The organism is Delftia sp. BGA-UO-ETr-SB1, assembly GCF_059567865.1.
In genome coordinates, this window is sequence record NZ_JCAQOW010000006.1 from 387,523 (window position 1) to 612,196 (window position 224,674).

197 protein-coding genes and 1 pseudogene (2 of these 198 running past the window's edge) are annotated in these 224,674 nt (G+C 67.0%); 107 read left to right on the top strand and 91 right to left on the bottom strand.

What is annotated here, in order from left to right:
- On the bottom strand, positions 1-740 hold the 5' end (the start) of the coding sequence (locus AC57B5_RS20610; protein ID WP_034397522.1) for a methyl-accepting chemotaxis protein. Its footprint begins 955 nt before the window's first position; the window shows 740 of its 1,695 coding nt (coding positions 1-740); the start codon lies at positions 738-740; its stop codon lies off the left edge, out of view.
- Between the two features lie 300 nt (positions 741-1,040).
- Here AC57B5_RS20610 and AC57B5_RS20615 point away from each other — a divergent pair, with 300 nt between their 5' ends.
- Positions 1,041-1,235, top strand: a complete 195-nt coding sequence (locus tag AC57B5_RS20615; protein ID WP_012201975.1) for a heavy-metal-associated domain-containing protein — start codon at positions 1,041-1,043, stop codon at positions 1,233-1,235.
- Between the two features lie 43 nt (positions 1,236-1,278).
- Positions 1,279-1,713 (top strand): Cu(I)-responsive transcriptional regulator, encoded by a 435-nt coding sequence (gene cueR, locus AC57B5_RS20620; protein ID WP_012201974.1) that lies wholly within the window; start codon positions 1,279-1,281, stop codon positions 1,711-1,713.
- A 26-nt stretch (positions 1,714-1,739) separates the two neighbouring features.
- Here cueR and AC57B5_RS20625 read toward each other — a convergent pair whose 3' ends face one another.
- Entirely contained in the window at positions 1,740-2,504 is a 765-nt protein-coding gene (locus AC57B5_RS20625) for a TetR/AcrR family transcriptional regulator (protein ID WP_496400241.1), read from the bottom strand.
- A gap of 130 nt (positions 2,505-2,634) precedes the next feature.
- Between AC57B5_RS20625 and AC57B5_RS20630 the strand changes: the two genes are divergently transcribed.
- From AC57B5_RS20630 to AC57B5_RS20665, 8 genes are all read left to right on the top strand, one after another.
- A complete protein-coding gene (locus AC57B5_RS20630) occupies positions 2,635-3,519 on the top strand; it encodes an ABC transporter ATP-binding protein (protein ID WP_013799950.1) in 885 nt (294 codons plus the stop codon).
- Positions 3,516-4,397: a branched-chain amino acid ABC transporter permease gene (locus AC57B5_RS20635; RefSeq protein WP_013799949.1), complete on the top strand. Its 882-nt coding sequence runs from the start codon at positions 3,516-3,518 to the stop codon at positions 4,395-4,397. Before AC57B5_RS20630 ends, AC57B5_RS20635 begins: the two co-directional genes overlap by 4 nt.
- A 22-nt stretch (positions 4,398-4,419) precedes the next feature.
- Positions 4,420-5,457, top strand: coding sequence for a branched-chain amino acid ABC transporter permease (locus AC57B5_RS20640; protein WP_043825211.1), 1,038 nt, complete (start codon positions 4,420-4,422; stop codon positions 5,455-5,457).
- A 37-nt stretch (positions 5,458-5,494) separates the two neighbouring features.
- Positions 5,495-6,676 carry an ABC transporter substrate-binding protein gene (locus AC57B5_RS20645; RefSeq protein WP_012201969.1) on the top strand — a complete coding sequence of 394 codons (1,182 nt, stop codon included), beginning with the start codon at positions 5,495-5,497 and terminating at the stop codon, positions 6,674-6,676.
- 166 nt (positions 6,677-6,842) lie between these two features.
- A complete protein-coding gene (locus tag AC57B5_RS20650) occupies positions 6,843-7,673 on the top strand; it encodes an ABC transporter ATP-binding protein (protein WP_232245680.1) in 831 nt (276 codons plus the stop codon).
- A 145-nt stretch (positions 7,674-7,818) separates the two neighbouring features.
- Complete coding sequence (locus tag AC57B5_RS20655; RefSeq protein WP_496400242.1) at positions 7,819-9,657, top strand: AMP-dependent synthetase/ligase; 1,839 nt, start codon at positions 7,819-7,821, stop codon at positions 9,655-9,657.
- A gap of 9 nt (positions 9,658-9,666) precedes the next feature.
- The gene (locus tag AC57B5_RS20660; RefSeq protein ID WP_088166408.1) at positions 9,667-10,455 is read left to right on the top strand and encodes an enoyl-CoA hydratase/isomerase family protein; all 789 of its coding nucleotides are present in this window, start codon (positions 9,667-9,669) and stop codon (positions 10,453-10,455) included.
- A gap of 99 nt (positions 10,456-10,554) precedes the next feature.
- Positions 10,555-11,742: an acetyl-CoA C-acyltransferase family protein gene (locus AC57B5_RS20665; protein ID WP_496400243.1), complete on the top strand. Its 1,188-nt coding sequence runs from the start codon at positions 10,555-10,557 to the stop codon at positions 11,740-11,742.
- A gap of 60 nt (positions 11,743-11,802) precedes the next feature.
- On the opposite strand, the gene AC57B5_RS20670 is transcribed toward AC57B5_RS20665, so the two are convergent.
- Entirely contained in the window at positions 11,803-12,858 is a 1,056-nt protein-coding gene (locus AC57B5_RS20670; RefSeq protein WP_319074330.1) for a recombination-associated protein RdgC, read from the bottom strand.
- 310 nt (positions 12,859-13,168) lie between these two features.
- Here AC57B5_RS20670 and AC57B5_RS20675 point away from each other — a divergent pair, with 310 nt between their 5' ends.
- Both AC57B5_RS20675 and AC57B5_RS20680 read left to right on the top strand, forming a co-directional pair.
- Positions 13,169-13,720, top strand: coding sequence for a Spy/CpxP family protein refolding chaperone (locus AC57B5_RS20675; protein WP_202757637.1), 552 nt, complete (start codon positions 13,169-13,171; stop codon positions 13,718-13,720).
- A 175-nt stretch (positions 13,721-13,895) separates the two neighbouring features.
- Positions 13,896-14,558, top strand: coding sequence for an acyloxyacyl hydrolase (locus tag AC57B5_RS20680; protein ID WP_099751005.1), 663 nt, complete (start codon positions 13,896-13,898; stop codon positions 14,556-14,558).
- A 1,516-nt stretch (positions 14,559-16,074) separates the two neighbouring features.
- Here AC57B5_RS20680 and dinG read toward each other — a convergent pair.
- Complete coding sequence (dinG, locus tag AC57B5_RS20685) at positions 16,075-18,249, bottom strand: ATP-dependent DNA helicase DinG (RefSeq protein WP_496400244.1); 2,175 nt, start codon at positions 18,247-18,249, stop codon at positions 16,075-16,077.
- Positions 18,250-18,339: 90 nt separating this feature from the next.
- Between dinG and AC57B5_RS20690 the strand changes: the two genes are divergently transcribed.
- The 6 genes from AC57B5_RS20690 to AC57B5_RS20715 all read left to right on the top strand — a co-directional run bounded on the left by AC57B5_RS20690 (position 18,340) and on the right by AC57B5_RS20715 (position 27,106).
- A complete protein-coding gene (locus AC57B5_RS20690) occupies positions 18,340-18,636 on the top strand; it encodes a hypothetical protein (RefSeq protein WP_496400245.1) in 297 nt (98 codons plus the stop codon).
- Between the two features lie 416 nt (positions 18,637-19,052).
- Complete coding sequence (locus tag AC57B5_RS20695; RefSeq protein WP_012201959.1) at positions 19,053-20,201, top strand: efflux RND transporter periplasmic adaptor subunit; 1,149 nt, start codon at positions 19,053-19,055, stop codon at positions 20,199-20,201.
- A gap of 21 nt (positions 20,202-20,222) precedes the next feature.
- Positions 20,223-23,327 carry an efflux RND transporter permease subunit gene (locus tag AC57B5_RS20700; protein ID WP_034397505.1) on the top strand — a complete coding sequence of 1,035 codons (3,105 nt, stop codon included), beginning with the start codon at positions 20,223-20,225 and terminating at the stop codon, positions 23,325-23,327.
- Between the two features lie 205 nt (positions 23,328-23,532).
- On the top strand, positions 23,533-24,765 hold the full coding sequence (locus AC57B5_RS20705; protein WP_496400246.1) for a TolC family protein: 1,233 nt from the start codon (positions 23,533-23,535) through the stop codon (positions 24,763-24,765).
- Positions 24,766-24,996: 231 nt separating this feature from the next.
- Positions 24,997-25,701: a response regulator transcription factor gene (locus tag AC57B5_RS20710; protein ID WP_017407046.1), complete on the top strand. Its 705-nt coding sequence runs from the start codon at positions 24,997-24,999 to the stop codon at positions 25,699-25,701.
- A gap of 4 nt (positions 25,702-25,705) precedes the next feature.
- Positions 25,706-27,106, top strand: coding sequence for a sensor histidine kinase (locus AC57B5_RS20715; protein ID WP_013799933.1), 1,401 nt, complete (start codon positions 25,706-25,708; stop codon positions 27,104-27,106).
- 7 nt (positions 27,107-27,113) lie between these two features.
- Here the strand turns inward: AC57B5_RS20715 and AC57B5_RS20720 are convergent, their stop codons facing one another.
- From AC57B5_RS20720 to AC57B5_RS20730, 3 genes are all read right to left on the bottom strand, one after another.
- Positions 27,114-27,512, bottom strand: coding sequence for a YkgJ family cysteine cluster protein (locus AC57B5_RS20720; protein WP_013799932.1), 399 nt, complete (start codon positions 27,510-27,512; stop codon positions 27,114-27,116).
- A gap of 130 nt (positions 27,513-27,642) precedes the next feature.
- Complete coding sequence (locus tag AC57B5_RS20725) at positions 27,643-28,107, bottom strand: MaoC family dehydratase (RefSeq protein WP_012201953.1); 465 nt, start codon at positions 28,105-28,107, stop codon at positions 27,643-27,645.
- Positions 28,108-28,118: 11 nt separating this feature from the next.
- Complete coding sequence (locus AC57B5_RS20730; protein WP_447914706.1) at positions 28,119-29,090, bottom strand: tripartite tricarboxylate transporter substrate binding protein; 972 nt, start codon at positions 29,088-29,090, stop codon at positions 28,119-28,121.
- Positions 29,091-29,216: 126 nt separating this feature from the next.
- On the opposite strand from AC57B5_RS20730, the gene AC57B5_RS20735 reads away from it, so the two are divergent.
- Both AC57B5_RS20735 and AC57B5_RS20740 read left to right on the top strand, forming a co-directional pair.
- On the top strand, positions 29,217-30,137 hold the full coding sequence (locus AC57B5_RS20735) for a LysR family transcriptional regulator (RefSeq protein WP_496400869.1): 921 nt from the start codon (positions 29,217-29,219) through the stop codon (positions 30,135-30,137).
- A gap of 94 nt (positions 30,138-30,231) precedes the next feature.
- Positions 30,232-31,395, top strand: a complete 1,164-nt coding sequence (locus tag AC57B5_RS20740) for a CaiB/BaiF CoA transferase family protein (RefSeq protein ID WP_496400247.1) — start codon at positions 30,232-30,234, stop codon at positions 31,393-31,395.
- Between the two features lie 119 nt (positions 31,396-31,514).
- Here AC57B5_RS20740 and AC57B5_RS20745 read toward each other — a convergent pair whose 3' ends face one another.
- Genes AC57B5_RS20745 through AC57B5_RS20765 form a run of 5 tightly spaced genes read right to left on the bottom strand, consistent with a single transcriptional unit; the run spans position 31,515 to position 35,889 of the window.
- On the bottom strand, positions 31,515-32,492 hold the full coding sequence (locus AC57B5_RS20745) for a 5-oxoprolinase subunit C family protein (protein WP_496400248.1): 978 nt from the start codon (positions 32,490-32,492) through the stop codon (positions 31,515-31,517).
- Positions 32,482-33,393 carry a 5-oxoprolinase subunit B family protein gene (locus tag AC57B5_RS20750; RefSeq protein WP_012201948.1) on the bottom strand — a complete coding sequence of 304 codons (912 nt, stop codon included), beginning with the start codon at positions 33,391-33,393 and terminating at the stop codon, positions 32,482-32,484. Before AC57B5_RS20750 ends, AC57B5_RS20745 begins: the two co-directional genes overlap by 11 nt.
- Entirely contained in the window at positions 33,390-34,787 is a 1,398-nt protein-coding gene (locus AC57B5_RS20755) for an acetyl-CoA carboxylase biotin carboxylase subunit (protein ID WP_496400249.1), read from the bottom strand. Before AC57B5_RS20755 ends, AC57B5_RS20750 begins: the two co-directional genes overlap by 4 nt.
- Before the next feature lie 11 nt (positions 34,788-34,798).
- On the bottom strand, positions 34,799-35,047 hold the full coding sequence (locus AC57B5_RS20760) for an acetyl-CoA carboxylase (protein WP_012201946.1): 249 nt from the start codon (positions 35,045-35,047) through the stop codon (positions 34,799-34,801).
- A gap of 53 nt (positions 35,048-35,100) precedes the next feature.
- The gene (locus AC57B5_RS20765) at positions 35,101-35,889 is read right to left on the bottom strand and encodes a 5-oxoprolinase subunit PxpA (protein ID WP_496400250.1); all 789 of its coding nucleotides are present in this window, start codon (positions 35,887-35,889) and stop codon (positions 35,101-35,103) included.
- Between the two features lie 239 nt (positions 35,890-36,128).
- On the opposite strand from AC57B5_RS20765, the gene AC57B5_RS20770 reads away from it, so the two are divergent.
- The gene (locus tag AC57B5_RS20770; protein WP_012201944.1) at positions 36,129-37,058 is read left to right on the top strand and encodes a LysR family transcriptional regulator; all 930 of its coding nucleotides are present in this window, start codon (positions 36,129-36,131) and stop codon (positions 37,056-37,058) included.
- A 667-nt stretch (positions 37,059-37,725) separates the two neighbouring features.
- Here AC57B5_RS20770 and AC57B5_RS20775 read toward each other — a convergent pair.
- The 5 genes and pseudogenes from AC57B5_RS20775 to dnaA all read right to left on the bottom strand — a co-directional run bounded on the left by AC57B5_RS20775 (position 37,726) and on the right by dnaA (position 44,885).
- A complete protein-coding gene (locus AC57B5_RS20775) occupies positions 37,726-39,231 on the bottom strand; it encodes an ATP-binding protein (protein WP_496400251.1) in 1,506 nt (501 codons plus the stop codon).
- 38 nt (positions 39,232-39,269) lie between these two features.
- Positions 39,270-39,425 (bottom strand): annotated as a pseudogene (locus tag AC57B5_RS20780) (ATP-binding protein); the annotation flags it as partial.
- Positions 39,426-39,456: 31 nt separating this feature from the next.
- Complete coding sequence (gyrB, locus tag AC57B5_RS20785; protein WP_012201943.1) at positions 39,457-42,036, bottom strand: DNA topoisomerase (ATP-hydrolyzing) subunit B; 2,580 nt, start codon at positions 42,034-42,036, stop codon at positions 39,457-39,459.
- 202 nt (positions 42,037-42,238) lie between these two features.
- Positions 42,239-43,357, bottom strand: a complete 1,119-nt coding sequence (gene dnaN, locus AC57B5_RS20790; protein ID WP_012201942.1) for a DNA polymerase III subunit beta — start codon at positions 43,355-43,357, stop codon at positions 42,239-42,241.
- A gap of 121 nt (positions 43,358-43,478) precedes the next feature.
- Entirely contained in the window at positions 43,479-44,885 is a 1,407-nt protein-coding gene (gene dnaA / locus AC57B5_RS20795) for a chromosomal replication initiator protein DnaA (RefSeq protein WP_012201941.1), read from the bottom strand.
- A gap of 414 nt (positions 44,886-45,299) precedes the next feature.
- Between dnaA and rpmH the strand changes: the two genes are divergently transcribed.
- From rpmH to AC57B5_RS20830, 7 genes are all read left to right on the top strand, one after another.
- A complete protein-coding gene (gene rpmH / locus AC57B5_RS20800) occupies positions 45,300-45,434 on the top strand; it encodes a 50S ribosomal protein L34 (RefSeq protein WP_012207856.1) in 135 nt (44 codons plus the stop codon).
- A gap of 58 nt (positions 45,435-45,492) precedes the next feature.
- On the top strand, positions 45,493-46,002 hold the full coding sequence (locus tag AC57B5_RS20805) for a ribonuclease P protein component (RefSeq protein WP_043796529.1): 510 nt from the start codon (positions 45,493-45,495) through the stop codon (positions 46,000-46,002).
- Positions 45,999-46,289 carry a membrane protein insertion efficiency factor YidD gene (yidD, locus tag AC57B5_RS20810; protein WP_012207854.1) on the top strand — a complete coding sequence of 97 codons (291 nt, stop codon included), beginning with the start codon at positions 45,999-46,001 and terminating at the stop codon, positions 46,287-46,289. The genes AC57B5_RS20805 and yidD overlap by 4 nt, the downstream gene beginning before the upstream one ends.
- A complete protein-coding gene (gene yidC, locus AC57B5_RS20815) occupies positions 46,286-47,998 on the top strand; it encodes a membrane protein insertase YidC (protein ID WP_012207853.1) in 1,713 nt (570 codons plus the stop codon). Before yidD ends, yidC begins: the two co-directional genes overlap by 4 nt.
- Before the next feature lie 98 nt (positions 47,999-48,096).
- A complete protein-coding gene (mnmE, locus tag AC57B5_RS20820; RefSeq protein ID WP_496400252.1) occupies positions 48,097-49,518 on the top strand; it encodes a tRNA uridine-5-carboxymethylaminomethyl(34) synthesis GTPase MnmE in 1,422 nt (473 codons plus the stop codon).
- Positions 49,519-49,736: 218 nt separating this feature from the next.
- Positions 49,737-50,216: a Crp/Fnr family transcriptional regulator gene (locus tag AC57B5_RS20825; protein WP_013804809.1), complete on the top strand. Its 480-nt coding sequence runs from the start codon at positions 49,737-49,739 to the stop codon at positions 50,214-50,216.
- A gap of 176 nt (positions 50,217-50,392) precedes the next feature.
- Positions 50,393-51,145: a hypothetical protein gene (locus AC57B5_RS20830; protein WP_496400253.1), complete on the top strand. Its 753-nt coding sequence runs from the start codon at positions 50,393-50,395 to the stop codon at positions 51,143-51,145.
- A gap of 17 nt (positions 51,146-51,162) precedes the next feature.
- Here AC57B5_RS20830 and AC57B5_RS20835 read toward each other — a convergent pair whose 3' ends face one another.
- A complete protein-coding gene (locus tag AC57B5_RS20835) occupies positions 51,163-51,720 on the bottom strand; it encodes an adenine phosphoribosyltransferase (RefSeq protein ID WP_012207849.1) in 558 nt (185 codons plus the stop codon).
- A gap of 97 nt (positions 51,721-51,817) precedes the next feature.
- On the opposite strand from AC57B5_RS20835, the gene AC57B5_RS20840 reads away from it, so the two are divergent.
- From AC57B5_RS20840 to AC57B5_RS20855, 4 genes are read left to right on the top strand one after another with little or no spacing between them, the layout of a single operon-like run.
- Positions 51,818-52,819, top strand: coding sequence for a KpsF/GutQ family sugar-phosphate isomerase (locus AC57B5_RS20840; protein WP_013804807.1), 1,002 nt, complete (start codon positions 51,818-51,820; stop codon positions 52,817-52,819).
- Positions 52,819-53,379, top strand: coding sequence for a KdsC family phosphatase (locus AC57B5_RS20845; protein ID WP_012207847.1), 561 nt, complete (start codon positions 52,819-52,821; stop codon positions 53,377-53,379). Before AC57B5_RS20840 ends, AC57B5_RS20845 begins: the two co-directional genes overlap by 1 nt.
- Positions 53,376-53,993 (top strand): LPS export ABC transporter periplasmic protein LptC, encoded by a 618-nt coding sequence (lptC, locus tag AC57B5_RS20850; protein ID WP_013804806.1) that lies wholly within the window; start codon positions 53,376-53,378, stop codon positions 53,991-53,993. Before AC57B5_RS20845 ends, lptC begins: the two co-directional genes overlap by 4 nt.
- Positions 53,994-54,034: 41 nt before the next feature.
- On the top strand, positions 54,035-54,835 hold the full coding sequence (locus AC57B5_RS20855) for an SDR family oxidoreductase (protein ID WP_013804805.1): 801 nt from the start codon (positions 54,035-54,037) through the stop codon (positions 54,833-54,835).
- Between the two features lie 105 nt (positions 54,836-54,940).
- Here the strand turns inward: AC57B5_RS20855 and rbp (AC57B5_RS20860) are convergent, their stop codons facing one another.
- Both rbp (AC57B5_RS20860) and rbp (AC57B5_RS20865) read right to left on the bottom strand, forming a co-directional pair.
- The gene (gene rbp / locus AC57B5_RS20860; RefSeq protein WP_071953977.1) at positions 54,941-55,474 is read right to left on the bottom strand and encodes an RNA-binding regulator; all 534 of its coding nucleotides are present in this window, start codon (positions 55,472-55,474) and stop codon (positions 54,941-54,943) included.
- A gap of 255 nt (positions 55,475-55,729) precedes the next feature.
- Positions 55,730-56,104, bottom strand: a complete 375-nt coding sequence (gene rbp, locus AC57B5_RS20865) for an RNA-binding regulator (protein WP_012207843.1) — start codon at positions 56,102-56,104, stop codon at positions 55,730-55,732.
- Positions 56,105-56,597: 493 nt separating this feature from the next.
- Between rbp (AC57B5_RS20865) and AC57B5_RS20870 the strand changes: the two genes are divergently transcribed.
- The 4 genes from AC57B5_RS20870 (at position 56,598) to AC57B5_RS20885 (ending at position 60,248) form a co-directional block, all read left to right on the top strand.
- Positions 56,598-57,176 (top strand): TMEM165/GDT1 family protein, encoded by a 579-nt coding sequence (locus tag AC57B5_RS20870; protein ID WP_034397481.1) that lies wholly within the window; start codon positions 56,598-56,600, stop codon positions 57,174-57,176.
- Between the two features lie 106 nt (positions 57,177-57,282).
- On the top strand, positions 57,283-58,431 hold the full coding sequence (metX, locus tag AC57B5_RS20875; RefSeq protein ID WP_012207841.1) for a homoserine O-succinyltransferase MetX: 1,149 nt from the start codon (positions 57,283-57,285) through the stop codon (positions 58,429-58,431).
- Positions 58,428-59,012 carry a methionine biosynthesis protein MetW gene (gene metW / locus AC57B5_RS20880; RefSeq protein ID WP_012207840.1) on the top strand — a complete coding sequence of 195 codons (585 nt, stop codon included), beginning with the start codon at positions 58,428-58,430 and terminating at the stop codon, positions 59,010-59,012. The genes metX and metW overlap by 4 nt, the downstream gene beginning before the upstream one ends.
- 72 nt (positions 59,013-59,084) lie before the next feature.
- On the top strand, positions 59,085-60,248 hold the full coding sequence (locus tag AC57B5_RS20885; protein ID WP_496400254.1) for a glycerophosphodiester phosphodiesterase: 1,164 nt from the start codon (positions 59,085-59,087) through the stop codon (positions 60,246-60,248).
- Here the strand turns inward: AC57B5_RS20885 and AC57B5_RS20890 are convergent.
- Together AC57B5_RS20890 and AC57B5_RS20895 are read right to left on the bottom strand one after the other, a co-directional pair.
- Positions 60,232-60,882 carry an NAD(P)H-dependent oxidoreductase gene (locus tag AC57B5_RS20890; RefSeq protein WP_496400255.1) on the bottom strand — a complete coding sequence of 217 codons (651 nt, stop codon included), beginning with the start codon at positions 60,880-60,882 and terminating at the stop codon, positions 60,232-60,234. The genes AC57B5_RS20885 and AC57B5_RS20890 overlap by 17 nt on opposite strands.
- Positions 60,883-60,934: 52 nt before the next feature.
- A complete protein-coding gene (locus tag AC57B5_RS20895; protein ID WP_235264161.1) occupies positions 60,935-61,432 on the bottom strand; it encodes a MerR family transcriptional regulator in 498 nt (165 codons plus the stop codon).
- An 11-nt stretch (positions 61,433-61,443) separates the two neighbouring features.
- On the opposite strand from AC57B5_RS20895, the gene AC57B5_RS20900 reads away from it, so the two are divergent.
- Together AC57B5_RS20900 and AC57B5_RS20905 are read left to right on the top strand one after the other, a co-directional pair.
- Positions 61,444-62,952 carry a M20 family metallopeptidase gene (locus AC57B5_RS20900; RefSeq protein ID WP_180318423.1) on the top strand — a complete coding sequence of 503 codons (1,509 nt, stop codon included), beginning with the start codon at positions 61,444-61,446 and terminating at the stop codon, positions 62,950-62,952.
- On the top strand, positions 62,952-63,842 hold the full coding sequence (locus AC57B5_RS20905; RefSeq protein ID WP_496400256.1) for an alpha/beta hydrolase: 891 nt from the start codon (positions 62,952-62,954) through the stop codon (positions 63,840-63,842). The genes AC57B5_RS20900 and AC57B5_RS20905 overlap by 1 nt, the downstream gene beginning before the upstream one ends.
- Here the strand turns inward: AC57B5_RS20905 and AC57B5_RS20910 are convergent.
- Complete coding sequence (locus AC57B5_RS20910; RefSeq protein WP_013804797.1) at positions 63,829-64,581, bottom strand: 16S rRNA (uracil(1498)-N(3))-methyltransferase; 753 nt, start codon at positions 64,579-64,581, stop codon at positions 63,829-63,831. The genes AC57B5_RS20905 and AC57B5_RS20910 overlap by 14 nt on opposite strands.
- A 13-nt stretch (positions 64,582-64,594) precedes the next feature.
- Positions 64,595-65,692, bottom strand: a complete 1,098-nt coding sequence (locus AC57B5_RS20915; RefSeq protein WP_496400257.1) for an aminoglycoside phosphotransferase family protein — start codon at positions 65,690-65,692, stop codon at positions 64,595-64,597.
- A gap of 92 nt (positions 65,693-65,784) precedes the next feature.
- Between AC57B5_RS20915 and AC57B5_RS20920 the strand changes: the two genes are divergently transcribed.
- From AC57B5_RS20920 to rsmA, 3 genes are all read left to right on the top strand, one after another.
- A complete protein-coding gene (locus AC57B5_RS20920; RefSeq protein WP_496400258.1) occupies positions 65,785-68,220 on the top strand; it encodes an LPS-assembly protein LptD in 2,436 nt (811 codons plus the stop codon).
- 41 nt (positions 68,221-68,261) lie between these two features.
- Positions 68,262-69,689 (top strand): peptidylprolyl isomerase, encoded by a 1,428-nt coding sequence (locus tag AC57B5_RS20925; RefSeq protein ID WP_013804794.1) that lies wholly within the window; start codon positions 68,262-68,264, stop codon positions 69,687-69,689.
- A 76-nt stretch (positions 69,690-69,765) separates the two neighbouring features.
- Positions 69,766-70,533 carry a 16S rRNA (adenine(1518)-N(6)/adenine(1519)-N(6))-dimethyltransferase RsmA gene (rsmA, locus tag AC57B5_RS20930; protein WP_034397468.1) on the top strand — a complete coding sequence of 256 codons (768 nt, stop codon included), beginning with the start codon at positions 69,766-69,768 and terminating at the stop codon, positions 70,531-70,533.
- A gap of 80 nt (positions 70,534-70,613) precedes the next feature.
- On the opposite strand, the gene AC57B5_RS20935 is transcribed toward rsmA, so the two are convergent.
- The 10 genes from AC57B5_RS20935 to AC57B5_RS20980 all read right to left on the bottom strand — a co-directional run bounded on the left by AC57B5_RS20935 (position 70,614) and on the right by AC57B5_RS20980 (position 81,953).
- Positions 70,614-71,039 carry a barstar family protein gene (locus AC57B5_RS20935; RefSeq protein ID WP_013804792.1) on the bottom strand — a complete coding sequence of 142 codons (426 nt, stop codon included), beginning with the start codon at positions 71,037-71,039 and terminating at the stop codon, positions 70,614-70,616.
- A 149-nt stretch (positions 71,040-71,188) separates the two neighbouring features.
- Entirely contained in the window at positions 71,189-71,608 is a 420-nt protein-coding gene (locus AC57B5_RS20940; protein WP_192368507.1) for a guanyl-specific ribonuclease, read from the bottom strand.
- A gap of 317 nt (positions 71,609-71,925) precedes the next feature.
- On the bottom strand, positions 71,926-74,235 hold the full coding sequence (locus tag AC57B5_RS20945; protein ID WP_012207827.1) for an NADP-dependent malic enzyme: 2,310 nt from the start codon (positions 74,233-74,235) through the stop codon (positions 71,926-71,928).
- Between the two features lie 208 nt (positions 74,236-74,443).
- Positions 74,444-75,910: a M81 family metallopeptidase gene (locus tag AC57B5_RS20950; protein WP_447917003.1), complete on the bottom strand. Its 1,467-nt coding sequence runs from the start codon at positions 75,908-75,910 to the stop codon at positions 74,444-74,446.
- Positions 75,907-77,202: a Zn-dependent hydrolase gene (locus tag AC57B5_RS20955; protein ID WP_447917002.1), complete on the bottom strand. Its 1,296-nt coding sequence runs from the start codon at positions 77,200-77,202 to the stop codon at positions 75,907-75,909. The genes AC57B5_RS20950 and AC57B5_RS20955 overlap by 4 nt, the downstream gene beginning before the upstream one ends.
- A 32-nt stretch (positions 77,203-77,234) precedes the next feature.
- Positions 77,235-77,945, bottom strand: coding sequence for an ABC transporter ATP-binding protein (locus AC57B5_RS20960; protein ID WP_013804788.1), 711 nt, complete (start codon positions 77,943-77,945; stop codon positions 77,235-77,237).
- Positions 77,942-78,721, bottom strand: a complete 780-nt coding sequence (locus tag AC57B5_RS20965) for an ABC transporter ATP-binding protein (protein ID WP_043820693.1) — start codon at positions 78,719-78,721, stop codon at positions 77,942-77,944. The genes AC57B5_RS20960 and AC57B5_RS20965 overlap by 4 nt, the downstream gene beginning before the upstream one ends.
- Positions 78,718-79,710: a branched-chain amino acid ABC transporter permease gene (locus AC57B5_RS20970; protein ID WP_170962116.1), complete on the bottom strand. Its 993-nt coding sequence runs from the start codon at positions 79,708-79,710 to the stop codon at positions 78,718-78,720. Before AC57B5_RS20970 ends, AC57B5_RS20965 begins: the two co-directional genes overlap by 4 nt.
- Before the next feature lie 5 nt (positions 79,711-79,715).
- Positions 79,716-80,576 (bottom strand): branched-chain amino acid ABC transporter permease, encoded by an 861-nt coding sequence (locus AC57B5_RS20975; protein ID WP_012207821.1) that lies wholly within the window; start codon positions 80,574-80,576, stop codon positions 79,716-79,718.
- A gap of 171 nt (positions 80,577-80,747) precedes the next feature.
- On the bottom strand, positions 80,748-81,953 hold the full coding sequence (locus tag AC57B5_RS20980; protein ID WP_063328574.1) for an ABC transporter substrate-binding protein: 1,206 nt from the start codon (positions 81,951-81,953) through the stop codon (positions 80,748-80,750).
- Between the two features lie 244 nt (positions 81,954-82,197).
- Between AC57B5_RS20980 and AC57B5_RS20985 the strand changes: the two genes are divergently transcribed.
- Together AC57B5_RS20985 and AC57B5_RS20990 are read left to right on the top strand one after the other, a co-directional pair.
- Positions 82,198-83,214, top strand: coding sequence for a FadR/GntR family transcriptional regulator (locus AC57B5_RS20985; protein ID WP_333905580.1), 1,017 nt, complete (start codon positions 82,198-82,200; stop codon positions 83,212-83,214).
- A gap of 113 nt (positions 83,215-83,327) precedes the next feature.
- Positions 83,328-84,344, top strand: coding sequence for a Bug family tripartite tricarboxylate transporter substrate binding protein (locus AC57B5_RS20990; RefSeq protein WP_013804784.1), 1,017 nt, complete (start codon positions 83,328-83,330; stop codon positions 84,342-84,344).
- 79 nt (positions 84,345-84,423) lie between these two features.
- Here AC57B5_RS20990 and aptA read toward each other — a convergent pair whose 3' ends face one another.
- On the bottom strand, positions 84,424-85,782 hold the full coding sequence (aptA, locus tag AC57B5_RS20995; protein ID WP_013804783.1) for an omega-aminotransferase AptA: 1,359 nt from the start codon (positions 85,780-85,782) through the stop codon (positions 84,424-84,426).
- Between the two features lie 245 nt (positions 85,783-86,027).
- Here aptA and AC57B5_RS21000 point away from each other — a divergent pair, with 245 nt between their 5' ends.
- Positions 86,028-86,996: a LysR family transcriptional regulator gene (locus tag AC57B5_RS21000; protein WP_496400259.1), complete on the top strand. Its 969-nt coding sequence runs from the start codon at positions 86,028-86,030 to the stop codon at positions 86,994-86,996.
- A 427-nt stretch (positions 86,997-87,423) separates the two neighbouring features.
- Here AC57B5_RS21000 and AC57B5_RS21005 read toward each other — a convergent pair whose 3' ends face one another.
- A complete protein-coding gene (locus AC57B5_RS21005) occupies positions 87,424-87,684 on the bottom strand; it encodes a DUF2061 domain-containing protein (protein WP_013804781.1) in 261 nt (86 codons plus the stop codon).
- Positions 87,685-87,834: 150 nt separating this feature from the next.
- Between AC57B5_RS21005 and AC57B5_RS21010 the strand changes: the two genes are divergently transcribed.
- From AC57B5_RS21010 to sigJ, 5 genes are all read left to right on the top strand, one after another.
- A complete protein-coding gene (locus AC57B5_RS21010; RefSeq protein ID WP_496400260.1) occupies positions 87,835-91,605 on the top strand; it encodes a PAS domain S-box protein in 3,771 nt (1,256 codons plus the stop codon).
- A complete protein-coding gene (locus AC57B5_RS21015) occupies positions 91,602-92,603 on the top strand; it encodes an HD-GYP domain-containing protein (protein WP_012207812.1) in 1,002 nt (333 codons plus the stop codon). The genes AC57B5_RS21010 and AC57B5_RS21015 overlap by 4 nt, the downstream gene beginning before the upstream one ends.
- A gap of 94 nt (positions 92,604-92,697) precedes the next feature.
- Complete coding sequence (locus tag AC57B5_RS21020; protein WP_043783050.1) at positions 92,698-93,222, top strand: GNAT family N-acetyltransferase; 525 nt, start codon at positions 92,698-92,700, stop codon at positions 93,220-93,222.
- Positions 93,223-93,311: 89 nt separating this feature from the next.
- Positions 93,312-93,812, top strand: a complete 501-nt coding sequence (locus AC57B5_RS21025; RefSeq protein WP_012207810.1) for an NUDIX hydrolase — start codon at positions 93,312-93,314, stop codon at positions 93,810-93,812.
- Positions 93,813-93,882: 70 nt separating this feature from the next.
- A complete protein-coding gene (gene sigJ / locus AC57B5_RS21030) occupies positions 93,883-94,842 on the top strand; it encodes an RNA polymerase sigma factor SigJ (protein WP_496400261.1) in 960 nt (319 codons plus the stop codon).
- A gap of 8 nt (positions 94,843-94,850) precedes the next feature.
- Here sigJ and AC57B5_RS21035 read toward each other — a convergent pair whose 3' ends face one another.
- From AC57B5_RS21035 to fur, 3 genes are all read right to left on the bottom strand, one after another.
- Positions 94,851-96,065, bottom strand: a complete 1,215-nt coding sequence (locus tag AC57B5_RS21035) for a DUF1501 domain-containing protein (RefSeq protein ID WP_012207808.1) — start codon at positions 96,063-96,065, stop codon at positions 94,851-94,853.
- 17 nt (positions 96,066-96,082) lie between these two features.
- Positions 96,083-97,660, bottom strand: coding sequence for a DUF1800 domain-containing protein (locus AC57B5_RS21040; RefSeq protein WP_192368500.1), 1,578 nt, complete (start codon positions 97,658-97,660; stop codon positions 96,083-96,085).
- A 143-nt stretch (positions 97,661-97,803) separates the two neighbouring features.
- Entirely contained in the window at positions 97,804-98,229 is a 426-nt protein-coding gene (fur, locus tag AC57B5_RS21045) for a ferric iron uptake transcriptional regulator (RefSeq protein ID WP_013804774.1), read from the bottom strand.
- 156 nt (positions 98,230-98,385) lie between these two features.
- Here fur and AC57B5_RS21050 point away from each other — a divergent pair, with 156 nt between their 5' ends.
- From AC57B5_RS21050 to AC57B5_RS21065, 4 genes are all read left to right on the top strand, one after another.
- Complete coding sequence (locus AC57B5_RS21050) at positions 98,386-98,934, top strand: outer membrane protein assembly factor BamE (protein ID WP_486704480.1); 549 nt, start codon at positions 98,386-98,388, stop codon at positions 98,932-98,934.
- A 124-nt stretch (positions 98,935-99,058) separates the two neighbouring features.
- On the top strand, positions 99,059-99,895 hold the full coding sequence (gene dapB, locus AC57B5_RS21055) for a 4-hydroxy-tetrahydrodipicolinate reductase (RefSeq protein WP_496400262.1): 837 nt from the start codon (positions 99,059-99,061) through the stop codon (positions 99,893-99,895).
- 64 nt (positions 99,896-99,959) lie between these two features.
- Positions 99,960-100,694 carry a MotA/TolQ/ExbB proton channel family protein gene (locus AC57B5_RS21060; protein ID WP_496400263.1) on the top strand — a complete coding sequence of 245 codons (735 nt, stop codon included), beginning with the start codon at positions 99,960-99,962 and terminating at the stop codon, positions 100,692-100,694.
- Positions 100,695-100,718: 24 nt separating this feature from the next.
- A complete protein-coding gene (locus AC57B5_RS21065) occupies positions 100,719-101,198 on the top strand; it encodes an ExbD/TolR family protein (RefSeq protein ID WP_012207802.1) in 480 nt (159 codons plus the stop codon).
- Positions 101,199-101,225: 27 nt separating this feature from the next.
- Here AC57B5_RS21065 and AC57B5_RS21070 read toward each other — a convergent pair whose 3' ends face one another.
- Complete coding sequence (locus AC57B5_RS21070) at positions 101,226-102,440, bottom strand: mechanosensitive ion channel family protein (RefSeq protein ID WP_063328630.1); 1,215 nt, start codon at positions 102,438-102,440, stop codon at positions 101,226-101,228.
- Positions 102,441-102,802: 362 nt separating this feature from the next.
- Between AC57B5_RS21070 and leuS the strand changes: the two genes are divergently transcribed.
- The 3 genes from leuS to holA all read left to right on the top strand — a co-directional run bounded on the left by leuS (position 102,803) and on the right by holA (position 107,260).
- The gene (gene leuS, locus AC57B5_RS21075) at positions 102,803-105,538 is read left to right on the top strand and encodes a leucine--tRNA ligase (RefSeq protein WP_496400264.1); all 2,736 of its coding nucleotides are present in this window, start codon (positions 102,803-102,805) and stop codon (positions 105,536-105,538) included.
- A gap of 157 nt (positions 105,539-105,695) precedes the next feature.
- Positions 105,696-106,202, top strand: a complete 507-nt coding sequence (locus tag AC57B5_RS21080; protein WP_012207799.1) for an LPS-assembly lipoprotein LptE — start codon at positions 105,696-105,698, stop codon at positions 106,200-106,202.
- Positions 106,203-106,207: 5 nt separating this feature from the next.
- A complete protein-coding gene (holA, locus tag AC57B5_RS21085) occupies positions 106,208-107,260 on the top strand; it encodes a DNA polymerase III subunit delta (protein WP_496400265.1) in 1,053 nt (350 codons plus the stop codon).
- A 10-nt stretch (positions 107,261-107,270) separates the two neighbouring features.
- Here the strand turns inward: holA and AC57B5_RS21090 are convergent, their stop codons facing one another.
- A complete protein-coding gene (locus AC57B5_RS21090; RefSeq protein WP_013804767.1) occupies positions 107,271-107,573 on the bottom strand; it encodes a hypothetical protein in 303 nt (100 codons plus the stop codon).
- A 189-nt stretch (positions 107,574-107,762) separates the two neighbouring features.
- Here AC57B5_RS21090 and AC57B5_RS21095 point away from each other — a divergent pair, with 189 nt between their 5' ends.
- The 9 genes from AC57B5_RS21095 to AC57B5_RS21135 all read left to right on the top strand — a co-directional run bounded on the left by AC57B5_RS21095 (position 107,763) and on the right by AC57B5_RS21135 (position 124,037).
- Entirely contained in the window at positions 107,763-109,043 is a 1,281-nt protein-coding gene (locus AC57B5_RS21095; RefSeq protein WP_012207797.1) for a glutamate-5-semialdehyde dehydrogenase, read from the top strand.
- An 89-nt stretch (positions 109,044-109,132) separates the two neighbouring features.
- Positions 109,133-110,590, top strand: coding sequence for a Trk system potassium transporter TrkA (gene trkA, locus AC57B5_RS21100; protein ID WP_012207796.1), 1,458 nt, complete (start codon positions 109,133-109,135; stop codon positions 110,588-110,590).
- 10 nt (positions 110,591-110,600) lie between these two features.
- Positions 110,601-112,067 (top strand): TrkH family potassium uptake protein, encoded by a 1,467-nt coding sequence (locus AC57B5_RS21105; RefSeq protein ID WP_013804766.1) that lies wholly within the window; start codon positions 110,601-110,603, stop codon positions 112,065-112,067.
- A gap of 81 nt (positions 112,068-112,148) precedes the next feature.
- On the top strand, positions 112,149-113,444 hold the full coding sequence (gshA, locus tag AC57B5_RS21110; protein WP_012207794.1) for a glutamate--cysteine ligase: 1,296 nt from the start codon (positions 112,149-112,151) through the stop codon (positions 113,442-113,444).
- Positions 113,445-113,541: 97 nt separating this feature from the next.
- Positions 113,542-115,410, top strand: coding sequence for a potassium transporter Kup (locus AC57B5_RS21115; RefSeq protein WP_034397428.1), 1,869 nt, complete (start codon positions 113,542-113,544; stop codon positions 115,408-115,410).
- 50 nt (positions 115,411-115,460) lie between these two features.
- Positions 115,461-116,642 carry a benzoate/H(+) symporter BenE family transporter gene (locus tag AC57B5_RS21120; RefSeq protein ID WP_013804763.1) on the top strand — a complete coding sequence of 394 codons (1,182 nt, stop codon included), beginning with the start codon at positions 115,461-115,463 and terminating at the stop codon, positions 116,640-116,642.
- An 80-nt stretch (positions 116,643-116,722) separates the two neighbouring features.
- A complete protein-coding gene (gene gshB / locus AC57B5_RS21125) occupies positions 116,723-117,673 on the top strand; it encodes a glutathione synthase (RefSeq protein ID WP_012207791.1) in 951 nt (316 codons plus the stop codon).
- Positions 117,674-118,160: 487 nt separating this feature from the next.
- Positions 118,161-121,073, top strand: coding sequence for a beta strand repeat-containing protein (locus AC57B5_RS21130; protein ID WP_496400266.1), 2,913 nt, complete (start codon positions 118,161-118,163; stop codon positions 121,071-121,073).
- Between the two features lie 345 nt (positions 121,074-121,418).
- Entirely contained in the window at positions 121,419-124,037 is a 2,619-nt protein-coding gene (locus AC57B5_RS21135) for a PepSY domain-containing protein (RefSeq protein ID WP_496400267.1), read from the top strand.
- 137 nt (positions 124,038-124,174) lie between these two features.
- Here the strand turns inward: AC57B5_RS21135 and AC57B5_RS21140 are convergent, their stop codons facing one another.
- The 5 genes from AC57B5_RS21140 to AC57B5_RS21160 form a co-directional block, all read right to left on the bottom strand.
- Complete coding sequence (locus AC57B5_RS21140; protein WP_012202463.1) at positions 124,175-125,335, bottom strand: CMD domain-containing protein; 1,161 nt, start codon at positions 125,333-125,335, stop codon at positions 124,175-124,177.
- 7 nt (positions 125,336-125,342) lie between these two features.
- On the bottom strand, positions 125,343-126,824 hold the full coding sequence (locus AC57B5_RS21145; protein WP_496400268.1) for a SidA/IucD/PvdA family monooxygenase: 1,482 nt from the start codon (positions 126,822-126,824) through the stop codon (positions 125,343-125,345).
- A gap of 65 nt (positions 126,825-126,889) precedes the next feature.
- Positions 126,890-127,897 carry a Bug family tripartite tricarboxylate transporter substrate binding protein gene (locus AC57B5_RS21150; protein WP_034368821.1) on the bottom strand — a complete coding sequence of 336 codons (1,008 nt, stop codon included), beginning with the start codon at positions 127,895-127,897 and terminating at the stop codon, positions 126,890-126,892.
- Between the two features lie 162 nt (positions 127,898-128,059).
- Positions 128,060-128,449, bottom strand: a complete 390-nt coding sequence (locus AC57B5_RS21155) for a YXWGXW repeat-containing protein (RefSeq protein WP_013800295.1) — start codon at positions 128,447-128,449, stop codon at positions 128,060-128,062.
- 182 nt (positions 128,450-128,631) lie between these two features.
- Positions 128,632-129,372, bottom strand: coding sequence for a helix-turn-helix domain-containing protein (locus tag AC57B5_RS21160; RefSeq protein ID WP_012202467.1), 741 nt, complete (start codon positions 129,370-129,372; stop codon positions 128,632-128,634).
- A 114-nt stretch (positions 129,373-129,486) separates the two neighbouring features.
- Between AC57B5_RS21160 and AC57B5_RS21165 the strand changes: the two genes are divergently transcribed.
- Positions 129,487-130,311, top strand: coding sequence for a hypothetical protein (locus AC57B5_RS21165; protein WP_097204470.1), 825 nt, complete (start codon positions 129,487-129,489; stop codon positions 130,309-130,311).
- Between the two features lie 11 nt (positions 130,312-130,322).
- A complete protein-coding gene (locus tag AC57B5_RS21170; RefSeq protein ID WP_496400269.1) occupies positions 130,323-132,287 on the top strand; it encodes an MFS transporter in 1,965 nt (654 codons plus the stop codon).
- Here the strand turns inward: AC57B5_RS21170 and AC57B5_RS21175 are convergent.
- A complete protein-coding gene (locus tag AC57B5_RS21175; RefSeq protein WP_496400270.1) occupies positions 132,284-133,468 on the bottom strand; it encodes a saccharopine dehydrogenase family protein in 1,185 nt (394 codons plus the stop codon). The genes AC57B5_RS21170 and AC57B5_RS21175 overlap by 4 nt on opposite strands.
- A 310-nt stretch (positions 133,469-133,778) precedes the next feature.
- On the opposite strand from AC57B5_RS21175, the gene AC57B5_RS21180 reads away from it, so the two are divergent.
- The 7 genes from AC57B5_RS21180 (at position 133,779) to AC57B5_RS21210 (ending at position 140,354) form a co-directional block, all read left to right on the top strand.
- The gene (locus AC57B5_RS21180; protein WP_012202471.1) at positions 133,779-134,252 is read left to right on the top strand and encodes a YiaA/YiaB family inner membrane protein; all 474 of its coding nucleotides are present in this window, start codon (positions 133,779-133,781) and stop codon (positions 134,250-134,252) included.
- Between the two features lie 37 nt (positions 134,253-134,289).
- A complete protein-coding gene (locus AC57B5_RS21185; protein ID WP_013800299.1) occupies positions 134,290-134,760 on the top strand; it encodes a hypothetical protein in 471 nt (156 codons plus the stop codon).
- An 8-nt stretch (positions 134,761-134,768) separates the two neighbouring features.
- Positions 134,769-135,587 (top strand): DUF2145 domain-containing protein, encoded by an 819-nt coding sequence (locus tag AC57B5_RS21190; RefSeq protein ID WP_185750962.1) that lies wholly within the window; start codon positions 134,769-134,771, stop codon positions 135,585-135,587.
- A gap of 67 nt (positions 135,588-135,654) precedes the next feature.
- Positions 135,655-136,788 (top strand): serine endopeptidase, encoded by a 1,134-nt coding sequence (locus AC57B5_RS21195; protein ID WP_496400271.1) that lies wholly within the window; start codon positions 135,655-135,657, stop codon positions 136,786-136,788.
- Positions 136,789-136,944: 156 nt separating this feature from the next.
- Positions 136,945-138,159: a GGDEF domain-containing protein gene (locus AC57B5_RS21200; RefSeq protein WP_065347391.1), complete on the top strand. Its 1,215-nt coding sequence runs from the start codon at positions 136,945-136,947 to the stop codon at positions 138,157-138,159.
- A gap of 160 nt (positions 138,160-138,319) precedes the next feature.
- Positions 138,320-139,480, top strand: a complete 1,161-nt coding sequence (locus AC57B5_RS21205; RefSeq protein ID WP_228676841.1) for a GGDEF domain-containing protein — start codon at positions 138,320-138,322, stop codon at positions 139,478-139,480.
- 97 nt (positions 139,481-139,577) lie between these two features.
- Positions 139,578-140,354 (top strand): D-apionate lactonase family protein, encoded by a 777-nt coding sequence (locus AC57B5_RS21210; RefSeq protein WP_496400272.1) that lies wholly within the window; start codon positions 139,578-139,580, stop codon positions 140,352-140,354.
- A gap of 34 nt (positions 140,355-140,388) precedes the next feature.
- On the opposite strand, the gene AC57B5_RS21215 is transcribed toward AC57B5_RS21210, so the two are convergent.
- Together AC57B5_RS21215 and AC57B5_RS21220 are read right to left on the bottom strand one after the other, a co-directional pair.
- Complete coding sequence (locus AC57B5_RS21215) at positions 140,389-141,387, bottom strand: Bug family tripartite tricarboxylate transporter substrate binding protein (RefSeq protein ID WP_496400273.1); 999 nt, start codon at positions 141,385-141,387, stop codon at positions 140,389-140,391.
- The gene (locus AC57B5_RS21220; protein WP_496400274.1) at positions 141,384-142,514 is read right to left on the bottom strand and encodes an aryl-sulfate sulfotransferase; all 1,131 of its coding nucleotides are present in this window, start codon (positions 142,512-142,514) and stop codon (positions 141,384-141,386) included. The genes AC57B5_RS21215 and AC57B5_RS21220 overlap by 4 nt, the downstream gene beginning before the upstream one ends.
- 111 nt (positions 142,515-142,625) lie before the next feature.
- Between AC57B5_RS21220 and AC57B5_RS21225 the strand changes: the two genes are divergently transcribed.
- Entirely contained in the window at positions 142,626-143,576 is a 951-nt protein-coding gene (locus AC57B5_RS21225; protein ID WP_012202480.1) for a LysR family transcriptional regulator, read from the top strand.
- Between the two features lie 45 nt (positions 143,577-143,621).
- Here the strand turns inward: AC57B5_RS21225 and tgt are convergent, their stop codons facing one another.
- On the bottom strand, positions 143,622-144,794 hold the full coding sequence (tgt, locus tag AC57B5_RS21230) for a tRNA guanosine(34) transglycosylase Tgt (protein ID WP_012202481.1): 1,173 nt from the start codon (positions 144,792-144,794) through the stop codon (positions 143,622-143,624).
- 135 nt (positions 144,795-144,929) lie between these two features.
- Between tgt and AC57B5_RS21235 the strand changes: the two genes are divergently transcribed.
- Positions 144,930-145,400, top strand: a complete 471-nt coding sequence (locus tag AC57B5_RS21235; RefSeq protein ID WP_034397960.1) for a universal stress protein — start codon at positions 144,930-144,932, stop codon at positions 145,398-145,400.
- A gap of 25 nt (positions 145,401-145,425) precedes the next feature.
- Here the strand turns inward: AC57B5_RS21235 and AC57B5_RS21240 are convergent, their stop codons facing one another.
- The 4 genes from AC57B5_RS21240 to AC57B5_RS21255 form a co-directional block, all read right to left on the bottom strand.
- Positions 145,426-145,878, bottom strand: a complete 453-nt coding sequence (locus tag AC57B5_RS21240) for a hypothetical protein (protein WP_012202483.1) — start codon at positions 145,876-145,878, stop codon at positions 145,426-145,428.
- 167 nt (positions 145,879-146,045) lie between these two features.
- Positions 146,046-147,266 carry a phospholipase A gene (locus tag AC57B5_RS21245; protein ID WP_012202484.1) on the bottom strand — a complete coding sequence of 407 codons (1,221 nt, stop codon included), beginning with the start codon at positions 147,264-147,266 and terminating at the stop codon, positions 146,046-146,048.
- Positions 147,267-147,354: 88 nt separating this feature from the next.
- The gene (locus AC57B5_RS21250; RefSeq protein WP_492386214.1) at positions 147,355-147,843 is read right to left on the bottom strand and encodes a hypothetical protein; all 489 of its coding nucleotides are present in this window, start codon (positions 147,841-147,843) and stop codon (positions 147,355-147,357) included.
- Between the two features lie 17 nt (positions 147,844-147,860).
- Positions 147,861-149,930 carry an ATP-dependent helicase gene (locus tag AC57B5_RS21255; RefSeq protein WP_496400275.1) on the bottom strand — a complete coding sequence of 690 codons (2,070 nt, stop codon included), beginning with the start codon at positions 149,928-149,930 and terminating at the stop codon, positions 147,861-147,863.
- 281 nt (positions 149,931-150,211) lie between these two features.
- On the opposite strand from AC57B5_RS21255, the gene AC57B5_RS21260 reads away from it, so the two are divergent.
- The 9 genes from AC57B5_RS21260 (at position 150,212) to AC57B5_RS21300 (ending at position 157,462) form a co-directional block, all read left to right on the top strand.
- Entirely contained in the window at positions 150,212-150,958 is a 747-nt protein-coding gene (locus AC57B5_RS21260; protein WP_013800310.1) for a hypothetical protein, read from the top strand.
- On the top strand, positions 150,955-151,518 hold the full coding sequence (locus tag AC57B5_RS21265) for a GTP-binding protein (protein WP_496400276.1): 564 nt from the start codon (positions 150,955-150,957) through the stop codon (positions 151,516-151,518). Before AC57B5_RS21260 ends, AC57B5_RS21265 begins: the two co-directional genes overlap by 4 nt.
- Positions 151,515-151,916 (top strand): roadblock/LC7 domain-containing protein, encoded by a 402-nt coding sequence (locus AC57B5_RS21270; protein WP_012202489.1) that lies wholly within the window; start codon positions 151,515-151,517, stop codon positions 151,914-151,916. Before AC57B5_RS21265 ends, AC57B5_RS21270 begins: the two co-directional genes overlap by 4 nt.
- Positions 151,917-152,014: 98 nt before the next feature.
- Complete coding sequence (locus AC57B5_RS21275) at positions 152,015-152,374, top strand: hypothetical protein (RefSeq protein WP_012202490.1); 360 nt, start codon at positions 152,015-152,017, stop codon at positions 152,372-152,374.
- 128 nt (positions 152,375-152,502) lie between these two features.
- Positions 152,503-153,453 (top strand): AEC family transporter, encoded by a 951-nt coding sequence (locus AC57B5_RS21280; protein ID WP_012202491.1) that lies wholly within the window; start codon positions 152,503-152,505, stop codon positions 153,451-153,453.
- Between the two features lie 100 nt (positions 153,454-153,553).
- Positions 153,554-155,173: a glycosyltransferase family 39 protein gene (locus tag AC57B5_RS21285; RefSeq protein WP_496400277.1), complete on the top strand. Its 1,620-nt coding sequence runs from the start codon at positions 153,554-153,556 to the stop codon at positions 155,171-155,173.
- Positions 155,170-156,174 carry a glycosyltransferase family 2 protein gene (locus AC57B5_RS21290; RefSeq protein ID WP_012202493.1) on the top strand — a complete coding sequence of 335 codons (1,005 nt, stop codon included), beginning with the start codon at positions 155,170-155,172 and terminating at the stop codon, positions 156,172-156,174. Before AC57B5_RS21285 ends, AC57B5_RS21290 begins: the two co-directional genes overlap by 4 nt.
- Positions 156,175-156,176: 2 nt before the next feature.
- Positions 156,177-156,599: a GtrA family protein gene (locus AC57B5_RS21295; RefSeq protein WP_012202494.1), complete on the top strand. Its 423-nt coding sequence runs from the start codon at positions 156,177-156,179 to the stop codon at positions 156,597-156,599.
- Positions 156,596-157,462, top strand: coding sequence for a ChbG/HpnK family deacetylase (locus tag AC57B5_RS21300; protein ID WP_043824320.1), 867 nt, complete (start codon positions 156,596-156,598; stop codon positions 157,460-157,462). Before AC57B5_RS21295 ends, AC57B5_RS21300 begins: the two co-directional genes overlap by 4 nt.
- A 175-nt stretch (positions 157,463-157,637) precedes the next feature.
- Here AC57B5_RS21300 and AC57B5_RS21305 read toward each other — a convergent pair whose 3' ends face one another.
- From AC57B5_RS21305 to hemE, 3 genes are all read right to left on the bottom strand, one after another.
- Positions 157,638-158,774 carry an asparaginase gene (locus AC57B5_RS21305; protein WP_043824343.1) on the bottom strand — a complete coding sequence of 379 codons (1,137 nt, stop codon included), beginning with the start codon at positions 158,772-158,774 and terminating at the stop codon, positions 157,638-157,640.
- Positions 158,775-158,997: 223 nt separating this feature from the next.
- A complete protein-coding gene (gene priA, locus AC57B5_RS21310; protein WP_496400278.1) occupies positions 158,998-161,220 on the bottom strand; it encodes a replication restart helicase PriA in 2,223 nt (740 codons plus the stop codon).
- A 524-nt stretch (positions 161,221-161,744) separates the two neighbouring features.
- A complete protein-coding gene (hemE, locus tag AC57B5_RS21315; protein WP_043824322.1) occupies positions 161,745-162,857 on the bottom strand; it encodes a uroporphyrinogen decarboxylase in 1,113 nt (370 codons plus the stop codon).
- A gap of 177 nt (positions 162,858-163,034) precedes the next feature.
- On the opposite strand from hemE, the gene AC57B5_RS21320 reads away from it, so the two are divergent.
- The 9 genes from AC57B5_RS21320 to AC57B5_RS21360 all read left to right on the top strand — a co-directional run bounded on the left by AC57B5_RS21320 (position 163,035) and on the right by AC57B5_RS21360 (position 172,450).
- Positions 163,035-164,024, top strand: coding sequence for a tripartite tricarboxylate transporter substrate-binding protein (locus tag AC57B5_RS21320; RefSeq protein ID WP_013800318.1), 990 nt, complete (start codon positions 163,035-163,037; stop codon positions 164,022-164,024).
- A gap of 231 nt (positions 164,025-164,255) precedes the next feature.
- Positions 164,256-165,038, top strand: a complete 783-nt coding sequence (locus AC57B5_RS21325) for an enoyl-CoA hydratase-related protein (RefSeq protein WP_046238612.1) — start codon at positions 164,256-164,258, stop codon at positions 165,036-165,038.
- A gap of 11 nt (positions 165,039-165,049) precedes the next feature.
- A complete protein-coding gene (gene paaI / locus AC57B5_RS21330; protein WP_013800320.1) occupies positions 165,050-165,517 on the top strand; it encodes a hydroxyphenylacetyl-CoA thioesterase PaaI in 468 nt (155 codons plus the stop codon).
- Positions 165,518-165,528: 11 nt separating this feature from the next.
- Complete coding sequence (gene paaK, locus AC57B5_RS21335; RefSeq protein WP_496400279.1) at positions 165,529-166,833, top strand: phenylacetate--CoA ligase PaaK; 1,305 nt, start codon at positions 165,529-165,531, stop codon at positions 166,831-166,833.
- A 17-nt stretch (positions 166,834-166,850) separates the two neighbouring features.
- On the top strand, positions 166,851-167,510 hold the full coding sequence (locus tag AC57B5_RS21340; protein WP_012202503.1) for a TetR/AcrR family transcriptional regulator: 660 nt from the start codon (positions 166,851-166,853) through the stop codon (positions 167,508-167,510).
- Positions 167,511-167,545: 35 nt separating this feature from the next.
- Entirely contained in the window at positions 167,546-168,697 is a 1,152-nt protein-coding gene (locus AC57B5_RS21345; protein WP_012202504.1) for an ABC transporter substrate-binding protein, read from the top strand.
- An 83-nt stretch (positions 168,698-168,780) separates the two neighbouring features.
- Positions 168,781-169,809 carry a branched-chain amino acid ABC transporter permease gene (locus AC57B5_RS21350; RefSeq protein ID WP_012202505.1) on the top strand — a complete coding sequence of 343 codons (1,029 nt, stop codon included), beginning with the start codon at positions 168,781-168,783 and terminating at the stop codon, positions 169,807-169,809.
- Positions 169,806-171,698, top strand: coding sequence for a branched-chain amino acid ABC transporter ATP-binding protein/permease (locus AC57B5_RS21355; RefSeq protein WP_063327652.1), 1,893 nt, complete (start codon positions 169,806-169,808; stop codon positions 171,696-171,698). Before AC57B5_RS21350 ends, AC57B5_RS21355 begins: the two co-directional genes overlap by 4 nt.
- On the top strand, positions 171,695-172,450 hold the full coding sequence (locus AC57B5_RS21360; RefSeq protein ID WP_496400280.1) for an ABC transporter ATP-binding protein: 756 nt from the start codon (positions 171,695-171,697) through the stop codon (positions 172,448-172,450). The genes AC57B5_RS21355 and AC57B5_RS21360 overlap by 4 nt, the downstream gene beginning before the upstream one ends.
- Positions 172,451-172,520: 70 nt before the next feature.
- On the opposite strand, the gene AC57B5_RS21365 is transcribed toward AC57B5_RS21360, so the two are convergent.
- The 4 genes from AC57B5_RS21365 to AC57B5_RS21380 all read right to left on the bottom strand — a co-directional run bounded on the left by AC57B5_RS21365 (position 172,521) and on the right by AC57B5_RS21380 (position 176,769).
- Positions 172,521-173,492 (bottom strand): Bug family tripartite tricarboxylate transporter substrate binding protein, encoded by a 972-nt coding sequence (locus AC57B5_RS21365; protein WP_013800325.1) that lies wholly within the window; start codon positions 173,490-173,492, stop codon positions 172,521-172,523.
- Between the two features lie 104 nt (positions 173,493-173,596).
- Positions 173,597-173,863 (bottom strand): DUF2783 domain-containing protein, encoded by a 267-nt coding sequence (locus tag AC57B5_RS21370; RefSeq protein WP_013800326.1) that lies wholly within the window; start codon positions 173,861-173,863, stop codon positions 173,597-173,599.
- Positions 173,864-173,994: 131 nt separating this feature from the next.
- On the bottom strand, positions 173,995-175,671 hold the full coding sequence (locus AC57B5_RS21375; protein WP_496400281.1) for an FAD-dependent oxidoreductase: 1,677 nt from the start codon (positions 175,669-175,671) through the stop codon (positions 173,995-173,997).
- Between the two features lie 132 nt (positions 175,672-175,803).
- Complete coding sequence (locus AC57B5_RS21380; RefSeq protein ID WP_099732423.1) at positions 175,804-176,769, bottom strand: MBL fold metallo-hydrolase; 966 nt, start codon at positions 176,767-176,769, stop codon at positions 175,804-175,806.
- A gap of 149 nt (positions 176,770-176,918) precedes the next feature.
- Between AC57B5_RS21380 and AC57B5_RS21385 the strand changes: the two genes are divergently transcribed.
- The gene (locus AC57B5_RS21385) at positions 176,919-177,737 is read left to right on the top strand and encodes an IclR family transcriptional regulator (RefSeq protein WP_199136188.1); all 819 of its coding nucleotides are present in this window, start codon (positions 176,919-176,921) and stop codon (positions 177,735-177,737) included.
- A 19-nt stretch (positions 177,738-177,756) separates the two neighbouring features.
- Here AC57B5_RS21385 and AC57B5_RS21390 read toward each other — a convergent pair whose 3' ends face one another.
- Positions 177,757-179,589, bottom strand: coding sequence for a methyl-accepting chemotaxis protein (locus AC57B5_RS21390; protein WP_199136190.1), 1,833 nt, complete (start codon positions 179,587-179,589; stop codon positions 177,757-177,759).
- A gap of 307 nt (positions 179,590-179,896) precedes the next feature.
- On the opposite strand from AC57B5_RS21390, the gene AC57B5_RS21395 reads away from it, so the two are divergent.
- Entirely contained in the window at positions 179,897-180,730 is an 834-nt protein-coding gene (locus tag AC57B5_RS21395; protein WP_065346541.1) for a GNAT family N-acetyltransferase, read from the top strand.
- Positions 180,731-180,985: 255 nt separating this feature from the next.
- On the opposite strand, the gene AC57B5_RS21400 is transcribed toward AC57B5_RS21395, so the two are convergent.
- From AC57B5_RS21400 to AC57B5_RS21415, 4 genes are all read right to left on the bottom strand, one after another.
- Positions 180,986-181,453 (bottom strand): CoA-binding protein, encoded by a 468-nt coding sequence (locus AC57B5_RS21400; protein WP_034397998.1) that lies wholly within the window; start codon positions 181,451-181,453, stop codon positions 180,986-180,988.
- 28 nt (positions 181,454-181,481) lie between these two features.
- A complete protein-coding gene (nhaA, locus tag AC57B5_RS21405) occupies positions 181,482-182,753 on the bottom strand; it encodes a Na+/H+ antiporter NhaA (RefSeq protein ID WP_496400282.1) in 1,272 nt (423 codons plus the stop codon).
- 233 nt (positions 182,754-182,986) lie between these two features.
- A complete protein-coding gene (locus AC57B5_RS21410) occupies positions 182,987-183,520 on the bottom strand; it encodes a hypothetical protein (RefSeq protein ID WP_013800334.1) in 534 nt (177 codons plus the stop codon).
- Between the two features lie 193 nt (positions 183,521-183,713).
- A complete protein-coding gene (locus AC57B5_RS21415) occupies positions 183,714-185,984 on the bottom strand; it encodes a protein-disulfide reductase DsbD family protein (RefSeq protein ID WP_496400283.1) in 2,271 nt (756 codons plus the stop codon).
- 214 nt (positions 185,985-186,198) lie between these two features.
- Between AC57B5_RS21415 and AC57B5_RS21420 the strand changes: the two genes are divergently transcribed.
- Together AC57B5_RS21420 and AC57B5_RS21425 are read left to right on the top strand one after the other, a co-directional pair.
- Complete coding sequence (locus AC57B5_RS21420; protein WP_496400284.1) at positions 186,199-187,176, top strand: Bug family tripartite tricarboxylate transporter substrate binding protein; 978 nt, start codon at positions 186,199-186,201, stop codon at positions 187,174-187,176.
- A gap of 41 nt (positions 187,177-187,217) precedes the next feature.
- Entirely contained in the window at positions 187,218-188,081 is an 864-nt protein-coding gene (locus tag AC57B5_RS21425) for a creatininase family protein (RefSeq protein ID WP_198822367.1), read from the top strand.
- A gap of 209 nt (positions 188,082-188,290) precedes the next feature.
- Here AC57B5_RS21425 and AC57B5_RS21430 read toward each other — a convergent pair whose 3' ends face one another.
- From AC57B5_RS21430 to AC57B5_RS21450, 5 genes are all read right to left on the bottom strand, one after another.
- Positions 188,291-189,265 (bottom strand): Bug family tripartite tricarboxylate transporter substrate binding protein, encoded by a 975-nt coding sequence (locus AC57B5_RS21430; RefSeq protein ID WP_496400285.1) that lies wholly within the window; start codon positions 189,263-189,265, stop codon positions 188,291-188,293.
- Positions 189,266-189,384: 119 nt separating this feature from the next.
- Positions 189,385-190,068 carry a histidine phosphatase family protein gene (locus AC57B5_RS21435; protein ID WP_034398008.1) on the bottom strand — a complete coding sequence of 228 codons (684 nt, stop codon included), beginning with the start codon at positions 190,066-190,068 and terminating at the stop codon, positions 189,385-189,387.
- Positions 190,069-190,155: 87 nt separating this feature from the next.
- Entirely contained in the window at positions 190,156-191,115 is a 960-nt protein-coding gene (locus tag AC57B5_RS21440; RefSeq protein ID WP_496400286.1) for a PhzF family phenazine biosynthesis protein, read from the bottom strand.
- Between the two features lie 224 nt (positions 191,116-191,339).
- Entirely contained in the window at positions 191,340-192,518 is a 1,179-nt protein-coding gene (locus AC57B5_RS21445) for an aminotransferase-like domain-containing protein (RefSeq protein WP_034398011.1), read from the bottom strand.
- A 233-nt stretch (positions 192,519-192,751) separates the two neighbouring features.
- The gene (locus AC57B5_RS21450; RefSeq protein WP_496400287.1) at positions 192,752-193,354 is read right to left on the bottom strand and encodes a LysE family translocator; all 603 of its coding nucleotides are present in this window, start codon (positions 193,352-193,354) and stop codon (positions 192,752-192,754) included.
- 237 nt (positions 193,355-193,591) lie between these two features.
- On the opposite strand from AC57B5_RS21450, the gene AC57B5_RS21455 reads away from it, so the two are divergent.
- On the top strand, positions 193,592-195,043 hold the full coding sequence (locus AC57B5_RS21455; RefSeq protein WP_034398015.1) for an aminotransferase-like domain-containing protein: 1,452 nt from the start codon (positions 193,592-193,594) through the stop codon (positions 195,041-195,043).
- Between the two features lie 219 nt (positions 195,044-195,262).
- On the opposite strand, the gene AC57B5_RS21460 is transcribed toward AC57B5_RS21455, so the two are convergent.
- From AC57B5_RS21460 to motA, 9 genes are all read right to left on the bottom strand, one after another.
- Positions 195,263-195,976: an RNA polymerase sigma factor FliA gene (locus tag AC57B5_RS21460; protein ID WP_012202528.1), complete on the bottom strand. Its 714-nt coding sequence runs from the start codon at positions 195,974-195,976 to the stop codon at positions 195,263-195,265.
- 5 nt (positions 195,977-195,981) lie between these two features.
- Positions 195,982-196,863 carry a hypothetical protein gene (locus tag AC57B5_RS21465; RefSeq protein WP_013800344.1) on the bottom strand — a complete coding sequence of 294 codons (882 nt, stop codon included), beginning with the start codon at positions 196,861-196,863 and terminating at the stop codon, positions 195,982-195,984.
- Entirely contained in the window at positions 196,856-198,502 is a 1,647-nt protein-coding gene (gene flhF, locus AC57B5_RS21470; RefSeq protein ID WP_496400288.1) for a flagellar biosynthesis GTPase FlhF, read from the bottom strand. Before flhF ends, AC57B5_RS21465 begins: the two co-directional genes overlap by 8 nt.
- A complete protein-coding gene (flhA, locus tag AC57B5_RS21475; RefSeq protein ID WP_012202531.1) occupies positions 198,499-200,598 on the bottom strand; it encodes a flagellar biosynthesis protein FlhA in 2,100 nt (699 codons plus the stop codon). Before flhA ends, flhF begins: the two co-directional genes overlap by 4 nt.
- Positions 200,595-201,770 carry an EscU/YscU/HrcU family type III secretion system export apparatus switch protein gene (locus AC57B5_RS21480; protein WP_013800346.1) on the bottom strand — a complete coding sequence of 392 codons (1,176 nt, stop codon included), beginning with the start codon at positions 201,768-201,770 and terminating at the stop codon, positions 200,595-200,597. The genes flhA and AC57B5_RS21480 overlap by 4 nt, the downstream gene beginning before the upstream one ends.
- Before the next feature lie 222 nt (positions 201,771-201,992).
- On the bottom strand, positions 201,993-202,607 hold the full coding sequence (locus AC57B5_RS21485) for a protein phosphatase CheZ (protein ID WP_012202533.1): 615 nt from the start codon (positions 202,605-202,607) through the stop codon (positions 201,993-201,995).
- 10 nt (positions 202,608-202,617) lie between these two features.
- Entirely contained in the window at positions 202,618-203,004 is a 387-nt protein-coding gene (gene cheY, locus AC57B5_RS21490) for a chemotaxis response regulator CheY (RefSeq protein ID WP_012202534.1), read from the bottom strand.
- Positions 203,005-203,128: 124 nt separating this feature from the next.
- Positions 203,129-204,166, bottom strand: coding sequence for a flagellar motor protein MotB (motB, locus tag AC57B5_RS21495; protein WP_043822586.1), 1,038 nt, complete (start codon positions 204,164-204,166; stop codon positions 203,129-203,131).
- 24 nt (positions 204,167-204,190) lie between these two features.
- Positions 204,191-205,051: a flagellar motor stator protein MotA gene (gene motA / locus AC57B5_RS21500; protein WP_012202536.1), complete on the bottom strand. Its 861-nt coding sequence runs from the start codon at positions 205,049-205,051 to the stop codon at positions 204,191-204,193.
- A gap of 225 nt (positions 205,052-205,276) precedes the next feature.
- On the opposite strand from motA, the gene AC57B5_RS21505 reads away from it, so the two are divergent.
- From AC57B5_RS21505 to AC57B5_RS21515, 3 genes are all read left to right on the top strand, one after another.
- Positions 205,277-206,434 carry a glycosyltransferase family 2 protein gene (locus AC57B5_RS21505; RefSeq protein ID WP_496400289.1) on the top strand — a complete coding sequence of 386 codons (1,158 nt, stop codon included), beginning with the start codon at positions 205,277-205,279 and terminating at the stop codon, positions 206,432-206,434.
- A 496-nt stretch (positions 206,435-206,930) separates the two neighbouring features.
- The gene (locus AC57B5_RS21510) at positions 206,931-208,397 is read left to right on the top strand and encodes an O-linked N-acetylglucosamine transferase, SPINDLY family protein (RefSeq protein WP_496400290.1); all 1,467 of its coding nucleotides are present in this window, start codon (positions 206,931-206,933) and stop codon (positions 208,395-208,397) included.
- Positions 208,394-209,611 (top strand): DegT/DnrJ/EryC1/StrS family aminotransferase, encoded by a 1,218-nt coding sequence (locus AC57B5_RS21515; RefSeq protein ID WP_496400291.1) that lies wholly within the window; start codon positions 208,394-208,396, stop codon positions 209,609-209,611. Before AC57B5_RS21510 ends, AC57B5_RS21515 begins: the two co-directional genes overlap by 4 nt.
- 37 nt (positions 209,612-209,648) lie before the next feature.
- Here the strand turns inward: AC57B5_RS21515 and AC57B5_RS21520 are convergent, their stop codons facing one another.
- The 8 genes from AC57B5_RS21520 to AC57B5_RS21555 are packed head-to-tail and all read right to left on the bottom strand — an operon-like array spanning position 209,649 to position 216,086.
- Positions 209,649-210,869: an FkbM family methyltransferase gene (locus AC57B5_RS21520; protein ID WP_052155343.1), complete on the bottom strand. Its 1,221-nt coding sequence runs from the start codon at positions 210,867-210,869 to the stop codon at positions 209,649-209,651.
- 15 nt (positions 210,870-210,884) lie between these two features.
- The gene (locus AC57B5_RS21525) at positions 210,885-211,511 is read right to left on the bottom strand and encodes an LbetaH domain-containing protein (RefSeq protein ID WP_034398026.1); all 627 of its coding nucleotides are present in this window, start codon (positions 211,509-211,511) and stop codon (positions 210,885-210,887) included.
- The gene (locus AC57B5_RS21530; protein WP_496400292.1) at positions 211,501-212,640 is read right to left on the bottom strand and encodes an aromatic ring-hydroxylating oxygenase subunit alpha; all 1,140 of its coding nucleotides are present in this window, start codon (positions 212,638-212,640) and stop codon (positions 211,501-211,503) included. Before AC57B5_RS21530 ends, AC57B5_RS21525 begins: the two co-directional genes overlap by 11 nt.
- 27 nt (positions 212,641-212,667) lie before the next feature.
- On the bottom strand, positions 212,668-213,309 hold the full coding sequence (locus tag AC57B5_RS21535) for a NeuD/PglB/VioB family sugar acetyltransferase (protein ID WP_496400293.1): 642 nt from the start codon (positions 213,307-213,309) through the stop codon (positions 212,668-212,670).
- Entirely contained in the window at positions 213,309-214,049 is a 741-nt protein-coding gene (locus AC57B5_RS21540) for an SDR family NAD(P)-dependent oxidoreductase (RefSeq protein WP_496400294.1), read from the bottom strand. The genes AC57B5_RS21535 and AC57B5_RS21540 overlap by 1 nt, the downstream gene beginning before the upstream one ends.
- On the bottom strand, positions 214,046-214,807 hold the full coding sequence (locus tag AC57B5_RS21545) for an SDR family NAD(P)-dependent oxidoreductase (RefSeq protein ID WP_034398034.1): 762 nt from the start codon (positions 214,805-214,807) through the stop codon (positions 214,046-214,048). Before AC57B5_RS21545 ends, AC57B5_RS21540 begins: the two co-directional genes overlap by 4 nt.
- A complete protein-coding gene (locus tag AC57B5_RS21550) occupies positions 214,804-215,856 on the bottom strand; it encodes a ketoacyl-ACP synthase III (protein ID WP_496400295.1) in 1,053 nt (350 codons plus the stop codon). The genes AC57B5_RS21545 and AC57B5_RS21550 overlap by 4 nt, the downstream gene beginning before the upstream one ends.
- Before the next feature lie 5 nt (positions 215,857-215,861).
- A complete protein-coding gene (locus tag AC57B5_RS21555; protein WP_034398038.1) occupies positions 215,862-216,086 on the bottom strand; it encodes an acyl carrier protein in 225 nt (74 codons plus the stop codon).
- Positions 216,087-216,583: 497 nt separating this feature from the next.
- Here AC57B5_RS21555 and AC57B5_RS21560 point away from each other — a divergent pair, with 497 nt between their 5' ends.
- The 5 genes from AC57B5_RS21560 (at position 216,584) to AC57B5_RS21580 (ending at position 221,014) form a co-directional block, all read left to right on the top strand.
- Positions 216,584-217,435, top strand: coding sequence for a flagellin domain-containing protein (locus AC57B5_RS21560; RefSeq protein ID WP_034398040.1), 852 nt, complete (start codon positions 216,584-216,586; stop codon positions 217,433-217,435).
- 287 nt (positions 217,436-217,722) lie between these two features.
- Complete coding sequence (locus AC57B5_RS21565) at positions 217,723-218,601, top strand: flagellin domain-containing protein (RefSeq protein ID WP_034399132.1); 879 nt, start codon at positions 217,723-217,725, stop codon at positions 218,599-218,601.
- 181 nt (positions 218,602-218,782) lie between these two features.
- Positions 218,783-220,198, top strand: coding sequence for a flagellar filament capping protein FliD (fliD, locus tag AC57B5_RS21570; protein ID WP_034399134.1), 1,416 nt, complete (start codon positions 218,783-218,785; stop codon positions 220,196-220,198).
- A 100-nt stretch (positions 220,199-220,298) separates the two neighbouring features.
- Positions 220,299-220,712 carry a flagellar export chaperone FliS gene (gene fliS / locus AC57B5_RS21575; RefSeq protein ID WP_496400296.1) on the top strand — a complete coding sequence of 138 codons (414 nt, stop codon included), beginning with the start codon at positions 220,299-220,301 and terminating at the stop codon, positions 220,710-220,712.
- 2 nt (positions 220,713-220,714) lie between these two features.
- Positions 220,715-221,014, top strand: a complete 300-nt coding sequence (locus tag AC57B5_RS21580; protein WP_012202553.1) for a flagellar protein FliT — start codon at positions 220,715-220,717, stop codon at positions 221,012-221,014.
- A gap of 143 nt (positions 221,015-221,157) precedes the next feature.
- Here AC57B5_RS21580 and AC57B5_RS21585 read toward each other — a convergent pair whose 3' ends face one another.
- The 3 genes in view from AC57B5_RS21585 to flgK are tightly spaced (at most 23 nt apart) and all read right to left on the bottom strand, a layout consistent with a single transcriptional unit that may run on beyond the window.
- Entirely contained in the window at positions 221,158-222,450 is a 1,293-nt protein-coding gene (locus AC57B5_RS21585; protein WP_496400297.1) for an HDOD domain-containing protein, read from the bottom strand.
- A gap of 21 nt (positions 222,451-222,471) precedes the next feature.
- Positions 222,472-223,704 (bottom strand): flagellar hook-associated protein FlgL, encoded by a 1,233-nt coding sequence (flgL, locus tag AC57B5_RS21590; RefSeq protein WP_034398045.1) that lies wholly within the window; start codon positions 223,702-223,704, stop codon positions 222,472-222,474.
- 23 nt (positions 223,705-223,727) lie between these two features.
- Positions 223,728-224,674 carry the 3' end of a flagellar hook-associated protein FlgK gene (flgK, locus tag AC57B5_RS21595; RefSeq protein ID WP_097204369.1) on the bottom strand. It continues 1,018 nt past the right edge of the window, so 947 of the gene's 1,965 nt are visible here — the last part of the coding sequence; its start codon lies beyond the right edge, outside the window; it ends in the stop codon at positions 223,728-223,730.

Sequence of the window (224,674 nt, forward strand, 5' to 3'; positions counted from 1 at the left end):
CCCTCCACCTTCACGCTCTGCGACAGATCGCCCTGGGCAATGGTCAGCGCCGTCTGGCGCGCCTGCACCAGGGGGCGGCAGATGGACAGCATGTTCATCAGCGTCAGCGGCACCACCACCAGCACCGTGAGCACCACGGCAGCCACGAAGATCCACTGCGTCTGCTCGGCCACGCCCTGCTCCTCCGCGGCCATGGCATCGACCTGCTGGCGCAGCAGCTGGTCCAGCTGTGCGATGAGCTTTTCGACCTCCGCCACCTCGGCCATGGCCTTGCCGCTCATGCGGTTGGCCGTGGTCGCCGTGTCATAGCCACCGGCCTCCAGCTGCCGCGCAATGTGCTCGAACTGCTGGCGGTAGCGGTCCACGCGCTCGGAGATGCCGCTGACGATGGCATCGTCGGCCGGGTCCTCGTCCTTCAGAAAGCGCTCGGCCACGGATTTCACGCGGTCGATGGCGGCCAGCCACTGGGTGTGGGCCTTGCGCACCTCTTCGGCACGCTCGTACTGGATGATCATGTCCTTTTCATGGGCGCGCACGGCACCCAGCTCGGCGCGCAACTCCACCATGTAGCCCATCTTGGCGTACGAGGTATGCATGAACTGCTGACTCATGCCATGGATGCGGAACATGCCCAGCATCCCGGCTCCGCCCAGCAGACCCAGCAGTACCAGCACCATGGCGATGGCACCCAGCATCCGCGTGCGGATCGTGAAAGCCCGCATCATTCCCAACAAGTTCATGACCGTTTTCCTCTCTGTCAGTCAAGGCGCCCGCACGGTCTCCAAATGCATAGCGCCAACGTAAATACAAATTGTTGCAGTTTGTCAGATGATCGCCAATGGCCTATGACGGTTTTTGCCTATTCACGGCTCTTTTCGATCTATCGGCCATTGCAGCGGATCATTGAGCCGGCCGGCTCACATCGAATTGGGCCAAATCAACCCTTGTCCAGCCAGGCGCTTGACCTTGCCATGGTGTCAGGGTTCAACATGCCGTCCATGGCTTGCGCCACTTCGGCGCGCCCCAACCAGGAGCGAGAGATGCAACATGTTTTCACCGTGCAGGGCATGACCTGCGGCCACTGCGAACGCGCCGTCACCCAGGCCGTGCAGGGCGTGGATGACCAGGCCCAGGTAAAAATCGATCGCGCCGCCCAGCGCGTTGAAGTCGACAGCAGCGCCAGCCGCGAGGCACTGGGCGCCGCCATTGCCGAAGAAGGCTACAAGGTCGCCTGAGAGACACCTCAAAGACACCGCAGGCATCCGAAAGGCACGCACCATGTCCGCCCACCCCGCACAGCACTGGCCCGTCTCCATCGGCGAGGCCGCGCGCCGCGCCGGTGTCTCGGCGCGCATGGTGCGCCACTACGAAGCCCAGGGCCTGCTGCCGCCCATGCACCGCACGGACGGTGGCTACCGCCAGTACGCCGAGGCCGACGTGCATGCCCTGCGCTTCATCCGCCGGGGGCGCGACCTCGGCTTTTCCATGGACGAGATCGCCACCCTGCTCGGCCTGTGGCAGGACAAGAGCCGCGCCAGCAGCCAGGTCAAGGCCATCGCCCAGCGCCACATCGACGAACTGACCGAGCGCATCGCCGCCATGCAGGCCATGCAGCGCACGCTCAAGACCCTGGTGCACTGCTGCCACGGCGACGACCGGCCGGACTGCCCGATATTGGATGATCTGGCGGCGCAGGAGAGTGCGGCGCCGTAGCGTGTCTCACGGCAGGGAACGGCGCTTCAGCCGCCCGCCTTCGCACGCTTTGCAGGCTTGCCCACCTTGGGTGGCTTGGATAACTTGGGCGTATCGAGAACATCCGCCCGCCGCAACACCCCCCCCATCAAGGTATCAATGCACTGCTGCGCCACTTCCTCGGCCGAGTACTGGCCGCCAGGCTGGTACCAGCGGCCTATCCAGCTGAGCGCGCCGGCAATCACGAAGGCCGTCATCTTGGGGTCGCAGGGGGCCAGCGAGCCCTCCTGCACGCCGGCGGCCACCAGGCGGCGGAAGGCCTGGTCTATGGCGGCCTTCTGGCGGCGCAGTTCGCGGCGGCTGTCGGGGGGGACCTGTTCGTCGCCCACGCGGATCAGGCACATGCCGAAGTCCATGGTGACGATGCGCGCATAGACCTGCATGCAGGCGCGCAGCTGGTCCACGGCCTGGCCGCCTGCGCGGCGCGAGGCCTCGATGCCTTCCAGCGTCATGGCCAGGCCCTGGTTCACGCACTGCAGCAGGATCTCGTCCTTGTTCTTGACGTAGTAGTACAGCGTGGGCTTGCTCACGCCCAGCCGCGCGGCGATGTCGTCCAGCGAGGTGGCGGAGAAGCCGCGCTCGTTGAACAGCTGCGCGGCGGCCTGCAGCACGGCCTGGCGCTTGGCCTCGCGCTGCTGCTCGCGGTCGGGCGTGCCGCTCCAGGGCGAGTCCACGGAGGGCGCCGCACGGCCTTTGCGGGTGCGGGTTCCGGGGCTGGGTCGGGTCTTGGTTTCAGGGCTCGATGGCTTCATGGCGGCGGGTGCACCGGGGAAATCACCGATGCTGCATGCGGAGGGCGACAACCAGAATCTACTCCAAAGTAAACAGCCTACGCATCAGTAGGCTCCTGCCCGGCTCGACGAACCAACGCACGAGAGCGCCATGGAGACACACCCCGACGGCGGCCCGCCCGCCCCCTTGCTGCAGGTCGATGGCGTCACGCTCGCCTTTGGCGGCGTGAAGGCGCTGTCGGGCGTGGGCTTCGATGTGCAGCCCGGCTCGATCACGGCCGTGATCGGCCCCAACGGCGCGGGCAAGACGTCGCTGTTCAACACCATCTCGGGCTTTTACCGGCCCACGGGCGGCTCCATCCGCTTCCAGGGCGAGGACATCACGCGCATGCCGGCGCCGCGCCGCGCGCGGCTGGGCCTGGGGCGCAGCTTCCAGAACATTGCGCTGTTCCGGGGCATGACGGTGCTGGACAACATCAAGCTGGGCCGCCACGCCCACCTGCGCACCAACGTGCTCGACGCCCTGCTCTACCTGGGCCGCGCACGCCGCGAAGAGGCCGAGCTGCGCCGCGACATCGAGGAGCGCATCATCGATTTCCTGGAGATAGACCACATCCGCCATGCGCCCGTGGCCGCCCTGTCCTACGGGCTGCAAAAGCGCGTGGAGATGGCGCGCGCCCTGGCCATGCAGCCGCGCATCCTGATGCTGGACGAGCCCGTGGCCGGCATGAACCGCGAGGAGACCGAGGACATGGCGCGCTTCATCCTCGATGTGCGCGCCGAATGGGGCGTGACCGTGCTCATGGTGGAGCACGACATGGGCATGGTCATGGACCTGTCCGACCATGTGGTGGTGCTCAACTTCGGCCAGGTCATCGCCCAGGGCACGCCCGCTGTGGTGCAGGCCGATCCCGAGGTGAACCGCGCCTACCTGGGCGCGGGCGACGTGGGCGAGCTGCGCCAGCGGCTGCGCGGCGCAGCCGAACGGCCAGCGCCCGTCGGGCACCTGCCCGCCATGGCGCAGAGGGCCGCATGATGGACTGGGCCTACCTGTTCGAGATCGCCCTCACGGGCCTGGCCGCAGGCGGCCTGTATGCGCTGGCCGCGCTGGCCTTCGTGGTGGTCTACAAGGCCACGCGCGTGGTCAACATCGCCATCGGCGAGCTGCTGATGGTGGGCGCCTACCTGTTCTTCACCTTCGCGGCCATGTTCGCGCTGCCGCTGTGGCTGGCCATTCCCGCCGCCGTGCTGGGCACGGGGCTGCTGGGCGCGCTGATCGAGCGCACCATGATCCGGCCGCTGCTGGGCGAGCCGCCGATCTCGGTGTTCATGGTCACCGTGGGCCTGGCCTCGGTGCTGGTGGGCCTGGTGGAGCTGATCTGGACGGCCGACCAGCGCCGCCTGCCCGAGTTCATGCCCACGCAGCCCGTGATGATCGGCGAGGCCTTTCTCGCGCCCAAGGTGGCCTGGGGCGCAGCCGTGGCCGTGGTCTTCATCGCGGCCGTGCTGCTGGTGTTCCGCTACTGGCGTGGCGGCGTGGCCCTGCGCGCCACGGCCAGCGACCAGGCAGCGGCCTATTCGGTGGGCATCAACGTGCCGCGCGTGTTCTCGCTGGCCTGGGTGGTGTCGGCCATGATCGCGGCGGTCTCGGGAATCATCGTCGGCTCCATCGGCGGCATCTCGTCGAGCATGGGCGTGTTCGGCCTGTCGGTGCTGGTGGTCGTCATCGTGGGCGGGCTGGACAGCGTGCTGGGCGCCCTGGTCGGCGGCCTGTTCATCGGCCTGGTGGAGGCGCTGGCCGGCGCCTACCTGGGCGGCGAGTACAAGCTGCTGGCCACCTTCATCGTGCTGGTCGTGGTGCTGATGCTCAGGCCCTACGGCCTGTTCGGCACGCACGAGATCGAGCGGCTCTAGACAGCTTCAGAAAGACGGCAGCATGCGCATAGGCACCCTCAAGGAAAGCTACATCGCCGATGCGGCGCTGTTCGACTCCCGCACGCAACGCATCTGGCTGGCCATGGCCGGCGCGCTGCTGCTGCTGTTCCCCTTCATGGCCAGCGACTACTGGCTGTACCTGGCCTGCCTGGTCAGCATCAACGTGGCCGGCGCCACGGGGCTGAACATCCTCACCGGCTACACGGGCCTGGTCAGCCTGGGCCAGGCCGCCTTCATGGGACTGGGCGCCTACACGGTGGCCATCGTGCAGGCGCGCTGGGGCACGCCCGTGCTGTTCAACCTGCTGGCTGGCGGCTTCGTGGCCATGCTGGGCGGCATCGTGGTGGGCCTGCCCTCGCTGCGCGTCAAGGGCCTGTACCTGGCGATTGCCACCATCGCGGCCTCGTTCATCGCCCATTTCCTGTTCGCCAACCTCAGGCTCACGGGCGGCACGGCGGGCCTGACGCTGCAGCCGGCCACGGTGTTCGGCGTGGCGCTGGACACCTCGTTCCGGCTGTACTGGGTGATCGTGCCCGTCACGCTGCTGATGCTGCTGGGCGCGGCCAACCTGTTTCGCACACGCATAGGCCGCGCCTTCATCGCCATCCGCGACCGCGACATCTCGGCCGAGGTGCTGGGCATACCGCTGCTGCGCTACAAGCTGCTGTCGTTTGGGCTGTCCTCGTTCTACGCGGGCGTGGCGGGCGGGCTGTGGGCGTACTTCTTTCGCGTGGTCACGCCCGAGAGCTTTCCGCTCTTGATGTCCATCTTCTTTCTGGCGGCCATCATCGTCGGCGGCATGGGCTCCATCCTGGGCGGCATCCTGGGCGCGGTCTTCATGACCATGGTCCCGGAGCTGCTCAAGCTCATCGTGGACCTGCTGCCCGGCGGCTCCGAGCTGGCCGTCTTCCTGTCGCCCGTGCGCACCATGGTGTTCGGGCTGCTGATCATCGTCTTTCTGGTCTTCGAGCCGCAGGGGCTCGCAGAAATGTGGCGGCGCCTGCGCCGCTTCTTCCACCTGTGGCCCTTCCGCAATTGAGGCGGCGCCGCGCACGACAAGCAAAAGGAGACAAGCAATGCAGCAACACCCGACCTCCTCGCGCCGCCGCAGCCTGCTGCTGGCGGCCGGCGCCAGCCTGGCCGCACCGCTGGCCGCCCGCGCCCAGGCTGGCGGCGAAGACATCGTGATCGGCGGCTCCATCCCCATGACGGGCGTGTTCGCCTTCGCGGGCGTGGGCATCAATGCCGGCATGGGCGACTACGTGAAGATGGTCAACGAGGCAGGCGGCATCAAGGGCCGCAAGATCCGCTACGTGCCCGAGGACACGGGCTACAAGGTCGATGTCTCGGTGGCCGCGTTCAAGAAGATCACCAGCCAGAACAAGGTCAACCTCTACTACGGCGACTCCACGGGCTTTTCCAAGACCATCAACCCGGAGCTGGACCGCAACGGCGCCATCCTCATGGCGGGCGCCTCCTTCGCCACCGAGCTCAACAACCCGGCCAAGTACCCGAACCAGTTCCTCGTGGGACCCGACTACACGGAGATGTTCGGCATCCTGCTCAAGCACATCGCCAAGGAAAAGCCGGGCGCCAAGGTGGCCTTCGTCTACTCCGACTCCGAGTTCGGCCGCGACCCCATCGAGGCCAGCGAGGCGGCCGCCAAGAAGCTGGGCCTGAACGTGGTGGCCAAGCTGATGACGCCGCCCGGCAGCGTGGACGTGTCCACCGAAGTCATCAAGCTGCGCCGCGCCGCGCCCGACTACACCATCTTCCACGGCTACATCCTCGCGCCCATTCCCGAGTTCATCCAGCAGGGCAAGCAGATGGGCATGACCAGCCAATGGATGGGCACCTTCTGGACCATGGACAGCTCCACCGTCATGAAGATGGGCGAGGCCGGCGACGGCTTCATGGGCGTCATGCCCTACCGCTACTACTACGACACCTCGGCCAAGGCGCCCATGCTGGACAAGATCCGCGCGCTGCGCCCCGAGTACCAGAGCACGGCCTATATCCAGGGCTTTCTGGCGGCCATGCTGTTCGTGGAATCGGCCAGGCGCTGCCTGGACGCTGGCAAGCCGCTCACCGGCCCCAACCTCAAGGCCGCGCTCAATTCCATCAAGGACTTCGACACGGGCGGACTGATTGGCGTGCCCATCACCATCAAGGGCAATTCGATTCCCGTGGGCCGCGTCTACAAGGCGGACATGAAGGCGCAGAAGATGCTGCCAGCGTCCGACTGGATAGCGCTTTGATGAAACGCATCCCCCTGAGCGGCTTCGCCGCTTCCCCCTTCTCTCGCACCGCTTCGCGTTGCGGGAAGGGGGACGGCACCCTCGCGGCGGGGCGGCCCTTGCTTGGTGCCCCGCGCCTGATGCACGCCATAACCAACGTCGCGGGCTCCACATGCGCAGTGAAATTTTGAAGGCAACCCCAACCAACGCAGAGACTGCAAGCGTCCTCGAAATCAACAACATCGAGGTCATCTACAACAAGGTCGTGCAGGCCCTGCGGGGCCTGTCGCTGGCCGTGCCGCGCGGCCAGATCGTGGCCCTGCTGGGCAGCAACGGCGCGGGCAAGAGCACCACGCTCAAGGCCGTCTCGGGGCTGCTGGCGCTGGAGGACGGCCTGCTGGCCAGCGGCAGCGTGCGCTACAACGGCCAGTCCACTGCGCAGTACGCGCCCCAGCAGCTGGTGCGCCTGGGGCTGTCGCATGTGATGGAGGGCCGGCGCGTGTTCGAGGACCTCACGGTGGAGGAAAACCTCGTGGCCGCGACCTACGCGCTCACGGGCCGCAATCAAGTCAAGCCCGACTTCGACCTGGTCTACAGCTACTTCCCGCGCCTGCATGAGCGACGCAAAGGCCTGGCCGGCTACCTGTCGGGCGGCGAGCAGCAGATGCTGGCCATTGGCCGCGCGCTGATCGCCGAGCCCCAGCTCATGCTGCTGGACGAGCCCTCGCTGGGCCTGGCGCCGAAGCTGGTGGAGGACATCTTCACCATCATCGCGCGCATCAATGCCGAGCGCGGCACCTCCATGCTGCTGGTCGAGCAGAACGCCACCGTGGCCCTGGCCGTGGCGCACAGCGGCTACATCATGGAGAACGGCAAGATCGTCATCGACGGCCCGGCCGAACGTCTGGCCCAGGATGCCGACGTGCGCGAGTTCTACCTGGGCATGGGTGGTGGCGGCGAGGCAAAAAGTTTTCGCGACCTGAAGCACTACAAGCGCCGCAAGCGCTGGTTGTCATGAAGCACCCCCTGAGTCGCTTCGCGCCTTCCCCCTCTCTCCCGCTTCGCGAGGGAGGGGGACAGCACCCTCGGTGCGGGGCGGCCCTTCCTCGGTGCTCCCGTGTGGGGGCACGCCAGTGTCACAGGCAGCGCGATGGGTCATTGATATGAAGAACCTTCCCGAACTCACCCTGCCCCAGATGCTGGCCGAACGCGCGCGCAGCGATGCCCAGCGCGTGGCCATACGGCAAAAGGACTTCGGCATCTGGAAGCCCACCAGCTGGGCGCGCTACCACGAGCGTGCCAGCCACTTCGGGCTGGGCCTGGCGCAGCTGGGCCTGCCGCCAGGCGGCCACATGGGCGTGATCTCCGAGAACCGCATCGAGTGGGTGCTGGCCCAGATGGGCGCGGGCCTGATCGGCGCCATCACCGTGGGCGTGTACCCCACCAGCCCCACGCCCGAGGTCGCCTATGTGGCGGGCCACGCCGATGTGGACATCATGGTCTGCGAGGACCAGGAGCAGACCGACAAGCTGCTGGCCGCTCTGCCCCAGCTGCCGCGCCTGAAGAAGATCATCGTCATGGAGACCAAGGGCCTGCGCAGCTTCGCGCCCGAGGTCCGCGCCCTGATCGCCACCTTCGACGAAGTCGAGCGCCTGGGCGCCCAGGCTGCCCAGGCCGTTAGCCGCGCCCCCATCGAACAGGCGCTGGCACGCCAGACGCTGGATGACGTGGGGCTGATGATCTACACCTCGGGCTCCACCGGCAAGCCCAAGGGCGCCATGATCACCTACCGCAACATCCGCGGCGTGGTGCCCGGCATTGCCGAGCGGCTGGGGCTGGACGGCGGCACGCGCCACCTGTCCTACCTGCCGCTGTGCCACGTGGCCGAGCAGATGCTGACCAGCTTCGTGCCGGTCTACCTGGGCTCTCAGGTGCACTTCGGCGAGTCCATCCGCACGGTGCAGGAAGACCTGCGAGAAGTCGCGCCCAATATGTTCCTGGGCGTGCCGCGCATCTGGGAGAAGCTGCATGCGGCCATCAGCATCAAGATGCAGGAGACCGGACCGCTGCGCCGCGCGCTCTACCGGCGCGCCATGGCGGCCTGCGCGCCGCTGGCCGAAAAGCCCCGCAGGCAGTGGAGCCTGGCCGAGCGCCTGGCCTGGGCGGCCAGCTACTGGAGCGTGCTGCGCGCGCTGCAGAACTTCATCGGCCTGCGCGAGGCACGCGTGGCGCTCACCGGCGCCGCGCCCATACCGCCAGACGTGGTGCGTTTTTTCCGCACGCTGGGCGTGCCGCTGATCGAGGTCTACGGGCTGACCGAATCCACGGGAATGGTTACCGGCCACCGCCTGGACGACGTGGCCGTGGGCACCGTGGGCGTGGCCACCGAAGGCGTGCAATGGCGCATTGCCACCCATGCCGGCCCCGATGAGGGCGACGGCAGCGGCGAGCTCCAGATCAAGGGCGACATGGTCTTCGCGGGCTACTACAAGAACCCCGAGGCCACGGCGCAAAGCCTGCAGGACGGCTGGCTGCACACGGGCGACGTGGTGCGCGTGCAGGGCGGCCAGCTGCGCATCGTGGACCGCCTCAAGGACATCATGATCACCGCCGGCGGCAAGAACCTCACGCCCTCGGAGATCGAGAACACCATGAAGGCCAGCCCCTTCATCAAGGAGTGCATCGTCGTGGCCGAGGGCCGCAAGTTCGTGGGCGCGCTGGTGCAGATCGACTACGAGACCGTGGGCCAATGGGCCCAGGCGCGGCGCATCCCCTTCACGCATTTCCGCTCCCTGGCCGAGATGGCCGAGGTGCGCGCGCTGATCGATGCCGAGATCGCGCAGGGCAATGCGCGCCTGGCCCAGGTCTCGCATGTGCGGCGCTTCCATCTGCTGACCAAGGAACTGGACCACGACGATGGCGAAGTCACGGCCACGATGAAGGTGCGCCGCTCGTCCATCTACAAGACCTACGCCGCCGAAATCGACGCCCTGTACCACTGATCCGCTCCCATGACCGACACGCAAGACACCCCGCTGCTGCTGCACCGCGAAGGCGCCATCGCCACGCTGACCTTCCACCGCCCCGCCGCCCTCAACGCCATCGACGTGCCCATGGCGCTGGCACTGCGCGACGCCGTGCGCACCCTGGCCCAGGACCGCGCGCTGCGCTGCGTGGTGCTGGAAGGCGCGGGCCGCGCCTTCATGGCGGGTGGCGACCTGGACACGCTGGCCGCCGACCCCGTGCGCGGCGCGGCCGAGCTGCTGGCGCCGCTCAACGAGGCCGTGGCGCTGCTGGGCCAGCTCGATGCGCCCGTCATCGCCAAGGTGCATGGCGCGGCGGCAGGCGCAGGCCTGTCGCTGATGCTGCAGGCCGACTTCGTCTACGCGGCCGAGGGCACGCGCTTCAACCTGGCCTACATCAACCTGGGCGCCAGCTGCGACGTGGGAGCCTCCTGGGCGCTGCCGCGCATCGTGGGCCTGCGCAACGCGCTGGAGATCGCCATGCTGGGCGAGACCCTGGACTGCGCCCAAGCGCAGCGCCTGAGCCTGATCAACCGCGTCCTGCCGCCCGCCGAACTCGACGCCGCCGTGCAGCGGCTGGCACAACGCCTGGCCGCCGGCCCCACGGTGGCGCTGGGCCATATGCGCCGCCTCATGCGCGCGGGCCTGGACCGCAGCCTGCGCGACCAGCTGGCCGCCGAGGCCTGCGCCTTCGATGCCTGTGCGCGCACGGCCGACCTGCCGCGCGGCATTGCGGCGTTCCACGCCAAGCAGGCACCGCAATTCGAGGGACGTTGACCTGCGCCCGGAACTGACGCCGAGGCGGCTGCGCTGCCTGCCGCCTGCCCGGCACAATGCACTCCATCCCCCGTGTTCATCGCTTCGAGGAGCTTCACCATGACCCCACGCGACGTCTTCGTCGTCGGCACTGCGCGCACCGCCATCGGCACCTTCGGCGGCAGCCTCAAGGACGTACCCAACACCCAGCTGGCCACCACGGCCGTCAAGGCGGCCATCGAGCGCGCGGGCCTGGCGCCCGACGCCGTCGGCCACGTGGTCATGGGCAATGTGATCCCCACCGATACCAAGGACGCCTACCTCTCGCGCGTGGCCGCCATCGATGCGGGCTGCCCCATCGAGACGCCGGCCTTCAACGTCAACCGGCTGTGCGGCTCCGGCCTGCAGGCCATCGTCTCTGCCGCCCAGGCCATTGCGCTGGGCGACTGCGACGTGGCCATCGGCGGCGGCAGCGAGTCCATGAGCCGCGGCCCCTACTTCGAACAGGCCGCCCGCTGGGGCGCGCGCATGGGCGACGCCAAGAGCATCGACTACATGCTGGGCATCCTGCACGACCCCTGGCAGAAGATGCACATGGGCATCACGGCCGAAAACGTGGCCGAGCGCTACCACATCAGCCGCGAAATGCAGGACGAACTGGCGGCAGCCAGCCACCAGCGCGCGGCCGCTGCCATTGCGGCCGGCCACTTCAAGGAGCAGATCGCTCCCGTGGAGATCGCCACGCGCAAGGGCGTCGTGGTCTTCGATACCGACGAGCATGTGCGCGCCAGCACCACCATCGAATTGCTGTCCACCATGAAGCCCGCGTTCCGCAAGGAAGGCGGCAGCGTGACGGCCGGCAATGCCTCGGGCATCAACGACGGCGCCGCCGCCGTGGCCCTGGCCGCAGGCGATCGCGTGGCCGCCCTGGGACTGAAGCCGCTGGCGCGCCTGGTGGGCTACGCGCATGCCGGCGTGGACCCCGCCTACATGGGCATAGGCCCCGTGCCGGCCACGCAGAAGGTGCTGCAGCGCACGGGCCTGAAGATTGCAGACATGGACGTGATCGAGGCCAACGAGGCCTTCGCGGCCCAGGCCTGCGCCGTGATCCAGCAGCTGGGCATGGACCCGGCCAAGGTCAATCCCAACGGCTCGGGCATATCGCTGGGCCACCCCGTGGGTGCCACGGGCGCCATCATCACCACCAAGGCCATCGCCGAGCTGCAGCGCACGGGCGGCCGCTATGCGCTGGTGACCATGTGCATTGGTGGCGGCCAAGGGATCTCGGCCATCTTTGAAAGAGTCTGAGCGCCGCCTGGGCGTGGCGATGTTTCACATGAAACATCGCCACCGCAGCCGCCTGCCGGCTTAGAAAGGCGCTTCTTCAGGCGCCGTATCCACGGGCGCCAGGGCCGGCCCCGTCAGCGCACCACGGCCCGAGGCCGCTGCACGCGGTGCCGCTGGTGCCGCTTGTGTCGCTGTAGGAGTCTGGGCAGCGGGCGTCTGCAGCGACGCCGGCAGATCCTGGCCCAGGCCCGTGCGCCCTTCCCCGCCCAGCGCCTCGATCAGATCGGGGATGAGTTTGGACAGCTCGCCCGTGGCAATCGCCACATCGGCATCGAAGCCCCCGTCGTCCTGCGACTGGCCTTCCATCACGGCATCGAGCAGCGCGATCTTGCGGATCTGCAGACCCTCGGTCAGCACGAAGCTCACGCGGTCATCCCAGGTCAGCGCCAGGCGCGTGGGCAGCTTGCCGTGCTCGATGTGCTGGCGCACCTCGTCGATGTCCAGCGGATGGCGGGCATAGCGCACCACGGCCTTGGATTCGTCGGCGGCCTTGAGCTCGCATTCGCGGTCAATCGAAAAGCCGGCCGGGCTTTCCTGCGTGGTCAGCCAGTGCGCCATGGCGGCCTGGGCGCTGGTCTGCGTATCGACCAGGGCCAGCGCAAAGCCTGTGAGGCCCTCCACCAGCGAGCTGACCACCTCGTCGGCGCGCGCCTGGCTGCCGGTGTCCAGCACCAGGGTGCGGGCCTGCGGGTCCAGCCAGACCCACATGGCGCCCTGCTTGGTGAAGGCCATGGGCAGCAGGTCCAGCTTGGCCTCGTCCTTGAGTTCCTTCTTTTCCTTCTTGCCGGGCTTGCGGCCTTCGGTGGCCTCGATGTGGGCAGCCTTTTCGTTGACGCGGCGGTTGAGCACGCTGGCCGGCAGCATCTTGGCCTCGGTCATGAAGCGCATCACCCACTGATTGGCCACGGACTCGGCCAGCGGGCCATGGGGCTCGCCGCGCGGCGGCACCCAGCCGGCGCTGCGCTCCTGCGTGGCGCCGCACTCGGCAAACGGGCTCTTGCCCAGGGCTTCTTCAAGCTGCTGCAAATCGCCCTGCCAGCTCTCGGCAATGCGATAGACGATCATGTTTTTGAACATAGCGAACCTTTGCTCGGACGGACTGCGGCTGCGCCGCAGCAGGGGTGTGCAACACCGGGCTGCGCCGCCTCCATCCAGAGGGAGAAAACAGAAAAAACAGCAGGGGCGCCATGCCTTGGCGCCCCGCCCGGTCATTGTGCATGCCTGGCACCGGACGGCGCTGCACAAGCTTGTCAATTCTTTACAAGCCGTGCGCAAAACCTCACTGCCCCGATACATCGGACGACCACACTTCAATCATCCGCTGCACAGGGCTCGCCAAGTGCCTTGACGGCGGCCTTCAGTCACCCTCTCCAGAAAGGATTTTGGAATGACCACCACCTTCCGCCGCACCCTCGCCAGCGCCGCCGCTGCCACCGCCTTGCTGGCATCGTTCGCCCTGCCCTCGTACGCCCAGACCGCCGCGCCGGCAGCCCCCGCCGCCGCTACCACCACAGCGCCCAAGCCCGATCGCGCCATGCACAAGCACGGCGACCGCAGGGAGCACATGCAGCAGCGCATCGCCAAGCTCAAGGCCGACCTCAAGCTCACGCCGGCCCAGGAAACCGCATGGAACACCTATGCGGCCACCTTCAAGCCCGGCGAGCGTCCCCAGCGCATGGAGCGCGAGGACTTCGCCAAGCTGACCACGCCCCAGCGCATCGACAAGATGCGTGAAATGCGTGCCCAGCGCGCGGCCGATGCCGATCGCCGCGGCGAAGCCACCAAGGCCTTCTACGCCCAGCTGGATGCCAGCCAGCAAAAGACCTTCGATGCCGCCACGCTGCACAAGGGCCACCCCGGCCACCACGGCATGGACCACGGCCCGCGCCATGACCACAAGAGCGGCCAGGCCCGCCCTGCCCCGGCACCCGCCCAGTAAGCAGCCACCTGGCCTGCCCGCCACCAGCGGGCAGCCGGATTGCTTGCGCCAGCCCTTGCACGGACGCCTTGTCAGGCGGCCGACAGTGCAAGGGCTTTTTTGCTGACTCCCCGATCTTCCCCGGACTGCCTAGAGTGGAACAGGCACAGCATTGTGTGCTGCCCCGGAGAAGATCATGGCCCCCAAAAACACTCAAACGACGCCATCCAGCTGCCAGAACCACGCAACGGCGCGCAAACATCCACCAGGACGTTCAGGGCGACCAGAGCGACCAGGACGAACCGGAAGTTTTGCCGCCGTGCTGCTGGCCGGTGCAGCGGCCGTCCTGCCCCTGGCGGCGCAGGCGCAGTCCACGCCGGAATCCTCCCCCTCCATGTACCTGCAATACGGCGCGGCCGAGCACAGTGCCGACAGCTGGACCGTGGGCATCACCGTGCCATGGCGCAACTGGCGCCATGCGCTGTGGGGCGGCCAGCTCAGCGGCTACTGGGATTTCTGGGGCGCCCGCTGGTCGGCGCCGCTGGAGGGTCGCGATCGCGGCACCTGGGTCATCGGCGTGAATCCCACCGTGCGCTGGCGTCCCAGCAACGGGCAGTCGCCCTGGTTTGCAGAAACCGGCGTGGGCCTGAGCTGGGCGCTGAACCGTCGCTACGTCACGGACGAGAAGGAATTCCCCACGCGCTACAACTTCGCCACCCATATCGGCGTGGGCTACCTGTTTGGCAGCCAGGGCCAGCATGAGCTGGTGCTGCGGCTGGAGCACCATTCCAACGCAGGCATCAAGAAACCCAACCCCGGCGAAAACTTCCTGCAGCTGCGCTACGCCCACCATTTCTGATCACGGTTGCGGATCCCGGCAAGACCACCTTCGAGGTGGTCTTTTTTTGTCCTCACCACCCTGTGGAAAAACCTGGGCATAAAAATCTCGTAAATCCATGCTTATCCACAAGGAGGATGTGCCATGGAAAGTTGTGCCCAAAACGGGTGCAGCAGCGGAGCAGCATCCACCACAGGGTTTGAAGTGTCTTAAGTTGTTGATTTTTATAAGACAAATTCAGTTATCAACAATTAAGCACTTCACTTACTACTACTACTAATTAAAAAATAAGAGAGATAGGAATAACAGCCAAGGGCGGTTTTTCACAGCGGCAAGACCGTTCGGGATAAAAAAAGGCAGCCGGTCCATCAGGAAAAACGGCCTGTCAACAGGTCACAGCACTGCCAGACCATGTGCTCTTCCATGTCTGGCAAGCCTTCTTTTCACCTGGATAATCTGAAAAATCCTTATAGATCAACAACTTGAAGTGCAATAAAGGAAAAAATGCACCTCGCACAAAACTGTGGATAGATGAAGACCAACTCAACAGTTATCCACAGAAAAAATCGAAACGGGCAAACTATCCCCGTTCAGGAGACACCGGGAACAGGGCTTTGATCACATGTTTTTCAATCGGGCAAGACATTGTTTTTTTTGAGGAATAGTGAGTTATCCACAGAGATGTCATGCCTCTACTACTACGACTATTCTTTATAAGAAGATCAAAGAACAACCGAAGGCGAAGTCACGCGGGAAGCGAAGGCCGAACGGTTTTTCAAAAAAAACAGACGTGCCAGGTTGTCTGGAGCCTGGGCATGTCCAGACAAGGGACTGCTCCAGCGAAATTGGCGCGCCTGTGTTCAAAAAAATTCCGGATCGGTTCGCGCGCCATGGCCGTATGCACGAAGACGCACGAAGACAAGACCTCCTCGCGGCCTCGCAGGAACGCTGTGGAACGGGCGCTTTTCCACAACGGGCTGTGCACTGGACGTGGAAGACTTCAGGAAAACGCGGCCTGTCAGGCGGACGCAAGCGGATGCGCCAGAGGCAGTGTTCGGCCATTCAAAAAAATTCAACCCCTTGTTGCCGGCCTGCAAGAGGACTGCGCATCCAGATCAGGAGCAGCAGATCCAGTCCAGGCAAGGGTAATCACGAAAAGTGATGGCTGCTGGCGCACCAGGGCAAGAGGACGTGAATCAGCCCGAGCGCTTCAGCGGCCTGCAGAGGACCGTGGAGGCTTGGCAGCTGTCAGGCCCTGGGTTGCCCGCGCAAGCGCGTCCTGGGCGTTCTGCTGGCCCGTTGGCGGGGTATGGCGGGTATGGCCGGGCCGGGGAGCAGGCACGGTCTGCGAGATCCAGCGGTATCCAGCGGGAGCCGGGAAATACGGTTGCCCACAGGCTGTGTGCAAGTGGCCTGTGGGCAATCGGCAAGCTCGCTGATTGAAAAAATCAGCCGTGATCAATGACTTGCGTATGCAAGGGAATGCAGTGGCGACAGGGCGCGGCCTGTTTTTCGCATGCTTTCCACAGGGTCCGGCTCAGCGTGCCGGGCGGCGCTGCAAGGCAAAGGGCGGCAGGCCCTTGAGCAGCTGCTGGCCATAGCTGGTGTTCACCAGGCGCCGGTCATAGCAATACACATGGGCCTGGTCTTCCTCGGTGCGTATGGCGCGGCCCACCCACTGGGCCAGGCGGATCGCCGTGGCCGGCACCACCAGCTCATTGAAGGGGTTGCGGCCGCTGCTGCGCAGCCATTCGGCCCGGGCCTCGCCCACGGGGTCATCGGGCGGGGCAAAGGGCAGCTTGGTGATGAACAGGGACTCGCACAGCGCGCCGGGCAGGTCCAGGCCCTCGCCGAAGGACTGCATGCCGAAGATGATGGACGGCTCGCCCATCTCCACGGCATCGCGGTGGCGGGCCAGCAGCAGGGCGCGGGGCATGGCCGTCTGCACCAGCACCTGCGAGCGCATGGCCGTGGACAGCGCATCCACCGCCAGGCGCATCTGCTCGCGCGAGGTGAACAGCACCAGGGCGCCGGCCTGCACGTGGGACAGGTCGCCCAGCAGCGCGTCCACCATCTCCTGGGTGAAGCGGGCTGCCTCTTTGGGGTCGGCCACGGTCTCGCGCGCCACCAGGGTGCCCTGGCGCGCGTAGTCGAAGGGGCTGGGCACTTCCAGCGTGGTCACGGCCGCATCGTCGTGCAGGCCTGCCTCGCGCAGGAAGAAGTCGAATTGTCCACAGCTGGTCAAGGTAGCCGACGTGAGCACGGCACCGCGCACCTGGGACCACAGATGGTGGCGCAGCGTGGCTCCGGGCAGGATGGGGCTGGCATGGGCCTTGACCACGATGTATTCGCCATCTGTCTCCAACGTAAACCATTTGGCATTGGGAACGCGGCTACTGTCGTCATCCTGCGCTGGCTGTTGCATCAGCAGCTGGGCCGTGTCATAGACGGATTCCAGGCGGGGAGCCAGTGCGCCAACCTGTGCATAAGCTGTAGACAGCCTGCGTGCTTCCTCTGGATTGTCCTTGATGGCGGCGCGCAGTGCCTTGGAGATGGCGCGCAGCGCATCCAGAAAGCTGTTGGCATGGTGGGCGGCCTTGCCCAGAGGCTCCAGCAGGGGCTCGGGCAGCATGCCGCGCGGTGCGCGCACCCGCGCCGGCCCCCAGCTGTCCTTTTGTGACTTGAGCGTATCGCCGTACAGCTCCATCACCAGGCGCGCCAGTTCCTGCAGCTGCTGGCGCAGCTGGCTGGCATGGGCTGGAAGGTCGGCCAGTTCCTCCACTTCGACCAGGGTATTCACGCGCAGGGCGCGGCTGGTCAGCTTGTCTATCCAGCCCAGGCGGCTCAGGTCCATCTCGCCGGCGAATTGGCCCAGCGCCGTGGCGGGCAGATGGTGGGCTTCGTCCAGCACCAGCAGGCAGTTGTCCAGCTCGGGCAGCAGCCGCGCGCCCAGGGAGGACAGCAGCAGATCGTGGTTGGCCACGATGACCTGGGCGGCCACCAGGTCCTTGCGGCGCTCGTAATAGACGCAGTTGCTGAAGGCCGGACAGTGCTTGCCGGTGCAGGACGAGGATTCGGCCGCCACGGGGCTCCAGGCCTCGGCCTCGGGCGGGGTTTCCAGAGAGTCGCGGTCGCCGTCCCAGGCCTGGGACGCCAGCGCGTTGGCCATGCTTTTGTAGAACTGCATGCGCGCCTCCAGCTCCTGGGCCGGGCGTGCCACGCGGCTTTGGGCCTGCGCCTTTTCTTCGGCGAACAGATCGTCCAGATCCTCGTCCTGGGCCTCGCCGGTGCTGGCCAGCCGCTCCAGCTTGAGCTTGCAGACAAAGCGGCCCCGCCCCTTGGCCAGCGCGAATTTGAAGGGCTGCTCCAGCTGCTGGGCCAGCGCGGGCAGATCCTTGTTCACCAGCTGTTCCTGCAGGGCGACGGTGGCCGTGGAAATCAGCACCCGGGTGCCGCGCGCCAGCGCCATCGAAATGGCGGGAATGCTGTACGCCAGCGATTTGCCCACCCCCGTTCCGGCCTGCACCACGGCAATGGACCGGGTGGGCTCCGGTGCGCCCTCATCGATTTTTCCCAGCTGGGCCTGGCTGAAGGTCTGCGCGATCTGGGCTGCCATTTTTCGCTGCCCCTCACGATTTCGGAATCCTGGGATGGCCCCGACCACGTCATCAAAGGATTTCAGGGCCTGATCAGCCCATTTTTTTTCATGCATTTCGGCGTGTTTTGACCAAATGGATCATCTTGGTCCATCTGTTTATAAAGATTCGTACAGTGATATGTATTAAATAAGATGCGAAATCTTATGAAATACAGCGCACAAAGCGCGTTTTTCGTATGCCGTACAGCCTACAAGCTGCCCGTCATATGGATCACTGAACCCGCCAATCGCATGTGTGCACAGGTGGGTATCGGTCACCGGGATGGACATCTGTCCACCGGCTGTTCCTGGATTGTTCCCATGGGCGTTGATGGCCATGCGCGTGGCCGCATCCACAGTCTTGCCCACAGCGGCCAGGGCGTTCGGCCTGTGATCAATCCTGTGTGCATGTTGTTGGCATGCTTGTGGATTGATTGGGTGATTGTCGCCATTAACCGTTGATTTGCAACGGATTTTTCATGGGTTCAGGTTTCCAGCGATTTCCAGAGGATGGTGGAAGTTGTCACCACTGTGGAAAACAGGGCCTGTGCAGATCTTTGGCTTTGCAAAGCACGTTTTTCCCCGGGATATCCACAGGTCTGCGACCGCTGCAGCCGCTGCGGCTGGGGCCTTGGTGCACCGCCAGGCGGCAGGTCCGCGGCGGCGCAGCGGATCGCGCTGGATCTCGAAAAAGCGCAGGCGATCCCTGCCAGGGATCAGCCCTGGGCGCCGGCCTAGGTACGCGAATGTCTTACCAAACGGTAATGAAGGCTTCACGCACGCAGGAAGATGCGTTTTCTAGCATCTGTTTCATCTCAGGAGACAAGGGTCGGCTCGCTGCAGTCCCTGCGCTCCAGGCATGGATTGAAGGGGCAAGAATGATCAAGACATTTGCGGGCCTGCCCAAGGCAGCCCGGTTTCCGGCGGCATCGGCATGCGCTGTCATCGCCGTGGCCTGCCTTGTGGCGGGCTGCGATGCATCCAAGGCATCGGCACAGAACGAACCTGCCGCGCAGGCGCCCGCGCCGGCCGGCGTGGTGCGGGTCAAGCCCGAGTCGCTGAAGATGCTGGACATCGCCGTGGTGGCCGATCCGCAGGGCACGCAAATGGCCTGGGCGCCCGCACGCGTGGCCTTTGCCGAGGACCGCGTGGCCACTGTCTCGGTGCCGCTGGCCGCGCGCGTGGTGTCGGTTCGTGCCCACGTGGGTGACATCGTCAAGGCCGGCGACGAGCTGGCCACCCTGGTCAGCCCCGAGGCACTGCGCGTGCGCTACGAGGTGGAAGCTGCCCGCAGCGCGCATGACGTGGCAACCGTGGAAGTGCGGCGCCAGCAGACCATGGTGGACAAGGGCGTGGGCGTGGAAGTGGATCTGCGTGCGGCCCAGGCCAAGCTGCGCGAGTCGGCCCAGGAGCTGGCGCGTGCCCAGGGCACGTCGGCGCTGCTGGGGCAAGGTGGCGGCGACCGGCTGGTGCTGCGTGCGCCGCGCGCCGGCGTGGTGGCCGAGCGCAAGGCCGTGGTCGGCGCCTCGGTCGAGCCCAGCGGCGAGCTGTTCCTGATCGGCGATCCCGCCGCCATGAACGTGGTGGCCGATGTCTTTGAAAGCGATCTGCCCGGCATCCGCCTGGGCAGTGCCGTGCAGGTCGATGTGCCGCAGCTGCCCAAGCCCCTGACCGGCACGGTGCGCCACCTGGGCGCCACGCTGGACAAGGAGTCGCGCCGCGCCTCCGTCATCGTGCAGCTCGATGCGCAAAACCCCGTGCTGCGTTCCGGCATGCAGGCGCGCGTGGGCCTGCAGGTCTCCAACGAGCACGAGATGCTGATACCCGTGACGGCCGTGCTCATCAAGGATGAAAGCCGCAGCATCGTCTTCGTGCAGACCGGCGAGCAGCAGTTCGAGGCCCGCACCGTGGTGCTGGGCCGGCCCTCGCGCGGCATGGTGCCCGTGGTGTCGGGCCTGAAGTCGGGTGAAAAGATCGTCGTGCGCGGTGGCCTGCTGCTCGACGGCGCAGCCAGCCAGCTGCTCTGATCGCGGCCAGGAGACTCATCAATGCTGCGTTCCCTGATAGCGTTTGTGGTGCACCGGCGGCTCGTCGCCCTGTGTGCCACCCTGATCATCGCCATCTATGGCGTGTATTCATACCTGCACACGGCCATCGAGGCCTATCCCGATGTGACCAATGTGCAGGTCGGCGTGATTGCCCAGGCGCCGGGCCTGGCCCCCGAGGAGGTGGAGCGCCAGATCACCCAGCCGCTGGAGCGCGAGCTCAACGGCACGCCGGGCCTGGTGTCGCTGCGCTCGGAGAGCTACTTCGGCCTGGCCATGATCAACCTCGTCTTCAATGACGATGCCGACAGCTTCCATGCGCGCGCCGAGGTGTCGCAGCGCCTGCCCCAGGCCAATCTGCCCGACGGCGTCACGCCCGAGATGGCGCCCGACTACACGCCGCTGGGCAAGATCTTCTACTACCGCCTGAAGAGCGACCGCCACACGCTGGCACAGCTGCGCACCGAGCAGGAATGGCGCGTGGTCCGCACCCTCAAGCAGGTGCAGGGCGTGGCCGACGTGGTCAGCATCGGCGGCTTCGTCAAGGAGTACCACGTCGAGGTGGATCCCGAGAAGCTGTATGCGCTGGGCCTGTCGCTGGAAGACGTGAGCGATGCCCTGTCCAAGTCCAACCGCAACGTGGGCGGCGGCCTGATGCGCCGCGGCGAGCAGTCGCTGATCATCCGCGGCATCGGCCTGCTGCGCACGCCGCAGGAGATCCAGGGCGTGGTCGTGGCCATGCGCGGCAGCGCGCCCGTGACCATTGGCGACGTGGCGCGCGTGGTGCAGTCGCACACGCCGCGCCAGGGCTCGGTGGGCATGGACGATGCCGACGACGTGGTCCAGGGCATCGTGCTGCTCAAGCGCGGCGAGAACCCCTCGGTGGTGCTGGACCAGATCCATGCCAAGGTGGCCGCGCTCAATGACGGCGGCCTGCCCGAGGGCATGCACATGGAGACCAACTACGACCGCTCCGACCTGGTCGGCCACACGCTGGGCACGGTGCAGCACAACCTGCTGTTCGGCGCCACGCTGATCGTGGGCGTGCTGTGGCTGTTCCTGCGCAGCCTGCGCGGCTCGCTGATCGTGGCCACGGTGATCCCGCTGTCGCTGCTGGTGGCCTTCATCGGCCTGCACCTGCTGGGCATGCCGGCCAACCTGATCTCCATGGGCGCCATCGACTTCGGCATCATGGTGGACGGCGCCGTGGTGCTGGCCGAGAACATCATCCGCAACGCCCGCCTGCGCAAGCCGCAGACGCAGGCGGACATGCGCCACATCATCATCGACTCGGCCGTGGCCGTGGCCAAGCCCACGCTGTTCGCCATGGCCATCGTGATCGCGGCGCTGATCCCCGTGTTCTCGCTGGAAAGCATCGAGGGCCGCATCTTCCGTCCGCTGGCCATGACCTACAGCTTCGCGCTGCTGGGCGCCCTGGTCTTCGCCATGGGCCTGGTGCCGGCGCTGTGCGCGCTGTTCCTCAAGCCCCAGCACGTGATGGTGGAAGAGCCCAAGATCTTCGACCGCGCGCACCACGGCTACCAGCACTGGATCGGCACCCTGCTGGGTGCCGGGCGCCGCCGCGTCATCGTCATCGTCGGCTCGCTCGCCATCCTGGTGGCGGCCGGCCTGTCGGCGGCCTGGCTGGGTACGGAATTCCTGCCCGAGCTCGATGAAGGCGACGCCTACGTGCTGGTGCAGATGCCCGCATCGATCTCGCTGGAAAAGGGCCAGGAAGTGCTGCGCGACGTGCGCCTGCGCCTGAAGACCTTCCCCGAGGTGATCACCGTCACCACCGAGCAGGGCCGGCCCGAGTCCGGCACCGACAACGAGACGCTGAACCTGGCCAAGGTGCTGGTGCGCCTGAAGGGCCACGGCGAATGGCGCAAGGGCCTGACCAAGCCCCAGCTCATCGAGCAGATGCGCGCCACGCTGGGCGAGATTCCGGGCGTGTCGTTCAACTTCGCCCAGCCCATCCGCGACAGCGTGGAGGAATCGACGTCCGGCGCGCGCGGCCAGGTGGTGCTCAAGGTCTTCGGTCCCGACATTCCGCAGCTGCGCGCCATCCTGCAGCAGACCGTGGACCTGGTGAAGGACATCGACGGCGTGGTCGATCTGGGCCTGTACCGCGATGCGCCTGCACCCCAGGTCCACGTGGAGTTCGACCGCCAGTCGCTGGCGCGCCAGGGCATTGCCATGGAGACCGCGCAAAAGACGCTGGAGGCGGCGCTGGCCGGCAACATCTCCACCACGCTGTGGGAGGGCGAGTACCCCGTGCCCGTGCGCGTGCGCCTGCCCTATGTGGACCGCATGGATGAGGAGCGCATCCGCAACATCGCCATCCCCCTGCCCAACGGCGGCTCGGTGCCGCTGCATTCGGTGGGCCAGGTCGCCATCAAGATCGGCAACTCCTCCATCTTCCGCGAAGGCAATGCGCGCTACATGGCGCTCAAGTTCAACGTGGAAGGCCGCGACATCGGCTCCGTGGTCAAGGACACGCTGGCCACGTTCAAGAAGAACGTGAAGATCCCCGAGGGCTACCAGGCCGTCTGGGGCGGCGAGTGGGAGAACCAGCAGCGCGCGGCCGCACGCCTGAAGATCGTGGTGCCGCTGTCGCTGATCATCGTCTACGCCCTGCTGTTCGGCGCGCTGGGCCAGGCGCGCAGCGCCGGCATCATCTTGCTGTGCGCGCCCTTCACCATGGTGGGCGGCATCGCGGCCCTGCACTTTGCGGGCATCGAGCTGTCCATCAGCGCGGCCATCGGCTTCATTGCCTTGCTGGGGCAGGTGGCGCTGGCCGGCCTGCTGGTGATCTCGGCCGTGGAGGAATTGCGACGGCAGGGCATGCCCATGATGCAGGCCCTGGTCGAGGGCGCTGCAGAGCGCATGCGCTCCATCGTGCTCGTGGCGCTGCTGGCGCTGCTGGGCCTGCTGCCCATGGCGCTGTCCACGGGCGTGGGCAGCGAGACGCAAAAGCCCTTCGCCTCCGTGATCGTGGGCGGCATGGTGGTGCTGCCCCTGGTGGCCCTGGTGCTGCTGCCCGTGCTCTATGCGCTGCTGGGCCCCAAGAACATGTTGACGCAGGAAGAACTCGATGAAAAAGAGTAAGCACCCCCTGAGCGGCTGCGCCGCTTCCCCCTCTCTCGCTTTGCGGGAGGGGGACGACGCCATCGCCGCGAGGCGGCTCTTGCTTGGCGTCTCTGATTTGGGCCGTGCCGGTTTTGCGGGTCGTTCACCTTATCGGGCCCTGTTTGTGGCTGTGGCGCTGTGCTGCGGGGCGGGTTCTGCGCTTGCGCAGCAGGCTGTGCCCGCTGTGCCCGCTGTACCGGGCGGGGCGGCTGTGCCGGCCATCACTGCGGCGCCTGCCTCCGAGGTGGCTCCGGCGGCTGCGCCGCAGCAGCCGGTGGGGATGCAGGAGTATCTGCAGATGGTGGTGCGCAACCAGCCCCAGCTGGCGGCGCAGCGGCTGCAGATCGGGATTGCGCAGGCGGACAGCCGCACGGCGGCGGCGTTTCCCAATCCCACGGCGTCGTACAGCAGCAAGCCGGGCGAGAAGCAGTGGGGCATCGAGCAGCCGCTGCCCATCTTCGGCCAGCGGCGTTTGCGCATGGAGAACGCGCGCAAGGGCGAGACGGCGGCGCGTGCCAATGTCGAGGTGGCCGTGGCCACCACGCTCAACGATGCAGCCACGGCCTTCATCGACCTGCTGATGACGCAGCAGCGCCTGAAGGTGTGGGAAGAGGCGCAGGAGTCGCTGAACGGCGCAGGCAATATCGTGCGCGGCCAGATCGAGGCCGGCGCGCGCAGCCGCTATGACGGCGCGCGCCTGAGCCTGCAGCAGGCCCAGATGGCCATGCAGGTCAGCCAGGCCCAGTCGGACTGGCAGGACGCCGCCTCGCACGCCGCCGCCCTGGCCGCCCTGCCCCAATGGGCGCCGCGCGCCACGGGCAGCCTGCAGGCCGTGCCCGTGGGCCAACTGCTGCACGAGCAGGAGCTGTGGGAGGCCGCGCGCCTGCGCCTGCCGGCCCTGGTGGCCGCCCAGGCCGAACTGGACCAGTTGCGCCACAAGGTCGAGCTGGAACGCCGCGAAGCCCTGCCCACGCCCAGCGTGAGCGTGGCGCGCGTGCGCAACCGCCTTGACGGCAACTACAACCAGATCGGCGTGTCGGTGGAGCTGCCGCTGTTCGACCGCCGCGAAGGCCCCATCGCCCGAGCCCAGGTCGAGGCCGAACAGGCCCAGCTGCGCTACGACGCCGCGCTGATCGAGGCGCGTACCGAGCTGCAGCGCGCCATCAAGCAACTGAAGCTGCGCCGCGATGCCGTGCGCGCCTACGAAAAGCAGGGCCTGGCCCAGATCGCGCCGCTCAACCAGATGGCCCAGGACGCCTACAAGCTGGGCCAGGGCTCCATCCTGGAGCTGATCGATTCGCTGGGCTCCATCAACGAGCACCGCCTGGAGCACCTGGACCTGGTCAAGGAAATGATGCTGGCCGAGTGGCAGGTGCGCGTGGCCAGCGGCGATCTGCCGATGTGGGCAGCGCCCTGAGGCGCTTGACGCCCTTCCCCTCCTGCTGTGCGGGAGGGGCGGTCGGACCCTGGGTGGCACCCCCCGGTGTGCCTGGTCCGGATCACGCCAGTTTCATGCGGTGCGATGCCGCGCAGCGCAGCCCAAGGCTGAAAAGAGGTGGTAAACATGCCGGCACCCCCACCGATATCGGCGGAGTCTGGCGCGCCGTATAGTGTCTGCCTCAGTTTCGAGTCAGGCCCTGCCGCCCGCATGTACCGCTATCTCATCATCGAAGACGACGCGCTGAACGCGCGCTACATCGCCGAAGGCCTGCGCCAGCAGGGCGCGCAGGTGGCGGTGTGCAGCGATGGTGTGCAGGGCATCGCCATGGCCGTGGGCGAGAGCTGGGATGTGATCATCCTCGACCGCATGCTGCCCAACGGTTTCGACGGCCTGCAGATCCTGCAGACGCTGCGCTCCATGGGCAAGCAGACGCCGGTGCTGGTGCTCAGCGCCCTGTCGGCCACGGACGAGCGCGTGCGCGGCCTCAAGGCCGGCTGCGACGACTACCTGACCAAGCCCTTTGCCTTCTCCGAACTCTCGGCGCGCCTGGAGGCCCTGGTGCGCCGCGCCCAGATCCCGGCCCCTGCGCGCGAGATGCGCCTGGCCGACCTGCGGCTGAACCTGCTCACGCGCAGCGCCGAGCGCGCGGGCCAGCCGCTGGCGCTGCAGCCGCGCGAGTTCCGCCTGCTGGCCTTTCTGATGCAGCACGCGCACCAGATCGTCACGCGCACCATGCTGCTGGAGTCGGTGTGGGACTACCGGTTCGACCCGCAGACCAATGTCATCGACGTGCACATCAGCCGCCTGCGCGGCAAGGTGGACAAGGGCTTCGAGCCTGCGCTGATCCACACCGTGCGCGGTGTGGGCTACAGCCTGTCGGACCGGCCGCAGGACCTGCCGCAGGTGGCCTGACCCGATGTCGCTGGCCAAGCCCTGGAGCTCCACGGCCTTCCGGCTGGCGCTGACCTACGGCGTGCTGCTGGTGCTGACCATGTCCATCGTGCTGTCGGTGTTCTACGTGCAGACCGTGGGCGTGCTGCGCATGCGCATGGACCGGCAGGCCGAGAACCACATGCGCCGCCTGGTCGAGCACCGCGACAAGTACGGCGAGCCCGCGCTGGAGGCCGAGATCCAGCAGACCCTGCTGGACGGCGTCAACACCGATACCGAAATCCTCATCCTCATGGATGGCGACGGCAATCCCATCATCGGCAACGCCGACGTGGTGCCCGCACGCCGCCTGACGGAGATGGGCGTGCGCGATCTCAAGGTGCGGCGCAACGGCCGCATCATCGCGGGCCGCGTGGCCGTGGCCCAGCTGTCCGACGGCAAGCTGCTGGCCGTGGGCAGCGACATGCAGGTGCAAAGCGATGTGGAGGAGCTGTTCGGCCGCGCCAGCCTGCTGGCCGGACTGGTGGCCCTGGGCATGGCCGTGCTGGGCGCCGGGGCCTTCCGGCGGGTGGTGGAAGAGCGTGCCGCCGACATCCGCAGCACCATGGCGCGCGTGGCCACGGGCGACCTGCGCCAGCGCATTCCGGTCACGCGCCGCGACGATGAGTTCACGCTGCTCAACCGCGACATCAACACCATGCTGGACCGGCTGGAACTGCTGATGGACGGCATACGCCATGTCTCCAACACCATCGCCCACAACCTGCGCACGCCGCTGACGCGCATCCTGCTGCGCCTGCGCAATGCCCAGCAGGCCACGCCCGAGGAAAAGAACGAGACGCTGGCGCTGGTGGCCCAGGAAGTGGCCGAGCTGGGCGTGGTCTTCGACAAGCTGCTGCAGATTGCCGAAGTGGAAAGCGGCGCCAGCCGCAAGAACTTCGCGCCCGTGGACCTGCGTGCCCTGCTGGTCGACGTGGTGGAGTTCTACGAACCGCTGGTCGAGGACGCAGGCGGCGTGCTGCGCCTGGAGGTCGAGGGCACGCCCATGGCGCTGGGTGACGGCGACCTGCTGGCCAGCGCCGTGGCCAACCTCGTGGACAACGCCATCAAGTACGGATCACTGCCCGACAGCGACCACGGCGCCGACATGCTGCTGCGCGCGGGCGTGGCCCACGAGCACGGCATGGACGGCGGCGCCTGGGGCGTGGAAATCATCGTGCAGGACCGCGGCCCCGGCGTTGACGCGCAGACGCGCGAGAAGATGAGCACCCGCTTTTACCGCGCCGAATCGGACCGCGAAGGCTATGGCCTGGGCCTGGCCAGCGTGCTGGCCATCGTGCAGCTGCACGGCGGCAAGCTGGGCTTCGAGAACATGCATCCGGGCCTGCAGGCAAGGATCTGGCTGCCCGGGTTGCCCACGGCCTGAAGCCGTTTCAGCGGTCCTTGTGACCGTAGGCGCAAAAGCCGGGCTTGGGCCCCTTCTTGGGGTGCAGGCGACAGGTTTCGGGCCGCTTGTCGTATACCGTGCAGCGCCGCGACTTGGCATCCAGGAAATTGCAGTCCCCGCTGGCGCGCCGCGCCATGGTGAAGATGTTGTGCTTGGGGTTGTAGTGGTCGATCAGCCGCATCTTCATCAGCCGCTTGGCGATGAGCTTGGGCTCCACGTTGTCCACCTCGAACGGATCCACCAGCTCCAGCCGCACCAGATCGGGCAGCTGCACCTCCAGCGGCATGGTGCAGCAGTTGGCCGCACAGCTGTCGCACATGCCGGGCTTGTATTTGCTCCAGGAGTCGAGGCGGTCGACGTCGACGATGCTGATGGGGGATCTCATGGTGGGGGGATGGGCGTGTGCAGGGCCGCTATTTTTCGCCAGAAAGCCCGGCGGCGGTTGCCGCGCCGGCGTAGCCAAGCGACGGGGCGGGTCTTTGGGGGACGCTGCCCCTGCATCCATCCCCTGGCCTTCAGGCCGGCCGCTTCCTCAACAGGTATTTCTGAAACCCGTCGGACACCCGCTCGTCGCGCTGGTTCAGCACCTCGGTGGCCAGGGTCAGCACGCCCGTGGTGTTGCCGGGCTTGAGCTCGGACACCGTCAGCGTGCAGTACAGCGTGTCGCCCACATAGACGGGGGCCAGGAAGCGGCTGCCCTGCTCCAGAAAGCCCTTGAGCGATTCCTCGACCATGTGCGGGAACAGGCCAGCGCCTGCCGCCGTCTGTATAGCCACCTGGTAGCCGTGGGCCAGCATATGGGGCATGCCGCGCGCGCGGCAGTACTCCACGTCGTAGTGCACGGGATGGTTGTCGCCGCTGGCCAGCTGGAAGGCGGCGAACAGGGCATCGGTCATGGTGCGCGAGGGCAGGGCGAAGACCTCGCCCAGCGCGAAGTCTTCAAAGTAGCGCTGGGCGCACAGGGATGGGTGGCGTGGCATGGCGATTCTCCTCAGTTCGCGCTCATGTGGGCGGCGCGGGCGACCTTGCCCCATTTGTCCAGTTCCTGCTTGAGGAAGGTGGCCAGCGCCTGGGGGCGCGGCTGCTTTTCCAGCACCAGGCCCATGTCGTAGGCCTTTTTCTGCAGCCCGGCATCGTCCACCGTGGCCTGCAGGCTGGACTGCAGGCGGGCAATCAGCGCTGGCGGCGTGCCTGCGGGGGCGAACACGGCGTTCCAGGTATAGGCCTCGTAGCCGGGCACCTGCTCGGCAATGGCAGGCGTGTCGGGTGTCTGCGGCAGGCGCTGGGCCATGGTAGTGGCCAGCAGGCGCACCGTGCCCGCCTTGACCTGGGCCAGGCCCGTGGGAGCGCTGTCCAGCATGAAGGCCAGGTGCCCGCCGATGAGGTCCTGTATGGCCGGCGCACTGCCCCGGTAGGGCACATGCTGGGCCCGGGTTCCCGCCATCAGGTTCAGCAGCTCCGCACCCAGATGCGGAGCGCTGCCCACGCCCGCCGAGGCATAGTTGACCTGGCCGGGCCGCGCCCGCAGATAGGCCAGGAAATCCGGCAGGCTCTGCACGGGCAGCCGCTTGTCCACCACCAGCACCAGCGGCGCCCTGGCGAGCAATCCCACGGGCGCGAAGTCTTCCTCCGTGCGGTAGCCCAGCTTGTCGTGGATGTAGGGATTGACGGCATGCGCCACCGTGGTCAGCAGCAGGGTGTAGCCGTCAGGGGCTGCCTTGGCAACCGCCTCCGTGCCCACCAGGGTGCCGGCACCCGTGCGGTTCTCGATCACCACGGGCGTGCCCAGCTTCTGGCTCCAGACATCGGCCATGGCGCGGCCGAAGGTGTCGGTGGGGCCGCCTGCCGCGTAGGGAATCACCAGCTTGATGGGGCGCGCCGGATAGTCCTGCGCTGCGGCCGCGCCGGCGGCCAGAAGCAGGGCGGTGAGAAGGGTTTGGCGTCTTGCCGTCTTGAAGTCCATAATTTTCTCCGTTGTCTCCTGGCGCCGACTATAGAAATGCGCGGCCAATGCAGCCAGTCGAATCATTGATAGGGCGGTTAGAAACCGTCTAACACCAAGGAAATGCTCCCGGCGGGCATGCAACGGATGCGATATGAATTGACGGATCTCAGGGTTTTCCTTGCCATTGCCCAGGCCAAAAGCCTCAGCGCAGGCGCGGCTGAAATGCATTTGACGGCGCCATCGGCCAGCTACCGGCTCAAGAATCTGGAGCAGGCCATGGGTGCATCGCTGTTTGAAAGAACGTCCAAAGGCATGGTGCTGACCCCGGCGGGAATGACGGTCAAGAAATACGCCGATGCCATTTTCGGCAGCGTGGACCGCTTGCACGGAGAAATGCAAAGACACATCAACGGAATATCAGGCCATATCCGCGTCTTTGCCAACAGCAGCACGCTGACGGGAATCGCACCCGTGCTCAGCCGCTATCTGGCCCATTATCCGAACGTCAATGTGGACCTGGAGGAGCGCCTGAGCGAAGACACGGTGCGCGCCGTGCTCGACGGCAGTGCCGATGTGGGCCTGGTGGCCGGCCAGATCGATCTGCATGGCCTGCATGCCATCACCTATGGCCACGATGAACTGGTGTTTGTGGTGCCCGCTGGCCACCCCTTGGCCGCCAGCAGCAGGGTGCCGCTGGAAACCGCGCTGACCTACGACCTGGTCTCGATCGGCCGCAAGACCAGCAACTTCCTCTACCTCCAAGGCATGGCTTCCAAGCTGGGCATGAATCCCAGGGTACGTGTGCACGCACCAACATTCGAGGCCGTGCTGCAGTGCGTGCAGGAAGGCGTGGGCATTGCGCTGGTGCCACGCTCCATTGCCCGGCCGGCGCTGCAGGCGCGCCGGCTGGCTGCCGTGGGCCTGGACGAGGCCTGGGCGCAGCGCGAGCAGAGGGTGGTCACGCGCGAACCCGAAACCCTGCCCGCCTATGCCCGCGATTTCGTGGCCTATGTGGCGGCCCAGCCTTTGCCCGAGGAAGGCGCCGTGCAGGAATCCCTGCCTTAGAAGATTTGAAATTCCGCTTAGAAAATGCCGACTGGCTGGGTGATGGTCGCACTTCTAGAATGCGGCGAATCGAATATTCGCCTCGTTCAAGAAAATGCAGACACGCCCATTGGATGGTTTGACGGTATTGGCCATGGAACACGCCGTGGCAGGGCCTTTTGCCAGCCGGCAGCTGGCGGACCTGGGTGCCAGGGTCATCAAGCTGGAGCGATTGCCCGATGGGGATTTTGCACGGGGCTATGACGACAAGGTCCATGGTGAATCATCCTTTTTTGTCTGGGCCAATCGGGGAAAGCAAAGCCTGGCCGCAGATATCAAGACCGCCGAAGGGCAGCATATCGTCGGGAAAATACTGGAAAAGGCCGATATCCTGATCCAGAACCTGGCCCCGGGTGCCATGCAGAGAATGGGCATGGATTTCGACAGGCTGCATGAGAAATATCCGCGTCTCATCGTCTGCGATATATCGGGCTATGGCGAGGGCGGCCCGCTCAGCGACAAAAAGGCCTACGACCTGCTGATCCAGGCGGCAGCCGGCCTGATCTCGGTCACGGGCACGCCCGACCAGCCCGCACGCGTGGGCATTTCCATCGCCGACATCGCGGCCGGCATGTATGCCTACTCGGGCATCCTGTCTGCGCTGCTGCAGCGCGCCCGCACGGGCCGGGGCCTGCGCGTGGAGGTGTCCATGCTGGAGGCGCTGGCCGAATGGATGTCCTACCCGCTGAACTTCGCCCACTACGGCGGCACGGCGCCCGCGCGCAGCGGGCTGACCCATCCATCCATCGCGCCCTATGGCCAGTACACGGCCGGTGATGGCCGGAGCCTGATCTTCGGCCTGCAGAACGACCGCGAATGGCACAGCTTCTGCACCCATGTGCTGCAGCAGCCGGCGCTGGCGCAGGACGCGCGCTTTGCCACCAACCTGCAGCGCGTGGCGCACCGCGCGGAACTCGATGCGGTGATCGCATCCGTGCTGGCCCCCCTGAGCCGCGAACAGGCCATGCAGCGCCTGGATGCAGGCGGCATCGCCAACGCGCCGCTCAACGACATGCACGCGGTCTGGAACCATCCCCAGCTGCAGGCGCGCGAACGTTGGCGCGAGGTGGCCACGCCCGCCGGCAGCATCCAGGCCCTGCTGCCCCCGGCCACGCTATCGGATGCCGAAGCCGCCATGGGCGCCGTGCCCGCGCTGGGCGAGCACACGCAGGCGCTGTGGGAGGAGTTTGGCGGGCAGGCTCGAGGCCGGCAAGAGTGATGCCCGATGGGTCCAGGCGGGCGATGGTGGTTGAACTACGGAACCCATTCGAGCGTGGCGAACTCGACCGCTTCCTTGGTTGTCATCGGCTCTCTTGAGAGGGACGAAGAGGGTCGCGCTCAGGCCGCGAGCGCTGCGCGCAAGCGCTCGATTTTTCGCCGCCGCTCGGCGCGCGCTTCGAGCGCCTGCGCCATATCGACTTCGACAAAGCGTGCCTTGTGGTTTGGCTGCATCTGGGCGATGAGATCCATGTCGGCGCTGATCACGGTGCCCACCATCGCGTAGCCGCCGCCCGAGACCGCGTCGCGATGCAGGATGATCGGTTCGCGTCCGCCCGGCACCTGGATGGAACCGTATGGGTAGCCCGCATCGACGATGTTCGACGGGTCGTCGCCCGCGCCGAATGGCGGCGTGCGCTCGTGGAACTTCAGCGGCGTGCCGTTCTTGTAGCGGTAGCCGATGCGGTCGGCCTCGGAACCGACGGTCCAGGTGTCGGCAAAAAAGCTTTGCACCGACACCTCCTGCAGTCGGTGAAAGTAGATGCCCGGCAGCACACGCAGGACCACTTCCTTGTCGAGCACCGGCAGCAATGCGGCCTGCACCGTGCGACCCGCGCGGGCGGTGGCTGACGGTACACCCACGGGCAGTCTGTCGCCGGCCAGCAGCTTGCGTCCGTTGAAGCCGCCGAATGCGCCCAGGCCGTAGGTCGAGCGGCTGCCCAGCACCACCGGCACGTCGATGCCGCCGGCCACGGCGATGCACATGCGCGCGCCGAGCTTCATGAAGTCGAAGCCGAGCCTGTCGCCGGACTGCACCGCGAATGCGGTATTGCGTGGCACCTCATTGCCGTTGAGCTTGATCTTCGCGTCGGCGCCGGTCACGGCCACCAGCGCGGGCGCGTCGAACTGCAGCTCGGGCCCGAGCAGCGTGCTTTCGATGACGGCCGCACCTTCGTCGTTGCCGACGAGCAGGTTTGCGAGCACCAGGCTTTGCTGGTCGAGCGCACCCGACAGCGGAATGCCCAGGTGGTAGTAGCCGGGGCGGCCGGCGTCCTGCACGCTGGTCGCGAGGCCGGGCTTGAGCACTTCAATCGCCATGGAGCACTTTCAGGAGCTGTTGGTTGTAGCCGCCCGGGTCGGCCAGGAAATCGTTGAGCGAGAACGACACTGGCGCGATGCGCAGCGCGTAGGTGCCGGCCTCGACCTGCGCGATCTGGCGGTCGTACTCGGCGCGGTCAATGGGCTTGTACTTGACGATGTCGCCGGGCTGGAAGAACACCATCAGCTCCTTCAGGTAGGACAGCCGTTGCGCCGGGTCGAAGATGGGCGCGGGCGTGACACCGAACATCTGGTAGCCGCCCGCACCACGCACCGAGTAGATGCAGCTGAAGCAACCGCCGTGGCCCAGCGTGAGCCTGGGCGTGTCGGTGCGCGGGCTTAGGTACTTGGGCACCTGGATCTGGCGCTGGCGCTCGACCATCTGGAACAGAAAGGGCAGGCCGGCCACGAAGCCGACCATCGACACGAACCAGGGCGCCGACGAGTGCGCCTCGATGAAGGCCTCGACCGAGACGTGGCCGTTGATGCGCGCCGCGTACTCGATGTCGGTGCCCGACGGGTCCTGGTGCCGCTCGCGAAAGCGCATCAGCGTCTCGTGCGTCCACGGGTCGTTGTAGAGCACGGGAATCTCGACGATGCGCGTCTGCATCTGCAGGTCGGCATCGCCCAGGCCCGCTTCGATATCTTTGAGCGTGGCGAGCAGTGCGTCGGGCGCGATCGCATCGGGATCGAAGCGCACGAGGTAGGCGGCGTTGGCGGGACAGATCTCGGTCACGCCCGTGATCTCGCCCGCCTGTGCGCGGCGGCGCAGCTCGTTGCAGATCGCCATGCCTTTGAAGAACGCGGGCAGCGACATCTCTTCGCTGATCTCGACGAACAGGTGCTCGTCGCCGCCGAAGCTGTAGCGGGCCTGGGTGGGGAGGGTGCTGGCAGCGGTCATGCGGTCACCTCCGCAAGTGGAGTGGGTGCGTCGGCCAGCGGATTCACCGACAGCCAGGTTTCGAGAAAGCCCGTGTGGAATGCGGCCTGCGCCACGCCCGCGTCCTCGCACAGTGCGCGGTGCAGCGGGATCGTGGTGTGGATGCCTTCGACCTGCAGCTCGTCGAGCGCGCGCCGCATGCGGGCCAGCGCACCGGCGCGATCGGTGTCGTGCACGATCAGCTTGCCCAGCAGCGAGTCGTAGTACGCCGGCACGGTGCAGCCGGGGAACAGCATGGTGTCGAAGCGCACGCCGGGGCCGCCCGGCACCACGAGCTGCGACACGAGGCCCGGGCTTGGCATGAAGTTCTTCGCGGCGTTCTCGGCGTTGATGCGCACCTCGATGGCCGCGCCAGTCAGCCGGATGTCTTCCTGCTGCAGGCGCAGCGGCTGGCCCAGCGCGATGCGCAGCATCTCCTTCACGAGGTCGATGCCGGTGATCATCTCGGTGATGGGGTGCTCGACCTGGATGCGCGTGTTCATCTCGATGAAGAAGAACTCGCGCGTGTCGTCGTCGTACAGGTATTCGAGCGTGCCCGCGCCGCGGTAGGCCACGGCATGGGCCAGCCGCAGCGCCGATTCGCACAGCGCCGCGCGCGTGGCCTCGCTGATGGCGGCCGAGGGCGCTTCTTCCCACACTTTCTGGCGGCGTCGCTGCAGCGAGCATTCGCGCTCGAAGCAGTGAACCACGCGCTGGCCGTCGCCCAGGATCTGCACCTCGATGTGGCGCGCCTGGCGGATGAAGCGTTCGAGGTACACCTCGCCGTTGCCGAAAGCGGCCTGCGCTTCCGCCGTGGCGGTGGCGAACTGCTGGCGCAGCTCGGCTTCGTCGTGAGCCACACGAATGCCGCGCCCGCCCCCGCCGGCCGAGGCCTTGATCATGATGGGGTAGCCGACGCCCTTTGCCAGCGCGACGGCGGTGTCGGCGTCTGTCACCACGCCCACGCTGCCGGGCACGGTGGGCACGCCGGCCTTCATGGCCGCGGCGCGCGCGGCGGCCTTGTCGCCCATGGTGCGGATCGCGCGCGGCGTCGGGCCGACGAACACCAGGCCCGCGGCCTCGATGCGCTCGGCGAACGCGGCGTTCTCCGACAGGAAACCGTAGCCCGGATGCACCGCGCCGGCGCCGCTGTCGGCTGCCGCTTCAAGAATGGCGTCTACGCTCAGATAGCTCCTGGTGGCATGCGCCGGGCCAATGCGCACGGCTTCGTCGGCCATGCGCACCGCGAGGCCTTGCGCGTCAGCGTCGCTGTAGACGGCGACGGTCTTGAGGCCCAGTTCCTTCGCGGCGCGGATGATGCGCACCGCGATCTCGCCGCGGTTGGCGATGAGCAGTTTGTCGAATGCGGCGGTCATGGTCCGGGGCCTCACGCCGTTTCGATGACGGCCAGCGCTTGGCCAGGATCGACGGGTTCGCCGTTCTCCACGGCAAAGCCCCGCAGCCGTCCGGCCACGTCGGCCGTGACTTCGCTGAACTGCTTCATCACCTCCACCAGGCCGATCACATCGCCCACGGCCACGGTGTCGCCTTCGGCCTTGAATGGCGGCGCGTCAGGCGCCGAACGGCGGTAGAAGGTGCCCGGCAGCGGGCTGAGGACTTCATGGGTAGCGGGCATTGATGCACTCCTGGAAAGCGGGAACAGGAACGAAAGCGGGAAGAACGGAAAACTCAAGGCTGCGCCGGCGCAGCCGCACCGGCAAAACCTGCAACTTCGATGCCGTGCTCGGCCAGTGCGCGGCGCGTGGCCTGTACGAGCGCCAGCGCGCCAGGTGTATCGCTGTGGATGCAGACCGAGTCGAAGCCGATCGCCAGGTCCTGGCCTTCGACCGTGCGCACAACGCCTTCGGTGCAGGCGCGCAGCACCTTGGCGGCCACGGCCTCGGGGTCGAGCGCGCCGACGCTGCGGGTGAAGACGATGGAGCCGCTCAGGTCGTAGTCGCGGTCGGCATAGAACTCGCGCGCCACGGGCTGGCCCAATTCGCACGCCACCTGGAAGGTGACGGACGATTCCATGCAGAACAGGCGCAGCGTCGGTTCGATCTGCTGCAGGGCCGTGACGAGTGCGCGCGACAGCGCCTCGTCGCGCGCCGCATGCATGTAGAGCGCGCCGTGCGGCTTGATGTGCTGCAGCGTCATGCCGGCCAGCCGCGCGAATTCGCGCAGCGCGCCGAGCTGGTAGACCATGTCGTTCACCAGCTCGTCGGCCGGTGCATTGATATGGCGGCGCCCGAAGCCCACGAGGTCGCGAAAGCCCGGGTGCGCGCCGATGCCCACGCCGTTTTCCCGGGCCAACAACACCGTCTTGCGCATGATGTTCGGATCACCCGCATGAAAGCCTGTGGCGATATTGGCCGAGCTGATCAACGGCATCAATTCCTGGTCCACACCATCGCCGATGGCCCATGGACCGAAGCTTTCGCCCATGTCGGAGTTCAGATCAATCAGCGTCTTCTTCACGTTTTTGCCTTGTGTTGTTGGCACGGCCAGATGGCAGCAATGCGGGACAAGGTGAAGATTAGTGAGCTGAAAATCGGCTGAAAAGCATTATTTACAGGCGATGCGATATCTGAAAAACAGATGCGCCGACTGCCTGCAATGAACGCTACCCTGCAGATCAGTGAATCCTCGGTATCGGATTTGCGCGCGCTGGCATGTAATTTTTGAGAGATAAGTAAATACCCCAGGAAGACCGCACCATGTCTCTGACCCTTCGCCAGCTCAAGTACTTCACGGCGGTGGCCGAAGTGGGTCGCATCTCCCATGCGGCGCTGCAACTCAACATCTCGCAATCGGCGGTGACCACGGCAGTCCGGGAGCTGGAGGAAATGCTGGGGCAGCAGCTGTTTGAGCGACAGCCTCATGGCGTGGAACTGACCCGGGCCGGACGGCGTTTTCTGAGCCATGCCTATGCCGTGCTCTCTGCTGCCGACGAGGCGATCCGCATGCCGCATGAGGGAGTGAATGTCGAGGGGACGCTGACCATTGCCGCCACCTACACGGTGCTCGGCTACTTCTTGCCCCATCACCTTCAGCGTTTCGAGCAATTGCATCCGCAGATCAAGGTCAAGGTGCACGAAGTAGTGCGTGAAGCCATTGAGGAGGGGCTGATCACGCAGCAATACGACATGGGAGTACTGCTCACGTCCAATGTGGTGCTGCGCGAGCTGTCGCTCGAGACATTCTTTGGCTCGCAACGCCGACTGTGGGTGCCGGCCAAGCATGCGCTGCTCGAAAAGGCGGAAGTCACGCTGGCCGATGTGGCTGCCGAGCCCTACATCCTGCTCACCGTGGACGAGGCTGCGGGCACTGCAATGAAATATTGGAGCAAGACGCCGTACCAGCCTCAGATCAGGCTGCGCACGAGCTCGGTAGAAGCAGTGCGCAGCACCGTGGCGAATGGCCTTGGCGTGACCGTTCTCTCGGATATGGTTTATCGACCTTGGTCGCTGGAGGGAAAGCGCATTGAAACCATCAGTCTGCGCGACGCCGTGCCGACGATGAACATCGGGCTTGGGTGGAAGCAAGGCATCGAATTTTCCCCAGCGATGACGGCGTTTCGCGACTACTTTCGGCAGTTGTTTCTCGAGCCGGTCGTGCATCAAGGCAGAAGAAGGCCCGGCGGTTGATGTCGTTGGTCGGACATGCCCGTTTCTGCATTCAGCAAAACGGCTTGCTCCGAATTTCCCGCGCATGCGAATGCATCAATTGAGGCATCACTTCATGGCCTGGGTGAAGAATGCCGGCGATTCTTGGATCGATCGACATTCTCTTTCAGCCTTTGTTTTTCACGCTTGATCTGGCGATGCGCTGGTGCCCGGGTATCAGTGGCATGCTGATCCCGGGCTGGCCATTGCTCTTGGCGCCATGCCGTGCACAGGCTTCATGACGCGCAAGGTGTTTGAACGCGCACATTCCCGGGTGGGCATCTGCTGGCCGCACGTGCGGGCAAGCCTCGGCTGGCACAGCAGATCTTGCAGACGGGCGCCACGAAGTATGAGCAGGTGCTTGGCAGAGCTACCGGGCGCTGATGAATCAGCTGCACCGAGAAGCGGTTGCTGGCGCTTGGGCTCCAGCAGGGAGAGGGCGTTCATGGAAAAAAGCCCAAGCTGTTGGAGCTGATGCAGTCACCCGTGAATCAGTTGTTGCTGTTCAGGCAGCCCGCCAGTATTGCCATAGAGCAAATGGCTGCCTGAGTTGCGGGCGTTTTGACCCATCGTGTGTGCGCAAGCGAGGAAGGATCACATGCCCGCTAGCGCTCTCGCGTCGCCACAATCGGATGCTCTTCATCCGTTTTCATCCGTTTTCATCCGTTTTCATCCGTTTTTGCCCGCGCTCTCCCATCCGATAGAACGCTCCACGCCCTGCACCTTCCAGCCGCAGCAACTCCGATCCCTGCATCCGTTTCAGCAAGTCCTTGGCCTGCCCTTCACTCAGGTGGCACAAGCCCATGATCTCTGCTCGGCGGATTTGCCCGTGCTGCTGCACGTAACTCAGCACCATTTGCTCATGCTGTATCGGGGCGAAACCAGCTTGGCGGGTATAGCCTGCCTTATCACCAGTAGCTCGATACACAGAGGCCGACAACGTATAGCAGCGCACCCGGGTGTGGCCATGGGCTTGTACCAGCCCTGCCTCTGTCAGCGCCTCCAGCGTTCGTTTGGCACTGGCGGCATCGCGCTGAATGCGTTCTGCCAGTTCATCGGCTGTAACCCGCTTCAGTGCACGAATCGCGGCCAAGGCGATCAGGCTGTCTATCGGTAACTCTGCCGTTCTGCGCTTTTCCTCTTCCACCACCAGGCGGCGGAATTCCTGGTCGGCGGGTTCGGTGGGCAGGCGCAGTACCACGCTGTGGGCATCGGTGCGCGAATAGTCGGGACTCGGGCGGCCGAACTTGAGCATGCCGCGAAAAATTGTGTCCACACCACGTCCCGAACGCTCCACCACGCCAATGCGCTTCATGGCATCGGCCAGAGCGCGGTTGCGCGGGCGTGGCTCAGTCACCAGCAGATTGGCTAGCGTCACCCCATCCACCAGCCCGCCGGGGTTGCTGATCGCCAGCGCATCGTCTTCCAGTCGCACATGTACCGCACCCAGGTGGTGGTAGTCGCGGTGAATCAGGGCGTTGGCCACGGCCTCGCGAAAGGCTGCCATATCCACCATTGGCACTGGCACGCGAAACAGGCCAACCTGAATTTCCTCCTCGGGGTTGTAGGGACGGAAATTGGTCTCCAGCCAGTCCAGTGCCTTCAGCAGCGGAAAGCGACGGAACTCATTGAAGCGCACAGCTTGCTGTGCCAACACCTGGAAGGCGAACTCATGCGTGGGCACCCAATGGTGCAGTGAGCTTTCCCGTCCTACCAGCAGCAGGCCGGTCAGCGTCGGCACACGCGTGCCATCGGGCTTGCGTGCCGTCAGGCCCAACACACCGTCCAGTGCTTCATCGTCCAGCTCCAGCAACACCCTGTCGCCACCGTATTGCTGTACCCACTGGCGCAGGCGCTCGCGTTCCAGCGGGTCCAAGTCTGCCAGTGTGGCTCCGACCACTGGCTGGGCCGATACATCCGTCAGACCAAGGCTGCTGGCACGGCTTTCTCGCTCATGCGGAAGCATGGGGGCGCACTCGGGTGTGCCGTCGTGCTTGAGTCGCCGACGCAGGTATACGCCGGCCGCCGTGGCCACCACCGATGGCGCCTTGGGCACGGCAATGCGTGCGAGGGACAGGTCGGCGGCCTCCACAGCCTCCACGTGCACCCGCAGCGAAGGCGAAGTGCGCGCCGCCACCAGTCCGGCCAGGCCCACCAGATTGCGGTGCTCGGCATGCAGGCCTGTAGGCCTGTAGGCCTGCCGTCGTCCTCCACGCCTAGCCATAACTCGCCGCCTTCGGCATTGGCCAGGCAGACCAGGGCCTCGATCAGCTCGCGGTCGGGGAGTTTTTTCAGATCGCTTTTGAACTCGACCGTCAGCGATTCGGCGCGAGGCAGGCTGTGGGTCATGAGGCGAGAGCGGAAGCGATATGCCTAGGCCTTACACGTCGATATTGCCCGCCCGCAGCGCATTCGTCTCGATGAATTCCCGGCGTGGCTCCACTTCATCGCCCATGAGCATGGTGAACACGCGGTCGGCCTCGATGGCGTCGCCGATCTGCACCTGCAGCAGGCTGCGCACGGTGGGGTCCATGGTGGTCTCCCACAGCTGCTCGGGGTTCATTTCGCCCAGGCCCTTGTAGCGCTGGCGGGCCGTGGTGCGTTCGGCTTCGTGCAGCAGCCATTGCATGGCCTGCCGGAAGTCGCCGGCCTTGTCGCTCTTGGCCTTTTCGCCTTCGCCACGCGTGACCTTGGCGCCTTCGCCCAGCAGGCCGTTGAAGTTCTGGGCTTCGTCGGCCAGCGCGGCGTAGTCGTGGCTGCGCACGAACTCCTGGGTGAGGATGGAGCTCTTGATGTTGCCGTGGTGGTGGCGGCTGATGCGCAGCACGGGTTTTTCGGAGACCGGGTCGATTTCGGCCGTGACCTCGGCGGGCACGCCCGTGGTGGTCAACTCGCGCAGCTTGGCCTCCAGGATGGGGGCACAGGCCTGGGCCGCCTCGATGCTGTCCAGCGTGATCTGCACGCCGTCGGCGATGGCGCGCAGGGCCTCGGCATCCATGAAGTTGGACAGGCGGTCGATGACGGTCTCGGCGGCCAGGTGCATGTTGGCCAGCTTGGCAAGTTCCTCGCCGTCCAGCGTGCGCGGGTTGGCACCGCCGGTGCTGACGCTGGCATTCATCAGCGCGATGCGCAGCAGGTACTGGTTGAGCGCGGGGCCGTCCTTGATGTACAGCTCTTCCTTGCCGTTCTTGACCTTGTACAGCGGCGGCTGGGCGATGTAGATGTGGCCGCGCTCGACCAGGTCCGGCATCTGGCGGTAGAAGAAGGTCAGCAGCAGGGTGCGGATGTGGGCGCCGTCCACGTCCGCGTCGGTCATGATGATGATGCGGTGGTAGCGCAGCTTGTTGGGGTCGAAGTCGTCGCTGCCGCTCTTGCCCGATTCGGCCGTGGCCTTGCCGATGCCGGTGCCCAGGGCCGTGATCAGGGTGACGATTTCGTTGCTGGTCAGCAGCTTTTCGTAGCGGGCCTTTTCCACGTTCAGGATCTTGCCGCGCAGCGGCAGGATGGCCTGGAACTTGCGGTCGCGCCCTTGCTTGGCGGAGCCACCGGCGGAGTCACCCTCGACGATGTAGATCTCGCACAGCGCCGGGTCCTTTTCCTGGCAGTCGGCCAGCTTGCCGGGCAGGCCCATGCCGTCGAGCACGCCCTTGCGGCGCGTCATCTCGCGGGCCTTGCGCGCGGCCTCGCGGGCACGCGCGGCATCGACGATCTTGCTGCACAGGATCTTGGCGTCGTTGGGCTTTTCTTCCAGGTAGTCGGTCAGCGCCTTGGCGACGATGTCCTCCACGGGCGCGCGCACTTCGCTGGAGACCAGCTTGTCCTTGGTCTGGCTGCTGAACTTGGGTTCGGGCACCTTCACGGACAGCACGCAGCACAGGCCTTCGCGCATGTCGTCGCCGCTGACCTCGACCTTGGCCTTCTTGGCCAGTTCGTTCTGCTCGATGTACTTGCCGATCACGCGCGTCATGGCGGCGCGCAGGCCCGTCAGGTGGGTGCCGCCGTCGCGTTGCGGGATGTTGTTGGTGAAGCACAGCACCTGTTCGGCATAGCTGTCGTTCCACTGCATGGCGACTTCGACGCCGATCTCGGTGCCGGGGATGCCGCCGTAGCTTTCCGCAGGACGCGTGCCGTTGGCGTGGAAGGCCGTGGGATGCAGCACCTTCTTGTTGGCGTTGATGAACTGCACGAAGCCCATGACGCCGCCGGCGCCGGAGAAGTCGTCTTCGCGGCCGTCGCGCTCGTCCTTGAGGCGGATGCGCACGCCGTTGTTCAGGAAGGACAGTTCGCGCAGACGCTTGGCCAGGATCTCGTAGCGGAACTCATGGTTCTGCGTGAAGATTTCCGTGTCGGGCAGGAAGTGGACCTTGGTGCCGCGCTTGTCGCTCTTGCCGACCACGCGCATGGGCGAGACCTCGACGCCGTCCACGATCTCGATCGGGCGGTTCTGCACGTGGCCGCGCGAGAAGTCGATTTCGTAGACCTCGCCGTCGCGGCGCACGTTGAGCTTGAGCCAGATGGACAGCGCGTTCACGCAGGACACGCCCACGCCGTGCAGGCCGCCCGAGACCTTGTAGCTGTTCTGGTTGAACTTGCCGCCCGCGTGCAGTTCGGTGAGGGCGATCTCGGCCGCCGAGCGCTTGGGCTCGTGCTTGTCGTCCATCTTCACGCGCGTGGGGATGCCGCGGCCGTTGTCGATGACGGACAGGGAGCCATCGGCATGGATGGTGACCAGGATGTCGTCGCAGTAGCCGGCCAGGGCTTCGTCGATGGAGTTGTCCACCACTTCGAAGACCAGGTGGTGCAGGCCCGTGCCATCGGAGGTATCGCCGATGTACATGCCGGGGCGCTTGCGCACGGCCTCCAGGCCTTCGAGGATCTGGATCGCGCCTTCGCCATAGCCGCTGGAGTCTGAGCCTTCGGGGGCAATGGTCTGGTTTTCTGGCTTGTTCTCGTCGGTCATGGAAGGCCCTGGGGTAGTTCCGTCGGAAGCTGTCGCTTCGCTTGAAAATGTTCGATTCGGCCGCTGGCGCGGTGCGTAGGGACGCGCGCTGCGGGCTACGAGTCGGGTAGGGTGGTTGCGCACCGTGCACCGGCTTGTGCCACCGGGCGGCGGGTGCAGGGGCTGCGCAATGTGTCAGGCATCGGTGTCGTGTGGCGCGCGGTCAGATGCGCATGGGCATCACGACGTACTTGAAGCTGTCGTTCTCGGGGATGGTCAGCAGGGCCGAGCTGTTGCCGTCCTGCAGGTCGATCCTGATCATGTCCTGGCTCATGTTGGACAGGGCGTCGATCAGGTAGGTGACGTTGAAGCCGATCTCGATGGTGTCGCCACCGTAGTCGATGTCCAGCTCGTCCATGGCCTCTTCCTGCTCGGCGTTGTTGGACGCCACGCGCAAGGTGCCGGGTTCCACCGTCAGGCGCACGCCCTTGAACTTGTCGCTGGTCATGATGGCCGTGCGCTGCAGGCTGGCCAGCAGCGGGGCGCGGCCCAGGGTCACGCTGTTGGTGTGGTTGCGCGGGATGACACGGTTGTAGTCGGGGAACTTGCCCTCGACCAGCTTGGTCACGAACTCCATGCCGCCAAAGGTGAACTTGGCCTGGTTGTTGGCGAACTGCATCTCGATGTGGGGCTGGTTCTCGCCACCGGCATCCGACAGCAGGCGCTGCAGCTCCAGCACGGTCTTGCGCGGCAGGATCACTTCCTGCTTGGGCACTTCCACGTCCAGCTGGCTGCTTGCAAACGCCAGGCGGTGGCCGTCGGTGGCCACCAGGGACAGCTGCTTGCCCTCGGCCACGAACAGGATGCCGTTGAGGTAGTAGCGGATGTCCTGCACGGCCATGGCGAAGGAGACCTGGCCCAGCAGGTCCTTGAGCACCTTCTGCGGCACGCTGAAGGAAGGGCCGAAGGCCGCAGCCTCCTGCACCAGCGGGAAGTCCTCGGCCGGCAGGGTCTGCAGCGTGAAGCGGCTCTTGCCTCCCTTGAGCACCATCTTGGCCTGCTGGGTCTCCAGGCTCACGGTCTGGTCGCCGGGCATGGTCTTGAGGATGTCGATCAGCTTGCGCGCGCCCACGGTGGTGGTGAAGTCGCCGGTGTCGCCGCCGAGCTCGGCGGTGGTGCGGATCTGGATTTCCAGGTCGCTGGTGGTCAGCTGCAATGCGTTGCCGGTCTTCTTGATCAGCACGTTGGCCAGGATGGGCAACGTGTGGCGGCGTTCGACGATGCCGGACACCGATTGCAGGACCGCGAGAACTTTGTCTTGTGTGGCTTTCAGGACGATCATGTCAACCTCTGATTTAAGGATGCGGGTCTCGGTAGGAGCGGCGGCTCACAAATGAGCCCCCTCTTGCCGCTCGAATCCCCCATTTTGCCGCGTACATACGACCAGAATGGGGGAGTTTTCATCAACCTTTGAGAGTTTGCTCCAGCACGTGCAGCTGCTGGTTCAGCTCGGTCAGTTGCTGGCGTTCGCCGGCGATCTTGCGCACCGCGTGCAGCACGGTGGTGTGGTCGCGCCCGCCGAACAGCTCGCCGATCTCGGGCAGGCTCTTCTGGGTCAATTCCTTGGCCAAGTACATGGCAATCTGGCGCGGCCGGGCGATGCTGGCCGGGCGCTTCTTGCTGTACATGTCGGCCACCTTGATCTTGTAGTAATCGGCCACCGTCTTCTGGATGTTCTCCACACTGATCTGGCGGTTCTGGATGGACAGCAGATCACGCAGGGCCTCGCGGGCCAGCTGGATGGAGACTTCCTTCTGGTTGAAGCGCGAATAGGCCAGGATCTTGCGCAGCGCGCCTTCGAGCTCGCGCACGTTGGAGCGCACGTTCTTGGCCACGAAGAAGGCGACTTCCTCGGGCATCTCGGCGTTCTCGGCGCGGGCCTTGTTGATCAGGATGGCCACGCGCATCTCCAGCTCGGGCGGCTCGATGGCCACCGTCAGCCCGGAGTCGAAGCGCGATACCAGCCGCTCGTGGATGTTCGCCAGACCCTTGGGATAGGTGTCCGAGGTCATCACGATGTGGCTCTTCTTGGCCAGCAGCGCCTCGAAGGCGTTGAAGAACTCCTCCTGCGTGCGGTCCTTGTTGGCGAAGAACTGCACGTCGTCGATCAGCAGCAGATCCAGCGAGTGGTAACGCTCCTTGAATTCGTCAAAGGTGCGGCGCTGGTAGGCCTTGACCACATCCGAGACGAACTGCTCGGCATGGATGTAGAGAACTTTGGCGTCGGGCTTGTCGGCCAGCAGCTTGTTGCCCACGGCATGCACCAGGTGGGTCTTGCCCAGGCCCACGCCGCCGTAGATGAACAGCGGGTTGTACAGGTGTCCGGGCGAGCCCGCCACATGCATGGCGGCCGAGCGTGCCATGCGGTTGGCCGTACCTTCCACCAGGGTCTCGAAGGTCAGTGCGGCGTTCAGGCGCGTGCGAAAGACGGGCGCTGCCGCGTCTTCGCTGGTGACCGTGGGCACCGAGGTGACAATGGTTTCCGGCGGGGCCGAGCGCTCGCTGGAGGAGGGGCGGACGTAAGTCCGCACAACGCTTTCCCGCTGAGCGAGTGCCAACTCAAGCGTCACCGGCTGGCCATAGAGCGACTCCAGCATGGCCGAGATGCGGCCTGCATATTGGGCGCGGATCCAGTCGAGCTTGAAGCGGTTGGCCACGTAGACGGTGACTTTGGAGAAGTCTTCGGCGACGTGCGCGGTCAGGGGCTTGATCCAGGTGTTGAACTGCTGTTCGGGCATTTCCTGCCCCAGTTGCTCAACGCAGACTTGCCACAGGCCCTGGCCTGCATCGTTCGTAGGTTCCTCTGTCATTGTCGAAGTCTAGTTGTGGATAGGAGGAACTGTTGCGAGGCTGCCATTGTAGCTTTTGCGGAAGTTATCCACAAAATACCAGGAGCTTGTCCTCCGCCTTGTCGCAAAATGGGCAGGCATCCTTCGGGTTCGAAGGGCATTGCATCAAGTAGACAACGCTGTGATAATCGCGGGTTTCCCTGAATGTGTTCAGGGTGATATGTCCCGCCCGTCTGCATCGGGTCTGCATGCTGCCGCTGGCGGCCTTTGGCGAAACCCCTCGCGGTTGCTCCTTGGGCTGCACATGGCAAGTGCATCGTGCAGATTTTTGGCAGGTGGCCTGGCGGTTTGCCTTTGTGGCGGCTGCTGGCTGCACTGCGTGTAGCGTGCCGGATACGGGACCGGTGCAAAACTGAACCTTCTCTAGGAACCAACATGAAACGTACTTACCAACCCTCCAAGACCCGTCGCGCCCGCACCCACGGCTTTCTGGTCCGCATGAAGACCAAGGGCGGCCGCGCCGTGATCAACGCTCGCCGCGCCAAGGGCCGCAAGCGTCTGGCCGTCTAAGGCCAGCCATTGCTGGGCGGTTTGCTCGCTGCACTGAACCCCTGAACGGGGTGCTGGCATGCAACGGCTGAAAACACGTCCGCAGTTTCAGGCCGCCATGGCTGCCGGTACGGTATCGCGTACCGCGCATTTCGCCCTGCACCGTCTCGTTCTGACGGAGCAGGGCGGCGCCATGGCGCCACCGACAGGGCCCGGGTCGCAAGACCCGCAGGCCCTGTTCGGCGTTGGCGCCGTGCGCCAGGATGCCTGGCTGGGCGCCATGGTGCCCAAGCGCTGGGCGCGCCGTTCGGTGACGCGACACACCATCAAGCGGCAGATCTATGCCGTGGGCAGCGAGCATGAGACCCTGATGCTCCAAGGCGCCCATGTGGTGCGGCTGCGCTCGGGCTTTGACCGGCGCCAGTTCGTGAGCGCCACTTCTGATGTGCTCCGGCAGGCCGTGCGCGCCGAGCTGCAGCAGTTGTTCGCCTATGCGGCGAAACGCCTGTCGCAGCCAGCGACCGAGCTGCCGCAGCCCGCACAGGAGCGCGCCGCAGCCGCTGGCGAGAGCATCGGGGTTGCGCCATGATGCAGCGGCTGCTGATGGCGCTGGTGCGCGGCTATCGGCTGATGCTCAGTCCCTGGCTGGGCTCGGCCTGCCGCTTCACGCCCACCTGCTCTGCTTATTCCCTTGAAGCGTTGGAGCAACACGGCGCTGCGGTAGGCTCCTACCTGACGCTGCGCCGCCTGGCGCGCTGTCATCCGTGGTGTGACGGGGGGCATGACCCTGTGCCAGAGCAAAAGCCCAGGCTGTTCACCAGCCTGACGGCTGCGCCCGAAAACACCCAACCTTCCTCACCTAAGAAGTCTTCATGAACGATATTCGCCGCACCATCCTGTGGGTGATATTTGGCTTTTCGCTGGTCTTGCTATGGGACAAATGGCAAGTGCACAGCGGCAAGAAGGCCACTTTCTTCCCCGCGCCTGCCGTCGCCACGGCCCCGGCACCTGAAACGGGCAAGGCGCCCGGCGATGCCAGCGTGCCCTCGGCGGCTGCTGCGGCAACGGCCGGTGCCGGCGAAGTGCCTGGCGGCGCTGCCGCCGCGCCCGAGGCAGCCCCGCGCCAGAACGTCACCATCAGCACCGACGTGCTGCGCCTGACCTTCGACAGCCAGGGCGGCACGCTGCGCCATGCCGAGCTGCTCAAGTACGCGGATTCCGTGCACAAGGACAAGCCCGTGGTGCTGTTCGACGAGAGCGTGCACCGCGTGTACCTGGGCCAGTCGGGCCTGATCGGCGGCGGTTTCCCCACGCACAAGACGACCATGACCGCGCTGCCCGGCGCGCGCGAGCTCAAGGACGGCGAGGACCAGATGGAACTGCGCTTCGAGTCGCCCGACATGGGTGGCGTGAAGCTGGTCAAGATCTGGACGCTCAAGCGCGGCGCCTACGACATCGGCGTGCGCCATGAAGTGGTGAACACCGGCACGGCGGCCGTGAGCCCGCAGCTGTACCTGCAACTGGTGCGCGACGGCAACAAGCCCGAAGGCGAACAGTCCACCATGTACTCCACCTTCACGGGCCCGGCCGTCTACACCGACGAGAAGAAGTACCAGAAGGTCGAGTTCAAGGACATCGAGAGCGGCAAGGCCAGCGTCGAGAAGTCGTCCTCGGGCGGCTACGTGGCCATGGTCCAGCATTACTTCGCCAGCGCCTGGCTGCTGGCCGAGGGCATCCAGCGCGACAACTTCCTGCGCAAGGTGGACAACAACCTCTACGCCGTCGGCATGATCACGCCGGTGGGCACCATCGAGCCTGGCCAGAGCAAGAGCGTGGAAGCGCGCCTGTTCGCCGGTCCCCAGATCGAAAAGCGCCTGGAATCGCTGGCGCCCGGGCTGGAGCTGGTCAAGGACTATGGCTGGCTGACCATCCTGGCCAAGCCGCTGTACTGGCTGCTGGACAAGCTGCACGGCTTCCTGGGCAACTGGGGCTGGTCCATCGTGGCCCTGGTGCTGCTGCTGAAGATCGCCTTCTACTGGCTCAATGCCAAGGCCTACTCGTCGATGGCCAAGATGAAGGCCATCAACCCGCGCATCATGGAAATGCGTGAGCGCCTCAAGGACAAGCCCCAGCAGATGCAGCAGGAGATGATGCGCATCTACCGCGAGGAAAAGGTCAACCCCATGGGCGGCTGCCTGCCCATCATCATCCAGATCCCGGTATTCATCGCGCTGTACTGGGTGTTGCTGTCCAGCGTGGAAATCCGCAACGCGCCCTGGATCGGCTGGATCACCGACCTGTCGGCCAAGGATCCTTTGTTCATCCTGCCCGTGCTGATGACCCTGTCCTCGCTGCTGCAGACCGCGCTGAACCCCGCTCCGCCGGATCCGATGCAGGCCAAGATGATGTGGATCATGCCCCTGGTCTTCAGCGTGATGTTCTTCTTCTTCCCGGCCGGCCTGGTGCTGTACTGGCTGACGAACAACATCCTGTCCATCGCCCAGCAGTGGATCATCAACACCCGCATGGGCGTGCCGCCGCAGTTCAACCTGCCCAAATTCGGCAAGTCCACGCCGGCCAAGTAAGCCTGCGAAGGCCCTTGCTCCAAAGCCCGCTTCGGCGGGCTTTTTCATGGGCGGCCTATCATCGGCGGCCTGAAATCCCTCCCAAGAAAGCTCCATCCATGCTGCCCCGCCACAACGACCCCATCGCCGCCATCGCCACCGCCCCGGGGCGGGGTGCCGTGGGCATCGTGCGTGTGTCCGGCAAGGGCGTGGCGCCGCTGGTGCGGGCGCTGTGCGGGCGCGACCTCAAGCCGCGCGAGGCCACCTATCTGCCGTTTCGCGATGCCCAGGGTGGCCCCATCGACCACGGCCTGGCCCTGTTCTTCCCGGCGCCGCACAGCTATACCGGCGAGGATGTGCTGGAGTTGCAGGCCCACGGCGGCCCCGTCGTTCTGCAACTGCTGCTGGCGCGCTGCCTGGAGGCTGCACAAGCCTCTGGCGAAGACCAACGCAGCGTGCTGCCGGGCCTGCGCCTGGCCCAGCCCGGTGAATTCACCGAGCGCGCCTTTCTCAACGACAAGATCGACCTGGCCCAGGCCGAGGCCATTGCCGACCTGATCGACGCCAGCACCGAGGCCGCCGCGCGCAGTGCGAGCCGCTCGCTGTCGGGCGCTTTTTCCGAGGAAATCCATGGCCTGCGCGATGCGCTGGTGCACCTGCGCATGCTGGTCGAGGCCACGCTGGATTTTCCCGAGGAAGAGATCGACTTCCTGCAAAAGGCCGATGCCAGCGGCCAGCTCGCGCGGCTGCGTGGCAAGCTGGACCAGGTGCTGTCGCGCGCCCACCAGGGTGCGCTGCTGCGCGAAGGCATCAAGGTCGTGATCGCGGGCCAGCCCAACGCGGGCAAGAGCTCGCTGCTCAACGCGCTGGCCGGTGCGGAGCTGGCCATCGTCACCCCGATTGCCGGCACCACGCGCGACAAGGTGCAGCAGACCATCCAGATCGAGGGCGTGCCCCTGCATGTGATCGACACGGCAGGCCTGCGCGAGAGCAGCGACGAGGTCGAGCGCATCGGCATCGCGCGCGCCTGGGACGAGATCGCCGCGGCCGATGCCGTGCTCTTCCTGCACGACCTCACACGCATGGGCGAGCACGACTACCTGGCGGCCGATGCCGCCATTGCCGAAACCCTGGCCCAGAAGCTGCCGCGCCAGGTGCCCGTCATCGACGTCTGGAACAAGACCGATCGCGCGGAACCCGCCCAGATGCAGGCGCATGGCGGCCGTGAAGGCAGCGTGGCACTGTCGGCACGCACGGGCGACGGCCTGGATGCCCTGCGCCGGCGCCTGCTGGACGTGGCCGGCTGGCAGTCCGCCCCAGAAGGCCTGTACTTGGCGCGCGCGCGCCATGTGGAGGCACTGCAGGCCGTGGCCGCCCACCTGCAGGAGGCAGAGCTGCAGCTGGCGGCCCAGGCCGCCCACCTGGACTTGCTGGCCGAGGAACTGCGCTTGGCCCAGGTCTCGCTGAACTCCATCACCGGGGAATTCAGCTCCGACGATCTGCTGGGCGTGATCTTTTCCAGCTTCTGCATCGGCAAGTGACCGGGCTGGCGGATGGCCTCGACCCATTCGCACAGCCAGCAGAGTTGCTGCAATACTTATCTTTTGCTACAAAATTTGCCGTCGAAAACCCGCTTGCCGGCATTGGCGTGCCCGCTGCCGTCGCTTAGCATGCGGCGTGCCGCAGCGGCCCTCGTCGCTGCCTGCCGCCGGGCGCAGCCCTGGCGCGGGTGCGCGGCCCACTTCGAACCGGATCCGCCATGTCTTCTTCCTCCCACAATGATTTGCGGCCACTGGCCCAGGCCATGTCGTCGGCCGTGGCTGTCGATGGTGTGCAGAACGCGCTGACCTTGGAGCAATGGGATCTGCTGGCGCCCTACCTGGTGCCGGTCATGCTGGCGGCGGGCGAGCTGCTGTTTGCCGAAGGTTCGCTGGACCGCAATCTGTACTTCGTGGAGTCCGGCAGCCTCAGCGTGCACTACCAGGATGCGAAGGAGCGCATCCGCCTGGCCATCGTCGGCCCGGGCTCCATCCTGGGCGAGGGCGCCTTCTTCGCCCACCGTGCGCGCCATGCCACCGTGCAGGCGGCTGCGCCGGGACGGCTTTGGTGCTTGACGGCCATGCGCTTCGCCGAACTCAGCAATCGCCAGCCCGGTGTGGCGCTGGCCCTGGTCATGGCGGCCGGCCAGGTGCTTGCCCGCCGTGCGGTGGACAGCCGCCGCCGGGTGGCCAGTACCTGAAAGGCTCCCGGGCAGCACCTGGGGCGGGGCGCTCTGCGGGCGCGGGGCGGTGACAGGCCGGCCTTTGCGCTGCGACAAATTGATACAGCGGTTTTGCTGCGCCCGTGCTCGAAATGTCGCAAAGTTGCAGGCACAATGCCGCGAGTTTGTGACTATTCGTGACAATGAGAGCCCCCATGTCTGTGTTCAACTGGTTTTCCCGCAAGCCTGTGCCGGAGCAGGGCCGTGGTTCGCCCGGAGACGATGGCCAGGCCAGTGCCGTGGCGCGTCGTGATGCAGGGCCCGGCGGGCGCCGCAGCGAGCGTTCCGAGCGCCGTGAGCAGCTCTACGGTGTGGTGCGCGATGTCATGGTGCGTGCCGGTGTGTTGTCGGCCAGCTACAAGTTCAAGGTGCTCTCGCTGGACAACGTGGGTCAGCGCTTCGTGGTGATGATGGACCTGGCGCGGGCCTATGCCAGCGAAACCGCGCGGCTCAGCGAGATCGAGGCCATGCTGGCCCAGGCGGCCAAGGCCCGTATGGGTGCGGTCGTGACGGCCGTGTACTGGCGGGTCAGCGACCAGAACGCTGCAGCCCAGGCCCAAGCCCAGGTGCATTCCGCTGCGACGCGCGCCCCGCGTCCCGCTCCGCCCATGGCCGTCCCGTTGGCGGCCTCGATGGAGGCGGCAGCGCCCCAGCGCCGCAGGCAGGACATGGCGCCCTTCGAACCCATAGACGATCAGGAAATGGCGGCCTTCAAGCTCGCCGTGGCAGCCATGCCCGCAGCCGGGCGGGGAGCGGGTTCTGCAGGCTCTGCTGCAGCGGCTCCCGCTGGTGTGCGCCGCTCGGGCCCCTTGCTCGGGCCGGGCGCAGGCGATCGCGGTGCGGACTTTCCCCACAGCACGCTGGACCACCTGGACCTGGGCGTCACCCAGTACGGCGAACTGCGCTGACCGGGCTGCGGCCTGGCTCAGTGGCCGGCGAAATCCACCAGCGTGAACAGCGGCAGTCCACTATCGCGCAGCAAGGTGGAGCCGCCCAGCTCGGGCAGGTCCACGATGGCCGCGCCCTCGATCACGGTGGCGCCGAGTTTTTCCAGCAGCCGCTTGCCGGCCATCATGGTGCCGCCGGTGGCGATCAGATCGTCGATCAGCAGCACGCGGTCGCCCGCCTTGACGGCGTCGGTGTGCAGCTCCACGGTGGCACTGCCGTATTCGAGTTCATAGGTTTCCTCCACCGTGGTGAAGGGCAGCTTGCCCTTTTTGCGGATGGGTACAAATCCCACGCCCAATTCGTGGGCCACCACGGCGCCCAGGATGAAGCCGCGCGCATCGAGCCCGGCCACCACATCGGGGCGCATGCCGCGCTGCATGTAGCGGTGCACGAAGGCGTCGGTCATCACGCGAAAGACCTGCGGGTCCTGCAGCAGCGGCGTGATGTCGCGGAACTGCACGCCGGGCGCCGGCCAGTCGGGAACGGTGCGTATGTGCGTGCGCAGGTAGTCGTTGACGCTGGGGGTGGTATGCATGGCGCTGGATCGGGGGCTGGAGAAGACGGGCCAGTGTACCCAGGCGCCCGATGGCGACCGCCGCCGCCGGATGGCCAGACCGCCTAAAATCATCCAGATGAATTCTGATGCTGCCACCCTGGATGCGCTGGACACGCCCCGTGCCCTGCGCCTGGCCCGCGACACCCTGGGCATCGAGGCCGATGCCCTTCAAGCCATGTCGCAGCGCCTTGATGGCGTGTTCGGCGAAGTGGTGCAGCGCATCCTGCGGCTGTCCGGCCGCGTCGTCGTGATGGGCATGGGCAAGAGCGGCCATGTCGGGCGCAAGGTGGCCGCCACCCTGGCTTCCACGGGCACGCCTGCGTTCTTCGTACATCCGGCCGAGGCCAGCCATGGCGATCTGGGCATGGTGACCGGCATCGACCTGGTGCTGGCGCTGTCCAACAGCGGCGAGGCCGATGAGCTCGCTGCGCTGCTGCCGGCCATCAAGCGCCAGGGCATTGCGCTGGTGGCCATGACCGGCGGCGCGCAATCCACGCTGGCCCGCCATGCCGACTGGGTGCTGGACACCCGTGTCGAGCGCGAGGCCTGCCCCCTGAACCTTGCGCCCACGGCCAGCACCACGGCGCAGATGGCCATGGGCGACGCCCTGGCCGTGGCCCTGCTCGATGCGCGCGGCTTTGGCGCCGAGGACTTTGCGCGCTCCCATCCGGGCGGCGCGCTGGGCCGCAAGCTGCTGACCCATGTGCGTGATGTCATGCGCAGCGGCAATGAGCTGCCGAAGGTCGGGGCCGATGCCAGCTTTGTCGAACTGATGCGCGAGATGAGCGCCAAGGGCCTGGGCTGCTCGGCCATCGTCGATGCGGCAGGCGTGCTGCAGGGCATCTTCACCGACGGAGACCTGCGCCGCCGCGTGGAGGCCGGCACGGACCTGCGCGCGCTGCAGGCCGGCGATGTCATGCACAAGGGGCCCCGCACCATCGCCGAAGACGCGCTGGCCGTGGACGCCGCCAGCATGATGGAGGAGCACGGCATCACCGCGGTGCTGGTGGCCGATGCGCAGCGCCAGCTGCGCGGCGTGGTCCATATCCGCGACCTGATGCGCGCCAAGGTGATCTGATGGCACGCGCTCCTTTGACGCCCGTGCAGAACTGGGACGCACAACTGCTGCTGCTGGCACAGGATGTGCGGGTGGCCTTCTTCGATGTCGATGGTGTGCTTACCGATGGCGGCCTGCTGTTCTCTGGCGAAGGCGAGGTGCTCAAGCGCTTCAACACGCTGGACGGCCATGGCCTGAAGCTGCTGCAAAAGGCCGGCATCACGCCCGCCGTGGTGACGGGCCGCGATTCGCCGGCCCTGCGCCTGCGGCTGAGCAACCTGGGCGTCACGCATGCGCGCTTTGGCACGGAAGACAAGGTGCCTGCCGCCGAGGCCATTCTGGGCGAGCTGGGCCTGCAGTGGCACCAGGCGGCAGCCATGGGCGACGACTGGCCGGACCTGCCCGTGATGCGGCGCTCCGCCTTTGCCTGCGCGCCGGCCAACGCCCATGACGAGGTGCTGGCCGTGGCCGACTGGATCACGCCGCGCAGCGGTGGCGAAGGGGCGGTGCGCCAGCTGTGCGACCTGCTGCTGGCTGCGCGTGGCGCCTATGCCGGACTGCTGGCGGAATACGCATCATGATCCAGGCCTGGCGCCGCGTCGGTGACCGGCTTTCCCTGTACCTGCCCGTGCTGCTGATGGGCCTGCTGGCGCTGGGCACTTGGTGGCTGGTGCGCAATGCACCGCAGCCCGTGGCCAGCGGCACCGAAAAGGCCGTGGCGCATGAGCCCGACTACTTCATGAAGGATTTCTCGATCAAGAGCTTCGACGCCACGGGGCGGCTCAAGAGCCAGATCGAGGGCAGCATGGGCCGCCACTATCCGGATACCGACACCCTCGAAATCGACAACGTGCGCATGTTCGCGGTCTCGCCTGAAGGCCGCATCACGCGCGGCAGCGCCAAGCGGGCGCTGAGCAATGCCGATGGTTCCGAGGTGCAGATGTTTGGCAATGCCGTCGTCACGCGCGAGCCATTTGTGACAGCAGGTAAACAACCGCAGCCGCAGTTGCAATTCCAGGGCGAATTCCTGCACGCCTGGCCCAACGAGGAAAGAGTGAGTTCCAACCAGCCCGTGGTGCTGACCCGTGACAAGGACCGTTTCACGGCCGACAGCATGCAGTACAGCAACCTGGATCTGGTGATGAAGCTGCAGGGCCGCGTGCGCGGCACCCTGCAGCCGTCCAGGACCAAGTAAGGCGCCAGCGCAAGCGCAGGCCTGCCGATGGAGAACAAGCCATGACGACATCCTCGCGCAGCCCGGCACCCCTGGCCTTCATCACCGGCGCATCCAGCGGCATAGGCCAGGCCCTGGCCTGGCATGCCTACCAGCAAGGCTGGTCGCTGGCACTGGTTGCACGGCGTGGCGACGTGATGGCGCAATGGGCTGCGCAGCAGGGCCTGGAGGCGTCGCGCTTCGCCATCTACGAGGCCGATGTGGCCGTGCCCGACAGCATCATCGCTGCCGCCCGGCGCTGTGAGCAGCAGCAGGGCCTGCCCGATGTCGTGATTGCCAATGCCGGCGTCAGCTGGGGTGTGGACACCTCGATGCGCGAGGATATCGACACCATGCAGCAGGTGCTGGCCGTCAACACCATGGGCGTGGCGGCCAGTTTCCATCCCTTTATCGCGCCCATGGTGCGGCGTGGAAGCGGGCAGTTGGTCGGTATCGCCAGCGTGGCCGGGCTGCGCGGCCTGCCGGGACATGGTGCTTATTGCGCCAGCAAGGCTGCAGTCATTGCCTATTGCGAAAGCCTTCGCGGTGAATTGCGCAGTAGTGGCGTAAAAGTCACTACATTGCTTCCTGGTTATGTAGATACACCCCTCACACGCGGTAACCGCTATGGCATGCCATTCCTATTGCAGCCCCATGAGTTTGCTGCAAGGGCCTGGCGTTCCATTGATGCCGGGCGCAGCCTGGCCATCATCCCCTGGCAAATGGCGTGGGTTGGCCGTTTGATGAAAATTCTGCCAAACCCCTTGTTTGATCGGCTGCTTGTAGGACGAAAGCGCAAACATCGTCATTCGAAAAATCCCTGAAGCTCGTCGTGCTCAGGGAATATGTTCATGCATAAACTTGCACCCGCAAAAAAGGCTCCCTGAAGGAGCCTTTTCTTGTTTGGGAGAACATGGGAGACCGGGGTCTCATTCTCCGTTGTTATTGTTGTTTCCCCAGCCGCCGCCACGGCCGCCATTGCGGGGGCCGGAGCCATAGGGGCTGCGGAAACCACCATCGCCACGGCCGCCGTAGCCGCCGCCACCACCGCCGTCACCACGGCCATAGCCACCACCGCCGCCGCCATCGCTGCGTCCGTAGCCTCCGCCATCACCGCGGCCACCGCCACCGTAGCCACCGCCGCCGCCATCACCACGGCCATAGCCGCCACCACCGCCGCCGCCACCAAAGCCGCCCGAGCGCGGGGGACGAGGCTCCATGGGGCGCGCTTCGTTCACCACGAGGCTGCGCCCGCCCAATGGCTGGCCATTCATGCCTTGAACGGCTGCCTGCGCCTCGGCATCGCTGCCCATTTCGACAAACCCGAATCCCTTGGAGCGGCCTGTGTCGCGTTCCATCATGACCCGGGCGCTGGTGACAGCGCCGAACTGGCTGAATGCCTGCTCCAAGTCGTTGTCACGCACACCATAGGGAAGGTTGCCGACGTAAAGCTTATTGCCCATCAAAAACTCCTCAACTCCTCAATGCTCACTGGTTTGCGCTCGGCTTCAGGACGCACAGACATCAGGTTCTTTGTATACAAGAGCCTGTCCAACCTTCCTAAACACATAGCGTTCGAACGGGTCTGCCCGAAACCAAATTATGAAGCACAAAAATCAAAAAGATAAATGCTCGAAAACACAAGCTGATAACGTTTGGCAACAAAAAAGGGGCCCGAAGGCCCCATTTTTTTGCTAACGCAAGCTCTAAGCGAGTGCTTAGTAGCTGTTGCGACGGCCGCCGCCACCGCCGTAGCCGCCGTCACGGTTGCCGCCGCCGAAGCCGCCGCCACCGCCGCCACCACCAAAGCCGCCGCCGAAGCCGCCGCTACGGGGAGCGCGGGGCTCCATCGGACGGGCTTCGTTGACCACCAGGTCACGGCCGCCGCGGTTTTGGCCGTGCAGGCCTTGGATAGCAGCTTGTGCTTCGGCATCGCTGCCCATTTCGACGAAGCCGAAACCCTTGGAACGGCCGGTGTCGCGCTCCATCATCACTTTGGCGCTGTTGACGGCGCCGAATTCGCTGAAGGCTTGCTCCAGATCGCTGTCACGGAAGGTGTACGGCAGGTTGCCGACGTAAAGCTTGTTGCCCATGGAGGACTCCTGAAAAAACTGGAAAACGCGATGGAGCCCTAGGGAGTCAACACGGGATGACAACGTTAGAGACGCAAACGCACTCGCCCTCATTGAGCCGAAGCCCGAACGAAAGCCTGCCCATTATGTGGCAGAAGTTTTCGCACGTTATTACTGTTTCGCAAAAATTCGTCGTGCCCGCCACAGAATGCCCCTGGGAGTAACCCTGAAATTGCGGCAGCGCATAAGCAAGTGCCGTGGCGGCAGTGGTGGTCGGCATGCGGATCGGGGTGCTGCTATGATCGCCGCCTCAGTCTTTGGGGAGTAGATCGTTCGGCTCAGTAGCCGGATGCATGCGTCAACAAACTTGGGCCTTCGCTGGCCTATGGCGTATGCGGCGCGCAGTGCAATGCTGCGTGTGACCGATCGAGACCATTGACCGCGCACCGATCCAAAGGCCGGAGTCGGAGCGTGGTCAATGCGTGCTCTATCCGGCCGGATAAATCCCCACACCATGGAAGCCTTCCTGATTTCAACCTCCGTCGTCGCACTTGCCGAGATGGGGGACAAGACCCAGCTGCTGTCGCTGGTGCTCGCCGCGCGTTTTCGCAAACCCTGGCCCATTGTTGCGGGCATTTTCGTGGCCACGCTGGTCAACCATGCGCTGGCCGGTGCCGTGGGCGCCTGGATCACAAGCTACCTGGGCGAGAACGCCATGCGCTGGATCCTGGGCCTGTCCTTCATCGCCATGGCGATCTGGATGCTGATCCCCGACAAGCTCGACGAGGACGAGGTTTCCGGGCATTCGCGCTGGGGCGTCTTCGGCACCACGCTGGTGGCCTTCTTTCTGGCCGAGATGGGCGACAAGACGCAGATTGCCACCGTGATGCTGGCGGCCAAGTACAACGCCTACCTGTGGGTGGTGGCCGGCACCACGCTGGGCATGATGCTGGCCAACGCGCCTGTGGTGTGGCTGGGCGACAAGCTGGTCAAGCGCGTGCCCATACGCCTGGTGCATGTGGTGTCGGCCGTGATCTTCCTCGTGCTGGGCGTGCTGGCCCTGTTCCTTCCGGGGACGGGCGTTTTGGCATAATGAGCCTTCATGCGCCGATTTGCTTCTGCTTGCGGGCGCTTTATAAATCCTGCTAAAGACGACACCAGAGAACCCGGCCTCGTTTTTAGCGATGCCGGGTTTTTTCATGTCCTTCATCGCCACACCACAAACCATGCACTTCGACGAGCCCCTGCCGCTGCAGGGCGGCGGCTCGATCCGGGACTACGACCTCGCCTACGAGACCTACGGGCAGCTCAATGCCGATCGCAGCAACGCGGTGCTGGTCTGCCATGCGCTCAATGCCTCCCACCATGTGGCAGGCGTCTACGAGGGCCAGGCCAAGAGCGAGGGCTGGTGGGACAACATGATCGGCCCGGGCAAGCCCGTGGATACGAACCGGTTCTTCGTGATCGGCGTGAACAACCTGGGCTCGTGCTTTGGCTCGACCGGCCCCATGCACGCGCATCCCGACACCGGCAAGATCTATGGCGCCGACTTCCCCGTGGTCACGGTGGAGGACTGGGTGGACGCCCAGGCCCGGCTGCTGGACCGGCTGGGCATTGGCCAGCTGGCCGCCGTGCTGGGCGGCAGCCTGGGCGGCATGCAGGCGCTGTCGTGGTCGCTGCGCCATCCTGACCGCATGCGCCACGCCGTGGTCGTGGCCAGCGCGCCCAACCTCAATGCCGAGAACATCGCCTTCAACGAGGTGGCGCGCCGCGCCATCGTCACCGACCCGGATTTCCACGGCGGGCATTTCTACGAACACGGCGTGGTGCCGGCGCGGGGCCTGCGCATCGCCCGCATGATCGGCCACATCACCTACCTCAGCGACGATGTGATGAACCAGAAGTTCGGCCGCCAGCTGAGGGAGGGGCTGGACCTGAAGTACAGCACGCAGGACGTGGAGTTCCAGATCGAGAGCTACCTGCGCTACCAGGGCGAGAAGTTCAGCAGCTACTTCGACGCCAACACCTACCTGCTGATCACGCGTGCGCTCGATTATTTCGACCCGGCGCGCGCGCACGGCGGCGACCTGACCCGGGCGCTGTCCGTGGCCAAGGCCGGCTTCCTGCTGGTGAGCTTCACCACCGACTGGCGCTTTGCCCCCGCGCGCAGCCGCGAGCTGGTCAAGTCGCTGCTGGAGAACAACCGCGACGTCAGCTACGCCGAGATCGACGCGCCCCACGGCCATGACGCCTTCCTGCTCGACGACCCCCGCTACATGAAGGTGATGCGCTCCTACTTTGACAACATCGCCCAGGAAACCACGACAGCCGCCAAGGAGGCCGCATGACCGAGCTGAACACCATGCAGGCGATTGCGCGCCTGATCCCCAAGGGCTCGCGCGTGCTCGACCTGGGCTGCGGCGATGGCGCCCTGCTGTCGCACCTGCAGCGCGAGCGCGGCTGCACCGGCTACGGCGTGGAACTGGACGACGCCAATGTGCTGGCCTGCGTGCGCCGGGGCGTGAACGTGCTGCAGCTGAACCTGGAGGACGGGCTGGCCATCTTCCAGGACAACAGCTTCGACGTGGTGCTGCAGATCGACACGCTGCAGCATCTGCGCAATGCCGAGACCATGCTGCAGGAGACGGCGCGCATAGGCCGCGCGGGCATCGTCGCCTTCCCCAACTTCGCGCACTGGCCCAACCGCCTGTCCGTGCTGCGCGGGCGCATGCCGGTGACGCGGCGCCTGCCCTACCAGTGGTATGACACGCCCAATATCCGCGTGGGCACCTACAAGGACTTCGAGGTGCTTGCCACCCGCAACCGGCTGCGCATCCTCGACTCCTTCGGCTTGCAGGATGGCCGCAGCGTGCGCACCCTGCCCAATCTCATGGCGGGCACGGCCGTCTTCCATTTCGAGCACGCCTGAGCGGCGGTCCGGTCCATGCCCGTGTCATGGGTGGCGCGCACAATCGACGGATTGCGAACCCGAAAGGCAGACATGAACCGCTTCCCACGCCGCCGCGCGCTGGCCCTGGCCGGCGCGGCCGCCGGCCTGCTGCTGGCAGGCTGCGCCACGCCGCAGGCCGCCAATTCCCCATCGCAGGCCGCGGACTGGCCTCCCCGGCCCGCGCTGATCGCGCACCGCGGCGCATCGGCGCTGCGGCCAGAGCACACGCTGGAGGCCTACCGGGAGGCCATACGCGCGGGCGCCGACTTCATCGAGCCCGACCTGGTCATCACGCGTGATGGCGTGCTGGTGGCGCGGCATGAGAACGCCATCGCCATCCTGGCGGCCGACGGCAGCCTCAAGGAGGCCACGACCAATGTGGCCGACCGTCCCGAGTTCGCGGCGCGCAAGACCACCAAAACCATCGACGGGCAGGCGATCACGGGCTGGTTCGTGGAGGATTTCACGCTGGCCGAGCTGAAGACGCTGCGTGCGCGTGAACGCATCCCGGCGATCCGCCCGGCGAATGTGCAGTTCAATGACCGTTTCGAGGTGCCCACGCTGCAGGAGGTCATCGACCTGGCCCGAGCCGAGAGCGTACGCACAAGCCACACCATCGGCATCTATCCCGAGACCAAGCACCCGAGCTACTTCCAGTCCATCGGCCTGCCGCTGGAGCCCGTGCTGCTGAAGCTGCTTGCGGACAACGGCTGGAACCATGCGCAGGCGCCAGTCTTCGTGCAGTCCTTCGAGGTGGAAAACCTGCGCTGGATACGCGCGCGCAGCAGCCTGCGCCTGGTGCAGTTGCTGGCGCCCAAGGGCAAGCCCTATGACAGCGTGGCGCGCGGCACGGGCCCCGGCTATGCCGACATGGTCACGCCCGCGGGCCTGGCCGAGATTGCGCGCTATGCCAACGGCATCGGGCCGAGCAAGAGCATGGTGATCCCCGTGGTGCAGGGCGCCAATGCGGCGCCCACGGCGCTGGTGGCCGATGCCCACCGTGCAGGGCTGCTGGTCCATCCCTGGACGCTGCGGCCCGAGAACGCCTTCCTTCCCCTGAGCCTGAAATCGCCGCCCGCACAGGACGGCACCCGGCGCGGCAATGCACGGGCCGACATGGACGATTTCCTGCGCACGGGCATCGATGGCATCTTCACCGACGATCCGTCGGTGGGGCGCGCGGCCATCGATGACCTGCTCAAACCGAAGCCTTGAGACGGCGCGCCGCCGCGCGCTTGCCTGCTGCCTGCGCCTGTTCCAGCCACTGCTGCACACGGGCGGCCTCGGCGCCGAGCACGGGGCCGAAGCTGTGTATGCGCACGGGCCGGATGCCGCTGAATTCCAGGATGGCGCGGCGCATCTGGTGGTGGCCCGGCATGTGCGCCACCCAGCGGTAGTACCAGGGCGGTGAATCCATGCTCACCAGCAGGTCGGCCGTGCGGCCGGCCAGCAGCCGGTCCCACAGCACCGAGCCCTTGCGGTACTTGAACGCGAAGCCCGGCAGAAAGATGCGGTCGATGAAGCCCTTGAGCAAGGCCGGCAGGCCGCCCCACCAGGTGGGATAGGCCCATGCCAGGTGGCTGGCCCACAGGATGTCGGCCTGGGCCCGCTGCAGGTCAGGCTCCAGGGGCTGGTCCTGGCGGTAGCCGGCATGCAGCAGCGGGTCGAAGTCCAGGTCGCCCAGGCGCAGCAGGCGTACCTCGGCGCCGCTGTCGCGTGCGCCCTGTGCGTAGGCGTCGGCCAGGCCTGCGCACAGGCTGCTGGCCGACGGGTGGCCGAGGATGATCAGGATGCGCTGGGGATGCGTATCGGCAGGAGGGCGGGAGGTGCTTGGAGACATGGCGCCCATATTCGCCTTGCCCCTTGGGGCAGGGTCAAGCACCCGGGCTCAGGCCGCGTGCTCAGGCCAATGCGGGTTCGCAGGCGCCCTGGGTACCTGCCGTCTCCAGGCTGCATTCGAGCAGTTCGCGCTCCAGCGCCGCCAACTGGGACTGCTGTGCCTGAAGGCGCCGGATTTCTGCCTGAACCTGGGTGCTGCGCTCGCGCAGCAGCCGGGCCAGGGCTTCCCAGCTTGTGGCCTCATGGATGCGGTGCAGGCCGTGCAGCTCGTCCAGCCGAAAGCCCAGCCCAAGCGCCTGGCGGATGCGCTGCACAAGCACCAGGTCCTGCTCGCCATAGACGCGGTAGCTGCCTGCCCGTGCCACGGCGCCGAGCAGGCCCCGTGATTCATACAGCCGGACGGCCTTGGGCGAGCAGCCGGCGCGTCGGGCGAGTTCTCCGATATACATGGCGCGATCGTAGTCGTTGGCGGCGGGGTGCCCGGGGTCCGTGCCGCCTTGGCGCACAATGACCGGATCGCGGCGCTGGCTTCGCTCGAACGGTGCGCCGACCCATGACACGAGGACCCGCCATGAACGCACGCACCCCTTCGCAGCTGCTGCAGCCCGCAGCCGCGCTTGACCAGATCAGCCGCTCCTGGGACGAGCGCATCGTCCCGGCGCTGACCGAGTACATCGCCATTCCCGCCAAATCGCCCATGTTCGCGCCCGACTGGGAGCAGCAGGGCCACCTGGAGACCGTGCTGCGCAATGCGGCCGACTGGGTGCTGGCGCAGAGGGTGGCGGGCCTGACGCTGGAGATCGTGCGCCAGCCCGGCCGCACGCCGGTGCTGTTCTTCGAGGTGGAAGGCACGCAGGACAAGGCGGCCTCCAGCCCCACGGTGCTGATGTACGGCCACCTGGACAAGCAGCCAGAGTTCGACGGCTGGCGCAGCGACCTGGGCCCGTGGACGCCCAAGTACGAGAACGGCAAGCTCTATGGCCGTGGCGGCGCCGACGACGGCTATGCGGTCTACGCCAGCATCGCGGCCGTGCAGGAGCTCAAGCGCCAGGGCGTGCCGCACCCGCGCATCCTGGGCCTGATCGAGACCTGCGAGGAAAGCGGCTCGCGCGACCTGCTGCCCTATGTCGATGCCCTGCGTCCGCGCCTGGGCGATGTGGGTCTGGTGATCTGCCTGGACAGCGGCGCCGGCAACTACGACCAGCTGTGGCTGACCACCAGCCTGCGCGGCATGGCCAGCGGCACGCTGAAGGTGGAAATCCTCACCGAGGGCGTGCATTCGGGGGATGCCTCGGGCGTCGTGCCGTCGTCCTTCCGCATCCTGCGCCAGGTGCTGGACCGGCTGGAGGACAGCAAGACCGGGCGCCTGCTGCCCGCCAGTTTCCACTGCGAGGTGCCGGCCGAGCGCATGGCGCAGATGCGCGACACGGCGGCCATCCTGGGCGAGGAAACCTATGCCCGCTTCCCCTGGGCGCACTACGACTGCGGCGGCTCCACGCTGTTCGCCCTGCCCACCACCACCGACCCGGTCCAGGCCCTGGTCAAGCGCACCTGGGAGCCCACGTTGAGCGTGACCGGCGCCGAGGGACTGCCCGCGCTGCAGGATGCCGGCAACGTGCTGCGCCCCTATACCGCCTTCAAGCTCAGCCTGCGCCTGCCGCCCCTGGTCGATGCCGCTGCCTGCGTGCAGGAAATGAAGGCGCTGCTGGAGGACAACGCGCCCTACCAGGCCCGTGTGACCTGGCAGGGCCTGTCGGGCGCCAGCGGCTGGAATGCGCCGGCCATGGACGGCTGGTTCGAAGACGCGCTCAACGCGGCAAGCCAGGCGCATTTCGGCGCCTCCTGCGGCTACATCGGCCAGGGCGGCACGATTCCGCTGATGAACATGCTCAGCCAGGGCTTTCCCAAGGCCCAGATGATGGTCTGCGGCGTGCTCGGTCCCAAGAGCAATGCCCACGGTCCCAATGAATTCCTGCATGTGCCCTATGCCAAGAAGCTCACGGCCGCCGTGGCCCAGGTGATCGCCGCCATGGCCGGGGCGCAGGCAGCCGCCGAGGCGGGCGCTGCTGGCGTGGCGTGATGGCAGCGCCTGCCCCCGCACCCGCACCCGCACCCGCACCTGCCTCGCAAGGCCATGTCACGCGCCTTGCGTCCAGCGACGGCGCCGAGCTGTCACTGCGCGACTGGCCCGTGGACGGGGGCCAGGCGCGCGCCACCGTGCTGCTGGTGCACGGCCTGGGCGAGCACATCGGCCGCTATGAGGCGCTGGCCCGGCGCCTCAATGCCTGGGGCTATGCGGTGCGCGGCTACGACCAATACGGCCATGGGCGCTCGGCAGGGCCGCGCGGCGGCTTGACGGCCGATGGCCGGCTGCTGGATGACCTTGCGGCCGTGGTCGATGCCACGCGTGCCCAGCAGCCCGCTGGCCAGCCGCTGGTGCTGCTGGGCCACAGCCTGGGCGGCCTGGTGGCTGCGCTGTTCGTGGCGCGTGCCATCCGGCCTGTCGATGCGCTGGTGCTGTCTTCGCCGGCCTTCGACGTGGGCCTGTCGCCCATCCAGAAACTGCTCGTGGGCACGCTGCCGCGCCTGGTGCCCGACCTGCGCGTGTCCAACGGCCTGCAGATTCCCTATCTCTCGCATGACGCGGCGGTCTGCGATGCCTACCGTGCCGATCCGCTGTGCCATGACCGCATCTGCGCGCGGCTGGCGCGGTTTCTGGCGCAGGGCGGCCCGCAGGTGCTGGCCCGCGCGGGGCAGTGGGGCGTGCCCAGCCTGCTGATGTGGGCGGGGGACGACAGGCTGGTGGCGCCGGCCGGCAGCCAGGCCTTTTCCGACCGCGCGCCGCCAGCCGTGGTACAGGCGCAGCGCTTTGACGGCGCCTACCACGAGCTGTTCAACGAGCGCAATGACTTCGCCGCGCCCGTGTTCGCGCGGCTGCGCGACTGGCTGGGCCGCTTCAGGCCAGCGTGAGCGCCGCCAGCGCGGCCAGGGGCGCGGTTTCCGCGCGCAGCACGCGTGGCCCCAGCGTGACGGGCACAAAGCCCTGGGCGCGGGCCAGGGCCTCCTCGGCAGGCGACAGGCCGCCCTCGGGGCCGGAGAGAAAGACCACGGGTGCATCCTCGGCCGTGGCATCCAGGATCTCACCCAGCGGCCGCGTGCCCTCGCCCAGCGACAGCAGCAGGCGCAGCGTGCCGGGCGGCAGCTGTTTCGCCCCGCCCTCCAGCCAGTCCTCCAGGTCTGCCGGGGTGTGCAGCGGGGGAACGCGGTTGCGCGTGCACTGCTCGCAGGCCGATACGGCCACGGCCTGCCAGTGGGCGAGTTTTTTCTCGGCGCGCTCGCCCTTGAGCTTGAGCACGCTGCGCTCGGCCACCAGCGGGGTGATGCTGGCGGCGCCCAGTTCGGCCGCCTTCTCCACCAGCCAGTCCATGCGTTCGTTGGCCGTGATGCCTGCCAGCAGGTGCACGGGACGCAGGGGCTCGCGTTCCACGGCGTGGTGCGCGCCTATGCGCACGGCCACGTCGCTGCGGCCCATGCGCAGCACGGTGGCCTCGAACTCGCCGCCGCTGAAGCCTTCGCCGGCGCGGCCTTCGAAGAGGGTGATACCGTCGCCGGGCTGCAGGCGCAGCACCTGCACATGGCGCGCCGCGCCGGGCGGCAGGTCGATGTCGGCGCCGCTGCGCAGCGCAATGGGGCAGTGAAAGCGTGGCATGGCGTATCCGTTCTCAGACGCGCCCGTAGGCCCAGCCGACCTGGGGCTGGATGTTTTCGATCTGGTCCACCAGGCGCAGCAGCGGCGTCAGCTCGCGGTAGCGGCTGCAGGTGGAGCGGATGTAGTGGATGAAGCGCGGCGCGTCGGCCAGGTAGCGGGGCTTGCCGTCGCGCAGCGTCAGCCGCGCGAAGATGCCGGCCACCTTGAGGTGGCGCTGCAGGCCCATCCACTCCACGCCCCGGTAGAACTCACCGAAATCGTCGCCCCAGCCGCTTTGGCTGCGCGCGCCGACCAATCCCGACTTGCGCGCCTTCTCCCAGTAACGCACGGTAATGTCGATGACAAAGTCCTCCTCCCAGCTGATGAAGGCATCGCGCAGCAGGCTGGCGATGTCATAGGTCACCGGGCCATAGACCGCATCCTGGAAGTCCAGCACGCCCAGCGGGCCGCTGGCGGTCACGGGCTGCATGAGATTGCGCGTCATGAAGTCGCGGTGCACGAAGACGCTGGGTGCCGCCAGGTTATGGGCCACGATCTGGTCGAAGGCCTTGGCCAGCGTGGCCTGCTGCCTGTCGTCGAGCACGGTTTCGCGGTGGCGCGCGATGTACCAGTCGGGGAACAGCTGCAGCTCGCGGCGCAGCAGCGCGTCGTCATACGCGGGCAGCACGTCGGGGCGCGAGGCGGTCTGCCAGGCCAGCAGCACCTCCAGCGCCGAGCGGTACCAGGCTTCCGCGTCCTGGGGCTTTTCCGGGTCCAGCGCCTCGATGACGGTGTGGCCGCCCAGGTCGGACAGCAGCATGAAGCCGTGCGCCGCATCCCAGTCCAGGATCTGCGGCACGGCCAGCCCGGCCGATGCCATCAGCGCCTGCACCTTGGCGAAGGGCGCGCAATCTTCCTTGTCCGGCGGGGCATCCATGACGATGAGGCTGGCGCCCGCGCTGGTGTCCAGGCGCAGATAGCGGCGAAAGCTGGCATCGGCCGAGGCAGGGCGCAGTGTTTCGGGGTGCAGCGCGTGGCGGGCGGACAGCGGGGCCAGCCAGGCGTCGAAGGCGGCGTGGCGGGCGGGGTCGGCCCAGACAACGCCGGCCGTGGGGGTGTTTGGATGGCTCATGGATAATCGCGATTCTACAAACCGCCACCCCGGCGAATGCCCGGCGGTGATGCTAGGCTTGCGCCTTTGTCCACCCGCCGCTGTTGACCACCGTGTACCTCCGACCGCCGCTCCCCGATCCGCTGGCTGCCCGCGCGCCCGCGCGCCCCGCTGTACGCCCGCTGGCCTGGCTTGTGGCTCTCGCATGGGCCGGTGGCTCCACGATGGCCCAGGCCCAGCCCGCTGCAGCCGACGAAGGCCGGCTGCAGCAAGTCCGCCCGCTGCGCCCCAGCACGCTGATGCAGGAAACCTATCCCGAGGCGGTGCGCTCCCAGCAGCCCGTCTATGTGCGCGGTGACGCGCTCAGCGGCCAGCCGGACATCAACTCGGTGGTCGAAGGCAATGCCGAACTGCGCCGCGGCGACACCATGATCCGCGCCGACCGGCTCGAATACCAGGTACCCGACGACCGCGTCAATGCCTCGGGCGCAGTGCACATCAACCAGGCCGGCAATGTCTACGAGGGCTCGCAGCTGGACCTGGAGGTCGATGCCTTCAAGGGCTTTTTCGACAACGCCGGATATCGCTTCCTGGCCAATGGCGCCTACGGAAAATCCTCGCGCGTGGACTTCATCGACCGCGACCATGCCGTGGTCCACGATGCCACCTACACCACCTGCCAGCGCGACGACGAGGCCAGCTGGGAGCCGGCCTGGATGCTGCGCGCCCGGACCCTGCACATCGATATGGCCGAGGAAGTGGGCGTGGCCGAGGGTGCGGCCCTGCAGTTCAAGGGCGTGACCGTGCTGCCCGTGCCGCGCATGAGCTTTCCGCTGTCGGACAAGCGCAAGTCGGGCCTGCTGCCTCCCACCATGGGCCTGGACAAGCTCAGCGGCATCGAATACACGCAGCCCTACTACTGGAACCTTGCGCCCAACCGCGACATGACCCTGTATCCCTCGGTCATGAGCAAGCGCGGCGTCAACCTGGGCGCCCAGTTCCGCTACCTGGAGCCGACCTATTCGGGCGAGGCCTATGCGGCCTACATGCCCGGCGACCGCCAGCGTGACCGGGACCGCTGGGCCTACTCGCTGCAGCACCGGGGCGTCATCGACTCGCCCATCGGCGGCCTGGGGTTGAACATGAACCTCAACCGCGTCAGCGACGACAACTACTGGCGCGACTTCCCGCTGGCCGCGAAATCGCTGCGCGAGCGCCTGCTGCCCAACGATGTGAACCTGTCCTGGGCGCGTGGCGACAATGTGCTGACCCTGCGCACCCTGTACTGGCAGACCATGCAGGATGCATCGGCGCCCATTGCCCCGCCCTACGGCATGAAGCCGCAGCTGCAATGGCGCTACACGCCGCTGGACCTGCCGCACGGCCTGGACTTCAGCTTTGTGGCCGACACCACGCGCTTCGAGATCGACAAGCCGCTGGCCGGCATGACCTACAACAACGGCCAGCGCAGCTACATGCTGGCCCAGGTGAGCCGCCCCTTCCTGTCGCCGGGCGCCTTCATCACGCCCAAGATCCAGTTGCACACCAGCAACTACCAGGTGGACAGCCTGATGAGCAACGGCAGCCGCAATGCCTCGCGCACGCTGCCCACGGTCAGCGTGGACAGCGGGCTGGTGTTCGAGCGCGACACCACGCTGTTCGGCCGCCAGCTGCTGCAGACCTTCGAGCCGCGCGCCTTCTACACCTACACGCCCTACCGCGACCAGAGCTTTCTGCCGCTGTATGACACGGCGCGCAACGACTTCAACTTCGCGAGCATCTACTCCGAGAACGACTACAACGGCCAGGACCGCATTGCCGACAACCACCTGCTGACCCTGGGTGCGACCACGCGCCTGATCGACGGGACCACGGGTGCGGAAAAGGCGCGCTTCGGCATTGCGCAGCGCGTGCGCTTCTCCGACCAGAAGGTCATCCTGCCCGGCGAGGTGCCGGCCACCAGCCGCCTGTCCGACGTGCTGCTGGGCGCGGCCATCAACTGGACCGATGCCTGGTCCACCGAAGGCACGACCCAGTACAACCGCGACCTCAACCGCTCGGTGCGTACCACCTTTGGTGCGCGCTACAGCCCCAGCTCCTACCGCACGGTGAACGTGGCCTACCGTACCCAGTACGACACCGTGGCGCGTACCGACGCCAGCAAGCTGGTCGATGTGGGCTGGCAATGGCCCATCAACGACCTGTGGGGCGACAAGGGGCGCGACCTGGGCGCTGGCCGTGGCCAGGGCGGCGGGCGCTGGTACACGGTGGGCCGGCTGAACTACAGCCTGAAGGACCGCAAGCTCGTCGATACCGTGGTCGGGCTGGAGTACGACGGCTGCTGCTGGATTGGCCGCGTGGTGCTGGAGCGCCTGCAAAGCTCCATCACCCAGTCCAACACCCGGCTGCTGTTCCAGATCGAGTTCGTCGGCTTCTCGCGGCTGAGCCTGGGTGCAGACCCGCAGCGCAGCCTCAAGCAGAATGTGCCGCGCTACCAGTACCTGCGCGAGTCCGTGACGCCTCCCAGCCGCTTCACCAACTACGATTAGAGCCAACGCTCCAAACACGCTTTTTGCAAGGCATCTCTCCCATGCGTTTTCTTTCCCAGACCCATTGCTGCGCAGCTGCCGCTGTGGCGCTGGCCTTGCTGGCCACCACAGCCCAGGCGCAAGGCCTGCGTGTTCCGGGCCAGTCCAGGGCGCCCCAGGCCGGCGATGCCTCCGTCTCGCGTGCGCTGGACGCCACCAACCTGCCCTCGTCGCGCGATCGCGGCGCCAAGGCAGGCGTGCGCTCGGCTGATTACATCGTCGCCGTGGTCAACTCCGAGCCGGTGACCAACAACGAAGTGCGTGCCCGCATGGCGCGCGTGGCACAGAACATCGCCGAGCAGGGCGGCCAGATGCCGCCCGAGGCGCTGCTGGCCCGCGAGGTGCTGGAGCGCCTGATCGTCGAAAAGGCCCAGCTGCAGGAAGCCAAGGACACGGGCCTGCGCGTGGATGACTACGCCGTGGACCAGGCGCTGACCAATGTGGCGCGGCAAAACGGCCTGGACAAGGCTGGCCTGCAGTCCCGCCTGCGGGCCGAAGGCGTGAACGAAAAGCAGTTTCGCGAAGAGCTGCGCCGCCAGATCACGCTGCAACGACTGCGCGAGCGCGATGTGGACGGCCGCGTGCGCGTTACCGATGCCGACATCGATCGCTACCTGGCTGAGCAGCGCAGCGGCGGTGCCGACAAGGCACCGGCCGCCGTGAACCTGGGCCACATCCTGATTTCCGTGCCCGAGAACGCCAGCCCCGCCGAAGTGGCCGAGCGCGAGGCCCGCGCCAAGCAGGCCGCCGAGGCCGCCCGCACGCAAGGCGACTTCCTGGCCGTGGTCAAGGAGTTCTCCGATGTGCCCGACGGCCAGGGCGGCGGCGCCATGGGCATGCGCCCGCTGGACCGCTATCCCGAGCTGTTCACCAAGGCCGTGGGCCAGACGGCGCAGGGCGGCATCGTCGGCCCCTTCCGTTCGGGCGCGGGCTTTCACGTGCTCAAGGTGCTGGAGAAGTCGCAGGCCGGCATGCCGTCCGTGGTCACGCAAAACCATGCGCGCCACATCCTGCTGCGCATTGGCGACCAGATGACCGAGGCCGATGCCGCCAAGCGCTTGGCCGACTACAAGCGCCGCGTGGACAGCGGCCAGGCCAGCTTCGAATCGCTGGCCCGCGAGTTCTCGCAGGACGGCAGCGCGCGCAACGGCGGCGACCTGGGCTGGGCTTCGCCCGGCCAGTTCGTGCCCGAGTTCGAGCAGGTGCTCAATGCGCTGCAGCCCGGCCAGGTCAGCGACCCGCTGGTCTCGCGCTTCGGTGTGCACCTGATCCAGCTCATCGAGCGCCGCCAGGCTGCGCTGACGCCGCGCGAGCAGCGCGACATGGTGCGCAACGTGGTGCGCGAGCGCAAGCTCGAAACCGACTACCAGACCTGGCTTCAGGAGCTGCGTGGCCGCGCCTACGTCGAGTACCGCGAGCCTCCGCAATAAGACACCCCCCGAGCAGCTGCGGCTGCGGCAGTCCACAATGGAAGGCGGTGCCATGGCGCACCGCCTTGCTTTTTCTATGAAACACATTCCTCGCAAACGCTTCGGCCAGAACTTCCTGACCGATGACGGCATCATCGACGGCATCGTGAGCGCCATCGACCCCCGGCCGGGCCAGTCCATGGTCGAGATCGGGCCGGGCCTGATGGCCCTGACCCAGCCCCTGGTCGAACGCCTGGGCCGGCTCACCGTGATCGAGCTGGACCGCGACCTGGCCGTGCGCCTGCGCCTGCACGAGCAGCTCGACGTGGTCGAGTCCGACGTGCTCAAGGTGGACTTCCGTGCCATTGCCGCGCGCCTGGGCGTGCCCAAGCTGCGCATTGCGGGCAACCTGCCCTACAACATCTCCAGCCCCATCCTCTTTCACCTGCTCGAGCAGGTGGACGTGGTCGAGGACCAGCATTTCATGCTGCAAAAGGAGGTCATCGACCGCATGGTGGCGTCGCCCTCCACGGCCGCCTATGGGCGGCTGACGGTCATGCTGCAGTGGCGCTATGCGATGGAGAGCGTGCTGTACGTGCCGCCCGAGAGCTTCAATCCGCCGCCCAAGGTGGACAGCGCCGTCGTGCGCATGGTCCCGCGCGAGGCGCCGGCGGCCCTGGACGCGAAGCTGCTGGAGGAGATGGTGCAGGTGGCCTTCAGCCAGCGGCGCAAGATCCTGCGCAACACGCTGGGGCGCTGGCTGGAAGCCAAGGGCTTTGACGGGGAATTCGACCTGCAGCGCCGCGCCGAGGAAGTGCCGGTGTCCGAATACGAGGCACTCGCCGCCCGGTTCACGCGCGCCTAGGCACAGGCGGCGCCCAGCGACTGCAGCGCCGACAGCACCCGATTGGGCGCTGTCGGCTCTGGGCAATCAATGTCCTGCGCTTACAGGAACGAGTAGAAGCAGCGGAACGGAATCTTGCGCTCGGCCCAGTACTCGGCCGCGTCGCGGAAGCTGTCCAGCAGCTGCTCGCGCACTTCCTTGTCGAACTTGGGCGTGGTCGGGATCTGGTCGAGCACGAGCACAAAGCCCGGCTGCGGGCCGGCCTTGTGGATGGGGTCGGTCAGGCAGTCGTAGAGCGCGTCGAAGTTCTTGCCGAAATGCGCGGGGAAGAAGAACTGCGTGGCCAGCAGTTCCAGGATATCGGCCTTGGTCTGCGCATGGGCCAGGTTGGCATACAGAAAATGGCACCCCAGCGTCTCGGCCGCCTGTTGCAGATCCTCCACCCTGTAGGCGCGGATGGACTGCACGATGTTGGCGCGCACGTTCCGCAAAGGGGTGTCGGGGATCTTACGAAGTGGTGCATCCATCTCCGTGGCTCTTTCTCTAACGTGGATGTGGCCTGCGGGGACGGGCTCATGGCCTTCGGCATCCCTGGGCTGTGGATGAAATGCAGACCCCTGCCAGCGCACTGCGTCGGACACGGAGGGTCGAACTGGCTGTAGAGACTGGGTCGAGGTCATTCGATGATCTTGCGAAAGCTGCTGTAGTGGTCGCTGGTGTAGTAGCAGGCATCGGGCTGCTGGGGCTCTCCGCCGCAGACGATGCGGCGGGCTCCACGGTCACGCGAACCGGGCGTGCGCACCGTGTACTCACGGTAATAGCCGCGCGACTGGCGCGGCAGGATGCGCTCGCGGTTGCCGAACACCGTGCCGTCCTTGTCGTGGGCAAAAGGCCCGCCGCGCAGGATCAGCGTATACGTGGAACGGCCTTCGCGCGGCAACTCGGACAGGGGGACGGTGGCCACGGCCGCCGTCGTCTCCACGCTCTCGGGCGCCGAGCGGCGCGCATCAGCGAGCGAGGGCGACAGCACAAAGGCGGCCCCGACGATGAGCGCTAGACCGGACTGGTACGCCTTGGCGGCGGCTGCCTTCAGCATCAACTACACCTTTCAGAAATCCAGGGAAGCCCTGAAATCTCGACCCGCTAGTGTGACGGAACACCCCTCAAAATGCAAGTTCTGCCCAAAAAACAGGCAGCTTGACCAAGGAAATGTCTGGGGATTGAACAGTGAGAAGGCAACTCTGCGCCTGAGTTGCCTTCTATTCAATGCAGATGCCGCCCGTTGTCAAAAAAAGCGCGCGCGGCCAAAAAACCAGGGGCGCCGAGCGAGAGCCGCCTCGCGGCGAGGGCGCCGTCTCCCTCCCCCGCGGAGCGGGTAGAGAGGGGGAAGCCGCGAAGCGGCTCAGGGGGTGCTTAACGGTTAGCGTTAGCGTCCGCCACCGTCAGCGCCGTCATGTTGACGATGCGGCGCACCGTCGTGCTCGGCGTGAGGATGTGCACGGGACGGGCGGCGCCCAGCAGCACGGGGCCGATGGCAATGCCGCCGCCGGCGGCCTGCTTGAGCAGGTTGTAGCTGATGTTGGCCGCGTCGATGTTGGGCATGACCAGCAGGTTGGCGTTGCCCAGCAGCGTGCTGTTGGGCATGAGCTGGGCGCGGGCCTTGCCGTCCAGGGCCACGTCGCCGTGCATCTCTCCGTCCACTTCCAGCCACGGGGCCTGCTCGCGCAGCAGCTCCAGGGTCTGGCGCATCTTGACGGCGCTGGGCTGGTTGCTGGAGCCGTAGTTGGAGTGCGACAGCAGGGCGGCCTTGGGCTTGACGCCGAAACGCATCATTTCCTCGGCGGCCATGATGGTGATCTCGGCCAGCTGCTCGGCCGTGGGGTCGTAGTTGACGTGGGTGTCCACCAGGAAGACCTGGCGGTCGGGCAGCAGCAGGCCGTTCATGCAGGCATAGGTCTGCACGCCGGCGCGGCGGCCGATCACCTGGTCCACATACTGCAGGTGGTGCGATGTCTGGCCCCAGGTGCCGGTGATCAGGCCATCGACTTCGCCCTTGTGCAGCAGCATGGAGCCGATCAGGGTCAGGCGGCGGCGCATCTCGATCCGGGCGATGGGCACGGTGATGCCCTTGCGCTCGGTCATGCGGTGGTAGGTCTGCCAGAAGTCGCGGTAGCGCTCGTCGTGCTCGACGTTGACCACGTCGTAGTCCGTGCCTTCCTTCAGGCGCAGGCCGAATTTCTCGATGCGCTGGGCAATGATGGCCGGGCGGCCGATCAGCGTGGGGCGCGCAATGCGCTCGTCCACGACGATCTGCGTGGCGCGCAGGATGCGCTCTTCCTCGCCCTCGGCGTAGGCCACGCGCTTCTTGGCGGCCTTCTTGGCCGCGGCGAACAGCGGCTTCATCATCGTGCCCGAGGCGTAGACGAAGGTCTGCAGGTGGGCGCGGTAGGCATCCATGTCCTGGATCGGACGCTGGGCCACGCCGCACTCGGCGGCGGCCTGTGCCACGGCCGATGCGATCTTCATCATCAGGCGCGGATCGAAGGGCTTGGGGATCAGGTACTCAGGGCCGAAAGTCAGTTGCTCGCCCACGTAGGCGGCCGCCACTTCCTCGCTTTGCTCGGCCTGGGCCAGCTCGGCGATGGCGTGGACGGTGGCGATTTCCATCTCGGTGGTGATGGTGGTCGCACCGCAGTCCAGGGCACCGCGGAAGATGTACGGGAAGCACAGGACGTTGTTGACCTGGTTGGGGTAGTCCGAGCGGCCCGTGGCGATGATGGCGTCGCTGCGCACGGCCTTCACGTCTTCGGGAATGATCTCGGGGTTGGGGTTGGCCAGCGCGAAGATCACCGGACGCGCGGCCATCTTGACCACCATGTCCTGCTTGAGCACGCCGCCAGCGGACAGGCCCAGGAAGACGTCGGCGCCTTCGATGACCTGGCCCAGCGTGCGCAGCTCGGTGGCGCGCGCGAACTGGGCCTTGTCCTCGTCCATCAGCTCGGTGCGGCCCTCGTAGACCACGCCGGCCAGGTCGGTGACGAACACGTTTTCGCGGCGCAGGCCGACCTTGAGCAGCAGGTTCAGGCAGGCCAGGGCGGCAGCGCCCGCGCCCGAGGCCACGAGACGGACCTCCTCGATCTTCTTGCCGGCCACCTTGAGCGCGTTGACCATGGCCGCTGCCACGGTGATGGCCGTGCCGTGCTGGTCATCGTGGAAGACGGGGATCTTCAGGCGGCGGCGCAGCTCGCGCTCCACGAAGAAGCACTCGGGTGCCTTGATGTCTTCCAGGTTGATGGCGCCGAAGGTGGGCTCCAGCGCGGCGATCACATCGACCAGCTTTTGCGGGTCCTTCTCGTTGATCTCGATGTCGAAGACGTCCACGCCCGCGAACTTCTTGAACAGGACGGCCTTGCCTTCCATCACCGGCTTGGAGGCCAGCGCGCCGATGTCGCCCAGGCCCAGCACGGCGGTGCCGTTGGAGATCACGGCCACCAGGTTGCCGCGCGCCGTGTACTTGAAGGCGGCGGCCGGGTCCTTGACGATCTCTTCGCAGGGCGCTGCCACGCCGGGCGAGTAGGCCAGGGCCAGGTCATGCTGGTTGGCCATGGGCTTGGTCGGCACGATGGTCAGCTTGCCGGGCTTGGGAAACTCGTGGTATTCGAGTGCGGCACGGCGCAGCTGGGCACGTTTATCGGAAGGGGTCGGGGCCGTGTTGTCGGACATCAAGCGTCTCCAGCGAAGGCATGGCCAACGCACGCGCGGATCAGCCCGCGTGCCGTCGGCCGAGGTAGGGGGGAACCGATTGTAGGCCGACAGGCAATAGCCGGGCCCTGCTGTGAAACTGTTGTGATGCCTGGTTGCCCAATGCCCCGCAGCGGCGGCGGTCTTTGCTTGCGCGCCGCCGCAAAGCCGGGCAATCACATGGCGTCCATCAGATGGCGTCCAGCGGAAACACCGGGCGGCTGACCCGGGCGAACGGAAAGCGCGAATAGTCCGAGGTGGTCACGCCCGGGCTGTCGCACTCGACCAGGCCGGCCGACAGCGGCACGAAGACGGGCCGGCAGTACATGCGCGACTTGAGCAGCACGAAGCGAAAGCGCGTCGGGTCCATGCCCACGCAGTGGAACACGCCCAGGTCCCAGGGCTCGTGCGTCTGCTCGGTGATCACGATCTGCGCTGCGCCCGTGTCCAGGCAGACCGTGCGGCCCATGTGGCAGCGCTGGCCCGTGTAGATGGGGCCGCTGACCGTGTAGGCGCCGTCGCTGACGGCACGCACCGTGCCGCGCAGCCGCAGCGGCTGCTTGTGCAGGCCGATGCCTTCGAGCGACACCTTGTTGCCCAGCGCGATCTCCACCTCGGCGCCTTCGCCCGCCGCCGTGAGCGAGGCAACCGCTTCGGGGTCGCACAGCGGGCCCACGGCAATACCTGACAGGCCCAGCTCCAGCGCGGTCTGCAGCACGTCCATGGTGTCGCAGGTGCCGCCGGACATGCAGTTGTCGCCATGGTCGAGCAGCAGCACGGGGCGGTCGGCGCCTTCGGCCAGGGCCTGGGCGCGGCGCAGCGAATCGGCCAGCGGCTCGCTGCGGTAGATGAAGTCGGCGCGCCGCTGCCAGATCCGGGCGGCCAGCGTGTCCACGCTCGCCTGGGTGGCTGCGCGCTCCTCGGTCCTGCAGGTGGCCACCACGCTCACGCAGGGCGCGGCGATGTCGGCCAGCGAGAAGCCGCCGAACACCGAGACCGCGGGCAGGCCCTCCGCTTCCAGGGCGCGCGCGGCGTTCACGGCGTCCAGCATGGGGCCGTCCAGCGTGGTGCTGCGCAGCGTGTGGCTCATCAGGGGCAGGCGGTGCCAGCACACGGCGTAGCGCGCGCGGCCGGCCAGCATGTCCAGCAGCAGGCGGCCCGCATGCTCGCCGGTCTCGTACATGTCGATGTGCGGATAGGTCTTGAAGCCGACCATCACATCGGCATTGCCCACCATTTTTTCGGTGATGTTGCCGTGCAGGTCCAGCGCCACGCCAACGGGCACGCCGGGCGCGGCGGCGCGCACGCGTTCGAGCAGGTCGCCTTCGCCGTCGGCGCTGTTCTCGGCCACCATGGCGCCGTGCAGGTCCAGCAAGATGGCATCGCAGCCCGGCGCGGCCGCCACGATGCGGCGCGTGAGTTCGTCGTAGGCGGCCGCATGCACGGGGCCGCTGGGGTTGGCTGTGGCGGACACAGGCGTGACCAGGGTGGCGCCCGCCGCCTCGGCCAGGTCGATGAAGGCGGCCATGGCCGTGCGCATGCCCTTGTTGGCCGAATAGGCGGCCTCGCCATAGGTGGGCGCAAACGCCTCGATGGGCGTGGGCACGGGCGAGAAGGTATTGGTCTCGTGGTTGAGCCGGGCGATCAGGATCTTCATGCCGGCACCCCGTCGTCCGCTGCCTGCACCACGCCCGCGGCCGCCAGCATGGCGCGCAGCAGCACGTTGCAGCCGGCCTCCAGGTGGGCAGGCTCGGCATCCTCGATCTCGTTGTGGCTGATGCCGTCGGCGCAGGGCACGAAGATCATGGCGGCAGGCGCCACGCGGGCCAGGTAGACGGCATCGTGGCCCGCGCCGCTGACCACGTCCATGGCGCTGTAGCCCAGGTCGGCGGCATTGGCGCGCACGGCCTCCACCAGGTGCGGCGTGAAGGGCTGGGGCGGGAAGTAGACGACCTGCTCCACGCCAATGGTCACGCCATGCGCGGCGGCAATGCGCTCGCAGGCCGCGCGCAGTGCGGCGTCCATGTCCAGCAACTGGCCGTCGTCCGGCGCGCGCAGGTCCACGCTGAGCTTGACGCCGCCCGGGATCACGTTGCGCGAGTTGGGAAACACCTCCAGCGATCCCACGGTGCCGCGCGCATGCGGCAGGCGGTCCAGGGCGATGCGGTTGACCTCGGCCACGATGCAGCTGGCGGCCAGCAGGGCGTCGTGGCGCAGCTCCATGGGCGTGGGGCCGGCATGGGCCTCCATGCCCTGCACGCTGACGTCGTACCAGCGCTGGCCCAGCGCGGCGCTGACCACGCCGATCACGCGTTCATGGTTTTCCAGCACCGGACCCTGCTCGATATGGGCTTCGAAATACGCGCCCACTGCAGGCGCCGGGCCGGCCGGCCCGGCATAGCCGATGGCGCGCAGCGCCTCGTCCACGCTCACGCCTTGGGCATCGCGCTGGGCCAGCGCATGCTCCAGCGTGAAGGCATTGACGAACACGCCCGAGCCCATCATCACGGGCACGAAGCGCGAGCCTTCCTCGTTGGTCCACACGGCCACCTCCACCGGGGCGCGCGTGCGCACGCCGCCATCGTTGAGCGTGCGCAGCACCTCCAGCCCGGCCAGCACGCCGTAGTTGCCGTCGAACTTGCCGCCCGTGGGCTGGGTGTCGATGTGGCTGCCCGTCATCACGGGCGGCAGCGCATCGTCCAGGCCCGCGCGCCGCGCGAAGATGTTGCCGATGGCATCGACGCGGATGCTGCAGCCGGCCTCGCGCGCCCACTGCACGAAGAGATCGCGCCCCTGGCGGTCCAGGTCCGTCAGCGCCAGGCGGCACACGCCGCCCTTGGGTGTGGCGCCTATGCGCGCCAGGTCCATCAGCGATTGCCACAGGCGGGCGCCGTCGGTGCGCAGCCCGGCCGCAACGGCGGTGGCTGCAAGAGGGGTACTGAGATCCATGAATGACTCCTGGGAATGCGAAAAGCGGTGGATCAGGCGATCCCTACACCGAGATACCGGTCCTTGATGGCGTCATCGGCCAGGAAAGCGGCATTGCCTGCCTCGTGCGCAATCGCACCCTGTTCGATGATGTAGTGGCGGTCGGCCAGCTGGGTGCAGACCTCCAGGTTCTGCTCCACCAGCAAGATCGCCACGCCAGCGGCCTTGATGGTCTTGAGCTGGGCCACGATCTCCTCCACGATCACGGGCGCCAGGCCCTCGACGGGCTCGTCCAGCATGAGCAGGCGCGGCGCGTTCATCAGGGCGCGGCCTATGGCCAGCATCTGCTGCTCGCCGCCCGACAGCTGGCCGCCGCCGTTGCCGCGCCGCTCCTTGAGGCGCGGGAAGATGCGGTAGATGTCGGCCAGTTGCCAGGGCGAGCGTTTGCGCTGGCCCAGCAGCAGGTTCTCCTCCACCGTGAGCAGCTTGAAGATGCCGCGGTGCTCTGGCACCAGGCAGATGCCGCGCTGGGCCACCTGGTGTGTGGCCAGCCGGTGCACGGGTTCACCGCCGAAGCGGATCTGCCCCTGCGAGGGCTGCATCACCCCCGCGATGGACTTGAGCGTGGTGGTCTTGCCCGCGCCGTTGCGGCCCAGCAGCGTGACCAGCTCGCCGTCCTGCACCTGCAGCGACACGCCCTGCAGCACATGGCTCTTGCCGTAGTGGGCGTGTATGCCCTCGACCGAAAGCAGGGGACCGCTCATGCCTTTCCTCCCGTGATCATGTTGCCCAGATAGGCGCTGCGCACGCGCTCGTCGGCGCGGATCTCGTGGGGCAGTCCTTCGGCCAGCACGCGGCCTTGCTGCATGACGGTGATGGTGTCGGAGATGTCCATGACGATGTTCATGTTGTGCTCGATGAGGACCACGGTGTGCTCGTCCCTGAGGCCCTGGATCAGGCGCTTCATCTCGTCCAGGTCGTCGATGCCCATGCCCGAGGTCGGCTCGTCCAGGAAGATGGCCTTGGGCCGTGCGGCCAGGGCCATGCCCACCTCCAGCCGCCGCTGCTGGCCGTGCGAGAGGTTGCCGGCCGGCGTGTCCGCGTGGCGCTCCAGGCCCAGGCGCGAGAGCACGCTGGCCACGGTATCGGCCATGGAGCGCGCGCCCACGGGCGCGTTCCAGCAGTCCAGGGCCCTGGCGGGGGCCACGCCCTGCGCGGCCAGGCGCAGGTTCTCGCGCACGGGCAGGGTCAGGAACAGGCTGGTGACCTGAAAGGACCGTGCCATGCCACGGCGCACGCGGCGGTGGTCGGGCTCGCGCGTCACGTCGTGGCCGTCGAAGACGATGCGCCCGCCGCTCACGCTCTTGGTGCCCGTGAGCATGTGGAACAGCGTGGTCTTGCCCGCGCCGTTGGGGCCGATCACCGAATGAACGGTATGGGCGCGCACCTTGAGGTCCACGCCGCCCAGGGCGACGAACTTGTCATAGCGTTTCTCGACGCCCACGGCCTCGAGCAGGATGGGAGATGCTGCGGCGCTCATGCCTGGCCTCCTTTGGTTTCTGCAGCGGCCGCCTCGGCATCCGCCGGCCCTTTGCGGCGCACCAGGGCCCACAGGCTCTCGCCCAGGCCCCACAGGCCGCGCTGCAGGCCCAGGCTCACGATCATCAGCACCACGCCCAGCAGCAGCAGCCAGCGTGGCCACAGGGTGGACAGCCAGTCGCCCAGCAGCACATAGAAGGCCGCGCCCAGCACCGAGGCCAGCAGGTTGCCCGTGCCGCCGATCACGGTCATCACCAGGATCATTTCGCTGGTGTGGTACTCGGCGTTGGACAGCGGGGCGATGCCCGTCATCATGGCGTGCAGCGCGCCGGCCAGGCCCGTGACCGCGCCCGAGATCACGAAGGCCTGCAACTTCAACAGCCTCAGGTCGTAGCCCACGGCGGCGGCGCGCTCCTCGTTGTCGCGCACGGCCAGCAGGGTGCGGCCGAACATGGAGTCGCAGACGCGGCGCAGCAGCCAGAACACCACCAGAAAGAGCACGGCCACAAAGCCGTAGTACTGCCAGGGCGTGGCCAGCGGCCACAGCGTCTGGCCGGCCACCGCGAGGGCGGGGCGGGGCACATCGAGCAGGCCGTTGTCGCCGCCGGTGATGTCCGTGGCCGAGTAGGCCAGAAAATAGAACATCTGCGCAAAGGCCAGGGTCAGCATCACGAAGTAGGTGCCACGCTGGCGTATGGCCACCCAGCCGACGATGGCCGCGCCCACGGCCCCCATGGCCGTGGCGGCCAGCAGGGCCAGCGGCATGGGCAGGGGCCAGCGCGTCAGCAGCAGGGCGATGGTGTAGCTGCCCAGGCCGAAGAAGATGCCCTGCCCGAAGGACAGCAGCCCCGTGTAGCCCAGCAGCAGATTGCAGCCCATGGCCGCGAGGCCGAAGATCAGCACCTCGCTGGCCAGCGAGCCCGACTGCATGCACAGCGGCATGGCGACCACGATGGCCAGCGCGAGAAGGAGATGGGAATGCCTGGTCATGGTCTTCATCCTTTGCGGCCCAGAAGGCCATGGGGTCGCAGCAGCAGCACCGCGGCCATGGCCACGTAGATCATCAGGCGCGCGCCCTCGGGCCACAGCGTGCTCATCACGCTTTGCACGATGCCGATCAGCAGGCCGCCGACCAGGGCGCCGCCGAAGCTGCCCAGCCCGCCCACGACCACGATCACGAAGGCCACGCCCAGCGCCTCCACGCCCATGAAGGGCTCGGCGCCGCGTATGGGCGCAGCCAGCACGCCGGCCAGCGCCGCCGTGGCCGCGCCCAGCGCGAACACCAGGCTGAAGATGCGCAGCACGTTCACGCCCAGCAGGGACACCATCTCGGTCGATTCGCTGCCCGCGCGCACCGCGCTGCCCAGCCGCGTGCCCTCCAGCAGCCACCACAGCAGCACGGCCAGCACGGCGGTGAAGCCGATCACGAACAGCCGGTACTTGGGATAGACGAAGCTGCCCCACATCACCACGCCCTGCAGCAGATCGGGCACGGCCACGCTGTCGCCCAGCGGGCCCCATTGCACGATCACCAGCTCCTGCACCACCAGGGCCAGGCCCACGGTGACGATGATGTGGAACTCATGCGCCTTGGCATACACATGGCGCAGCATGAGCTTTTCCACCAGCCAGCCCAGCGCGCCAACGGCCAGCGGCACCACGACCAGGGACAGCCAGAAGCTCATGCCCCAGCGCGTCATCTGGTAGCAGAAATAGGCGCCCAGCAGGTAGAAGGCACCGTGCGCGAAATTCACGAAACGCAGCAGGCCGAAAACGATGGACAGGCCCACGGCCAACAGGAAATACAGCATGCCTATGCCGATCCCGTTGATGGTCTGAAGCAGATAGATGCTCATACAGGGTCCGAAACGATGGACGAAGGAGGCGCCGTGGCGGCCTTGATGCGCGGTTCGCCATGAAACTGGCGAGGCCCAGGCGAGGGGCACCGAGCAAGGGCCGCCCCGCCGCGAGGGTGCCGTCCCCCCGCGACGCGAGAGGGGGAAGCGGCGTAGCCGCTCAGGGGGCTTTCAAGCCAATTTGCAGCCGGTCTGATCGATGGGCAGGAAGGACTTGCCTGAGCTGACCACATCCACGTAGTCGTCCTTGTTCTTCATCTTGGACTTGGCCTTGCCCTTGAGCAGGTAGTAGCTCTTGAGCACCTGGTGGTCTGCCTTGCGCACCTCTTCCTCGCCCGTCAGGCCCTGGTACTTCATGCCTTCCAGCGCGGCGACCACGGCCTTGGGGTCGGCCGTGCCGGCCTTGATGATGGCGTCGATCATCAGCTTGGTGCAGATGTAGTGGCCGGCCAGGCTGTAGTTGGGATTGGCCTTGAACTTGTCGTTGCAGCGCTGCACCAGGTCGCGGTTGAGCGGCGTGTCCACCGTGTGCCAGTACTGGGCGCCGAAGTACACGCCGTCGCACAGGTCGGCGCCCAGCGATTCGAACTGCTCCAGCCCCGAGGCCCAGGCGATCAGGATGGTCATGTTCTTGTTCATGCCGAAGCTGATGGCCTGGCGCAGCGTGTCCGAGGACTGGGCGCCGAAGTTCAGCAGCAGCAGCACGTCGGGCTTGGCGGCCACGGCGTTGGTCAGGTAGCCGCTGAACTCCTTTTCGGTCAGCGAGTGGTAGCTGTTGCCCACATGCTCGATGCCCTTTTCCTTGAAGATGTTCTTGGCCGCCGTCAGCAGGCCGTCGCCGAACACGTACTGCGGCGTGATGGTGTACCAGCGCTTGGCCTTGGGCAGGGATTCGACCAGGGGGCGCACGGTCTGCTCGATGGCGCCGAAGGTGGGTGCCGACCAGCGGAAGGTGGCGCTGTTGCAGTCCTTGCCCGTGATCTCGTCGGCGCCAGCGGTGGTGATGAAGATGCCGCCGGTCTTCTCGGCCTCCTTGCCCATGGCCAGCGCCTCCGACGACAGGATGCCGCCTGCGAAGAAGCGCGTGCCCTGCTGCTGCGAAGACTCCTGCAGCTTGCGCACGGCCGTGGCGGGCTTGCCCTCGGTGTCCAGCACGGTGTAGGCCAGCGGGCGGCCCAGCGCCTTGCCGTACTGCTCGATGGCCAGCTTCATGCCCAGATCCGCGTACTTGCCGTTGGCCGCGAAGGCGCCCGACATGGGCACGGGGCAGGCGAACTGGATGCTGTCCTTGGACTGCGCCCAGACGCTGCGGCCCAGGCCCAGCGATGCGGGCAATGCGCCCAGTGCCGAGAGTTGCAGGAGGTGACGACGTTGCATGGGATCTCCGTGATGGGGACTGAAGGCGCGGCGGCCCGGGTACGCTTTTCATAGCAAGTTGCATGCCAGTCGAAATGGGTGCGTGCAGGCTCCTTGATTCATATTTATAGTGATAAATAGAAGAAATAGGGCGCGTGCTAACCCTAGGCGGGCACGGCCACGCGCCATGGCGGTGCATACTGCACCAAACCCGCATGCAGACTGGGCGCGGACACGATCCGGTGCCCTTCCGGAGAACACAACAATGGATACACCCAAGTCGCCCTCCCTGGCAATCCGGCAGCTCAAGCGCCCGGATCTCGTGGCCCAGGAGATCAAGCGCCTGATCACCGAAAAGAACCTCAGCCCCGGCGACCGCCTGCCGCGCGAAAGCGAGCTGCAGGCACAGTTCCAGGTCAGCAAGGGCACGATCCGCGAGGCCCTCAAATCGCTGGAAGTGCAGGGGCTGATCACCATCTCCACCGGCCCTTCGGGCGGTGGCACGGTCGTCGAGGTGCCGCTGGACCGCACGCTGCAGTTCATGCAGAACTACCTGTTCTTCCAGGAGGTGACCATCGACGACATCTACACGGTGCGCCAGATGCTGGAGCCCGAGCTGGCGGCAGGCGCCGTACCGCATCTGACCGAGGCGGATTTCGACGCGCTGGAGCACAGCATCGCCTGCTGCGACCCCACGCAAAGCAGCGAGGACCTGGTGAGCCAGCGGCGCGAGGACGTGAACTTCCACGACATTCTTGCAGCGGCCAATCCCAACCCCTTCCTGCGCTTCACCTGCGAGCTCATCAACGAGATGATTCGCCAGCTCATCGTCTTCGCCAACCGCACGCCCCAGTCCGAGCACCGGCGCTTTGGCGAGGCCAATGCCCGGATCCACCGCGACATCGTGCAGGCCGCACGCGAACGCGATGCCGTGAAGGTGCATGCGCTGATGCAGCAGCACATGCGGGACGCGGCCAGCAGCGTCAAGCGCATGAAGGGCCGCATCCAGGGGCGGCTCATCCTGGATGCCGACAGCCTGCGCAGCCCGCGTCCGCAACGCGCGGTGCAGCCGGTGGAAAAGCCTGCGATGGCAGTGCCGAGGACTGCACCAAAAAAGGCACCGAAACCGGCAGCAAAAGCAGCGCCAACAACAACGGCAAGGCCGGCCGCAAAGACCGCCGCAAAAGCCGTCGCGAAGACCACCGCAAAGGCGGCTCCGAAGGCGCCCGCCAAGCCACTGTCGGCGCGTGCCGCCGCCGCACGCAAGCGCGCGGCCTCCTGAACTGTCCCGCGCCGGTCATTGCCGGCCCAGGCCACGCGTTTCGCGCCGCCCGCTGCTGGTATGCTGCCGCGCGCTCGGCCTTCACGCATTCCACCCCCTCACGAGACAACAGCATGAGACAAACCCCTTTCGCATCTTCCCGTACCCCTGCCCTGTGGCGCGCCCTGGCCGGCGGCCTGGCGCTGGCGGCCACGCTGGCGGCGCCCCTCGCCCATGCCCAGGGCGCAGGCAGCTATCCGTCCAAGACCATTCGCCTGGTCGTGCCCTTTGCGCCTGGCGGCTCCACCGACATCCTGGGCCGCCTGCTGGCGCAAAAGATGGGCGAGAGCATGCACACCACGGTGGTGGTGGACAACAAGCCCGGCGCCAACGGCACCATCGGCTGCGACCTGGTGGCCAAGGCGCCGGCCGACGGCTACACCGTGGTGCTGGGCGATGTGGGCTGCATGGCCATGGCCAAGGGCCTGTACACCAAGCTGCCCTATGACCCGCTGCGCGACTTCGCGCCCATCAGCCTGGTGGCACGCAGCCCGCTGGTGCTCACCGTGGGCGCGCAAAGCCCGTTCCACTCGCTCAAGGAGCTGACGGCGGCGGCCCAGGCCCAGCCCGGCAAGCTCAACTACCCCTCGTCGGGCACGGGCGGCCCCAATCACCTGGGCGCCGAGCTGTATGCCATGCAGGCCAAGGTCAAGATCGGCCACGTGCCCTACAAGGGCAGCGCGCCTTCCGTGGTCTCGCTGGCAGCCGGTGAGACCGACTTCGGCTTTCTCACGGCCGTGACGATTGCCGCGCAGCTCAAGGCCGGCAAGGTGCGCGCCCTGGCCGTGGCCCACAACGAACGCCTGCAGTCCATGCCCGACGTGCCCACCATGTCCGAGGCCGGCCTCAAGGACTTCACGGCCGATGCCTGGTTCCTCGCGGCCGTGCCCGCAGGCACGCCCAAGCCCATCGTGGACAGGCTCTACGCCGAGATCGCCAAGGCCCTGCCCGCGCCCGAGGTCAAGGAAAAGCTGGACGCCATGGGCGTGCTGCCCTCGGGCCTCAAGCCCGATGCCTCGGCCCAGTTCCTGCGCGTGGAAGTGGACAAGTGGCGCGATGTGATCAAGAACGCGGGCATCACGCTGGACTGATTCCGCAGCCTTGCCATTGCCATGTAAAAAGCCCCTGCGGCCTCACGGCCCAGGGGCTTTTCTCATGTGCCGGAGATGCTCAGTTCGTTTCCGTCAGGGCATCGCCCAGGGCGCTGACCAGCCGCTCGATCTCGGCCTTCTCGCTGATGAAGGGCGGCGCGATCTGGATGGTGTCGCCGCCGTAGCGCACGTAAAAGCCCTTGTCCCAGCACTTCATGGCGATCTCGTAGGGACGGCGTGCCGGCTCGCCGGGCAGCGACTCGATGGTGAAGCCCGCAGCCAGGCCGAAGTTGCGGATGTCGGCCACATGCTTTGCTCCCTTGAGGCTGTGCACGGCCTGCTCGAAGAACGGGGCCAGTGCGCGCACGCGGCCCGGGCCGTCCTCGCGCTGCAGCAGGTCCAGCGCGGCCACGCCTGCTGCGCAGGCAATGGGGTGGGCCGAGTAGGTGTAGCCGTGCGGGAACTCCAGCATGTACTCGGGGCCGCCGGCCGCCATGAAGGTGTCGTAGATCTCCTTGCTGGCCACCACGGCGCCCAGGGGCTGGGCGCCATTGGTCACCTGCTTGGCGATGTTCATGATGTCGGGCGTGACGCCGAAGGCCTCGGCCCCCGTCATGGCGCCGCAGCGGCCAAAGCCCGTGATGACCTCGTCGAAGATCAGCAGGATGTTGTTCTGCGTGCAGATCTCGCGCAGGCGCTGCAGGTAGCCGGCCGGCGGAATCACCACGCCGGCCGAGCCCGAGAAGGGCTCGACGATGACGGCTGCGATGTTGCTGGCGTCATGCAGGGCGATCAGGTCCAGCAGCCGGTCGGCCAGCGCGCGGCCATCGGTGGTGGGCATGCCTTTGTGGAAGGACCCCAGCGCTGGCTGCGTGTGCGGCAGGTGGTCGGCCTCCACGCCCTGGCCGAAGGTCTTGCGGTTGCCCACCATGCCGCCGACCGAGATGCCGCCGAAGTTCACGCCGTGGTAGCCCTTCTCGCGCCCGATCAGCCGGGTCTTGCCGCCCTGGCCCTTGGCGCGCCAGTAGGCGCGCGCCATCTTCAGCGCCGTGTCGGCCGCCTCCGAGCCCGAGCCCGTGAAGAACACATGGTCCAGGCCTGCAGGCGTCAGCTCCTTGATCTTGTTGGCCAGCGCGAACGAGGCCGGGTGGCCGAACTGGAAGGCCGGCGCATAGTCCAGCTGCTGGGCCGCGCGGCCGATGGCTTCGGCGATCTCGCGGCGGCCATGGCCCAGGCCCGAGCACCACAGGCCCGACAGGCCGTCGAAGATCTTGCGGCCGTCGGCATCGGTGTAGTAGGCGCCCTGGGCGCTGGTGATCATGCGCGGGCGCGCCTTGAACTCGCGGTTGCCGGTGAAGGGCATCCAGTGGGCGTCAAGCCAGGCGGCATCGGTGCGCGTGGCGGCTGCAGCGCCTTGTTCGGTGGGAACCAGGGTCATGGTGATCTCCTCGGGCCGGGAAAGAAATAAAGGAACCGGCCCATTGTGATCGTGCCTTTTGATTTCTCGAAGTGCGTGATATCGAGGTTCACTTGCGGATTCCTGCAAGTGAGCAGGGGCTTGCCGGTCCGGGCCCGGAGAGCGCGCATTGTGGGAATCCATGGCCGATGCCGCCCTGGTGCTCGCCTATAGTGGCTCCCCTGTAGTGGTGGCCGGTTCAGGCGGGCACCGGGAGGCGAAGGGCGATGGCGGATTTTTCGATGGACAGCACCCCAGGCCGCCCGGCGCGGGACGGGCGCGCGCGGGCCGCGCTGGGCCAGCTGGGCGACATGGACCTGCGCCTGCTGCGCGTGTTCAAGGCCGTGGTCGAGTGCGGCGGCATGTCGGCTGCCGAGCTGGAGCTGAACATCGGCAGCTCCACGCTGAGCCGCCATATGAAGGACCTGGAGGAGCGCCTGGGCCTGACGCTGTGCCGGCGCGGGCGCGCGGGCTTCGCACTCACGCCCGAAGGCCACCGCATCTATGAGGCCACCTTGCAACTGCTCGGTGGCGTGGAAGGCTTCCTGGGCCAGGTGGACGACATCCATGGCCGGCTGGCCGGCACGCTGGACGTGGCGCTGTTCGACAAGACCGTGGGCAATCCGCAGTCGCGCATTCCCGAGGCGATCGGCGTTTTGCACGACCAGGCGCCGCAGCTGCATCTGCGCCTGCATGTGGCCTCCATCCAGGCCATCGAGCGCGGGCTGATGGAGGGGCGCTGGCAGGTGGGCGTGCTGCCATCGGCACCCAGTTCGGGCGCGCTGGACAGCGCCCGGCTGTTTGGCGAGCGCATGCAGCTGTACTGCGCTCCCGGCCATCCGCTGCATGGCGCCGACCATGGCACGCTGGACTGGGACAGCCTGGGTGCGCATGCCTTCGCAGGCCTGGGCTACCAGTCGCCCAACATGGCGCTCAGCCACCAGGCCGGCCTGCAGCGCCAAGCCACGGGTTTTGACCAGGAGGCCATTGCCATGCTGGTGCGATCGGGCCGCTACCTGGGCTTTCTGCCCGATCACTATGCACAGGCCATGCAGGACCAGGGCCTGCTGCAGGCCGTGGCACCGCACCGCTTTTTCTATCTGTGCGATTTCTTCGCCGTCTGGCGCAATGCCGTGGCCCCTGGGCGTGCGGCCCGGGTGTTCATTGACGCGCTGCTGGCCGTGCACCATGGATGAACGGGTTCATCACAGCCTTGAAAAGAGGAAATTCACAGGTTTGATATCAGGATGTGCACAGGTTTTTGCACAGCTTGTGCTCAGGTTTTTGCAGCGTATGCGCTTGACAATGTTTGGCATTGTGGCCGGGGCCAGGGCTTCAGTCCGCCCCGATTGCGCCGACATGCATGCATGGATTCCGTGTCGGCCCTGGGCCGTACGAGCAGCGCCTTGATACCAACGATTTCGCATTTCCCGGGTTCTTGCCACCATGCGCCGCCATGTCCACCTCTCTTGCCGCCACGGCAGGGCCGGGTTTCAGCCCGTGCCGCCATCGACCATCCTGGCCAGGGTCTCGGCCAGCCATTTCCCGAATGAATCTGCGCCAAGGGGCTGCATGGGTGTCGGCATGGGCATGGGCATGTTCATCTCCGTGCTCCCGGCAGGCTCAGGCTGCAGCCGTGGGCGGCGCCATCGCGGCGGCGGCATCGGCACGGCGGCGCAGGCCCCGTTCCCAGAGCTTTTCATGGAAGAAGAAGGCCACGGCCTGGACGGTGGGCTCCAGCAGGCTGAGCGTCAGCGCGGCCCAGAGGTTGCGGGTCACGGCATAGGCCACGGCCGCCGCCACCGTGACGTGGATGACGTAGTAGCTGGCGGTTTTCATCAGCGTGTGGCGGTGGTGGTGCAGGGTCTGGCGGATGCGGGTCATGGGGCTTTCCTCGGGGCTTTTCTCGTGATGAGACTCCATGCTAGGTGTGATCAATAGCTGCGGCCAATCGAAAATGATTATCAAAGAAATGAAGACTATCGATGGCGGGCAGGCAGGTGCCGTGGCCCTGTGCCATTCAGGGGGGGCGCCATGAATTGGGACGAGATCTTCGTGCTCGGATGGGCACCCCATCCGCAGTGGTTCCAGTGGCTGCATCCGGGCCTGGTGGCGCTGTCGGTGGGGGTGGCCGTGGCCACGTCGATGATGGCCATGCAGATCGCGGGGCTGGCGCGCAATGCCGCCTCGCCCCGGATACGCCGCACCGGCGTGCTGACCGGCGCCTTCTGCCTGGGCGCCGGCATCTGGGCCATGCACTTCATCGGCATGCTCGCCTTTGTGCCCTGCACCTTCGGCGACTACGACCCCTGGATCACCGCGCTGTCCATGCTGCCCAGCATGCTGGCGTCCTGGCTGGCGCTGACGCTGATGGTGCGGCCCCGGCTGTCCGCCCAGGCGCTGGTCGGCGGCGGCGTGCTCATGGGGCTGGGCATTGGCTCCATGCACTACATCGGCATGGCGGCGGCCCAGACCTGGAGCCTGATGCTCTACGACCCCTGGGGCGTGCTGCTGTCGGTGATCGTGGCCGCCACCATGGCCATGCTGTCGCTGTGGGTGCGCTTTCGGCTGGGCAACACGGGCCGCCTGTGGCCCACCCTGGTCGCCGGCATAGTCATGGGCCTGGCCATTTCCTGCATGCACTATGCGGGCCTGTACGCACTGCGCCTCAAGCCCGGTATCGATGCGCTGGCGCAGCAGGAGGCGCCCACGCATGCGCTGCTGGTGTTCTCCATCGTGGGCGTGGTGGTGCTGATCTTCGGCCTGGTGCTCGCGGTCAACATGACGCTGCGCTACCGCCAGATCTACCGGCAGGTCCAGCGCAGCGAGTCGCGCCTGCGCGCCGTGGTGGATACGGCGGTGGACGGCATCGTGATGATCGACGGGCGCGGCAGCATCGTCTCGTTCAACGGCGCGGCCGAGCGGCTGCTGGGTTGGACGGCGCAGGAGGTGCTGGGCCGCAGCGCCAGCCTGCTCATGCCTGCGTCGGGCTGCGATGGTGAGGGCGGCTCGCTGGAAAAGCAGCTGGCCGCGGGCTTTGCAGGCCTGCTCGGCTCCAGCCGCGATGTCCATGCCCTGCACAAGGACGGCACGCAGATCGCCGTGCGCCTGGCCGTGGGCCGGGTGGCGATTGCGGGTGATCCGCTGTTCGTGGGCTTTGTGACCGACATCCGCGAGCGCCGCCAGATGCTGCAGTCGCTGCGCCGCAGCGAGGAGCAGTACCGCACCCTGATCAACAACGTGCCCGGCACCACCTTCCGCTGCCTGTACGACGGCAAGTGGACGCCGCTGCTGCTCAGCCGCTCCATCAAGGAGCTGACCGGCTGGACGGAGCAGGACTTCACGGACGGACTCACGGGCTGGGACCGGCTCATCCATGCCGAGGACCGCGACCGGCTGGAGGCTGCGGTCTCGCATTCGCTGTCACGGCGCCAGACCTACAACGCCGACTACCGCCTGCTGCACCGCGACGGCAGCACCCGCTGGGTGTCCGAGACCGGGCGCGGCGTCTTCAACGAGCACGACGAGCTGACCTGGATCGACGGCGTGATCATGGACCAGACGGCGGCGCGCGTGCGCAATGCCGAGTTCGAGGGCACGGTGCGCGCCATCGACCTGTCGCTGGCCACCATCGAGTACGACCTGCTGGGCCAAGTGCTGCGCGCCAACCGCAATTTCCTGGACCTGTTCGGCTACCGGCTCGACGAGGTCGCGGGCCGCCACCACGGCATGTTCTGCGAGCCCGGCTATGCCCACACGCCCGAGCATGTGCAGTTCTGGCGCCGCCTGGCCGAGGGCGAGTTCCAGGCCGGCGAATTCCTGCGCTGCGGGCGCGAGGGGCGGCGCATCTGGGTGCAGGCCACCTACAACCCCATACGCGACGCCGACGGCCGGCCCTACAAGATCGTCAAGCTGCTCACCGACATCAGTGCCCAGCGCAAGCTGGCCCAGGAGCTGGTGCTGGCCAAGGAGCATGCCGAGGCGGCCGCCGCCGCGCGCAGCACCTTCCTGGCCAACATGAGCCACGAAATCCGCACGCCCATGAACGCCATCATCGGCTTCACCGAGGCGCTGCGCGAAACCGCCCTGCAGCCCACGCAGGCGCGCTATCTGGACACGGTGCACTACGCGGCGCGCTCCATGCTGCGCCTGCTCAATGACATCCTGGACACGGCCAAGCTCGACAAGGGCGCGGTGGAGCTGGAGATCGAGGATTTCTCGGTGCGCGAGCTGTGCCAGCAGATCCTGGCGTCGCTGCGCATCACGGCCGACCGCAAGGGCCTGGACCTGCGCCTGGACTACGACCCGCACACGCCGGCGGCCCTGCGTGGCGACGGCATGCGCGTGCAGCAGATCCTGGTGAACCTGCTGGGCAATGCCGTGAAGTTCACCGAGCGTGGCCATGTGCTGCTGCGCGTGCGCTACGAGCAGGGCGTGCTGCAGCTCGATGTGCATGACACGGGCATCGGCATCGCGCCCGAGAAGATCCACCGCATCTTCGACCCCTTCGCCCAGGCCGATGCCTCGACCACGCGGCGCTTTGGCGGCACGGGCCTGGGCACGACCATCTCGCGCCAGCTGGCCGAGCTCATGGGCGGCAGCATCCAGCTGCACAGCACCGTGGGCGTGGGCACGGTGTTCGAGGTGCGCCTGCCCCTGCCGGTCGGCGAGAGCCCGCTGTCCGAGCGCGGCGCGGCCAGCCGCGGCCTGCCGCCGCTGCACATCCTGGCCGTGGACGATGTGCCCGAGAACCTGGAGCTGCTGCAGATCAACTTCTCCAGCCAGAACCACCAGATGGCGCTGGCGCATGACGGCGCCGAGGCGCTGCGCTGCGTGCAGGCGCAGGAGCCGCCCTTCGACGTGGTGCTGATGGACCTGCAGATGCCGGGCATGGATGGCCTGGCGGCGGCGCGCGCCATCCGCGTCTGGGAGCGGCAGCTGCAGCGCCGGCCCGTGCCCATCGTCGCGCTGTCGGCCAGCGTGCTGGAGAAGGACCGCAGCGACGCCAGCGCCGCCGGCATGGACGGCTTTGCCTCCAAACCGCTGGACATGGCGCGGCTGCAGGCCGAGATCGCGCGGCTGCTGTCGCTGCAGGTGGCGCTCAAGGAGGCCAGGCCGCCCGCACCCGCCAGCGCCCAGGCGGGGCTGCCCGATGTCACGGTGGACTGGGCCTCGGGCATTGCGCTGTGGGGCCGGGTCGATCCGCTGGTGGCCGCCATTCGGCGCTTTCTGAACGAGCAGCTTGATCTGGCCGATCGCCTGCGCCGCGCCCTGCAGCGCCCGGGGACCGAAGCCCTGGTGGGCTTGGCGCACCGCGTGCGCGGCGCGGCAGGCAACCTGGGGCTGCAGGCCGTATACCGCTTGGCATCGCGCCTGGAAGGCCATGCGCAGGATGGCGCCCCGCAGCCCCAGCTGCTTGCCCTCATCGACCAGTTGCAGCAGGCGCTGGATGCGGTGACGCAGGAGCTGCGCCAGCGCCATCCGGCTGCCATGCCGGTGGCCGAGGTCGCGGGCCAGGCGCTGCCCGGCGGCACGGCACCGGCGCCGCCCGTGGCCGATGCCGGGCCGCAGGGCGGCGCGTCCTGCCTGCCGGCCGATGCCCGGCCCTGGCTGGAGCGCATCGTTGCCGCATTGCAAAGCGGGGAGCTGGACGGGCAGGCCATGCAGGCCCTGGTGCGCATACTGACGGCCGAACAGCTGCAACCACTGCAGCAGGCACTGGATAATTTCGACTTCGAGCGTGCGCAGGAATGCGCCCAGCAGCTGCAGCAGCAACTGCCCTCGATCGATGGAGACAGAGCATGAATGCGCCCAATCTACTGGCAACGGACAAGCGCCCGCGCCTGCTGCTGGTCGATGACGACCCGACCAACCTGCATGTGCTGCGCCAGATCCTGGGCGAGGACTACCGGCTCTCGTTCGCCACGGACGGGCGCAAGGCACTGCAGCTGGCACAGCACCAGCCGGACCTGATCCTGCTGGACATCATGATGCCCGAGCTCGATGGCTACGCCGTGTGCCGCCAGCTCAAGGCACAGGCCGACACCGCCCGCATCCCGGTGATCTTCATCACGGCCCTGTCGGACGGGCAGGACGAGGCGCTGGGCTTTGCCTCCGGCGCGGTGGACTACATCGTCAAGCCCGTGCGTGCGCCCGTGGTGCGCGCGCGGGTGCGCAACCACCTGTCGCTGGTCAAGCTCGACGAGTTGCGCAGCACCCGCCTGCAGATCGTGCAGCGCCTGGGCCGCGCGGCCGAGTACCGCGACAACGAAACCGGCATGCACGTGATCCGCATGAGCCACTACGCAAAGACGTTGGCGCTGGCAGCCGGCTGCACCGACGAGTGGGCCGACGACCTGCTCAACGCCGCGCCCATGCACGACGTGGGCAAGATCGGCATCCCCGACGCCATCCTGCTCAAGAACGGCCCGCTGACGGCCGAGGAATGGACCGTCATGCGCCGCCATCCGCAGATCGGCGCCGAGATCATCGGCGAGCACGACTCCCAGGTGCTGCAGATGGCCTACAGCATTGCGCTGACCCATCACGAGAAATGGGACGGCACGGGCTACCCGCAGGGTCTGGCGGGCGAGGACATTCCGCTGGCCTCGCGCATCGTGGCCGTGGCCGACGTGTTCGATGCCCTCACCACGGAGCGCCCCTACAAGCACGCCTGGACCGTGGACGACGCCATGGAGCACATAGAGCAGCAGGCCGGCGCCCATTTCGACCCGCGCCTGGTGCCGCTGTTCATCGGCCTGCGCCCGCAGCTCGAAGACATACGCGAGCGCTGGAAGGATTGACCGCACCGGCAGCACCGATTCCGGCAGGGCATGCTGGGGCATGGGCCATCGCTTACCCTGGCGGGCCTGCCATCGGCGCTCAAATGACCTGTCCATGTCTTCTCCCCCGCCCCTCGCTGGCCGCTTCCATGTCCGCGCACTGACCGCTGCCGACCTGTCCGATCTGCTGCACATCCAGCTGGCCTGCTATGGCGCGGACTATGCCGAGAGCGGCGAGGTCTTTGCGCGGCGCCTGGCCAGCGCGGCGAACTGCTCGCTGGCGCTGGAGCAGGGCGGCCGGGTGCGCGCCTACCTCGCGGCCTACCGCAGCCGGATGGCCAAGATCACCCCGCTGCACGGTGACTTCGAAGCCGTGGAGCAGGCCGACACCCTCTACCTGCACGACATGGCCGTGCACCCCGACGCTGCAGGCCAGGGCCTGGCGCGCGCGCTGCTGGCGCCGCTGTGGGACAGGGCGCGTGCCGAGGGCCTGCGCCACACGGCCCTGGTCTCGGTGCAGGGCTCGCGCGGCTACTGGGAGCGCCATGGCTATGCCGTGCAGGCGCTGGTGAACCCGCTGCAGCAGCAGCGCCTGGACAGCTATGGCGACGGTGCGCTGTACATGGTCCGGCCGCTATAGGCGCGGTGTCGCGTGGGTGGCCGGCAGGGCGTGTTGAGGGCGTGTTGATGGGGTTTTGGCCGGGGACGTGGTGGCCGCCTCTGGTCATAATGCGCGCCATGCCCGATCGCTGGAAACCCAATGTCACTGTGGCGGCCATCATTGAGCGCGATGGCCGTTTTCTGCTGGTGGAAGAAGACACGGCCGATGGCGTGCGCTACAACACGCCCGCCGGCCATCTCGACCCGGCCGAGTCGCCCATCGCCGCCTGCGTGCGCGAGGTCGATGAGGAAACCGCGCACGACTTCGTGCCCACGGCCCTGGTCGGCATTTACCTGAACCGCTTCGTGCGCACGCGCACGGGTTCGGACATCACCTATCTGCGCTTTGCATTCACGGGCGAGCTGGGCGACTTCCGGCCCGGCCAGCCGCTGGACGACGGCATCCTGCGCACGGTCTGGATGACGCTGGACGAACTGAAGGCCTGCGCAGCCCAGCACCGCAGCCCGCTGGTGATGCAAAGCATCGAGGACTACCTGGCCGGCCGCCGCTATCCGCTGGAGCTGATCCATACCGATCCCAGCGTGATGCAGGCTCCGCAGCCCCACTGAGTCACCAAGGCACCGAGCACCATGCCGGCCCTGTCTGTCACAAAACGCCACGCTCCCGCGTCTTGATGGCATGCAGACCTCCTCCGTCACCGACGATCCCCTGGCGCTGTTTGAGCGCCACCGCCCGCGCCTGTTCGGCCTGGCCTACCGCATGCTGGGCCAGCGCGCCGATGCCGAAGACCTGGTCCAGGAAGCCTGGCTGCGCTGGCATGGCGCCGAGCGCGCCGGCATAGAGCAGCCCGAGGCCTGGCTGGTCTCCGTGACCACGCGCCTGGCCATAGACCGGCTGCGCCGCCTGCGTGCCGAGCGCGAGCACTACCAGGGCTTCTGGCTGCCCGAGCCCCTGGTTCAGCCCTGGGCCGAGGAGGCCGCGCCCTCGGCCGAAGACCTGCTGGAGCGTGCCCACGACGTGTCCACGGCCCTGATGTTCGTGCTGGAGCAGCTCACCCCCGACGAACGTGCGGCCTTCCTGCTGCGCGAGATCTTCGATGCCGACTATGCCGAGGTGGCCCAGGCCCTGGGCCGCAGCGAGGCCGCCTGCCGCCAGCTCGTGCACCGCGCCCGCAGCCATGTGCAGGCCGGCCGCCCGCGCTTTGCCGCACCGCCCGAGGCCCATGCCGCGCTGCTGCAGCGCTTTGCGCAGGCCGTGCAGGGGGGAAACTTCGCGCAGATCCAGGCGCTGTTCGCGCCCGATGCCGAGCTCATCAGCGACGGCGGCGGCAAGGTGCCCTCGTTCGGCCGCGTGCTGGAGACGGGCCGGCGCCTGGCCCTGCTGTACTTCGCCACCACGCGCCGCATGCGGCGCAACGGCCAGCGCCAGACCCTGCACCTGGCGCGCGTCAACGGCCTGCCGGGCCTGCTGCGCTGCATCGACGGCGAACTGGAGTCCGTGCAGACGCTGCTGGTCGAGGACGGCCTGATCCGCTGCATCTACACGCTGCGCAACCCCGACAAGCTGGCCGGCGTGGCCGTGCCGGCGCCACTGCCGTTCCCTGCAGGCCCGGCAGGCCCGGCAGGCCCGGCAGCGTAGCCAGAGGGTCAGATGAACTGAAGATCGCGGGGCGTGACGCCCTCGAACACGCGCTGCAGCTGGGCCGGGCTCAATCCATACATGCGCTGGAACAGGCCGCCCAGCACGGCGCGGTACTCGTTGAGCACGGGATGGTCGCGGTTCTGGAACAGGTTTTTCTGGTTGACCTCGACCTGCTCGCCCACGATGCGCCCGCCCGCGCGCGAGGACAGCCCGCCGCCCAGCAGCCAGTAGGTCGTGCCGTGGCCGTGGTCCGTGCCCTTGTTGCCGTTCTCGCGGAAGGTGCGGCCGAACTCGCTGATCACCACCACCACCGTATGCCGCCAGGCCTCGGGGCCGATCTCCTGGGCAAAGCCGGCCAGGCCCCGGCCCAGCTCGTCCAGCCGCCCGGCCAGCGCACCCGTGGCGCCGCCCTGGGCCACGTGCGTGTCCCAGCCGCCCACATCGACGAAGCCCAGGTCGAAGCGCTCGCGCATCAGGGCCGCCATGCGCTGCGCCACCAGGGCAAAGCCGCGTGCGCTGATGGCATTGCGCCCGGCCTGGTCCATTTCCTCCTGCACGCTGCGCTGCACGGCATCACGCACCGCAAAGCCCTCCTGCACGGCCGGGCCCAGGGCCGTGCCCGCGTACATGGCGGCAATGGCCTGGCTGCGGCGATCGTCCAGGCCGCCCTTGCCCACGGATGCCAGCGCCATGTTGGCGGCCGGCAGGCTGCCGCGCAGCAGCAGCGGAAGCTGGGGCGTGAAGGCCATGGGCGATACCGCCGTGCGGCCATCCTGTCCCAGCACCTGGGCCAGCCGGTTCAGAAAGCCCGACTGGTAGCTGCGGCGCCCGTCCAGGCCCTGGCCCAGCTCGATGGAGTCCTGCGTCTCGAAATGGCTGCGCGACAGGTCGTGCGTGCCCGCAAAGGGCACAAAGCAGGCCTGGCCTGCCTGGAACAGCGGGTGGATGCTGTCCTGCAGCACCGGGTGCAGGCCCCAGCGGTCGTCCAGCGCCAGGGCGCCCCGGGCCTCGCCGGGCCGGGCAATGGCGATGCTGGGGCGGGCCTCGTAGTAGAAGTCGCTGTGCGTGGGCACGAGCAGATTGCTGCTGTCATAGGCGCCGCGCAGGAACACCAGCAGCAGGCGCGGCGTGGCTGGCCGGGGCGTGGCGGCCTGCAGCCGGCCCAGGTGGGCGGCAAAGGGCAGGGTGGAGGCCAGGGACAGAAAGTGGCGTCGCTGCATGGACAGACTCCCGGGGGTCAGCGGAACATCATTTCGGGGGCGGACAGGAAGTAGGTATTCCAGTCCGCCGGATTGCGGGCCTGGGCCAGTGCCGCCTGCGTGGCCTGGCTCCACTGCGGCAGGCGCTGGCGCACGCTGGCCAATTCCGACAGCGTGGGGTAGGGCGGCTTCTCCAGCGCGTCTGCGGGGTCGGCGCGGAACAGCACGGCGCTGCGCGTGGCGATCTGGCGCGCCACCTCGAAGCGCGCCGCCATCTGGCCCGAGCTGGCCCAGTCGGACTGCATCTGCGGATAGCCGTCCGGCGTCTCATGCGCATAGAGGTTCTGCCCCAGCCGGTTGACCCAGCCCAGCACCGGCGCCACGTCGGCCGCCACGCGCTGGTCCACCGACAGCCGCGTGGCGGCCAGCACGTAGTGCAGCGGATCGCGGAACTTGCGGCCGAAGCGGGCGGCCTCGGGATCGGCCAGCAGCGTGGCCACGGTGGCCGCGATATCGCCCCGGCTGCGCGTGAAGGCCTGGGCCGTGCGCTGCACCAGGGCGGGCGGCGGATCGTCGGCAATGAAGAACACCGCCAGCTTGCGCGCGATGAACTGCGCCGTGGCCGGCGAGGCGACGATGCGGTCCAGCGCCTCCTGGACCTCGGCCATGCCGCGTGCGTGCAGGGGCTGGCCCAGGAAGGTCTTGGGGCCGTAGTCGTGCCGGTTGGGGTTGAACTCGAAAAAGCCCGAGCGCAGGTAGTCGCCCTGGCGCTCGGGGCGCATGCGCGGCGGCGGCGTGCCGGCCGGCTGCAGGCTGATGCCCACGCCGGTCAGGATGCGCGCCATCTCCTGCACATCGGCCTGGGTGTAGCCGCTGCCCACGCCCATGGTGTGCAGCTCCAGCAGTTCGCGCGCGTAGTTCTCGTTGATGCGGCCTGCCGCATTGCTGGCGTTGTCCAGGTAGCGCAGCATGGCCGGGTGGCGCAGCGAGGCCTCCAGCAGGCTGCGGAAGCTGCCCAGCGCATGCGGGCGTATGGCCTGCTCCTCGTAGTCGCCCACCCAGGCGCGGATATCGGCCTTGCGCAGGCTGACGCTGAAATGGTTCATCCAGAACCAGGTCATCTGCTCCTGCAGCTGTGCCGGCGAGTACAGCGCGCGGATCACGAAGCGCTTCTGGGCATCGTTGCCCAACTGGTTCAGCGTGCGCTGGTAGGTCTGCTGCAGCGTGGCCTTTTCATCGGCCGATGCCGCCTCCTGCACGGCCTTGCGCTGGGTCTCCAGTTCCAGCAAGACCTCGTTCATGGGGCGCTGGCTGATGGCCAGCTGGTCAATCCGCTGCTGTGCCTGCGGCGGCAGCGGCCGGGGGCCGGGCTGCAACTGCCGGGTCAGCCAGGCCTTGAGGCCCAGGCGCTGCAGCTGTGCATCCTCGCTGTCGGTGGCGCCCCAGGTCACGCGGTCCAGCCATTGCTGGCGCTGCGCGGCGGTGAGGGGCGCATCGGGCAGGGCATGGAGTGCAGGCGTTGCGGAGGAGGGCGGCGCCTGCAGGGGCGCGCAGCCCGTGGCCAGGGTGATGGCGCAGAACGTGAGAGCGATGGCGAACGGCGATGTGCGGCGCATGGTGTCTCGGTGGGTAGGGGGCATCCATTGGATGCCAGCATCCTCCGCCCATGTGCTTCGCCCTGTAACGCGCCGGTAGCAAAAAGTAAAAGGCAAAAAAAAGCGGAGTGCTTCACACTCCGCTTTTTCTGAGGGATCCGGCCTTATTTGCTGGGCCGGCTCGCGCATTCCGCGCACTGTCCGTACAGGGCCATCGAATGGTCCTGGATCACCCAGCCCTTGGCCTTGGCGATCAGGTTCTGGCGCTTTTCGATATCGGGATCGTAGAACTCCTCGACCTTGCCGCAGCTGGTGCACACGAAGTGGTCGTGGTGCTGGCCTTCATTGAGTTCGTAGACGGCCTTGCCGCTCTCGAAATTGCTGCGGATGAGGATGCCGGCCTGCTCGAACTGCGTGAGCACGCGGTAGACCGTGGCCAGGCCGATGTCCGAGCGTTCGTCCAGCAGCACGCGGAACACGTCTTCGGCCGTCATGTGGCGTTGCGCACCCGTCTGGAAGATCTCCAGGATCTTCAGTCGGGGAAGCGTGGCCTTCAGGCCGGTACTCTTGAGTTCGTCGATGTTCTTCATGTCTGGGTCTTTGGCAGAGACTGCCCGCTGGACTGCCACCATGGCAGGCGCGGGGCGGCGAACAAAATGGCCCTGGTGCCAGGGGCGTCGCATGATCGCAAGCCCTAGGGACCAGCCGCTACAATGATCCACGATCATATCCCTATGCTGATACCAATGCATGTTCAAGCCCGTTGCCGCACGAGTGCGGCCCTGATGCTGTCGATCGGGGTGGCGCTGGCAGGCTGCAGCAGCCTCGATGGCGCCGCGCACCGAGTCGCCAATGTCGTCACTCCCTACAAGGTCGAGGTCGTCCAAGGCAACTTCGTCTCCCGTGAACAGGTCGAGGCCCTGCAGCCCGGCATGAGCCGCCAGCAGGTGCGCGACATTCTCGGCACGCCGCTGGTCACCAGCGTATTCCACGCCGACCGCTGGGAATATGTGTTCACCATCAAGCGCCCCGGCGTCGATTCGCAGGTGCGCAAGCTGACCGTCTTCTTCAACGGCGACCTGTTTGCCCGCTCCGAAGGCGACGAGATGCCCACCGAGGCCGAATTCGTCGCCAGCCTGGGCTCCAAGAAGAAGCTGGGCAAGATTCCGCAGCTGGAAGCCAGCGAGGAGCAGCTGTCCAAGTTCCCGGCCGCCAAGCCTGTGGAAGAGCCCGTGGCCGCCGAGCCGCCGGCCGCAGCGGCCAGCTACCCGCCACTGGAATCCGGCGCCCGTTGATATCGCCGCCCGCGCGCCGCAAGGCATGCGGGCGTTTTTCCGTGGATGGCGGCCGCCGCGGCGCCTGCCTGGCGCCGCTTTTGCCTGCTGTCCATGCATTGAGCTTGTGCATCCCTTTCCCGACATGAACGCCACGACCGCCACTTCCTCCAGCAACAACCAGCGCCTGCGTGTGGCCGTGGCCGGCGCCTCCGGCCGCATGGGCCGCATGCTGATCGAGGCCATCGCGCAAAGCGATGACCTTGCGCTGGCCGCCGCGCTGGACCGCGCCGACAGCCCTTCGCTGGGCACCGACCCCTCGGCCTTCCTGGGCCAGCCCAGCGGCATCGCCATCGAAAGCGATGTGCGTGCCGCGCTGTCCAAGGCCGATTGCCTGATCGACTTCACGCGCCCCGAAGGCACGATGGACCACCTGGCCATCTGCGCCGAGCTGGGCGTCAAGCTGGTCATCGGCACCACGGGCTTCAGCGACGAGCAAAAGGCCCGCATCGCCGAGTACGCCCAGCGCACGGCCGTGGTGCTGTCGCCCAACATGAGCGTGGGCGTGAACGTCACCTTCAAGCTGCTGGAGATGGCGGCCGAGGCGCTGTCCAGCGGCTATGACATCGAAATCGTCGAGGCCCACCACCGCCACAAGGTCGATGCCCCCTCGGGCACGGCCCTCAAGATGGGCGAGGTCATCGCCGAAGCCCAGGGCACGAAGCTGGCTGACCGCGCCGTCTACGAGCGCTTCGGCCACACCGGCGCGCGCGAGGACAACACCATCGGCTTTGCCACCGTGCGCGGCGGCGACATCATCGGCGACCACACGGTGCTGTTCGCGGGAACGGGCGAGCGCATCGAGATCTCGCACAAGTCCAGCAGCCGTGCCGGCTATGCCCAGGGCAGCCTGCGGGCGGCGCGCTTCCTGGCAGGCAAGGCAACGGGCCAGTACGACATGAACGATGTCCTGGGTCTGTGATGGCACAGACCCAGGGCCGTAGCGCCGCGTACCTCTCTTTGGCCATACCGGCGAGATAAAGACCATGACCGGCCCACTCTGGCTCTGGTGGCAGCAAGGCGACGCCGTGGCGCGCGGCACGGCGCTGCTGCTGCTGGCGCTGTCGGTGGCCAGCTGGGTGGTCATCGTCTGGAAGATCTGGTTCATGGCCGCCAGCCGCCGCCGCGTTCCACAGGCCATTGCGGCCTTCTGGAGTGCGCCGGACCTGGCCACGGGCCAGACCCGCATGGCCGAGGGCGATCGCCAGCAACTGGTGGCGCCCATGGCCGGGGCCGTGTCCCAGGCCCTCGCGCCCACGGGCAGCAGCGGCATGGCGCTCTCGGGGCGCGCAGCGCGCTCCGTGCGCCTCACGCGCGGCCTGCGCCAGGCGCTGCAGTCGGCCAGCCACCAGCTTCAATGGGGCCAGACCCTGCTGGCCACCGTGGGCGCCACGGCGCCCTTCGTCGGCCTGCTGGGCACCGTCTGGGGCATTCACCACGCGCTGGCCACATTGGCCGGCAGCGGACAGATCGGCATCGAGCAACTGGCCGGCCCTGTGGGCGAGGCCCTGGTGATGACGGCAGCCGGCCTGGCCGTGGCCCTGCCAGCCGTGCTGGCCTATAACCTGCTGGGCCGCGCCGCCGCCCAGATGGAAGCCCTGCTCGAAGGCTTTGCCCATGACCTGCAGGCCATGTTCGGCCTGGAGCAGCCCGGGCAGGCGCAGCAGGATGACGGCATGCCCGTCGCCGGCCTGCCGGCCGGCCCCATGGACGCACCCTGACCGGGCGGCCAGGCAGGAGCGCACATGGCCTTCGGACGACTGAGCGGCAAGGAGAGCGCCCCCCAGCCCATGCACGCCATCAATGTCACCCCGCTGGTGGACGTGATGCTGGTGCTGGTGGTCATCTTCATTCTTGCGGCACCCATGCTGGCCGCCTCCCTGCGCGTGCAATTGCCCCAGGCCCAGGGCACCCAGCCCATGGCGGCTGCGGGCGAGGACGATGCGCTGCTGCTGGAGGTCGATGCGCAGGGCGCGCTCTGGGTGCAGGGCCAGCCCACCACGCCCGAGGCACTGCGCGAGCGCCTGGCCCGGCTTGGCGCCCGCAATCCCCAGGCCGAGTTGCAATTGCGTGCCGACCAGGCCGTGCCCTATGGCCGCGTGGCCGAGCTCATGGGCTGGGCACACGCGGCGGGCCTGACGCGCATGGGCTTCGTGGCGGAGCCTGCGCGAAGCCAGGAGGGCCGGTCCGCCGCCGTCCTGGGCCCCTCCGGCGCCGGGCGCTGAAACGCCTCCGGGCCTGCGCCTGCGAACCTATTGCTGTCCTTCGGGCCAGCGCTCGCTGCCCGCCAGCCGCAGATGCTGGCCATGGTCCGAGGAACGCTGGTACAGGCTGAGCCCGAACAGCGGCAGCATTCCGATCAGGTGGTCGAAGATCGCACCCTGTATGGCCTCGTACTCCACCCAGACCGTGGTGCTGGTGTAGCAAAACAGCTCCAGCGGCACGCCCATGGGCGAAGGCTCCATGGTGCGCACCAGCAAAAACATGTTCGGCGTCTTGTGGATGTGCGGATGGCGCAGCAGGTAGGCGTATGCATAGGCCTTGAAAACGGCCAGATTGCTGAGTTGCTGCGCGGCCATCTCGCTGCCTGCAGGCGCGTCGGCCATGCGCAGGTCGCCGCTGCGGGTCCAATGGTCCTTCAGGGGCTCCAGCAGCGCCAGTTTCTGCCGCTGCTCGGGCGTCAGCAGGCGGATGGTGTGGGCGTCTATGTGCAGCGAGCGGCGGATGCGGCGCCCGCCCGACTCGAACATGCCGCGCCAGTTCTTGTAGCTGTCGCTCATCAGCCGCCAGGTGGGAATGGTGGTGATGGTCTTGTCCCAGTTCTGCACCTTCACCGTGTGCAGCGCGATGTCGATCACGAAGCCATCGGCGCCGACCTGTGGCATCTCTATCCAGTCGCCCACGCGCAGCATGTCGTTGGAGCCCAGCTGCACGCCGGCCACGAAGGACATGATGGTGTCCTTGAAGATCAGCATCAGCACGGCCGAGGCCGCGCCCAGGCCCGACAGCAGCAGCAACGGAGAGCGGTCCACCAGGGTGGCGACGATGAGCACGATGGCGATCAGGAACACCAGCAGCTTGCCCAGCTGCACATAGCTCTTGATCGAATGGGCCTGCGTGGCCTTGCGCTCTTCCTTGAGCTCGTGCGCCTCGTTCATGGCGTTGAGCAGGGCGCTGATCACGCGGGCCACGTGGTAGATGGTGCAGGCGATGGCCAGGTTCAGGATCAGCGTGGCCCACTGCGGCTGCAGCTGCGGTATGGCCTGCACGCCCGACTGCATGACCAGCGAAGGCACGGCCTTGGCCAGCCGCTGCAGCACGCTGTCGTGCAGCAACACCTGTGCCCATTCCATCTCCACCAGCGTGCTGCGCATGCGCGGAAGCACGCGCAGCAGCAGCCATTGCACGACAAACCCCGCCGAGCGGGCCAGCAGCACCAGCGCGCACAGCGCGGCCAGGGCCTGCATGACGGGATCCCAGCCGGAAATCAAAGACCAGTTCAGCAAGAAAAACTCCAGGGCGTTGCAGTGCCGGCCTGCCTGCGGCCGGCACCATGAGGCCGCGCGCAGTGGCGGCATGCCCGGGAGATGCGCATCGGTTCCTGCGCAAGCCCGGGCTGGCGATGGAGGAACGCCTGCGGCATGGCGCCGCAGAGCTGGCAAGCATACGCAGTGCGGCTTTTCCCCGTGCCACAGGCGGGCAAGCGGCCGCCGATGACGCAGTACCGCCTGCGGGCTTGTGGGCGGCTTCGGGCACGGCCGGGCCGGGGGCCTAAAATCGCCGGTTGATTCCGGCAATCCACCTTGTCAGGCCCCTGGGCCGCAGCACCATGCAAGAGAAATACAACCACATCGACGTTGAGCGCGCAGCGCAAGACCACTGGTCCGCCCGCGACGCTTACCGCGTGACCGAAGACCAGGCCAAGCCCAAGTTCTACGCCTGCTCCATGCTGCCCTACCCCAGCGGCAAGCTGCACATGGGCCATGTGCGCAACTACACCATCAACGACATGCTGACGCGCCAGCTGCGCATGAAGGGCTACAACGTCCTCATGCCCATGGGCTGGGACGCCTTCGGCCTGCCGGCCGAGAACGCTGCGCTCAAGAACAAGGTGCCGCCCGCGCAGTGGACCTACGACAACATCGCCTACATGAAAAAGCAGATGCAGGCGATGGGGCTGGCCATCGACTGGAGCCGCGAGATCGCCACCTGCGACCCCGACTACTACAAGTGGAACCAGTGGCTGTTCCTGAAGATGCTGGAAAAGGGCATTGCCTACCGCAAGACCCAGGTCGTGAACTGGGACCCGGTGGACCAGACCGTGCTGGCCAACGAGCAGGTCATCGATGGCCGCGGCTGGCGCACGGGTGCGCCGGTCGAAAAGCGCGAAATCCCCGGCTACTACCTGAAGATCACCGACTACGCCCAGGAGCTGCTGGACCATGTCCAGGTGGGCGGCGACAAGGCCACGCTGACCGGTTGGCCTGAAAAAGTCCGCCTGATGCAGGAAAACTGGATCGGCAAGAGCTCCGGCGTGCGCTTTGCGTTCACCCACGACATCCGTGGCGCCGACGGCCAGCCCATCCAGGACGGCCGCCTGTACGTGTTCACCACGCGTGCCGACACCATCATGGGCGTGACGTTCTGCGCCGTGGCGCCCGAGCATCCGCTGGCCCTGCACGCCGCCGCCACGAGCCCCAAGCTGGCCGCCTTCATCGAAGAGTGCAAGAAGGGCGGCACCACCGAGGCCGAACTCGCGGTCAAGGAAAAGGAAGGCCTGCCCACGGGCCTGTTCGTCACGCATCCGCTGACGGGCGCCCAGGTCGAGGTCTGGGTCGGCAACTACGTGCTCATGAGCTACGGCGACGGCGCCGTCATGGGCGTGCCCGCGCATGACGAGCGCGACTTCGCCTTTGCGAAGAAGTACGGCATCGCCATCCGCCAGGTCATCGCGGTCGAAGGCGAGGCCTTCAGCACCGAGGCATGGGCCGACTCGTACGGCGACAAGCAGCGCGCTGTCTGCATCGATTCCGGCGAACTCGACGGCCTGCCCCATGCGGCGGCCGTGGACAAGGTGGCCGAACTGCTGGCCGCCAAGGGCCTTGGCGAGAAGAAAACCACCTGGCGCCTGCGCGACTGGGGCGTGAGCCGCCAGCGCTACTGGGGCACGCCGATTCCCATCATCCACTGCGAGGACTGCGGCGCCCAGCCCGTGCCCGCCAAGGACCTGCCCGTGGTCCTGCCCCAGGACCTGGTGCCCGATGGCTCGGGCAACCCCCTGATCAAGAGCGAAGCCTTCCACGCCGGCGTGGTCTGCCCCTGCTGCGGCAAGAGCGCGCGCCGCGAGACCGACACCATGGACACCTTCGTGGACTCGTCCTGGTACTTCATGCGCTATTGCGACGCCAAGAACAGCGAGCAGATGGTGGCGGAAGGTGCCGAGTACTGGATGCGGGACCAGAATGCCGCCACCGGCGGCAGCGGCATGGACCAGTACATCGGCGGCATCGAGCACGCCATCCTGCACCTGCTGTACGCGCGCTTCTGGACCAAGGTCATGCGTGACCTGGGCCTGGTCAAGGTCGATGAGCCCTTCACCAAGCTGCTGACCCAGGGCATGGTGCTCAACCACATCTACAGCCGCCGCACGGCCAAGGGTGCCAAGGAGTACTTCTGGCCCAAGGATGTCGAGCATGTGTTCGACGAGACCGGCAAGATCGTGGGCGCCAAGCTCAAGGCCGAGGTGGACAGCGCCGATGGCCTGCTGCCCGTGGGCACGGACATCGACTACGAGGGCGTGGGCACCATGTCCAAGTCCAAGAACAACGGCATCGATCCGCAGGAGCTGATCGAGAAGTACGGCGCCGACACCGCGCGCCTGTACACCATGTTCACCGCGCCGCCCGAGCTGACGCTGGAGTGGAACGATGCCGCCGTCGAAGGCAGCTACCGCTTCCTGCGCCGCGTCTACAACTTCGGCGCCAAGCTGTCGCAGATGGACATGGCCGGTGCCGTGCAAAGCGTGGCCGGCGCCAAGTCGCTGGACGACGTGGAGTTCGGCAAGGCCGCCAAGTCCCTGCGCCTGGAGATCCACACCGTGCTCAAGCAGGTGGAATACGACTACCAGCGCATGCAGTACAACACCGTGGTCTCGGGCGCCATGAAGATGATCAACGCGCTGGAGGACTTCAAGTCCTTCGACGACGCGGGCGCCCAGGTGGCGCTGATCGAAGGCTTCGGCATCCTGCTGCGCGTGCTCTACCCGGCCACGCCCCACCTGGCCCATGCGCTGTGGAGCGAGCTGGGCTACGCCGCCCACCTGGGCGACGTGCTGGATGCGCCCTGGCCCCAGGTCGATCCCCAGGCCCTGGTGCAGGACGAGATCTCTCTGGTGCTGCAGGTCAACGGCAAGCTGCGCGGGGCCATCCTGGTGTCCTCGACGGCCGACAAGGCCGAGATCGAGCGCATTGCCCTGGCCAACGAGGAATGCCAGAAGTTCACCAACGGTGCCGTGCCCAAGAAGGTCATCGTGGTGCCTGGCCGCCTGGTCAACGTCGTGGTCTAGGCCATGGCATGCCCCCTGAGGCGCTGCGCGCCTTCCCCCTCTCGCTTCGCGGGGGGGACGACACCCTCGCTGCGGGGCGGCCCTTGCTCGGTGTCCCTCGCTTTGGGCGAGACCGTTGCAAGGGCTGTGAGTGGCGCAAGCGCCTTGGAGAACTGATATGCAAAAACGTACCCTGCTCACCGCCCTGGCCCTGGCTCCGCTGCTGGGGGCCTGCGGCTTTCGCCTGCGGGGGGTGCCGACCTTCGTGTTCCGCTCGCTGTACATCCAGGCGGGCCGGGGCTCTCCGGTAGCGCGGGAGCTGTCGCGCAATCTGGCCAGTGCCAGCGACAAGCTGACCGTGCTGCGCGATCCGGCATCGCCCGACGATGCCGAAGCGATCTTTCAGATCGTCAGCGAGCGGCAGGAGCGGGTCATCGTCGGCATGAACGCGCTGGGCCAGGTGCGCGAGTTGCAGCTGCGCCTGCGCGTGCGCTTCAAGCTGCGCACGCCCAATGGCGACGAGCCGATTCCCGAGACCGAAATCCTGCAGCAGCGCGATGTGACGTACAACGAAACCAACGCGCTGTCCAAGGAAGCCGAGGAGGCCATGCTCTACAAGGACATGCGCACCGACATCGTGCAGCAGTTGCTGCGCCGTCTGGCGGCCGTCAAGAGCCTGACCTGAGCCCCATGCAGCTTGCCCTGAACCAGCTCGGCGGCCATCTGGCCAAGGGCCTGCGCCCGCTTTATGTGCTGCACGGCGACGAGCCGCTGCAGCAGCAGGAGGCGGCCGATGCCATCCGCGCCGCGGCGCGCGCGGCCGGCTATACCGAGCGCAGCAGCTATACCGTGGCCGGCGCGCATTTCGACTGGAGCGCCGTGCTGGCGGCCGGTGGCTCGCTGTCGCTGTTCGCCGACCGGCAGATCGTCGAGATCCGCATTCCCTCGGGCAAGCCCGGCAAGGACGGCGGCGCCGCGCTGCAGCAGATCGCCGAGTCCGCGCGGGGCAACGACAGCACGCTCACCCTGGTCCTGCTGCCGCGCCTGGACAAGGCCACCAAGACGGGGGCCTGGTTCAGCGCGCTGGAGGCCCAGGGCATGACGCTGCAGATCGATCCCATTGAGCGCGCCCAGTTGCCGGCCTGGATTGCCCAGCGGCTGGCGGCCCAGGGCCAGCGCGTCGCACCCGGCGAGGAAGGGCAGCGCACGCTGCAGTTCTTTGCCGACCGCGTCGAAGGCAACCTGCTGGCCGCGCACCAGGAAATCCAGAAGCTGGCGCTGTTGCATCCCGAGGGTGAACTGAGCCAGGCCAAGGTCGAGCAGGCCGTGCTCAATGTGGCGCGCTACGACGTGTTCAAGCTGTCGGAGGCCGTGCTGGGCGGGCAGCTGGCGCGCGTCTCGCGCATGCTCGATGGCCTGCAGGCCGAAGGCACGGCCGAGGTGCTGGTGCACTGGACCCTGGCCGAGGACATCCGCGCCATCTGCCGCGTGAGGGACGCCATGGCCGCAGGCCAGCCCCTGCCGATGGCGCTGCGCGCCCAGCGCATCTGGGGCGTCAAGGAACGCTTGTTCGAGCGCCTGCTGCCGCGCATCACCGACGCCCAGGCCGCGCGCCTGCTGCAATCGGCCCACGCGGTGGACGGCATCGTCAAGGGCCTGGCCTTCGAAGGCTGGCCGCGCGACGGCTGGCAGGCCCTGCGCCGCCTGGCCGTGGACCTGGCCCAGGCCGGCGCCAAGGGCTGACGTACCGTTCCTAGCGCGTCTTTTCCAGCTGCGCTTGGGCCTTGGTGGCCCAGGTCTCAAGGTTGTCCAGCAGGTCCTTCTGGCTGAAGGAGCAGCTTTCCTCGCTGAACAGCGCGCTGGACTCCAGTCGGTCCAGCAGATTGAGCAGCACTTCGCCGTAGCGCGGCGGCAGGGCCTGCAGCAACTCCGACGAGGCCCTGGCCTGCTGTCCGAGCACGGCGGCCGACAGCTGCTGCTGTGCCAGTTGGGCGAAGCCGGCGTGCAGCTGGGCGAGCTGCTGGGCGGCGAGAAGAGTGTCGTGGCTGGTGGACATGGCGGGAAAACCTCTGCGTACTGGGCAGCAGTGTAGGGTGGCCGCGACATCCTGCCGGCCGCCGCAACGCGGGGTTTGCCCTCTGGCGGCCGTGCGCAGACGCACCCTGGCCGCATCGCAGCCGCATGTCGGCGCGGGGCATGCCCGGTCCCGGTGCGCAAATGGGCGCAACTCGGCGAGAATCTCGGAATGAACGCGCTCAATATCGTCGAATACACCCACAACCTGGGCGTTCAGGCCAAAGTGGCCTCCGCCCAGATGGCCCGAGCCTCGGCTGCCGTCAAAAGCCGCGCCCTGCTGGCGCTGGCGCGCCTGCTGCGGGAGAACGTGGAGCCGTTGCAGACCGACAACGCCCGTGACCTCGACCGCGCCGTGGCCAATGGCCTGTCCGCTCCCATGGTGGACCGCCTGCGCTTGACGCCCAAGGTGCTTGAAACCTGTGCCCAGGGCTGCGAACAGCTGGCATCCATGGCCGACGTGATCGGCGAGATCATCGGCATGAAGCAAATGCCCAGCGGCATCCGCGTGGGCCAGATGCGTGTGCCGATCGGCGTGTTCGGCATGATCTACGAGAGCCGCCCCAACGTGACCATCGAGGCGGCCAGCCTCAGCATCAAGAGCGGCAACGCCTGCATCCTGCGCGGCGGCTCGGAAGCCATCGACTCCAACAAGGCACTGGCCGCACTCGTGGCCAGGGCGCTGGCCGAGGCCGGCCTGCCCGAGCACGGCGTGCAGCTGGTGCAGACCACGGACCGCGAGGCCGTGGGCCAGCTCATCGCCATGCCCGACTACGTGGACGTCATCATCCCGCGCGGCGGCAAGGGCCTGATCGAGCGCATCAGCCGCGAGGCCAAGGTGCCCGTCATCAAGCACCTGGACGGCAATTGCCACACCTATGTCGATGATCCCTGCGACATCGCCATGGCCGTCAAGGTGGCCGACAACGCCAAGACCAACAAGTACAGCCCCTGCAACGCCAGCGAGAGCCTGCTGGTGGCGCGCGGCGTGGCCGCCGAGTTCCTGCCGCAGATCGGCGCCATCTACGCCGCCAAGGGGGTCGAGATGCGCGGCTGCCCCGAATCGCTGGCCATCCTGAAGTCCGTGGCCGGTGCCCAGCTGGCCGAGGCCACCGAGCAGGACTGGAGCGAGGAATACCTGGCGCCCATCATCAGCGTCAAGATCGTCGCGGGTGTGGACGAAGCCATCGCCCACATCAACCGCTACTCCAGCCACCACACGGATGCCATCCTCACGCGCGACCACATGCATGCCCAGCGCTTTCTGCGCGAGGTGGACTCGGCCAGCGTCATGGTCAATGCCAGCACGCGCTTTGCCGATGGCTTCGAGTACGGCCTGGGCGCGGAAATCGGCATCAGCACCGACAAGTTCCATGCGCGTGGTCCTGTGGGCATCGAAGGTCTCACCTCGCTCAAATACGTGGTGCTGGGTGAAGGCGAAGTCCGCACCTGACCGGACCGTGCTGCGCGCCGGCAGGCACCCTGCCGGGACGCCCCGCGCCGGGATGCCCCGCGCCGGCACCGCAGCACCGCAATGAACCCATGAAAATCATCATTCTTGGCGCCGGCCGTGTGGGCTACAGCGTGGCCGAAAGCCTGGTGTCCGAACGCAACGACATCACGGTGATCGACACCGATGCGCGCCGCCTGCGCGAGCTGGAGTCGCGGTTCGACCTGCGCGGCGTGGTGGGCAACGGCATCGATCCCCAGGTGCTGGCCGAGGCCGGAGCCAAGGACACGGACCTGCTGATCGCCTGCGCCGCGCTCGACGAAACCAACCTGGTGTGCTGCAAGCTGGCCCAGGTGCTGTTCGAGATTCCCACCCGCATCGCGCGCGTGCGCTCCTCGGGCTTTGGCGATGACGAGACGCTGCTGGGCAAGGAAGGCTTCGGCGTGGACCGCATCATCTGCCCCGAGGAATCGCTGACCAACTACATCAGCAAGCTCATCGAGTTCCCCGAAGCCATGCAGGTGCGCGCCTTCGCGGGCGGACGCGCCGCGCTGGCCTCGGTGCGCGCGCGCGACGGCGCCCCCGCCGTCGGCAAGCACATCGGCGAGCTGCGCGACTGCATGCCCGAGCTGGCCATGCGCATCGTGGCCATCTACCGGCGTTTCCTGGAGGAGCCCGACCGCTTCGTGCGCTGCGACGGCAACACCCGCATCGAGCCCGGCGACGAAGTCTTCATCCTGGCCGCGCGCGAGCATGTGGCCGAGGTGCTGCGCGCCATCCACCAGCCCGCGGGCCGGCCTTCGCGCCCCGTCTACCGCATCATGATCGCCGGTGGCGACCAGGTCAGCCTGCGCCTGGCGCTGCAGCTGTCGCGCGTGCCGGGCCGCTTTCACATCAAGATCATCGAGCCCGACGAGCAGCGCTGCCAGGACCTGGCCTCGCTGCTGCCGGCCGAGGTGCTGGTGCTGCACGGCGATGCCACCGACGAGGACCTGCTGGCCGATGAAAGCGTGGAGGACGTGGACCTGTTCCTGGCCCTCACCGACGACGACGAGAACAACATCATGGCCAGCCTGCTGGGCAAGCGCATGGGCGCGCGGCGCGTGCTCTCGCTGATCACGCGGCGCGCCTATGCCGACCTGATGCACGGCACGCAGATCGACATTGCGCTGTCGCCGGCTCAGGCCATGCTCGGCGAACTGCTGGCCTATGTGCGCCGCGGCGACGTGCAGGCCGTGCACAGCCTGCGCCGGGGCGTGGCCGAGGCGCTGGAGATCGTGGCGCGCGGCGACCGCAAGAGCTCGCGCGTGGTCGGCCGCAAGGTCGAGGACCTGCGCGTGCCCGAGGATGCGCACATCGGCCTCATCGTGCGCGGCATTCCCGAAGGCGTGCCGGCCGACGAGATCGCGGCCGGTGCCGAGCCCGAGGTCATCATCCCGCGCGGCAACACCGTGATCGAGAGTGGCGACCACGTGGTCTTCTTCCTGCCCCACAAGCGGCTGGTGCGGGACGTGGAAAACCTGTTCCGCGTCAGCGCCACCTTCTTCTGAGCCCATACCCATGCGCGACCTGTTCCCCGTCCTGCGCGTGCTTGGCATGCTCATGGTCATGTTCGCGCTGTCCATGCTGCTGCCCTTTGCCGTGTCCTGGTTTGCCGACGACGGCATCTGGCGCATCTACCCCTGGGCCATCGGCATCACGGCGGCGGCGGGGCTGTCGCTGTGGGTAGGCCTGGACCATTTCCGGCGCGAGCTGCAGCCGCGCCACGGCGTCATCCTCGTCACCCTGGTCTGGGTGGTGCTGCCGCTGTGCGCCATGCTGCCCCTGGTGCTGGGCCTGGGCCATGTGGGCCTGAGCATCAGCTTCACCCACGCCTATTTCGAGGCCGTCTCGGGCCTGACGACGACGGGCGCCACCGTGCTCACGGGGCTGGACGCATTGCCCGTGTCCATCAATGTCTGGCGCACCTTCCTGCAATGGTTGGGCGGCATGGGCATCCTGATCCTGGCCGTGGCCATCCTGCCTCTGCTGGGCGTGGGCGGTGCCCAGCTGTTCCGCGCCGAGGCCGCCGGCCCCATCAAGGACACCAAGCTGACGCCGCGCATGACCGAGACCGCCAAGGGCCTGTGGGGCGTCTACGGCGTGTTCTCGCTGGCCTGTGCACTGGCCTTCTGGGCCGCGGGCATGGAGCCGCTGGATGCGCTGATGCACATGTTCGCTACGGTGAGCCTGGGCGGCCTGTCCTCGCACGACGCCAGCTTCGCCTACTTCGACTCGCCGCTGATCGAGCTGATCGCCCTGGTCTTCATGCTGCTGGCCAGCTGCAACTTCGCGCTGTACTTCGTGGCCATGCGCAAGGGCCGCTGGGACGGCTTCTGGCGCGACCCCGAAATGCGCGCCACGCTGGCCGTGCTGCTGGGCGGCGGGCTCATCGTCGCGTTGCTGCTGTGGGCCAAAGGCGTGTACGGGCCTGTCGAGGCGCTGCGCTACGGCATCTTCCACGTGGTCTCGGTGGCCACGACCACGGGCTTCACCACCGTCGACTACCTGAGCTGGCCCGTCTTCGCGCCCGTGCTCATGCTGCTGCTGTCGGGCGTGGCCACCAGCGCGGGCTCCACGGGTGGCGGCATCAAGATGGTGCGCATGCTCATCCTGCTCAAGCAGGCGCGGCGCGAGCTCACGCGGCTCGTGCACCCGCGCGCCATGCAGCCCGTGCGACTGGGCAACGGCGTGGTGGACGACCGCATGATCTTCTCGGTGCTGGCCTTCATGCTGGTCTATGGCGCCACCGTGATCACGCTCAGCATGGTGCTGCTGCTCACCGACCTGGACCCGGTGACCGCTTTTTCCGCCGTGCTGGCCAGCGTGCACTGCATGGGGCCGGGCCTGGGCGCGCTGGGGCCGAGCTCCAACTATGCTGTGCTCACCGACTTCCAGACCTGGATCTGCACCCTGGCCATGCTGCTGGGGCGCCTGGAAATCCTCAGTTTCATGGCGCTGCTTTCCCCGGCTTTCTGGCGCCGATGATGCCGAAGAGACTAGGGAAAACACTTAGACCATGGTCCAATCTCTACAATTGCCCCCCACCGCCGTACCCAGAGGGTCTTTATGGTTCCACATCTCATCACGGCCCTGACAGGCCCGATCAACGAGCTTGAGCAGCGCATCCTCGACTCCATGCCGGCGATCGAGCGCTGGTTCCGGCTCGAATGGATGGAACACACGCCGCCTTTCTATTGCTCGGTGGACATCCGCAACGCCGGCTTCAAGCTCGCGCCCGTGGATACCAACCTGTTTCCTGGCGGCTGGAACAACCTGACCGACGAAATGCTGCCGCTGGCCGTGCAGGCGGCCATGGCGGCGATCGAGAAGATCTGCCCCGAAGCGCGCAACCTGCTCATCATTCCCGAGAACCACACGCGCAACACCCATTACCTGGCCAACGTGGTGCAGCTCAAGCGCATCTTCAACATGGCCGGTCTGAATGTGCGCATCGGCTCCATCAGCCCCGATGTCAAGAAGACCACCACCGTCACCCTGCCGCATGGCGACACGGTGACGCTGGAGCCGGTGATCCGCAGCAAGCGCCGCATCGGCCTCAAGGATTTCGATCCCTGCACCATCTTGCTCAACAACGACCTGTCCTCCGGCGTGCCGGGCATCGTCGAGGAGCTGTACGAGCAATACCTGCTGCCGCCCCTGCATGCAGGCTGGAGCGTGCGCCGCAAGAGCCGCCATTTCCAGAGCTACGAGGAAGTGGCCAAGCGCTTCGGCAAGCTGCTGGGCATCGATCCCTGGCTGATCAACCCGCTGTTCGGGCGCAGCGAAGGCATCGACTTCGCCAATGGCGTGGGCATGGAAGGCCTGGCCGAGCAGGTCGATGTGCTGCTGGCCAAGGTGCGCCGCAAGTACAAGGAATACGGCATCAAGGAAAAGCCGTTTGCCATCGTCAAGGCCGACAACGGCACCTATGGCATGGGCGTGATGACCGTGCGCGACGCCAAGGAACTGGCTGAGCTGCCGCGCAAGAGCCGCAACAAGATGGGCATGATCAAGGACGGCCAGACCGTGCACGACGTGATCATCCAGGAGGGCGTGCTCACCCAGGAGCGCATGAACAACGCCGTGGCCGAGCCCGTGGTCTACATGATGGACCGCTACGTGGTCGGCGGCTTCTACCGCATGCACCCCGAGCGCGATGTGGACGAAAACCTCAACGCGCCCGGTGCCGGCTTCGTGCCGCTGGCCTTCCAGCACAGCACCCAGCTGCCCCAGATCGGCGCCCGCCCGGGTGCCAGCATGCCCAATCGCTTCTACATGTACGGCGTGGTGGCCCGGGTCGCCATGCTGGCGGCCAGCTATGAGCTGGAGGCGACCAACCCCAACGCGGAAATCTACGACTGATCGGGGTGCTGTCCGATGCGCTCGTCATCAGGACAGCGGACAATGCCGGCATTTCAATTGACTGAAGCCATCTCCCCACGGGATGGCGCATAGACCTGTGCAGAAAACCAAATCTTCGTTGGCCGCGCTCACCCTGGGCGCCATCGGCGTGGTCTATGGCGATATCGGCACCAGCGTGCTGTATTCGGTCAAGGAGGTGTTCGGCTCCGGCCATGTGCCGTTCACCCAGGAGAACATCTACGGCGTCCTGTCGCTGCTGTTCTGGACGCTGACGGTCATCGTCTCGCTCAAATACGTGGTCCTGGTGCTGCGCGCCGACAACAACGGCGAAGGCGGCCTGGTCGCCATGCTGGCCCTGGCCTCGCAGACCGTCAAGGACAAGCCGCGCCTGCGCAGCGTGCTGCTGCTCATCGGCATCTTCGGCACCTCGCTGTTCTATGGCGACGGCGTGATCACGCCGGCCATTTCCGTGCTTTCGGCCGTCGAGGGCCTGGAGGTGGTGTCCCCGCACTTCACCAAGGCGGTGATCCCGCTGACCCTGGTCATCCTGTTCCTGCTGTTCTGGTTCCAGAAGCATGGCACGGCAGGGATAGGGCGCTTCTTCGGCCCCATCACCCTGGTCTGGTTCGCCACCATCGCCGCGCTGGGCATACACCAGATCGCCGGCCATCCGGAAATCCTGGCGGCCATCAGCCCGCACTTCGCGGTGCGCTTCATCTGGGACAACCCCGGCACCAGCTTCATCATCCTGGGCGCCGTCGTGCTGTGCGTGACCGGGGCGGAGGCGCTCTACGCCGACCTGGGCCACTTCGGCAAGAAGCCCATCCGCCTGGCCTGGTTCTCCGTGGCCATGCCTGCCCTCACGCTCAATTACTTCGGCCAGGGTGCGCTGCTGCTGGCCAACCCGGCCGCCGTGAAGAATCCCTTCTACATGATGGCCCCGGCCTGGGCCCTGCTGCCCCTGGTGCTGATGGCCACCATGGCCACGGTCATCGCTTCGCAGGCCCTGATCACGGGCGCCTTCAGCGTCACGCGCCAGGTCATACAGCTGGGCTATCTGCCGCGTCTGGAAGTGCGCCACACCAGCGTGCGCGAGGCCGGCCAGATCTACATGCCCCTGGTCAACTGGAGCCTGTTCGTGGCGATTGCGCTGGCCGTGGTGCTGTTCCGCTCCAGCGGCAACCTGGCGGCCGCCTACGGCATTGCGGTGACGCTGGACATGCTGATCACCACCACGCTGACCTTCTTCGTGATCCGCTACCGCTGGAACTATCCGCTGGCCCTGTGCATTGCCGCCACCGGCTTCTTCTTCCTGGTGGACCTGGCCTTCTTCTCGTCCAACCTGCTCAAGCTGTTCGATGGCGGCTGGTTCCCGCTGCTGATCGGCGGCACGGTGTTCTCGCTGATGATGACCTGGCGCAAGGGCCGCGAGCTGCTGCACCAAAAGCTGCAGGCCGATGCCATCGACCTCAAGAGCTTCCTCGAATCGGTCTGGCGTCATCCCCCGGCTCGGGTGCCGGGCACGGCCGTCTTCCTGTCCGGCGAGCCTGGCACCGTGCCCAACGCCCTGCTGCACAACCTCAAGCACAACAAGGTGCTGCACAGCCAGAACATCTTCGTCACGGTGCGCAACCACGAAATTCCCTGGGTGGGCCTGGACAAGCGTACCGAGATCGAGGCCCTGGGCAGCGACTGCTGGCAGGTCATCATCAACTACGGCTTCAAGAACGAACCCGACGTGCCGGCGGCGCTGTCCCTGTTGCGCCCCCGGGGCTGCCAGCTCGACGCCATGGAGACCAGCTACTTCCTGTCGCGCGACGTCATCATCCCGCGCATCAGCCACCGCATGGCGCCCTGGCGCGAAAAGCTGTTCGCCCAGATGCACCGCAACGCCAGCCGTGTCTCCGACTTCCTGCACCTGCCCAGCAACTCCGTGGTGGAGCTGGGCTCCAAGATCGAGCTGTAGGCGTCGCCCGCGCATCGCACGATCCGCGACTGTGGTGACAGAATCGCGCGATGCGCTTTCTCCGTGACTTGAGTCCCTCCGCCTTTGCGGCTGGCTTCGTGGCCGTGCTCGTGGGCTTCACCAGCTCGGTGGCCCTGGTCTTCCAGGCCGCCCAGGCCTTTCATGCCACGCCCGAGCAGATCACCTCCTGGGTCTGGGCTTTGGGGCTGGGCATGGGCCTGTGCTCCTTGCTGCCCTCGCTGATACTGCGCATGCCCGTCATGGTCGCCTGGTCCACACCAGGCGCTGCCGTGCTGGCCACGGCGGGGCTTGCCGGAGGCTTTTCCATGGGCGAGGCCGTCGGCGCCTTCATCATCAGCGCGGGGCTGATCATCCTGGTGGGTGCCACAGGCTGGTTCGAGCGCGTCATGAATCGCATCCCCATGGAAATCGCTGCCGCCCTCCTGGCGGGCGTACTGGCCAACTTCGGCATGCAGGCCTTTGCCGCCGCCAGGCACGCGCTGCCCCTGGTGCTGGTCATGCTGCTGACCTATCTGCTGTCGCGCCGCCTGGCACCGCGCTATGCGGTCATCGCCACGCTGGCGGTCTCCATCGCCTGGGTGGCGCTCACCGGCCAGATGCAATGGTCTGCCGTGCATGCAGGCCTTGCCTGGCCGGTCTTCACCATGCCCGAGTTCTCCGTGCCCGCCCTGGTGAGCCTGGCCTTGCCCCTGTTCGTCGTCACCATGGCCTCGCAGAACCTGCCCGGCGTGGCCGTCATCCGCGCCACGGGCTACAACCTGCCCATCTCCCGCATCATCAGCATGACCGGCATCGCCACCCTGGTGCTGGCCCCCTTTGGCGGATATGCGCTCAACCTCAGCGCCATCACCGCCGCCATCTGCATGGGACCGGAGGCCCATGAGGACAAATCACGCCGCTATACGGCGGCGGCCGTCTGCGGCCTCTTCTATATAGTCATCGGCATCTTCGGCGCCGTGGTCACAGGGCTGCTCACCGCCTTCCCCAGGGAACTGGTGGTCTGCATTGCGGGACTGGCCCTGCTGGGTTCCATCGGCAGCGGCCTGGCCACGGCCCTGCAGGGAGAGGAGCACCGGGAGGCGGCGCTGATCACCTTCCTGGTCACGCTCAGCGGCGTGGTGATAGCCGGAGTCGGCTCGGCGTTTTGGGGCGTGGTCGCAGGCAGCCTGGCGCTATTTGTGCAACATTACCGACGTGCACGGGCCAGCTGACATGCGGCCCAGGTCCGGGCACCCCCTTTTGCTTCCTATATATAGGCGAGGCACGGGCCGCCGCCTTCCGCACACAAGCCATGCAAATCCTCTTCGTTGCCGATCCGCTCGAATCGTTCCAGACCTACAAGGACACCACCTTCGCCATGATGAGGGAGGCACAGCGGCGCGGCCACTCCATCGTGGCCTGTGAACCCAGGCAGCTTTCCTGGCAGCGTGGAGGCAAGGTCGTCGCTCATGTGCGGCACATCCAGCTCACGGGGGATGCGCAGCAGTGGTTCGAGACAACCCAGGAGGGGCTGGCTGAACTGGCAGGCTTTGACGCCATCCTCATGCGCAAGGACCCGCCGTTCGATTCCGAATACTTCTATTCCACGCACCTGCTCGAACAGGCCGAGCGTGAAGGCGCCAAGGTCTTCAACAAGCCCAGGGCGCTGCGGGACCATCCGGAAAAGCTGGCCATCCTCGAATTCCCGCAATTCATCGGCCCCACCCTGGTCACCCGCAGTGCACAGGACATCCGTGCCTTCCATGAAGAGCACCAGGACATCATCCTCAAGCCGCTGGACGGCATGGGCGGCATGGGCATCTTCCGGGTCGGCGCCGATGGCCGCAACCTGGGCAGCATCATCGAAACCCTGAACCAGGGCGGTGCCAGCAGCGTCATGGTGCAGAAGTTCCTGCCTGAGATCACCCAGGGCGACAAGCGTGTGCTCGTCATCGGAGGCAAGCCGGTCCCCTACTGCCTGGCACGCATTCCCCAGGGCAACGAAGTGCGTGGCAACCTGGCAGCGGGCGGCAAGGGCGTGGCCCAGCCACTGAGCGAGCACGACAAGGCCATGGCCGAAGAGATTGGTCCCATCCTCATGGAGCGTGGCCTGCTGCTGGCGGGCGTCGATGTCATCGGGCAATGCATCACCGAGATCAATGTGACCAGCCCCACCTGCTTCCAGGAGATCTACGACCAGACCGGCTGCGACGTGGCCAGCCTCTTCGTCGATGCCCTGGAACAGGCTCTGGCGACGGCCTGAAAAAATCCTGGCGGATGACGCCAGTCATCCGCCAGGATTGGTGCTAGAATTGCGCCCCTGCACTCGATGACATGCAAATGTCTGAAAAGTGAAGCTTCCAGGGTTTTGCAAGAACGTCAAAAAACGTGCTACAATGCAAGGCTCTGCTGAAGAGAAGCGATGCAGATCGCTGGTGTTGAAAAGATCGAAGAAATTTGATTGCAACGACGCTAAAAACTGTGCTAGAATTCAAGGCTTCGCTGATCGCAGCGAGTCGGAAGTAAAGAAGAAATTCTCTGCTTCGATCCTTAAAAATATACAGCCGATAAGCGTGGGCGTTTGAGGCGAACAGCCAAGTTCTTTGGAACTCGGCTCTTTGAAGCCAAAAACGCTCATGAGAATAGAAGTGAAGTTCACTTCAATTCCGTTTTTATGAGTTAGTCGAAAGACTTTAAATTTCAAGATCGAACTGTAGANTGTGGGAACTGCGTTCAACTACGCGTTCTCCGTGTCCAACGCTGCCGGTGCCTTCGGTCCCGCCACCAGCGTGACCATCAAGGATCTGGTGCCGGCAGGCATCAGCATCACGGGCGTGCCGACCGGCGCAAACGTGGCCAGTGCGACCTGCACGCCCAATACCTTCCCGTTTGCGGGCAATGGCAGCTCCGTGCTGACTTGCACGGTGAACTTCACTGCGGCAGTGGCGGCGGGTGGCAACACCAGCTTCAATCTGCCAGCTGTGCCGACGGCTGTGGGTTCGAGCACCAACACGGCCTCCTACGATCCATCGGGCGGCATCAGCCCGGTCAATCCGACAGCCGGTTGCACGACGGACTGCGCTTCCACACCGGTGACTCCGGTCACGCCAGGCACGCCTGCGCTGACGGTCACCAAGGCCAACCCCGGTAGCCTGGCTGTGGGGACTGCGTTCAACTACGCCTTCACGGTAGCGAATGCGACTGGAGCGTTTGGTCCCGCCACCAGCGTGACCATCAAGGACCTGGTGCCTGCGGGTATCAGCATCACAGGAGTGCCGACCGGCGCAAACGTGGCCAGTGCGACCTGCACGCCCAACACCTTCCCCTTCGTGGGCAATGGCACGGCGATCCTGTCTTGCACCGTGAACTTCACTGCGGCAGTGGCAGCGGGTGGCAACACCAGCTTCAACCTGCCGGCAGTGCCGACGGCTGTGGGTTCGAGCACGAACACGGCTTCCTACGATCCGTCGGGTGGCATCAGCCCGGTCAATCCGACGGCGGGTTGCACGACGGATTGCGCTTCCACACCGGTGACTCCGGTCACGCCAGGCACGCCTGCGCTGACGGTTACCAAGGCCAACCCCGGCAGCCTGGCTGTGGGGACTGCGTTCAACTACGCGTTCTCCGTGTCCAACGCTGCCAGTGCCTTCGGTCCCGCCACCAGCGTGACCATCAAGGACCTGGTGCCGGCAGGCATCAGCATCACGGGTGTGCCGACCGGCGCAAACGTGGCCAGCGCGACCTGCACGCCCAACACCTTCCCGTTCGTGGGCAATGGCACGGCGATCCTGTCTTGCACGGTGAGCTTCACCACACCGGTGGCAGCTGGCAGCAACAGCAGCTTCAATCTGCCGGCTGTTCCGACGGCGGTGGGGTCGAGCACGAACACGGCCTCCTACGATCCGTCCGGCGGCATCAGCCCGGTCAATCCGACGGCCGGTTGCACTGTGAACTGTGCATCGACACCGGTGACTCCAGTCACGCCAGGCACGCCTGCGCTGACGGTTACCAAGGCCAACCCCGGCAGCCTGGCTGTGGGGACTGCGTTCAACTACGCGTTCTCCGTGTCCAACGCTGCCAGTGCCTTCGGCCCCGCCACCAGCGTGACCATCAAGGATCTGGTGCCGGCAGGCATCAGCATCACGGGCGTGCCGACCGGCGCAAACGTGGCCAGTGCGACCTGCACGCCCAACACCTTCCCCTTCGTGGGCAATGGCACGGCGATCCTGTCTTGCACGGTGAACTTCACTGCGGCAGTGGCAGCGGGTGGCAACACCAGCTTCAACCTGCCAGCTGTTCCGACGGCGGTGGGTTCGAGCACGAACACGGCTTCCTACGATCCGTCGGGTGGCATCAGCCCTGTCAATCCGACGGCCGGTTGCACGACAGACTGCGCTTCCACACCGGTGACTCCGGTCACGCCGGGTACGCCTGCGCTGACGGTTACCAAGGCCAACCCCGGCAGCCTGGCTGTGGGGACTGCGTTCAACTACGCCTTCACGGTAGCGAATGCGGCCAGTGCCTTCGGCCCTGCCACCAGCGTGACCATCAAGGACCTGGTGCCTGCGGGTATCAGCATCACAGGAGTGCCGACCGGCGCAAACGTGGCCAGTGCGACCTGCACGCCCAATACCTTCCCCTTCGTGGGCAATGGCACGGCGATCCTGTCTTGCACGGTGAACTTCACTGCGGCAGTGGCAGCGGGTGGCAACACCAGCTTCAATCTGCCGGCTGTGCCGACGGCTGTGGGTTCGAGCACGAACACGGCTTCCTACGATCCGTCGGGTGGCATCAGCCCGGTCAATCCGACGGCAGGTTGCACTGTGAACTGTGCATCGACACCAGCAACGCCGGTCACTCCCAGCACCCAGGTGCCGGTGGCTCCGACGCTGACGGTTTCGCCGACCACGGTGGGAGGCTATCCGCAGATTTCCGGCACCGGTACGCCGGGCTACACGATCACGGTGAAGGATGGCTCGACGACACTGTGTACGGCAATCGTCGCGGCCGATCAGACGTGGAGCTGCACGCCAGGCGGCGGCTTGCCGACGCCGGGTCTGCACACGATCAGCGCGACCCAGACCAATCCTGGCAATGGCAATACCGGACCTGCCACAACGACTTCGCTCAACGTGCTCGGAACGACCTTCACGGGTCCGACAGCCACCGGGGCAGGCAACGCCACGGCGACCTTGAGCGGTGGTGGCGCGGGCTGCGGGTTCGATGTGTCGCAGTCGTCCTTCGTCGCGGCTGCGGCGGGTGCGCCGGGCCAGTTGAGCTTCCCGTACGGCAATGTGCACTTCGTGGCCCGGGGCTGTACGGCCAGCAGCTCGATCACGGTCAGCGTCACCTGGCCGGGTCCGGTGACCGGCATGGCGTACTGGAAGTTCGGTCCAGCGTCCGCAGGGGCGGCGGACTCCTGGTATCAGCCTCCGGGTGCGGTGGTGTCGGGCAATACGACCTCGGTGGTGGTCACCGATGGCGGCCAGGGTGATGATGATCGCGCAGCCAATGGCGTGATCGTCGATCCCAGCGGTCCGGCGCGTGTGGGTGCGGCACCGGATGCCACGCCGATCCCTGCGCTCGAACCGCGCATGCTCGCCATGGCCATGCTGCTGATGCTGGCCGCAGGCCTGTGGAATCTGCGCCGCAGACGCGGTTGACACACGGTTGAAGAGGAGCTGAACCATCGCCTGCCGAACCTGTTTCGGCAGGCGATTTCCATTGGGCGCAGGCGCTGCATCCCGGCGGCCCAAGCCTGCCCGTAACCCCAGGCCGCCTTGCGGGCCTATCGCGCGTGCAACACGCCGTAAATGAGAACAATTTAGAATTTCTCGCTGATTGGCGCCTTCCGTCGACAAGTCCCGGCCAACGCCGCCCGGGACCGATGCACAGGTGCCGCGCACTTTCATCTCTGCCCGCCTGCCTTCCATGCACCGTTCTGTCCTGATGTTCCGTTGCGCACCGCAATGGATTTCCGACCGACGCCGCCTGCACGCCTGCTCCCCATGACTTTCAAGAAAATCTGGTTCCAGTTGCACTGGTTCGTCGGCATTACGGCCGGTACGGTGCTCATCGTCATCGGGCTGTCGGGCGCGGTGTTCTCGTTCCACGAGGAGATCCTGGGATGGATGAATCCCGGCACGGCCTCCGTGCCCGCGCGTGATGCCGCGCCGCTGGCGCCGCCGCAGATTGCGCAGGCGCTGCGCGAGGCCGGCGAACAGCGCGTGGTCCAGCGCATCACCGTCTTTGCCGAGCCCGGCCGCTCGGCCCAGGTGGCCTTCAAGCCGCCGGCCGGCCAGCGCCGGGGCCAGACGGTCTTTGTCGATCCCTACACGGGCGCGCAGCTGCCTGAGCAGCACGGCACGGAGTTTTTCGAATGGGTGGAGCGCCTGCACCGCTGGCTGCTGCTGTCGCGCGATGACGGCAAGCCCATCACGGGCACGCTGGCCGGCCTGTTGCTGATGCTGTCGCTGTCGGGCCTGTACCTGCGCTGGCCGCGCCGGCCGCTGTCATGGCGCACATGGCTGACCTTCGATCCGGCGCTCAAGGGCCGCTCCTTCCTCTGGGGCCTGCACTCGGTGGCGGGCACCTGGGCCCTGGTGGCCTATGTGGTGTTCACCTGCACCGGCATGTACTGGGCCTTTGGCGTGGTGCGCAGCACGGTGGATGGCTGGGCCGGCGTGCCGCCGCGTGTTGCCGCTGCCGCGGCGCCGTCCTCGAAACCCGGTGGCGGCCGGCCTGAGCCGGCTGGCGCGCAGCAGCCCATCGACATCGCGCCCGGCTGGGCCGCCTTCGAGCGCATCGCCCATGGCTGGCAGTTCGCCCAGCTGCGCCTGCCCGAGCGCGCGGGCCAGCCCCTGCAGATCAGCTGGCTGGATGCCGAAGCCTCCCATGAGCGCGCGCGCAACCAGATGGCCCTGCTGCCCGACGGCGCCGTGCAGCGCGACGAGCGCTATGCCGACCTGCCCACGGGCCGCCGCGCCGTGGGCGCCATCTACCCGCTGCACATGGGCACCTATTTCGGCATGCCGGGGCGCATCTTCATGACGCTGGCCTCGCTGATCATGCCCCTGTTCGCCATCACGGGCTGGATGCTCTACCTGGACCGCCGGCGCAAGGCGCGCGCCCTGGCCAAGGAGCGCCAGGCGCTGATGGCGAACCCGCCACCGTCCGCCCCTGCGGGCCAGGACACCGTGCTGGTCGCCTTTGCCAGCCAGGCCGGCCGCGCCGAGCGCCTGGCCGTGGCCACCGTGGCCGCGCTGCGCGGCGCAGGCATGGCGGCCAGCCTGCAATCCGTGGCGGCGCTGGATGCCGAGCAACTGCGCCACCACCGGCGCGTGCTCTTCGTGGCCAGCACTTTCGGCGAAGGTGATCCGCCCGATGCCGCGCGCCGCTTTGCGCGCCTGCTGGGCGCGGCATCGGGCTCGGCCCTGCCGCACCTGCAATACGGCCTGCTGGCGCTGGGCGACCGGCAGTACGCTGCCTTCTGCGGCTTTGGCCATGCACTGGACCACCAACTGCGCCGCCTGGGCGCACAGCCCGTGTTTCCGCTGATCGAGATGGATGGCGAGCAACCCCAGGCCTGGAATGCCTGGCAGCAGGCGCTGGCTGGGCATTTCGGGGCCTTGCCGCCTGCATCGGATGCGCTGCCTGCGTCCGCTGCAGGCCCGCTGGCCGATGCCACCGCCTTTGCCGCATGGCCGCTGCAGGCGCGCAGCCTGTGCAATGCGGGCAGCCAGGGCGCCGGTCTCTACGTGCTGGAACTGTCGCCGCCCGAAGGCGTGGCCCCGCTGTGGCGGGCCGGTGCGCTGGCCGAGGTGCTGCCACGCCATGGCGCAGCCACCGTGCAGGCCTGGCTGGCCGCCCAGGAATGTGACGGCTTGGCCACCGTGCAATGGCGCCAGCAGAGCTGCACGCTGGGTGAGGCGCTGGCCGCCAGCGTGCTGCCGGCCCCGGGCGATATCGCCCCCGGCACCGCGCCCCAGGCCGTGGCCGATGCGCTGCGGCCCCTGCTGCCGCGCAGCTACTCGGTCGCCTCGCTGCCGCAGGACGGCCATGTGCGGCTGCTGGTGCGCCAGGCCCGCCATGACGGCGGCCTGGGCGTGGCTTCGGGCTGGCTGACGGTACATGCGGCCCCGGGCACATCCGTGGCCATGAGACTGGTGGAAAATCGCGCCTTCGAGCCGCGTGAAGAGGCAGATGCCGAGCCCGATGCGCCGGCCATCTTCATCGGCAACGGCTCCGGCTATGCCGGCCTGCGCGGCCACCTGCTGGCGCGCATGCACGCAGGCCGCCACCGCAACTGGCTGCTGTTCGGCGAACGCCAGCGGGCCCATGACGGGTACTGCGAGGCCGAGGTCTCCGGCTGGCTGGCCGCGGGCAAGCTGCAGCGCGCCGACTTCATCTACTCCCGCGACCAGGCCCGGCGCCGCTACGTGCAGGACGCCCTGCGCGAAGCCGCCGACCCCCTGCGCGACTGGATCGCCGACGGCGCCGTGCTCTACGTCTGCGGCAGCGCCGACGGCATGGCCGCAGGCGTTGATGCCGCGCTGGCCGACATCCTGGGCGCTACCGCCGTCGAAGACCTGATCGTCGAAGGCCGTTACCGCAGGGATGTGTACTGAGGTGAAGCGCCGCGTCTCAAGGCACAGCGCATGAAACTGGCGCGGCCCAAGTCAGGGACACCGAGCAAGGGCCGCCCCGCCGCGAGGGTGTCGTCCCCCTCCCGCGTAGCGAGAGAGGGGGAAGGCGCGTAAGCGCCTCAGGGGGTGATGTACCTCTCCTTCCCGAGATTGAGCATCAACCGGTTCGCCCAGCCGAACAGCGCGGCCGAATGCAGCATGTCCAGGATTTCCTGGTCGGTGAGGCCGGCATCGCGCAGCGGCTGCAGCTGGGCGGCGCCAAAGCTGCCGGGTGCGCGCGTCAGCGCCAGCGAGGACTGGATGATGGCGCGTTCGCGCGCATTGGTGCCGGCCGTGTCGGGGTCGTCGAACATCTGGGCCATGACATCGTTGCGCTTGGCCAGCTGCTCGAAGCGCTGGGCGTGGACCGATGCGCAGTACACGCAACCGTTGGAGCGCGAGACGGCCGTGGCCGCCACCTCGCGCTCGGCGCGCGACAGGCCGCCGGGTGCATACATGATGGCGTTGAAGGCCTGCGACCGCTCCGACAGCACGCGCGGCTGGCGGGCCAGCAGCAGGTAGAAGTCCGACGTGCGCGCCTTGGGGTGGCTCAGGTCCAGCACGGCCTGCTGCTCGGCCGTGGCCGTGGCGGGGTCGAGCACGGGCAGCCAGGACGTCCAGTCCAGCGTTTCGCTGGTGTAGCCGTTGCGGCGCAGCGGCTCGCCCGGTGGCGGCAGGTTGGCGGGGTGCACGAAGGGTGCGGCGGCGGCTTCGGCAGCCGGTGCGCTGGCCTGGCCGCCCAGCGCGTCCATTGCCTGCACGCCCGCGAACAGGCGCAATTGGTAGGCGATGAAGCCCACCAGCTGGGCCACCAGCACGGTGTCGTCGATGGACAGGCCGGACTCGGGCATGGCCAGCAGCGCGGCGCGGTCGCTTTCGGCGGGGTGCAGGGCCAGGGTGCGCACGAAGTGCAGGGCCGCATCCAGGCGGGCGTTGCCGGTCTGGGCGCCGGGCTGGGCCAGCACGGTGCGCAGCGCGGGCGTCAGGGCATCGCCCAGGGACTCGGCACGCTGGCGGTATTCATCGGCCAGGGCCTGCACGCCGCTGACGCGGCATTGCTCGCTGGCCAGCACCAGGCGCTCGGCGCGCGACAGGCTGTCGGCCAGGCCGTCGCCCAGCAGCAGGTCCTCGCAGGCCTGGGTGGCAATGGCCACCTTGTCGCGCTGGCGGCGCGTGGCGAAAACGGGGGACTGGTCGGTCAGGCCGGCCAGGCGGTCGATGGTGTCGTTGGCGGTGGTCATGGGTATCTCAGGTCTTGTCTGCCAGGGTCTGCACGCGGGCTTCGGGGTCGGCGGGCGTCCATTCGCTGCCGTCGAGTTCGGGCTCGGAATAGGACTGCAGCTGGGCGTAGTGGTGTTCCAGGTCCTCGCGGTAGAACAGCGAGGCCAGGCCCTGGGCCAGCTTGCGCGCACCGTCGCTGATGGCGGGGATATCGCCCGACACCGTGCCGTGCGACAGCGCGGCCGGATAGCAAAAGCAGTGCACATGGTCCAGGCCGGGCAGGGCGCCGGGCGTCTTTTCCTGGAACTCGAACAGCGGGCCCAGGTCGGGCGAGTCCGACAGTTCCTGGTCCTCGGCACCCGCCTCGGGCACGAAGCGGTCGCTCCAGATGCGCACATGGGGCGCCAGGTCGGCGAACTCGGGGCGCTGGCGCCAGTCGATGGCAAAGCCGGTGGAGACGATCAGGAAGTCCAGCACGAACACGCCGCGCGGCGTGTCCACGCGCAGCCGGTCTCCGTCCTGCTCCACCTTCTGCACGGCGCAGCCCAGGTTGAAGTGGGCGTTGGCATGGCGCGAGACGCGCAGCGTGCTGCCGTGCGGAGGTGGCACCTGCTGCACGTTGATGTAGTGGCGTATGCGCCATTTCCAGGCGTCGGGCAGCAGGAACTGGCCGTGCGTGAGGCCGGGCGAGCCCGAGCCCTTGGATTTGTTGATGCGCGGCAGGTCGCTGCGGCGCACCAGCAGGTCCACGCTGGCGGCGCCGTTCTCCAGCGCGGTGGCCGCGCTGTCCATGGCCGACGAGCCCGCGCCCACCACGCCCACGTGCAGGCCGGCCAGGCGGCGGTAGTCGAGCACGTCGGAGGAGTGCGCCCAGCGGCTGCGGTCCACGCCCTGCATGAAGGCGGGGATCTGCGGGCCGCCCAGGCCGTCGCGGCCCGTGGCCAGCACCACGCGGCGCGCCAGCCAGGTGCGCGAGGCGCCATCGGCCGTCACATCGACCTCGACCGTGCCGTCGGCCTGCGGGCGGATGGCGGTGACCTGGTGGCCGTTGCGCACGTCGCAGCGCATCACGCGGCGGTACCAGCGCAGGTAGTCCATCCATTGCAGGCGCGGGATCTTGTCCAGCGCGGCCCAGGCTTCGCGGCCCCATTGGGCGATGAACCAGGCGCGGAAGGTCAGCGAGGGCAGGCCCAGCGCGGGGCCAGTCAGCTCCTTGGGCGAGCGCAGGGTTTCCATGCGCGCCGTCGTGGCCCAGGGGCCTTCGAAGTCCAGCGGGGCCTTGTCCAGCAAAACGGCCGCGATGCCCAGCTGGGACAGCGCGGCCGACAGGGCCAGGCCGGCCTGGCCGGCGCCGATGACCAGGACATCGTGCACGGGCTGGCCGTCGCGGGTGGAGGGAGGAATCCAGGCCTTGGCAGGCCAGCCCAGGGCGACGAGGTCGTCGCGCAGGCGTTCTTCAAGGGCAGCCAGGCCCGCAGGGGCCGGGGCTGCCGGTTCGGTCAGGGACATAGACTCACCAGGAACTCACGAGGAAAGGCGCGCCAGCGGGGCAGGGCCTGCGGGCGCGCGCGGCATCAATCGATGCTGATTTTCGCGTCTTTGACCACCTGTGCCCACTTCAGGCGGTCGTTGTGCACGGTTTTCTTGAACTGCTCGGGCGTTTCTATGCGGATGGCATTGCCCTGGGACTCGAAGCGCGCACGCACCTCGGGCAGCTCCAGCACCTCGCGCACGGCCTGGCTGAGCTTGGCCACGATGGCCGGGTCCGTGCCCTTGGGTGCGAAGATGCCGAACCAGATCGAGCTGTCGAAGCCCTTGGTGCCCGTCAGGCCGCTGGAGGCGATGGTGGGCACTTCCTTGATGACTTCCACGGGCTTGGCCGTGGTCACGCCCAGCAGGCGCACCTTGCCGCTCTTGTAGTGGGGCAGCACGGTCTGGACCTGGTTCATGATGCAGCAGGTCTCGCCGCGCAGCACCGAGGTGATGGCCTCGGGGCCGCCCTTGTAGGGCACGTGGACCATGTTCAGGCCCAGGCGCGCATTGAACTCGGCAAAGGCCATGTGCGTGCCCGCGCCGTTGCCCGTGGAGGCGTAGTTGTACTTGCCGGGGTTGGCCTTGATCTCGTCCACGAACTCCTTGAGGTTCTTGACGTTGATCACGTTGGGATTGATGGTCAGCACGTTGGACACATCGATCAGCGGCGCCACCGGCACGAAGTCGGTTTCCACATCGAAGGGCAGCTTCTTGTACAGCGCGGCATTGCTGCCGTGCGTGGCGGCCGTGCCGAAGGCCAGCGTGTAGCCGTCCGGCTTGGCGCGCGCCACGATCTCGCTGGCGATGTTGCCGGCCGCTCCCGACTTGTAGTCAATGATCAGCGGCTGGCCCAGGCGCTGGGACAGCGGCTCCTGCACGCCGCGCGCGATCACGTCCACGCCCGAGCCTGCCGGGAAGCCCAGGATCATGGTCACGGGCTGGTGCGGCCACGAAGCCGCCGAATCGGCTGCCACCGCTGCGGTGGAGCCGAAGACGGCCAGGGCCGCGGCGGCGGCGGGAATCCAGGAGCGGAAAAACGAGGGGCGCATGGTGTGCAGGGAAATCCGGTGAATCAATTCCCATATTTTCCTGAGAACTTAATGAGCCACTTTTATATGCATATGTTGGTATGAAGCCAGTGTGGGCATGGCCGCAGCGCTCAGCAAAAAGCCCGCCGATGGGGCGGGCTTCATGCCGGGCGCAAGCGTCCATCAATGGCGGTAGGGGTTGTTGGGGCGGCGGTCATGGCGGTCCGGCACGCCGTCGCGGTCACGGTCCCAGCGGCCGGGTGCGTAGCCCCAGCGGCCACCCTGCTGCGACCACACGGGCTGGCGGTACACATAGCCGGGACGCGCCTTGACCCAGTGGCCGGCCACCCAGGCATGGCGGTGGCCCTGCGGGCGCCAGTAGCCGGGTGCCCAGACGTAGCCGCGGCGCGGTGCAGGAACCGCCTCGTAGCGCATGGGAGGCGGGGCGCCGAACTGGACCGAGATGGCGGCGCCCGGCGCCGCATAGGTCACGTTGGCCTGGGCCTGCGCGGTGCCGGCCCATCCGGCCAGGGCCAGGGTGGCGGCGATCAGCGGTGTGCGAAGGGAAATCATGGCGGCTCCTTGTCCTTGGTTCATCGGGCTGGAGTCCTGGTGAAAGGAATCCATGACTGCATGTTGCAGGTCCATCGTCAATCCCGGGTTGCCGCGCCGCGAAGTCTTGCAATCTTGTGTATCGCCTTGGTGAAGCCTTGTTGCCAGGCGCTGCAGCGCAGGCTGCCGTCCTGCAGCCGCCGTCAGACAGTGCCTCTTCGGAGCGCCGTGAACGCCGTGAATTCCCAGCTGCGCATGGCCAGCACCAGGGTGTAGCCCTCGCGCTGGCCCGGCGGCAGGCGCTGGTCCTGCAGGTGCTGCTGGGAAAAGTCATGGGCCAGCCGCTGTATGCGTTCCACGAAGCTGGGCGCCAGATGCCGGCCGATGGAGCCGTGCACCATCAGCATGCCCTCACCGGGCTGGTCGAAGCCGCCGCCGAAATAGTCGAGCACGGCGTTCTCGCGGAAGTACTCCATCACCGGCCCGCGCGCGCGCCAGCGGAAGGTCTTGGCCAGGCGCAGCCGGTAGCGGTTGCCGGGGCGCAGCTCGATGATGCCGATGCGGTCCAGCTGGGCCAGGTAGCGGATGCCTTCGGCCTCGGTCATGCGGTAGGTGGCCACGATCTGCTCCAGCGTCCATTGGCTGAGCACGCAGATGGCCATCAGCAGCAGCTTGCGGTCGGCGACCACGGCGTTCTCCTGCTCGGGCGTCATCTCCTGCAGCAGCGGCTGGCTGTCGGCCACGCGGCGCGCCAAGTCGGCGAAGTCCAGGCTTAGCGCGCGGCAGATGGCATCGATGCGTGACAGCGGCATGTCGCCCTTGGCCAGCATGCGCTTGACGCTGGACTCGGCCATGCCCAGGGCGCGCGCCAGGTCGGCATAGGTCATCTGGGCGGCCTTGAGTTCCTTCTTGAGGGCGATGACGAGGTCGGCGGTGGTGCTCATGGGTAGCGATTATCGATACCCGAGGTGCTGGTTTGCGCGGCGGGTGCAGAAAAACGATGCTGGAAGGGCCGACGGCTCGCCACACTCCGCCTCACTTTTCACGAGGAGCAACACATGCCATCCGTATCGATTTCACCGGCCGCCGCCCTGCGCACGCTGTACTGGGGCGCTGCCCTGCTGCTGCTGGCCGCCTGGCTTGGCCCCGCCGTGCCGCAGCCGCAGGACTTTCACGCGTTTGCCGACCAGCGCGCCTGGGGGGCGCTGCCCCATGCGCTGGATGTGCTCAGCAACCTGGGCTTTGCCTGGGCCGCCGTGGCGGGCGCGCGCCTGCTGCTGGACCGGCGCAGCCAGGCGCTGGCGCCGGCCCTGCGCTGGCTGGCCGCGCTGTTCTTCACGGGGCTGGCGTGTTCGGCCATAGGCTCGTCCGTCTACCACTGGGCACCCCACGATGCCACCCTGGCCGGCGACCGGCTGGGCATGTCCATGGCCTTTGCCGGCATGCTGGGGCTGGCGCTGCAATCGCGCATTGCCGACCGCGTGGCCGTGCGCGCCGCGGTGGCCATGCTGGTCGCCGCCGTGGCCTCGGTGCTGGTCTGGCTGCATGGCGGCAACCTGCTGCCCTGGGCGCTGGTGCAGGGCGGCGGCATGCTGGCGGTGCTGGGCCTGGCCTGCGTGGCGCCGCGCCATGGCGCGCTGGCGCTGCGCCTGGGCGTGGTGATTGCCTGGTATGGCGCTGCCAAGCTGCTGGAGTGGGGCGATGCGGCCGTCTTCGAGGCCACGGCCGGGCTGGTGTCCGGCCACAGCCTCAAGCATGTGGTGGCGGCGGCCGCCGCCCTGCCCGTGATCGCCGCGCTGCGTGCGGCCGGCACGGCGCGCATGACCAGTACGGGCACAATGTGCGCCGATGCGTGCGGCCACGGCGGCGCCACCAACCGTTGAGGGAAGACAAGATGTTCCAGCAAGAGACCGGCAGCCCGTCTGCCCCCACCGCAACGGCCGGCGCCGTGCCATCGGCCGCGCACGAGCACCCCAACCAGTTCGCCCTGCTGGGCCAGCGGCGCTTTGCGCCGTTCTTCTGGACGCAGTTCTCGGGGGCGGCCAACGACAACCTGTTCAAGTTCGCGCTCACCGTGATGGTGACCTACCAGCTCAGCGTCTCCTGGCTGCCTTCGGCCATGGCGGGGCTGGTGATCGGGGCGCTGTTCATCCTGCCGTTCCTGCTGTTCTCGGCCACCTCGGGCCAGCTGACGGACAAGTGGGACAAGACCCGAATGTTCCGCCTGGTCAAGAACCTGGAGATCGCCATCATGGCGCTGGCCGCCTGGGGCTTCATCCAGGCCAATGTGCCTTTGCTGCTGGGCTGCGTCTTCCTGATGGGCCTGCACTCCACGCTGTTCGGCCCCGTGAAATTCGCCTACCTGCCCCAGGTGCTCAGCGAGCGCGAGCTGACGGGCGGCAACGGCATGGTGGAGATGGGCACCTTCGTGGCCATCTTGCTGGGCAACGTGGCAGGCGGCCTGCTGGTGGCCGTGCCCGAGGTGGGCCATATGCAGGTGGCCGTGGCCTGCCTGGCGCTGGCGGTGATCGGGCGGATCTTTGCGCAGTTCATCCCCAATGCGCCGGCCACCGATCCGCACCTGGTCATCAACTGGAACCCCTTCACCGAGACCTGGCGCAACCTGCAGCTGGCCCGCGAGCAGCCCGCCGTGTTCCGCTCGCTGCTGGGCATCAGCTGGATGTGGTTCTTCGGCGCCGTGTTCCTGGCCCAGTTCCCCAGCTTTGCCAAGGAGGTGCTGCATGGCGACGAGCATGTGGCCTCGCTGCTGCTGGTGGTGTTCTCGGTGGGTATCGGCACGGGCTCGCTGCTGTGCGAGGTGTTCAGCCGCCGCCATGTGGAGATCGGCCTGGTGCCGCTGGGCGCCATCGGCATGAGCGTGTTCGCCGTGGACCTGTTCTTTGCCTCGCGCGCGCTGCCGGCCTCCGAGCTGATGGGCGTGGGTGCCTTCTTTGCCCAGCCCGCGCACTGGCGTGTGATGGCCGACCTGGGCATGCTGGCCCTGTCGGCCGGCATCTACAGCGTGCCCATGTACGCGCTGATCCAGATGCGCAGCCAGCCCACGCACCGCGCGCGGATCATCGCGGCCAACAACATCCTCAACGCGCTGTTCATGATCGCCTCCAGCGTGCTGGCCGGCGCGCTGCTGGCGGCGGGCTTCAGCATTCCCCAGGTGTTCCTGATCACGGGCATTGCCAATGCCGTGGTGGCGGCCTACATCTTCTTGCTGGTGCCCGAGTACCTGCTGCGCTTCGTGGCCTGGGTGGCCTCGCGCTTCGTGTACCGCTTCAAGGTGCAGGGCGACGAGCACATCCCGGCCTCCGGCGCGGCCATCCTGGCCTGCAACCATGTGAGCTTTGTCGATGCCGTGCTGCTCATGGCCGCCAGCCCCCGGCCCATCTACTTCCTGATGGACCACCGCATCTTCCGCGTGCCCGTGCTGGGCTGGCTGTTCCGCCTGGCCAAGGCCATTCCGGTCGCGCCCCAGAAGGAAGACCCCGCCACCTACGAGGCTGCGTTCGAGCGCGCCGCCCAGGTGCTGCGCGAGGGCGACCTGCTGGCCATCTTCCCCGAGGGCGGCATCACGCGCGACGGGCAGCTGCAGGAGTTCCGGGGCGGCATCATGAAGATCGTCGAGCGCGCCCAGGCCGATGGCCTGCAGGTGCCCGTGGTCCCCATGGCGCTGACCAATCTCTGGGGCTCGTACTTCAGCCGCATCGAGCAGGGCGGCGCCATGGTGCGGCCCTTCCGCCGTGGCCTGTTCAACCGCGTGGGCCTGAACGTGGGCCAGCCCATGGCCCAGGCCGAGGTGCAGCCCGCGCTGCTGCGCGAGCGTGTGCAGCGGCTGCTGGCGGCTTAAGAGGGGCTCTGTTCCTCTACCGTGAAGCTCAGGCCGGCATTGGCCTTGAGCCTGGCGATGAGCGCGTTGCCCATGGCGGGCGCCGTGGTCCAGATGCCGCCGGGCGTGTCCGGGGCGTCCTGCAGCAGGCAGACGGCGGCCTCGGTGATCATCTTGGACGTGGAGCCGTAGCCCGGATCGCGGTCGCCCTTGACGCCCACGCGCAGGCTGTGGCCGGCCGTGTCGGTGCCGATGAACAGCACGTCGTAGAAGCCCGATTCACGCTCTTCGCGCGATGGCCCCTCGCCAGGCTGGGGGCCGTCGTCCGCGCCCAGCGACTTGTCTGCCGCCACGGCGTTGGCCAGGGCCTCGCCCTTTTCGCCCGCACCTGTGACCATCATCTCGTCGTAGACAAAGTCGGCGCCATAGGCATGGCCCAGCAGAAAGTTGGAGCGGTGCACGTTGCGCGTGTTGATGGCCGCCATCACGAAGGGTGCCACCCACAGGCCCAGCACCTCGTCCACCATGGGCTTGCTGCCGGACGGCTGGCGCGGGCCCTCGAAACCCGGCGTGAGCGAGAACGGATTGCGCAGCAGCTCCAGCACGCCCGGCTGGGCGGCGGCCGCCGCCATGGTGGCCTTGAGGCTGGCCGCCGTGCCGCCCGAGAAGGTGCCCTTCATCTTGCGCACCCGGCCCCGCACGCGCTGGGCGGGCTGGCCGAAGCGGGCCTGCATCTCTCGCTGAAGCATGAACACGCCCAGGTCGAAGGGAATGGAATCGAAGCCGCAGGAGAACACGATGCGCGCGCCGCTGGCCTTGGCTGCGGCCTCGTGGGCATCGATCATCTGGCGCATCCACGCTGGCTCGCCGCACAGGTCCACATAGTCCACGCCGGCGCTGGCGCAGGCGGCCACGAGTTCGTTTCCGTAGAGCTGGTAGGGGCCCACCGTGGTCAGCACCAGGCGGGTCTGCTCCATCAGCGCCTGCAGGCTTGCGGGATTGCCGGTGTCGGTCACCACCAGCGGGGTATCGGCGGGCGCGCCCAGCTCGTCGCGCACGGCCGCGAGCTTGGCGGCATTGCGCCCGCCCATGGCCCAGCGCAGGCCGCTGCCTGCGGGGTAGCGCCTGAGCAGGTACTCCACCACCAGCCGGCCCGTGAAGCCGGTGGCGCCGTGGACGACGAGGTCAAAGGGTTTGGTCATGGGAGATCTCCATCAATCAGCGTGGCGAACGTGCGATTGCCCGCTGCACTGCAGCCGGGGTGGGCGCATTGTCTGTGGCGCGCCGCAGGGTTCCTGTCGCCCAGGTGCCGTGCCCCATGTCCTGTGTGCTGGTGTCACATGCAGGAACTTTTTGGGGCGTAAACAACAGTCAAAAACTTGAAAAGTACCGTTTTAAGATACTCGATGGCCTGTGTCTGGCCACTGTTACGGTTGAATGCAGACACGCAAGTTACGTCTGGGCACCATGCGTCCCGTGTTCAACCAATGCCCTTGAGGGGCACCTCGGCAAATGTCCTCTTCTCCCATCGTCGTTCAGCGTGATACCCGGGCCTGGCAACTGCAGGTGTGGGTGTCGTTCGGCATTGCGGTCTCGCTGTGCGCCATCGGCCTGGCATGGCTGCCCGGCGAGCAGCTGGAGCAGGCCTTCATGGTGATGGGCTATGTGTTCTGCCTCTCGGCCGCCTTCGTGCTGGCCAAGTTCGTGCGGGACAACGAGGGCGGCCGCAGCGGCGCAGGCGACACGCCCATGTGGAAGCTGGTGGTCTGGGGCGGCTTTGCCGTGTCCATGGCGCTGACTGGCTGGGGGCTGGTGAGCATGGACATCAACGTGACCTACAAGGCCTTCCTGGGCGTGAGCTGGCTCTATCTCATCACTACCGCCTTCACGCTGGCCAAGATGCTGCGTGACCGCCACGAGGCCGACCTGGCGCAGGCCCGCATGCATGGCCGCCGCGAGGCCGCGCAACCGGCCGACGCCGAGTGATGTCCACCCCTTCCCCGCATTTCCAGGAGTCCAAGCAATGATGGTCAACCAATCCGTTTTCGCGCGCCTGCCGCGTGCCCTGCTGGCCGCTGGCGCGCTGTGCGCAGCCCTGGCCATGGCGCCCGCCCATGCGCAAAGCGAGGCCTCCGTGGCGCTGTCCATGCTGCCCGTGGCCTCCGTGGTGGGCACGGCTTCGGTGGCTTCGACGGCCGCTGGCGCCGTGGTGGCCTTGCCGGCCGCGCTGTCGGTGGGCGGCGCGGTGCTGACCGTGAAGGCGGTGCAGGCCTCGGCCACGGGCACGGTCTATCTGCTGGAGCGTGCCTCCGATGGCGCCCAGGCCAGCGTGGAAGTGGTGGGGCGAGGCGCCTCCGCCTCGGCCTATGCCGTGGGCACGGTGCTGACCTGCAGCGTGATTGGCGCAGGCGTTGTCATCTCGGCGGCCGGCAAGGTGCTGGCCTTCATTCCCAACGAGATGGGCAAGGCCCTGCTGCACAACGAACGCCTGTGATGCCCGCCATGAAACCGTCTCTCTCCCTTTCCCCGGTGGCCCGTGCCGCCTGCCTGGTGCTGCTGCTGGCCGCCGCGCTGGGCACGGCCCATGCAGGGCGCAGCTGCGAGGACAAGCCCCTCACGCCCCAATCCCTGCAAAAGGGGCTGGACCTGGCCCAGCGCACATCCCAGGCGCTGGATGCCGAATATGCGAAGAACGGCACCCGCGTCGTGCTGCTGGCGCGCGTGGGCCAGGACCTGAGCAAGTACGACCTGCACTATTCCCACTATGGCTGGGCCTACAGGACCCCCGAGGGCCCCTGGCGCGTGGCGCACAAGCTCAACGAATGCGGCACGGCCGGCGGCCATGTCTACCGCCAGGGCCTGGGCGAGTTCTTTCTGGACGACCTGTGGCGCTACGAGGCCGGCGTTCAGGTGCCCACGCCCGCCGTGCAGCAGGCGCTGTGGACCTTTTTGACCCAGCCCCAGACCGTGCTGCGCCTGCAGCACGAGCCCTACAGCATGGTCAGCTATGCCTGGGGCCAGCGCTACCAGCAGTCCAACCAGTGGGCCACCGAAACCCTGGCCGCCGCCATGGAGCCGGCCACGGTGCAGCGGCGCGAGCAGGCCCAGGCCTGGCTGCAGTTCAAGGGCTACGAGCCCGGCGTGCTGGTGATTCGCGCGCTGTCGCGGCTGGGCGGGCGCGTGACGGCTGCCAACATCGCCTTCGACGACCATCCCAACGACAAGCGCTATGCCAGCCGCATAGAGACCGTGACCGTGGAATCGGTGACGCAGTGGCTGCAGCGCAGCCAGCTGGCGGGTCCGGTGCGCGTGCTGCCCTGAGCCGGACCGGCTTTTCCTCCGCCTGCGGTCTTCCTCGGCCGCAGGCCACTGAAACAGGAGTTTCCCCATGAGCAAGGCCCTGCGTCTGCCCGAGAAATGGTTCCGCCGAGGCCTGTGGCTGGTGGCGGTGGTGTTCGCCTCGTTCCTCATCGGCCTGGGCGGCCTGGTGGTGGGGGATCTGCCCCAGGTCGAGTCGCCGCGCACGGTGGAGGACTTCATCGCGCCCGCTGCGGCCGAGCCCGTCAAGGCCGAGATCAAGGCCGCCGATGCCGATCACGACAAGGCGGAGACGGCGCTGCAGAACGCGCGCCTCAAGTACCAGGCCACGCAGGCGCGCTACCGCTCTGCGCGCGAGACCTTCGACAACTGGGTGGCCACGCGCCGCGCCACGGCCCGGCCCGAGCAGGACAGCGAGCTGCTGTCGCGCACCCAGGCGCTGGATGCCATCAAGCAGGAAGAGAACACCGCACGCGCCTCCGTGGAGCGGCTGCAGGACGCCAGCCTGCAGGCACGCCAGCGCCTGGACGCGGCCAACCGCCAGTGGGACGGTCTGCGCGACGGTGCCATGGAGTCCTGGCGCAAGGAGATGCGCGCCATCGAGCTGCGCGTCTTCCTCTACCGCCTGGCGCTGACCCTGCCCCTGCTGCTGGTGGCCGGCTGGCTGTTCGCCAAACAGCGCAAGAGCACCTGGTGGCCCTTTGTCTGGGGCTTCATCTTCTTTGCGCTGTTCGCCTTCTTCGTCGAACTCGTGCCCTACCTGCCAGACTACGGCGGCTACGTGCGCTATGTGGTCGGCATCGTGGTGACGGTGCTGCTGGGGCGCGCGGCCATTCTGGGCCTGAACCGCTACCTGGAGCGGCAAAAGCAGCAGGAGTCACTGCCCGAGACGCAGCGGCGCCAGGAACTGGGCTACGACGTGGCCCTGGCCCGCCTGGCCAAGGGCGTATGCCCGGGCTGCGAGCGCCCCGTGGACCTGAAGGACGGCGCCATCGATTTCTGCCCCCACTGCGGCATAGGCCTGTTCGACCGTTGCGGCAGCTGCAATACCCGCAAGAGCGCCTTTGTGCACTATTGCCACAGCTGCGGCACCCAGGCCGCTGGCAACCGCAGGAAGCCGGGAGCCGTGCTGCCTTCCACGTCTGCTGCGCCTGCCGTGGCTCCCCTGCCTCCAGTGCAGGAGGCCGGGCCGGCACCGGGTTGAGTCTGGCTGAGCCCGCCTGACCCCGCCTGAAGCGGCCCTGGCGACGGCCGTGGCGGTGTCGGCCGGAGCCGGCAAGACCCTTGAAGCTGCGCGGGGTTGTGGTACACCATGGCTTGCGCGCTCGGCCGGGGCGCAGATGTCTTCAGCGAGGATGCCATGTCACGCCAGCTGCCGTATCCCCCACAACACACGCCAGCGCAGCCCGCCCACCCACCGGCCGGCGCGTCCGCCCATCTTCTTCCCCTGGCGGCCTGGGCCGTGGGGGCTGCCCTGCTGGCCGGCCATGTGCTGGCCGGCCCTTCTTCATGGAAAGCCTGGGCGGCCTACGCCGCGCTGTCGGCCCTGGCCGGCATGGCCTGGGTCTGGCGCTGCCATGCTGCCGGCCTGCCGCTGACCCGGACGCTGCGCGGCCACGGCTGGATACAGGCCACGATGGCCTTGCTGCTGGCGGCCTGGCAGCCCTCGCTGGCCTGGGCCTCTGCCCTGCTGTGGCTGGCCGCCATCGCCTGGCTGCCCTGGGATGGCGAGCGCGAGCAGGCGCTGCATCTGCCCGCAGGCCAGATCGTGCTGCTGTGCGCCATGCTGGCCATGCTCTGCGCCGTGGTGGTGGCCAGGCCCATGCCGCAGATGGCACCGGGCTCGGTCGCCGTGCGCATTCTGTGGCTGGCCAGCGTGCTGCTGCCGCTGGCCGTGCATGCGCTGGCCCTTTGGCAGGCACTGAGCCGCATGCAGCGCCAGTACACCGAGGAACTGGCGCAGCTGTCCAGCTACTGCGGCCAGCTTGCCGACGATGTGCAGCAGCTGCAGACCCGCGTGGGCTCGCTGCAATTGCCCACGGGGCGCGACACGCTGACCGGCGTGGCCAACTACTCGCGATTGATGGATGCCGTCGATGGCCTGCGCGAACGCCATGCGCGCAAGCCTGAACCGTTTTGTGTGGTGCTGCTGGAGCTGGACCCCTGGGTGGAGCGTGCGGGCGTGCACCCGCCGCACAAGGGACCATCGCTGCAGGACCGGGTGCTGCTCATGCTCAGCGGCCTGCTGGTCACTCACCTGCGCACGGTGGACGGCATAGGCCGCTACCGCGATGACACCTTCATGCTGGTGATGCCGGATACCGCCTCCGTCCAGGCCGTCTGGGCGCTGCAGCGCGTGCGCGAGGGCGTGCGCCAGCAGCACTGGAGCGAAAAGCCCATCCCCGACCCCGACAAGGACCCGCTGACCCTGACCCTGGCCGTGGCGGAGTTCCAGGCGGGCGAAACCTCGGAGCGGCTGGTGCAGCGTGCCGAAGCGGCCCTCGCACATGGCCGCGCCTGCGGGCGCAACCAGATCGTGGTGGCCGAGGACGTGCGGCCGCCTCGTACCTCCTAGGCGAGAAGGATGCAATCCCCGGGATTTCCCGGATGCGGTCACAATGGGCGCCCATGAGGGCCGCCGGCCCGCCGCGCTTCTTCGCATGCCCGTGCTTTCCTCCATTTCTCGGAATTTCCCGGACCGTCTCCTGTGGGGGCCGAAGCCGGCGTCGCCGTTGGTGGACGAGGCGCTGCACCTGGAGCGCTGGAAGCGCCGCACCTGGCAACTGCACATCTCCGTGCTGGTCAGCCATATCTATGCGCTGCTGCTGTTTCTGGGCCATGCCTGGGCCGGCTATGCGCCCTGGGCCGTGGTGCTGGGCTATGGCCTGTGGGTGGTGGCGGGCATGGGCTTCATCACCTGGGCCTATGCCAGCGACTGGTGCCACAGGCTGCGCGATCCCGGCATGTTCCTCACGCACCAGCTGGTGTCCATCATCGGCGTGCTGGGCATGGTCATGGCAGCCCCTGCGCTGGCGTTCCAGTCCATGGTGATGCTGATCGCCTTCAGCGCCGACGGTTTCCTGGCGCGCAGCCGCACGAGCTTTTGGCTGACCTGGATAGGCACGCTCATCGCCGTGGCGGCCATCATTCTCTGGCGGGGGCCGCTGATGCGCATGACCACGGACACGGCTGCAGGCCAGTTGCTGGCCTTCGGCGTGGTGCTCGGTGCCGTGGTGCGCTGCAGCGTGCAGGCCACCTTCTTTCGCAGCATGCAGTACCGGCTGGGCATCGCCAATGACAAGCTGGCCACGGCGCTGGCGCAGATCGAGGCCCTGCTGCGCCATGACGACCTGACCGGCGTCAGCAACCGCCGGGGCGTGATCGAGCGGCTGCACGAGGTGCGCACCGCCGCCCACGACCGTGGCACGGTGCTGTGCGTGGCGCTGCTGGACATAGACCACTTCAAGCGCATCAACGACAGCTTTGGCCATGAGGGCGGCGACCGCGTGCTGCGCGCCTTCGGAACGCTGCTGAAGTCGCAGCTGCGCAGTGCCGATGGCGTGGGCCGCTATGGCGGTGAGGAATTCCTGCTGGTGTTGCCCGACACCGACCTGGCCCAGGCCGGCGAACTGCTGGAGCGCCTGCGCCTGCGCATTGCCGAAGCCCCGTGGACGCAGACCCTGGGCGAGGGCGCCCGCGTCACCTGCACGCTGGGCGCCGCGCAGTACCGCGCGGGCGAGTCGGTGGAGGCGACCATTGCACGTGCCGATGCGGCGCTTTACCGTGGCAAGGCCCAGGGTCGCAACTGCACGGTGCTGGAGCCGCAGCAGGCCCCGCAGGCCTTGAGCGGCGCCCCGGCCCCCCGGACTGATGCCGGAATGCCTGACCGCTTGTGAGTGCAGCTCACGACGGGTGACAGAAAACATCGTTATTCATGCGCACCGATCGTCCATAGCATCGGCATCCATGCTCGGAATGGACAAGGGTGCAAATATGAACCAATGGTTCGCTGAAATCGCCGGCAACGGGCCCGAGGGCGCTGGCATCGTGGTGTCTGCGCAAGGCTGGGATAGGCATCTGCAGTCTGGCCCCCGCCAGTTGCAGGCCGGCCCGCTCCGCGCCGAACTGGCCGACGGCGGCCTGCGCAATGTCCGCTATGGCGGCGTCGACATCCTGCGCTCCATGGCCTTTGTGGCGCGCGACGGACAAGGTGACCGCTGTGTGCATGGCGCGGGCGAACTGAGCCTGCGCGAGCGGGCCGGCCGCTTCGAGGCCTTCTACGAAACGGTGGTGGACTGCGAGGAGCTGAGCCTGGCCTGGCGCGTGCGCATCGTGGGTTCGGCGCGCGGACTGAGCTTCACGTGCTGGGCGCGTGCCCAGGGGGATGTCGACGGCGGCCTGCAGCGGGGCCTGCGCGCCGGGCGGGCAGGCCTGGAACTGGTGTATCCGCTCAAGGTCCTGGCTGGCCGGCCCGTGCATGTCCAGCATGTCGATGGCAGTGCCGAAACCACCGTGCTGCCCGAGCCCGATGCGCTGCAGCGCCTGTCGCAGCTGTCTGGCATCGCCCATGAGCCCGCACCGGGCCTGCAGGTGGACTGCCGCCTGGAAGGCGCCGAGTTCGAGATGCTGGGCCAGCGCTGTGGCGGCAAGGCCTTTTTCCGGCTGCAGCCGCGCGCGTTGTCTCCTTCGCCCTCCTACTCGTTGACCCGGGGCCGGACCCTGGTGCAGATGGCCGACCTCTTGTTTGTCTCGCCCGGCGCCCTGCAGTAGCACCGCAAGCAGCGCCTGGCCGGGCCTGGCCGGGTCAGCCTGTGCCTTGCAGGCGGGCGGCCTGCACCGTGGCCTCCAGCAGCTTTCTCTCCCGCTCCAGGTGGGCAATGAACTGGGCTTGCTCCATGGCCATGGGCTTGAAGCCGGCGTCGGCGAGCTTGCGCACCAGATCCGGCTCGGCCAGCACGGCTGCGGTCTCGCGGGCCAGGCGCTCGGCAATACGGGCGTCGGTGCGGGCCGGCAGCAGCAGGCCCTGCCAGGCCTCGACATCAAAGGACTGCCAGACCGGCGTTTCCTGCAGGCTGGGAGTCTGCGGCAAGGTGGCGGCGCGCAGGCGCGAGGTCACGCCCAGGCCGCGCAGCTTGCCTTCGCGTACAAAGGACTGGACCAGGGCCACGGGCAGCACGGCCAGGTCGATCTGCCCGCCCGCCAGCTCGGTCAGCGCCTGCGGGCCGGATTTGTAGGGCACATGCGTCCAAGACAGGCCGGCCTGCTGCTGGAGCATTTCTGCGGTCAGGTGCAGGCTGGTGCCCACGCCATCGGTGCCCACGGTCAGCCTGCCCGGCTGCTGGCGTGACAGCTGCACGAGCTCGGCCGCCGTGGTGGCCGGCAGGTCGGGGCGGCCTGCCAGCACGAAGGCCGAAGAGGCCACGGGCGCCACGGGCAGCAGTTCCCTGAGGGCGTCATACCGGAAGCGCTCTGGCGACACCAGCGGCGCAATGAGCACGCAGCTGGCCACGCCGAACAGCGCGGTATGACCGTCCGGCCTGGCCTTGATCACCCGCTGGGTGGCGATGGTGCCCGAGGCGCCCACGGTGTTTTCTATGACCACGGGCTGGCGCAGTCGCTCCGCCAGGCGCGGCATGACCAGGCGCGCGGCCACGTCCACGCTGCCGCCCGGCGAAAAGGGCACGACCACGGTCAGCGGCTGGCTGGGCCAGGCGTCGGCCCCAGCCGTGGACGCGCGGGCTGCCTGTGACAGCCAGGGCGCGCCCAGCATCCAGGCCGCCATTTGCCTGCGGTTGAGGCTCATGACAGCCTCCCGGCGGCACCCAGCCAGGGCAGCTGGTCCGCGTGGTAGCGCCAGGTCTGGAACACGCTGTTGAGCCGTCCGGGGCCGGTGCGGCGCGCTGCGGCATCGGGGTACTCGGCGAACCAGGGCAGGATGTATTCCCAGACCACCTCCCCCGCAGGCGTGACCTCGAAGAGCCGGCCCGTGGCCGATTCGGTGATGTGGGTGTTGCCGTTCCACAGGCGCTGGGCATTGCCCATGAAGGCGGTGTAGAAGGCGTTGACCATCTCGTCCTGGTAGCTCCAGACCACGCGGTGGTCGGCAGGATCGATCTCCACCACGCGCGAGAAGGCCACATGGGCGCCTTCGCGGAAGTTGCCGTTGTCGAAGGCCAGGATGTGGCCGTTGTCCAGCGCCACGGGCGCATGCTGGTGCGAGACCACCGAGGGTGGAATGTGCAGCGTCACCGCGCCGCTGGCCTTGTCCACGGCAATGATGCCGGAGGTGGTGCGCAGGCTCATGAGCACGCTGCCGTCGGCCCTCACGCCCAGCCCGTTGACCAGCGGCCAGTGGTAGCGGCCAAAGCCCGGGTGGATGGGGAAGTCCTCGGGCGCCAGATGCTCCCAGGCCTTCCATTCCCAGACCAGGCGGCCGCTGCGGTCCACTTCGCGGATCACGTCGCCGTACATCACCTCGCCGGGCCCGTGCGCGGTGCCGCCGGGCACGCGCTCGGCAAAGCCCGCAGGCACGGGCGCGCAGGCGGCATAGAGCAGATGGCCGTTGGGCAGCCACTGCGCGTCATGGTGGTGGTCCGGGTCCTCGTGGTGCCAGACGATCTCGCCCTGCGGCGTGACCTCGTAGAAATCGCCGCCATGCCACATGGACCACGGCGCATAGCGATCGGGCGAGCGGGGATGGTTGCCGTTGTAGCCCAGGTTGCCGTTGGGCAGGATCACGGCGTGCCGGCCCGCGCGCACGGGCAGCTTCCATTCATGGGCCACGCGGCCTTCGATGTCCACCAGGTAGACATGGCCGTCGGCCGTCTGCGGCGCGATCAGGGTGTAGCCGCCGGCCGAGAGGGCGGGGTCGTGGGCGATGAGTCCGACGCCGCGGCGGCGCTGGGTGACTTGGTCTACGGTGCTTGCCATGGGCTGCTTTCAAAGGAGGCCGGGAATGAGCGCCACTCTAGGCAGTCGCAAGCGTCAGGAATAGCTGTTTGTTTTGGATGAGGTGTCAGATAAAAATTTACACTCCGCGCCATGCCCGCAATCTCCCAGGCCTTTCGCTGTTTTGACGAGGTGGCGCGCCGTGGCTCGGTGCGCAAGGCCGCCGTCACGCTGCACCTGACGGCGGCCGCCGTGAACCAGCAAATCCTCAATCTGGAGGCCCAGGTCGGCGTGCCGCTGTTCGACCGCCTGCCGCGCGGCATGCAGCTGACAACGGCCGGGGAGCTGATGCTGGCGGCCGTGCGGCGCAGCCAGCGTGACTTCGACAACGCGCTGGCCCAGGTGGAGGACCTGCGCGCCCTGCGCCGGGGCCATGTGCGCGTGGGCGTGTCCCATGCCACGGCCGAGTACCTGCTGCCCCTGGTGATCGCCAGCCTGCACGGGCGCTATCCGGGCATCACCTTCAGCGTGCGTTCGGGCACGGGCGAGGAGCTGCTGCGCGGCGTGGCACAGGGAGAGATCGATGTGGCCTATTGCCTGCGCCGCCCGCCGCCGCCCGGCGTGCAGGAGGTGCGCGCCTGGCCCCAGCCGCTGGGTGCGGTGATGGCCCCCGGCCATCCGCTGGCCACCGAGCCGCGCCTGCTGCGCCTGCGCGATTGCGTGGACTATCCGCTGATCCTGATGGCGCCGGGCATGGAGTTGCGCAGCATGCTGGAGCAGATGGACAGCGCGGCCCTGCACCAGCAGCGGCCGCTGGTGGAGACCAGCTCCGTGCCCATGGTGCGGCGCCTGGTGGCCGGCAGCACGGCCCTGGGATTCCTGGTGCCCGACAACGTGGCCGAGGATGTGGCGGCCGGCCGCCTGCTCTGGCGGCCCCTGCATGACGCAGGTGCGCAGTTGCCCGGCTGCCTGTACCAGCGCATCGGCTACACCAAGGCAGCCGCCATGAGGCTGTTTCTGGACGAGCTGGAGCGCGTGGCCGACGAGATGCGCGCCGGCTTCGAGACCGGCGTGTCCTGGTCGCTCAAGGACCTGGCGACCTGAGCGACCCTGGCCACCTGAGTGACCTGAACGATCGGCTGCGGGGCGTCAGACGCCCCGGGCGCGCTCGGCCTTGAAGCGTGCGCGCATTTCAGTGAAGTTGCCCGCCTCCAGCGCATTGCGCACTTCCTGCATCAGGTTCAGGTAGTAGTGCAGGTTGTGGATGGTGGTGAGCATGGGGCCCAGCATCTCGCCGCAGCGGTCCAGGTGGTGCAGGTAGGCGCGCGAGAAGCCGTCGCGTCCGCCTTGCTCCCAGCTCACGCCGCTGGTGCCTGCGCAGGCATGGCAGGTGCAGCTGGGGTCCAGCGGCTGGTGGTCGGTCTTGTGACGTGCGTTGCGGATCTTCAGGTCGCCATAGCGCGTGAAGATGGTGCCGTTGCGCGCATTGCGCGTGGGCATGACGCAGTCGAACATGTCCACGCCGTCGGCCACGCCCTGCACCAGGTCCTCGGGCGTGCCCACGCCCATCAGGTAGCGCGGCTTGTGGGCCGGCAGGCGGTGGGGCGTGTGGGCCATGATGGCCAGCATCTCGTCCTTGGGCTCGCCCACCGAGACGCCGCCCACGGCGTAGCCGGGGAAGTCCATCTCGACCAGGGCCTGCAGCGATTCCTCGCGCAGGTTCTCGTACATGCCGCCCTGCACGATGCCGAACAGCGCATTGGGGTTGCCCAGGCGCTGGAACTCGTCGCTGGAGCGCTTGGCCCAGCGGCGGCTCATCTCCATGCTCTTGCGTGCCTCGGCCTCGGTGGTCTTGTGGCCGTTGGTCTCGTAGGGCGTGCATTCGTCCAGCTGCATGACGATGTCCGAGTTCAGCACGGTCTGGATCTGCATGCTGACTTCGGGCGACATGAACAGCTTGTCGCCGTTGACCGGGCTGGCGAAGTGCACGCCTTCCTCGGTGATCTTGCGCATGGCGCCCAGGCTCCAGACCTGGAATCCGCCCGAGTCGGTGAGGATGGGCTTGTCCCACTTCTCGAAGCCGTGCAGGCCGCCGAAGCTCTGCATGATGTCCAGCCCCGGGCGCATCCACAGGTGGAAGGTGTTGCCCAGGATGATCTGCGCGCCCATCTCCTGCAGGCTGCGCGGCATCACGCCCTTGACGGTGCCATAGGTGCCCACGGGCATGAAGATGGGTGTCTGCACCACGCCGTGGTTGAGCGTGAGCTGGCCGCGGCGCGCGTGGCTGGAGGGATCGGTCTTGAGCAGGTCGAATTGCAGCATAGCCCTCCATTGTCCCAGATGGCCGCATGTGCGTGTCGGACGCTCCGCGACTGTCCCCGGAGCCCGTCTGGCTTAGCCGGCCCGCGTCTACACTGGGGTGGTTGCGATTCGCCAGCTACAAAAAAGGAGGTCTGCATGCTGAAGATCATGATTGCCGTCGACGGGTCCGAGCCCTCGCTGGATGCCGTGCACCACGCCATCTCCCTGGTGCGCCAGGGCCTGCAGGCGCATTTCGTGCTGGCCCATGTGCAGCAGGAAGCCTCGCTGTTCGAGCTGGCCACGCAGGACTCGGACATGATTGCCGCCGCCAGCGTGGACGCCGGCATGCACCTGGTGGCGCCGGCCGTGGCCCTGGTGCGGGCGGCCGGCATTTCCTACGAGGTGGAGATCGGCCTGGGCGAGCCCGCCGCCGCGCTGGCCGACATTGCCGAGAGCACGGGCTGCGAGCAGATCATCATCGGCGCACTGGGCCAGGGCGGCCTGCGGCGCGTGCTGATCGGCTCGGTCTCGCGCGAGGTGGCACGCAACAGCCGGCTGCCCGTGACCATCGTCAAGCATGCCGAGCCGCACGATGAAGAAGGGGAAGAGGACCTGGGTCCCGAGTGAGGGGGTGCCGGGCGCGGGCGGGCTTTCAGGCGGCCCGCCGTTGCTGGCCCTGATGGGACTGGTGCCGGCCTGCATGGGCGCCGTAAGCTCCGTAGGCACCATGAGCGTGCGCATGCGCGTGGGGTTGCAGCTTGCCGTGCGGCAGGCTGGCCAGGCGCTGGAACATGCGGCGGCAGTAGCCGCGTATGCCCAGGCATTTGTTGATCTCATCCACCGGCAGGGGCCCGGAGACCACGACGATGCTGTCGGCCTGGTCCCAGTCGCCGGCCGCGCGCAGCCGCCTGCGCGTGCACAGCGCCCAGGCATGGATGCGCGTGGGCGAGCCATGCTCATGGACCTGGCCCGTGACCAGGTCGAAGGCAATGGCCACCAGCTCGGTCCTGAGCCGGCAGCGGCGCTCGCCCGTGATGGCACTGGGCGTCTCGCGCATGTCGTACAGGCAGTAACTGCCGGCCTTGAGCTGGTATTGCAAATCCATGGCGGACCTCCGCGGTTCGTTCTGGGGCGGGTTCCGGGCCTGCCTGCAAAGGCCCGGGGCATCGGCGCATTCTGACGCATGGCCCCGGCCGCTGGCAATGCAGCCAGCGGGGCGGGGCTTCCCCGCGAAGGGCAAGCGGCAAAGCGTGCCCGGCGAGGGCCGGTCTTCTAGAAGTCCAGAAGACTGAAACCCACGCTGAGCACGGTGCGCTTGTAGTTGTAATCGATCAGGCTGTCACCGTATCCGCTGAAAAGCTGGACATGCAGGCGCAAATTGCTCTTGCCACCGTTCCATCCTTCGCCTAGGGTGCGCAGCCATTCGACGCGGCCGGAGCCACGGCCCTGGCCGAGCGAGCCGCGCGCAGTGAAGCCCAGATAGTTCTGTGCATTGACGTTCCAGCCCAGTTTCACCTCGCCCCGGCCGATGTAGTCCTGGATGCGCGGGTTGTCGTCGTGCTCGGCGCTTTCGCGGATGCGCTGCCAGGCCTTGGCGTGCAGCTGCCAGCGGTTGTCCAGCTCGAAGCCGGTCATCAGATACCAGCGGTTCCAGCTGCGCGACAGCGGATCGCTCTGGCCGTTGGACTGGTGCACCAGGCCTACGCCGCTGTAGCGCCAGCGCCAGCCGAAGGGCAGCCGGGCATCGGTGGGGTAGACGTAGAAGATCTCGGGCTCGTGGTCCGTGTTGCGGAAGGGCCGCGAGATGGCGGGGCTGAACAGCTGCCAGTACGACTGCTGGGTGTAGCCGACCCACAGCGAGTCCTTGCCCGCCGAGGTGCTGCTGGTCAGCAGGCCCTGGGCGACCTTGGTGCGCACGGACAGCTGCACGCGCATTTCCTCGGTCTTGTAGGGCTGCGACTGCGCAGGGTCCTTGCCGGGCGTGGTGGGCTGCCGGTTGACATGGTCGGCCGTCACCACGGACACGGACATGGGCCGGTAGCCGCGGAAGCTGAAGGTGCCGCAGTCGCTGCCCGGTTCCAGCTCGAAGTAGCGCGACAGCTCGCTGTAGCGCGGGTCGCGGCAGCCGCCGTTGGTGGGGGTGGTGGGCAGCGCCAGGCCCTGGCCGCTGTCGGCCGTCACCACGGGGGCGGGCGTGGGCAGGGCGCCAGGATCGGCTGCGGCGCTGGCGGCCGGAGCACTCCAGCCGGTGGCCGGCGGCGCGGTCAGCGGTTGCTGCTGCTGGGCCCAGGTGTCGAAGCAGGCCAGGCGAGACTGGTTGTCCGTGGTGGCGGCGCACTGGCGCCAGGCGTCCTCGGACAGGGGGCGGGGCGCGGTCTGCGCCTGGGCGCCGAGCCAGGGCGTGGCGCCCAGTCCCATGGCCAGGGCCCACTGCAGGGGTGTCGGCGTGCGGCTTGGGCGCTTGCGGCGATCCAGGTGTGTAGGAGTCGTCATGGCTTGGGTCCGGTGATGGAAGGAGCGAAGAGTAAGGGGTAATGAGTGAAGAGGGAGCAGGGGGCTCGTGTGCAGGCTCGGGGGCCGGTCACGGCGCGAGCTTGCGCAGCACGAAGGGCCGGGGCGCCGCATCGTCGCTTTCGATGAAGTTGCCGCGGATCTCGCGGGCGCAGCTGCCTTCGACTACATCGCCCAGCCAGGTGGCGGTGATGCGCTTGCCGTCGGCGCTTTCTTCCAGCGTGATGTGGTCATCGGCCACGTCGCCGACCATGGGGCGGGTGTCTGCGCCGCGCGCGATCGTGCCCTTGACGTTGCCCTTCCACTGGGGGTGCGGCCCCAGCTGCAGGCGCACGGGCTGGGACTGGCCTTCGACGGTTCCCGTCCATTCGCCCTGCAGCTGGCTGTCCTTCATCTCCTCGTCGCCGGGGCATGGGGCGTGTGGCAGGGCGGTGGCAGCGCGGGCGGCCTTGGGCGCGGCCTGGAGGGTGGGCCGGGTGGTGGTCTGCAGGTCCGTGCTGGAGCAGGCGGTGGTCACGGCCACCAGCGCCAGGCTGAGAACGGGGCGGTAAAAACGCATGCGGTGTCTTTCTGGAATCAGGAGTCGGCGGGCGTGGACTGCTGTGCCTTGAGGGCGAACTCGGCGCGCAGCTGGCGCAGCTTCTCGCGCGGGTCCTCGCGCGAGGTGGCGGCGTCCAGGCCCATTTCCTTGATGAAGCGGCTGGGCAGGGTGGAGACCATCTCGCGCCCCTTCTTGCGGCGCTTGGTCCAGCTCACGGCCAGCGAGCGCCGGGCGCGCGTGATGCCCACGTACATGAGGCGGCGCTCTTCCTGCAGGCGCTGGGCGGTTTCGTCGCTGACCTTCTGCTGGCGGCCGTTGTCGTCGTCGAGCTTGAAGGGCAGCATGCCCTCGGTCACGCCCACCAGCATCACATGCGGCCATTCCAGGCCCTTGGAGGCATGCAGGGTGGACAGGATGACCATGTCCTGCTCCTTCTCGCGCTCGCTGATGGTGGACAGCAGGGCGATGTTGCGCGCCACTTCCAGCAGGCTCTTGACCTCGGTGTGCGTGGTCGTGCCCGCCGCATCCTCGATCTGGCCGCCGGCGCGCTGGGCCATCCAGTCGCAGAACTCCAGCACGTTGCTCCAGCGGGCGGCGGCCACCGATTCGCTGTCCTCGCTGTCGTAGAGGTACTGCTCGTAGCCGATCTCCTTGAGCCAGTCGAGCATGAAGCCGCGCGACTGCTCGGCGCCCAGCGTGTGGCGGGCGCGGTATTCGAGGTCGTTGATGTAGCGGCCGAACTCCAGCAGGCTGTCATGCGCCTTCTTGGGCAGGGCCGCTTCCAGCATGTGCGCGAACAGGGCGCCGAACATGCTGAGCTTGTGCTGCGAGGAAAACTCGCCCAGCTTGCCCAGCGTGGTGTGGCCTATGCCGCGCCTGGGCGTGCCGATGGCGCGCAGGAAGGCGGGGTCGTCGTCGTTGTTGATCCACAGCCGGAACCAGGCGCACAGGTCCTTGATCTCGGCGCGGTCGAAGAAGCTGGTGCCGCCCGAGACCTTGTAGGGAATGCTGGCCTTGCGCAAGGCCTTCTCGAAGGGCTTGGCCTGGTGGTTGGCGCGGTAGAGGATGGCGAAATCCTTCCAGTCCGGCGGCGGGTTGCTGGCCGCGCGCAGGCTCTGGATACGGGCGACGGCGCGCTCGGCCTCGTGCTCCTCGGTGTCGCAGTCCACGATGCGCACGGGCTCGCCCTCGCCCAGCTCCGAGAACAGCGTCTTCGGATAGAGCTTGGGGTTGGGCTGGATGACGTTGTTGGCCGCGCGCAGGATGGCCGAGGTGGAGCGGTAGTTCTGCTCCAGCTTGATCACCTTGAGCTGCGGGAACTCCACCGGCAGCTTCTTGAGGTTGTCCAGCGTGGCGCCGCGCCAGCCGTAGATGCTCTGGTCGTCGTCGCCCACGGCGGTGAAGTGGGCGCGGCTGCCCACCAGCATCTTGAGCAGCTCGTACTGCGTGGCGTTGGTGTCCTGGTATTCGTCCACCAGCACATGGCCCAGCAGGCGCTGCCATTTCTCGCGCACTTCGATGTGGTTCTTGAGCAGGCGCATGGGCATGCCGATCAGGTCGTCGAAATCCACGCTCTGGTAGGCGGTCAGACGCTCTTCGTAGCGCTGCATGATCAGCGCCGTGCTGCGCTCGTTGTCGTCCTGGGCCATGGCCAGGGCCTTGCGGCTGTCCCAGCCGGCGTTCTTCCAGTTGCTGATGGTCCACTGCCACTGGCGCGCCGTGGACAGGTCGGTGGTGCCGCCCGAGCAGTCCTTGAGGATGCCCGTCACGTCGTCGGCATCCAGGATGCTGAACTGGGGCTTGAGGCCCAGCACATGGCCGTCCTCGCGCACCATGCGCACGCCCAGGGCGTGGAAGGTGCACACCAGCACGTCCTTGGCCTGGCGGCCGATGAGGCCGGCCGCGCGCTCGCGCATTTCGGCTGCGGCCTTGTTGGTGAAGGTGATGGCCGCGATGCGGCGCGGCGCCATGCCCATCTCGATCAGGCGCCCGATCTTGTGCGTGATCACGCGTGTCTTGCCCGAGCCCGCGCCGGCCAGGACCAGGCAGGGGCCTTCGGTGTAGTGGACGGCCTGGAGCTGGGCCAGATTGAGTCCTGCGGACATGGGTGCGTTGCGCGGGGAAAGGCGTGAAAGTGAGGGAAGCGGGAGCATACCGCTTCGGGGATCGAGGCCATCAGGCCATGTGTAAGCACCCTTGGAATTCGGCGACAAATCTCGCGGCCCCTCTGGTCCGTACTGTGGCGGCGTTGGTCTAAATAGAAAAGTTCACATTAAATCAAGTGAGTAATGTGTAAAAACTATCCAAAATATCAGTCTTCGCCGATGTTCTGTCACGGGCGAATCTGGTTTGTCCATTTCAGTTCCTATCCGGTGAGGTGTCAAAGATGGCTCGCACTACAGACGAGATCGGCCTGGCTGCCGAGCTGTGGTCTCCTCTGCTCAAGCAGCGTTTCGAGGCATTGTTCGCCGTGGCGTCCCGCAAGTCGCTGCGCGGCTGGCGGCAGGTGCCCCTGGTCAGCGCCCAGGTGCTGGTCGTCGATGGCAACATGCCCGCGCCCGAGGCTGCAGGGTGGATGCCCTGCGTGGTCTACGTGGGTGGAGTGCCCCAGGGACAGCACCTGGAGCGCACGCAGCAGCGACTGGCAACCTATCTGGACATGAATTTCACGCTGTCCGACCTGATCGACATGCTGGACCGGGCGGCCGTCTTCCTCATGGACTGGACGGTGCGCCAGCAGGTGGCGACGTCGCATACGCTGGCGCGGGCGCTGGACGATCTGCAGCAGCAGGGCGTGGACTGCCGCTACCGCTTCCAGCTCAAGGCCTGGGTGGCGCTGCCCGCGCCGTGGAACAACTCCGAATGCCTGCGTGCCCTGGCCATGCTGTGCCGTGGCCCCATGGAGGTGGCCCTGTTGTGCGAGCACAGCGGCATGCAGGCCCGCGCCGTGGCCGAACTGCTGCGCCATCCCCGGCTGCGCAGCCTGCTGGAGTGCAGCCTGCGCGCCGCGCGCGAAGACGATCTCCCGCCGCTGCGCCGCAGCCGCGCACAGGCGCCCGACGCGGTGGCCGGCCTGCCGCGCCAGTGGGTGCAGAAGCTGGCCGGCTGGATCCGGCGCGGAGGAGTGGCATGAGCCTGTGGATGAACGCGCAGCCTGCTGCCGGGTTGGTACGGGTGAGCCTGGTGGGCCTCATGGGCATAGGCAAGACCACGGCCCTGCGCAGCCTGTGCGGCGCGTTGATGGCGGCGGCGGATGTGCCCAATCTGGACCGGGCCTCCCATTCCAAGGAATTCACCACGGTGGGTGCCGAGTTCGGCGAGATCGACCTGGGCGGTGGAGAGCGGCTGCAGCTGGTGGGCAGCCCGGGGCAGGAACGCTTCGACTTCGTGCGCCGCTGGGTGCTCAATGCCTCGGTGGGCGTGCTGCTGATGGTGGATGTCTGCGACGCCAGCGCACCGGACTACGCGGCGCAGTGCCTGGCCGAGATCGCCTCTCTGGAATCCGGGCCCCTGGTGGTGGTGGTCAGTTGCCGTGATGCCAGCGAGCAACAGCAGGAAGCATTCAGCAGCGCCTTGGCGGACAGAGGTCACGGTATAGTGCCTGTCATCCAGGCGGACCCCCGTGACCGGCAGCAGTTGCTGGATGCGCTGGGGGTGCTCGTTTCCTTGCTTTCCTTGCAAAGTCAGGTATGAAGACACCAACGCTTCCCCGGATTCCTCCCTCTCTGATCGAAGCTGGCAGCGATGTGCTCCACCGCGTGGTGGCGCCCCTGGAGGGCGTGCACATCGCCTTGCTGTGCACGCCTGACGGCTTCGAGATCACCTCCCTGCGGGTCAGGAGCGAACTGCCGACGGAGCGCCTGTCGGCCATGGCGGGCTCGCTCATGGCCATGGCCAGGGCCGTGGCCACCGAGATAGGCCACAAGTCCTGCCGGCGGCTGACCTTCGAGACCGAGCTGGGCACCGTCCTCTTCCAGGCCGTGGCCGGCAACCAGCCGGCCATCCTGTGCATGGTGGTCGATCAAAGCGCCCTGCTGGGCCGCGCGCTGTGGGCGGCGGGCGAAGTGGCCTCCGAACTGTCCCGTTCCTGATCCGCGGCATCCGCTGCAGAAGTTTGGTTTTCTTCCCCCGAGGAGCGGGCGCGGTGGTCCATCGCACAGCCTGCCCTTGCTATTTGAAAAGGTGGCATATGGCTTCGATACATGATTCTCTGAACGGCCTGCTGGGCATCGATGGCGCCCTGTGCGCGGCCCTGGTGGACAGCACCAGCGGCATGCTCATGGGCAGCGTGGGCTCCGGCCTCGACATGGAGCTGGCCGCTGCCGGCAACACGGAGGTGGTACGCGCCAAGCTCAAGACCATGCGCATGCTCAAGCTCGATGACGCCATCGACGACATCCTGATCACCCTGACGCACCAGTACCACATCATCCGGCCCGTGGCCGCCCATGAAGGTGTGTTCTTCTACCTGGTGCTGGACAAGAGCCGCTCCAATCTGGCGCTGGCCCGCCGCAAGGTGCAGGACGTCGAGAAGGACCTGGCGCTATAAGCGCACGCGCTTGTTGCGCTCACGCCCGACCTGCCGGATGCGGATTCCGGCAGGTTTTTTTTCGTCCGGCGTCCGCGCGGTGACACGGGCGCGCGGCAGCGGCACCGGCTTGCTGCCAGAATCGCCGCGTGCTGTCCGTCCTGCTGATCACCTTCCCCTTCTTCGCGCTTGTGGCCTGCGGCTTTGCGGCCACCTGGCGTGGCGTGCTGCCGCAGGCGGCGATACCGGGGCTCAATGCCTTCGTGCTGTATTTCGCGCTGCCCTGCATGCTGTTCCGCTTTGGCGCGCAGACGCCGATTGCCCAGCTGCTGGATGTGGGCGTCTCCGTGGTCTACCTGCTGTGCGCGCTGCTGATGGTGGGCGCCACCGTGGCGCTGACCGTGCGGCGCGTGGGCTGGAACGATGCAGCCTTTGGCGCGCTGGTGGCGGCCTTTCCCAACACCGGCTTCATGGGCGTGCCCATGCTGGTGGCGCTGCTGGGCGAGCGTGCCGCAGGCCCGGTCATCGTCACCATGGCCATCGACATGGTGGTGACCACCTCGCTGTGCATTGCGCTGTCGCGCCTGGGGCTGCCGGGCGGGCATGGTGTGTCCGTGGCGCTGCGCAGGGCGTTTGCCGGCATGGCCGCCAATCCCATGCCCTGGGCCATCGTGCTGGGTGGCGTGGCCTCGGCGGCAGGCTGGACGCTGCCCGGCCCCATCGACCGCACCGTGGCCATGCTGGCGGGCGCGGCCTCGCCCGTGGCGCTGTTCACCATTGGCGCCGTGCTGGCGCGCTCGCAGATGAACAGCCACGAGCGCGTGGCCGCGCGCGACTACGTGCCCATTGCGCTGGCCAAGCTGCTGGTCCACCCGCTGCTGGTCTGGGCCGTGGCCCGCGCGGCCATGGCGCTAGGCCTGCCGCTCGGCGAAGAGGCCTTTGTGGCGCTGGTGCTGCTGGCCGCGCTGCCCAGCGCCAGCAATGTCTCGCTGCTGACCGAGCGCTTCGGGGCGCACGGCGGGCGCGTGGCCCGCATCATCCTGGTGTCCACGGTGCTGGCCTTCCTGAGCTTCTCGGGCGCCGTGGCGCTGATGACCTGAGCAGGCCCGGGCACACCTGAGCGGCAGGCCCGGGGCGCACGGGCATGCTGGTGCTCACTACAATCCCGCCCATGTTTTTTCACCACCTCGACGGGATCGCATGAAATCCTCCCCCTCTGCCCCGGCAGGCGTTCCCACGGGCGCGGCCCTGCTCTGGATGGTGACGCTGGCCTGCCTGCTCTGGGCCCTGGTGTCCTGGCTGGCCAATGGCAATCTGGACGGCTACCACGACATGCTGGAGAACTATGCCTGGGCCCAGCCGCTGCAGCTGGGCACGCACAAGCATCCGCCGTTCTTCGCCTGGGTGGTCGGCCTGTGGTTCATGGTGTTCCCGCAGAACGACGGCTTTTATCGCCTGCTGTCCTATGCCAATGTGGGCGTGGGCATCTGGGGCGTCTACGTGCTGGGCAGGCGCCTGGGGCTGGCGCGCCTGGCGCCGCTGGGCGCGGCCCTGTTGCTGTGGTGCTTTCCGTATACCACGCTGGCCGGCAAGTTCAACGCCAACAGCCAGCTGCTGTCCCTGTGGCCCTGGGCGGCGGCCCTGCTGCTGGCCAGCTGGCAGGAAAAGGGGGCGCGCGGCGTGGCCTTCAGCGTGGCGCTGGGCGTGGTCTCGGCCGCCTGCATGCTCAGCAAGTACTACAGCGGCGTGTTCCTGGCCGGTTTCCTGCTGCCCATCTTCCTGGTGCGTGAAGGGCGCCAGTGGCTGCTCACACCCCGGCCCTACGTGGCGCTGGCAGCCTTTGGCCTGGCGCTGGCGCCGCATGTGGCCTGGATTGCCCACCACCAGTGGGTGACGCTGGGCTATGCCATGGACCAGGGCGGCGGGCAGGTGGTGTGGGGCTATGTGCTGCGCTTTGCGCTGGCGCCCATCTTCTACTGGCTGCCGGCCTGGCTGGCCGTGTGCCTGGTGTATGGCTTCATGCAGGCCCGCCAGCAAGGCGGCGGCTGGCTGCGCTGGAGTGCGCGTTTCCTGCGCCGCAGCTGGTGCTGGCAGGGGCGCGGCGACACGCTGTTCTGGCTGGCCCTCATGCCCTGGCTTGCGACGCTGGGCTTTGGCGCCACCGGCGTGGTGGAGCTGTCCACGCCCTGGGCCATTCCCATCGGCTATGCCTTCGTGCTGCTGTGGCTGCGCAACCTGGACGCCGAGGCGCCCGCCGTGACGCTGGCCGCGCTGGCCGCGCTGCGCCGCGCCTGGTGGCCGAGCATGGCCGTGGTGCTGGTGATCGGGCTGGCCGTGGGCTGGGGCAATGCGCGCAAGAGCAGCTCCGACTACTACCGGCCCGCGGCCGATGCGGCCCAGGCCATCGTGCTGTCCTGGAACCAGCGCCACCCGCAGCAGCCGCTGCAGTGGGTGGGCGGCGACTGGGCGGAAAATGCCATGCTGTCTTTCTATGCCCAGCCGTATCTGCGCACCATTCCCGGTCTGCCCGACAGCGAATATGCGCGCGTGCTGGCGCTGCCGGACTGGCGCCAGCAGCCCGGGCTGCTGCTGTGCCCGCGCGGCCCGGTGGCCAGCGAGCCCGGCCCGACCGCGAAATCGCGCGATTGCGAGCAGCAGGCGCAGGCCTGGCTGGCGAAGCTGGGCCTGCCACAGGAGGCGCGTGTGCTCACGGTGCAACGCTCGGGATGGCGTTTTCCTCGGCCCAGTCCCTATGCCTATGCGGTTTTTGACGTGTTGCCGCGCGCAGGCAGCCAGCCCGCTGACAATGCTGGCCTATGACCGAATTGCATGCTGACATTGCTCCGGCCGCTCCCAAGGGGATGCTGCCGCGCCCCCCGCTGCGGCTGAGCTGCGTGGTGCCAGCCCACAATGAAGAGGGCAACCTGGAGGCGTTCCTGCGCGCCCTGGACGCGACGGTGCGCACGCTGACGCCCGACTACGAGCTGATCGTCGTCAACGACGGCAGCCGTGACGCCACGCACGAGATCGCGCTGCGCATGGCCCAGGAACTGCCCGTGCGCTATCTGGCGCTGTCGCGCAACTTCGGCAAGGAGGCGGCGCTGTCGGCCGGCATAGACCATGCGCGCGGCAACGCCGTGGTGCTGATCGACGCCGACTTCCAGCATCCGCTGGAGATGCTGCCCCAGATGTGCGAGCTGTGGCAGTCCGGCTACGACATGGTCTATGGCGTGATCGCCGACCGGGGCGCCGAAAGCGGCGCCAAGCGCGTGGGCACCAACCTGTTCTACCGGCTCATGAATGCCGGCAACCTGGTGAAGATCCCGCCCAATGCCGGCGACTTCCGCTGGCTGGACCGCTGCGTGGCCGACGCGCTCAAGGCCCTGCCGGAGAGCCACCGCTTCATGAAGGGCCTGTACGCCTGGGTGGGCTTCAAGGCCGCGGCGCTGCCGTTCGTGCCGGCCGACCGCACGGCCGGTGCGTCCAGCTTCAATTTCCGGCGCCTGGGCTCGCTGGCCCTGCTGGGGCTGACCTCGTTCACCACCTTGCCGCTGCGCGTGTGGAGCGTGGTGGGCGGGATCATCTCGCTGGCGGCCCTGCTCTACGGGCTGTGGATCACCATGGAGACGCTGATCTTCGGCAACCCGCTGGACGGCTGGCCCACGCTGGCGGCCAGCATCATGCTGTTCTCGGGCGTGCAGCTGATGTCCATCGGCATCCTGGGCGAGTACATCGGCCGGATCTATGACGAGGTCAAGCGCCGTCCCACCTACCTGCTGGCGCGCGACGAAGACCGCAGCCCGCTGGCGCCACGGGACTAGCCATGCACGACGTGATCGCACAACTGCGCCGCCTGCCGCAGGCGCTGCAGTTCGTGCTGGTAGGGGGCTGCGCGGCCGCCACGCACCTGGCCGTGGTCGCCCTGCTGGTGCAACGGGTGGGCATGGCGCCGCTGCATGCCAACGTGCTGGCCTTTCTCGTGGCCTTCGTGGTCAGCTACAACGGCCATGCGCTGTTCACCTTCGTGCAGGCCGGGGCGCAAGGCTGGGCCGTGGCCGGCAAGTACTTCGCCGTGGCCTGCGCCTCCTTCGTGGCCAACGAGCTGCTGTACTGGGTGGCCCTGCACTGGCTGCACTGGCACTATTTCTGGAGCCTGGCCCTGGTGCTGGTGCTGGTGGCGGTGGGCACCTTCGTCTTCGCCAAGTTCTGGGCCTTTGCGGCCCCCGGCCGCAAGGAATCCTCATGAACACCGTACCTGCCAGAAACAACGGGGAGAAGGCCTCGGCCAGAACCGTCGTCCTGTGCGCCGACGACTATGCGCTGCACCCCCTGGTCGATGAAGCCGTGGAGCAGCTCACGCTGCAGGGCCGGCTGTCGGCCACCAGCTGCATGACCACCTCGCCGCACTGGAGGCAGGCCGCCAGGCGCCTGCCCGCGCTGCGCCCGCGCCTGTCGCTGGGCCTGCACTTCAACCTGACCGAAGGCCACGGCCTGCAGCCCGCCGCCGGCATCGGTGCCGTGATCGCGCGCGCCTATGCCGGCGCACTCGGCGGCGCCGCCATGCGCGACGCCTGGCGCCGCCAGCTCGACGCCTTCGAGGACGCGCTGGGCATGGCCCCCGACTTCATCGACGGCCACCAGCACGTGCACCAGCTCCCCGGCGTGCGCGCCGCGCTGGTGCAGGAATTGCGCCAGCGCTATGGCGACAACGCTGACGACCTGCCCTGGGTCCGCTCCACCACCCCGGCCGGCCAGCTCTGGCGCGACCCCAAGGCCGCCATCATCGCCCTGCTGGGCGGCTGGACCACCACCCGCCGCCTGCGCCGCCAGGGCGTGCCGCTCAACCACGGCTTCGGCGGCGTCTACGCCTTCGACCAGCCCACGCCCGAAGGCTATGGCCGCCACATGGCCCAATGGCTGGCCCAGCTGCAGCCCGGCAGCCTCATGATGTGCCACCCCGCCACCGCCCCCGTCCAGGGCGACGCCATCGGCGCCCAGCGCGCCGTCGAATACGCCTACCTGCGCTCCGACGCCTTCGCCCAGGCCCTGGAACAAGCGCACTGCCACATCGCCCAAGGCCCCCTCACCCCGCTGTTCACATCGAACTAGCAAGCGGCAATAGAAAAAGCCCCGCGAACGGGGCTTGGGACGAGGCTGCAAAAACCGACGAGGCCCAAAGCAAGGGACAGCAAGCAAGGGCCGCCCCGCAGCGAGGCTGTCGTCCCCCTCCCCCGCGAAGCGGGTAGAGAGGGGGAAGGCGCGCCAGCGCCTCAGGGGGTGCCTATCAATACTCCCAGAAGATGCGCTGCAGCTGCTTCGTGTCCTGCGTCTTGGTCAGGGCCACGGCGGCCAGCAGGCGCGCCTTCTGCGGGTTCAGGTCATGGGCGACGACCCAGTCGTACTTGTCATCGGGCTGCTCGGCATTGCGCAGCACGAAGCCGGCCGGCACGCGCGAGCTGCGCACCACGATCACGCCCTTTTGGCGCAGTTCGTTGAGCTTGGGCACGATGCGGTCGGCCACCGAGCCATTGCCCGTGCCTGCATGCACGATGGCCTTGACGCCGGCCTTGCCCAGCGCGTCGATGGCCGTGGCGGGCACGTTGCCGTAGCCATAGACGATGTCCACGGCGGGCAGGTCGGTGATCTGCTCGATGTTGAACTCGCTGCCCCTGGTGTGGCGCTTGACGGGGGCGCGGAACCAGTAGGTCTTGCCCTCGACCACCATGCCCAGCGGGCCCCACTGGCTGGCGAAGGCATTGGTCTTGATGTTGGTGAGCTTGGCGACATCGCGCGCGGAGTCGATGTTGTCGTTCATGCTGACCAGCACGCCCTTGCCCGCCGAGTCCTTGGACGCGGCCGTGGCCACGGCGCCCAGCAGGTTCAGCGCGCCGTCGGCCGAGATGGCCGTGCCGGGGCGCATGGAGCCGACCATGACGATGGGCTTGTCGGTGGGCACCACCAGGTTCAGGAAGTAGCCGGTTTCCTCCAGCGTGTCCGTGCCGTGGGTGACGACGATGCCGTCCACGCCGGGCTGCTTGGCCAGCTCGTTGACGCGGCGGGCCAGCGTCAGCAGTTCCTTGTTGGTGAAGCTCTCGGAGGCGATCTGGAAGACCTGCTCGCCGGACACGTTGGCGATGTTGCTCAGCTCGGGCAGGCCGGCCAGCAGCTTGTCCACGGGCACCTTGGCGGCCGTGTAGGTGGCGCTGTTGACGGCGCTGGCGCCCGCGCCGGCAATGGTGCCGCCCGTGGCCAGGACGACCACGTTGGGTTTGCCGGCCTGTGCGGTGGGAGCGGGTGCAGGGGCGGTCGCCGTGGCGGGCGCTGCGGCTGCGGGGGCCTGGCTGGCGCCGGGCTGGGACGCGCAGCCTGCCAGCGCAAGCGCGACGGCCATCAAGGTCATACGGAAGGGGGTGAACGGCATGTATCGCTCCTGGAAAGGCATTGAATGATCCAGCCTTGTGGGCTGAATGCGGCACGATGCAATAAACATGCCCCGCCTGCATCAGCGCAAATCCCGATGGGAGCCCTGCGGCGAATGCGCTAAAAGCGCTTCCGAAAAAGGAGCGGTGAACGCTTTGCGGGATTGCGCCCGAGGCCTGAAAGGCTTGAGGTTTTTTGGGGCCGTTCCAAAGGCCGTGCCACGCTCAGATGGCCAGCGGGTCCACGTCCACCAGCCAGCGCACCAGGGCGCGGTGCCCGGGCTGTGCCCTGATCCAGTGCAGGTGCGCCTGCCAGGCCCAGAGAAAGCGCAGCAGGGCGGGCCGTTGGGCCGACTCGATCAGCATCTGCGCGCGCTCCACATTGGCCACGCGCTGCACGGACATGGGAATGGGCGGATAGAGAAAGACATCGTCCACATGGGGCAGGCCGGCCTGGCGGGCGGCCTCGGCCGCAGCGGCCAGGAAGGCCTGGGCGGCTTCCTGCGTGCGCGCATCGGCCCGCACGATGGCCTGGAAGGCGAAGGGCGGCATGCCCGCATCGCGCCGCTCGCGCAACTGGCGCGCGGCGAAGGCCGGGTAGTCGTGCGAGCGCAGCGCGGTGTAGACGGGGTGGGACGGGTCGTGGGTCTGTATCCACATCTCCGGGTGGCTGCCCTGGGCGGCCACGTAGTGCGCGTCGCGCCCTGCGCGGCCGGCGGCCTGCATCAGCAGGCTGAACAGGCGCTCGGGCGCTCGGTAGTCGCTGGAGAAAAGAGCGCTGTCGGGCTGCACGGCGGCCACCAGGGTGATGCGCCGGAAGTCATGGCCCTTGGCCACCATCTGGGTGCCCACCAGCACGTCGATGTCGCCCGCATGCACCTGGGCCAGTTGCTCCTCCAGCGCGCCCTTGGCGCGCGTGGTGTCGGCGTCGATGCGCGCCACGCGGGCGGGCTCGCGGTCGGGACGCTGCACATTGCGCAGCAGGCGGGCCAGTTCTTCCTCCAGCTGCTCCGTGCCCTTGCCCAGCGGCAGGATGTCGGGATTGCCGCAGCCGGGGCAGGCCATGGGCACGCGCTGGGTGTAGCCGCAGTGGTGGCAGCGCAGCGTGCGGTCGGCCTTGTGGAAGACCTGGTGGGCGCTGCAGTGCGGGCAGTCGCTTTTCCAGCCGCAGTCGGCGCAGAACAGCACGGGCGCGAAGCCGCGGCGGTTGAGCAGCACCAGGCTTTGCTCGCCGCGCTGCACGCGCTCGGTGATGGCATCGATCAGCGGCGGCGAGAACACGGCCTTGCGCGGCTGCTGGCCCATGTCCACCAGGCGCACGCGCGGCAGGGCGGCCGCGCCGATGCGGCTGGGCATGTGCAGGCGCAGGTAACGGCCGCCCTGCGGCTCGTCGGCATTGGGCGGGCGGCTGGCGTGCCAGCTCTCCAGCGACGGCGTGGCACTGCCCAGGATGACCTTGGCGCCGGTATCGCGCGCGCGCCAGATGGCCAGGTCGCGCGCCGAGTAGCGCGCGCCTTCCTGCTGCTTGTAGCTGGCGTCGTGCTCCTCGTCCACCACGATCAGCGACAGGCCCGGCAGGCTGGCGAAGACCGACATGCGCGTGCCCAGCACGATGCGTGCCACGCCGGTGTGCGCAGCCAGCCAGCTCTTGAGCCGCTGGGGGTTGGTCATTGCGCTGTGCATGCTGACCACGCAGTCGGCGCCGTACTGCGGCGCGAAGCGCTCCGTGAAGCGCTGCTCCAGCTGGGGCGTGAGGTTGATCTCGGGCACCATCACCAGCACCTGGGCGCCGGGGTCGGCGTCCAGTGCGGCCTGGGTGGCTCTCAGATAGACCTCGGTCTTGCCGCTGCCCGTGCTGCCGAAGAGCAGAAAGGGGCCGGGATGGGCGGCGATCTGCGTGAAGACGTCGGCCTGCTCGGCGCTGAGGACGATTGGGGGAATGTCTGCGGCGGCCGGGGCCGGTGCGAGCGCTGATGCAGGCGCTGATGCAGGCGCAGTGCCAGGCGCTTGTTCCGCCTGTTGCGCCTGTTCCTCTTTTGCAGCCTTGGCCGCTCTCTTCGCTGCGGCCTTGGTCGGCCTGAGCCGGCGCGCCAGCTGCTCGGCCGTCATCTCGCGCAGTTGCGGGGGCAGGGCCGTCACGGCGATTTCGCCCACGCTGCGCTGGTAGTAGTAGGCGGCGAAGGCCACCAGCCGGCGCCAGGCGGCCGGCAGCGGCGAAATGCCCTGCAGCACGGCGGCGACGGGGCGCAGTTCCACGCCTTCGGGCATGGCGGGGGGGCGGGGCGGGGCGTCCCAGACCACGCCCAGCAGGTCCCGGCGACCCAGGGGCACGCGCACCAGGGTGCCCGCCTCCAGGGGCTGGTCGCAGGTGTAGCTCAGCAGTTCGCCCACGGCGCTGTGCGCCGGCGTCTGGACGGCGACATGGACGGTGTGGGCGGGGAGGGACATGCGAATGCGGGGAAAGCGGGGCCTGAAAACGCGGGCGCCGCACGGCAGGACCTGCGGCAACCAAGCCGCCAAGCATAAGCCTTTGGTGCTGCCCGGAGCCTGGGTGCGGCGTTCTACACCAGACGCCCCGGCCGGTGACTGCGGGTTTCTGGGTATATCGTCAATTTCTGTGGATAACTTTGTGGGGATTATTCGGATCTATGGGCATGTACCTGCTTATCCGGCCTTGCCAATCGGTGCATGCTGAAAATGTTGCTATCAAAAAAATTATTCAAAAACAATGGCTTATATCGATATGTCGCCGGCGTGCAGGCGCGGATGACAACTGCAACTCCTAGGGCCTCGCTCGGATTTTTCTGTGCATAAGATGGTCTGTGGCCATCTTGTGCAGCAAGCGGCTGTCGGGTACCCGGCTTGTGGACAGCGGGGCCTTGCCGGGCCGTTGGCGGCCCCGGCAGGGGCCGGCGCTGCGCTGGCGTCCGGCCCTGGGGTTCGGGAGAAGCGGGGGCGGGGAGGCGGCTCGCTCAGCGCTGGCGCAGGGCGCGCGAATGGCTGTGCACGGTCTCCACCAGGGCCGCCACATGCTCGGGCGGCGTGAACTGGCTGATGCCGTGGCCCAGGTTGAAGATGTGCGTGGGGCCCGTGGTGGTCCTGTCGGTGTGCGGAGCGCCGAAGCTGTCGAGCACGGCGCGCGCCTGCTCGGCCACGCGCTCGGGCGGTGCGAACAGCACATTGGGGTCGATGTTGCCCTGCAGCGCCTTGCCGGGTCCGCCCACCTCGCCGCCGACGATGGCGCGGGCGCGGGCCAGGTTGGCCGTCCAGTCCAGGCCCAGCACCTCGCAGTCCAGGTCCTTCATGTCGGGCAGCCAGATGCCGCCGCCCTTGGTGAAGACGATGCGCGGCACGTCCTGCCCATCGACGCCCGTGCGCTTGAGTCCGGCCAGCACGCGCTTGGTATAGGCCAGGCTGAATTCCTGGAAGGCGCCGTCGGCCAGCACGCCGCCCCAGCTGTCGAACACCATCACGGCCTGGGCGCCCGCATCGATCTGGGCGTTGAGGTAGGCGGCCACGCTGTCGGCGTTGATGGCCAGGATGCGGTGCATCAGGTCGGGGCGCGCATACATCAGGCTCTTGACCAGGCGGTAGTCGTCGCTGCCCTTGCCCTCGACCATGTAGCAGGCCAGGGTCCAGGGGCTGCCCGAGAAACCGATCAGCGGCACGCGGCCATCGAGCGCGCGGCGGATGCTGGTCACGGCGTCGAACACATAGCGCAGCTTGTCCATGTCGGGCACGGCCAGCTCGGCCACGGCGGCCTCGTCGCGCACCACCTTGGCAAAGCGCGGGCCTTCGCCTTCGGCAAAGGACAGGCCCAGGCCCATGGCGTCGGGCACGGTCAGGATGTCGGAGAACAGGATGGCCGCGTCCAGCGGGAAGCGCTCCAGAGGCTGCAGCGTGACCTCGGTGGCGTAGTCCACGTTGGTGGCCAGGCCCATGAAGCTGCCGGCCCGGGCGCGCGTGGCCTTGTATTCGGGGAGATAGCGGCCCGCCTGGCGCATCAGCCACAGCGGCGTGTAGTCGGTGGCCTGGCGCCGGCAGGCGCGCAGGAAGGTGTCGTTGGTCAGGGGGGCGAAGCTCATGGTGGGCGATTGTCGCCGAGTCGGCTTCGCCAGGCTGTCGCGATGCCCGAGCGGCGCAGGGCGTCTTGCCTCGGGTTAACCCTGGTCAATATCGGCGGCAACGGGCTTTTTGAGGCCGCTACATTGTGCGGCGTGCGTTCCGCACGGGAATCCGTCCATGCAAGGAGAGAGTTTGCGATGCAGCGAAGAACCCTGACCCAGATCCTGGCCCTGGCCCCGGCTGTTTCGGCCGCCAGCTGGCTGGCTGGAAGTGCCACGGCGGCCGAGCCGCTGTTTCCGGGCAAGGCGCCGCTGCGCATCGTCGTGGGCTACCCGCCCGGTGGCGCCACCGACCGCGTGGCGCGCATCGTGGCCGACAAGCTGCAGGCGCGCGTGGGCTCGCCCGTGGTGGTGGAGAACAAGCCCGGCGCGGGCGGCCGCCTGTCGGCCCAGTATGTGAAGAACGCGCCGGCCTCCCAGCCCGCGCTGCTGCTGGCCAACCCGGCCGTGATGCTGGTGGCGCCCCTGGTGTTCCCCGACTCGGGCTACGACCCCGACAAGGACTTCCGCCCGGTCAGCGAGGTCAATCGCTACGAATTCGGCGTGGCCGTGGCCAGTGCCGTGCCCGTCAGGCAGCTGTCGCACCTGCTGGCCTGGCTGCGTGCCAATCCGCAGCAGGCCAACGTGGGCGTGCCGGCCACGGGCAGCCTGCCGCACTTCTTCTCGCTGATGCTGGGCGAGGCCGCCAAGGTCCGCACCGAAACCGTGGGCTACAAGGGCTCGGCCCCGCTGCTGACCGACCTGGTGGGCGGCCAGGTGCCGCTGGCCATCGACACCTTCGACGTGCTGCTGCCCCAGCACGAGGCCGGCAAGATCCGCGTGCTGGCCGTGTCGGGCGAGCGCCGCAGCACCATGGCGCCGGACATTCCAACGCTCAAGGAATCGGGCCTGAACCTGTCGGGCATGGGCTGGAACACCTTGTTCGCGCCGCAGAGCATGGCGCCCGACATTGCCGAGCGCCTGTCGCGCATGGTGCAGGAGATCATGAAGGAGCCCGACACGCGCCAGAAATTCGAGGCCAGCCGGCTGACCCCGGTCTCCAGCAGCAGCGCGCAGACGGCCGAGATGCTCAAGGCCTACCGCGCGCAGTGGACGCCGGTGGTGCAGCGCTCGGGTTTCAAGCCCTGAACCTTCAAGAAAAATGGCCCGTGCGGGCCTTTTTTCATCGCCGGGCCGCCCCAAGATGAAAAACGCCCCCTTGGGGGGCAGCGTGGGGGTCATTTTTCATGGGGCCTAGGGGTTTCCTCGGTGCCTGGGCGCTTGTGGTGGAAAGGGTCTGGCGACTAACATTTACCGACCATTCGGTAAATTATGTTTGATCTGCCGCATAAAGACGGCAGACAGGCCACGGAGACTTTCATGCCCCCATCGCTGGTTCTGGTTGAGCAGCAAGACGCCGTCCGCACCCTGGTGCTGAACCGCCCCGACGCGCTCAACAGCTTCAACGCGCAACTGCACGAGCAGCTGCTTTCGGCCCTGGAGCAGGCCGCCGGCGATGCCTCGGTGCGCTGCGTGGTGCTCACGGGCGCGGGGCGCGGCTTTTGCGCGGGCCAGGACCTGTCCGACCCCGAGGCGGCGCCCGACCAGAACCTGGGCGACCTGATCGAGCGCCGCTACCAGCCGCTGTGCCTGCGTCTCAAGTCCATGCCCGTGCCCGTGGTGGCCGCCGTCAACGGCGTGGCCGCAGGCGCGGGCGCCAATATCGCCCTGGCCTGCGACCTGGTGCTGGCCGCGCGCTCGGCCAGCTTCATCCAGGCCTTTGCCAAGATCGGCCTGGTGCCCGACTGCGGCGGTACCTGGCTGCTGCCGCGCCTGGTGGGCCGTGCGCGCGCCCTGGGGCTGGCCCTGCTGGGCGACAAGCTGCCTGCGGCCGAGGCCGAACGCATCGGCCTGATCTGGCGCTGCGTGGAAGATGCCGATTTGCGCAGCGAGGCCCAGGCCCTGGCCCAGCGCCTGGCCGCCATGCCCGTGCGGGCCCTGGCGCGCACGCGGGAGGCCATGGACTCGGCCCAACTGCTGGACTACGAGCATGCGCTCACGCGCGAGGCGCGCCAGCAGGGCCAGCTGGGCGCGGCCCACGACTACCAGGAGGGCGTGGCCGCCTTTTTGGGCAAGCGGGCTGCCGTGTTCTCGGACCGTTGAGGAGCGGCGCCATGCAAGACACCCACACCCCGGACGAAGCCGCACAGCGCCTGGCCGAACAGGTGCGCGACGGCATGCTGGCGCGCGACCGCGCCGCGCAAGGCCTGGGCCTGCGCATCACGGACATTGCCCCCGGCGCGGCGCGCATGGAGATGGCCGTGCGCGACGACATGCTCAACGGCTTCGACATCTGCCACGGCGGCTTCATCACGGCGCTGGCCGACACGGCCTTTGCCTATGCCTGCAATGCGCGCAACGAGATGACGGTGGCCTCGGGCCTGAGCGTGGACTTCGTCGCGCCCGGCCGGCCCGGCGACGTGCTCACGGCCCAGGCCCGCGAAATCTCGCGCGCAGGCCGCACCGGCGTCTATGACGTGCAGGTCACCAACCAGCGCCAGGAAGTGATCGCGCTGTTCCGTGGCCGCTCGCACAGCTTCAAGGGCCGGCCCACCGTGCCCGGCCTGACAGAGCCCACCTGAAGAGGTCCGCCATGTCCCTGCAGCGCCCCGCCCCCGGCGAACTCGACCCCATCGAAACCGCCAGCCGCGACGAGATCGCCTCGTTGCAGCTGCTGCGCCTGCGCTGGTCGCTGCAGCATACCTATGACAACGTGCCCCACTACCGCCGCGCCTTCGACGAGAAGGGCGTGCATCCGTCCGACCTGCGCACGCTGTCCGACTTGGCCCGCTTTCCCTTCACCACCAAGAAGGACCTGCGCGAGAACTACCCGTTCGGCATGTTCGCCGTGCCGCGCCAGAAGGTGGCGCGCGTGCAAGCCTCCTCGGGCACCACGGGCAAGCCCACGGTCGTGGGCTACACGTTGAATGACATCGACAACTGGGCGAACCTGGTGGCGCGCTCCATCCGTGCAGCGGGCGGGCGGCCCGGCGACATGGTGCATGTGGCCTACGGCTACGGCCTGTTCACGGGCGGGCTGGGCGCGCACTACGGTGCCGAGCGCGCGGGCTGCACGGTGGTGCCCATGTCGGGCGGGCAGACCGAAAAGCAGGTGCAGCTGATCCAGGACTTTCGGCCCGACATCATCATGGTCACGCCCAGCTACATGCAGGTGATCGTGGAGGAGATGCAGCGCCAGGGCCTGGACCCGCGCGAGAGCTCTTTGCGGATCGGCATCTTCGGCGCCGAGCCCTGGACCGAGGCCATGCGCCGCGAGATCGAGGGCAAGGCGGGACTGGACGCCGTGGACATCTACGGCCTGTCCGAAGTCATGGGCCCGGGCGTGGCCAGCGAATGCGTGGAGAGCAAGGACGGGCCGGTGATCTGGGAAGACCATTTCTACCCCGAGATCATCGACCCGGACACGGGCGAGGTGCTGCCCGACGGCAGCGAGGGCGAGCTGGTCTTCACGTCTTTGTCCAAGGAAGCCATGCCCATCATTCGCTACCGCACGCGGGATTTGACGCGGCTGCTGGCGCCGACCTCGCGCAGCTTCCGGCGCATGGGCAAGATCGTTGGGCGCAGCGACGACATGCTCATCATCCGCGGCGTGAACCTGTTTCCCACGCAGATCGAGGAGATCGTGCTGCAGAACGCCCAGCTGTCGGGCCAGTACCAGCTGGTGGTCACGCGCGACGGCAACCTGGACCGGCTGGCCGTGCGCTGCGAGATGCAGCCGGGCACGCAGGGCGACACCGAAGCGCTGGCACTGTGGGTGCAGCAGCGCATCAAGACCCTGGTCGGCGTGAGCGCCGAGGTCGAGGTGCTGCGACCCGATTCCATAGAGCGCACCCTGGTGGGCAAGGCCCGCCGCGTGATCGATCACCGCAGCCGCTGAGCGCGCACAGGAGTCCCATGGCCCGAGGCCGATCTTCCGGATACGACGACCAGCGCGAACTGATCCTGGGCCATGCCGCCGCGCTGTTCGCGCGCAGCGGCTACCCCGGCACTTCGATGAACGAGGTGGCCCAGGCCTGCGGCCTGTCCAAGCCCACCATCTACCACTACTTCCGCGACAAGTACGCTCTGCTGGTGGACATCACCGACGGCCACATGACGCGGCTGCAGTCCCTGGTGGACGAAGTGCAGTCCATGGGCCTGCCGCCCGAGCCGCGGCTGCGCATGCTGATCGAGCGCTTCGTGCAGGAGTACGCCCATGCCCGCCATGCCCACCGCGTGCTGACCGAGGACGTGCGCTTCCTGCAGGACGACGACCGCCAGCGCGTGCTGGGCAAGGAGCGCGCCGTGGTCGAAACCTTTGCCCAGGCGGTGGCCCAGCTGCGGCCGGACGCCGATGGCGCGGGCCTGTCCAAGGCGCTGGCCATGCTGCTGTTCGGGATGATGAACTGGATGTTCACCTGGCTGCGGCCCGACGGCTCGCTGGACCACGAGGCCATGGCCCCCGTGGTGGCCGACCTGTTCCTCGGAGGCCTGCCGGCCGTGCAGACCCCAGGCAAACCCGGGCATCAAACCGCTGGCAAAAAAATAGTTACCACGGTAAATTGTGGCGCCTGAAGGTGCCACGCCCCATCCAACACAAGGAGACAGACATGAAGCGTTTGACGAAACTGGGCCTGCTGGCCGCGACCCTGGCCACGGTCTGGGGCTCGGCCCTGGCCGACATCAATGTGGGCGTGGTGGTCTCGGCCACCGGACCGGCGGCCTCCCTGGGCATTCCCGAGAAGAACACCGTGGCACTGATGCCGCGCACGGTGGCGGGCCAGAAGGTCAACTACATCATCCTGGACGACGCCTCCGACACCACGGCGGCCGTGGCCAACACGCGCAAGCTGATCAGCGAGAGCAAGGTCGATGTCATCCTGGGCTCCAGCATCACGCCCAACTCGCTGGCCATGGTGGACGTGGTCTCCGAGGCCAAGACGCCCATGATCACGCTGGCCGCCTCGGCCAAGATCGTCGAGCCCGTGGATGCCAAGAAGTTCTGGGTCTTCAAGACGCCCCAGCACGACGCCATGATGGCCGCCGCCATCGGCGAGCACATGGCCAAGGCCGGCATCAAGACCGTGGGCTACATCGGCTTCAACGACGCCTACGGTGAAAGCTGGCTGCAGGAGTTCCGCAAGGTGGCCGAGGCCAAGGGCCTCAAGCTCACCGCCACCGAGGCCTATTCGCGCAGCGATACCTCGGTCACGGGCCAGACGCTCAAGCTCATGTCCGCCAAGCCCGATGCGGTGCTGATCGCAGGCTCGGGCACGCCGGCCGCGCTGCCGCAGAAGTCGCTCAAGGAGCGCGGCTACCAGGGCAAGATCTACCAGACCCATGGCGTGGCCAATGCCGACTTCCTGCGCGTGGGCGGCAAGGATGTGGAAGGCACGCTGCTGCCCGCCGGCCCCGTGCTGGTGGCCCACCAGCTGCCCGACAGCAACCCGGTCAAGAAGTCTGCCGTCTCCTATGTGGAGGCCTACGAGGCCGCCAACGGCAAGGGCACGGCATCGACCTTTGGCGCGCATTCCTGGGATGCGGGCCGCGTGCTCGAAGCGGCGATTCCCGCCGCGCTCAAGAAGGCCCAGCCCGGCACGGCCGAGTTCCGCGCCGCCCTGCGCGATGCGCTGGAGCAGACCAAGGACGTGGCCGGCGCCCACGGCATCTTCAACATGACGCCCACCGACCACCTGGGCCTGGACCAGCGCGCGGCCGTCATGGTCAAGATCGAGAACGGCACCTGGAAGTACCAGCCCTGAACCTGCGGGCCTGAGGCCGCAGCGGCTGCCGCACCTGGCGGCGGCCGCTGTGGCGCTCGGCCGCGCCTGCTCGAAAGTCGATCATGGATCTGCAAATCGCCCTGCTGCTGGGGCAGGACGGCATCGTCAACGGCGCCGTCTACGGCCTGATGGCGCTGGCCCTGGTGCTGGTGTTCTCGGTCACCCGCATCATCTTCATTCCGCAGGGCGAGTTCGTCGCCTTCGGCGCGCTCACCCTGGCCATGATGCAGGCCGGCCGCGTGCCCACCACGCTGTGGCTGCTGCTGGCCCTGGCCGCCGCCGTGCTGGTGGTGGACCTGCTGCGCTGGCGCGCGGGCAGCCAGGTGAGCTGGCCCGCCACCTTCCTGTGGTGCCTGGCGCTGCCGGCCATTGCCGTGGCCCTGGCCTGGGGGCTGCGCCCGTCCTCGCTGATGCTGCAGGCACTGGCCACCCTGGTGCTGATCACGCCCATGGGGCCGCTGCTGTACCGCCTGGCCTACCGGCCGCTGGCCCATGCCTCGGTGCTGATGCTGCTCATCGTCTCGGTGGCCATGCACGGCGTGCTGGTTGGCCTGGGGCTGCTGTTCTTCGGTGCCGAAGGCTCGCGCACCCCCGCGTTTTCCGAGGCGCAGCTGCGCCTGGGCGACATCACGATCTCGGGCCAGTCCCTGGTGGTGGTGGGCGTGACCCTGGTGCTGGTGGCCCTGCTGTTCGTGTTCTTCGAGCGCTCCATGATCGGCAAGGCGCTGCGCGCCACGGCCATCAACCGCGTGGGCGCACGCCTCATGGGCATTCCCACGGCCATGGCCGGCGACGTGAGCTTTGCGCTGGCCGCGCTGATCGGCGCCATCTCCGGCCTGCTGATCGCGCCGCTGACCACGGTGTACTACGACACCGGCTTTCTGATCGGCCTCAAGGGCTTCGTGGCCGCCATCGTGGGCGGGCTGGCCAGCTACCCGCTGGCCCTGGCCGGCGCGCTGCTGGTCGGGCTGCTGGAGGCCTTCTCGTCGTTCTGGGCCAGTGCCTACAAGGAGGTGCTGGTGTTCACGCTGATCATCCCGGTGCTGTGGTGGCGATCGCGCAATAGCCACCATGTGGAGGAAGAAGAATGAGCGCCCCCGTTTCCTCGCAGGCCGCGGCGCCTGCCAAGGCCGCTTCGGGCGGCATCAGCACGCGCGTGCTCACCGTGGCCGCCATTGCGCTGCTGGCCGCGTCCTGGGGCTTCCTGCCTGATTTCACCGTCGTCATCCTCAGCTACATCGGCCTGTTCGCCATGGTGGCCGCAGGCCTGGTGATGCTGACCGGCGTGGGCGGCATGACCTCGTTCGGCCAGGCGGCCTTCGTGGGCATCGGCGCCTATGCCACGGCCTGGGTCTGCACGGCGCCTGCCTCGGTGGCCGCGCTGGGCGGGCTGGTGGGCGCGGCGGGCCTGCCCTGGGTGGGCCTGGCGCTGGGCCTGCTCATCACGTTCGTCGTGGCCTGGCTGCTGGGCGCGGTCACGGTCAAGCTGCAGGGCCACTACCTGCCGCTGTGCACCATCGCCTGGGGGCTGAGCCTGTACTACCTGTTCGGCAACATGGAGTTTCTGGGCGGGCAGACCGGCATCACGGGCATTGCGCCGCTGGTGATCGGCGGCGTCTCGCTGGCCTCGCCGCGCGCCATGGGCGTGGTGATCTGGGCCGTGCTGCTGGTGGCGCTGTGGCTGCTGCACAACCTGTTGGACTCGCGCGAGGGCCGGGCCATCCGCGCGCTGCGCGGCGGCCGCGTCATGGCCGAGTCCATGGGCATCGACACGGCGCACTACCGCGTCAAGCTCTTCGTGCTGGCAGCCCTGCTGGCCACGCTGTCGGGCTGGCTCTACGCCCACATGCAGCGCTTCGTGAGCCCGGCGCCCTTCAACCTCAACGTGGGCATCGAGTACCTGTTCATGGCCGTGGTCGGCGGCGCCGGCCACCTGTGGGGCGCGGTGCTGGGCGCCACGCTGATCACCCTGGTCAAGCAAAAGCTGCAGGACATATTGCCGGCCCTGCTGGGCACCAGCGGCAATTTCGAGGTCATCGTCTTCGGCCTGCTGATGGTGCTGGTGCTGCAGCGCTTTGCAGAAGGCCTGTGGCCCACGCTGCAGGCGCTCACGGCACGCTGGGTGCGCCGGCCCGTGTCCGATCTGAAGCTGGCGGACGCGGCGCCGCTGGCGCAGCGCGCGCTGCCCGCGGCGGGCCAGGTGCTGCTGGCGGCCGAGCATGTGACCAAGCGCTTCGGCGGCCTGGTGGCCAACAACGATGTGGCCATGACGCTCAAGGCCGGCGAGGTGCATGCGCTGATCGGCCCCAACGGCGCGGGCAAGAGCACTTTCTTCAACATGATCTCGGGCGTGGACTCGCCCACCGAGGGCCAGGTGCGCTTCATGGACCAGGCCATGAACGATGCGCCCTCGCGCCGCTTTGCCGCCCTGGGCCTGGGCCGCACCTTCCAGCATGTGCGCCTGCTGGGCCAGCGCAGCGTGCTGGAGAACGTGGCCGTGGGCGCGCACCGGCGTGCGCACCGTGGCTGGCTGGCCTCCATGCTGCGCCTGGACCGGGCCGAGGAGGCCTCGGTGCTGGCCGAGGCGCGCCGCCAGATCGAGCGCTGCGGCCTGGGCGCCTTCGCCGACGTGCCGGCCGCCTCGCTGGCCCTGGGCCAGCAGCGCATCGTGGAGATCGCACGCGCCCTGGCCGGACAGCCTGCGGCCCTGCTGCTGGACGAGCCGGCCGCCGGCCTGCGCCACCTGGAAAAACAGGCCCTGGCTGACTTGCTGCGCCAGCTGCGCGCCGAGGGGCTGGGCATTCTCGTCGTGGAGCACGACATGGAGTTCGTCATGAATCTTGCGGACCGCATCACAGTGCTGGAGTTCGGCACCGTGATCGCCGAAGGCACGCCGGCCCAGATCCAGGTCAACCAGCGCGTGCTGGATGCCTACCTGGGCGGCGGCGACGACGACGAGGCAACCGGAGAGACGGCATGAGCGACACCCTTTTGCAGCTCAAGGGCCTGAGCGTGTCCTACGGACCCGTGGAGGCCGTGCACCAGGTGGATCTGGATGTGCGCAGCGGCGAGATCGTCACCGTCATCGGCCCCAACGGCGCGGGCAAGACCACGCTGCTGTCGGCCGCCATGGGCCTGCTGCCCTCGCGCGGCGAGATCCATCTGGACGGCAAGCGCATCGCACGCCCCGGCGTCGAGGTCATGGTGGCCAACGGCGTGGCCCTGGTGCCCGAAAAGCGCGAGCTGTTCGGCGAGATGTCGGTGGAGGACAACCTGCTGCTGGGCGGCTTCTCGCGCTGGCGCCGGGGCCTGCGCGACCAGGCGCAGCGCATGGACGAGGTCTTTGCCATCTTCCCGCGCCTGAGGGAGCGGCGCCCGCAGATGGCCTCCACCCTGTCGGGCGGCGAGCGCCAGATGCTGGCCATCGGCCGCGCGCTGATGGCACGCCCGCGCCTGCTGCTGCTGGACGAGCCCTCGCTGGGCCTGGCGCCGCTGATCGTGCGCGAGGTGCTGCAGGTCGTGGCCGGCCTGCGCGACCACGGCGTCTCGGTGCTGCTGGTCGAGCAGAACGCGCGCGCCGCCCTCAAGGTGGCCGACCGTGCCTACGTGCTGGAGATGGGCGCCGTGGCGCTCAGCGGCGCGGCCAGGGAGCTGCTGCACGACCGGCGCATCATCGATACCTATCTGGGTATGGGGCGCAGTGCGGAGGCGGTGGCGGTGGCGGTGGCCTGAGACGCAACCTCCCGCCACAACGAAAAAAGGCTGCCGGACCGGCAGCCTTTTTGCATCTGCAGCGGGGCGCTCAATCCAGCTTGATGTTGTTGGCCGAGATCACCCGGCCCCACTTGCTGCGCTCGGCGCGCACGAACTGGCCCATCTGGTCGGCGCTGCCGGGCATGGGCTCCACGCCCATGGCGGCCAGGCGTGCCTTGGTGCGGGTGTCGGCCAGGGCCTGCTGCAGCGACTGGCTGAACTTCTTGACCACCTCGGCCGAGCTGCCCGTGGGCACGACGATGCCCTGCCAGGCATAGCCCTCGAAACCCTTGAGGCCCTGCTCCTGCAGCGTGGCGACCTGGGGCAGGACGTCCACGCGGGCGGGGCTGGCCACGCCGATGGCCTTGAGCTTTTTCTCGCTCAGGAAGGGAATGATGGTGGCGCTGTCGGCCCACATGGCGGGAATCTGGCCGCCAACCACGTCCTGCACGGCCGGGGCGGCGCCACGGTAGGGCACATGGGTCATGTTGCTGATGCCCGCCTGTTCGCGGAACAGTTCGCCCACCAGGTGGTGGGGGCTGCCCAGGCCGGCCGAGCCCCAGCTCACGCCGGTCTTTTGCTGTTTGGCCCAGGCCAGGAATTCGGCGAGGTTGGTGGCGGGCACCTCGTTGTTGACCACCAGCAGCATGGGAAAGCGCACCAGCATGCCCACGGGCTTGAAGTCGCGCTCGGCGTTGTAGTTGAGCTTGCTGAACAGGAAGGGGTTGGCCGCCAGCGTGGCGAAGTCGGCCGTGAACATGAGGTTGCCGTAGTCGCGCGAGCGGGCGCTGTACTCGGCCGCGATGTTGGTGCCTGCGCCGGGCTTGTTGTTGATGACGATGACCCGCTCCATGTTGCGGCCCATGGCTTCGGCGATGACGCGGGCGACCACGTCCGAGCCGCCGCCGGCCGCATAGCCCACGACCCATTCCAGGGGCTTGTCCTGTGCCAGGGCGGCAGGCCCTGCGGCCAGGGCCAGGCCCGAGCAGGCCAGTGCGGCCAGAAACTGCTTGCGTTGCATCCTTGTCTCCATGTTGTATGCGGCGCCCTTGTGAGATGTCCAAGGTGTGAGGCGGGCGCCTTTGTGGGGATGGCAGGCCGCCGCACGGGCGGCGGCGCGCGGCTTCAGGCGGCCGCGTGCACCGGGGCGACCGGCGTCACGGCGCCGCGCTCGGCCGGGTCCGCGCCGGCAGGGGCAAGTCCTGCGCTGGCGCGGGCCAGTTCGAGCGCATGCAGCAAGGTGCCCTGGTGGCCGATGTGATTGGCCAGCAGCAGCACGAGGCGGGCATTGAGGGCATGGCTTTGCGCGGTATCGAGCCCCTGGTGGGTGGCGATCAGGGCTTCGTAGAAATCGTCGCAGGCCTGCAGGTTGGGGTGGGTGGACAGCAGCATGGCGGTCTCCTGACAAAAATGGGGGAATCCTTTGGTGGGGCCTCCACCAGGGACAGCGAGCAAGGGCCGCCCCGCAGCGAGGCTGTCGTCCCCCTCCCGCGTAGCGAGAGAGGGGGAAGGCGCGAAGCGACTCAGGGGGAGGCTCTTTGGAGAGCGGCGCGCACGCTGGCTTCGTCGGGGCGGCGCCAGCGCGCGCAGACATGCTGGTCAGGCCGCAGCAGGTAGCTGGTGCCGGGGCGTGCATCCAGGCGTTTGGCCGCCAGGCCGCGCGCATCGATGAGGTCGGCGCCGTGCGCATGGGCTTCGCCCTCGGCCGCTATCGAGAGGTTGAGCACGCCGGGCAGCGCCTGCGCCCAGGCCGGCGTGGGGCCGAAGTGCAGCAGCGTGAAGTCCGGGCCCAGGGCGCGCAGCAGCCAGGCCGTGCCGTCTGCGCCGGGCCGGCGCATGGGCGCATCGGCCAGCACGGCGCCTGGCAGCTGCGTTCCGTCGAAGGTGTCGGTGTCGGGCGTGTTGAGCGCGGAGCCATGCAGCGTGGCCGGCACGGACAGCCGCCCGCTGTTGACGATGCGGCGCGCGAATTCATGGTCGCGCGCCAGGTCCAGCACGGCGTCGCGGAACAGGCGGCTGATCTCGCTCTTGGGCGTGATGAAGTCGGTGGCGCGCGTGGAGTTGCGGATGTTCTCGTCGGCCGCGTATTCGCGCTCGGCGCCGTAGGTGGCGATCAGCGAGGCATCGGCCTGGCCGCGCAGCACGCGGTCCAGCTTCCAGGCCAGGTTCTCGGCATCCTGCACGCCGCTGTTGGCGCCGCGTGCGCCAAACGGCGAGACGCCGTGGGCGCTGTCGCCCGCGAAGACCACGCGGCCATGGACGAAGCGGTCCATGCGCAGGCAGGCGAAGGTGTAGACGCTGGCCCATTCCAGCTCGAAGGGCGCGTCCTTGCCCAGCAGGGCACGGATGCGCGGCACGATGTTCTCGGGCTTTTTCTCTTCCTCGGGGTCCGCGTCCCAGCCCAGCTGGAAGTCGATGCGCCAGACATCGTCGGGCTGGCGGTGCAGCAGCACGCTCTGGCCCGGGTGGAAGGGCGGGTCGAACCAGAACCAGCGCTCGGTGGGGAATTCGGCATGCATCTTCACGTCGGCGATCAGGAAGCGGTCGCGGAAGATGCGGCCATGGCTTTCCTGGCCCAGCAGGCCGCGCAGCGGCGAGCGCGAGCCGTCGCAGGCCAGGACCCATTGCGCATCGATGCGGTAGCTGCCGTCAGGCGTCTCCACGGTCAGCAGCGCGCCCTCGGCCTGCGGCTCCAGTGCCGTGACCTTGCTGTGCCAGCGCAGGTCGATCAGCGGCAGCTGCAGTGCGCGCTCGACCAGATAGGCCTCGGCGTAGTACTGCTGCAGGTTGATGAAGGCCGGGCGCTCGTGGCCGTCCTCGGGCAGCAGGTCGAAGCGGTACAGCGGCTGGTCCTTGAAGAAGACCTTGCCCAGGTTCCAGGACACGCCCTTGTCCACCATGGGCTGGCCCACGCCCAGGCGGTCCCAGATCTCCAGCGTGCGCTTGGAAAAGCAGATGGCGCGCGAGCCCGTGGACAGCCGGCAGTCGTTGTCCAGCAGCACCACGCGCTGGCCGCGCTGGGCCAGGTCGATGGCCAGCGACAGGCCTACGGGGCCAGCGCCGACGATGACCACGGGATGCCGGGCGGGCGTGTCCGCACCGGCGTCCTGGTCGGCATGGCGCTCGTAGGGGATGTGGATGGACTGTATGTCTGCGCCGCTGCCGCGCAGCGCTTGCAGGGAGATGGCGGGGTGGGACATGGTGTTCGTCCTCTGGCGTGGGCAGTGTGGAAAAAAGGGCGCAGCCATCCCCGCCGGCGCGCCAGGGCGCCGGTTCACGGACGGGTGCGATGGGCGGGCGTGCCGGTGTTCAGGCCCGGACGCCGCCGTGCATCAGCCTTCGAGCGCCAGCCACATCTGGCGGTCGCGTTCGGCGGTCCAGATGCGCGGGTCGGCGTGGCCCGATGCCTCGTCATAGGCGCGGGTCACATCGAAGGGCATGCAGTGGTTGAAGATCACCCACTGGCCGTACTTGGGCTGCAGCTTGGCGAAGGCGGCCTCGTAGACCTTGCGCAGGTCCTGCTTGGCGTCGGCGCCGGCCTTGACCTCGGTCCACAGGTCGCTGATGAAGTCGCGCGTGCCGGCCAGGCCGGCCTGCACCTCGGCCGGCGTCTGCAGCGCGGCGCCCCGGCCGGGCACAAGCTTTTCGGGCTGCAGGGCGGCGATGGCGTCCAGCGTGTGCGGCCAGTCCTGGAAGTAGGCATCGCCCGCATAGGGCGTGGCGCCGAACTCCACCAGGTCGCCGCTGAACAGCACCTTGTCCTGGGGCAGCCAGACCACGGTGTCGCCCTTGGTGTGGCCGCGGCCCAGCTGCAGGATCTGCACCTCGAGCTTGCCCAGCCACAGCGTCATCTTGCCGGTGAAGGTCAGGGTGGGCCAGGTCATGCCGTCGGGCACGCTTTCCACGTTCTGGAACAGGCGCGGGAAGCGGCCGATCTCGCTGGCCTTGTCCTGCTCGCCGCGCTCCACGATGAGGTCGTAGGTGTCCTGGCTGGCAATGATGTGTTCGGCGCCTTCCGCGAAGAAGGCCGAGGCGCCCAGCACGCGCACCGCGTGGTAGTGCGACAGCGTGACGTACTTGATGGGCTTGTCCGTGACCTCGCGGATGCGGCGGATCACGTCCTGGGCCATGACGGGCGTGGCCTGGGTGTCGATCACCATCACGGCGTCGTCGCCAATGATGATGCCGGTGTTGGGGTCGCCTTCGGCCGTGTAGGCATAGGCGTGCTCGGAGAGCTTGTCGAAGCTGACCTGCTTGATTTCGAGGTCGGCGGCGGAGGCAAAGGTCTTGGTGGTCATGGGTATCCCGCTTTTGAGATGGACAAATGCATTTGTTTTTATCGAATGCCTGAATGCTAGGGAAAAATTCAACATTGAACAATTCATTTGACATAGTGAAAAACCCTCGGAGCCGCAAACTTCGGGTTCCAGCCTTCACAATGCCTGCCATGTCCGATGCCGCCTCCTCCCCGAACGACTCCGTCTTCCCCTCCGACAGCGCCGATGACGAGCCCGCGCGCGGCCCGCGCGGCATCCAGAGCGTGGAGGTCGGTGGCCAGCTGCTCAAGGCCCTGGCGCGCACCGGCCGGCGCATGGCGCTGAAGGATCTGGCGCGCGAGGCCGGCATGACGGCGGCCAAGGCCCATCCCTACCTGGTGAGCTTCTGCAAGCTGGGCCTGATGGAGCAGGACCGCGCCAGCGGCCACTACGGCCTGGGGCCGCTGGCCATACAGATGGGGCTGATCAGCCTGCAGCAGGCCGATCCCGTGCGCCTGGCGATTGCCGAGCTGCCCGCGCTGGCGCAGGAGGTGGGCAGTACGGTGTCGATTGCCATGTGGAGCGGCCAGGGGCCGACCATCATCCGCGTGGAAGAGGGGCCCACCCATGTCTATGTGGCCATGCGCCACGGCACGCCCGCATCGCTGCGCCACACGGCCACGGGCAAGATCTTTGCGGCCTTTGGCGAGCCCGGGCGCATCGCGCCCCTGCTGGACGCGGAAGGCCACAGCCTGGAAGAGCCCGCCTTTGCAAAGGAGCTGGCCGCCATCCGCGCCAGCCGCCTGAGCCGGGTCGAGAACCAGCTGCTGTCAGGCGTGAGCGCGCTGGCCGTGCCGGTGTTCGACGGCTTTGGCCAGCTGGTGCTGGCCATTGCCGCCATCGGCCCTTCGGCCACGCTGGACCTGGACCTGCAAGGCCGGCCGGCCCTGCTGCTGCAGGCCCAGGCGCGCAGCCTGTCCCAGCGCCTGGGAGCGCCGGCCCAGGCCTGAGCCCGTCGCTTGCTGCGGCTCAGTTGGTAAGCAGCAACTGATCCCGGGCAGGCGCACGCCCTTCCAGCGTGAAGCCGGCCACCGTGCGCGACAGGTGGTGGGCCTGCTCGTTGAGCACGGACGATGCGGCGGTGGACTCCTCCACCAGCGCGGCGTTCTGCTGCGTGGCGCGGTCCATGTCGGCCACGGCCTGGTTGATCTGGCCGATGCCCACGCTCTGCTCGGTCATGGCGCCGTTGATCTCGACAATGATCTGGGAGACGCGCTGGATGCCATCCACGATCTCGCCCATGGTCTGGCCGGCGGCGCGCACGCGCTCCGTGCCCATGGCCACGCTGGCGCCCGAGGCGTCGATCAGGGTCTTGATCTCCTTGGCGGCCGCCGCGCTGCGGTGGGCCAGGCTGCGCACTTCTGCCGCCACCACGGCAAAGCCCCGGCCCTGCTCACCGGCGCGGGCTGCCTCGACGGCGGCATTGAGCGCCAGGATGTTGGTCTGGAAGGCGATGGCGTCGATGACGCCGATGATCTCGCCGATCTTGGACGAGGCCTTGGAGATGTCGTCCATGGTGCTCACGGCGCTGCCCACCACGTCGCCACCCTTGGTGGCCGAGCTGCTGGCCGACTGGGCCAGGCGCGTGGCCATGGCGGCCGCCTCGGCCGACTGGCGCACATTGGCCGTCAGCTGCGACAGCGAGGCCGAGGTCTCCTGCAGGCTGCTGGCCGAGGACTCGGTGCGGTTGGACAGGTCCAGGTTGCCCAGCTTGATCTCGTCGGTGGCGGTCTTCATGGACTCCACGCCGTTGCGCACATCCTTGAGCACGGTGCCGATCTGCTCGACGAAGCCGTTGAAGGACGAGGCGATCTGCGCCACTTCGTCATTGCCCGACACCGGCAGGCGCTGCGTCAGGTCGCCGCCGCCCGAGCCGATCTTGTCCATGGCGTCGCGCACCTGCGACAGGCGCCGGAAGGACTGGGCCGTCAGCGCCGCCGCCACGGCCGTGGCCAGGCAGGCCAGCAGCACGATGGCGATGGCAAGCGTCTTGAGCACGCTTTGCAGTCCGGTCGTGGCCTCGGCCTTGTCCAATGCCACCACCAGCAGCCAGTCCGTGCCCTGCACCGGGCGGGCCTTGAGCAGCTTGGCGCTGCCGCCCAGGTTCACTTCCAGCGGCGCCGTGGCGCTGGCCAGCGCGGTCAGCGCGGCCGGCGTCAGCAGCTCGGAGAGGTCGGAGGTGGGCTTGAGCAGCAGCTTGGCATCGGCATGCGCCAGCACCTGGCCGTCACGGCTGACCACGAAGCCCAGGCTGCCGGGCGTGGGGCGGATGGCCGAGACCACCTCGCGCACGCCCTCCAGCGGCACGGCGCCGCTGATCACGCCCTGCAGCGCGCCGCCGCGCAGCATGGGCGCCACGAAGGCCACATAGGGCACGCCCGTGGTGGAGTCGCCATAGGGCTTGGTCAGTGTCAGCTTGCCGGCCTGCACGGCGCTCTTGTACCAGGGGCGGGCCGTGGGGTCGTAGTCGGGCGGGGTGCTGGTGGTGGACTTGAAGGTCTTGTCCTGCCAGCCCACCGTGGTGATGGGGAAGCCGCTGGCCTGGCCCATGTGGGCGGCAAAGCCCTGCGGGTCGCCATGCTCGATCACGGCGGCGGCGGCGCTGACGGCGCGTGCCTTGGAGGCCACCCACTGGTCGATGGCCATGGTGTTGCCTGCGGTGATGGCGTCCAGGTCCTGTTCAATGGTCTGGAAAGTGCTGCCGCGAACGATGTGGTACGTGGCAGCCCCCGTGATGGCAAGGGCGCCGACCACGGTGGCTGTGCTGATGGCAAGGATCTTGGAGCGAAGGGTCTGGAGCATGGCGCGGCAAGGGAAGACTGAGGACTCCGCAAGCCGCGATGGCCGGGCATGCGGCCCTGTCATTAACGCACAATTTGTTTCATTCTTGACGACATGCCAACCCTGGGATGGCGTGCACCAACTTGCGCGCAACACCTGTCATAGAGGCATTTGCTGCAGTGCACCATTGCAGTGCGGTGTGACATGTTGCTGTAACGCAACCGTCGCGGGACTTTCATGGCGGCTTTCCACAATGGCGGCACGCAGGCAAACCGAGTGGCACAGGCAGGTCACCGACTGCGTCCAACATGACGAGGAAGGCGGGCATATGGACGTTCTTGACACCCTTCGCAACGCGGCGATCGACGTCGCCAAGCCCCCGCTTTCCGCGCTTCTCCAGCCACCCCAGGCCGCAGACAAACCGCTGCGGCTGGACGTGCGCTGGGCCCGGCACCTTGACGAAGTGCGACAGGTGCAGCGCCTGCGCCACGCGGTGTTCGCCGCCGAGATGGGCGCCGTGCTGCAGACGCCGCTGGCCGGACACGACATCGACGCCTTCGACGATTTCTGCGAGCACCTCATGGTCTGCGACGCCGACCGGGGCGTGGTCATCGGCACCTACCGCCTGCTCACGCCCACCCAGGCGCTGCGCGCCGGGGGCCTGTACTCCGACCAGGAATTCGACCTCGCCCCGCTGCACGCCTGGCGCCCGCGCATGGTGGAGCTGGGCCGCAGCTGCGTGCATGCGTCGCACCGCCAGGGCGGCGTGATCCTGGCGCTGTGGGGCGCCCTGGCCGAATTCATGCAGCGCAACCAGCTGGACGCCATGGTCGGCTGCGCCAGCATTCCCATGCAGTACCCGGGCCTGGCCCACGGCGAAGGCCCGGCGCGCGTCTGGCAGCAACTGCGCCAGACCCATCTGGCCGAGCCCGAGCTGCAGGTACGTCCCCGCGTGGCCCTGCCCGAGGAGTTGGCCTCGGTCAGCACCAGCGGCATGAGCGTGGAGCCGCCCGCGCTGATCCAGGGCTATCTGCGCACGGGCGCCAAGGTGCTGGGCGCGCCGGCCTGGGACAGCGACTTCAACACGGCAGACCTGCCCATCATGATGCGCATGCAGGACCTGCCTTCGCGCTACATGCGCCTGTTCACGCGGCGCGGCTGAGGCCGTCCCGGCGCTTGGGGGGAATCGGGGTATTTTCGGAAAGAGAGGGCGGATCCGGCTTCTTGTGCAGTGAGCCGGACCGTGATGTGCATCACAGGGCTGTCACAAAGACCGTGCATGATGCTGGATGTGGGCTGAAGCAGACACCCGGACGGAGGCAGGTAACCTGCACCGGACTGACCGGGCCTTGGTCCACGCCAATTGCAGGCCGCAGCCTTTCAGGGGCTGCGGCCTTTTTCATGGGCAATTCCTGAGCTACCGGGCAGCGGCTGGGGCATCGGCCAGCAGGCGCTGGTGCTCGATCTTCACGCAGCGGTCCTGCACGGTCCACAGGCCCGCAGCGCGGGCCAGTTCCAGGGCTTTGTCGTTGACCACGCCCAATTGCAGCCACAGGCAGCGCGCGCCGATGGCAACGGCCTCGGCGGCCAGCGGCGGGATGTCCTCGCTCTTTCGGAAGCAATCGACCATGTCGATGCGCAGGCCCTGTGCGGCCAGCGCGGCCGCAGCGTCGGCCAGGCTGGCATGGACGGGCTCGCCCAGGATGCGTCCGCCTTCGCGTGCGACCACGGGGTTCACGGGAACGATGCGGTAGCCGTGGCGCTGCATGTACTGCGACGCCTGGTGGCTGGGCCGGTCGGGCTGCGGCGACAGGCCGACCACGGCCAGGGTGCGGCACTGCACGAGGATGTCACGCAGGCGGGAGTCTGTGGCTGTATCACTCATGCGCCGCAGTGTACGCAGCGCATGCGGATCAGGCCGGCTGCACTGTCGCGGCTGCAGCATGGCGGCGGCGCAGCACCAGGCCCCAGGCCAGGCCCAGCACGGCGGCCGTGGCCGAGGCCATCAGCACCCCCAGCTTGGCGGCATTGAGCAGGGCCTCGCTGTCAAAGGCCAGCGTGGCGATGAAGATGGCCATGGTGAAGCCAATGCCTGCCAGCAGGCCGGCCAGCAGCGCGTCGCCCCAGCCCATGCCCGGCGGCAGTGCGCACATCCGCAGGCGCACGGCCAGCCAGCAGCTGAGCAGCACACCCAGCGGCTTGCCCAGCACCAGGGCCAGGGCCACGCCCCACATCACGGCCGACGTGCCCGCCACATCAATGCCAGCGGTGCCCGCGCCCTGCAGCGGCACGCCGGCATTGGCCAGCGCGAACAGCGGCATCACGCCAAAGGCCACCCAGGGATGCAGGTCCGCCTGCACGCGCTCCACGGGCGCGGCGCTTTCGCGGCCGGCCAGCGCATGCACGGGCGTCACCAGGCCCAGCACCACGCCGGCCAGCGTGGGATGGGCGCCGGTCTGCCAGATGCCCCACCAGAGCACGGCGCCCGGCAGCACATAGGCCCAGGCGCGGCGCACGCCCAGCGACTGCAGCAGGAACACGCCGGCCAGGCCGGCGGCGGCCACCAGCAGCTGGTCCCACTGCAGCCCGCCCGAATAGAACAGCGCAATGATGAGCACGGCCACCAGGTCGTCGATGATGGCCAGCGCCAACAGGAACACGCGCAGCGCGGGCGGCAGGCCCCGGCCCAGCAGGGCCAGCACGCCCATGGCAAAGGCGATGTCGGTGGCCGTGGGCACGGCCCAGCCGTTGCGCAGCGGCGGCGCGGCATTGAAGGCCAGGAAGATCAGGGCCGGCGCCACCACGCCGCCCAGCGCGGCCATCACGGGCAGCAGCGCTTGGCGCGGCTGGGCCAGTGCACCGGAATGCATCTCGCGGCGTATCTCCATGCCGACCACGAGAAAGAACACGCTCATCAGCGCATCGTTGACCCAGAAATGCAGGGATTGCGACAGCTGCCACGGGCCCAGGCCCAGGCTCAGCGGCGTGTGCCACAGCGCCTCATAGGAACCGGCCCAGCCGGAGTTCGCCCAGAGCAGGGCGGCGGCCGCTGCCAGCAGCAGCACGATGCCGCCCGCAGCCTCGGCATGGGACCAGCGGGACAGGAAGGCGCCGACGCGATCGGCGAAAGACAGGAAAAGGGGCGTGCGCGGGCCGGACGGCCGCGGGGTCGTGTAGGTGTTCATGTGCAAAGCAGCAAAGGGGCCTTGCGGCCCCAGTGCGCAGGCGGCCCGACCTGCGCTATCAACACCTGTCCTGCCGCCCCATGCGGTCTGGACACCCAGCGGCCATTATAAAAGAAGCCCCCACTCCCTTTGCTGCGCAAGGTCCGCTGCCCCCGAGGGGGCCGCTTTTTGCCTTGGGGCGGCCCGGCGGCAAAAAATCGGTGGCCGGGACGCTTGCGCAAGACCCTGCGGATTCAGGGCCTGGGCGGCTCATTGCGCGCGACGCATTCGGCCAGCAGGCCCAGCGAGGACAGCGCAATCATGAAGACCAGGAACACATAGGCCGCCGTTGCCACGCCCAGGCTCATGCTGAAGCCCCATTGCAGCACCGAGCAGGCCATGCCGGTCTGCGGATACATCGCCGTGCATTGCGATGCGGCGGGCATGTGCACGTACCAGGTGACGGCGATGAACATGGCGCCCGCCACCATGGCGGCATTGCCCCAGGGATGGGTCTGCGGGTGGTAGAGCGCATAGATCAGCGCCACGGGAACGGCCAGGCCCCAGGCGAACATCATCAGCCAGCTGAACACTGGCGAGACCGCCAGGATGGACTGCAGCCATCCCATCTTGGGCAATCCGTTGACGAAGCCCAGCAGGTCCCAGACAAAGGGCAGGACGATCCCCGCCACGGCCAGGCTGGCAAGCCCCAACGCCAGCAGCAAACCCTTGCCGCGTGAACGATGGTGCACCCCCGAAGGGTGCGAATGGGTGATCAGTGCATGCATGGCCCACCTCCTGTGTCGTGCAGGGCGGGCAGTTGCCGCGCGGGCGGGTCTCCGGAGTCGGGCGGCAGCCGCGGCGCCTAGCGTTCGGATTGCGGTATTCCCCGGATGCATCCAGTCTAGGACGGCGTGCGCTGCAACAAATGTAGGCCTGGGACCTACCCAAAATCGGGGTTTGTCCCAGGAGGGCGTGCCGTCAAAGCGCGGCCAACGCCCCCAGTACCTCGCTCTTCGATAGCAGCTCGCTGAGCACCACCGGGGGCTTGCCCGGCGCATGCAGCACATAGACGGGCACGCCGCTGCGGCCCAGTTGCTGCAGCGCAGCGGTGATGGCCGGGTCGCGCCGCGTCCAGTCGGCGCGCAGCAGGGTCACGCCGTGCTTGTCGAAGGCGGCCAGCACCTCCTCATGGTTGAGCGTGGTGCGCTTGTTGACCTGGCAGGTCACGCACCAGGCGGCCGTGTAGTCCACGAACACGGGCTTGCCCGCCGCCTGCAGCTCGGCCACGCGGGCGGCTGACCAGGGCTGCCAGCGCTCGCCTGCAGCGGACACCGTGCCCGTGCCCTCCGCCTGGGCAGGCGTGGTGATCAGGGGCGCGGTGGTGGCCAGCAGCGCGCCTGCCAGCACCACGGCCAGCGTGGCCAGCACGGCCCGCGTGCGGCCCTTGAGCGTCAGCGTCCAGACCAGGGCGCTGAAGGCCAGCAGCAGGGCCAGCAGCGCGGTGGCGGCGTCGATGCCGCTTTGGTGCCCCAGCACCCAGACCAGCCAGACCACGGTGGCGAACATGGGGAAGGCCATGGCGCGGCGGAAGGTATCCATCCAGGCGCCCGGGCGCGGCAGCCAGCGCACCACGGCCGGAACGAAGCTGGCCAGCAGATAGGGCAGGGCCATGCCCAGGCCCAGGGCGGCAAACACCGTCAGCGCCTGCAGGGCCGGCATGTCGATGGCAAAGCCCAGCGAGGCGCCCATGAACGGCGCCGTGCAGGGCGAGGCAATGGCCACGGCCAGCACGCCGGACAGAAAGGCATCGGCCACCGGATGGCGCGCATGGGCCGCAGCCCAGCGGCCGGGCAGCATGGAGCCGAACTCGAACAGGCCTGCCAGGTTCAGCCCCAGCAGCGTGAACAGGGCTGCCAGCAGGGCCACGATGGCCGGTGACTGCAGCTGAAAGCCCCAGCCCAGCTGCTCGCCCGCCGCGCGCAGCGCCAGCAGCAGTCCGCCCAGGGCCAGGAAGGACAGGACCACGCCCGCCGTATAGGCCAGCCCGCCCAGGCGCTGGGCGCGGCGGTCCTGTCCATGGCGTGCAAAGCCCAGGATCTTGATGGCCAGCACCGGGAAGACGCAGGGCATGAGGTTCAGGATCAGTCCACCCACCAGGCCACCGAGCAGGGCCATCCACAGGCTGGTGGCGCTGGCAGCAGGCGCAGCGGCCTGGTTGGCCGCCAGGGCGGCGGCCAGTGCGGGGGAAACGCTGGCCATGGCGGCAGCCGTCCAGCGGCCCTCGACCGGGGCCTCGGCGCGCCAGGCCACGGGCTGGCCCTGCTCCAGCGCTGCGGCGCGCTCGACGGGTGGCAAGGCCAGGACCACGGGCAGCTTGGCCGGGGTCTCGCCGCGCATGTCGGACAGGGGCAGCTCGGCCACCCAGGCCGCACCATCCCAGCGCTGCTGCCAGTCCTTGCCCAGTTCCGCCGCGTGGTGGAAGGTGTCGGAAGATTCGGGATAGAAGTCCAGCGTGCGGCCCTGCAGGGATTCCGGCAGGCCCTCGATGCGCAGCTGCACGCGCTCGTCGGGCGTCCTGCCTTCTGCTGCTGGCTGGCTGGCCGGCACCACCTTGGCCTGGGCTGGCGCGGACAGTGCCTGGGGCTTGAGAGCCCAGGCCTGGGTGAAGGCCTGACCCTGGCCTGCCGTGCTGCCCTGCACGGGCAGCTGCAGCTGGAAATCGCCTTCCTCGGGAATGCACTCCACGCGGCAGACCAGCCAATTCGCATGCAGGCGCAGGTCCAGCATGCCGGACGCGGGCGGCTTGAAGTCGGCGGCCACCTGCACGGGCACGGGCAGCAGCACCTGGCCCTCATAACCGTAGTTGAGCAGGGGGCCCACGCGCAGCGCCTCGGGCACGGGCCACTGGATCTCGCCAGCCGTCAGGCCTGCAGGCAGCTGCCAGTTCAACTCGGTGGCCAGGCCGGAGTCACCGGCGTTCTTCCAATAGGTATGCCATTCGGGCTGGTGGGTGATCAGCAGGCCCAGCCACAGCGTCTGACCGGGCTGAACGCCTTCGGGTGCCTGGGCCACGAGCTCGGCCCGCACGCGTGGCGTGTCCACGGCCGCGGCCGCCCCGCTGCCGGTCTTCAGGCGCAGCTGCGCGCCGGCAGGGGTGGCAAGCAGGCTGGCGGCGGCAAGGAAAAAGGCGAGGAGCCAGAAGGCGAGGTGCTGGGGGGCAGTGTGGCGAAGAGGTGGTTGGTGCGGCATGGCGGACTGTGGGAGCCAGGGGCATGGTCTTTGGTTCCCCCGGCTGCAGGCTGCGATGGTAGCGGGCCGTCCAGAGAGATCGCCTGTGGCCGGCTGCAGGACGATTGGCAAAAGATATCGTTGCATAGGCGCTTGGTATTGGACAGGCGATATGTCCGTTGCCCATCATGGACCGGCCACCCATCCGGGATAGAGCAACACAAGGAGACAAGCCATGCAGGAGACATCTCGCCGCCACTTCCTGGCCGCTGGCGCGGCAGCGGCCGCAGCCTGGGGACTGCCGCAGCACGCGCGCGCGGCAGCCGCCTATCCCGACAAGTCCGTGCGCGTGATCGTGCCCTTTCCCGCCGGTGGCACCACCGACGTGGTGGCGCGGCTGGCCATGCAAAAGCTCGGGGAGCTGACCGGCCAGTCCTTCGTGGTGGACAACAAGGGTGGTGCCAATGGCGTCATCGGCACGGAACTGGCCGCGCGCGCCACGCCCGACGGCTACACCCTGCTGATGAACACGGCCGGCGCGCAGACCCTGAGCCCCGTGCTCTACAAGACCAGCTACGAGGCGCTGTCCAGCTTCGAGCCCATCAGCCATCTGTGCGACGTGGGCTTCGTTCTCATCGCACGCAAGGACCTGCCCTCGAACAGCCTGCAGGAGCTGGTCGCCATGGCCAAACAGGGCAAGCCGTTGAGCGTGTCCTCGGGCAGCAGCATGATTTCGCTGATCACCGAGCAGTTCAAGAAGGTGATTGGCGCGCCGGGCATCGTCAACGCCCAGTACAAGGGCACGGCGCCGCAGATGCAGGCCGTGGTGGCGGGCGAGGTGGATTTCTCGTTCGACTCCTTCACCTCGGTGGAGATGATCCGCACGGGCAAGGTCAAGGCCCTGGCCGTGCTGCTGCCCCAGCGCGCCGAAGTCTTTCCCCAGGTGCCCACCATCAAGGAGGCCGGCGTGGACGGCATGGGCTTCAGCTCCTGGTCGGGCCTGCTGGCGCCCAAGGGCACGCCCCGCGACATCGTGGCCCAGCTCGCGCAGCAGATGGACAAGGTCATGCAGATGCCCGACGTGCTGGCCAAGCTGCGCAGCTACAGCTATGTGCCGCGCCGGGGAACGCCCGAGGAGTTCGCGCGGCTGATCGAGTCGGACAACGAGCGCTGGAAACGCATCGTCAAGGAATCCAACTTCAAGGCCGAGTGAGGAGGGCTCCGGCAGCCCATGGATGGCCCTAATATCGGGCCATGCAAGACTCCCCGCCCGAACAGATATCCCCCGGCGCCTGGCCTTCCCGCTGGTGGGCCGAGGCCTCTGCACGCGACTTTGCGCAGGCCCAGGCCAGCGGCCTGGCTGCCGAAACCATCGCCGTGCTGCCCGTGGCCGCCGTGGAGCAGCACGGCCCGCACCTGCCGCTGTCCGTCGACGCCCGCCTGCTGCAGGGAGTGATCGATGCGGCCCTGCCGCTGCTGCCGCCCGAGCTGCCCGCGCTGTTCCTTCCCCCGCAGAACATCGGCTTCAGCGTGGAGCACCAATCCTTTGCCGGCACGCTGACGCTGTCGCCCGCCACGGTGATCGCGCTGTGGACCGAGCTGGGCGCCTGCGTGGCGCGGGCCGGCGTGCGCCGGCTGCTGCTGCTCAACGGCCATGGCGGCCAGGTCAGCGTGATGGACATCGTGGCGCGCGAGCTGCGCATGCGCCATGGCCTGCTGGTCTACAGCAGCAGCTGGTTCGGCCTGGTGGACGATGCGGCCAATGCGCAGTTCAGCGCGCATGAACACCGCTTCGGCATCCATGGCGGGGAGGTCGAGACGTCGATGATGCTGCACCTGGCGCCGGAGACCGTGCGCATGGAGCATGCGCGGGACTTTCATTCCACTTCGGAGGATAGGGCGCAGCGGCATGCCTTGCTGGGCAATGGGCGAAGCGCCAAGATGGGCTGGGCCATCGAGGACTACAACGTTTGCGGGGCGGTGGGGAATGCTGCGGGGGCCACGGCCGAGCGGGGGGCTTTGATGGTGGAGGCTTCGGCTCGGGGGCTGGTGCGGTTGTTGTCCGAGATGGTTGCGCTGCCTGCGGATACTGTGGGGCGGGCGCCGGAGCCGCTGTAGGTTTGTTGCCGGGTCGTTTTTGGACCCTGCCGGGTGGTGGTTTTGCGAGGCCGGGATTCGGCCCGGCGGCCGACCTGCTTTCTTGCCGCGCAGCAAGAAAGTAGGCAAAGAAATGCGCCCGAATGTCCGCGACCCCTTCGCTGCGCTGCGGGGCCACCTGCGCTGACATACGGGGAGTTGTTGCGGGCCTTCGCTGCGCTCGGCCTTTTTTACTGTTTCGGGATCTTGGCCTGGACGATCACGTCGCCCCAGCGCTTGATTTCCGACTGCAGCAATTGCGCGGTCTGCTCGGGCGTGCTGGACTGGGCCTGGACGTTCATCTCGCGCAGCTTCTGCGTGACTTCGGGGGAGTTCACGGCGGCGGCGATTTCCTTGTTCAGGCGGGCGATGATTTCCGGAGGGGTCTTGGCTGGGGCGGCCAGGGCGTTCCAGGAGGAGGCGACGAAGCCCTTGACGCCTGACTCCTGGGCCGTGGGCACGCCGGGCAGCAGGGCCGAGCGCTTGTCGCCGGTGATGGCCAGCAGGTTGACGGCCTTGGAGTTGATCTGGCCCATGATGGGCGTGAGGATTTCCACGGCCGCGTCGATCTGCTTGCCGCGCAGGGCCGTGACCACGGCAGGGGTGCCGTTGAAGGGCACGATCTGGGCGTCGATGCCGGCAGTGGTCTTGAACAGTTCCGCTGCCAGATGCTGGGTGCTGCCGATGGCGATGCTGCCGATGTTGAGCTTGCCGGGGTTGGCCTTGGCCCAACCCACCAGCTCGCCCAGGTTCTTGAAGCGCGAGTCGCTGGCGGTGAGCACGCCGATGTCGAAGTAGCCCAGGGTGGAAATCGGCGTGAAGTCCTTGACCATGTCGAAGGGCAGCTGGTTGAACAGCCCCACGGTGACGGCACTGCCGTTGGACATGAGGAACAGCGTGTGCCCGTCGGGCGCGGACTTGGCCACGGTGTCGGCCGCGACGATGCCGCCTGCGCTGGGCTTGTTGTCGATGATGACGGGCTGGCCCAGCTGCGAGGCCAGTTTTTGCGCGACGACGCGTGAGGTGACGTCGGCCACGCCGCCTGCGCCAAAGGGCACGACGATGCGGATGGGCTTGTTCGACAGGGGCTGGGCCTGGCTGGTGATGGCGGCCAGCAGCAGGGCCGCGCAGGCCAGGGCGCTGCGCGTGAAACGGCGTTTGTTCATGGGTCTTTTGTCTCCTGGCCGGCGAGTTTGGCGCAAAAGCGCAGGCCGGCCCAGAGCGCCCGTGTTCTGGCTGCTATGCCTTGGCGCGATAGCTGTGTGACAGCCTTGCCGGTGCCGTATCAGGCGTGCGTGATCCAGCTGCGGTGCTCGTCCGTGTCCAGGTGGTTGAGCGTGTTGAAGGTCTGCAGCATCAGGCGCTTGGGGCTGGTGGTGAACTCGGTCACGGCGCTGTTGCGGATGCGCATGTTCAGCGCAATGGTGACCTCGGGCGAGGTGCCCAGCACATGGCCCACGGCGGTGGAGATGGGGCCGCCGCTGCTGACCAGCAGCACGTTTTCGTCGGCATGCTCGTGGCGCACGCGCTCCAGCACCTGGCGCACGCCGCCAGAGAAATCATCCCAGCTGGGCATGCCTTTGGGGCTGATGGTGCCGGCCATCCACTGGGCCAGGGCATCGCACAGCAGGCGGAAGTGGTGGCGGTACAGCTCGGGTGTGTCGGGCTTGGGCAGGGGCGCCGGATGGATGGCCTGCAGCAGCGCGCCGCTGTCGTATTCATCGAGTCCTGCAAGCGCCTGGGTGCGGTGCTGCTCGGCAGGCAGGCTGCCCAGGCCGTCGGCGATGCCGGCCAGCGTCTGCGCATGGCGGCGCAGCGTGCCCGTGTAGACCGCGTCGAAGCGCAGGCCGCGCTCTCGCCAGTAGGCCCCAAGCCTTTGCGACTGCGCCGTGCCGCGCTCGCTGAGCTGGTCGTAGTCTTCGGCACCAAACGAGGCCTGGCCATGGCGCACAAGATAGAGGGTTCCCATGGCGCGGATTGTGGCCAGCGCCGGCGCTGGCGTTTGTCCTGCGGGCGACTGGCTGCCGCCTTGGCGACAGGCCTGCCGTGCCGGGCCCTACAGCAGTACCTGGCCGCTCACGCACTCCACCACATGGCCGCCTATCCACAGCGCGCCCTGCGCGTCCTCGCTGACGTGGACGCGGCCGTCGCGCCCCACGCAGCAGCCCTGGCTGGCGATGTAGGGCGCATGCAGCAGGCCTTCGCCGCGCAGCCACAGGGCCAGGCTGGCGTTGAGGCTGCCGGTGACGGGGTCTTCAGTGACGCCGACGGGGCTGGCGAAGCCGCGCACTTCCAGGCTGGGGGCGGCATCCGCCTCGGCTGCGGCTGGCCGCTGGCCCGTGGCAAAGGCGCGGGCCTCGCGGCTGCTGCGGCCGATCAGTGCCGGTGCATCTTGCGCGCTTTCGTACAACGCGCAGGCGCCCACCTTGGTGTTCAGCGCCTTGAGCCTTGCATGGTCGGGCTCCAGCGACAGCACCTGGTCGGGGTGTTCGAAGAGCACGCCCATCCAGCGCGGGCCGTTGTCCAGCCAGGCCGCACGCAGGATCTGGCCGCGTTCTGCGCCCAGCGCGGCCGCCACGTCATCCAGCAGGCCGGGCTCCACGTCGCTGATGTCGGTGGACGGTGCCTGAAAGGCCAGGCGCCCGTCCTGGCGCTCGATGCCGATCAGCCCCTTGGCGCATTCCTGCACGATGCGCTGGGCCTGCTGCGGCACGCCGCCCTGCGCCAGCCAGGCATGGCAGCTGCCCAGCGTGGGATGGCCGGCAAAGGGCAGCTCGCCGCCCGGCGTGAAGATGCGCACGCGGTAGTCGGCGCCTGCGGCGCGGCCGGCCTCGGTGGGAGGCAGCACGAAGGTGGTCTCGGACAGATTGGTCCAGGCCGCGAAGGACTGCATCTGCGCATCGGTCAATCCGGTGGCGTCGAGCACGACGGCCAGCGGATTGCCCAGGTAGGGCCGTGCCGTGAACACGTCCACGGTCATGAAGGGGCGCTGGCGGGAGACGTATGCAGGTGTCATGGCAATGGGCAGATGGAAGGGAGGATGGAAAAGCCGACAGCAAGCCGGACTTTGGTTCGACTGCGTGTCGGCTTCCCTCTGGCCCAAGCAGGTAACTGGCCCAAACACCAGGGACGCCGAGCAAGAGCCGCCTCACGGCGGGGGCGCCTAGCCGAGGGCGTCGTCCCCCTCCCCCGCGAAGCGGGTAGAGAGGGGGAAGCGGCGCTAGCCGCTCAGGGGGTGGTTTACATCGTGGAGCGGATGGCGTCGGCCAGGGCGGCGATGCCCTTGTCGATCTGCTCGGCCGACACGGTCACGTAGGACAGGCGCAGCGTGTTGGCTTGGGGCTCGTCCGCGTAGAACGGCGCGCCGGGCACGAAGGCCGTGCCGCGTTCGACGGCGGCGGGCAGCAGCTTTTGCGCATCCATGCCCTTGGGCAGGCGAACCCACAGGAACATGCCGCCCACGGGACGGGTCCACTGCACGTCCAGGCCGGCCATTTCGCGTTCCAGCGCGGCCAGCATGGCGTCGCGCTGGCGCTTGTACATGGCGCGGATGGTGGGCACATGGCGGTCCAGGAAGCCGTCCTTGATGACCTCGGACACCACGCGCTGGTTGAAGCCCGGCGTGTGCAGGTCGGCCGCCTGCTTGGCCTGCAGCAGCTTGTTGTAGACGGACTTGGGCGCCACCAGGAAGCCGATGCGCAGGCCCGGGGCCAGCACCTTGGAAAACGAGCCCAGGTAGATCACGCCTTCGGGGTTGCGCGCGGCCAGCGGCAGGGCAGGGGCCTGCTCGAACCACAGGTCGCCGTAGGGGTTGTCCTCGATCAGCGGGATGTTGAGTTCGCGCGCCTTGTCCACCAGGGCTTGGCGGCGTGCCTCGGCCATGGTGCGGCCTGTGGGGTTCTGGAAGTTGGGCAGCACGTAGGCCAGGCGGGCCTTGTCGGCGCCGGTGCCGGCCTTGGCGGCGAAGTCCTCGACGAGGATGCCGTCGTCATCGCTGTCCACGCCCACGGGAATCGGTTCCTGCGGTGCAAAGGCCTGCAGCGCGCCCAGGTAGGTGGGCTTTTCGACCAGCATGCGGCTGCCACGGTCCAGGAAGACCTTGCCGATCAGGTCCAGCGCCTGCTGCGAGCCGGTGGTGATCAGCACCTGGTCGGGGTCCACTTCCCAGGGCAGGAAGTCGGCTACGGCCTGGCGCAGGGGCGCGAAGCCCTCGCTGGTGGCGTACTGCAGGGCCGAGGCGCCATCGCGCTGCATCACGGTCTGGCAGGCCTGGGTGAACTCGTCCAGCGGGAAGGCCAGCGGCGAGGGCAGGCCGCCCGCCATGCTGATGATGCCGGGACGGTCGGTGAGCTTGAGGATTTCGCGGATGGCGGAGGGGTTCATCTTGGCAGCACGGTCTGCCAGCGTCCAGGTCGTCATAAAAAAAACAGTTCCAGGTCTTGCGGTGCCCGCCATGCGGGCGGGCTGGTATGGATTGCCATGCCGTCGTGGGGCACGGGCCGGCCGCATGTGAAGAGCGGAGTGCGGATAGTGCGCTCGCTCTTGCGCCGGCAATGAGGGTATTTTGTCGCGGGCGTGAAGGGTCTGCGCATCCTCCCTTCAATAGCTGGGCAGGCCAGTACGGCCTTTGCCTGGGCGTGGGTGGAGGACCCTCATGCGGCCACCATCCACATCGCCGTCAGCGCCAGCATGGCCGCCATGGCACGGTTGAACCACAGCAGCCTGCGTCCCTGGGCCAGCCAGTGGCGCAGCAGTGCGCCCACGCAGGCATACAGCAGATTGCTGAAAAAGGCATAGGCGGCCATGACGGGCAGCACCACGGCCAGGCGCTCGGTCAGGTCGTCGCGCCCGGCCAGCCAGCCGGCCACGATGGCCAGGGCCAGCAGCCAGGCCTTGATGTTCACGAATTGCAGTCCCACGCCCTGCCAGAAGCCCACCTGCAGCTGCTGCGGCGATTGCAGCGAGGCCATCTGCGCGCTGCGGCTCAGGCGCCAGGCCATCCACAGCAGGTAGCCGATGCCGGCGGCCTTGACCAGCCACAGCAGCAGCGGCGCCGCGACAATGGCCGCGCCCACGCCGGCCGTGCTCAGCACCAGCAGCACGCACCAGCCCACGGGCACGGCCAGGACGAAGCGCAGCGCCGGGCGCAGGCCGTGGTTGGCGGCCAGGGCCGTGGACAGCGTGGTGTTGGGACCGGGGCTGAAGCTCATGGAAGCGGCGAGCAGCAGCAAGGCGGTGAGTTCGGACGGTGGCATGAGGCGGTGGCCCCGAAGGTCTCCATACAGGCGGCAGGGGCTGTTGGGGAGGAGGGCACGGCAGGCCTTCTCCGCAGCACGAATGCATGAAATATAGGTGCAAGACCTGTACAGTGCCAATACAGTTGGACCCTCAATTGCATGTTCTGTATTGGTGCCTATCCCGATACAGTGACTTTCTGGTGACCCATTCGCAGCCGTTTGCAGTCGTTCGCAGCCGTTCACACCCGTTTCCGTATGACCGTTCCCCTCTCGCGGCTGGCGCCGCAGACCCTGAGCACCCAGCTGGCCGAACGCCTGGGCGAGCGCATCCGCATGCGGCTGCTGCCTGCGGGCGCACGCCTGCCTTCGGTGCGCGAATGCGCGCGCCAGCAGGGCGTGAGCACGCACACGGTGGTGGCCGCCTATGACCTGCTGCAGGCCCAGGGCCTGGTTGAGGCGCGGCCGCAAAGCGGCTTCTTCGTGCGCGACTTCGTGCAGGATGCGCCGCTGCTGCAGCCCGAACAGGCCCGTGCGGTCCCCGCCGAGGAGGCCCCTGGCGTGCCCAAGGGCACGCGCATCAATGCCTCCATGCTGGTGCGCGGCATGTTCCACCAGAGCGTGGGCGGCAGGCCGCAGCCCGGGGCGGGCGTGCTGCCGGCCGAGTGGCTGGAGGCCGGCTTCCTGGCGGCGGCCATGCGCAAGGCCTGCTCGGGCAAGTCCCTGCACGACTCCTGCGTGGGCTACGGCGACCCGCTGGGCGACATCGGCCTGCGAGAGGCGCTGTCGCGGCGCCTGGCGCGCCTGGGCATTGCGGCGGCGCCGCAGCACATCATCACCACCATGGGCGCAACGCATGGGCTGGACGTGGTCAGCCGCGCCCTGCTGCAGCCGGGCGACCCGGTGATGGTGGAGGAGCCCGGCTGGGCCGTGGAATTCGCGCGCCTGGCATCGCTGGGCATGCGCGTGCTGCCCGTGCCGCGCGGCCCCGACGGGCCGGACCTGGCCGTGATGCAGCGCTACTGCGAAAGCTGCGCACCCAAGCTCTACGTCAGCGTGAGCGTGCTGCACAACCCCACCGGCTACAGCCTGTCACCGGCCAGCGCCCACGAGGTGCTGCAGCTGGCGCGGCGATTCGGCTTCTACGTGGTGGAGGACGATACCTATGGCGAGATCGCGCCCGACCACGCCGCGCGCATGACCGTGCTGGACCGCCTCAGCCACAGCATCTATGTGAGCGGCTTCGCCAAACTGCTGGCGCCCAACTGGCGCGTGGGCTACCTGGCGCCCCCGCCCGCCCTGGTGGAGCGCCTGGTGGACACCAAGCTGCTGTCCACGCTCACCACCCCCTCGCTGATGGAGCGCGCCCTGGCCCACTGCATGGACCAGGGCCAGCTGCGCCGCCATGCCGAGCGCCTGCGCCAGCACCTGGCCCAGGCCCGCATGCGCAGCGTGGCACTGGCCCAGCAGGCAGGAGCCCGCTTCGCGGCCGAGCCGGCCGGCATGTTCGGCTGGGTGGACACCGGCGTGGACACCGAAACCCTGGCCCAGCGCCTGCTGGACGCCGGCTACTTCATCGCCCCCGGCGCCATGTTCCACGCGGGCCGCCAGCCCAGCACCTGCATGCGCATCAACTTCGCCACCACGCAGGAACCCGCCTTCTGGCGCATCTTCGAACGCGAAGTCCAGGCCATGCGCGGCAGCGCATAGAAAAGAGAATGGGAGAGGGGAGAGGGGAGAGGGGGCGGAAGGCGGGTAAGGCTGTATCGACCCGCAAACATAGATCAGACCAGCAGCGCCAAAACCCGGCGCGCCCCAAAGCGAGAGACAGCAAGCAAGGGCCGCCCCGCAGCGAGGCTGTCGTCCCCCTCCCCCGCGAAGCGGGTAGAGAGGGGGAAGGCGCGTCAGCGCCTCAGGGGGTGCCCCCAGTCAATGCGCCCGCATCTTCGTACGCAAGCGCGCAATCGCCTGGCTGTGCAGCTGGCACACGCGCGATTCGGTCACGCCGAGCACGGCGGCGATTTCCTTGAGGTTCATGTCGTGCTCGTAGTACATGCCCATGATGTACTGCTCGCGCTCGGGCAGGGCCTTGATGGCTTCGACCAGGGCCACGCGCAGGCGGTGGTCGCGCAGCAGCGCAAAGGGATCGGCGCCGCTGTCGGCCACGTGGCGCTCGAGGAAGTCCTCGCCTTCGTCGCCGCCCGACATGTCCTCCAGATACACCAGCTGCGTGCCGCGCACCTTGCCCAGCAGCGACTGGTAGTCGTCCAGGTCCATGCCCAGTTCGTCGGCGATCTCGGATTCCAGCGGCGTGCGCCCCAGGCGCTGCTCCAGGCGGTGCAGCGCGTGCTCGATGTCCTTTTGGCTCTTGCGCGAGCTGCGGCTCATCCAGTCGCCTTCGCGCAGCTCATCGAGCATGGCGCCACGGATGCGCTGGCTGGCGAAGGTCTCGAATTGCACGCCCTGCTCGCTCTCGAAGCGGGACAGGGCTTCGGCCAGGCCGATCATTCCGACCTGTATCAGATCATCAAGCTCCACATTGGGAGGCAGCTTGGCGATCATGTGCAGCGCGATCCGGCGTACCAGAGGTACATGCCGACGGATCAGTGCATCGCGGTCGAGTTGGCCTTTGGCGGTGTACATGGCAGTCAGTGGCTCCAGGCATGGGATGCGGGCAGCGGCGCGAAGCCGGCGGCCAGATCCTGGCCGCCATGTGGCAACACGCTGCCCGCATGGTTGAGCAGTTGCAGCGCCAGGCGCTGCAAGTCCGGTGCATGGTGCAGGCGCACGGGCAGCAGTCCCGGCGCATGGCCCAGGTGGCGTTGCGCGCAGCGCATCAGCGCGTCGATCTGGGATTGCAGCTGTTGCGCATCCTCGGCCTGGCTGCGGGCGCCGGTCTGTCCACGGCGCCAATCGTAGCTGGTCACGCCCAGGTCATCAGCGCTGGGCAGCAGCGGCGCCAGCAGGCAGCGCAGGCCGGCATGCACTGCCAGCTGCTTGAGCTGGCGGTAGCAGCCCAGCACGCGAGTGCCTTGTTCGGGCAGCACCATCAGCGGGTGCACGGCCTGGCCGGCCAGGTTGCTGGCCAGCGTGTCGGCATTGGCATACAGCATGACGATGGCGTAGCCGCGCACGTGGCGCTGCAGCCATTGCATGGGCGTCATGCCGGCCTGGCGCGCCTGTTGGGGCAGCAGATCCAGGCCCTGGCGGGCGGGCAGCACGGCCACCGAGCTGTGGCGGGGATCGGGGTGCAGGCCGGTACGGGCCTGCCAGGCGCTTTGCTGCAGCAGCTGCGCCAGGCCCGGTGCATCCGGGGACTCGCCCTGGCTGGCGTCCAGTACCAGGACGGGCAGACCCAGGCGCTGCAGGCTGGCACAGACCGGCCACAGCAGGGATTGTTCGGCCTGGCCCTGCGGGTCGTTGGCAGTGTCGCGCAGCATGGCCAGCACACGCAGGCCCATGGGGGCGGCGGCGCCGGGCTGGCCGTGCAGGCCCAGGCCCTGGTGCAGCTGGGGGAAGGTTTCAAGCATGGTGGATCTCGCCTTCCGTGCTGGGGCTGGACGGGGTGAAGAAGAAGTCCAGGTCCAGCGCCTTGGGATCGAAGGCCGAGCGGGTGGCGGCGCGCATGGAGGCGGACACCAGTTGCTGCGCATCGGCGCGTTCCCAGTCTTCGGGCACGCGCTGGCCGTTGGTCACGCCGCGCAGCTGCATCTGGTGGCGGATCAGCGTGTCCACCGACGGGCCCAGCTTCACGGCCTCGTCCACCTTGGTGAGGATGGCCTGGCTGGAGCCGCGCGCCTTGAAGGCCTGCATCACATCGTCCAGAGCATCGCCCTGGCCGGCCGCGTTCACGGCCAGCAGTTTCTGGATGCCGGGCAGGTCCAGCAGGTCGAGGATCTCGTCCTTGCGCGGATCGCGCGGGGCCACGCCCGTGGTGTCGATCAGCACCAGCTGCTTGTTGGCCAGCAGGCCCAGCAGGTCCTGCAGCGCGGCGCGGTCATGGGCCAGGTGGGCCACCACGCCCAGCATGCGGCCGTAGGAGCGCAACTGGTCGTGGGCGCCGACGCGGTAGGTGTCCAGGGTGATCAGGCCGACGCTGGCGGCGCCGTACTTGGCTGCGCACAGGGCAGCCAGCTTGGCCGTGGTCGTGGTCTTGCCCACGCCGGTGGAGCCCACCAGGGCGAAGACGCCGCCTTGCTCGTACAGCGGGGCCTGGTCGGCGTCGGTGCGCAGATTGCGTTCCAGCACCTGCATCAGCCAGCGCACGGCGTCGCCGGCGGACAGGTCCTGGGGCATGTGCTCGACCAGGGCGCGGGCCAGCACGGGGGAGTAGCCCGCACGGATCAGCTTGTGCGTGAGGTTGGCGTGGATGGGGTTCTGGCGCGTCTGGCCCAGCCAGGTCAGGGTGTTGAAGCGCTCTTCGATCAGGTCGCGCACGGACTGCAGCTCATCGCGCAGTGCCTGGGAGGCCATGGTCGGTGCGGGCTCGCTGCGCAGGGTCTCGCGCAGCGGGGCTTCGGTGCTGGCGCGCAGCGGGTTGTGGCGGGCCACGGAAGGCGCGGGCTGTGCCTTGAACGGCTGCTGTGCAGCCGTGGGCGCGGCGGCCGGTGCTTCGCGCAGGGCGTCGCCCAGGCTGCGGCGCTGGGCAAAGCTGGGCAGCGGCTCGTCAACGCCGGCCTCGTGGCGGCGGCGCAGCATGCGTTCGCGCACATAGTCCTGGAAGGACAGGGTGCTCATGGCCAGCTGTTCGGTGTCTTCCTGCACGCTTTGGCGCAGGCCGGCCGGCTCGGCACCGTCTGCCGACAGCGAGGCTGCCTGCGAGATGGCCTGCGCAATCGCCGACGACGTTGCCTGGGAAGCACGCGATGGAGCCGCCTGTGCGGCCGGCAGTGCCGTGCGCGGCTGGGTCTGCGCCTGGATCAGCTTGGCCTGCACCTGCGGGCGCAGGCCCGTGGTTTCCTCTGCGGAGCGGCGCTCGATGGCCTGCTGCAGCGGCGTGCTGCTGGCAGCGGCCTTGCTGTGCTCCAACGTGTCCTCGGCCGTGGCCATGACCTCGACGCCATCGGGCGTGTTGCGGTTGGACAGGATCAGGGTGCCCGCTCCGAAAGCCATGCGCGCCTTGGCCAGGGCCTCGCGGGAGGTGGGGGCGTAGAAGCGTTTGATGTTCATGCGGATGCACCTTTAAGAATCGAGCCGATGCGGATGGTGTGCGTTTCGGGGATCTCGCTGTGGGCGAGAACCTGCAGACGCGGCGCCACGCGACGCACCAAGCGGGCAATGGAATTGCGGATGGAATCGGGAACCAGCAGGCAGGCAGGCAGGCCCAGCTCTTCTTGCTGGTTGGCCATGTCGGCCGCCTTCTGGGTGAGGATCTCGGCCACGCCGGGATCCAGTGAGGGGGAGCCGGGGTTGGACAGGGCCTGCACCAGCAGGCGTTCGAGTCCGGGCTCGATGGCGATGACGTTCAGCTCGCGGGTCGGGCCGTAGATCTGCTGGACGATGGACGGCGACAGCGCAATGCGCACGCGGCGGGCCAGCTCGACAGGGTCCTGCGTGGTCGAGGAGTGCTCGGCCAGCGTCTCGATGATGGTGCGGATGTCACGCACGTGCACCGAGTCTTCCAGCAGCAGCTGGAGCACTTTCTGGAACGTCGTGATGGACACCATTTTCGGAATGACTTCTTCGATCAGCTTGGGAGCCAGTTTGGCCACATGCTCCACCAACTGCTGCGTCTCGGTACGGCTGATCAGCTTGGCGGCATGCACTTGCATCAAGTGTGACAAATGGGTGGCCATCACGGTTTCCGAATCAACCACGGTAAAGCCTGCCATTTGTGCCGCTTCCTTCTGGCGTTCGTCGATCCAGTGGGCGGGCAGGCCGAAGGCCGGGTCGGTGGTCTGGGTGCCGATCAGCGGGGTGCTGATGCCGCCCGGATTGATGGCCAGGAACATGCCGGGGAAGGCCTCGCCCTCGCCCACCATCACGCCGCGCAGGGTGATGCGGTAGGCGCTGGGCTTGAGCTCCAGGTTGTCGCGCACATGCACGGCCGGGGGCAGAAAGCCCACTTCCTGGGCGAACTTGCGGCGCACGCCCTTGATGCGGGTCAGCAGGTCGCCCTGGCGGCCCTTGTCCACCAGGGTGATCAGGCGGTAGCCCAGTTCCAGGCCGAGCAGGTCCACGGGCTGCAGGTCGTCCCAGGTGGCTTCGCCGTCGCTGGGCGCGGCCACGGGTGCGGGCGCCTGGGTCTGCTGGGAGGCGCGTTCCTGCTGGCGGCGCGAGAGCATCCAGGCCAGCCAGCCCAGCAGCGCGCCCGTGCACAGGAACACGACGTGGGGCATGCCGGGAATGACGCCCAGCAGGCCCAGCACGCCGGCCGTGATGCCCAGCACCTTGGGCGACATGAACAGCTGCTGCGCGATCTGCTGGCCCATGTCGGTTTCCTTGCCCACGCGCGAGATCACCATGGCCGCGGCCACCGAGATCAGCAGGCCGGGGATCTGCGCGACCAGCGCATCGCCCACGGCCAGCAGGATGTAGCTGTCGGCGGCCTGGCCGGCCGACAGGCCGTGCTGGATCATGCCGATGGCGAAGCCGCCGATGATGTTGATCACCAGGATCAGAATGCCGGCGACCGCGTCGCCGCGCACGAACTTGCTGGCACCGTCCATGGAGCCGAAGAAATTGGCCTCTTCCTGCACCTCGGCGCGGCGGCGCTTGGCTTCCTTTTCGTCGATCAGGCCGGCGTTCAGGTCGGCGTCCACGGCCATCTGCTTGCCGGGCATGGCGTCCAGGGTGAAGCGGGCCGAGACTTCGGCGATACGCTCGGCACCCTTGGTGATCACCACGAAGTTGATCACCACCAGGATGGCGAACACGATCAGGCCGACGGCGAAGTTGCCGCCGATCAGGAAGTGGCCGAAGGCCTCGATCACCGCGCCGGCCGCGCCGGGGCCGGTGTGGCCCTCCAGCAGCACCACGCGGGTGGAGGCCACGTTCAGCGACAGGCGCATCAGCGTGGTCAGCAGCAGCACCGACGGGAAGGCCGCGAAGTCCAGCGGCCGGATCATGTAGGCCGCCACCATCATCACCATCAGCGCCACGGCGATGTTCAGCGTGAAGAAGGTGTCCAGCAGCCACGGCGGAATGGGCAGCACCATCAGCGCCAGGATGGCCACCACCAGCAGCGGCGCCATCAGGCCCTGAGCGAACTTGGCGTTCTCGCTCGACCACATCGATTGCAGGGATTGGAGCGGATTCGTCGTCATGGAGCAGTACCTTCAGTGGTCGCGGCGGCGCCTGGCGCGCGGCGGCCCTGGTGCGGATCGAGTTCGGCGGGCACGACGGGTTCGCCGAGATCGCCAGGCATGGGGCCTTCGCCGCGCAGCGCGGCCTTCAGGCGGTAGACATAGGCCAGGACCTGGGCCACGGCCGTGTACAGCGCGGCGGGAATGGCCTGGTCCAGATCGGCGTGCGCGTACAGGGCGCGCGCCAGCATGGGGGATTCGAGCACCGGGATCTTGTGGGCGCCCGCGACTTCGCGGATCTTCAGCGCCACCAAGTCCGTGCCCTTGGAGATGACCTGCGGGGCGGCCATGGTCTTTTCGTCGTAGCGCAGGGCCACGGCGTAGTGCGTGGGGTTGGTGACCACGAAGTCGGCGCGCGGCACGGCGTTGACGCTGGCGCGGTCGGCGATCTCGCGCTGCTTCTGGCGGATCTTGCTCTTGATCTGCGGGTTGCCGTCGGATTCCTTGTGCTCCTGCTTGACTTCCTCATGGCTCATCTTCAGGCGCGACTTGAACAGGTAGGCCTGCAGCGGCACGTCGATCACGGCCATCAGGAACACCACCAGCAGCAGCAGGGCCACGCCGCTGGCCAGCCATTGCCCCGTCATGGACAGCGCCATGGCCGAGGGCTGGGAGGAGATGGCGGCGATCTCGGCGAGATGGCCGCTCAGGAACTTCCAGGCCACGAAGGAGAGGATGGCCGTCATCACCACCATCTTCACCACGGTCACCATCTGCTGCTTGGAAAACAGGTTGGTCAGGCCCGACAGCGGATTGAGGCGGTTGAACTGCGGTTGGATGGGCTTGAGGCTCAGGATCCAGCCGCCGGCCAGCATGCCCGACACCAGGGCCGCACCGGTGGTCACGGCGGCAACGACCAGGGAAATCTTCAGGCCCAGGCTGCCCATGGACAGCATGCGCTCCATCATCAGGGCCGGCGTCTTGGCCGTGTGCGCGTCGAAGGCCAGCTGCTGGGCCAGTGCCATGCGCAGGTGCTGGATCAGGGGCTCGGCGCCCATCAGCATCATCAGCGCGCCCGTGCCCAGGATGGCCAGGTGCGACAGGTCCCGAGAGCGCGCACCCTGGCCGTCAGAACGCGTTTTCTGCAGTTTGCGTTCGGTGGCGGGAAGGCTTTTGTCTTGGCTGGAGTCCATGGCGCAATGACGGAAGGATTTGCGTCATTGTCGGAACAAGCCAGGCAGGCGAAGCCCCGATAAGCGGGGCTCAAGCGGCGCTTATGTGCTGTCTGCACAAGGGGAGGAACGGCAGCCGCATGGTGCAAGGGCGCCGCGAAGATGGCAGTCAGCCCCTTGCGCCCAAGCGAAAGAGGCTGCCCTGCAATGAGAGGGGAGGCGCCGGGCGCCCCCCCGGGGTGATCAGAATCCCAGGCTGGCCAGGAGATCGTCCACCTGGGACTGCGAAGTCACCACGTCGGGCGTCTTCTCGGGATCGACCACGGGGCCGGCGAGGTGCTCCTTGGGCTTTTCCAGGGGCTCCAGCGCCGTCTGCTGCGGGTTGGGCGAGGTCTGGATGAGCAGCTGCACCAGCTGGTCCTCCAGATCGGCGGCCAGCGAAACCACGCGGGCAATGACCTGGCCCGTGAGATCGTGGAAGTCCTGGGACATCATGATCTCGGTGAGGTGCTCGTCGGCCTGCTGCGTGCCCTGCTCGACTTCCTCCAGGAAGTTCATCACCCGGCCCTTGGCCACGGCCGCCACGGGGTCCTCGACCATCTGTGCCCGCATGGCGCGTACACGCTCGGCCAGCCGGTCCTGCTGGACCTTGGCCAATTCGACGCGGTTCAGAACCTTCTCGGCGGCTTCTCCGGTCAGCCGCGCAATGTAGGAAAGGCGGCTTTGCGCGTCCGGCAGCTCTCCCATGCTGCCGCGCAATCGGTCCGCATAGCCCAGCTCGTTGAGCGAGTCATGCAGCTGGCGCGTGAGAACGCCCACCTTGTAGTGGACGCTGTCGGGGACATCCGGGTTGCTCATGGCGCGTGCCCTACAGGCCCAGCTTTTTGAGGATCAGGTTGACTTTCTCTTCCAGCGTTGCCTTGGTGAAGGGCTTGACGATGTAGCCTGCCGCGCCGCCCTGGGCCGCTGCCACGATGTCCTCCTTGCGTGCCTCGGCCGTCACCATCAGCACGGGAAGGTGCTTGAGTTTGTCGTCCTGCTTGATTTCGGTGAGCAGCTGGAAGCCGTTCATGTTGGGCATGTTGATGTCCGTCACCACGAAATCAAACTTGCTGTTGCGCAGCTTGTGCAGTGCCACGACGCCGTCTTCGGCTTCATCGGCTTCGGGAAAGCCGCTCTCCTTGAGCAGATTGCGCACGATGCGCCGCATGGTGGAGAAGTCGTCAACGATCAAAAAACGCAGGGCATTAGCCACGTGAGGCCCTTTCGGTCGGTAGGTGCTCGGTACTGGTAAGAATCCGCCGCGATGGTAACAATATGAAACCTTCTTGGCGCAATGTGGGAATTTTCCTGCTTTTCGGCAGCATCGGGCGCAAACCTTAATTTGTTACACGATCAGGTGACGCGGGCGCAGACGGGGCAGCTGCAGGCGAGGTGGCGGCGGGCTGCGCTGCGGTCTCGCCGATTGCGGATTCGGTGGTGGCCGCATTCGCCGTGCCGCCATTGCCGCCGGCCAATGAGGGCGGCAAGGCGTTGCGTGTCACAGGTCCGCGGTGGCCCAGCAGGCGCTTTTCAGCCTCCTGCGTGAGCACGGTGATGGTGATGCGCCGGTTCTGCGGGGCGCGCGGATCATCGGGCAGCAGCAGGTCGCTGCTGGCCAGGCCGGTGATGCGGGCCAGCTGGTTCAGCGGCATGCCGGCCGCCACCAGCTCGCGGCGCGAGGCGTTGGCACGGTCGGAGGACAGCTCCCAGTTGCTGTAGCCGCGGTCGGCATTGCCGTAAGGGGCGGCATCGGTATGGCCGGACAGGCTGATGCGGTTTTCCGCGCCCGCCAGGGCCGCGCCCACTTCGCGCAGGATGTCGCGCATGTAGGGTTTGACCATGGCGCTGCCGCTGTCGAACATGGGGCGGTTTTGCTCGTCCACGATCTGGATCTGCAGGCCGTCGGGCGTCACGTCGGTGCGGATCTGCGAGCGGAATTCGTTGAGGCGTGCATTGCTGGTGATCATTGCGTCCACCTTGGCCTTGAGCGCCTTGATGCGGTTGGAATCCACCTGGGCCTGGTCAGCGCGGCCCGCATCGACGCTGGTGCGCCGGTTGGAGCTGTCCGCCGCCTCCGAGCGCCGCACCTGGCCGTGCACCTTGGCCAGGTCGTTGCCGCCGCCGGGAATCACGCTGGAGCTGTTGCCCGCACCGTCGCCGCCGGCCATCGCCACCTTCAGCGGCGAGGAAAAATACGCCGCAATGCCCTGCAGTTCACCCTTGGCCGTGGAGCCCAGCAGCCACATCAGCAGGAAGAAGGCCATCATCGCGGTCACGAAGTCGGCATAGGCGATCTTCCAGGCACCGCCGTGGGGTGCATGCGCCGTCTTCTTGACGCGCTTGATGATGATCGGCTGTAACTTTTTCTCTGCCATGGCTTGACGCTGCTGGACGCAGGATTACTTCTTGCCCTTGACGTGGGTTTCCAGTTCAAGGAACCCGGGACGTTCTGTGGAGAACAGCACCTTGCGGCCGAACTCGATGGCCGTGGCGGGGTTGTAGCCCTGCATGCTGGCCAGCAAGGTGGTCTTGATGCACTCCAGTTCCTTGGCAGCATCCTGGGCGCGCTGCTCCACCAGGCCGGCCATGGGTTCCACCAGCGCATAGGCCAGCAAAATGCCCAGGAAGGTACCGACCAGGGCCGAGGCGATCATGCCGCCCAGCACGGAAGGCGGCTGGCCCACCGAGCCCATGGTGTTCACCACGCCCAGCACGGCGGCAATGATCCCGAAGGCGGGCAGGGCGCCGGCCAGGCGGGTCAACGCATTGACCGGGGCATGCGCTTCGGCGTGATGCGCTTCGATCTCGCTGTCCATCAGCGACTCGATCTCGTGGGAGTTGAGGTTGCCCGACACCATCATGCGCAGGTAGTCGGTCAGGAACTCCACCACATGGTGGTCGGCCAGCAGCTCGGGGTACTTGGTGAAGATGGGCGACTCGTTGGGTGCCTCCACATCGCTTTCGATGGACATCAGGCCCTCCTTGCGGGCCTTTTGCAGAATCTCGTACAGCAAGGCCATCAGCTCCATGAAGCGGGCCTTGGTGTAGCGCGAACTCTTCATCACGCCAGGGATGGCCTTGGCCGTGGCCTTGAGCACCTTGGGCTGGTTGCACACGATGAAGGCGCCGATGGCGCCGCCGCCGATGGTCACCATCTCGAAGGGCAGGGCCTTGAGAATGACCTGGACGTTGCCCCCGTGCAGCACATAGGTGCCGAAGATGCAACCGAAGGCGACGATGTATCCGATGATGACAAGCATGGGAGTGGATTGTGAGCGCGCGCGGTGACGGCGTTGGGCTGAAAAGTCGGGTGATTGCTTGTTAGATCGGCAGCTTGGGCCAGGGATGTAGGGTTCACCCGGTGAAGATGCGATCAGACGCATGCATGCTACATGCGCGCTTCGCAATGAAAGCTGGAGAATTCAGGTGTTCGTCGGTCAGATCGCAGCTTCGGCGCGGGCATCTGAGAAGACATTAGTGGGTACATGTCGATTTCGATGTCGATGCCCCTGCGCGATCGACGGGTCGGCCTGCTTGCAGGCCTGGAGGCAGCCAGCATTTGCCTGACTCCGACGTTCTTTTCCATTCATATGCCCCAGACTGCTCTTGTCATCATCGCGCGCGATGAAGAACGCTCAATAGCCCGCTGCATTGACAGCGTCAAAGACTTCGTGGATGAAGTCCTGGTGCTGGATACGGGCTCCGTGGACCGTACGATGGAGATCGCCCGCAGCTGCGGTGCGCAGGTGCATCGCTTTGAGTGGTGTGATGATTTCGCCGCTGCCCGCAACCGGGCCCTCGATCTGGCGGATGCGAACTGGAACCTGGTTCTCGACGCCGATGAATGGTTGGTTGAGGGTGGCGCGTGGTTGGCAGAATTGCCGACGATGGAGCGCCAACTCGGAGTTGCCGACGTCCAGAGCCTGTACGAAATGGGCGTGACCGGCTCGGTGAGCCGTTCGCGGATTACCCGGCTTTTGCCACGGGGAGTGCGCTATCAGGGGGTCGTCCATGAACAGCCCGCGTCCGACCTGCCACGTGTGCTGGTGCCGCTGGTCATTCGGCATGACGGATATCTGCCTGAGCAGATGTCGCGCAAGCAGGGGAGAAACCAGCGTCTTCTTCTGCAGGAGTTGAGTAGAAACCCTCGTGATGCCTATATCAACTACCAACTGGGCGTGGACTTCGAACTGAATAGGGATTTCTCCAAAGCGTGCGCACACTATGGCGTGGCGATGGAGCAACTTGAAGTGTCGAGTGGCTATGGGCACGATCTGTGCGTCAGATACCTTTATTGCCTGGGGCAAGCGGGCCGCCATGAAGAGGGCTTGGCCCTGGCGCAGGCCCAGATGCCGAAATGGCAGGATTCGCCCGATTTCTTTTTCACTCTGGGCGGCGTCCTGCTGGATGCGGCCATTGCCAAGCTTGATGGTCAGGTTGAGCACTGGCTTTCGATGGCTCAGGCTTCCTGGGAACGCTGCCTGGAGATCGGAGAGGTGGATGCGTGCCAGCATGGCGGGGTGGCGGGGCGGGGCAGCTATCTTGCGGCGCACAACCTGGCAGTGATGCATGAGCAGCTCGGAAATCTGGACGAGGCCCGGGCTCTGAGACTGCGCCACCCCATGCCGGCTTCGGGTTCCTGAGATGAGAACTCGGCTCGACAGAGCGGGCGATCAAAAGCGTTAAGAGCTTGTGTCTTTCCGAAGCTCCAGCAGGTGCTTGCCTGTGGGGTCGTGGCTTAGCGGCTTGTGTGTCTCGGGGTGACCAACTGGGCGGTGTGATGTGTCTGGCCGGTTGAAGATGGTGTGGCAAAAGCTGCAACTACACCTGGAAACGGTGTCTGTTTGTGCGTTGCAACTAGGCTGCTTAACAGCGGATTGGTCGGCGGGCAAAAGTGGATAGTTGCCAAAGCTCCATCCTGCCGTGCCATAGCGCATTCTCTGGTCCATAGCCATGCTTTCTTCCGTACTCGCCGAAACTTCCTCGCCACCGGTCAGCATCCCTCAGGAGCTTGCGCGTGTCCGCGCCATGGTCGAGCAAATGCAGTTCATACAGGCGCTGGGTGCACTGTCGCAGCTGGTGGTCCAGGAGCCGCGTAACGCCCATGTGTGGCTGCACATAGGGTTTGTCTATGTGCGCATGGCCATCTGGCACAAGGCCGTTGATGCCCTGCAGGCGGCCCTGGAGATGGAACCTCGTATGCCCGATGCGCAGCGCCTGCTGGCCCTTGCGCTGTTCAGCACGGGCCAGCGCGAGCAGGCCTGCGACCTCATTGACGAGGCCTGTCGGCACAAAAAGAACGATGGGCAGCATTGGATGATGCGTGCCTACATCCATTCGCACACCAGCAGCGATTCAGCGCGATCGCTGCAAGTGGCCGCTGATTGGGGCAGGCGCTTTTCTGATCCGCTGACGCGCAAGTCAGCGCCGCTGCCAGGGCGCGACCGCAACCCGCGCAAGCGTCTCAAGGTCGGATACGTGACGGCGGATTTTCGCGAGCACTCGGTGGCGTTCTTCATGCGTCCTGTGCTGGCCCACCATGATCCCGAGAACGTCGAAATCCATGTGTACTCCAGCGGCAAGCCCGATTGGGTGACTGCGCAGTTGCGCGCGTTGGTGCCGCATTGGAGCGAGGTTGCCGATCTGACCGAGGTGCAATTGGGTGACCAGATACGTGCTGACGGCATCGACATCCTCGTGGACCTGTCGGGCTTTACCCTGGGCCACCGGATGGAGGTGTTCGCCCGGCGTGCGGCACCAGTGCAAGTGACCTGGCTTGGGTACATGCACACTCTGGGCATGAAGGCCATGGATTACCGTCTGGTGGATGCCGGCATCGCTCCCCCCAGCCATGCTCCTTACTACTCGGAGGCACTGTTCCAACTGAGTTGCATGGCCAGCTATGCGCCACCTGAATACTCGCCCTTGTGCGAGGAGCCGCCCATGCTGCGCAACGGCTATCCCACGCTGATATCGCTCAATAGTTCATCCAAGATTACAGACCAGATGCTGTCCGTATGGGCGCGCATACTGAACGAGCGCCAGGACGCACGGCTGATCATCATGGTCAAGGAGCAGGAGCCTGAGGCCGCCCAGATCCATATGCTGCCACGCGTGCAAAACGCTGGCATGCCGTTGGATCGTGTCTCGGTGCTGCATCAGCAACCACTGGACCGCTTCATGGAACTGGGGCATATCGCCGATGTGGCGCTGGATACATCACCTGTTTCCGGTGGCACCACTACGTTGCACGCCCTGTGGATGGGGCTGACCATCGTGGCACTGGATGCCGAGCGGGGTGTTGACGCCTCGACAGCACGAACCCTTGTCGGCCTGGGCTTCGGTGGAGAGGTCACCAATAACGAGCAGGAATATGTGCAGGCCGCATTGCAGCTGATGAACGATCCCGAGCGTCTGCGCCAACAGCGACTGACCGCGCGCGCCAGCATGGAGGCCAGCGTGCTGATGAACTATCCCGAGCGGACGGCCGAGCTGGAGAAGGCCTTCCGTCTGATGTGGCTCAACTGGCTGAACGGCGATCGCCGCAATTTGAGTGCGGCCGTTGATCTGGACGCCCTGCTGGCCGAAGCGGACGCTGTCGCATGAACCTCAATCGACCCACGAACATGGATCCCATTCCGCTTCTGGTGCCCGACATGCCTGCGCCGAAGGCCTTGTTGCCTTGGTTGGAGCGCATGCATGCAGCACGGCACTACTCCAACTTTGGCCCGTTGGTACAGGAGTTGGAGGCGGCGTTCGCTCATCGATTTGCTGTGCCCAGTGATGCTCTGACGACGGTGGCGAATGCCACGCTGGGGCTGGAGCTGGTGCTGCAGGCGCTGGATCTGCCCCGAGGTTCCCGTGTCCTGGTGCCGTCCTTTACCTTCGTGGCCACTGCCACTGCGGTGATCCGTGCAGGCCACGTGCCCGTGATCGGTGATGTGGATCCTTCCAGCTGGATGCTGACCCCTGCCATTGCACACGCGGCCTGCAAGCAGATGCGCATCGATGCGGTGTTGCCCGTCGCCACTTTTGGTATGCCCTATGACATGCAGGCATGGCAGCAGTTTGAATTGGAAACCGGATTGCCCGTAGTCATCGATGCAGCTGCTGCCTATGGAAGCCAGTGGCTGCAAGGCGCGCAGGGTACCTTGGTCTTCAGTCTGCACACCACCAAAAGCCTGCCGGCCGGCGAAGGCGGGCTTATTGTTTCAACGCGCCCGGATTTGGCTGCCAGGGTGCGCCAGCTCTCCAATTTCGGTATCAACCTGAATCCCGCTGCAGGATTGCCGGTCGGTACGCTGGCCTCCATGGGCAGTAACGCCAAGATGAGCGAATACCACGCAGCCATCGGCTTGGCTTCGCTGCAAGTCTGGGACGAGCACGCAAGGCAGAGGCGCGAGTTACAGGCCGAACTGATCGCTGCATTGAATGAGGCCAGTGGCCACAGCTTGTCCTGGCAAGCACAGGGTAGCGGTGGTTACCTGGCGGCGCCTTCCCTGCTGTGCACACGCCTGCCGGGGGAGGCCGCGCGCGCAGCACTAGAGGCGGGCTGCCAGGCAGCCCGCATCGCAACTCGCCGTTGGTATCAGCCGCTGTTGCAACAGATGCCGGTGCTGGAGTCACAGTGCCTGCGGTTGGAAATACGCCATGCATGTGAACTGGGAGAGACGCTGCTGGGCCTGCCGTTTTTTCTGGACATGACACGGGATCAGCGCCAGCGCCTGTGCGACGTGGTGACCCAGAGCCTGCAGGGAAACTGCCCTCCCAGTCCAAGCCAACCTTTGCGCGCGCCAGCCCCAGTCACGCTGGCTGATTGAAGCGGGACATGCATGTGACCATGCATGAATGCCTTGATCACGAATAGAAGTACAGGCAGGTGTCCCAGCGGAAATGGGTGTGGTGGCGCAGTCCTATCTTGTATCCGGGCTGCTGCTGCATGACATAGTCCGTGATCTCCAGCAGATCGGATGTCCGGTGGTAGGCGGAGATGGCCAGCTTGGGCGCATGGTTCTTCAGTGACTGGCGGGCACCCTTGAGGGCAGACAGTTCTGCACCCTCCACGTCCATCTTGATGAAGCTGGGCGCATCGTCAATGATTTCATCTATCGGGCGCACGTCGATCATGTCCTCCTCGCTGCACGCTGAATCGGCCGCGTGGATGGAGCTGCCATGGCCTCCTTCGTGCTTGAAGGGAACCCTGCATGGGGTTTCGCCCACGCCGCAACCGTGGATGCTGGTTCTTGAGGCCAGTGCCGAGCCTTCGTAACGGCGGCGCAAAGCCTGCAGCGTCTGGATGTTGAATCGATCAGGCTCGATCAGCCAGCTATGGGCGAAATCTCCGTCGGTGACCTCGGCAAGACCCATAAGTGCTTCGCCCACAGAGGCTCCGCAGTCCACCATCTTTTCCGATTTTCCGAAGCTCAACAGGCCAGACCTGAAATAGAGTGCTGAATAGGGGCGCTCGATTTCATAGTAGTGGCTTGGATCGCAGGTAAGCCGGTAATTCAGGATCGAATAAAGTGTTTGTACTGAATAACCATCCGACAGGCGCTGGGCCAGTTGCTGGTATCTTTCGACGTTGTCTGCGATATATGGGCCCCAGTCGTCGAGCCGGAAATCGAGCAGACCGCTGATGCCAAATGCTCTGACGAATTGCTCAAAACTCAAGTGTGGAATCCCATTGGTACGGCACACATGGTTGAAGAAGAACTTCGGCTTGTCGTGGCCGCAGGTGTTGATGGCTACCGCATCACTCTGCCCGCGGGCTTTGGAAAGAAAGGCTTCGGTGGAGATTAATGGAATTCCACGATGCGTGGATTCCTTTTGGCAGAGAAAATCATCAACGACTGCCTCGACAACGAATTTTCCCTGGCGAGAGATTCGGATGATATCTTCCGAAAATCCTCTGCTGCCCAAAATAAAAACCCGTACGGATGGACCTTGCCGGGAAATGATGTCGCAAAGGTCTTGGGGAATGCCGAGCAGTGGATTATATCGCAGTGCTGTTGCTGATTCGAGAAATATTGCCTCCAGCTTGGAAGTGTGAATATCTGAGTGGGTTTGATTTTTCTTCATGATGCGAAGCTATTTCTATGTGCCCGGGTAAACGTATATCGGTTCGTCGTATCTCAGATCAAAAACCGTTTTGCTGGGGATGTCTTCATGATAAAGACGGGGCCAACCCAACTCACAGCCCTCCCCCACTGTGATTCCCTTCTTGATCATCGCACCCATGCGTAAAATGCCATGCGCACCGATCTCTACGTTATCGCCCACTTGCACGCCGCTTTCAATCCAGCAGGACGCGTTGATGGTGCTGCGGATGCCAATCTGGACGCCGTTGTGGATGACAGTATTGAAGTCTATTCGGCTGCCATGGCCAATGCAGGCGTTGTGGCCGATGAAACTGTTGGGGCCGATGACAACATCGGTGGCCACGTTGGCCATAGGACTGATGAACGGCTCCAGGTTCAGCCCGTGATCAACGGCTGCCTGCATCAACTCCAAGCGCTTAAAGTTGCCAAAGCGCTCGTTGAACGCAATGAAGGCACTACCTTTAGCTGGGTCTAGAGTATCGAGCACGGAGCAATCGAAGGCGTAGTCTGCATTTTGCCGGACCTCGACTCGTTTAATCAGCTCATCGGGGCGGAATTGCTTCCAGGCATGAAAAGCGGTATCTAAAAAGTCACCGCAGCCGACAATCCATCTATATTTCATGGTCTGTCTCCATCAGGGTGGTGTACCAACGCTCGATATGACGATTGGCATACTCGTAAGCGCCCTGGGTGGGAAGGGGCGCTTTTTCATGCAAGACGGCCTGTACTGCTTCAAGAATGGCAATATCTTCTCCAACGACTTGCTTGCTGTAGTGCATTTGGGACAAAAGCACCTGCGCCGAATCGGCGTACGACACCTTTTTTCGGGCCGCAATGAAGAAAATCTCGACATCGGTCTCGCCCGGGGACACAGGCACGTGATGTTCAATAGTGAAGGAGTAGCCCCCATTTCCGCTGGCTATGTGCAGATTGGGGTAGGTTAGCCAATTGAAATAGGCATTGGTGTCGCCCCAGCGCTCCACCTTGTCCAGCCAGGGAACCCAGCGAATGGGTTCGATCGCACCTTCCGCTCCTCCATGGCTAAATGTGCGCATATCCTTTCGCAGGCCGATTGGAGAGCAGTCCAGCTCCATCTTCTCCATGGATGCTCCGTCTTTTGCGGAGAATGGAAAGCTGGCAACTTTGGCCAGACTCTTGGCGTGGAGGTATTTCACATGGTTGACGTCGCGCAGATTCTCATAGACAAGCTTCCAGTTGAATTTGGCATGCCAAGTGGTCATCATGACTTCGCTGTCATAGGATTCGGCACTGCTTTGCAGTAGTTCGATGAATTGGGCAGAGAACTGCTCCTCGAACTTCATGGGGTCGGATGACAGATTGATGAACAGCAGGCCGCCAATCTGCCTGAGAGGAAATTCCCGTAATTTCAGGGATTTTCTTTCGCAGGCATCGAGTCGATAGATTGCATCGCAATCTGGGATATTCTTCACCTGACCTTGGCTGTCATAGCTCCAGGCGTGATAGGCGCAAACCAACGGACGTGTGCCCGTGAAACCTTGCTGCAACGGTGCGCTGCGATGCAGGCAGATGTTCTCGAAAGCGCGCAACTCTCCGTTGAAATTCTGAATGACTACGGGAATGCCCGCGATCTTGCGTGTGATGAAAGAATGGTTCTTGGGTAACAGTGAGGCAAGGCCTGCGAACAGCCACACCTTGCGAAAGATCTTTTGCTGTTCGCGCTCGAAGATTTCCTGAGACAAATAATATTTTGGGTGCATGCGCGAGCGCATAAGAGATTTCCTGTCGGCTTCGGGTTTTTAGAAGATCACGCGTGCAGGATTGCCGAACACGGTGGAGCCGGCGGGCACGTTCTTGAGCACTACAGAACCGGCGCCCACGGTCGCGCCTTCGCCAACTTTGACGCCCGGCGTGATCGTGGCGTGCGGATGCACGATGGCATAGTCGCCGATTTGTGCACCTCCCCCGATGAAGGTCATGGCGCCTATCTGCGCATAGTTGCCGATATGCACGTCGTGACCTATGATGGTGCCGCTGTGGATGTTGGCAAAGTCGCCGATGTGGACATCAGGGCTGACTTGCACGCGTGGCGCCCAGAAGCAGCCTGTTCCAAGATGCACGCGCACGCTCAGGTAGCCTACGGTGTTGTAAGGGGTGCGTACGTGCATGAATTCACCCCCTTTATCCAGTATGGGCTGGGAAAACTGCTGGCGTGGGCGTGGCAGGCCGATGGCGCAGACGAATGCTTCGTCCGGCTGCGGCATGTGGGTCAGGGGGCTTCCGACGATGGTCACGCCGCAGTCAATGCCGTTGAGCATGTGGGGCCGTGTATCCAGAAAGCCGGCGATCTTCCAGTCCTGGCCATGCTCGACCGCATCACACATCTGGACAAGGACTTCCCGGCCCCAGCCACCAGCACCAATGATGTAGACCCTTTTCATCAGTGCGCTGCTCCGCCATCCAGGATCAGGCTGGTTCCTGTCACCCACCGGCTGGCATCGGACAGCAGGTAGATGGCTGCATGGGCAACGTCATCGGGCGTGCCATGGCCCAGCGGATGGAGAGCCTTGTCTGCCACCAGGATCTGGTGGCCCGACTCGGCAGGCGGCGTGCCAATGACTGCGGGTGAGATGCCGTTGACGCGGATTTTCTGAGAAGCCTGTTCCAGTGCGAGGCATTTGATGAGACCCCACAGCCCGGCCTTCATGGCTGCATAAGGGCCTAGCCGTTCCATGCCGCTGTGCGCAGCGGTGGATAGCATGAAGACGATGGAGCCTTTTTGCGCCACGGCGCCGACCTGCAGCAGGTGCTGGGTGAGCATCACAGGAGCCAGGAAATTGATCTGGTACATGCGCGTCATGAGTTCTTCGGTCAGTGCATTGACAGGGGTTGCCTGATGCAGTCCTGCGCAGTGCAGCAGACCATGGATGCCAATGCTGGCCTGGACCACGCGGTCCCGGTCCTTGGGCAGGGTCAGGTCGGCCGTGATCTGCGCATGGCCTTCGCCTTGCAGAGCTTCATGGCATTGCCTCAGCCTGTCCGCATCACGCCCGGTGATCACCAAGCGAGCACCTCTTCGCGCCAGTGTGATAGCGATATGCCGGCCCAGGCCTGAAGAGGCACCTGTGACCAGCACTGTCTTTCCTTGCATGGAAAAAGGAGAGATGGCCGCGCTGCTCATGCGTAGATGTCCATTGAGGTACTCAGTCCTCCGTCCAGGATGAAGTAGTTGCCGGTGATCCAGCGGCTGGCATCTGCGAGATGGAAGGCCGCGGCATAGGCTATATCCTGAGGATCGCCCAGGCCCAACGGTGTCTGCTCAATCAGGCGCTCCATCTGGGCACCGCCTTGGCTCAGTCCGTTCAGCATGGGGGTGCGAACGTAACCTGGTGCGATGCAGTTGGCACGTATGCCATGCTTGGCGACTTCGATGGCCAGTGAACGCATGGCTCCCAGCAGGGCCGATTTGCTTGCGGCATAGGCTGCTGTGGCCTGGGCCCCGCTGTGTGATGCCAGGGCAGAAATGAACACGATGGAGCCGCCGGCCACCACGCGCTTTTTGCCCAATAGCTCCTTGGTCAGCATCATCGGAGCATAGGTATTGTGTTCAAACATCTCGCTCAGATGCGCCTGGCTGATCATGCGAAAAGGCACCAGCCTGGAAATGCCGGCAGCATGCACCAGACCGTTGATTACGCCAGTTTGCTCGACCAGCCGAGCCAGATCGACAGGTTGTGCAAGATCAGCAATCACCGCCAAGTGGCCGCTGCCGGGCAGTTCATCGGCTGTGGCTTGCAGGCGTTGCGGGTCCCGTCCGGTGATGATCAGTTGCGCTCCCATGTCGGCGCAACTCAGCGCGACCTGCCGGCCTATGCCCGAAGACGCCCCCGTGACCAGAATGCGTTTCCCCGCCAGGGAGAACGGATCCTGATCCATCATGCCTCGACCAGTGCAGGAAAGCAGCCAGATTCCACTTCCACAATGGCTCCGCCCCAGGAAAGACCCACACCGAAACCGCACAGCAACAGCCGCTTTTTTCCCTCGGCCAGCGCATCGCGCAGGCGCGTGGTCATGGTGACCGGCAATGAAGCACCGCTGGTATTGCCGAACTCCTGCAGGGATGACGGCACTTTCTCGGCGGGCAGGCCGAGCTTCTTGCGTATCGTCTCGTTGATCATGCGGTTGGCCTGGTGAAAGATGAAGTAGTCCACCTCTTCCTTGTTCCTGCCGGAGTACTGCATCAGGCGCTCGACCATGGGAGGGACGCGCTGTGTGGAAAAACTCAGCACGGCAGGGCCGTCGAGCACCAGGTCCAGGTTGGAGTACCAGAAGCCATCTTCACCCTTGCGCGCAATCGCATGTTCGAGTTCAAAGGGCTGGCGATGCCCGCCTACCGGGACCATGATGGCCTTGTGTCCGCTGCCATCGCTGTTCAGGTCGAAATGCATGGGGGGTGCTCCGGGCTGGTATTCCAGCGCTGTCGCAGTGGCGGCATCGGAGAACAGCGGGTCCTTGAGCGAGTCCTTGTGCTTGTAGCTGGACCGGTCTCCCAGCAGGATCAAGCCCTTCTTGACGACGCCCGAGGCCACCATGGAGCCCAGGATCTGCACCGCGAACGGATAACCGGAGCAACCCAGGTTGACATCAAAGGCCACGGTACCGTGCGGCAGTCCCAGGCGGTCCTGCAAGATGATGGCCGTGGCCGGGGTCAGGTAGTCCGGCGACTGGGTGACCACGATCAGTGCATCGACCTCTTCGCGGGCCCATTGCAGCTCGGTGAGCAGCTTTTCGGCCGCATCGAACGCCAGGTCCGAAAAGCACTGCCAACTCGGACAGACCCTGCGCGTCAGTATGCCGATGTTGCGCACCAGGCGCTCACGCTCTGAACGCAGATGGGGGGGGACGTCGTTGATGTTGTGTACGACTTGCCGTGGCACGCAGCTGGCCATGCCCGCGAATCGCACGTTGTGCAGGGTGGACAGCGTCATGTCGTTCAGCCCAGCAGTTGGTAGAGGTCGTTGATGGTCGCGCAGTTCTTGAGATCGTCGCCCGTGATGGTTTTGCCGAAATCTACGTCGAACATGACGATCACGCCCAGTGCGGCCAGCGAGTCCCATTCGGGCAGGCGCTTGAGTTCGGTCTCTGGCGTCACTTCCACGGCCTCCTGGAAGTCCACGGCGGTCAGAAAGCTTTCGATGAATTGTTCAATGGAGGGCATGGACGGTGTTCCTAGTGAAAAACATCGTGCCCGGGCTTGGCCGCCAAGTCGCTTGGGCGGCTGGGTGGGCTTCGCCCATGCAGGCACGAAATACGACGGATTCTGGCAGAGCCGCTCGGGCGCGAACGATGGAACTGGACAGGAAAGTGCGGTTTGTTTTGTGTACTGCCGCAGGTGCCGTGCTTCTCGGACATCCACGCTTGGCCGCAGACCCCTGGAGTTGGCGCGGGCGCATCTATATCTTGTGGCCGGTGCGGGAGGGGTCGTCTGGGCAAAGTGTCAGGCTGGCATCAAAAAATCTTTGCGACGCCCCTAAAGTTCGCCAGGGCAGCTCCGAAAACCAACTCAGCAGAGGGACAAAAAGTCCTGAGCCCACCAAAAGCCGCGTAAATCGATGTGAAAGCGGCTGATGGTTGGATTGGGCCGCCGCCGCCCGCCTTGCGATAAGCGAGGGCACCGTGGCGGCGACGTAACTGAATTTACTAGGAGTTGTCACCATGGCCATGTCTATCAACACCAACGTGCAATCGCTGAACGCCCAACGCAACCTGGGTGCTTCGCAAAGCTCGCTGTCCACCACCATGCAACGCCTGTCCTCCGGCCTGCGCGTCAACAGCGCCAAGGACGATGCCGCTGGCCTGGCCATCGCCGAACGCATGAACGCCCAAGTCCGCGGTATGAACGTGGCTGTGCGCAACGCCAACGACGGCATCTCTCTGTCGCAGACCGCAGAAGGCGCGCTGGGCAAGATCGGTGAGAACCTGCAGCGTATGCGTGAACTGGCAGTCCAGGCGGCCAACGACACCAACGGCACGGCCGACCGCGGCTCGATGGACAAGGAATTCAAGCAGCTGGCCGAAGAAAACGCCCGCGTGATCAAGAACACCAAGTTCAACGGCCAAGAGCTGCTGACAGGTTCGGGTGGCAATTCCGGCACATTCCAGTTCCAGATCGGCTCCAACACGGCAAGCGACAACCAGATCTCCATTACCACGTCCGATCTGGCGTCTGCCATGGGCACCGTGGCTCAGGGTACAGGTGCCGGCGCAACGCTGGGTTCCACGGCCGCCACGGCCCTGACGGCAGTCACTGCCCTGGATAGCGCCATCGATGCCGTCAACGGCAAGCGCGCTGACTTCGGTGCCTCGCAGAACCGTTTCGATGCAGTGATCTCCAACCTGCAGGTGGCGTCCGAAAACACCGCGTCGGCACGCAGCCGCATCACGGATGCCGACTTTGCATCGGAAACAGCCAACCTGAGCCGTGCGCAGATCCTGCAGCAGGCCGGTACAGCGATGGTGGCCCAGGCCAACCAACTGCCCCAAGGCGTTCTGGCCCTGCTGCGCTGATCGTGCGAGTCCGGTGGCCTTCCCAAGCAGGAGGCGGCCGGAATTCTCCAAGCCCCAAGCATCTGCCTGGGGTTTTTTTATGGGCGAAAAGGTTGGCCAAGAGGGTGTTCGAAGGGTGAATTGGCGCCGGATCATGGGCTTTATCGGCGCTTTGGTGAGGGGGCTTTTCCGCACAATCGTCCACATCAGATAGGCAGGGCTGGAAGTTCTGGCGTGCTGTCTGGCGTTCTGGCGGCTTGGGGTCGTCGAACGGTTGGCTATTGTTCATGCCTAACGAGGAGCTGCCCATGGCATCCATCATCAACACCAATCTTGTTTCGCTTAACGCCCAGCGCAATCTCAGCACGTCCCAGTCGTCGCTGAGCACGACCATGCAGCGCCTGTCTTCGGGTCTGCGTGTCAACAGTGCAAAGGACGACGCGGCGGGTCTGGCCATCGCCGAGCGCATGAACGCTCAGGTGCGAGGCATGAATGTGGCCATGCGCAATGCCAACGACGGCATTTCCATGGCGCAGACGGCCGAAGGCGCGCTGGGCAAGATCGGCGATAGTCTGCAACGCATGCGCGAACTCGCTGTTCAAGCTGCCAACGACACCAACGGCTCCACCGATCGTGGCTCGCTGGACAAAGAGTTTCAGCAGCTGGCGCAGGAAATTGCACGTATCGTTGGAAGCACAAGCTTCAACGGTCGTCCCCTGCTGAATAGCTCTAGTCCTACAGTCTTCCAGGTGGGCGCCAACACCGGACCTGACAATCAGATCACGATTTCCGCAGTGGATTTGACAGGCTCCACTCCGGGTGGTTTGGGAGTCAATGCAGGAACGACGCCTCCTTCGTTGGGCGGGTCCCTGGGCTCCTTGCTCGGTTCGGGTACCGGCACTGCGGGTGACGCACGCCTGTCGATGGCCGCGATCGATACGGCGTTGGACGAAATCAACAATACACGCGCCACTTTTGGTGCTGCCCAGAACCGCTTTGAGGCTGTGATCTCGAACCTGCAGGTGGCGGCCGAAAATACATCGGCGGCACGCTCGCGCATCATGGACGCCGACTTCGCGGCCGAAACCGCCAACCTGAGCCGCACGCAGATCCTGCAGCAGGCCGGTACAGCGATGGTGGCCCAGGCCAACCAGCTGCCCCAGTCGGTGCTCAAGCTGATCCAGTAAGAAGGAGCCCGCGGGGCTTTTGAGCCTGGCTGCGCGGGGCGTGGCCAAGAAAAGCCTCAGGTTCCAGAAAAACCGGTCGATAAGATACCGGGGAATGCCCTCGGGCATTTGGTGTGCGTGTTCGCAAGGACGCGTTCTGCGCTGTGGCGCGGAGGTGTTCTGCACTTAGAAAGGGATGGTCATGGCCACCTTGAGTTCAGCTGGCATCAGCGGCAGCGGCCTGGACGAGACGATGATCGCCAAACTGGTGGCCCTGCAAAAGCAGTCACTGGTTCCGCTTCAGCAAAAAGCGTCTGTCCTGGATTCCAAGATATCCACGTTCGGGCAGATCAAGTCCCTGATGTCCACGCTTCAGGACGCGGCCACTTCGCTGGCCAATGCCGATACGTGGCGTTTGACCAATGCTGCCACGACCAATACGGCCGTGGCGGTTTCGGTGACGGACGCCAATGCACTGCCGGGGTCTTCGGTGATCTCGGTGGACAAGCTGGCGCGCAGCCAATCGGTGGCCACCGGCATCATGCCTGCGGCCACGCAGTTCGGCGCGGGCAAGCTCACCATCACCATGGGTTCCTGGAACGCGGACGGAACCCAATTCAGCAATCCTGGAACGCCCCTGGATATCGATATCGCGGCGGGCGCCAAGCTGGAGGACGTGGTCCAGGCCATCAACAGCAAGGGCGCCGGCGTGGTGGCTTCGGTGCTCAAGGACGCCCAGGGCGAACGCCTTGTGCTGCGCTCGCGCAGCACAGGTGCGGATGCGGGCTTCACGGTCGGCTCCAGTGGAGATGCCAGCCTGTCGGCCCTGGCCTTCAATGGCAAGGCCACCACGGGTTCCGTGGCGCAGTACGCCCAGAACGCCGAGATCAATGTCAACGGCATCACGGTGCAATCGACAACCAACGAATTCAAGCAGACCCTGCCTGGACTCAATATCACGGTGACCCAGCAGACCACAGCGCCCGTCACGGTGACGGTGTCTTCGGACACTGAGGGTATGAAGAAGAAGATCCAGGCCTTCATGGATGCCTACAACGCGCTCAACGATGCGCTGGGCAGCTCCACCAAATACGACGCCGAGAGCAAGGTGGCTGGCGTGCTGCAGGGAGATGCCACCACGGTGGGCATGACCAACAGCCTGCGCAGCGTGCTCTCGGGCTCGGTCGTGGGCGGATCCGACACGCTCAAGCGCCTGTCGGACATGGGCATACAGATCCAGAAGGGCGGAAAGCTGGCCTTCGGGACGACGGCCAGTGACAAGACCAAGTTCGAGGCAGCTCTGAAGGACCCTGAGTCCATGAGCAAGATGTTCGCCTCGGCTGGCACCGATGGGCAGCCCAATACGCAAGGCCTTGCTGCGCGCATGAAAGACTTCACGAAGAAGGCCCTGGAGTTCGAAGGAACCTTCGACAACAAGAACAAGAGTCTGCAGGCGCTCAAGAAGGACAACGGCAAGTCCCAGGACCGGGTCAATGACCAGGCCGATTTGCTTGAAAAGCGCCTGCGTGCGCAGTATGCGTCCCTGGATGCCAAGATGGGCAGCTATTCCTCGCTGAGCGCTTACATGAACCAGCAAGTGGCACAGTGGAATAAATGATGGCAGGGCGGAGCGGCGGACGTGTTTTCTGTAACCAATGCTCGATGCCTCTACATTTTTGAGCATTGCAGCCGAAGAACAAGACATCAAGGAAACGAACATGTACACATCGCTCAACCGCCGTGCTGCAAGTGCCTACGCCCAGGTCGGCGTCCAGTCCTCCGTGGACGGCGCATCGCCCCACCAGCTGATCCAGCTGCTGTTCGACGCGCTTGAAAAATCGCTGAACGCGGCCAAGGGGGCCCTGCAGCGTGGCGACATCGGTGAGAAGGGTGTGCAGATCGGCAAGGCCGTGCGCATTCTGGAAGAAGGCCTGAAGGCCTCCGTCAATCCCGATGAAGGTGGCGAGCTGGCCCAGAACCTGATTTCCGTCTACGACTACAGCATTACCCAGCTGACGCTGGCCAATCTGCGCAACGACGCGGCGCTGCTGCAAAGCGCGCAGGATGTGCTGGCTCCGATTGCCCATGGTTGGCGCGACATCGCCAACGCGCCAGCCGTTGCCGGGACCTAGAAATGGAGCTGACATTGATTGACTTTTACCGTGCCATAGAAGACAGCAGCGCCAAGATGCTGCAGGCCGCACAGAACAAGGATTGGGAGGGGGTGACGCGCTACGAGGGCACCTGTGCCGTGCTGATCGAGCAGCTGCGGCTCAAGTCGCATGACGAGCCGCTGGCGCCCGATCAGCGCAAGGAGAAGGCCCGCATCATGCAGCGCATCCTGCGCAACGATGCCCAGATCCGCACGCTGGCCGAGCCCTGGCTGGCACAGTTCGAGCACATGTTCGACGGCCAGCCCCACGCCATGCATTGAGCAGGGCAGATCGGCAGGAGCTGCATCCGCAGCCTTCCTGCCGGACACAAAAAAACCGCCTGATGTTCAGACGGTTTTTTTATGGGCGGAATCTGCGGATGCCAGCGGCGGCTGAGGCTTCCCACCCGGCCGCTGTGGACTGATCAGGCCGCAGGCGCGGGCTGCACCTGCAGTTCGCTGAGCATGCGCAGCAGGATGCGGTTCACGTCCTCGATCTCGAAGGCGTGCTCTTCGCGCAGCTGGCGAATCGGTGCGGGATCGTCGGACTCCAGCGCAATGGCCATGAGCAGGGACGGCGCGTAGGGGCCGGTGCGCGTCACGGCGGCGTCGAAGACGCGCTCGGACACGGGAATGCGGCGCAGCGCGGTGGGCAGGGGCTCGCCCAGCAGCTGGTCCAGCTGCGAGAGCAGGCCCAGCAGATAGACCTCGCGCTGCAGGTCGTGGCTGATGCCGGCCTCGATCAGTCGCTCGGTCAGGCTGGCGCGCAGCCGGATGGCGGTGCGCACGGGCACCAGGCTGGGTTCGGTGCAGGCGTGGGGCAACTGGTCGGACAGCCAGCGCTGCAGCGTGCCGTATCCCAGCATCACCAGGCCGCGGCGCAGCGAGTCCACATTGCCCCGCAGGCCCAGGGCTGCGGAGTTGGTGTAGAGCATGAAGCGATAGGCCAGGATGGGGTCCTCGCCCAGGATCTGCTCGAAGGCCTCGATCGATTGCTCGGCATCGACGGCGCGCATCAGTGCGAGCACGGTGTCGCGGCTGGGCAGGGCGGCGTGATGGCGCTGGGCATGCAGCGTATCGGCCACGGGCCAGCCGGCGATGGCGCCCGCATGGAAGCTGTCCAGGCACAGATCGGTCAGGGCCAGGCTGTCCAGCCCCTCGTACATCTGGCCGCCCAGCAGTTGCAGGGGCGGCAGGGTGGGTGTGGGCCTGGCGGCCTGCTTCAGGGCCTGGAGCTTGGTCGGTGCCTGGGCTGCCTGCGCGGCCTGTTGCAGCGCAAGCGCTGTCTGGTTTTGCATGCCCGAAGCGCCTTCGGGCGGCAGGTGCAGCAGGCTGCTGGCAAACCAGTGGGCGGCCTGGGCGTCGGGCACATCGGACAGTGGCCCGCGCCACACCAGCATGAGGCCGCGCGCATGCGCCTGGCGCACCAGGTCGTAGATGGCGGAGTCCTGCAGCCAGTCGCCGCGCACCTCGATCCAGGGGCTGCCCTTGGAGGCGTTTTCCAGCAGGTCGCACAGCACCTGGCGCGACTGGGGCGACAGAAGTATCGGCGGCGACTGCGTGCCCCAGGTCTCGCGCAGTATGCGCAGCAGGTGGGCCACGTCGGCCTGGACGCCGGGTTCCTCGTGAAGATAAAGCTGCACGCCCGCCAGACGGCGGGCCTGGTTCCAGAGCGGCCTATAGCCGAGGGTCAGAGAGCTCAGGACGGACTGGACCATGGATGCATGCGCGGGTGGCTATCAGTTGATGAAGTTGAACAGTGACAGTTTCTGGATCGAGGCATAGGACTGCAAGGCAGCCTGCATGCCCACCTTCTGCATGTCCACATCGGAGAGGGCCTTGATCATATCGATGTCTTCGGCCCGCGAACGCGCCGCTTCCTGCTGGTCCGCCTGGTTCTTCATGTCGTCTTCAAGGCGGTCGGCGCGGTTGAGCTGGTCGCCGGCGAAGCTGCGCATGGCCTGGACGCGGCTCATGCCGGCGTCGAGTTCATTGAGGCCGCGTGCCAGCCCTTGCTGCAGGCCGCCAGGGTCCGTGCCGCCGTTCTTGACTGCGGAAATCACGCCGTCGAGCACACTGAACAGGTCGGTGCGCTGGCTGGGCGCCAGCTTGAAGGTGTCGCCGGTGGCCGGGTTGCCCGAAATGCCGACGGACATGCCGTCCACGGTGAGTTTGCCGTCGGCGGGGAAGGCCGTACCGGCGGGAACCTTGTTGGTTGTGGTGCCCCCGGGGGCGGGCAGGGGGTTGAAGGCGTCGATGCTATAGGTGACGGCGTTGGTGACCGGGTCCTTGACGAAGGCAATGGTGTAGGTGTCACTGGTCAGTTGACTGGGATCCGTTACGGTACCCAGGCTCGCGTAGGCGGAACTGCCGGCCACCGACTGGCGCGAGACGGAAAACACGCCGTTGCCCGTAGGCACGTTCATCCAGGTCGAGAACCCGTCCAGCGCGATCGGCAGCCCGTTCTCGCCGCCTGTGCTCTGGCCTGCCTGCAGCTGGGAGCTCGCGCCAGGCGTGGCGCTGGTCAGGGGGTCTTCCTTGCTGCCCAGTCCCCGGAAGAGAGGCATGCCATTGGAGTCCTTGGCATTGGCGTAGCTCAGGACTTGGTCGCGCAGGCTTTGGAGTTCCTGCACCAGCGCATCACGGGCCTTTTGGTCATAGGAGCCGTTGCCTGCCGCCAGGATCTTGTCGCGGAAGTCCTTGAGTGCGTCCTGGGCCGTACCCAGCTTGGATTCGCCCTGGGCGATCACATCGCGCTGCAGGCCCAGCACGCGCTGGTCGTTTTCGGAGCGGGAGATGCGCGTGAGTGCGCGTTCGGCCTGTGCGGCGGCCACGGGGTCGTCGCTGGCGCGCACCACGCGCTTGCCGGAGGTGGTCTTTTCCATCAGGTCCACCAGACTCGTGTTGCGCGAGTTCAGGTTGTTGATGGTGCTTTCGTACATGTTGGCCGTGCCAATGCGGGAGATGCTCATGGTGGAATGCTCCTGTCCTGTGATCAGCGGCCTACGGTCTGCAGAACGCTGTCGAAAATGCTTTGCGCGACCTGCAGCATCTTGGCCGAGGCCTGGTAGGACTGCTGGTACTGCAGCAGCTTGGCGGCCTCTTCGTCGAGGTTCACGCCCGAGACGGCCGTGCGGTCCGCCTCCAGGTTCTTGGCAATGGTCTCGGACAGCTTGGCCGCGTACTGCGCGCTCTGCGTGCGCGTTCCGACCTGGGCCATGGCGGTGGAAAAGCCGTCGCTCAGCGTGGTCGAGCCATCGAAGAGCTTGCTGTCGCGCAGCGCCAGGAAGGAGCTGGCATTGCCCGCATCGCGCTGATAGGCCGTGCCGTATTGCGGGTCGGTGGCCTTGCCCAGCGTGACCTTGTCGCTGGTGGTTCCGTTGATGGCGGGCGTGCCGGTGATCTTGACCTGCAGGCCCGGTGCCAGCTGGATCGGCTGGCCGGAGGTGTAAAGGCCGGTGGCGGGAATGCCGCCTGCGGGTGCCGGGGTGATGGTGTATTCCAGCTGCCCGGTGGCGTTCTTGCTGAACGACACCTCGGCGCCGGCAAAGCCTGCCAGGTTGAAGCCGGCACTGACCTGGATGCCGCCCATTTGCAGGGTCGCATCGCCCAGCGACTTGATGCTGGCCGCCACGGGGTTGGCCACGGCCAGGTCGTTGGGCGAGTGCACGGCGGCCTGGATGTCGTGGGCACCCGCCGCCATGGGGCGGAACAGCACGGTGTTGCCCGACACGCCTTCGGCCTTGAGGTCGAAGCGCAGGCCGTCGATCTCCTTGGAGCTCAGGTCGGCCATGTTGGTGAAGTCCGTGACCTTGCCGTCCGACAGGCGGATGACCTTGCCTGCTGGTGCCGTGCTGCCGAAGACGATCTGGTAGTCGGATGCCTTGAGCTGGCTGGAGTCGACCACCGTGGTCGTCGGCGTGGTGGCGCCTGTCCACTGCG

What these genes read in the sequence shown, in the direction of transcription:
- AC57B5_RS20770 (WP_012201944.1), top strand. Translation starts at nt 36,129, where the DNA reads ATGTCTCTGACCCTTCGCCAGCTCAAGTACTTCACGGCGGTGGCCGAA.
- AC57B5_RS21260 (WP_013800310.1), top strand. Translation starts at nt 150,212, where the DNA reads ATGGCTCGCACTACAGACGAGATCGGCCTGGCTGCCGAGCTGTGGTCT.
- tgt (WP_012202481.1), bottom strand. Translation starts at nt 144,794, where the DNA reads ATGCTGCAATTCGACCTGCTCAAGACCGATCCCTCCAGCCACGCGCGC.
- AC57B5_RS20890 (WP_496400255.1), bottom strand. Translation starts at nt 60,882, where the DNA reads ATGGGCGCCATGTCTCCAAGCACCTCCCGCCCTCCTGCCGATACGCAT.
- rbp (WP_012207843.1), bottom strand. Translation starts at nt 56,104, where the DNA reads ATGGGCAACAAGCTTTACGTCGGCAACCTGCCGTACACCTTCCGTGAC.
- AC57B5_RS21340 (WP_012202503.1), top strand. Translation starts at nt 166,851, where the DNA reads ATGGCCCGAGGCCGATCTTCCGGATACGACGACCAGCGCGAACTGATC.
- AC57B5_RS21040 (WP_192368500.1), bottom strand. Translation starts at nt 97,660, where the DNA reads ATGCGCCGCACATCGCCGTTCGCCATCGCTCTCACGTTCTGCGCCATC.
- AC57B5_RS20760 (WP_012201946.1), bottom strand. Translation starts at nt 35,047, where the DNA reads ATGCCCGCTACCCATGAAGTCCTCAGCCCGCTGCCGGGCACCTTCTAC.
- flgL (WP_034398045.1), bottom strand. Translation starts at nt 223,704, where the DNA reads ATGAGCATCTCCCGCATTGGCACGGCCAACATGTACGAAAGCACCATC.
- AC57B5_RS21120 (WP_013804763.1), top strand. Translation starts at nt 115,461, where the DNA reads ATGCGCTTTCTCCGTGACTTGAGTCCCTCCGCCTTTGCGGCTGGCTTC.
- AC57B5_RS20925 (WP_013804794.1), top strand. Translation starts at nt 68,262, where the DNA reads ATGCGTTTTCTTTCCCAGACCCATTGCTGCGCAGCTGCCGCTGTGGCG.
- AC57B5_RS20720 (WP_013799932.1), bottom strand. Translation starts at nt 27,512, where the DNA reads ATGAGATCCCCCATCAGCATCGTCGACGTCGACCGCCTCGACTCCTGG.
- AC57B5_RS20640 (WP_043825211.1), top strand. Translation starts at nt 4,420, where the DNA reads ATGCGCATAGGCACCCTCAAGGAAAGCTACATCGCCGATGCGGCGCTG.
- AC57B5_RS21210 (WP_496400272.1), top strand. Translation starts at nt 139,578, where the DNA reads ATGAACCAATGGTTCGCTGAAATCGCCGGCAACGGGCCCGAGGGCGCT.
- AC57B5_RS21255 (WP_496400275.1), bottom strand. Translation starts at nt 149,930, where the DNA reads ATGTCCGCAGGACTCAATCTGGCCCAGCTCCAGGCCGTCCACTACACC.
- AC57B5_RS20710 (WP_017407046.1), top strand. Translation starts at nt 24,997, where the DNA reads ATGTACCGCTATCTCATCATCGAAGACGACGCGCTGAACGCGCGCTAC.
- AC57B5_RS21485 (WP_012202533.1), bottom strand. Translation starts at nt 202,607, where the DNA reads ATGAGCAACCCGGATGTCCCCGACAGCGTCCACTACAAGGTGGGCGTT.
- AC57B5_RS21325 (WP_046238612.1), top strand. Translation starts at nt 164,256, where the DNA reads ATGCCCCCATCGCTGGTTCTGGTTGAGCAGCAAGACGCCGTCCGCACC.
- dinG (WP_496400244.1), bottom strand. Translation starts at nt 18,249, where the DNA reads ATGCATGAAAAAAAATGGGCTGATCAGGCCCTGAAATCCTTTGATGAC.
- AC57B5_RS21015 (WP_012207812.1), top strand. Translation starts at nt 91,602, where the DNA reads ATGAATGCGCCCAATCTACTGGCAACGGACAAGCGCCCGCGCCTGCTG.
- AC57B5_RS21580 (WP_012202553.1), top strand. Translation starts at nt 220,715, where the DNA reads ATGGAGCTGACATTGATTGACTTTTACCGTGCCATAGAAGACAGCAGC.
- AC57B5_RS20635 (WP_013799949.1), top strand. Translation starts at nt 3,516, where the DNA reads ATGATGGACTGGGCCTACCTGTTCGAGATCGCCCTCACGGGCCTGGCC.
- AC57B5_RS21065 (WP_012207802.1), top strand. Translation starts at nt 100,719, where the DNA reads ATGGCCTTCGGACGACTGAGCGGCAAGGAGAGCGCCCCCCAGCCCATG.
- AC57B5_RS21460 (WP_012202528.1), bottom strand. Translation starts at nt 195,976, where the DNA reads ATGTACACCGCCAAAGGCCAACTCGACCGCGATGCACTGATCCGTCGG.
- AC57B5_RS21020 (WP_043783050.1), top strand. Translation starts at nt 92,698, where the DNA reads ATGTCTTCTCCCCCGCCCCTCGCTGGCCGCTTCCATGTCCGCGCACTG.
- dapB (WP_496400262.1), top strand. Translation starts at nt 99,059, where the DNA reads ATGAACGCCACGACCGCCACTTCCTCCAGCAACAACCAGCGCCTGCGT.
- AC57B5_RS21520 (WP_052155343.1), bottom strand. Translation starts at nt 210,869, where the DNA reads ATGAAGAAAAATCAAACCCACTCAGATATTCACACTTCCAAGCTGGAG.
- AC57B5_RS20900 (WP_180318423.1), top strand. Translation starts at nt 61,444, where the DNA reads ATGAACGCACGCACCCCTTCGCAGCTGCTGCAGCCCGCAGCCGCGCTT.
- metX (WP_012207841.1), top strand. Translation starts at nt 57,283, where the DNA reads ATGTCCTTCATCGCCACACCACAAACCATGCACTTCGACGAGCCCCTG.
- AC57B5_RS21145 (WP_496400268.1), bottom strand. Translation starts at nt 126,824, where the DNA reads ATGTCCCTGACCGAACCGGCAGCCCCGGCCCCTGCGGGCCTGGCTGCC.
- AC57B5_RS21295 (WP_012202494.1), top strand. Translation starts at nt 156,177, where the DNA reads ATGCACGACGTGATCGCACAACTGCGCCGCCTGCCGCAGGCGCTGCAG.
- AC57B5_RS20855 (WP_013804805.1), top strand. Translation starts at nt 54,035, where the DNA reads ATGACGACATCCTCGCGCAGCCCGGCACCCCTGGCCTTCATCACCGGC.
- AC57B5_RS21455 (WP_034398015.1), top strand. Translation starts at nt 193,592, where the DNA reads ATGACCGTTCCCCTCTCGCGGCTGGCGCCGCAGACCCTGAGCACCCAG.
- AC57B5_RS21415 (WP_496400283.1), bottom strand. Translation starts at nt 185,984, where the DNA reads ATGCCGCACCAACCACCTCTTCGCCACACTGCCCCCCAGCACCTCGCC.
- AC57B5_RS21510 (WP_496400290.1), top strand. Translation starts at nt 206,931, where the DNA reads ATGGCCATCTGGCACAAGGCCGTTGATGCCCTGCAGGCGGCCCTGGAG.
- rsmA (WP_034397468.1), top strand. Translation starts at nt 69,766, where the DNA reads ATGAAACACATTCCTCGCAAACGCTTCGGCCAGAACTTCCTGACCGAT.
- paaI (WP_013800320.1), top strand. Translation starts at nt 165,050, where the DNA reads ATGCAAGACACCCACACCCCGGACGAAGCCGCACAGCGCCTGGCCGAA.
- fur (WP_013804774.1), bottom strand. Translation starts at nt 98,229, where the DNA reads ATGAAGAACATCGACGAACTCAAGAGTACCGGCCTGAAGGCCACGCTT.
- AC57B5_RS21360 (WP_496400280.1), top strand. Translation starts at nt 171,695, where the DNA reads ATGAGCGACACCCTTTTGCAGCTCAAGGGCCTGAGCGTGTCCTACGGA.
- AC57B5_RS21240 (WP_012202483.1), bottom strand. Translation starts at nt 145,878, where the DNA reads ATGGATTTGCAATACCAGCTCAAGGCCGGCAGTTACTGCCTGTACGAC.
- AC57B5_RS20755 (WP_496400249.1), bottom strand. Translation starts at nt 34,787, where the DNA reads ATGACCGCCGCATTCGACAAACTGCTCATCGCCAACCGCGGCGAGATC.
- AC57B5_RS20935 (WP_013804792.1), bottom strand. Translation starts at nt 71,039, where the DNA reads ATGGATGCACCACTTCGTAAGATCCCCGACACCCCTTTGCGGAACGTG.
- AC57B5_RS20645 (WP_012201969.1), top strand. Translation starts at nt 5,495, where the DNA reads ATGCAGCAACACCCGACCTCCTCGCGCCGCCGCAGCCTGCTGCTGGCG.
- AC57B5_RS21585 (WP_496400297.1), bottom strand. Translation starts at nt 222,450, where the DNA reads ATGGTCCAGTCCGTCCTGAGCTCTCTGACCCTCGGCTATAGGCCGCTC.
- AC57B5_RS21445 (WP_034398011.1), bottom strand. Translation starts at nt 192,518, where the DNA reads ATGACGACCTGGACGCTGGCAGACCGTGCTGCCAAGATGAACCCCTCC.
- fliS (WP_496400296.1), top strand. Translation starts at nt 220,299, where the DNA reads ATGTACACATCGCTCAACCGCCGTGCTGCAAGTGCCTACGCCCAGGTC.
- AC57B5_RS21175 (WP_496400270.1), bottom strand. Translation starts at nt 133,468, where the DNA reads ATGACCAAACCCTTTGACCTCGTCGTCCACGGCGCCACCGGCTTCACG.
- AC57B5_RS20680 (WP_099751005.1), top strand. Translation starts at nt 13,896, where the DNA reads ATGGCCCCCAAAAACACTCAAACGACGCCATCCAGCTGCCAGAACCAC.
- AC57B5_RS21185 (WP_013800299.1), top strand. Translation starts at nt 134,290, where the DNA reads ATGATGGTCAACCAATCCGTTTTCGCGCGCCTGCCGCGTGCCCTGCTG.
- AC57B5_RS20835 (WP_012207849.1), bottom strand. Translation starts at nt 51,720, where the DNA reads ATGCATACCACCCCCAGCGTCAACGACTACCTGCGCACGCACATACGC.
- AC57B5_RS21195 (WP_496400271.1), top strand. Translation starts at nt 135,655, where the DNA reads ATGAGCAAGGCCCTGCGTCTGCCCGAGAAATGGTTCCGCCGAGGCCTG.
- AC57B5_RS21285 (WP_496400277.1), top strand. Translation starts at nt 153,554, where the DNA reads ATGAAATCCTCCCCCTCTGCCCCGGCAGGCGTTCCCACGGGCGCGGCC.
- AC57B5_RS21180 (WP_012202471.1), top strand. Translation starts at nt 133,779, where the DNA reads ATGTCCTCTTCTCCCATCGTCGTTCAGCGTGATACCCGGGCCTGGCAA.
- AC57B5_RS21220 (WP_496400274.1), bottom strand. Translation starts at nt 142,514, where the DNA reads ATGGCAAGCACCGTAGACCAAGTCACCCAGCGCCGCCGCGGCGTCGGA.
- AC57B5_RS20730 (WP_447914706.1), bottom strand. Translation starts at nt 29,090, where the DNA reads ATGGACTTCAAGACGGCAAGACGCCAAACCCTTCTCACCGCCCTGCTT.
- AC57B5_RS21345 (WP_012202504.1), top strand. Translation starts at nt 167,546, where the DNA reads ATGAAGCGTTTGACGAAACTGGGCCTGCTGGCCGCGACCCTGGCCACG.
- AC57B5_RS20990 (WP_013804784.1), top strand. Translation starts at nt 83,328, where the DNA reads ATGAGACAAACCCCTTTCGCATCTTCCCGTACCCCTGCCCTGTGGCGC.
- priA (WP_496400278.1), bottom strand. Translation starts at nt 161,220, where the DNA reads ATGTCCCTCCCCGCCCACACCGTCCATGTCGCCGTCCAGACGCCGGCG.
- AC57B5_RS21305 (WP_043824343.1), bottom strand. Translation starts at nt 158,774, where the DNA reads ATGCCGTTCACCCCCTTCCGTATGACCTTGATGGCCGTCGCGCTTGCG.
- AC57B5_RS21450 (WP_496400287.1), bottom strand. Translation starts at nt 193,354, where the DNA reads ATGCCACCGTCCGAACTCACCGCCTTGCTGCTGCTCGCCGCTTCCATG.
- AC57B5_RS21150 (WP_034368821.1), bottom strand. Translation starts at nt 127,897, where the DNA reads ATGCGCCCCTCGTTTTTCCGCTCCTGGATTCCCGCCGCCGCCGCGGCC.
- fliD (WP_034399134.1), top strand. Translation starts at nt 218,783, where the DNA reads ATGGCCACCTTGAGTTCAGCTGGCATCAGCGGCAGCGGCCTGGACGAG.
- AC57B5_RS20675 (WP_202757637.1), top strand. Translation starts at nt 13,169, where the DNA reads ATGACCACCACCTTCCGCCGCACCCTCGCCAGCGCCGCCGCTGCCACC.
- AC57B5_RS21135 (WP_496400267.1), top strand. Translation starts at nt 121,419, where the DNA reads ATGACTTTCAAGAAAATCTGGTTCCAGTTGCACTGGTTCGTCGGCATT.
- AC57B5_RS20625 (WP_496400241.1), bottom strand. Translation starts at nt 2,504, where the DNA reads ATGAAGCCATCGAGCCCTGAAACCAAGACCCGACCCAGCCCCGGAACC.
- AC57B5_RS20985 (WP_333905580.1), top strand. Translation starts at nt 82,198, where the DNA reads ATGGATACACCCAAGTCGCCCTCCCTGGCAATCCGGCAGCTCAAGCGC.
- holA (WP_496400265.1), top strand. Translation starts at nt 106,208, where the DNA reads ATGCAGCTTGCCCTGAACCAGCTCGGCGGCCATCTGGCCAAGGGCCTG.
- AC57B5_RS21215 (WP_496400273.1), bottom strand. Translation starts at nt 141,387, where the DNA reads ATGAGCCTCAACCGCAGGCAAATGGCGGCCTGGATGCTGGGCGCGCCC.
- AC57B5_RS21390 (WP_199136190.1), bottom strand. Translation starts at nt 179,589, where the DNA reads ATGCTCCAGACCCTTCGCTCCAAGATCCTTGCCATCAGCACAGCCACC.
- AC57B5_RS20840 (WP_013804807.1), top strand. Translation starts at nt 51,818, where the DNA reads ATGAATTCTGATGCTGCCACCCTGGATGCGCTGGACACGCCCCGTGCC.
- AC57B5_RS21245 (WP_012202484.1), bottom strand. Translation starts at nt 147,266, where the DNA reads ATGACGACTCCTACACACCTGGATCGCCGCAAGCGCCCAAGCCGCACG.
- trkA (WP_012207796.1), top strand. Translation starts at nt 109,133, where the DNA reads ATGAAAATCATCATTCTTGGCGCCGGCCGTGTGGGCTACAGCGTGGCC.
- aptA (WP_013804783.1), bottom strand. Translation starts at nt 85,782, where the DNA reads ATGACCCTGGTTCCCACCGAACAAGGCGCTGCAGCCGCCACGCGCACC.
- rbp (WP_071953977.1), bottom strand. Translation starts at nt 55,474, where the DNA reads ATGGGCAATAAGCTTTACGTCGGCAACCTTCCCTATGGTGTGCGTGAC.
- AC57B5_RS20725 (WP_012201953.1), bottom strand. Translation starts at nt 28,107, where the DNA reads ATGCCACGCCACCCATCCCTGTGCGCCCAGCGCTACTTTGAAGACTTC.
- AC57B5_RS21275 (WP_012202490.1), top strand. Translation starts at nt 152,015, where the DNA reads ATGGCTTCGATACATGATTCTCTGAACGGCCTGCTGGGCATCGATGGC.
- AC57B5_RS21265 (WP_496400276.1), top strand. Translation starts at nt 150,955, where the DNA reads ATGAGCCTGTGGATGAACGCGCAGCCTGCTGCCGGGTTGGTACGGGTG.
- AC57B5_RS20805 (WP_043796529.1), top strand. Translation starts at nt 45,493, where the DNA reads ATGCAACGGCTGAAAACACGTCCGCAGTTTCAGGCCGCCATGGCTGCC.
- AC57B5_RS21400 (WP_034397998.1), bottom strand. Translation starts at nt 181,453, where the DNA reads ATGAGTGATACAGCCACAGACTCCCGCCTGCGTGACATCCTCGTGCAG.
- AC57B5_RS21225 (WP_012202480.1), top strand. Translation starts at nt 142,626, where the DNA reads ATGCCCGCAATCTCCCAGGCCTTTCGCTGTTTTGACGAGGTGGCGCGC.
- AC57B5_RS20665 (WP_496400243.1), top strand. Translation starts at nt 10,555, where the DNA reads ATGACCCCACGCGACGTCTTCGTCGTCGGCACTGCGCGCACCGCCATC.
- lptC (WP_013804806.1), top strand. Translation starts at nt 53,376, where the DNA reads ATGATCCAGGCCTGGCGCCGCGTCGGTGACCGGCTTTCCCTGTACCTG.
- AC57B5_RS20975 (WP_012207821.1), bottom strand. Translation starts at nt 80,576, where the DNA reads ATGAGCATCTATCTGCTTCAGACCATCAACGGGATCGGCATAGGCATG.
- AC57B5_RS20980 (WP_063328574.1), bottom strand. Translation starts at nt 81,953, where the DNA reads ATGCAACGTCGTCACCTCCTGCAACTCTCGGCACTGGGCGCATTGCCC.
- AC57B5_RS20885 (WP_496400254.1), top strand. Translation starts at nt 59,085, where the DNA reads ATGAACCGCTTCCCACGCCGCCGCGCGCTGGCCCTGGCCGGCGCGGCC.
- leuS (WP_496400264.1), top strand. Translation starts at nt 102,803, where the DNA reads ATGCAAGAGAAATACAACCACATCGACGTTGAGCGCGCAGCGCAAGAC.
- AC57B5_RS21435 (WP_034398008.1), bottom strand. Translation starts at nt 190,068, where the DNA reads ATGGGAACCCTCTATCTTGTGCGCCATGGCCAGGCCTCGTTTGGTGCC.
- AC57B5_RS21070 (WP_063328630.1), bottom strand. Translation starts at nt 102,440, where the DNA reads ATGCAGGCCCTGGCCGCGCTGTGCGCGCTGGTGCTGCTGGCCCGCTCG.
- AC57B5_RS20905 (WP_496400256.1), top strand. Translation starts at nt 62,952, where the DNA reads ATGGCAGCGCCTGCCCCCGCACCCGCACCCGCACCCGCACCTGCCTCG.
- AC57B5_RS20615 (WP_012201975.1), top strand. Translation starts at nt 1,041, where the DNA reads ATGCAACATGTTTTCACCGTGCAGGGCATGACCTGCGGCCACTGCGAA.
- AC57B5_RS20955 (WP_447917002.1), bottom strand. Translation starts at nt 77,202, where the DNA reads ATGGATCTCAGTACCCCTCTTGCAGCCACCGCCGTTGCGGCCGGGCTG.
- AC57B5_RS20695 (WP_012201959.1), top strand. Translation starts at nt 19,053, where the DNA reads ATGATCAAGACATTTGCGGGCCTGCCCAAGGCAGCCCGGTTTCCGGCG.
- AC57B5_RS21425 (WP_198822367.1), top strand. Translation starts at nt 187,218, where the DNA reads ATGCAAGACTCCCCGCCCGAACAGATATCCCCCGGCGCCTGGCCTTCC.
- AC57B5_RS20700 (WP_034397505.1), top strand. Translation starts at nt 20,223, where the DNA reads ATGCTGCGTTCCCTGATAGCGTTTGTGGTGCACCGGCGGCTCGTCGCC.
- AC57B5_RS20870 (WP_034397481.1), top strand. Translation starts at nt 56,598, where the DNA reads ATGGAAGCCTTCCTGATTTCAACCTCCGTCGTCGCACTTGCCGAGATG.
- AC57B5_RS21060 (WP_496400263.1), top strand. Translation starts at nt 99,960, where the DNA reads ATGACCGGCCCACTCTGGCTCTGGTGGCAGCAAGGCGACGCCGTGGCG.
- flhF (WP_496400288.1), bottom strand. Translation starts at nt 198,502, where the DNA reads ATGAACATCAAACGCTTCTACGCCCCCACCTCCCGCGAGGCCCTGGCC.
- metW (WP_012207840.1), top strand. Translation starts at nt 58,428, where the DNA reads ATGACCGAGCTGAACACCATGCAGGCGATTGCGCGCCTGATCCCCAAG.
- AC57B5_RS20965 (WP_043820693.1), bottom strand. Translation starts at nt 78,721, where the DNA reads ATGAGCGCCGCAGCATCTCCCATCCTGCTCGAGGCCGTGGGCGTCGAG.
- AC57B5_RS21165 (WP_097204470.1), top strand. Translation starts at nt 129,487, where the DNA reads ATGCCATCCGTATCGATTTCACCGGCCGCCGCCCTGCGCACGCTGTAC.
- AC57B5_RS20655 (WP_496400242.1), top strand. Translation starts at nt 7,819, where the DNA reads ATGAAGAACCTTCCCGAACTCACCCTGCCCCAGATGCTGGCCGAACGC.
- AC57B5_RS21270 (WP_012202489.1), top strand. Translation starts at nt 151,515, where the DNA reads ATGAAGACACCAACGCTTCCCCGGATTCCTCCCTCTCTGATCGAAGCT.
- AC57B5_RS21565 (WP_034399132.1), top strand. Translation starts at nt 217,723, where the DNA reads ATGGCATCCATCATCAACACCAATCTTGTTTCGCTTAACGCCCAGCGC.
- motA (WP_012202536.1), bottom strand. Translation starts at nt 205,051, where the DNA reads ATGCTTGTCATCATCGGATACATCGTCGCCTTCGGTTGCATCTTCGGC.
- cueR (WP_012201974.1), top strand. Translation starts at nt 1,279, where the DNA reads ATGTCCGCCCACCCCGCACAGCACTGGCCCGTCTCCATCGGCGAGGCC.
- AC57B5_RS21095 (WP_012207797.1), top strand. Translation starts at nt 107,763, where the DNA reads ATGAACGCGCTCAATATCGTCGAATACACCCACAACCTGGGCGTTCAG.
- AC57B5_RS21200 (WP_065347391.1), top strand. Translation starts at nt 136,945, where the DNA reads ATGTCACGCCAGCTGCCGTATCCCCCACAACACACGCCAGCGCAGCCC.
- AC57B5_RS21035 (WP_012207808.1), bottom strand. Translation starts at nt 96,065, where the DNA reads ATGCAGCGACGCCACTTTCTGTCCCTGGCCTCCACCCTGCCCTTTGCC.
- AC57B5_RS21160 (WP_012202467.1), bottom strand. Translation starts at nt 129,372, where the DNA reads ATGAGCACCACCGCCGACCTCGTCATCGCCCTCAAGAAGGAACTCAAG.
- AC57B5_RS21395 (WP_065346541.1), top strand. Translation starts at nt 179,897, where the DNA reads ATGGACGTTCTTGACACCCTTCGCAACGCGGCGATCGACGTCGCCAAG.
- AC57B5_RS21155 (WP_013800295.1), bottom strand. Translation starts at nt 128,449, where the DNA reads ATGATTTCCCTTCGCACACCGCTGATCGCCGCCACCCTGGCCCTGGCC.
- AC57B5_RS21350 (WP_012202505.1), top strand. Translation starts at nt 168,781, where the DNA reads ATGGATCTGCAAATCGCCCTGCTGCTGGGGCAGGACGGCATCGTCAAC.
- AC57B5_RS21440 (WP_496400286.1), bottom strand. Translation starts at nt 191,115, where the DNA reads ATGACACCTGCATACGTCTCCCGCCAGCGCCCCTTCATGACCGTGGAC.
- gshA (WP_012207794.1), top strand. Translation starts at nt 112,149, where the DNA reads ATGGTTCCACATCTCATCACGGCCCTGACAGGCCCGATCAACGAGCTT.
- AC57B5_RS20910 (WP_013804797.1), bottom strand. Translation starts at nt 64,581, where the DNA reads ATGCCACGCTTTCACTGCCCCATTGCGCTGCGCAGCGGCGCCGACATC.
- AC57B5_RS21010 (WP_496400260.1), top strand. Translation starts at nt 87,835, where the DNA reads ATGAATTGGGACGAGATCTTCGTGCTCGGATGGGCACCCCATCCGCAG.
- AC57B5_RS20660 (WP_088166408.1), top strand. Translation starts at nt 9,667, where the DNA reads ATGACCGACACGCAAGACACCCCGCTGCTGCTGCACCGCGAAGGCGCC.
- gshB (WP_012207791.1), top strand. Translation starts at nt 116,723, where the DNA reads ATGCAAATCCTCTTCGTTGCCGATCCGCTCGAATCGTTCCAGACCTAC.
- AC57B5_RS21190 (WP_185750962.1), top strand. Translation starts at nt 134,769, where the DNA reads ATGAAACCGTCTCTCTCCCTTTCCCCGGTGGCCCGTGCCGCCTGCCTG.
- AC57B5_RS21385 (WP_199136188.1), top strand. Translation starts at nt 176,919, where the DNA reads ATGTCCGATGCCGCCTCCTCCCCGAACGACTCCGTCTTCCCCTCCGAC.
- mnmE (WP_496400252.1), top strand. Translation starts at nt 48,097, where the DNA reads ATGCTGCCCCGCCACAACGACCCCATCGCCGCCATCGCCACCGCCCCG.
- AC57B5_RS21380 (WP_099732423.1), bottom strand. Translation starts at nt 176,769, where the DNA reads ATGACCACCAAGACCTTTGCCTCCGCCGCCGACCTCGAAATCAAGCAG.
- AC57B5_RS20830 (WP_496400253.1), top strand. Translation starts at nt 50,393, where the DNA reads ATGTCTGTGTTCAACTGGTTTTCCCGCAAGCCTGTGCCGGAGCAGGGC.
- AC57B5_RS21430 (WP_496400285.1), bottom strand. Translation starts at nt 189,265, where the DNA reads ATGAACAAACGCCGTTTCACGCGCAGCGCCCTGGCCTGCGCGGCCCTG.
- AC57B5_RS21555 (WP_034398038.1), bottom strand. Translation starts at nt 216,086, where the DNA reads ATGCCCTCCATTGAACAATTCATCGAAAGCTTTCTGACCGCCGTGGAC.
- AC57B5_RS21465 (WP_013800344.1), bottom strand. Translation starts at nt 196,863, where the DNA reads ATGCTTGAAACCTTCCCCCAGCTGCACCAGGGCCTGGGCCTGCACGGC.
- nhaA (WP_496400282.1), bottom strand. Translation starts at nt 182,753, where the DNA reads ATGAACACCTACACGACCCCGCGGCCGTCCGGCCCGCGCACGCCCCTT.
- AC57B5_RS21105 (WP_013804766.1), top strand. Translation starts at nt 110,601, where the DNA reads ATGCGCGACCTGTTCCCCGTCCTGCGCGTGCTTGGCATGCTCATGGTC.
- AC57B5_RS21365 (WP_013800325.1), bottom strand. Translation starts at nt 173,492, where the DNA reads ATGCAACGCAAGCAGTTTCTGGCCGCACTGGCCTGCTCGGGCCTGGCC.
- AC57B5_RS20745 (WP_496400248.1), bottom strand. Translation starts at nt 32,492, where the DNA reads ATGGCGATTGAAGTGCTCAAGCCCGGCCTCGCGACCAGCGTGCAGGAC.
- AC57B5_RS20845 (WP_012207847.1), top strand. Translation starts at nt 52,819, where the DNA reads ATGGCACGCGCTCCTTTGACGCCCGTGCAGAACTGGGACGCACAACTG.
- AC57B5_RS21480 (WP_013800346.1), bottom strand. Translation starts at nt 201,770, where the DNA reads ATGGACTCCAGCCAAGACAAAAGCCTTCCCGCCACCGAACGCAAACTG.
- AC57B5_RS21290 (WP_012202493.1), top strand. Translation starts at nt 155,170, where the DNA reads ATGACCGAATTGCATGCTGACATTGCTCCGGCCGCTCCCAAGGGGATG.
- rpmH (WP_012207856.1), top strand. Translation starts at nt 45,300, where the DNA reads ATGAAACGTACTTACCAACCCTCCAAGACCCGTCGCGCCCGCACCCAC.
- AC57B5_RS21410 (WP_013800334.1), bottom strand. Translation starts at nt 183,520, where the DNA reads ATGCATGCACTGATCACCCATTCGCACCCTTCGGGGGTGCACCATCGT.
- AC57B5_RS21005 (WP_013804781.1), bottom strand. Translation starts at nt 87,684, where the DNA reads ATGACCCGCATCCGCCAGACCCTGCACCACCACCGCCACACGCTGATG.
- AC57B5_RS20735 (WP_496400869.1), top strand. Translation starts at nt 29,217, where the DNA reads ATGCGATATGAATTGACGGATCTCAGGGTTTTCCTTGCCATTGCCCAG.
- hemE (WP_043824322.1), bottom strand. Translation starts at nt 162,857, where the DNA reads ATGAGCTTCGCCCCCCTGACCAACGACACCTTCCTGCGCGCCTGCCGG.
- gyrB (WP_012201943.1), bottom strand. Translation starts at nt 42,036, where the DNA reads ATGACCGACGAGAACAAGCCAGAAAACCAGACCATTGCCCCCGAAGGC.
- AC57B5_RS21515 (WP_496400291.1), top strand. Translation starts at nt 208,394, where the DNA reads ATGAACCTCAATCGACCCACGAACATGGATCCCATTCCGCTTCTGGTG.
- AC57B5_RS21300 (WP_043824320.1), top strand. Translation starts at nt 156,596, where the DNA reads ATGAACACCGTACCTGCCAGAAACAACGGGGAGAAGGCCTCGGCCAGA.
- yidC (WP_012207853.1), top strand. Translation starts at nt 46,286, where the DNA reads ATGAACGATATTCGCCGCACCATCCTGTGGGTGATATTTGGCTTTTCG.
- AC57B5_RS21375 (WP_496400281.1), bottom strand. Translation starts at nt 175,671, where the DNA reads ATGTCCCACCCCGCCATCTCCCTGCAAGCGCTGCGCGGCAGCGGCGCA.
- AC57B5_RS21080 (WP_012207799.1), top strand. Translation starts at nt 105,696, where the DNA reads ATGCAAAAACGTACCCTGCTCACCGCCCTGGCCCTGGCTCCGCTGCTG.
- AC57B5_RS20750 (WP_012201948.1), bottom strand. Translation starts at nt 33,393, where the DNA reads ATGACCGCTGCCAGCACCCTCCCCACCCAGGCCCGCTACAGCTTCGGC.
- AC57B5_RS20825 (WP_013804809.1), top strand. Translation starts at nt 49,737, where the DNA reads ATGTCTTCTTCCTCCCACAATGATTTGCGGCCACTGGCCCAGGCCATG.
- sigJ (WP_496400261.1), top strand. Translation starts at nt 93,883, where the DNA reads ATGCAGACCTCCTCCGTCACCGACGATCCCCTGGCGCTGTTTGAGCGC.
- AC57B5_RS21140 (WP_012202463.1), bottom strand. Translation starts at nt 125,335, where the DNA reads ATGACCACCGCCAACGACACCATCGACCGCCTGGCCGGCCTGACCGAC.
- AC57B5_RS20630 (WP_013799950.1), top strand. Translation starts at nt 2,635, where the DNA reads ATGGAGACACACCCCGACGGCGGCCCGCCCGCCCCCTTGCTGCAGGTC.
- AC57B5_RS21540 (WP_496400294.1), bottom strand. Translation starts at nt 214,049, where the DNA reads ATGAGCAGCGCGGCCATCTCTCCTTTTTCCATGCAAGGAAAGACAGTG.
- AC57B5_RS21355 (WP_063327652.1), top strand. Translation starts at nt 169,806, where the DNA reads ATGAGCGCCCCCGTTTCCTCGCAGGCCGCGGCGCCTGCCAAGGCCGCT.
- AC57B5_RS21560 (WP_034398040.1), top strand. Translation starts at nt 216,584, where the DNA reads ATGGCCATGTCTATCAACACCAACGTGCAATCGCTGAACGCCCAACGC.
- AC57B5_RS20670 (WP_319074330.1), bottom strand. Translation starts at nt 12,858, where the DNA reads ATGTTCAAAAACATGATCGTCTATCGCATTGCCGAGAGCTGGCAGGGC.
- AC57B5_RS20715 (WP_013799933.1), top strand. Translation starts at nt 25,706, where the DNA reads ATGTCGCTGGCCAAGCCCTGGAGCTCCACGGCCTTCCGGCTGGCGCTG.
- paaK (WP_496400279.1), top strand. Translation starts at nt 165,529, where the DNA reads ATGTCCCTGCAGCGCCCCGCCCCCGGCGAACTCGACCCCATCGAAACC.
- AC57B5_RS21235 (WP_034397960.1), top strand. Translation starts at nt 144,930, where the DNA reads ATGCTGAAGATCATGATTGCCGTCGACGGGTCCGAGCCCTCGCTGGAT.
- AC57B5_RS20945 (WP_012207827.1), bottom strand. Translation starts at nt 74,235, where the DNA reads ATGTCCGACAACACGGCCCCGACCCCTTCCGATAAACGTGCCCAGCTG.
- AC57B5_RS21530 (WP_496400292.1), bottom strand. Translation starts at nt 212,640, where the DNA reads ATGCGCTCGCGCATGCACCCAAAATATTATTTGTCTCAGGAAATCTTC.
- AC57B5_RS21090 (WP_013804767.1), bottom strand. Translation starts at nt 107,573, where the DNA reads ATGTCCACCAGCCACGACACTCTTCTCGCCGCCCAGCAGCTCGCCCAG.
- AC57B5_RS21250 (WP_492386214.1), bottom strand. Translation starts at nt 147,843, where the DNA reads ATGCGTTTTTACCGCCCCGTTCTCAGCCTGGCGCTGGTGGCCGTGACC.
- AC57B5_RS20970 (WP_170962116.1), bottom strand. Translation starts at nt 79,710, where the DNA reads ATGACCAGGCATTCCCATCTCCTTCTCGCGCTGGCCATCGTGGTCGCC.
- AC57B5_RS20950 (WP_447917003.1), bottom strand. Translation starts at nt 75,910, where the DNA reads ATGAAGATCCTGATCGCCCGGCTCAACCACGAGACCAATACCTTCTCG.
- AC57B5_RS21025 (WP_012207810.1), top strand. Translation starts at nt 93,312, where the DNA reads ATGCGCGCCATGCCCGATCGCTGGAAACCCAATGTCACTGTGGCGGCC.
- AC57B5_RS20915 (WP_496400257.1), bottom strand. Translation starts at nt 65,692, where the DNA reads ATGAGCCATCCAAACACCCCCACGGCCGGCGTTGTCTGGGCCGACCCC.
- AC57B5_RS21535 (WP_496400293.1), bottom strand. Translation starts at nt 213,309, where the DNA reads ATGAAAAGGGTCTACATCATTGGTGCTGGTGGCTGGGGCCGGGAAGTC.
- AC57B5_RS21000 (WP_496400259.1), top strand. Translation starts at nt 86,028, where the DNA reads ATGGCGGATTTTTCGATGGACAGCACCCCAGGCCGCCCGGCGCGGGAC.
- AC57B5_RS21505 (WP_496400289.1), top strand. Translation starts at nt 205,277, where the DNA reads ATGTCGATTTCGATGTCGATGCCCCTGCGCGATCGACGGGTCGGCCTG.
- AC57B5_RS21370 (WP_013800326.1), bottom strand. Translation starts at nt 173,863, where the DNA reads ATGCTGCTGTCCACCCACCCCAACCTGCAGGCCTGCGACGATTTCTAC.
- dnaA (WP_012201941.1), bottom strand. Translation starts at nt 44,885, where the DNA reads ATGACAGAGGAACCTACGAACGATGCAGGCCAGGGCCTGTGGCAAGTC.
- AC57B5_RS21320 (WP_013800318.1), top strand. Translation starts at nt 163,035, where the DNA reads ATGCAGCGAAGAACCCTGACCCAGATCCTGGCCCTGGCCCCGGCTGTT.
- AC57B5_RS21545 (WP_034398034.1), bottom strand. Translation starts at nt 214,807, where the DNA reads ATGATGGATCAGGATCCGTTCTCCCTGGCGGGGAAACGCATTCTGGTC.
- AC57B5_RS20690 (WP_496400245.1), top strand. Translation starts at nt 18,340, where the DNA reads ATGAAATACAGCGCACAAAGCGCGTTTTTCGTATGCCGTACAGCCTAC.
- AC57B5_RS21050 (WP_486704480.1), top strand. Translation starts at nt 98,386, where the DNA reads ATGCATGTTCAAGCCCGTTGCCGCACGAGTGCGGCCCTGATGCTGTCG.
- AC57B5_RS21420 (WP_496400284.1), top strand. Translation starts at nt 186,199, where the DNA reads ATGCAGGAGACATCTCGCCGCCACTTCCTGGCCGCTGGCGCGGCAGCG.
- yidD (WP_012207854.1), top strand. Translation starts at nt 45,999, where the DNA reads ATGATGCAGCGGCTGCTGATGGCGCTGGTGCGCGGCTATCGGCTGATG.
- AC57B5_RS21170 (WP_496400269.1), top strand. Translation starts at nt 130,323, where the DNA reads ATGTTCCAGCAAGAGACCGGCAGCCCGTCTGCCCCCACCGCAACGGCC.
- dnaN (WP_012201942.1), bottom strand. Translation starts at nt 43,357, where the DNA reads ATGATCGTCCTGAAAGCCACACAAGACAAAGTTCTCGCGGTCCTGCAA.
- AC57B5_RS20940 (WP_192368507.1), bottom strand. Translation starts at nt 71,608, where the DNA reads ATGCTGAAGGCAGCCGCCGCCAAGGCGTACCAGTCCGGTCTAGCGCTC.
- motB (WP_043822586.1), bottom strand. Translation starts at nt 204,166, where the DNA reads ATGGCAGAGAAAAAGTTACAGCCGATCATCATCAAGCGCGTCAAGAAG.
- AC57B5_RS21550 (WP_496400295.1), bottom strand. Translation starts at nt 215,856, where the DNA reads ATGACGCTGTCCACCCTGCACAACGTGCGATTCGCGGGCATGGCCAGC.
- flhA (WP_012202531.1), bottom strand. Translation starts at nt 200,598, where the DNA reads ATGACGACGAATCCGCTCCAATCCCTGCAATCGATGTGGTCGAGCGAG.
- AC57B5_RS20740 (WP_496400247.1), top strand. Translation starts at nt 30,232, where the DNA reads ATGCAGACACGCCCATTGGATGGTTTGACGGTATTGGCCATGGAACAC.
- AC57B5_RS20960 (WP_013804788.1), bottom strand. Translation starts at nt 77,945, where the DNA reads ATGAGCGGTCCCCTGCTTTCGGTCGAGGGCATACACGCCCACTACGGC.
- AC57B5_RS21525 (WP_034398026.1), bottom strand. Translation starts at nt 211,511, where the DNA reads ATGAAATATAGATGGATTGTCGGCTGCGGTGACTTTTTAGATACCGCT.